The organism is Enterobacter mori, assembly GCF_025244905.1.
GTDB lineage: Bacteria > Pseudomonadota > Gammaproteobacteria > Enterobacterales > Enterobacteriaceae > Enterobacter > Enterobacter mori_A.
In genome coordinates, this window is record NZ_CP104285.1 from 56,674 (window position 1) to 287,359 (window position 230,686).

Annotated in this window: 209 protein-coding genes, 10 tRNA genes, 3 rRNA genes and 1 riboswitch (1 of these 223 cut by a window edge); of the genes, 127 read left to right on the top strand and 95 right to left on the bottom strand. The window is 55.2% G+C overall.

What is annotated here, in order from left to right:
- Positions 1–51: 51 nt before the first annotated feature.
- From N2K86_RS00280 to N2K86_RS00295, 4 genes are read right to left on the bottom strand one after another with little or no spacing between them, the layout of a single operon-like run.
- Positions 52–354: a PTS lactose/cellobiose transporter subunit IIA gene (locus tag N2K86_RS00280; protein WP_074166029.1), complete on the bottom strand. Its 303-nt coding sequence runs from the start codon at positions 352–354 to the stop codon at positions 52–54.
- A 5-nt stretch (positions 355–359) separates the two neighbouring features.
- Positions 360–1,736 (bottom strand): glycoside hydrolase family 1 protein, encoded by a 1,377-nt coding sequence (locus N2K86_RS00285; protein WP_260660071.1) that lies wholly within the window; start codon positions 1,734–1,736, stop codon positions 360–362.
- A gap of 17 nt (positions 1,737–1,753) precedes the next feature.
- Positions 1,754–3,079, bottom strand: coding sequence for a PTS sugar transporter subunit IIC (locus N2K86_RS00290; RefSeq protein WP_032662003.1), 1,326 nt, complete (start codon positions 3,077–3,079; stop codon positions 1,754–1,756).
- 11 nt (positions 3,080–3,090) lie between these two features.
- Positions 3,091–3,405 carry a PTS sugar transporter subunit IIB gene (locus tag N2K86_RS00295; RefSeq protein WP_010426508.1) on the bottom strand — a complete coding sequence of 105 codons (315 nt, stop codon included), beginning with the start codon at positions 3,403–3,405 and terminating at the stop codon, positions 3,091–3,093.
- A 293-nt stretch (positions 3,406–3,698) separates the two neighbouring features.
- Between N2K86_RS00295 and N2K86_RS00300 the strand changes: the two genes are divergently transcribed.
- Positions 3,699–4,649, top strand: a complete 951-nt coding sequence (locus N2K86_RS00300) for a LacI family DNA-binding transcriptional regulator (protein ID WP_260660072.1) — start codon at positions 3,699–3,701, stop codon at positions 4,647–4,649.
- Between the two features lie 61 nt (positions 4,650–4,710).
- Here the strand turns inward: N2K86_RS00300 and N2K86_RS00305 are convergent, their stop codons facing one another.
- The 6 genes from N2K86_RS00305 to N2K86_RS00330 form a co-directional block, all read right to left on the bottom strand.
- Positions 4,711–5,007 (bottom strand): YicS family protein, encoded by a 297-nt coding sequence (locus tag N2K86_RS00305; RefSeq protein WP_260660073.1) that lies wholly within the window; start codon positions 5,005–5,007, stop codon positions 4,711–4,713.
- An 82-nt stretch (positions 5,008–5,089) separates the two neighbouring features.
- Positions 5,090–6,247, bottom strand: coding sequence for a multidrug effflux MFS transporter (locus N2K86_RS00310; RefSeq protein WP_260660074.1), 1,158 nt, complete (start codon positions 6,245–6,247; stop codon positions 5,090–5,092).
- Positions 6,248–6,296: 49 nt separating this feature from the next.
- On the bottom strand, positions 6,297–7,661 hold the full coding sequence (locus N2K86_RS00315; RefSeq protein WP_260660075.1) for an efflux transporter outer membrane subunit: 1,365 nt from the start codon (positions 7,659–7,661) through the stop codon (positions 6,297–6,299).
- Positions 7,661–10,771: an efflux RND transporter permease subunit gene (locus tag N2K86_RS00320; RefSeq protein ID WP_260660076.1), complete on the bottom strand. Its 3,111-nt coding sequence runs from the start codon at positions 10,769–10,771 to the stop codon at positions 7,661–7,663. The genes N2K86_RS00315 and N2K86_RS00320 overlap by 1 nt, the downstream gene beginning before the upstream one ends.
- Positions 10,771–11,892, bottom strand: coding sequence for an efflux RND transporter periplasmic adaptor subunit (locus N2K86_RS00325; RefSeq protein WP_260660077.1), 1,122 nt, complete (start codon positions 11,890–11,892; stop codon positions 10,771–10,773). The genes N2K86_RS00320 and N2K86_RS00325 overlap by 1 nt, the downstream gene beginning before the upstream one ends.
- 148 nt (positions 11,893–12,040) lie before the next feature.
- Positions 12,041–12,610, bottom strand: a complete 570-nt coding sequence (locus tag N2K86_RS00330; protein ID WP_260660078.1) for a TetR/AcrR family transcriptional regulator — start codon at positions 12,608–12,610, stop codon at positions 12,041–12,043.
- 186 nt (positions 12,611–12,796) lie between these two features.
- On the opposite strand from N2K86_RS00330, the gene N2K86_RS00335 reads away from it, so the two are divergent.
- Positions 12,797–13,216 (top strand): GNAT family N-acetyltransferase, encoded by a 420-nt coding sequence (locus tag N2K86_RS00335; protein ID WP_260660079.1) that lies wholly within the window; start codon positions 12,797–12,799, stop codon positions 13,214–13,216.
- Here the strand turns inward: N2K86_RS00335 and N2K86_RS00340 are convergent.
- Entirely contained in the window at positions 13,213–13,860 is a 648-nt protein-coding gene (locus tag N2K86_RS00340; protein ID WP_260660080.1) for a TetR/AcrR family transcriptional regulator, read from the bottom strand. The two genes, N2K86_RS00335 and N2K86_RS00340, sit on opposite strands and share 4 nt — an antisense overlap.
- Positions 13,861–13,938: 78 nt before the next feature.
- Between N2K86_RS00340 and N2K86_RS00345 the strand changes: the two genes are divergently transcribed.
- The 6 genes from N2K86_RS00345 to N2K86_RS00370 all read left to right on the top strand — a co-directional run bounded on the left by N2K86_RS00345 (position 13,939) and on the right by N2K86_RS00370 (position 19,088).
- A complete protein-coding gene (locus N2K86_RS00345; RefSeq protein ID WP_260660081.1) occupies positions 13,939–15,438 on the top strand; it encodes an MDR family MFS transporter in 1,500 nt (499 codons plus the stop codon).
- Positions 15,439–15,555: 117 nt separating this feature from the next.
- Entirely contained in the window at positions 15,556–15,816 is a 261-nt protein-coding gene (locus N2K86_RS00350) for an antitoxin (protein WP_216358243.1), read from the top strand.
- 3 nt (positions 15,817–15,819) lie between these two features.
- The gene (locus N2K86_RS00355) at positions 15,820–16,218 is read left to right on the top strand and encodes a type II toxin-antitoxin system VapC family toxin (RefSeq protein ID WP_260660082.1); all 399 of its coding nucleotides are present in this window, start codon (positions 15,820–15,822) and stop codon (positions 16,216–16,218) included.
- Positions 16,219–16,406: 188 nt separating this feature from the next.
- Positions 16,407–17,207, top strand: coding sequence for a lipoprotein NlpA (gene nlpA, locus N2K86_RS00360; protein ID WP_260660083.1), 801 nt, complete (start codon positions 16,407–16,409; stop codon positions 17,205–17,207).
- Between the two features lie 122 nt (positions 17,208–17,329).
- Positions 17,330–18,109 carry an MBL fold metallo-hydrolase gene (locus N2K86_RS00365; RefSeq protein WP_260660084.1) on the top strand — a complete coding sequence of 260 codons (780 nt, stop codon included), beginning with the start codon at positions 17,330–17,332 and terminating at the stop codon, positions 18,107–18,109.
- Positions 18,110–18,134: 25 nt separating this feature from the next.
- Positions 18,135–19,088 carry a GlxA family transcriptional regulator gene (locus tag N2K86_RS00370; RefSeq protein ID WP_260660085.1) on the top strand — a complete coding sequence of 318 codons (954 nt, stop codon included), beginning with the start codon at positions 18,135–18,137 and terminating at the stop codon, positions 19,086–19,088.
- Between the two features lie 28 nt (positions 19,089–19,116).
- Here N2K86_RS00370 and N2K86_RS00375 read toward each other — a convergent pair whose 3' ends face one another.
- The 4 genes from N2K86_RS00375 to N2K86_RS00390 all read right to left on the bottom strand — a co-directional run bounded on the left by N2K86_RS00375 (position 19,117) and on the right by N2K86_RS00390 (position 22,653).
- A complete protein-coding gene (locus N2K86_RS00375) occupies positions 19,117–20,205 on the bottom strand; it encodes an AAA family ATPase (RefSeq protein ID WP_260660086.1) in 1,089 nt (362 codons plus the stop codon).
- 146 nt (positions 20,206–20,351) lie between these two features.
- Positions 20,352–21,311, bottom strand: a complete 960-nt coding sequence (locus tag N2K86_RS00380; RefSeq protein ID WP_260660087.1) for a YbgA family protein — start codon at positions 21,309–21,311, stop codon at positions 20,352–20,354.
- 103 nt (positions 21,312–21,414) lie between these two features.
- Positions 21,415–21,828: a hydroxyisourate hydrolase gene (uraH, locus tag N2K86_RS00385; RefSeq protein WP_260660088.1), complete on the bottom strand. Its 414-nt coding sequence runs from the start codon at positions 21,826–21,828 to the stop codon at positions 21,415–21,417.
- Between the two features lie 99 nt (positions 21,829–21,927).
- The gene (locus tag N2K86_RS00390; protein ID WP_010426471.1) at positions 21,928–22,653 is read right to left on the bottom strand and encodes a MerR family transcriptional regulator; all 726 of its coding nucleotides are present in this window, start codon (positions 22,651–22,653) and stop codon (positions 21,928–21,930) included.
- A 117-nt stretch (positions 22,654–22,770) separates the two neighbouring features.
- On the opposite strand from N2K86_RS00390, the gene N2K86_RS00395 reads away from it, so the two are divergent.
- The 4 genes from N2K86_RS00395 to N2K86_RS00410 all read left to right on the top strand — a co-directional run bounded on the left by N2K86_RS00395 (position 22,771) and on the right by N2K86_RS00410 (position 25,440).
- Positions 22,771–23,295: a lipocalin family protein gene (locus tag N2K86_RS00395; RefSeq protein ID WP_260660089.1), complete on the top strand. Its 525-nt coding sequence runs from the start codon at positions 22,771–22,773 to the stop codon at positions 23,293–23,295.
- 78 nt (positions 23,296–23,373) lie between these two features.
- The gene (locus N2K86_RS00400) at positions 23,374–24,372 is read left to right on the top strand and encodes a class I SAM-dependent methyltransferase (protein ID WP_260660090.1); all 999 of its coding nucleotides are present in this window, start codon (positions 23,374–23,376) and stop codon (positions 24,370–24,372) included.
- A gap of 103 nt (positions 24,373–24,475) precedes the next feature.
- Positions 24,476–24,946, top strand: a complete 471-nt coding sequence (locus N2K86_RS00405; protein WP_260660091.1) for an acetyltransferase — start codon at positions 24,476–24,478, stop codon at positions 24,944–24,946.
- A 206-nt stretch (positions 24,947–25,152) separates the two neighbouring features.
- The gene (locus tag N2K86_RS00410) at positions 25,153–25,440 is read left to right on the top strand and encodes a DUF6966 domain-containing protein (RefSeq protein ID WP_260660092.1); all 288 of its coding nucleotides are present in this window, start codon (positions 25,153–25,155) and stop codon (positions 25,438–25,440) included.
- Positions 25,441–25,516: 76 nt separating this feature from the next.
- Here N2K86_RS00410 and N2K86_RS00415 read toward each other — a convergent pair whose 3' ends face one another.
- Both N2K86_RS00415 and N2K86_RS00420 read right to left on the bottom strand, forming a co-directional pair.
- A complete protein-coding gene (locus N2K86_RS00415) occupies positions 25,517–26,560 on the bottom strand; it encodes a virulence RhuM family protein (RefSeq protein ID WP_260660093.1) in 1,044 nt (347 codons plus the stop codon).
- Positions 26,561–26,619: 59 nt separating this feature from the next.
- Positions 26,620–26,961, bottom strand: a complete 342-nt coding sequence (locus N2K86_RS00420) for a SymE family type I addiction module toxin (protein ID WP_260660094.1) — start codon at positions 26,959–26,961, stop codon at positions 26,620–26,622.
- Positions 26,962–27,086: 125 nt separating this feature from the next.
- Between N2K86_RS00420 and N2K86_RS00425 the strand changes: the two genes are divergently transcribed.
- Complete coding sequence (locus tag N2K86_RS00425) at positions 27,087–27,278, top strand: toxin-antitoxin system HicB family antitoxin (protein WP_096217528.1); 192 nt, start codon at positions 27,087–27,089, stop codon at positions 27,276–27,278.
- Here the strand turns inward: N2K86_RS00425 and N2K86_RS00430 are convergent.
- Complete coding sequence (locus N2K86_RS00430; protein ID WP_260660095.1) at positions 27,268–27,705, bottom strand: hypothetical protein; 438 nt, start codon at positions 27,703–27,705, stop codon at positions 27,268–27,270. The genes N2K86_RS00425 and N2K86_RS00430 overlap by 11 nt on opposite strands.
- Here N2K86_RS00430 and N2K86_RS00435 point away from each other — a divergent pair.
- On the top strand, positions 27,704–28,822 hold the full coding sequence (locus N2K86_RS00435) for a hypothetical protein (protein ID WP_260660096.1): 1,119 nt from the start codon (positions 27,704–27,706) through the stop codon (positions 28,820–28,822). The two genes, N2K86_RS00430 and N2K86_RS00435, sit on opposite strands and share 2 nt — an antisense overlap.
- Positions 28,823–28,882: 60 nt before the next feature.
- On the top strand, positions 28,883–29,485 hold the full coding sequence (locus tag N2K86_RS00440; RefSeq protein WP_260660097.1) for a GNAT family N-acetyltransferase: 603 nt from the start codon (positions 28,883–28,885) through the stop codon (positions 29,483–29,485).
- A 33-nt stretch (positions 29,486–29,518) separates the two neighbouring features.
- On the opposite strand, the gene N2K86_RS00445 is transcribed toward N2K86_RS00440, so the two are convergent.
- Positions 29,519–29,613 (bottom strand) — tRNA-Sec (locus N2K86_RS00445).
- A gap of 288 nt (positions 29,614–29,901) precedes the next feature.
- On the opposite strand from N2K86_RS00445, the gene N2K86_RS00450 reads away from it, so the two are divergent.
- Together N2K86_RS00450 and yicI are read left to right on the top strand one after the other, a co-directional pair.
- Positions 29,902–31,293: a glycoside-pentoside-hexuronide family transporter gene (locus N2K86_RS00450; protein WP_260660098.1), complete on the top strand. Its 1,392-nt coding sequence runs from the start codon at positions 29,902–29,904 to the stop codon at positions 31,291–31,293.
- A gap of 12 nt (positions 31,294–31,305) precedes the next feature.
- Positions 31,306–33,624: an alpha-xylosidase gene (gene yicI, locus N2K86_RS00455; protein ID WP_260660099.1), complete on the top strand. Its 2,319-nt coding sequence runs from the start codon at positions 31,306–31,308 to the stop codon at positions 33,622–33,624.
- Between the two features lie 83 nt (positions 33,625–33,707).
- Here yicI and N2K86_RS00460 read toward each other — a convergent pair whose 3' ends face one another.
- Together N2K86_RS00460 and xanP are read right to left on the bottom strand one after the other, a co-directional pair.
- On the bottom strand, positions 33,708–35,402 hold the full coding sequence (locus tag N2K86_RS00460; protein WP_260660100.1) for an AsmA family protein: 1,695 nt from the start codon (positions 35,400–35,402) through the stop codon (positions 33,708–33,710).
- 119 nt (positions 35,403–35,521) lie between these two features.
- The gene (xanP, locus tag N2K86_RS00465; protein WP_260660101.1) at positions 35,522–36,913 is read right to left on the bottom strand and encodes a xanthine/proton symporter XanP; all 1,392 of its coding nucleotides are present in this window, start codon (positions 36,911–36,913) and stop codon (positions 35,522–35,524) included.
- Between the two features lie 225 nt (positions 36,914–37,138).
- Here xanP and gltS point away from each other — a divergent pair, with 225 nt between their 5' ends.
- Positions 37,139–38,341 carry a sodium/glutamate symporter gene (gltS, locus tag N2K86_RS00470; protein ID WP_089598284.1) on the top strand — a complete coding sequence of 401 codons (1,203 nt, stop codon included), beginning with the start codon at positions 37,139–37,141 and terminating at the stop codon, positions 38,339–38,341.
- A gap of 2 nt (positions 38,342–38,343) precedes the next feature.
- Here gltS and recG read toward each other — a convergent pair whose 3' ends face one another.
- Genes recG through gmk form a run of 5 tightly spaced genes read right to left on the bottom strand, consistent with a single transcriptional unit; the run spans position 38,344 to position 44,210 of the window.
- Positions 38,344–40,425 carry an ATP-dependent DNA helicase RecG gene (gene recG, locus N2K86_RS00475; protein ID WP_260660102.1) on the bottom strand — a complete coding sequence of 694 codons (2,082 nt, stop codon included), beginning with the start codon at positions 40,423–40,425 and terminating at the stop codon, positions 38,344–38,346.
- A 3-nt stretch (positions 40,426–40,428) separates the two neighbouring features.
- Positions 40,429–41,118, bottom strand: a complete 690-nt coding sequence (gene trmH, locus N2K86_RS00480; RefSeq protein WP_260660103.1) for a tRNA (guanosine(18)-2'-O)-methyltransferase TrmH — start codon at positions 41,116–41,118, stop codon at positions 40,429–40,431.
- A gap of 4 nt (positions 41,119–41,122) precedes the next feature.
- Complete coding sequence (gene spoT / locus N2K86_RS00485) at positions 41,123–43,237, bottom strand: bifunctional GTP diphosphokinase/guanosine-3',5'-bis pyrophosphate 3'-pyrophosphohydrolase (RefSeq protein WP_260660104.1); 2,115 nt, start codon at positions 43,235–43,237, stop codon at positions 41,123–41,125.
- Between the two features lie 19 nt (positions 43,238–43,256).
- Complete coding sequence (gene rpoZ / locus N2K86_RS00490; protein ID WP_000135058.1) at positions 43,257–43,532, bottom strand: DNA-directed RNA polymerase subunit omega; 276 nt, start codon at positions 43,530–43,532, stop codon at positions 43,257–43,259.
- Positions 43,533–43,586: 54 nt separating this feature from the next.
- Complete coding sequence (gene gmk / locus N2K86_RS00495) at positions 43,587–44,210, bottom strand: guanylate kinase (protein ID WP_010426438.1); 624 nt, start codon at positions 44,208–44,210, stop codon at positions 43,587–43,589.
- A 251-nt stretch (positions 44,211–44,461) separates the two neighbouring features.
- On the opposite strand from gmk, the gene ligB reads away from it, so the two are divergent.
- Positions 44,462–46,132: an NAD-dependent DNA ligase LigB gene (gene ligB / locus N2K86_RS00500; RefSeq protein ID WP_260660105.1), complete on the top strand. Its 1,671-nt coding sequence runs from the start codon at positions 44,462–44,464 to the stop codon at positions 46,130–46,132.
- 2 nt (positions 46,133–46,134) lie between these two features.
- On the opposite strand, the gene N2K86_RS00505 is transcribed toward ligB, so the two are convergent.
- Both N2K86_RS00505 and N2K86_RS00510 read right to left on the bottom strand, forming a co-directional pair.
- Positions 46,135–46,752, bottom strand: coding sequence for a trimeric intracellular cation channel family protein (locus N2K86_RS00505; RefSeq protein WP_260660106.1), 618 nt, complete (start codon positions 46,750–46,752; stop codon positions 46,135–46,137).
- A 206-nt stretch (positions 46,753–46,958) separates the two neighbouring features.
- Positions 46,959–47,822 (bottom strand): YicC/YloC family endoribonuclease, encoded by an 864-nt coding sequence (locus tag N2K86_RS00510; protein ID WP_260660107.1) that lies wholly within the window; start codon positions 47,820–47,822, stop codon positions 46,959–46,961.
- Between the two features lie 124 nt (positions 47,823–47,946).
- Here N2K86_RS00510 and rph point away from each other — a divergent pair, with 124 nt between their 5' ends.
- Together rph and pyrE are read left to right on the top strand one after the other, a co-directional pair.
- Entirely contained in the window at positions 47,947–48,663 is a 717-nt protein-coding gene (rph, locus tag N2K86_RS00515) for a ribonuclease PH (RefSeq protein WP_010426431.1), read from the top strand.
- A gap of 68 nt (positions 48,664–48,731) precedes the next feature.
- Positions 48,732–49,373, top strand: a complete 642-nt coding sequence (gene pyrE, locus N2K86_RS00520; RefSeq protein WP_260660108.1) for an orotate phosphoribosyltransferase — start codon at positions 48,732–48,734, stop codon at positions 49,371–49,373.
- Positions 49,374–49,433: 60 nt separating this feature from the next.
- Here pyrE and slmA read toward each other — a convergent pair whose 3' ends face one another.
- From slmA to coaBC, 3 genes are all read right to left on the bottom strand, one after another.
- On the bottom strand, positions 49,434–50,030 hold the full coding sequence (gene slmA, locus N2K86_RS00525) for a nucleoid occlusion factor SlmA (RefSeq protein WP_260660109.1): 597 nt from the start codon (positions 50,028–50,030) through the stop codon (positions 49,434–49,436).
- 120 nt (positions 50,031–50,150) lie between these two features.
- Positions 50,151–50,609, bottom strand: a complete 459-nt coding sequence (gene dut / locus N2K86_RS00530; protein WP_260660110.1) for a dUTP diphosphatase — start codon at positions 50,607–50,609, stop codon at positions 50,151–50,153.
- Complete coding sequence (gene coaBC / locus N2K86_RS00535) at positions 50,587–51,798, bottom strand: bifunctional phosphopantothenoylcysteine decarboxylase/phosphopantothenate--cysteine ligase CoaBC (protein ID WP_260661750.1); 1,212 nt, start codon at positions 51,796–51,798, stop codon at positions 50,587–50,589. The genes dut and coaBC overlap by 23 nt, the downstream gene beginning before the upstream one ends.
- A 173-nt stretch (positions 51,799–51,971) precedes the next feature.
- Here coaBC and radC point away from each other — a divergent pair, with 173 nt between their 5' ends.
- From radC to mutM, 4 genes are all read left to right on the top strand, one after another.
- Entirely contained in the window at positions 51,972–52,637 is a 666-nt protein-coding gene (radC, locus tag N2K86_RS00540; RefSeq protein WP_216358189.1) for a RadC family protein, read from the top strand.
- A gap of 218 nt (positions 52,638–52,855) precedes the next feature.
- Entirely contained in the window at positions 52,856–53,092 is a 237-nt protein-coding gene (gene rpmB / locus N2K86_RS00545) for a 50S ribosomal protein L28 (RefSeq protein WP_002436699.1), read from the top strand.
- 22 nt (positions 53,093–53,114) lie between these two features.
- Entirely contained in the window at positions 53,115–53,282 is a 168-nt protein-coding gene (rpmG, locus tag N2K86_RS00550) for a 50S ribosomal protein L33 (protein WP_003024094.1), read from the top strand.
- A 72-nt stretch (positions 53,283–53,354) separates the two neighbouring features.
- Complete coding sequence (gene mutM, locus N2K86_RS00555; protein ID WP_260660111.1) at positions 53,355–54,164, top strand: bifunctional DNA-formamidopyrimidine glycosylase/DNA-(apurinic or apyrimidinic site) lyase; 810 nt, start codon at positions 53,355–53,357, stop codon at positions 54,162–54,164.
- Positions 54,165–54,166: 2 nt separating this feature from the next.
- Here mutM and coaD read toward each other — a convergent pair whose 3' ends face one another.
- The 7 genes from coaD to rfaQ form a co-directional block, all read right to left on the bottom strand.
- Positions 54,167–54,646 carry a pantetheine-phosphate adenylyltransferase gene (coaD, locus tag N2K86_RS00560; protein WP_042717767.1) on the bottom strand — a complete coding sequence of 160 codons (480 nt, stop codon included), beginning with the start codon at positions 54,644–54,646 and terminating at the stop codon, positions 54,167–54,169.
- A gap of 3 nt (positions 54,647–54,649) precedes the next feature.
- Positions 54,650–55,420 (bottom strand): glycosyltransferase family 2 protein, encoded by a 771-nt coding sequence (locus N2K86_RS00565; protein ID WP_260660112.1) that lies wholly within the window; start codon positions 55,418–55,420, stop codon positions 54,650–54,652.
- Positions 55,420–56,694: a lipid IV(A) 3-deoxy-D-manno-octulosonic acid transferase gene (gene waaA, locus N2K86_RS00570; RefSeq protein WP_260660113.1), complete on the bottom strand. Its 1,275-nt coding sequence runs from the start codon at positions 56,692–56,694 to the stop codon at positions 55,420–55,422. Before waaA ends, N2K86_RS00565 begins: the two co-directional genes overlap by 1 nt.
- A gap of 66 nt (positions 56,695–56,760) precedes the next feature.
- On the bottom strand, positions 56,761–57,750 hold the full coding sequence (locus N2K86_RS00575) for a glycosyltransferase (RefSeq protein ID WP_260660114.1): 990 nt from the start codon (positions 57,748–57,750) through the stop codon (positions 56,761–56,763).
- Between the two features lie 14 nt (positions 57,751–57,764).
- Positions 57,765–58,862 (bottom strand): glycosyltransferase, encoded by a 1,098-nt coding sequence (locus tag N2K86_RS00580; protein WP_260660115.1) that lies wholly within the window; start codon positions 58,860–58,862, stop codon positions 57,765–57,767.
- Positions 58,863–58,864: 2 nt separating this feature from the next.
- On the bottom strand, positions 58,865–59,992 hold the full coding sequence (locus N2K86_RS00585) for a glycosyltransferase family 4 protein (protein WP_260660116.1): 1,128 nt from the start codon (positions 59,990–59,992) through the stop codon (positions 58,865–58,867).
- Positions 59,992–61,059, bottom strand: a complete 1,068-nt coding sequence (gene rfaQ, locus N2K86_RS00590) for a putative lipopolysaccharide heptosyltransferase III (RefSeq protein WP_260660117.1) — start codon at positions 61,057–61,059, stop codon at positions 59,992–59,994. Before rfaQ ends, N2K86_RS00585 begins: the two co-directional genes overlap by 1 nt.
- Before the next feature lie 150 nt (positions 61,060–61,209).
- On the opposite strand from rfaQ, the gene N2K86_RS00595 reads away from it, so the two are divergent.
- Entirely contained in the window at positions 61,210–62,166 is a 957-nt protein-coding gene (locus tag N2K86_RS00595; RefSeq protein WP_260660118.1) for a polysaccharide deacetylase family protein, read from the top strand.
- Between the two features lie 24 nt (positions 62,167–62,190).
- On the opposite strand, the gene N2K86_RS00600 is transcribed toward N2K86_RS00595, so the two are convergent.
- From N2K86_RS00600 to rfaD, 6 genes are read right to left on the bottom strand one after another with little or no spacing between them, the layout of a single operon-like run.
- A complete protein-coding gene (locus tag N2K86_RS00600) occupies positions 62,191–63,402 on the bottom strand; it encodes an O-antigen ligase family protein (RefSeq protein WP_260660119.1) in 1,212 nt (403 codons plus the stop codon).
- Positions 63,390–64,298 (bottom strand): glycosyltransferase family 2 protein, encoded by a 909-nt coding sequence (locus N2K86_RS00605; protein ID WP_260660120.1) that lies wholly within the window; start codon positions 64,296–64,298, stop codon positions 63,390–63,392. The genes N2K86_RS00600 and N2K86_RS00605 overlap by 13 nt, the downstream gene beginning before the upstream one ends.
- A 5-nt stretch (positions 64,299–64,303) precedes the next feature.
- Positions 64,304–65,413, bottom strand: a complete 1,110-nt coding sequence (locus N2K86_RS00610; RefSeq protein ID WP_260660121.1) for a glycosyltransferase family 9 protein — start codon at positions 65,411–65,413, stop codon at positions 64,304–64,306.
- Positions 65,414–65,416: 3 nt separating this feature from the next.
- Positions 65,417–66,400, bottom strand: a complete 984-nt coding sequence (gene rfaC / locus N2K86_RS00615; RefSeq protein ID WP_260660122.1) for a lipopolysaccharide heptosyltransferase RfaC — start codon at positions 66,398–66,400, stop codon at positions 65,417–65,419.
- A gap of 3 nt (positions 66,401–66,403) precedes the next feature.
- The gene (rfaF, locus tag N2K86_RS00620) at positions 66,404–67,450 is read right to left on the bottom strand and encodes an ADP-heptose--LPS heptosyltransferase RfaF (RefSeq protein WP_260660123.1); all 1,047 of its coding nucleotides are present in this window, start codon (positions 67,448–67,450) and stop codon (positions 66,404–66,406) included.
- A gap of 2 nt (positions 67,451–67,452) precedes the next feature.
- Positions 67,453–68,385 (bottom strand): ADP-glyceromanno-heptose 6-epimerase, encoded by a 933-nt coding sequence (gene rfaD / locus N2K86_RS00625; protein ID WP_008502707.1) that lies wholly within the window; start codon positions 68,383–68,385, stop codon positions 67,453–67,455.
- A gap of 215 nt (positions 68,386–68,600) precedes the next feature.
- On the opposite strand from rfaD, the gene kbl reads away from it, so the two are divergent.
- Together kbl and tdh are read left to right on the top strand one after the other, a co-directional pair.
- Positions 68,601–69,797, top strand: coding sequence for a glycine C-acetyltransferase (gene kbl, locus N2K86_RS00630; RefSeq protein WP_047343728.1), 1,197 nt, complete (start codon positions 68,601–68,603; stop codon positions 69,795–69,797).
- A gap of 9 nt (positions 69,798–69,806) precedes the next feature.
- Positions 69,807–70,835 (top strand): L-threonine 3-dehydrogenase, encoded by a 1,029-nt coding sequence (tdh, locus tag N2K86_RS00635; protein WP_042717745.1) that lies wholly within the window; start codon positions 69,807–69,809, stop codon positions 70,833–70,835.
- A gap of 27 nt (positions 70,836–70,862) precedes the next feature.
- On the opposite strand, the gene N2K86_RS00640 is transcribed toward tdh, so the two are convergent.
- From N2K86_RS00640 to gpmM, 5 genes are read right to left on the bottom strand one after another with little or no spacing between them, the layout of a single operon-like run.
- Positions 70,863–71,777, bottom strand: coding sequence for a hypothetical protein (locus tag N2K86_RS00640; RefSeq protein WP_260660124.1), 915 nt, complete (start codon positions 71,775–71,777; stop codon positions 70,863–70,865).
- Positions 71,778–71,792: 15 nt separating this feature from the next.
- Entirely contained in the window at positions 71,793–72,998 is a 1,206-nt protein-coding gene (locus N2K86_RS00645; protein ID WP_260660125.1) for a glycosyltransferase, read from the bottom strand.
- A gap of 9 nt (positions 72,999–73,007) precedes the next feature.
- Entirely contained in the window at positions 73,008–73,958 is a 951-nt protein-coding gene (locus N2K86_RS00650) for a divergent polysaccharide deacetylase family protein (RefSeq protein ID WP_260660126.1), read from the bottom strand.
- 3 nt (positions 73,959–73,961) lie between these two features.
- Positions 73,962–75,221 (bottom strand): murein hydrolase activator EnvC, encoded by a 1,260-nt coding sequence (envC, locus tag N2K86_RS00655; protein WP_260661751.1) that lies wholly within the window; start codon positions 75,219–75,221, stop codon positions 73,962–73,964.
- A 33-nt stretch (positions 75,222–75,254) separates the two neighbouring features.
- Positions 75,255–76,799, bottom strand: coding sequence for a 2,3-bisphosphoglycerate-independent phosphoglycerate mutase (gene gpmM, locus N2K86_RS00660; RefSeq protein ID WP_260660127.1), 1,545 nt, complete (start codon positions 76,797–76,799; stop codon positions 75,255–75,257).
- A 248-nt stretch (positions 76,800–77,047) separates the two neighbouring features.
- Between gpmM and N2K86_RS00665 the strand changes: the two genes are divergently transcribed.
- The 5 genes from N2K86_RS00665 (at position 77,048) to cysE (ending at position 80,157) form a co-directional block, all read left to right on the top strand.
- Entirely contained in the window at positions 77,048–77,479 is a 432-nt protein-coding gene (locus tag N2K86_RS00665; RefSeq protein ID WP_010426372.1) for a rhodanese-like domain-containing protein, read from the top strand.
- Between the two features lie 11 nt (positions 77,480–77,490).
- Positions 77,491–77,742: a glutaredoxin 3 gene (gene grxC, locus N2K86_RS00670; protein WP_010426371.1), complete on the top strand. Its 252-nt coding sequence runs from the start codon at positions 77,491–77,493 to the stop codon at positions 77,740–77,742.
- A 32-nt stretch (positions 77,743–77,774) separates the two neighbouring features.
- On the top strand, positions 77,775–78,242 hold the full coding sequence (secB, locus tag N2K86_RS00675; protein WP_003860835.1) for a protein-export chaperone SecB: 468 nt from the start codon (positions 77,775–77,777) through the stop codon (positions 78,240–78,242).
- Positions 78,242–79,261, top strand: a complete 1,020-nt coding sequence (gene gpsA, locus N2K86_RS00680; protein ID WP_260660128.1) for an NAD(P)H-dependent glycerol-3-phosphate dehydrogenase — start codon at positions 78,242–78,244, stop codon at positions 79,259–79,261. Before secB ends, gpsA begins: the two co-directional genes overlap by 1 nt.
- 74 nt (positions 79,262–79,335) lie before the next feature.
- A complete protein-coding gene (cysE, locus tag N2K86_RS00685; protein WP_010426365.1) occupies positions 79,336–80,157 on the top strand; it encodes a serine O-acetyltransferase in 822 nt (273 codons plus the stop codon).
- Positions 80,158–80,212: 55 nt separating this feature from the next.
- On the opposite strand, the gene ppiC is transcribed toward cysE, so the two are convergent.
- Positions 80,213–80,494, bottom strand: a complete 282-nt coding sequence (ppiC, locus tag N2K86_RS00690; protein ID WP_006812396.1) for a peptidylprolyl isomerase PpiC — start codon at positions 80,492–80,494, stop codon at positions 80,213–80,215.
- A gap of 85 nt (positions 80,495–80,579) precedes the next feature.
- On the opposite strand from ppiC, the gene rep reads away from it, so the two are divergent.
- Entirely contained in the window at positions 80,580–82,604 is a 2,025-nt protein-coding gene (rep, locus tag N2K86_RS00695; RefSeq protein WP_260660129.1) for a DNA helicase Rep, read from the top strand.
- Positions 82,605–82,654: 50 nt separating this feature from the next.
- On the opposite strand, the gene gppA is transcribed toward rep, so the two are convergent.
- Together gppA and rhlB are read right to left on the bottom strand one after the other, a co-directional pair.
- Positions 82,655–84,139 (bottom strand): guanosine-5'-triphosphate,3'-diphosphate diphosphatase, encoded by a 1,485-nt coding sequence (gppA, locus tag N2K86_RS00700; protein ID WP_260660130.1) that lies wholly within the window; start codon positions 84,137–84,139, stop codon positions 82,655–82,657.
- A 6-nt stretch (positions 84,140–84,145) separates the two neighbouring features.
- Positions 84,146–85,414, bottom strand: a complete 1,269-nt coding sequence (rhlB, locus tag N2K86_RS00705; RefSeq protein ID WP_010426359.1) for an ATP-dependent RNA helicase RhlB — start codon at positions 85,412–85,414, stop codon at positions 84,146–84,148.
- Between the two features lie 144 nt (positions 85,415–85,558).
- Here rhlB and trxA point away from each other — a divergent pair, with 144 nt between their 5' ends.
- From trxA to N2K86_RS00790, 17 genes are all read left to right on the top strand, one after another.
- Entirely contained in the window at positions 85,559–85,888 is a 330-nt protein-coding gene (gene trxA / locus N2K86_RS00710) for a thioredoxin TrxA (RefSeq protein ID WP_004386384.1), read from the top strand.
- Positions 85,889–86,229: 341 nt separating this feature from the next.
- On the top strand, positions 86,230–87,489 hold the full coding sequence (gene rho, locus N2K86_RS00715) for a transcription termination factor Rho (protein ID WP_001054528.1): 1,260 nt from the start codon (positions 86,230–86,232) through the stop codon (positions 87,487–87,489).
- A 242-nt stretch (positions 87,490–87,731) separates the two neighbouring features.
- Positions 87,732–88,835, top strand: a complete 1,104-nt coding sequence (wecA, locus tag N2K86_RS00720; RefSeq protein WP_260660131.1) for a UDP-N-acetylglucosamine--undecaprenyl-phosphate N-acetylglucosaminephosphotransferase — start codon at positions 87,732–87,734, stop codon at positions 88,833–88,835.
- Positions 88,836–88,848: 13 nt separating this feature from the next.
- Positions 88,849–89,895 (top strand): ECA polysaccharide chain length modulation protein, encoded by a 1,047-nt coding sequence (wzzE, locus tag N2K86_RS00725; protein ID WP_260661752.1) that lies wholly within the window; start codon positions 88,849–88,851, stop codon positions 89,893–89,895.
- A 56-nt stretch (positions 89,896–89,951) separates the two neighbouring features.
- On the top strand, positions 89,952–91,082 hold the full coding sequence (gene wecB, locus N2K86_RS00730) for a non-hydrolyzing UDP-N-acetylglucosamine 2-epimerase (RefSeq protein ID WP_260660132.1): 1,131 nt from the start codon (positions 89,952–89,954) through the stop codon (positions 91,080–91,082).
- Positions 91,079–92,341: a UDP-N-acetyl-D-mannosamine dehydrogenase gene (gene wecC / locus N2K86_RS00735; RefSeq protein WP_260660133.1), complete on the top strand. Its 1,263-nt coding sequence runs from the start codon at positions 91,079–91,081 to the stop codon at positions 92,339–92,341. Before wecB ends, wecC begins: the two co-directional genes overlap by 4 nt.
- The gene (gene rffC, locus N2K86_RS00740) at positions 92,338–93,015 is read left to right on the top strand and encodes a dTDP-4-amino-4,6-dideoxy-D-galactose acyltransferase (RefSeq protein WP_260660134.1); all 678 of its coding nucleotides are present in this window, start codon (positions 92,338–92,340) and stop codon (positions 93,013–93,015) included. Before wecC ends, rffC begins: the two co-directional genes overlap by 4 nt.
- 4 nt (positions 93,016–93,019) lie before the next feature.
- Positions 93,020–94,150 carry a dTDP-4-amino-4,6-dideoxygalactose transaminase gene (rffA, locus tag N2K86_RS00745; RefSeq protein ID WP_042717731.1) on the top strand — a complete coding sequence of 377 codons (1,131 nt, stop codon included), beginning with the start codon at positions 93,020–93,022 and terminating at the stop codon, positions 94,148–94,150.
- A gap of 1 nt (position 94,151) precedes the next feature.
- Positions 94,152–95,402 carry a lipid III flippase WzxE gene (wzxE, locus tag N2K86_RS00750; RefSeq protein ID WP_260660135.1) on the top strand — a complete coding sequence of 417 codons (1,251 nt, stop codon included), beginning with the start codon at positions 94,152–94,154 and terminating at the stop codon, positions 95,400–95,402.
- Positions 95,399–96,478 carry a TDP-N-acetylfucosamine:lipid II N-acetylfucosaminyltransferase gene (locus N2K86_RS00755; protein WP_260660136.1) on the top strand — a complete coding sequence of 360 codons (1,080 nt, stop codon included), beginning with the start codon at positions 95,399–95,401 and terminating at the stop codon, positions 96,476–96,478. The genes wzxE and N2K86_RS00755 overlap by 4 nt, the downstream gene beginning before the upstream one ends.
- Positions 96,475–97,827: an ECA oligosaccharide polymerase gene (gene wzyE, locus N2K86_RS00760; RefSeq protein WP_260660137.1), complete on the top strand. Its 1,353-nt coding sequence runs from the start codon at positions 96,475–96,477 to the stop codon at positions 97,825–97,827. The genes N2K86_RS00755 and wzyE overlap by 4 nt, the downstream gene beginning before the upstream one ends.
- Before the next feature lie 12 nt (positions 97,828–97,839).
- Entirely contained in the window at positions 97,840–98,580 is a 741-nt protein-coding gene (gene wecG / locus N2K86_RS00765) for a lipopolysaccharide N-acetylmannosaminouronosyltransferase (protein ID WP_126545686.1), read from the top strand.
- 196 nt (positions 98,581–98,776) lie between these two features.
- Entirely contained in the window at positions 98,777–100,162 is a 1,386-nt protein-coding gene (thrP, locus tag N2K86_RS00770) for a bifunctional threonine/serine APC transporter ThrP (protein WP_010426333.1), read from the top strand.
- Between the two features lie 102 nt (positions 100,163–100,264).
- Positions 100,265–100,341, top strand: a tRNA-Arg gene (locus N2K86_RS00775).
- Between the two features lie 64 nt (positions 100,342–100,405).
- Positions 100,406–100,481 (top strand) — tRNA-His (locus N2K86_RS00780).
- Positions 100,482–100,503: 22 nt separating this feature from the next.
- Positions 100,504–100,589, top strand: a tRNA-Leu gene (locus N2K86_RS00785).
- Positions 100,590–100,636: 47 nt separating this feature from the next.
- Positions 100,637–100,713 (top strand) — tRNA-Pro (locus N2K86_RS00790).
- Between the two features lie 504 nt (positions 100,714–101,217).
- Here the strand turns inward: N2K86_RS00790 and N2K86_RS00795 are convergent.
- From N2K86_RS00795 to hemC, 5 genes are all read right to left on the bottom strand, one after another.
- Positions 101,218–102,429, bottom strand: coding sequence for an MFS transporter (locus tag N2K86_RS00795; RefSeq protein WP_260660138.1), 1,212 nt, complete (start codon positions 102,427–102,429; stop codon positions 101,218–101,220).
- Between the two features lie 171 nt (positions 102,430–102,600).
- A complete protein-coding gene (hemY, locus tag N2K86_RS00800; RefSeq protein ID WP_260660139.1) occupies positions 102,601–103,800 on the bottom strand; it encodes a protoheme IX biogenesis protein HemY in 1,200 nt (399 codons plus the stop codon).
- 2 nt (positions 103,801–103,802) lie between these two features.
- On the bottom strand, positions 103,803–104,996 hold the full coding sequence (hemX, locus tag N2K86_RS00805; RefSeq protein ID WP_260660140.1) for a uroporphyrinogen-III C-methyltransferase: 1,194 nt from the start codon (positions 104,994–104,996) through the stop codon (positions 103,803–103,805).
- A gap of 20 nt (positions 104,997–105,016) precedes the next feature.
- Positions 105,017–105,757, bottom strand: a complete 741-nt coding sequence (gene hemD, locus N2K86_RS00810) for a uroporphyrinogen-III synthase (protein ID WP_260660141.1) — start codon at positions 105,755–105,757, stop codon at positions 105,017–105,019.
- Entirely contained in the window at positions 105,754–106,695 is a 942-nt protein-coding gene (gene hemC / locus N2K86_RS00815) for a hydroxymethylbilane synthase (RefSeq protein WP_260660142.1), read from the bottom strand. The genes hemD and hemC overlap by 4 nt, the downstream gene beginning before the upstream one ends.
- 350 nt (positions 106,696–107,045) lie before the next feature.
- On the opposite strand from hemC, the gene cyaA reads away from it, so the two are divergent.
- Positions 107,046–109,589, top strand: a complete 2,544-nt coding sequence (cyaA, locus tag N2K86_RS00820) for a class I adenylate cyclase (protein ID WP_260660143.1) — start codon at positions 107,046–107,048, stop codon at positions 109,587–109,589.
- A gap of 91 nt (positions 109,590–109,680) precedes the next feature.
- On the opposite strand, the gene cyaY is transcribed toward cyaA, so the two are convergent.
- Positions 109,681–110,001, bottom strand: coding sequence for an iron donor protein CyaY (gene cyaY, locus N2K86_RS00825; RefSeq protein WP_260660144.1), 321 nt, complete (start codon positions 109,999–110,001; stop codon positions 109,681–109,683).
- A 135-nt stretch (positions 110,002–110,136) separates the two neighbouring features.
- Between cyaY and lptM the strand changes: the two genes are divergently transcribed.
- The 8 genes from lptM to corA all read left to right on the top strand — a co-directional run bounded on the left by lptM (position 110,137) and on the right by corA (position 117,094).
- Entirely contained in the window at positions 110,137–110,340 is a 204-nt protein-coding gene (gene lptM / locus N2K86_RS00830) for an LPS translocon maturation chaperone LptM (protein WP_042716806.1), read from the top strand.
- Positions 110,341–110,376: 36 nt separating this feature from the next.
- Positions 110,377–111,201: a diaminopimelate epimerase gene (gene dapF / locus N2K86_RS00835; protein ID WP_010426314.1), complete on the top strand. Its 825-nt coding sequence runs from the start codon at positions 110,377–110,379 to the stop codon at positions 111,199–111,201.
- The gene (locus tag N2K86_RS00840) at positions 111,198–111,905 is read left to right on the top strand and encodes a DUF484 domain-containing protein (RefSeq protein ID WP_260660145.1); all 708 of its coding nucleotides are present in this window, start codon (positions 111,198–111,200) and stop codon (positions 111,903–111,905) included. The genes dapF and N2K86_RS00840 overlap by 4 nt, the downstream gene beginning before the upstream one ends.
- Complete coding sequence (gene xerC / locus N2K86_RS00845) at positions 111,902–112,801, top strand: tyrosine recombinase XerC (RefSeq protein WP_260660146.1); 900 nt, start codon at positions 111,902–111,904, stop codon at positions 112,799–112,801. Before N2K86_RS00840 ends, xerC begins: the two co-directional genes overlap by 4 nt.
- A complete protein-coding gene (gene yigB, locus N2K86_RS00850; protein ID WP_260660147.1) occupies positions 112,801–113,517 on the top strand; it encodes a 5-amino-6-(5-phospho-D-ribitylamino)uracil phosphatase YigB in 717 nt (238 codons plus the stop codon). The genes xerC and yigB overlap by 1 nt, the downstream gene beginning before the upstream one ends.
- A gap of 107 nt (positions 113,518–113,624) precedes the next feature.
- The gene (uvrD, locus tag N2K86_RS00855) at positions 113,625–115,787 is read left to right on the top strand and encodes a DNA helicase II (RefSeq protein WP_260660148.1); all 2,163 of its coding nucleotides are present in this window, start codon (positions 113,625–113,627) and stop codon (positions 115,785–115,787) included.
- 149 nt (positions 115,788–115,936) lie between these two features.
- Positions 115,937–115,993, top strand: a complete 57-nt coding sequence (gene ysgD / locus N2K86_RS00860) for a YsgD/CorL family protein (protein ID WP_212743980.1) — start codon at positions 115,937–115,939, stop codon at positions 115,991–115,993.
- A gap of 150 nt (positions 115,994–116,143) precedes the next feature.
- Entirely contained in the window at positions 116,144–117,094 is a 951-nt protein-coding gene (gene corA, locus N2K86_RS00865; protein WP_260660149.1) for a magnesium/cobalt transporter CorA, read from the top strand.
- 82 nt (positions 117,095–117,176) lie between these two features.
- Here the strand turns inward: corA and rarD are convergent, their stop codons facing one another.
- Both rarD and yigI read right to left on the bottom strand, forming a co-directional pair.
- A complete protein-coding gene (gene rarD, locus N2K86_RS00870) occupies positions 117,177–118,073 on the bottom strand; it encodes an EamA family transporter RarD (protein ID WP_010426302.1) in 897 nt (298 codons plus the stop codon).
- Between the two features lie 51 nt (positions 118,074–118,124).
- Positions 118,125–118,592, bottom strand: a complete 468-nt coding sequence (gene yigI / locus N2K86_RS00875; protein ID WP_010426301.1) for an acyl-CoA thioesterase YigI — start codon at positions 118,590–118,592, stop codon at positions 118,125–118,127.
- Positions 118,593–118,751: 159 nt separating this feature from the next.
- Between yigI and pldA the strand changes: the two genes are divergently transcribed.
- From pldA to rhtC, 3 genes are all read left to right on the top strand, one after another.
- On the top strand, positions 118,752–119,621 hold the full coding sequence (gene pldA, locus N2K86_RS00880) for a phospholipase A (protein WP_260660150.1): 870 nt from the start codon (positions 118,752–118,754) through the stop codon (positions 119,619–119,621).
- A gap of 90 nt (positions 119,622–119,711) precedes the next feature.
- Positions 119,712–121,541, top strand: coding sequence for an ATP-dependent DNA helicase RecQ (gene recQ / locus N2K86_RS00885; protein WP_260660151.1), 1,830 nt, complete (start codon positions 119,712–119,714; stop codon positions 121,539–121,541).
- A 61-nt stretch (positions 121,542–121,602) separates the two neighbouring features.
- A complete protein-coding gene (rhtC, locus tag N2K86_RS00890) occupies positions 121,603–122,223 on the top strand; it encodes a threonine export protein RhtC (RefSeq protein WP_260660152.1) in 621 nt (206 codons plus the stop codon).
- Here the strand turns inward: rhtC and rhtB are convergent.
- On the bottom strand, positions 122,220–122,840 hold the full coding sequence (gene rhtB, locus N2K86_RS00895; RefSeq protein WP_008501533.1) for a homoserine/homoserine lactone efflux protein: 621 nt from the start codon (positions 122,838–122,840) through the stop codon (positions 122,220–122,222). The genes rhtC and rhtB overlap by 4 nt on opposite strands.
- Positions 122,841–122,949: 109 nt before the next feature.
- On the opposite strand from rhtB, the gene pldB reads away from it, so the two are divergent.
- The 3 genes from pldB (at position 122,950) to N2K86_RS00910 (ending at position 125,750) form a co-directional block, all read left to right on the top strand.
- Positions 122,950–123,942, top strand: a complete 993-nt coding sequence (pldB, locus tag N2K86_RS00900; protein ID WP_260660153.1) for a lysophospholipase L2 — start codon at positions 122,950–122,952, stop codon at positions 123,940–123,942.
- Between the two features lie 25 nt (positions 123,943–123,967).
- Positions 123,968–124,768, top strand: a complete 801-nt coding sequence (gene yigL / locus N2K86_RS00905; RefSeq protein ID WP_260660154.1) for a sugar/pyridoxal phosphate phosphatase YigL — start codon at positions 123,968–123,970, stop codon at positions 124,766–124,768.
- 82 nt (positions 124,769–124,850) lie between these two features.
- On the top strand, positions 124,851–125,750 hold the full coding sequence (locus N2K86_RS00910; protein ID WP_260660155.1) for a carboxylate/amino acid/amine transporter: 900 nt from the start codon (positions 124,851–124,853) through the stop codon (positions 125,748–125,750).
- On the opposite strand, the gene metR is transcribed toward N2K86_RS00910, so the two are convergent.
- The gene (gene metR / locus N2K86_RS00915; protein ID WP_260660156.1) at positions 125,638–126,591 is read right to left on the bottom strand and encodes an HTH-type transcriptional regulator MetR; all 954 of its coding nucleotides are present in this window, start codon (positions 126,589–126,591) and stop codon (positions 125,638–125,640) included. The genes N2K86_RS00910 and metR overlap by 113 nt on opposite strands.
- Before the next feature lie 115 nt (positions 126,592–126,706).
- Between metR and metE the strand changes: the two genes are divergently transcribed.
- Entirely contained in the window at positions 126,707–128,968 is a 2,262-nt protein-coding gene (gene metE, locus N2K86_RS00920) for a 5-methyltetrahydropteroyltriglutamate--homocysteine S-methyltransferase (RefSeq protein WP_260660157.1), read from the top strand.
- A 48-nt stretch (positions 128,969–129,016) separates the two neighbouring features.
- On the opposite strand, the gene N2K86_RS00925 is transcribed toward metE, so the two are convergent.
- A complete protein-coding gene (locus N2K86_RS00925; RefSeq protein ID WP_260660158.1) occupies positions 129,017–129,823 on the bottom strand; it encodes a dienelactone hydrolase family protein in 807 nt (268 codons plus the stop codon).
- 256 nt (positions 129,824–130,079) lie between these two features.
- Between N2K86_RS00925 and udp the strand changes: the two genes are divergently transcribed.
- The 9 genes from udp (at position 130,080) to tatD (ending at position 137,991) form a co-directional block, all read left to right on the top strand.
- Positions 130,080–130,841 (top strand): uridine phosphorylase, encoded by a 762-nt coding sequence (gene udp / locus N2K86_RS00930; protein ID WP_003860792.1) that lies wholly within the window; start codon positions 130,080–130,082, stop codon positions 130,839–130,841.
- Positions 130,842–130,981: 140 nt separating this feature from the next.
- Positions 130,982–132,439 carry a DNA recombination protein RmuC gene (gene rmuC / locus N2K86_RS00935; protein ID WP_260660159.1) on the top strand — a complete coding sequence of 486 codons (1,458 nt, stop codon included), beginning with the start codon at positions 130,982–130,984 and terminating at the stop codon, positions 132,437–132,439.
- 66 nt (positions 132,440–132,505) lie between these two features.
- A complete protein-coding gene (ubiE, locus tag N2K86_RS00940; protein WP_010426273.1) occupies positions 132,506–133,261 on the top strand; it encodes a bifunctional demethylmenaquinone methyltransferase/2-methoxy-6-polyprenyl-1,4-benzoquinol methylase UbiE in 756 nt (251 codons plus the stop codon).
- A 13-nt stretch (positions 133,262–133,274) separates the two neighbouring features.
- Positions 133,275–133,880 carry a ubiquinone biosynthesis protein UbiJ gene (gene ubiJ, locus N2K86_RS00945; RefSeq protein WP_260660160.1) on the top strand — a complete coding sequence of 202 codons (606 nt, stop codon included), beginning with the start codon at positions 133,275–133,277 and terminating at the stop codon, positions 133,878–133,880.
- Complete coding sequence (gene ubiB, locus N2K86_RS00950) at positions 133,877–135,517, top strand: ubiquinone biosynthesis regulatory protein kinase UbiB (protein WP_238458724.1); 1,641 nt, start codon at positions 133,877–133,879, stop codon at positions 135,515–135,517. Before ubiJ ends, ubiB begins: the two co-directional genes overlap by 4 nt.
- A gap of 76 nt (positions 135,518–135,593) precedes the next feature.
- Complete coding sequence (gene tatA / locus N2K86_RS00955; protein WP_010426269.1) at positions 135,594–135,848, top strand: Sec-independent protein translocase subunit TatA; 255 nt, start codon at positions 135,594–135,596, stop codon at positions 135,846–135,848.
- 3 nt (positions 135,849–135,851) lie between these two features.
- Positions 135,852–136,394, top strand: coding sequence for a Sec-independent protein translocase protein TatB (gene tatB / locus N2K86_RS00960; protein ID WP_260660161.1), 543 nt, complete (start codon positions 135,852–135,854; stop codon positions 136,392–136,394).
- A 2-nt stretch (positions 136,395–136,396) separates the two neighbouring features.
- On the top strand, positions 136,397–137,167 hold the full coding sequence (gene tatC / locus N2K86_RS00965) for a Sec-independent protein translocase subunit TatC (protein WP_260660162.1): 771 nt from the start codon (positions 136,397–136,399) through the stop codon (positions 137,165–137,167).
- Positions 137,168–137,208: 41 nt separating this feature from the next.
- Positions 137,209–137,991: a 3'-5' ssDNA/RNA exonuclease TatD gene (tatD, locus tag N2K86_RS00970; protein ID WP_260660163.1), complete on the top strand. Its 783-nt coding sequence runs from the start codon at positions 137,209–137,211 to the stop codon at positions 137,989–137,991.
- On the opposite strand, the gene rfaH is transcribed toward tatD, so the two are convergent.
- Positions 137,988–138,479 carry a transcription/translation regulatory transformer protein RfaH gene (rfaH, locus tag N2K86_RS00975; RefSeq protein ID WP_260660164.1) on the bottom strand — a complete coding sequence of 164 codons (492 nt, stop codon included), beginning with the start codon at positions 138,477–138,479 and terminating at the stop codon, positions 137,988–137,990. The genes tatD and rfaH overlap by 4 nt on opposite strands.
- A gap of 170 nt (positions 138,480–138,649) precedes the next feature.
- Here rfaH and ubiD point away from each other — a divergent pair, with 170 nt between their 5' ends.
- The 3 genes from ubiD (at position 138,650) to N2K86_RS00990 (ending at position 142,722) form a co-directional block, all read left to right on the top strand.
- Complete coding sequence (gene ubiD, locus N2K86_RS00980) at positions 138,650–140,155, top strand: 4-hydroxy-3-polyprenylbenzoate decarboxylase (RefSeq protein ID WP_260660165.1); 1,506 nt, start codon at positions 138,650–138,652, stop codon at positions 140,153–140,155.
- A 30-nt stretch (positions 140,156–140,185) separates the two neighbouring features.
- Entirely contained in the window at positions 140,186–140,887 is a 702-nt protein-coding gene (gene fre / locus N2K86_RS00985; protein WP_010426263.1) for an NAD(P)H-flavin reductase, read from the top strand.
- A gap of 215 nt (positions 140,888–141,102) precedes the next feature.
- Entirely contained in the window at positions 141,103–142,722 is a 1,620-nt protein-coding gene (locus tag N2K86_RS00990) for an ABC-F family ATP-binding cassette domain-containing protein (RefSeq protein ID WP_260660166.1), read from the top strand.
- Positions 142,723–142,761: 39 nt separating this feature from the next.
- Here N2K86_RS00990 and N2K86_RS00995 read toward each other — a convergent pair whose 3' ends face one another.
- Complete coding sequence (locus tag N2K86_RS00995; protein WP_010426260.1) at positions 142,762–143,049, bottom strand: HTH-type transcriptional regulator; 288 nt, start codon at positions 143,047–143,049, stop codon at positions 142,762–142,764.
- A 331-nt stretch (positions 143,050–143,380) separates the two neighbouring features.
- Between N2K86_RS00995 and N2K86_RS01000 the strand changes: the two genes are divergently transcribed.
- Both N2K86_RS01000 and cspE read left to right on the top strand, forming a co-directional pair.
- The gene (locus N2K86_RS01000) at positions 143,381–144,091 is read left to right on the top strand and encodes a DUF3053 domain-containing protein (protein WP_042715665.1); all 711 of its coding nucleotides are present in this window, start codon (positions 143,381–143,383) and stop codon (positions 144,089–144,091) included.
- A gap of 246 nt (positions 144,092–144,337) precedes the next feature.
- The gene (gene cspE, locus N2K86_RS01005) at positions 144,338–144,550 is read left to right on the top strand and encodes a transcription antiterminator/RNA stability regulator CspE (RefSeq protein ID WP_003860775.1); all 213 of its coding nucleotides are present in this window, start codon (positions 144,338–144,340) and stop codon (positions 144,548–144,550) included.
- Between the two features lie 58 nt (positions 144,551–144,608).
- Here cspE and ghrB read toward each other — a convergent pair whose 3' ends face one another.
- The 6 genes from ghrB to N2K86_RS01035 form a co-directional block, all read right to left on the bottom strand.
- The gene (gene ghrB / locus N2K86_RS01010; RefSeq protein ID WP_260660167.1) at positions 144,609–145,583 is read right to left on the bottom strand and encodes a glyoxylate/hydroxypyruvate reductase GhrB; all 975 of its coding nucleotides are present in this window, start codon (positions 145,581–145,583) and stop codon (positions 144,609–144,611) included.
- A gap of 27 nt (positions 145,584–145,610) precedes the next feature.
- Positions 145,611–146,891: an MFS transporter gene (locus N2K86_RS01015; RefSeq protein ID WP_260660168.1), complete on the bottom strand. Its 1,281-nt coding sequence runs from the start codon at positions 146,889–146,891 to the stop codon at positions 145,611–145,613.
- A 117-nt stretch (positions 146,892–147,008) separates the two neighbouring features.
- Complete coding sequence (locus tag N2K86_RS01020; protein ID WP_260660169.1) at positions 147,009–147,947, bottom strand: sugar kinase; 939 nt, start codon at positions 147,945–147,947, stop codon at positions 147,009–147,011.
- A gap of 3 nt (positions 147,948–147,950) precedes the next feature.
- The gene (locus tag N2K86_RS01025; protein ID WP_120158915.1) at positions 147,951–148,700 is read right to left on the bottom strand and encodes a sugar phosphate isomerase/epimerase family protein; all 750 of its coding nucleotides are present in this window, start codon (positions 148,698–148,700) and stop codon (positions 147,951–147,953) included.
- A 101-nt stretch (positions 148,701–148,801) separates the two neighbouring features.
- On the bottom strand, positions 148,802–149,818 hold the full coding sequence (locus tag N2K86_RS01030; RefSeq protein ID WP_010426243.1) for a LacI family DNA-binding transcriptional regulator: 1,017 nt from the start codon (positions 149,816–149,818) through the stop codon (positions 148,802–148,804).
- Positions 149,819–149,997: 179 nt separating this feature from the next.
- The gene (locus tag N2K86_RS01035) at positions 149,998–150,660 is read right to left on the bottom strand and encodes an OmpA family lipoprotein (RefSeq protein WP_023620074.1); all 663 of its coding nucleotides are present in this window, start codon (positions 150,658–150,660) and stop codon (positions 149,998–150,000) included.
- A gap of 165 nt (positions 150,661–150,825) precedes the next feature.
- Between N2K86_RS01035 and N2K86_RS01040 the strand changes: the two genes are divergently transcribed.
- Positions 150,826–153,153 carry a molybdopterin guanine dinucleotide-containing S/N-oxide reductase gene (locus N2K86_RS01040; protein ID WP_260660170.1) on the top strand — a complete coding sequence of 776 codons (2,328 nt, stop codon included), beginning with the start codon at positions 150,826–150,828 and terminating at the stop codon, positions 153,151–153,153.
- Here N2K86_RS01040 and N2K86_RS01045 read toward each other — a convergent pair.
- Together N2K86_RS01045 and tag are read right to left on the bottom strand one after the other, a co-directional pair.
- Positions 153,116–153,562 (bottom strand): N-acetyltransferase, encoded by a 447-nt coding sequence (locus tag N2K86_RS01045; protein ID WP_260660171.1) that lies wholly within the window; start codon positions 153,560–153,562, stop codon positions 153,116–153,118. The two genes, N2K86_RS01040 and N2K86_RS01045, sit on opposite strands and share 38 nt — an antisense overlap.
- Positions 153,540–154,121 carry a DNA-3-methyladenine glycosylase I gene (gene tag / locus N2K86_RS01050; RefSeq protein WP_260660172.1) on the bottom strand — a complete coding sequence of 194 codons (582 nt, stop codon included), beginning with the start codon at positions 154,119–154,121 and terminating at the stop codon, positions 153,540–153,542. The genes N2K86_RS01045 and tag overlap by 23 nt, the downstream gene beginning before the upstream one ends.
- Positions 154,122–154,284: 163 nt before the next feature.
- On the opposite strand from tag, the gene N2K86_RS01055 reads away from it, so the two are divergent.
- The 9 genes from N2K86_RS01055 to dppF all read left to right on the top strand — a co-directional run bounded on the left by N2K86_RS01055 (position 154,285) and on the right by dppF (position 164,853).
- Entirely contained in the window at positions 154,285–154,983 is a 699-nt protein-coding gene (locus N2K86_RS01055) for an autotransporter domain-containing protein (RefSeq protein WP_260660173.1), read from the top strand.
- A gap of 238 nt (positions 154,984–155,221) precedes the next feature.
- Positions 155,222–156,424 (top strand): L-lactate MFS transporter, encoded by a 1,203-nt coding sequence (locus tag N2K86_RS01060; RefSeq protein ID WP_010426225.1) that lies wholly within the window; start codon positions 155,222–155,224, stop codon positions 156,422–156,424.
- A 240-nt stretch (positions 156,425–156,664) separates the two neighbouring features.
- Entirely contained in the window at positions 156,665–158,359 is a 1,695-nt protein-coding gene (gene eptB / locus N2K86_RS01065; RefSeq protein ID WP_260660174.1) for a kdo(2)-lipid A phosphoethanolamine 7''-transferase, read from the top strand.
- A gap of 91 nt (positions 158,360–158,450) precedes the next feature.
- Positions 158,451–158,527 (top strand) — tRNA-Pro (locus N2K86_RS01070).
- Between the two features lie 620 nt (positions 158,528–159,147).
- On the top strand, positions 159,148–160,755 hold the full coding sequence (dppA, locus tag N2K86_RS01075; protein WP_260660175.1) for a dipeptide ABC transporter periplasmic-binding protein DppA: 1,608 nt from the start codon (positions 159,148–159,150) through the stop codon (positions 160,753–160,755).
- 177 nt (positions 160,756–160,932) lie between these two features.
- A complete protein-coding gene (gene dppB, locus N2K86_RS01080; protein WP_006177810.1) occupies positions 160,933–161,952 on the top strand; it encodes a dipeptide ABC transporter permease DppB in 1,020 nt (339 codons plus the stop codon).
- A gap of 9 nt (positions 161,953–161,961) precedes the next feature.
- Entirely contained in the window at positions 161,962–162,864 is a 903-nt protein-coding gene (dppC, locus tag N2K86_RS01085; protein ID WP_126546317.1) for a dipeptide ABC transporter permease DppC, read from the top strand.
- 10 nt (positions 162,865–162,874) lie between these two features.
- Complete coding sequence (gene dppD, locus N2K86_RS01090) at positions 162,875–163,858, top strand: dipeptide ABC transporter ATP-binding protein (RefSeq protein ID WP_260660176.1); 984 nt, start codon at positions 162,875–162,877, stop codon at positions 163,856–163,858.
- On the top strand, positions 163,855–164,853 hold the full coding sequence (dppF, locus tag N2K86_RS01095; RefSeq protein ID WP_260660177.1) for a dipeptide ABC transporter ATP-binding subunit DppF: 999 nt from the start codon (positions 163,855–163,857) through the stop codon (positions 164,851–164,853). The genes dppD and dppF overlap by 4 nt, the downstream gene beginning before the upstream one ends.
- Before the next feature lie 40 nt (positions 164,854–164,893).
- Here dppF and coaA read toward each other — a convergent pair whose 3' ends face one another.
- On the bottom strand, positions 164,894–165,847 hold the full coding sequence (gene coaA / locus N2K86_RS01100) for a type I pantothenate kinase (RefSeq protein WP_260660178.1): 954 nt from the start codon (positions 165,845–165,847) through the stop codon (positions 164,894–164,896).
- A 319-nt stretch (positions 165,848–166,166) separates the two neighbouring features.
- Here coaA and N2K86_RS01105 point away from each other — a divergent pair.
- The 13 genes from N2K86_RS01105 (at position 166,167) to rpoC (ending at position 180,232) form a co-directional block, all read left to right on the top strand.
- Positions 166,167–166,242 (top strand) — tRNA-Thr (locus N2K86_RS01105).
- A gap of 8 nt (positions 166,243–166,250) precedes the next feature.
- Positions 166,251–166,335, top strand: a tRNA-Tyr gene (locus N2K86_RS01110).
- A 117-nt stretch (positions 166,336–166,452) separates the two neighbouring features.
- Positions 166,453–166,527, top strand: a tRNA-Gly gene (locus N2K86_RS01115).
- A gap of 6 nt (positions 166,528–166,533) precedes the next feature.
- Positions 166,534–166,609: transfer RNA gene (locus N2K86_RS01120), tRNA-Thr, on the top strand.
- A gap of 117 nt (positions 166,610–166,726) precedes the next feature.
- Entirely contained in the window at positions 166,727–167,911 is a 1,185-nt protein-coding gene (tuf, locus tag N2K86_RS01125) for an elongation factor Tu (RefSeq protein ID WP_023309456.1), read from the top strand.
- A 229-nt stretch (positions 167,912–168,140) separates the two neighbouring features.
- Complete coding sequence (gene secE / locus N2K86_RS01130; RefSeq protein ID WP_003862342.1) at positions 168,141–168,524, top strand: preprotein translocase subunit SecE; 384 nt, start codon at positions 168,141–168,143, stop codon at positions 168,522–168,524.
- Between the two features lies 1 nt (position 168,525).
- Positions 168,526–169,071 (top strand): transcription termination/antitermination protein NusG, encoded by a 546-nt coding sequence (gene nusG / locus N2K86_RS01135; RefSeq protein ID WP_003862341.1) that lies wholly within the window; start codon positions 168,526–168,528, stop codon positions 169,069–169,071.
- Positions 169,072–169,227: 156 nt separating this feature from the next.
- Positions 169,228–169,656 (top strand): 50S ribosomal protein L11, encoded by a 429-nt coding sequence (gene rplK / locus N2K86_RS01140; protein ID WP_008503452.1) that lies wholly within the window; start codon positions 169,228–169,230, stop codon positions 169,654–169,656.
- 3 nt (positions 169,657–169,659) lie between these two features.
- Positions 169,660–170,364: a 50S ribosomal protein L1 gene (gene rplA, locus N2K86_RS01145; RefSeq protein WP_006176745.1), complete on the top strand. Its 705-nt coding sequence runs from the start codon at positions 169,660–169,662 to the stop codon at positions 170,362–170,364.
- 290 nt (positions 170,365–170,654) lie between these two features.
- Positions 170,655–171,152 (top strand): 50S ribosomal protein L10, encoded by a 498-nt coding sequence (rplJ, locus tag N2K86_RS01150; protein WP_003862338.1) that lies wholly within the window; start codon positions 170,655–170,657, stop codon positions 171,150–171,152.
- Positions 171,153–171,218: 66 nt separating this feature from the next.
- Complete coding sequence (gene rplL / locus N2K86_RS01155) at positions 171,219–171,584, top strand: 50S ribosomal protein L7/L12 (RefSeq protein WP_002445276.1); 366 nt, start codon at positions 171,219–171,221, stop codon at positions 171,582–171,584.
- 319 nt (positions 171,585–171,903) lie between these two features.
- Positions 171,904–175,932 carry a DNA-directed RNA polymerase subunit beta gene (rpoB, locus tag N2K86_RS01160; RefSeq protein WP_260660179.1) on the top strand — a complete coding sequence of 1,343 codons (4,029 nt, stop codon included), beginning with the start codon at positions 171,904–171,906 and terminating at the stop codon, positions 175,930–175,932.
- A gap of 76 nt (positions 175,933–176,008) precedes the next feature.
- Positions 176,009–180,232, top strand: coding sequence for a DNA-directed RNA polymerase subunit beta' (rpoC, locus tag N2K86_RS01165; protein ID WP_042715985.1), 4,224 nt, complete (start codon positions 176,009–176,011; stop codon positions 180,230–180,232).
- A 113-nt stretch (positions 180,233–180,345) separates the two neighbouring features.
- Here rpoC and N2K86_RS01170 read toward each other — a convergent pair whose 3' ends face one another.
- From N2K86_RS01170 to rsd, 10 genes are all read right to left on the bottom strand, one after another.
- Positions 180,346–180,663 carry a PTS lactose/cellobiose transporter subunit IIA gene (locus N2K86_RS01170; RefSeq protein ID WP_119938511.1) on the bottom strand — a complete coding sequence of 106 codons (318 nt, stop codon included), beginning with the start codon at positions 180,661–180,663 and terminating at the stop codon, positions 180,346–180,348.
- Positions 180,663–180,971, bottom strand: coding sequence for a PTS sugar transporter subunit IIB (locus N2K86_RS01175; protein WP_010425948.1), 309 nt, complete (start codon positions 180,969–180,971; stop codon positions 180,663–180,665). The genes N2K86_RS01170 and N2K86_RS01175 overlap by 1 nt, the downstream gene beginning before the upstream one ends.
- 133 nt (positions 180,972–181,104) lie before the next feature.
- Entirely contained in the window at positions 181,105–182,649 is a 1,545-nt protein-coding gene (locus N2K86_RS01180) for a sensor domain-containing diguanylate cyclase (RefSeq protein WP_260660180.1), read from the bottom strand.
- Positions 182,650–182,983: 334 nt separating this feature from the next.
- Positions 182,984–184,117 carry a 2-iminoacetate synthase ThiH gene (thiH, locus tag N2K86_RS01185; protein ID WP_260660181.1) on the bottom strand — a complete coding sequence of 378 codons (1,134 nt, stop codon included), beginning with the start codon at positions 184,115–184,117 and terminating at the stop codon, positions 182,984–182,986.
- Positions 184,117–184,884 carry a thiazole synthase gene (gene thiG / locus N2K86_RS01190; protein WP_260660182.1) on the bottom strand — a complete coding sequence of 256 codons (768 nt, stop codon included), beginning with the start codon at positions 184,882–184,884 and terminating at the stop codon, positions 184,117–184,119. The genes thiH and thiG overlap by 1 nt, the downstream gene beginning before the upstream one ends.
- A gap of 1 nt (position 184,885) precedes the next feature.
- Complete coding sequence (gene thiS / locus N2K86_RS01195) at positions 184,886–185,086, bottom strand: sulfur carrier protein ThiS (protein WP_010425940.1); 201 nt, start codon at positions 185,084–185,086, stop codon at positions 184,886–184,888.
- Entirely contained in the window at positions 185,070–185,825 is a 756-nt protein-coding gene (locus N2K86_RS01200; RefSeq protein ID WP_260660183.1) for a HesA/MoeB/ThiF family protein, read from the bottom strand. Before N2K86_RS01200 ends, thiS begins: the two co-directional genes overlap by 17 nt.
- On the bottom strand, positions 185,818–186,453 hold the full coding sequence (gene thiE, locus N2K86_RS01205) for a thiamine phosphate synthase (RefSeq protein WP_260660184.1): 636 nt from the start codon (positions 186,451–186,453) through the stop codon (positions 185,818–185,820). Before thiE ends, N2K86_RS01200 begins: the two co-directional genes overlap by 8 nt.
- A complete protein-coding gene (gene thiC, locus N2K86_RS01210; protein WP_260660185.1) occupies positions 186,453–188,348 on the bottom strand; it encodes a phosphomethylpyrimidine synthase ThiC in 1,896 nt (631 codons plus the stop codon). The genes thiE and thiC overlap by 1 nt, the downstream gene beginning before the upstream one ends.
- A 78-nt stretch (positions 188,349–188,426) precedes the next feature.
- Positions 188,427–188,536, bottom strand: a riboswitch (TPP riboswitch).
- Between the two features lie 54 nt (positions 188,537–188,590).
- The gene (rsd, locus tag N2K86_RS01215) at positions 188,591–189,088 is read right to left on the bottom strand and encodes a sigma D regulator (RefSeq protein ID WP_260660186.1); all 498 of its coding nucleotides are present in this window, start codon (positions 189,086–189,088) and stop codon (positions 188,591–188,593) included.
- 95 nt (positions 189,089–189,183) lie between these two features.
- On the opposite strand from rsd, the gene nudC reads away from it, so the two are divergent.
- The 6 genes from nudC to N2K86_RS01245 all read left to right on the top strand — a co-directional run bounded on the left by nudC (position 189,184) and on the right by N2K86_RS01245 (position 193,536).
- On the top strand, positions 189,184–189,957 hold the full coding sequence (gene nudC / locus N2K86_RS01220; protein ID WP_260660187.1) for an NAD(+) diphosphatase: 774 nt from the start codon (positions 189,184–189,186) through the stop codon (positions 189,955–189,957).
- Positions 189,958–189,995: 38 nt separating this feature from the next.
- Complete coding sequence (gene hemE / locus N2K86_RS01225; protein WP_260660188.1) at positions 189,996–191,060, top strand: uroporphyrinogen decarboxylase; 1,065 nt, start codon at positions 189,996–189,998, stop codon at positions 191,058–191,060.
- Between the two features lie 9 nt (positions 191,061–191,069).
- Positions 191,070–191,741, top strand: coding sequence for a deoxyribonuclease V (gene nfi, locus N2K86_RS01230; protein ID WP_010425928.1), 672 nt, complete (start codon positions 191,070–191,072; stop codon positions 191,739–191,741).
- 41 nt (positions 191,742–191,782) lie between these two features.
- On the top strand, positions 191,783–192,373 hold the full coding sequence (locus N2K86_RS01235; RefSeq protein ID WP_260660189.1) for a YjaG family protein: 591 nt from the start codon (positions 191,783–191,785) through the stop codon (positions 192,371–192,373).
- Positions 192,374–192,559: 186 nt separating this feature from the next.
- Positions 192,560–192,832: a nucleoid-associated protein HU-alpha gene (hupA, locus tag N2K86_RS01240; protein ID WP_002445246.1), complete on the top strand. Its 273-nt coding sequence runs from the start codon at positions 192,560–192,562 to the stop codon at positions 192,830–192,832.
- An 11-nt stretch (positions 192,833–192,843) separates the two neighbouring features.
- Positions 192,844–193,536, top strand: a complete 693-nt coding sequence (locus N2K86_RS01245) for a DUF1481 domain-containing protein (protein WP_260661613.1) — start codon at positions 192,844–192,846, stop codon at positions 193,534–193,536.
- A 59-nt stretch (positions 193,537–193,595) separates the two neighbouring features.
- On the opposite strand, the gene purD is transcribed toward N2K86_RS01245, so the two are convergent.
- Complete coding sequence (gene purD / locus N2K86_RS01250) at positions 193,596–194,888, bottom strand: phosphoribosylamine--glycine ligase (RefSeq protein WP_260660190.1); 1,293 nt, start codon at positions 194,886–194,888, stop codon at positions 193,596–193,598.
- Positions 194,889–194,903: 15 nt separating this feature from the next.
- The gene (gene purH / locus N2K86_RS01255) at positions 194,904–196,493 is read right to left on the bottom strand and encodes a bifunctional phosphoribosylaminoimidazolecarboxamide formyltransferase/IMP cyclohydrolase (protein WP_260660191.1); all 1,590 of its coding nucleotides are present in this window, start codon (positions 196,491–196,493) and stop codon (positions 194,904–194,906) included.
- A 559-nt stretch (positions 196,494–197,052) separates the two neighbouring features.
- On the opposite strand from purH, the gene N2K86_RS01260 reads away from it, so the two are divergent.
- The 7 genes from N2K86_RS01260 to aceK all read left to right on the top strand — a co-directional run bounded on the left by N2K86_RS01260 (position 197,053) and on the right by aceK (position 208,064).
- Positions 197,053–198,594 (top strand): 16S ribosomal RNA (locus N2K86_RS01260).
- A gap of 198 nt (positions 198,595–198,792) precedes the next feature.
- Positions 198,793–201,698, top strand: a 23S ribosomal RNA gene (locus N2K86_RS01265).
- 69 nt (positions 201,699–201,767) lie between these two features.
- Positions 201,768–201,883, top strand: a 5S ribosomal RNA gene (rrf, locus tag N2K86_RS01270).
- Together the 16S, 23S and 5S rRNA genes form the textbook arrangement of a ribosomal RNA operon.
- Positions 201,884–202,056: 173 nt before the next feature.
- Positions 202,057–202,986 (top strand): homoserine O-acetyltransferase MetA, encoded by a 930-nt coding sequence (metA, locus tag N2K86_RS01275; RefSeq protein ID WP_260660192.1) that lies wholly within the window; start codon positions 202,057–202,059, stop codon positions 202,984–202,986.
- A 270-nt stretch (positions 202,987–203,256) separates the two neighbouring features.
- Complete coding sequence (gene aceB, locus N2K86_RS01280; protein ID WP_260660193.1) at positions 203,257–204,858, top strand: malate synthase A; 1,602 nt, start codon at positions 203,257–203,259, stop codon at positions 204,856–204,858.
- A 31-nt stretch (positions 204,859–204,889) separates the two neighbouring features.
- Positions 204,890–206,194, top strand: coding sequence for an isocitrate lyase (gene aceA, locus N2K86_RS01285; protein WP_023309986.1), 1,305 nt, complete (start codon positions 204,890–204,892; stop codon positions 206,192–206,194).
- Positions 206,195–206,312: 118 nt separating this feature from the next.
- Complete coding sequence (gene aceK, locus N2K86_RS01290; protein ID WP_260660194.1) at positions 206,313–208,064, top strand: bifunctional isocitrate dehydrogenase kinase/phosphatase; 1,752 nt, start codon at positions 206,313–206,315, stop codon at positions 208,062–208,064.
- 60 nt (positions 208,065–208,124) lie between these two features.
- Here the strand turns inward: aceK and iclR are convergent, their stop codons facing one another.
- The gene (gene iclR / locus N2K86_RS01295) at positions 208,125–208,952 is read right to left on the bottom strand and encodes a glyoxylate bypass operon transcriptional repressor IclR (RefSeq protein ID WP_260660195.1); all 828 of its coding nucleotides are present in this window, start codon (positions 208,950–208,952) and stop codon (positions 208,125–208,127) included.
- A 193-nt stretch (positions 208,953–209,145) separates the two neighbouring features.
- Here iclR and metH point away from each other — a divergent pair, with 193 nt between their 5' ends.
- Positions 209,146–212,829 (top strand): methionine synthase, encoded by a 3,684-nt coding sequence (metH, locus tag N2K86_RS01300; RefSeq protein ID WP_260660196.1) that lies wholly within the window; start codon positions 209,146–209,148, stop codon positions 212,827–212,829.
- 217 nt (positions 212,830–213,046) lie between these two features.
- Entirely contained in the window at positions 213,047–214,678 is a 1,632-nt protein-coding gene (locus N2K86_RS01305) for a Na/Pi cotransporter family protein (RefSeq protein ID WP_260660197.1), read from the top strand.
- On the opposite strand, the gene N2K86_RS01310 is transcribed toward N2K86_RS01305, so the two are convergent.
- Both N2K86_RS01310 and N2K86_RS01315 read right to left on the bottom strand, forming a co-directional pair.
- Positions 214,675–214,962: an addiction module antidote protein gene (locus N2K86_RS01310; protein ID WP_041912091.1), complete on the bottom strand. Its 288-nt coding sequence runs from the start codon at positions 214,960–214,962 to the stop codon at positions 214,675–214,677. The genes N2K86_RS01305 and N2K86_RS01310 overlap by 4 nt on opposite strands.
- A gap of 6 nt (positions 214,963–214,968) precedes the next feature.
- Positions 214,969–215,271: a type II toxin-antitoxin system RelE/ParE family toxin gene (locus tag N2K86_RS01315; protein ID WP_260660198.1), complete on the bottom strand. Its 303-nt coding sequence runs from the start codon at positions 215,269–215,271 to the stop codon at positions 214,969–214,971.
- 197 nt (positions 215,272–215,468) lie between these two features.
- Between N2K86_RS01315 and rluF the strand changes: the two genes are divergently transcribed.
- On the top strand, positions 215,469–216,341 hold the full coding sequence (rluF, locus tag N2K86_RS01320; RefSeq protein ID WP_260660199.1) for a 23S rRNA pseudouridine(2604) synthase RluF: 873 nt from the start codon (positions 215,469–215,471) through the stop codon (positions 216,339–216,341).
- Here the strand turns inward: rluF and N2K86_RS01325 are convergent, their stop codons facing one another.
- The 3 genes from N2K86_RS01325 to lysC form a co-directional block, all read right to left on the bottom strand.
- Positions 216,342–216,614, bottom strand: a complete 273-nt coding sequence (locus N2K86_RS01325; RefSeq protein WP_014830263.1) for a DUF3811 domain-containing protein — start codon at positions 216,612–216,614, stop codon at positions 216,342–216,344.
- Positions 216,615–216,664: 50 nt separating this feature from the next.
- Complete coding sequence (gene panS / locus N2K86_RS01330; RefSeq protein ID WP_260660200.1) at positions 216,665–217,609, bottom strand: ketopantoate/pantoate/pantothenate transporter PanS; 945 nt, start codon at positions 217,607–217,609, stop codon at positions 216,665–216,667.
- A 93-nt stretch (positions 217,610–217,702) separates the two neighbouring features.
- Positions 217,703–219,052, bottom strand: coding sequence for a lysine-sensitive aspartokinase 3 (gene lysC / locus N2K86_RS01335; RefSeq protein ID WP_260660201.1), 1,350 nt, complete (start codon positions 219,050–219,052; stop codon positions 217,703–217,705).
- A 375-nt stretch (positions 219,053–219,427) separates the two neighbouring features.
- Between lysC and pgi the strand changes: the two genes are divergently transcribed.
- The 6 genes from pgi (at position 219,428) to psiE (ending at position 225,812) form a co-directional block, all read left to right on the top strand.
- On the top strand, positions 219,428–221,077 hold the full coding sequence (pgi, locus tag N2K86_RS01340; RefSeq protein ID WP_089598599.1) for a glucose-6-phosphate isomerase: 1,650 nt from the start codon (positions 219,428–219,430) through the stop codon (positions 221,075–221,077).
- 366 nt (positions 221,078–221,443) lie between these two features.
- Positions 221,444–221,686, top strand: coding sequence for an exopolysaccharide production protein YjbE (gene yjbE / locus N2K86_RS01345; RefSeq protein WP_013095034.1), 243 nt, complete (start codon positions 221,444–221,446; stop codon positions 221,684–221,686).
- Positions 221,687–221,749: 63 nt separating this feature from the next.
- Entirely contained in the window at positions 221,750–222,388 is a 639-nt protein-coding gene (locus N2K86_RS01350; protein WP_260660202.1) for a YjbF family lipoprotein, read from the top strand.
- Positions 222,385–223,122, top strand: coding sequence for a capsule biosynthesis GfcC family protein (locus N2K86_RS01355; protein ID WP_260660203.1), 738 nt, complete (start codon positions 222,385–222,387; stop codon positions 223,120–223,122). Before N2K86_RS01350 ends, N2K86_RS01355 begins: the two co-directional genes overlap by 4 nt.
- Positions 223,122–225,218, top strand: a complete 2,097-nt coding sequence (locus N2K86_RS01360; RefSeq protein ID WP_260660204.1) for a YjbH domain-containing protein — start codon at positions 223,122–223,124, stop codon at positions 225,216–225,218. The genes N2K86_RS01355 and N2K86_RS01360 overlap by 1 nt, the downstream gene beginning before the upstream one ends.
- Positions 225,219–225,401: 183 nt before the next feature.
- Positions 225,402–225,812 (top strand): phosphate-starvation-inducible protein PsiE, encoded by a 411-nt coding sequence (gene psiE, locus N2K86_RS01365; RefSeq protein WP_000202963.1) that lies wholly within the window; start codon positions 225,402–225,404, stop codon positions 225,810–225,812.
- Between the two features lie 96 nt (positions 225,813–225,908).
- Here psiE and malG read toward each other — a convergent pair whose 3' ends face one another.
- The 3 genes from malG to malE form a co-directional block, all read right to left on the bottom strand.
- Positions 225,909–226,799: a maltose ABC transporter permease MalG gene (malG, locus tag N2K86_RS01370; RefSeq protein ID WP_126546103.1), complete on the bottom strand. Its 891-nt coding sequence runs from the start codon at positions 226,797–226,799 to the stop codon at positions 225,909–225,911.
- A 14-nt stretch (positions 226,800–226,813) separates the two neighbouring features.
- Positions 226,814–228,358, bottom strand: a complete 1,545-nt coding sequence (gene malF, locus N2K86_RS01375) for a maltose ABC transporter permease MalF (RefSeq protein WP_260660205.1) — start codon at positions 228,356–228,358, stop codon at positions 226,814–226,816.
- Positions 228,359–228,479: 121 nt separating this feature from the next.
- Entirely contained in the window at positions 228,480–229,670 is a 1,191-nt protein-coding gene (malE, locus tag N2K86_RS01380) for a maltose/maltodextrin ABC transporter substrate-binding protein MalE (RefSeq protein WP_260660206.1), read from the bottom strand.
- Between the two features lie 372 nt (positions 229,671–230,042).
- Between malE and malK the strand changes: the two genes are divergently transcribed.
- Positions 230,043–230,686, top strand: partial view of a maltose/maltodextrin ABC transporter ATP-binding protein MalK gene (gene malK, locus N2K86_RS01385; RefSeq protein ID WP_221553121.1) — the 5' portion only. Its footprint extends 466 nt past the window's final position; only the first 644 of its 1,110 coding nucleotides appear in the window; it begins with the start codon at positions 230,043–230,045; its stop codon lies beyond the right edge, outside the window.

Below are 230,686 nucleotides of genomic sequence, written 5' to 3' on the forward strand. Positions count from 1 at the left end.
TGGATCTCTATTTAGGGTACAGAGGTATTACAGTAATTATTTCGTCATAGACTATCTCTGATATAAATGAATAATTTCTTCGGATAATTCACGCGCTAATAAGGAGTTCATTAAGTGATCCTGCGCGTGCACCATAATTAACGTCATCGGCTGGCGGCCTTCGCCCGCATCCTGCTCAATCAGCTTGGTCTGCATTTTGTGCGCCTGGCGCGCGTAGCCGTCGGCTTCGCGCAGCAGGCTTTTGGCTTCGTCAAGGTTGCCCTGGCGCGCCGCGTGCAGCGCTTCAAAGCACAGGCTGCGGGACTGACCGGCGTTGACGATAATTTCCATTACGGCTTCTTCTAGTGCGATCATCATCATTACTCTTTATCAAAGCTGTTATTTAAGGCGGTAGCGGCAAACCACTCTCCGCTTTTCTTAATGGTACGTTGTTGCGTATTTAAATCGAGCTGAATAAATCCGTAGCGATTTTTATACGCGTTGCACCACGACCAGTTATCAATAAACGTCCACATATGGTAGCCAAGACAATTGCACCCTTCGCTAATGCCCTTATGCAGCCAGGCTAAATGCTCAGAAATAAACTCGATGCGGTATTGATCGTTAATCTGACCGTTTTCAATAAAGCGCTGCTCATTTTCGACGCCCATGCCGTTTTCAGAAATAAAGCAGCGAGGGTTGCCGTAATTGTCGCGCAGGTTGACCAGAATATCGTAAATACCTGGCTCGTAGATTTCCCAGCCGCGGTACGGGTTCATCTTGCGGCCCGGCATCTCGTAGTTATCAAAGAACCACTCCGGCATAAACGGCGCCTGCGGGTTCACCGCGCTGTCGCGACACTTTACGCGACGCGGCTGATAGTAGTTCACGCCGAGCAGGTCGATTTTCCCTTCCGCAATCAGGAAGCCGTCTTCCGGTTTACAGGCGGGCAGCTGATCGTAGGATTTCAGCAGCGCTACGAGGTCTGCCGGATATTCCCCTCGCAGGACCGGGTCAAGGAAGCTGCGGTTAAACATCAGATCCGCAACGTTTGCCGCCTTCACGTCTGCCGGGTTCTGCGAGCGCGGGTACGACGGCGTCAGGTTCAGCACGATGCCGATCTCCCCCGCGTAATGCCCGGCGCGGTAGGCCTTAACCGCTTTCGCATGGGCCAGCACGGTGTGATACGCCACGGTGGCCGCCCGACGAAAATCCACCACGTTCGGATAGTGGAAGTCGTACAGATAACCGCCCTCCACCGGCACGATCGGCTCGTTGAAGGTAAACCAGTGCAGCACGCGATCGCCGAACAGCTCGAAGCAAATCTGCGCATAGCGGGCGTAAGCGTCCACCACGTCGCGGTTTTCCCAGCCGCCGATTTCCTGCATCGCCATCGGCATGTCGAAATGGAACAGGGTGATAAACGGCGTGATGCCCTGTTCATTCAGCTCATCAATGACCTGATTGTAAAAATCGACCGCTTCCGGGTTCACTTCACCGATACCGTCGGGGATCAGGCGCGCCCAGCTAATCGAGGTGCGAAAGCTGTTGTGGTTCAGCTGCTTTAACAGCTGAATATCCGTTTTCCAGTGCTGATAAAACGTAGAGGTCTGCTGCGGCCCCACGCCGTTATGAAAACGGTTCGGCTCGCGGGCAAACCAGTAATCCCACGTGGTTTCACCCTCTCTTGCCCCTTCCGTCTGGAGAGCGGAGCTTGCGCTGCCCCACCAGAAGCTATCGGGAAATGCGTATTTCATGACTCTTCCTCTTTGACTTAATTGCTGGCGGTTTCGGCGGCACCGACGGTTGCCTGGGCTTTCTGCTCTTCGTTTTTGATGAGCGTACGCTCATAGGCGCGCAGGAACGGCAGGTACATCAGTGCGGACATCACCATGCAGACCAGGCACATCACCACCGGGCTCAGCGCCCAGTTCGCCGCCCATGAGGCACCAATCGGTGCAGGGGTGGTCCACGGGGTCAACGACACCACCTGTGCCAGCCAGCCGAGTTTGGTTGCACCGTACGCCAGGCAGGCGTTAACCAGCGGAACAAACACGAACGGGATAAACAGCATCGGGTTCATGATGATCGGCGCGCCGAACAGAATCGGTTCGTTGATGTTAAAGAAGCTTGGCACCACGCCCATTTTGCCGATGGTGCGCAGGTGGGTCACGCGGCTGCGCAGCAGCAGGAACGCCAGCGGCAGGGTGGAGCCTACGCCCCCAATCAGCAGGTAGTGATCCCAGAAGCCCTGCAGGTAAACGTGCGGCAGCGCCGCGCCTGCGGCGAGCGCCGCCTGGTTTGCGGAGAGGTTCGCCATCCAGAACGGGTTCATGATGCCGGTGACAATCAGCGAGCCGTGGATACCGGCAAACCAGAAGATCTGGCACAGCAGCACGGAGAGCAAAATGGCGGGCAGGGAGTCAGACGCGGATACCAGCGGCTCCAGCAGGTGCATGATCGCCTGCGGGATAATCATCCCCGTTTGCGCTTCGATGAACAGGTTCAGCGGGTGCAGCGTCCCGATCACCACCATCACCGGGATCAGGATCTCGAACGAGCGCGCCACGCCGGTTGGCACTTCCTTCGGCAGGCGAATGGTCACGTTGTTCTGCTTCAGCCACGCATAGACGCGGGTGGAGTAGATGGCGGTGATCAGCGCGGTAAAAATCCCCTGGCCGGAGAGATACTGGGTCGAGATTTTGCCATCGGCATACGGCGCGGCGACCAGCAGGAAGGCCATAAAGGCCAGCAGGCCGGACATCACCGGGTCGAGGTTGAACTGACGCCCCAGGCTTGCCCCAATCCCCACCGAAATGAAGAAGGTCATCACGCCCATGCTGAGGTTAAACGGCAGCATCAGCTGCTCGCGGTAGGTCTGGGAGAAATCCAGCCAGCCGCGGGCGAAGCTGTTGGTGGTATCCGCCGAGAACGGCGGGAAGATGAACACCAGCATAAACGAGCCGATGATCATAAACGGCAGCGCGGCGGTAAAGCCGTCGCGAATGGCAATCACATACTTTTGCTGACCCAGCTTTGCGGCCAGCGGGGTAATTGATTGCTCAATCACCGCGACCATGGATTGATATAACGAACTCATGTGAACACCTTTTAGTGTGCCGCTTCGATGAGCGACAGAGCATAGTCCAGTACTTTATCGCCACGCTGCATGCCGTAGTCCATCATGTCGATGGGCTGTACCGGAATGCCTTGCGTCGCCGCCTTGTCTGAGAGTGTCTTTAACATGTATTTCACTTGCGGTCCGAGAAGGACAACCTGGTATTGCGGAAACTGCGTATCAAATTCGGAAACACCGTACGCATCAATCTTCACCGGCAAACCACGTTCTTTCGCGACATCGACCATTTTGCTGACCAACAGGCTGGTGGACATCCCGGCAGAGCAGCACAGCATAATCTTGAACATCGACAACCATCCTCTAAATGTAAATAGTTATTGCGAGGATGATTGGACATTATACGGAAACCGGTTTCCATTCATAAAAGACAGAAGTGTGACAACCATCAAGATCCCTTACTTATGAGGCTAATTAACCGGATGTGCATCACATAATTTGGCTGTTTTGACATCATTTTGAGTGGAAACGGAAAATCGGTTTCCATGAAAAACGGAAACGGATATACTCCATTCTGGCTATAATCTGAGCCGAAGCGGTGATGGAATTTGCAGGCGTGAAGTCGGCCTGCCAGGGGAGAGAGATGTCTACAATCAACGATGTATCACGTCTGGCCGGGGTGTCTAAAGCCACGGTATCACGGGTGTTGAGCGGATCACGCGGTGTGAAGGAAGCCAGCCGTCAGGCCGTTCTGAAAGCGGTGGATGAGCTGAACTATCGGCCCAACGTGATTGCCCAGTCGCTGCTCAGCCAGTCGACGGGCTGTATTGGGGTGATTTGCGCGCAGGAGAACATTAACCAGACCACCGGTTATCTCTACGCGCTGGAAAAACAGCTCAGCCAGCATCAAAAACACCTGCTGCTGCGCTTCGCGCATAGCAAAGCGGAAGTGATGCACGCCCTTGAAGAACTCTCCTGCGGGCTCTGTGATGATATCCTGGTGATTGGCGCGCGTTTCCCGCTGGATGTCGACATGGACAACGTGATTCTGGTCGACTGTATGGAGTCTGATAATTCCAACAGCATCCAGTTCGATCACGCGTTTGCCGCCGAAACCGCCTGTAACTATCTCACCAGCCAGGGGCGTCGCCAGATTGCGCTGATCCACCCGCAGGGCAGCGGTTTTGCCGACCAGGTGCTGCTCGGCTACAAGCACGCGCTGGAGAAAAACTTCCTGCCCTTTAATCGCAACCTCGTCTTTATGGACGCCACCTCGTCGTCCGTTGCGCTGCAGGAGCTGTTGAACAACGCAACCACGCTGAATTTCAACGCGCTGCTGGTGGCCGACGAGCAGGAAGCTCAGCGGGTGATCCCGCAGCTGCATGCGTTTAATAAATCGGTGCCGGACGACATCATGGTCTTTAGTCTGGGTGGATCGCTGCATCTGCCGGGTATTCCGGTGATCCCGGCGATTGAATATTCCATGGACGCCATGGCGGCGCGCATTGTGAGCTGGCTGACGGAGAAAACGCAGATGCTGGGGTCGTACGTGCTGCGCGGGGATTTAATTATTCCGGACATGCGGAAGCGTTAAAAATATTTAGTAGGCCGGGTAAGGCGCAGCCGCCACCCGGCGAGAAACACATTTCCAGCCCTCAGTAATCCTCCATACAATCCACCTGACTGACCGCATCCCAGTAGGCGTCCAGATTGTCGCGCTTCACGGCGGTGATGGCGTTTTTGATCAGCAGCTGGTTGGCCTCCGATGACAAAATCATTGCCTGCCAGGCCTTATCGCTCTGCTTTTTTTGTGGCGTGCAGGTTTTCTTCACATCTTTCAGAACCTGCTGTTTTATCAGGGCATCTTTCGCCGGATCGTCCTTCTCCTGAGCGTGGACAAACGCGGCGAACAACAGGCAAACGAGCAGGCAAACCAGGTGCGCAGCTTTCATCGAAACCTCCAGTTAACGTCACATGCTTCCCATGAAATATATCGTTACATTCAGTGTAGCGATTCAAGCCAAAAGTATGAATTTACGCATTCTGCGTGCGAAATCCGATCGCCAGTGCAATGCCATAGCTCACTAACACCGCGAGACTCATTTTCAGCATCGTTTCTCCGCCGATACCCGCGAGAGGCGCTGCGATCCCGCCGAATAAAAACATCAGCATGCCCAGAATGGCTGACGCTGTACCGGACTCCTTCGCGTCGATTGCGCTCATTGCTTCTGAACCCGCAATGGTGCTGATCCCGCTGTTAAATGCGACGGTGAAAAAGAGTGCGATCAGTGCCGGAACGGAAAACTGCATCCACGCAAAGAGCAACGTCAGCCCCGCGCAGGACACCGCCAGAACCAGGCCTGTTCGCATCAATCTTTCCGCCAGATGTCGGCGTGCCAGACGGGAGAAAATCAGCGCTGAGACGATCAGGCCGATACCGTTCACACCGAACAGCAGGCTGAACTGCATTGCGCTCAGGCCATACTCGTTTTGCATGACAAAGGAGGATGCCCCTATATAGGCGAACAGCCCCGCCAGCATGAAGGCCTGGATCAGGCAGTAGCGCATAAAGCGACGATTTTTAAGTACCGTCCTGGCGGTTTGTGCCAGCGATCCCCCGCTCTGTTTCTCTGTGAGGGACTCGCGGATAAAAAGCTGGCTGGCGATCAGCAGCGCCAGACCCGCCCCGGCCATCACCCAGAACAGCATCCGCCAGTCGAAATGCGACGCGATAAAGCCCCCGAGCACCGGGGACACCACGGGCGCGATGCCGTTAACCGTCATCAGCAGGGCAAAAAACTGCGTTAACATCATGCCATGATAGTTATCACGTGCGATGGAGCGGGCAAGTACGGAGCCGCCCGCCCCGGCAATGCCCTGCACAAAGCGCCAGCCGATCAGGGCGTAAATATTCTGCGTGCTGGCACAAAGCACTGAAGCCAGTACAAACAGCAAAAGTGAGAACAGCAGCGGCGTTTTACGTCCGATGCGATCGCTTAGCGGGCCGAAAAAGAGTTGTCCCAGCCCCAGGCCAATCAGCGCCGAGGTGAGAGAAAGCTGCGTCAGCGTTGTGGAGGTGTTGAGTTGAGTGGCGATCTCCGGCAGCGCCGGAAGATAAAAATCGGAACACAGCGGCCCGATCGCCGTCAGCAGGCCAAGGATGGCCGCGAAAGAAAAAGAGAGTTTTGCCATAGGTATTTACTCTGATGGCCGGGCAACGTTGCGCCGCCCGGCAGTGATGTTACTGAATCCCGCCGCCCAGCGACTGCCACAGCGTGATGCGGTTTTCCAGGTCGGTTTGCTGCAGCGCAATCAGCGATTCCTGCGCCGACCACAGCGACCGCTGCGCGGTCAGTACCGTCAGATAATCCCCCGCACCCGCCCTGTAGCTGCGCGTTGCCACATCCAGCGTTTTTTGCTCCGCCGCGACGTATTCGCGCTGGGCGTCGAGCTGCTCGCTCAGCGTTTCACGCCGCGCCAGCGCGTCGGCCACGTCTTTAAACGCACTCTGGATGGCTTTCTCGTAGGTGGCGATCAGCCCCTTCTTCTCCGCTTCCGCGTAGCGCAGCTGTGCCAGGTTGTTCCCGCCGCTAAACAGCGGCAGGGTGATGGACGGTGCAAACGACCAGACCTTCATCCCGTGGCTGAACAGGGACGACAGCGAATCGCTGCCGACGCCCGCGCTGGCGGTCAGTGAAATGGTCGGGAAGAAGTTGGCGCGCGCCGCGCCAATGTTGGCGTTGGCGCTCAGCAGGTTATGTTCCGCCTCCTGAATATCCGGGCGACGCAGCAGCGCGCTGGAGCTGACGCCCGCGGGGATCAGCGTGATGGCGTTATCGCTCAGGCTCTCGAGCGTGCCGGGCAGCAGGTTCTCCGGCACCGTGTCGCCCGCCAGCAGATTAAGGGCATTTTTGTCCTGCATCACCAGCGTCTGATAGCTCGCCACGCTGGCGCGCGCCTGCTGGTAAACCGCCATCGCTTCACTGACGTCCGTAGCGGCCGCCACGCCCACGTCCTGCTGGCGTTTCACAATCTTCAGCGAGTTCGCCGCGCTCTCCATCGTGGATTTTGCCAGCGCCAGGTTGCTGTTATCCGCCGCCAGCGTCACCCAGGCCGTGGTCAGCTCGCTAACCATCGTCAGGCGCGTATTCTGTGCGGTGAACTCGCTGGCAAGCCAGGTTTCACGCGCGGCGCGGGAGAGGCTCTGGTTGCGGCCAAACAGATCCAGCTCGAAGCTGGAGACCGCGCCGTTGGCTTCGTCGCTGGTGGTCACGCCGCTCGCCAGCGTGCGGCTGCGGGTGTGGCTCAGTTCCGCGTCCACCGTCGGGAACAGGGACGAGCGCGTTTCGCCATACTGGGCACGGGCGGCGTCGATATCCGCAATTGCTTTTTGCACGTCGCGGTTGCTGTTGAGCGCCATCGTCACCACGCTTTTCAACCGCGCATCGTTCATCACCTGCTGCCACTGGCTCACCACGGCGGTGGCTTCGCCGTGCGCGCCGGGCAGGGTGGCCGGGACGGGGGCGTCCGGGCGTTGATACGTTGGATCTAATGACACACAGCCTGCGCTCAGCAGCGCTAACGCTAAAACAGATACACGAAACATTATGACCTCCGGTTTGCGTGCTTACCGGAGAACAGACGTTTCACCAGTACAAAGAATAAAGGAACGAAGAAGATCGCCAGCAGCGTTGCGGCCAGCGTCCCGCCGATAATGCCAGTACCAATCGCCACGCGGCTGTTGGCACCCGCCCCGGTTGCCACGGCCAGCGGCGTCACGCCTGCGATAAATGCCAGCGAGGTCATGATGATCGGTCGCAGACGCGTCTGAGCGGCACGCAGCGCGGCGCGCGTCAGGGAGTAGCCTTCGGCCACTTTGGCTTCGGCAAACTCAACAATCAGGATGGCGTTCTTTGACGACAGGCCGATAGTGGTGAGCAGCGCCACCTGGAAGTAGACGTCGTTGTTCAGGCCGCGCAGGGAGGCGGCGACGGCCGCGCCCAGCACGCCAAGCGGGATCACCAGGATGACCGAAATCGGCACCGACCAGCTCTCATACAGCGCCGCCAGGCACAGGAACACCACGAGAATGGAAAGGGCATAAAGGCTCATTGCCTGACCGCTCGCCAGTTTTTCCTGCAGCGACAAACCGCTCCACGCCCAGGTGCTGCCGGATGGCAGGTTGTTTGCCAACTGCTCCATTTTGCTCATCGCCGTGCCGGAGCTGGCGCCGCTGGCGTTTTCGCCCTGAATCTCATACGCCGCCGAGCCGTTGTAGCGCACCAGGCTTTCCGGGCCATACTCCCAGCGGGTGGTAGCGAAGGCGGAGAACGGGGTCATGGTGCTGTCGCTGCCGCGCACATACCATTTGTTAAGATCCGACGGCACCGCGCGATAGTCGCTGTCGCCCTGGATGTAGACCTTTTTCACGCGGCCGCGATCGATAAAGTCGTTCACGTAGGTGCCGCCCCAGGCGCTGGAGAGGGTGTCGGTGACGTCGCTCAGGGACAGCCCCAGCGACACGGCCTTGTTGTTATCGATATCGACCTGCAGCTGCGGCATCTGCGGCAGATCGTTGGCGCGGACGGCGTGCAGCGAACTATCCTGGTTGGCTTGACCAATCAGCTGGTTACGCAGCTTCAGCAGCGCGTCGCGGTCGGTGCCGCCGCTGGCCATCAGCTCAAAGGTAAAGCCGTTGCTCTGGCCCAGGCCGTCTACCGCAGGCGGCGTCATGGCAAAGATGGTCGCATCGCGGATGGTGCTCAGCTCCTGCGTGGCGCGCAGGGCAATGGCCTGAGCGGTATTCTCATCGCCTTTACGCTCTGACCAGTTTTTCAGGGAGACAAACGCCATCCCGGCGTTCTGGCCGCTGCCGCTGAAGCTAAAGCCTTCAATGGTAAAGATCACGTTGGTATTGGCTTTCTCTTTGGTGAGGAACCACTCGCGCACCTGGCGGCTGACTTCGGCGGTACGTACCGTCGTCGCGCCGGCTGGCAGGGTGTACTGCACCATGATTTCGCCCTGGTCTTCCGTCGGCAGGAAGCTGCCCGGCAGCTTAAGCATGGCGAACCCCATCGCGCCGCAGAGCAGGGCGTAGATCACCAGCATGCCGCCGGAACGGCGCAGGGCACGCAGAACCTTATTCTGATAGCCGCGCTCGGTCCTGCTGTAGAAGCGGTTGAACGCGCCGAAGAAGCCCTTTTTGTGCGGCGCCGTGTGGCTCAGAATCGTGCCGCAGAGCGCGGGCGTCAGGGTCAACGCCACCACCACGGAGAGGAACATCGCCGAAATAATGGTGACCGAGAACTGACGGTAAATCACCCCGGTGGAGCCGCCGAAGAAGGCCATCGGCAGGAATACTGCAGAGAGCACCAGCGCAATCGCGATCAGCGCGCCGGAGATTTCGCCCATCGATTTCTCGGTGGCTTCCCGGGCGGGCAGCCCCTCGTCGCGCATAATACGCTCGACGTTTTCCACCACTACGATGGCGTCATCCACCAAAAGCCCAATCGCCAGCACCATCGCAAACAGCGTCAGGGTATTGATGGAGTAGCCGAAAAGCGCCAGCACGCCGAAGGTGCCCAGCAGAACGACAGGTACAGCCAGCGCCGGGATCAGCGTCGCACGGATGTTTTGCAGGAACAGGTACATCACCACCACCACGAGGATAATGGCTTCGAACAGGGTCTGAATCACGTCTTCAACGGAGATCTTGATGAACTCGGTGCTGTCTTTCGGGTAGGCCACGTCGTAGCCTTCCGGCATCGACTTTTTGAACTCAGCAATCTTGTCTTTTACTGCCGTAGCGGTATTGAGCGCGTTCGCGCCCGGTGAGAGCATGACTGCCATACCCGCCGCCGGGTGGCCGTTGAGCTTCGCGGTGGCGGTATAATCTTCGCTGCCCATCTCCACGCGGGCGACGTCGCTGATGCGCACGACCGCGCCGTTGGACTGGCTCTTCACGATGATGTTTTTAAACTGATCCACCGTTTGCAGGCGCGACTGGGCGCGGACGGTGGCGGTCAGCTGCTGGGCGTTCGACGAGGGCAGCGCGCCGATTTTACCGGCGGAAACCTGCACGTTCTGGGCTTCGATCGCGCTTTGCACGTCCGACGGCATCAGCGAGTAGGACGCCAGCTTCGCCGGGTCGAGCCAGATGCGCATCGCGTATTCCGCCCCAAACACCTGCAGGCTCCCGACGCCTTCTACGCGCGCCAGCGGGTCCTGCATATTACTGACCAGCCAGTCGGCGATATCCGAGCTGCTGGCGGCGTCGGTTTTATCGTACACGCCCATGATCAGCAGGAAGTTGCTCTGGGATTTCTCGACGGTGATCCCGGACTGCTGCACCTCGGTCGGCAGGCGCGATTCCGCCTGCTGGACTTTGTTCTGCACCTGTACCTGCGCGGTGTCCGGGTCGGTTCCCTGCTCGAAGGTGACGTTGATGCTCACCGACCCGTCCGAGCTGCTGGTGGAGGTGAAGTAGAGCAGGTTATCCAGCCCGGTGAGCTGCTGCTCGATCACCTGCGTCACGCTGTTTTCCAGCGTCTGCGCGGAGGCACCGGTGTAGGTGGCCGAAATTTTGATCGACGGCGGGGCGACGTCCGGGTACTGCGCGACCGGCAGCGTACGGATCGCCAGCATCCCGGCGAGCATGATAAGAATGGCGATAACCCAGGCAAAAACCGGGCGACGCACGAAGAAACGGGAAAACATCAGGCGTTTCCTCCAGTGGCTTTCATCTCTTCGGCTTTCACTTCCTGCCCGGCGGTCACTTTGTCGGTGCCTTCCACAATCAGCTTATCGCCCGCCTTCAGGCCGTTCAGCACCAGCCATTTGTCGCCATAGGTGTCGCCCGTCTCCAGCTTACGCTGCTCGACTTTGTTGCTGGCATTCACCACCAGCGCGGTGGCGGTGCCTTTGGCATCGCGGGTGATGCCCTGCTGAGGTGCCAGGATCGCGTCGTTCATGATGCCTTCATCCACTCTGGCGCGGACAAACATCCCCGGCAGGAGCTGATGCTGCGGGTTCGGGAAGACGGCGCGCAGCGTGACCGAGCCGGTTGATTCATCCACCGCCACTTCGGTTAACGCCAGGCGGCCTTTCTCGCTGTAGGTGCTGCCGTCTTCGAGGATTAACGACACGCTTAGCGTATCGCTATTGGTGGCGAGGGTTTGCTTGCGTAAACGCAGCAGATCGGCGCTGGAACGGGTTAAGTCGACGTACATGCTGTCCAGCCCGCGAACGGTGGCGAGCGCGGTATCCTGCTGGGCGGTCACCAGCGCGCCGGGCGTGACGGAGGAGATGCCGATGCGTCCGGCAATCGGTGCGGTCACGGTGGTCCAGTTGAGGTTAATGCGCGCGCTCTCCTGTGCGGCCTTCTTTGACTCGACGCTGGCCTTGTCCTGCGCGCAGGTGGATTTCGCGTCTTCGGCGTCCTGGCGCGACACGCCGTCATCTTTCACCAGCTGCGCATAGCGCTGGGCTTTCTGGCAGTCGGCCTGCACCAGCGCCTGCGCCTGCTTCAGCGCGGCGGCGGCTTCATCGTAGGCGGCGCGGTAGCTGGATGGGTCAATTTGATACAGCGCCTGCCCGGCCCTGACCGTATCGCCTTCGGTGAACAGCCGCTTCTGGATAATGCCGCCCACCTGCGGGCGCACTTCGGCGCTCATGGCGGCAGTGGTGCGGCCGGTTAGCTCACTGACGACGGATACAGGCTGGCTCATGAGGGTGACAATCCCCACTTCCGGAAGAGGACGTTGGGGAGCAGATGTTTGCGCATTATCGCACCCTGTCAGGAGGAGTAATGCCGCGATGGAGGTTGATATGGTTTTCATAATCTTTTTCCAGGGTGAACGATGCCTGCCCTGTTAATCGCTTAACAGGGAGGAGGGTTATTTAAAGGCACAGCGATACCGCATCTCTGGCTGAGCCAGAAATGTAAAAAAGGGGAATTACTTATTCCCGCTAATTATTCATATGTGATTACTTCGCAGAGAAAAGCATATTTAAAATATCCTGATAAAGAGGTTCTAATTGTTCTGACGGTACTTTTAATGGCGCGAGTCGACGATAAATCGTTCCTTCGATCATCACGGCGGTAATCTCCACGCAGCAGCGAATATGCTCATCGCTCAGGTGGGGGAACTGCTTTTTCAGGTGCTCGCAGGCGTTGGCGAACATGCGCGATTCGGCTTCTATCAGCATCGTCGCCACCTGCGGATTTCGCGTGGCCTCAGCGGACATTTCCAGCATCAGCGCATCGTCGTCTTCATTGAGCGTTTGCCGCCAGGCGAGGGCCTGCGGCATCCCCTCCACCAGCGTTTTGCCCTGCATCTCCTCGATGCGCGAGTCGATGATGCGGCGGATCATCTCTTCGATAATCGCGTCTTTGTTACTGAAATAACGGTAAATTTGCCCGACACTGAGCTTCGCCTCGCTGGCAATTTGCGACATGCTGGCGGCGTGAAACCCGCTGGCGCGAAAGCAGCGGCGCGCGGCGGTGATGATCTCGTCCTGGCGCAGTTTTTGTCGTTCTTCCAGCTTTGTGCTCATTGTCGGCTACCGTGTAAAAGTGAGAATGATCGTTCTCATTATACGTTTTAGGTGCGTATTGGAAAGGCTTTTTTTATTTACATATTGAATGAATATTTCCTGGATTAAACAATGGAGGAAATAAGGAGTTTTTATGAAGGTTAAGCTGTGAGATATTCAGATTGCGCTGAAAATAAGGAGAACAATATGCAGTTGAGCATCACTGAAAAAGTTACGCCTGAAGAAAAAGAAGAGTTATTAACGGGGCTGAGAGCCTATAACGGGCAGTTTTTAGATCTGGCGAACTTCAGCGGCGATATTGGCGTTTACGTGCGGGACGAAAACGGCACCATGCTCGGCGGGCTGATTGGGGTGCGTAAAGGCGACTGGCTGAATATTGATTTTCTTTGGGTCAGCGATAGCGTGCGCGGTTCCGGCGTCGGCAGCGAGCTCATCAAAACGGCAGAAGATGCAGCCCGACGCAAAGGCTGCAAGCACGCGCTGGTCGATACCGCCAGCTTCCAGGCGCGCCCGTTCTATGAAAAACAGGGCTACCGGCTACAGATGTCTTTGCAGGATTACCCCTATGCGGGCATGCAGCGGCATTATCTGGCAAAGGCGCTTTAACCGCCGATCCCGGTGCCGATTACGGCAAGCGCATGACGGACAATGATTTCCGGCGAGAGGGGTTTTAGCCTCTCGTCATTGCGCATGCGTGAGAACGGCACCAGCACCAGGCTCAGTAAGGTGGTAAACAGCAGTTCCGGTGCCAGCGCCTGATTCAGCTTCCCTTCCTGCTGCCAGCCTTTGATGGTGGCAAGCGTCGCCTGATACTTCTCGTCACCAAAGCGCGCCTGAAGATGGGTGCGCAGTACCGGCATTTCGCCTATCACCTCCTGCATCCACAGCGGTGCAAACCAGTGATACTGTTCCGCCAGTTCGGCCAGCACCTTAACCATTTCCGTCAGGGCGTTCACCGGCGAACCCCGGTTATCGGCGAAAATCGCCCCGATCTTCTCGCGTAACGGCAGAAAACGCTCCTCAATCATCGCATCCAGCAGCTGCTCTCGGGAGTTGAAGTAGTAGTGCAGCATCGCGGGCGTGACGCCCGCCTCTTTAGCAATGGCGTTGAGTGAGGTGTTGGCGATCCCCTGACGGGAAAAGAGGTTCAGGGCGATATCCAACAGCTGTTCGCGGCTGGCGGTGACGCGTTTACCTCCGCGAGGGCGGCCGGGACGGCGCGGTTCAGAATTGTCTTTTAATGCTGGCATGACCACGGTGCCTCTTGATCTTATTCATCACTTCCACAAATATTAATTATGCGATTAATTAATTTCAAGCGATCTGTTATGGAATCCGACGTCATGAACCCACCCGCGCAAAAAGCGCCGTCGATTAAGCTGCTGTTCAGCGCGCTGCTGCTGGTGATGCTGCTTTCTGCGCTTGATCAAACCATCGTCTCTACGGCGCTGCCTACCATTGTCGGTGAGCTGGGCGGCCTGGATAAGCTCTCCTGGGTAGTGACGGCTTACATACTCAGTTCCACTATAGTTGTGCCGCTGTACGGTAAATTCGGCGATCTGTTTGGGCGCAAAATTGTCCTGCAAATCGCCATTGTGCTGTTCCTCGTGGGCTCCGCGCTGTGCGGGCTGGCGCAAAACATGACCCAGCTGGTGCTGATGCGCGCCCTGCAGGGGCTGGGTGGCGGAGGCCTGATGGTGATCAGCATGGCCGCCGTGGCGGACGTGATCCCGCCAGCCGATCGCGGGCGCTATCAGGGGCTGTTTGGCGGCGTGTTTGGCCTGGCGACCGTAATTGGGCCGCTGATAGGCGGGTTTATCGTCCAGCATGCTTCCTGGCGCTGGATTTTCTATATCAACCTGCCGCTGGGGTTGTTTGCGCTGCTGGTAATAGGCGCGGTATTTCACGGTAGCGCGCGGCGCAGTAAGCACGAGATTGACTATCTGGGGGCGATTTACCTCAGCATGGCGCTGCTGTGCATCATTCTGTTTACCACCGAAGGCGGCACCGTTCGCCCGTGGAGTGACCCGCAGCTGTGGTGCATTCTGGCTTTTGGCCTGACGGGGATCGCCGGGTTTATCTATGAGGAGCGGCTGGCGTGGGAGCCGATTATTCCGCTGTCGCTGTTCCGCGACCGCAGCTTCCTGCTCTGCAGCCTGATTGGCTTTATCATCGGTATGTCGCTGTTTGGCTCAGTGACCTTCCTGCCGCTGTATCTGCAGGTGGTGAAAGACGCCACGCCAACGCAGGCCGGTTTGCAGCTCATTCCGCTGATGGGCGGGCTGCTGCTGACCTCGATTATCAGCGGCCGGATTATCAGCCGCACCGGGAAATACCGCCTGTTCCCGATCCTCGGCACGCTGCTCGGCGTGGTGGGGATGTTTTTACTGACGCGCATTTCAATCACGTCACCAACCTGGCAGCTTTATCTGTTCACCAGCGTGCTGGGTATGGGGCTGGGGCTGGTGATGCAGGTGCTGGTGCTGGCGGTGCAAAACAACGTGTCGGCGGATCAATATGGCGTAGCCACTTCTGGCGTCACGCTGTTCCGCTCCATTGGTGGGGCCATCGGCGTCGCGCTGTTTGGCGCGGTATTCACGAATATTCTGCAATCGGGGCTGGCGGACAGTCTTCCGGAAGGCGCGGAACTGCCGCGCGAGCTGAACCCGACCGCCATCCATCATCTGCCTGACGCTCTGAGGCTGGACTACCTTGATGCGTTCGGCTCGGCCATTCATGCGGTATTCCTGCTAGCGGCAGGGATTATGGTGCTGGCGTTTGCGCTGTCGTGGTTTTTGCGGGAAGCGCCGCTGCGTCGGCAGGCGTGAGGTTAGCGGTTCGGTTATTTTTTGCGAGTCGCTTTCTGAAATTGAAGCGTCGAAGTTGTCATGCCTTCTCGTCGTGGCGCATGCTCTGGCCAGTTCAATAAACCAGCAGAGGTTACAATGGAGCGCACAGCAAAACTGATCAAAAAAGGGCGAAAGCAGGCTGTTGTTCTGCCTGCTGAGTTTGCGTTTGATACGGAGAGCGTTTACATCCGGCGGGATGACGAGGGGAATGTTGTTTTGACGGCAAGATCGGAGAAAGAGCGACACAGGGATAACTTTTTGCGTTTGCTCAAACAAACGCATGTGCCGGATTCGTTTCTGAGCAAAGAGGAGCGTAATCAGAGCTATTCGACACGAGATCCTCTGGAAGGGCTGTAGAACATGCTGCATATGCTGGATACAAACATCGTAAGCCATCTTGTGAGGCAACACCCCGAGGTTCTAAATCAATATTCGCGTATTGCGCCCGAAAAAATGTGTATTTCAAGCGTAACGGAGGCTGAATTACTTTACGGCGTAGCCAAAAAGCAAAACAACCAACTGCACAAAACCATAGTGGAATTTCTAAAAACCATCACCATTTGCGACTGGGACAGTGAAGCCGCAGCCGCCTACGGCGAGCTTCGTGCAGTGATGGAAAAGAAAGGGAAGGTGATGGGCGATCTCGACCAGCTGATTGCTGCGCATGCCATCAGCCGGGGTACGACGATTGTCACCAACGATCGCGCATTTGGGATGGTGCAAGACCTTAGAATAGAGGACTGGACTACCGCAGCCTGATGCCCATCGCCCGGTGGCGCTTTGCTTACCGGGCCTACAACACCTCCGCGCGTAGGTCGGGTAAGCGCAGCGCCACCCGGCAATAGGCCGCATATAACTTATCCTTCTTATTGATTCCTTTTCGTTTTTTAGCGCGCCGTCGCGTTGTCGATATAGTCTTCAAAACGTCTAACAAAAGGAACTGTCTCGTGAAACTTCGACTGGGTGCGCTTCTCCTGACTGGCCTGCTGCTCGCGGGCTGTGACCAAAGCAGCAATGATGCCAAACACATTAAGGTCGGCGTGATTAACGGTGCCGAGCAGGACGTGGCGGAGGTCGCTAAAAAGGTGGCAAAAGAGAAATACGGTCTGGACGTGGAGCTGGTGGGCTTTAGCGGATCGCTGCTGCCCAACGATGCCACTAACCAGGGGGAGCTGGATGCCAACGTCTTCCAGCATCGCCCGTTCCTTGCAGAAGACAACAAGGCACATGGCTATAAGCTGGTAGCCGTGGCGAACACCTTCGTCTTCCCGATGGCCGGCTACTCCCGCAAGATCAAATCGGTGAATGAACTGAAAGACGGCGCAACTATTGCCATTCCAAACGACCCAACCAACCTCGGTCGCGCGCTGCTGCTGCTGCAAAAAGAGAAACTGATTGTCCTGAAGCCGGACGTTGGCCTGCTGCCGACGGCGCTGGATATCACCGCAAATCCTAAAAATCTGAAGATTATGGAGCTGGAAGGCGCGCAGCTGCCGCGCGTGCTGGACGATCCGAAGGTGGATGTCGCCATTATTAGTACCACCTACCTCCAGCAAACCGGCCTGTCACCGGTTCATGATAGCGTCTTCATTGAAGATAAAAATTCGCCGTATGTGAACATTGTCGTGACGCGTGAAGACAAGAAAGATGCGGAAAACGTGAAGGAATTCATACAGTCGTATCAGTCGCCAGAGGTGGCAAAAGCGGCCGAAACGATCTTCAACGGCGGCGCGGTGCCAGGCTGGTAAAAAAACCGGGAAAAACGCGGTTGCTTTAACTGGCCCAATTCCATCGATCATCGCCCTTTAGCCCACATCGTAACACGTGGTCACGGGCTATTCTCCTTATCACACCAACCGGAGGATAGCCCATGAACATTACTCAGATTCGCAATGCCACTCAGCTGATTACCTACGCGGGAAAACGTTTTTTAGTTGACCCCATGCTTGCGCCGAAAGGTGCTTACCCGGGTTTCCCGGGTACGGCGCATTCAGATATTCGTAACCCGACCGTTGAACTACCTGTTGAGGTTACTACGCTGCTCAATGCCGATGCGGTGATTGTCACCCACACGCACGACGATCATTGGGATCAAACCGCCATTGCACTGATCGCCAAAGACAAACCTATTTATGTACAAAACGACAGCGACGCCGCGCTGCTGCGCAGCCAGGGATTTACCCACCTGACGGTGATGACCGAAGAGACCGTATTTGATGACGTAAGCATCGTGAAAACCCACGGCGGCCAGCATGGTACTGACCGCGCTTATGCGGTGCCGGAGCTGGCGGAGCGCCTGGGCGAGGCCTGCGGTGTGGTCTTTCGTCATCCTGACGAAAAGACGCTTTATATCGCTGGGGATACCATCTGGCGCGAAGAAGTGGCGACCGACATGCAAAAGCACCAGCCGGACGTCGTGGTACTGAACGCCGGTTACGCGCATGTGATTGGTTTTGGCCCTATTATCATGGGCGAGCAGGATGTGCTGAACGTGCATTTTCTGCTGCCACAGGCGCAGATTGTGGCGACCCATATGGAGGCCATTAACCACTGTCTGCTGACCCGTCGTGCACTGCGTGAATACGCCGAAGCCAACCAGTTTAGTGATGCGTTGAGCATTCCCCAGGATGGTGAAAGCATTATATTCTGAGCACCACAAAGGGAAGGAGAGAGTGATGTCACTATTACATGTTGCCATTGTCGCGGTGGATGGGTTTAGCCCATTCCACTACTCCGTTCCCTGCATTTTGTTTGGCGATACGGTATCGGGCGAAAAGCGCTTCAATGTCACGATTTGCGCTGAAAAACCAGGGTTTCTGACATCAAAAGACGGTTTTTCACTCAATGCTACGCAGGATTACTCCGCCATTGAGCAGGCTGACATTGTTGTCGTGCCCTACTGGCAGCACGTCCTGGAGCGTCCGCCCCAGACGTTGATCGACAGCCTGGTTCTTGCAAATCACAGGGGCGCAGAAATTGTCGGGCTGTGTCTGGGATCGTTTGTGCTGGGCTATGCGGGCATTCTCGACGGCAAGCGCGCTGCTACACATTGGGAGTTTGAACGTCAGTTTCAGTCGCTCTTCCCGAACGTCCAGTTGGATATCAATGCGCTCTACGTGGATGACGGCAATATCATCACCTCTGCCGGAACCGCGGCTGCGCTGGACTGCTGCCTGTATATCATTCGTCAGCGCTTTGGCAGCGTGGTCGCCAACCAGATAGCTCGTCGGATGATTGTTCCGCCCCACCGCGAGGGCGGACAGGCGCAGTTTATCGCCCAGCCGGTACCCAAAGATACCCGTGATGGACGCATTAACTGCCTGATCGACTATCTACAGCAGCACATCACCGAACCGCATAGTCTTGACTCGCTGGCGGACGTGGTCTCGATGAGCCGCCGCACCCTGACGCGTCATTTTGTTAAAGCCACGGGGATGAGCGTCGCCGACTGGCTTACCGCCGAGCGCCTGCGGCGCAGCCAGATCCTGCTTGAAGCCGGAAATATGCCGATTGAGCGCGTGGCTGAACTGGTGGGATTTAATTCCGCCGTCACCTGGCGACAGCAGTTTAAAGCGCGTTTTGGGGTGAGTCCTGTGGAGTGGCGGAAGACGTTTCGGACTCGTTTGTAGGCCGTGTAAGCGCAGCGCCACCCGGCATTTACCCCAGCCTCTCCACCTTCGTTTCCCCTTCCACCATCGACAGCTGATATAGCGAGAAAGATCGCTGCTTCTCAATCAACTTCGCCAGCTCCGGCGAGTGGCTGGTGAGCCAGATTTGCGAGTAGCGGCTGGCCTCGGCGATTAAGCTCGCCAGCGCGGGCAGCATCTGCGGGTGCAGGCTGTTTTCCGGTTCGTTCAACGCGATAAACGCCGGTGGGCGCGGGCTGAGCAAGGCCACCGCCAGGCACAGAAAACGCAGGGTGCCGTCGGAGAACTCCGCCGGTTCCAGCGGCCTGCTCAGGCCCTCGCGCTGCATCATCATGCGAAAACGTCCGCCGGTGTTGTCGCTGTAAAACACGCAGCCGGGGAATGCCTGGTCGAGAATGCGCATCAGCAGCATTTCATCGCCAATTTCCACGATGGTCTGAAACGCCGCCGCCAGGTTTGCGCCGTCGCTGGCCAGTACCGGGGAGCGGAAACCCACCTGAGGCGCGCGCATCGCTGAGCCGATTGATACAGAAAACTCGTGATAAAAGCGCCAGTTACGCAGCGACTCGCGCATCTGCGACACTTCCGGGTAAAGATGCGGCTCGCCGAGCTGTCCGAACACCGATTCGTTCTCATACAGCGTGCCGCTGTGGGTGACTTTCTCGTGATGCACGTTATTCAGAAATACGGCCTGATTTTTACGCTTCATCAGCTGTGACGACGGGCGGCGGTATTGACCGCTCAGCCAGATGGACTCTTCTTTGATCACCGGATCGAGCTGAAACTGTGAGGGATAAGGAAGTTTTTCGACAAAGCCTACCTGCAGTTCGTATTCGTAGGTCTCTGTTTCCACCGCCAGATTCATCCGCCGCAGCTGGTCGCTGCGGGTTTTGCCTGCCCAGAACACCTTCAGAATGCCGCCCTCGTTCGCCAGCGCATGGGAAAATTGCCCCTGGGCGGCGCTGTGCATCAGGTATATCGCTTTGTAGATATTGGATTTACCGGTACCGTTCGGCCCGAAGACGATGTTGAGCTGCTCCAGCTCCAGCGACATATCGCGGATGGAGCGGTAGTTTTGAATGTGCAGGGTGTTGATCACAGGCAGGCCCCTTTCTGCAGAATAAACCTGTATATAATCACAGTCTTTTAGATAAAATGCAAAAAAGAGACGACAGTGAGGATGTCGTCTAAACGGGGTACTGCTTTGGGCCTCTATGGGTCAAATGGGCCTTCGCATTTTTATCATCAGGTTACTGCCAGACGCAGACCCAAATCATCAGGATAGGGATCAAAGTAGTTTTGCGTCATCAGATACCGGTCAGGGTATTCGGCCATGTAGTGTTTCAGCAGCGTCAGCGGCGCGAGGATGGGCAGCAGCCCGTCGCGATAGTGCAGGATCACATCGCGCAGTTCGACGCGCTGGCGGCTGTTCAGCTGGTTGCGGAAATAGCCCTGAATATGCATCAGCACGTTGGTGTGGTTTTTCCGCGAGGCGGGCTTTTTCAGGATCGTCATCAGCTTTTCGCGGTACGCCACGAAGAAGGCGTCCAGATCTTCCCATTCATGCAGCGACGCGACGAACGGGCCAATCTCGCGGTAGCCCGCCTGATGGTGCGCCAGCAGCTGCAGTTTATAGCGGCTGTGGAAATCCAGTAGCCCACGGCGCGTCAGGCCTTTGGCCCGGAGCGTATTCAGCTCGTGCAGGGCAAATACCCGCTCGATAAAGTTTTCCCGCAGCACCGGGTCGTGCAGCCGACCGTCTTCCTCCACGGGCAGCCACGGGTAGGTTTCAAGCAGGGCGGCGGTGAACAGCCCGACACCCTCCTTGCGGCCCCGGTTGCCGTTTTCATCATACAGCCGCACGCGTTCCATGCCGCAGCTTGGTGATTTCGCACAGACGATAAATCCCGACAGATCGCCGATTTTTGGCAGGTAGTCCGCCGTAAAGTCGGCCATTTTCTGGGTAATGTCATCATGGGGTGGTTTGCTGAAACGGAGCTGCGTTTCGCTACTGTCCGTCAGCGTCAGGCGTATGGCCGGGCGAGGCGTTGGCAGGCCAATCGCCATTTCCGGGCAGACGGGTCTGAAACTCACCCACTGGGCCAGTTCATCCATGACAAAGCCCATACGCTTGTGTCCGCCGTCGAAGCGAACGGCAGACCCGGTCAAACATCCGCTAATACCGAGTACAGGTTTTGTTGTCATGGTGTGGTCCTCCCGTTCTTACTCTTTAAAACTTACACAGCATGACTAATTTGTCCAAGTATTAGCGGAGTTATTTTTTATTTCCCTTTAAAATCAACGTATCTTAACTGCCTTTGTAAGTTGAATAACCGTACTGGCTCAGCAGGAGAGGGATGTGCAGCTTTTCGTTGGTGCGGGTTACGGTGAACAGCACCGGGATCTCCGGGAAGAAGGTGTCCAGCTTTTTGCCGTGGAAGTAATCCGCGGTTTTAAAGGTCACTTTATAGACGCCGGGCTGCATATCCTGATCCTGCGGATAAAGTGATTTGATGCGTCCGTCATGGTCGGTTTTGCCGCTGGCAACTGGGGTCCATGTGTTCTGCTGCTGTTTTTCCAGCGTGACGGTCACGTCCGATGGCGGCATCCCGGTTTGCTGGTCAAGAATGTGTACGCTCAGCGTACCGGCAGGTGCGGCGCTAAAGGCGGCAGGGGCAAAGGCCATCGAAGCAAGGATTAGCAGAGGGGCAGTTTTTTTCATTGTGTTTTCCTGTGGAGTTGTCAGTCACAGGAAAACGTTAGCATTTGTGGCGCGGGAAAATATTCAACTTTTCGTGAAGATTCCCGCAGGAGAAAATGATCAGAGGATAATCACTTCAAGCGATACCTGCTGCTGCCACTGCTCGATCTGTTTTTTGCGCGCGGCGGTGAGTTTACCGCGCGTGACCAGAAGCCAGTGGCGGTCCGGGAAAATCTCCGGGGCCAGCGTGGCGGGCGGCGTGGGCAAAATATCGATACGGTGACCTTGTCCAGTGCGGGTTAAGGCCTCGAGCCAGACTTCACACGGGTCATTCAGGTACCAGCCGCTGAGCAGAATGTTGTCGCCCGGCGCTTTTTTATCGCCTTCCAGGCAAAACGAGGTGTAGGCGATGATGATGCCGTCGAGGATCTCGCGCAGGGTCATGGCGGCGGCGACGTTTGCCGATACCTGACTGCGCAGCGGGCGCAGCACGTTCGCGACCAGTTCTGGTCTTGGGTACTCGCGTCCTGCGTCGTAAATCATCTGGCGCAGGGACTCGATTTTGCCGTCCTGCAGGCGCTGTAACATGGTCTGCTGCAGCGTGAGCCAGTTGTTGGTCAGGCGCGACGTAGGGCGCTCCAGCAGCGGTTTGACCTGGCCAATCGGGACGCCTTTTTTTACCCAGTCGAGGATTTTTAGCGCCTGCTGGACGTCCTCATCGCTGTACTGGCGGTGGCCGCCCTCCGTGCGCTGAGGCTTGAGTAAGCCGTAGCGCCGCTGCCAGGCCCGCAGCGTAGTGGCGGTGATCCCGCTGAGTCTGGCGAATTCGCCGATGGAGTAAGCCATGTCCGTGTCCAGAGTTGAGGAATACTCTCAATATACTACGAATTTTCGCGGGCGGGATGAAGCGCCGCCGCGGTGCACTACACTTAACTTCCAACCGTGCAAATGAAAGGAATTCTCATGAAGCTATGGCCTGTTGTGACCGGTGTTGCCATTGCCCTGACGCTGGTAGCCTGTAAATCCCCCACCCCGCCGAAGGGCGTGCAGCCCATTTCCGGTTTTGACGCCAGCCGCTATCTTGGCAAATGGTACGAAATCGCTCGCCTCGAAAACCGCTTTGAACGCGGCCTGGAGCAGGTGACCGCCACTTACGGCAAGCGCAGCGACGGCGGCATCAGCGTGCTTAACCGCGGCTACGACCCGGTGAAGAACAAGTGGAATGAGAGCGAGGGTAAAGCCTACTTTACCGGCGAGCCGACCACGGCCGCGCTGAAGGTGTCGTTCTTCGGCCCGTTCTACGGCGGATATAACGTGATCAAACTGGACGATAAGTACCAGTACGCGCTGGTCAGCGGCCCGAACCGCGACTACCTGTGGATCCTGTCGCGCACGCCAACCATCCCGGATGCGGTGAAGCAGGATTACCTAAACACCGCGCGCGGTCTGGGCTTCCGAACCGATCAGCTGGTGTGGGTGAAGCAATGAAGATCGTGCTTTCTTCGTAGGGTTTTACTGGCTCGCCTGGATAGACTTCCGTTAAAAGCCTAACGGAGGGAAGACGACATGAACTGGCAGCCTTTTCGTGGCGATGCACCGGAAAATATGACGATTTTCAGTGCATCCTTTCCCGACGTCAGCGATCGGTGGCCGATGAAAGACGATGCCGTCCGGGAGATCAATGCCATCGATCGAGGACTGAAAGCCGATCCGGCGCTCCGCCCTCCTTTTGTTGAATGGGAAGAGGGCGGCCAGGCGGTGCTTGTCCCGCAGAACCGCTATTCCGAACAAGCCTTTCGCAACCGTCCGGCGCTCACCGCGTGGCGAACCCGGCTGGTCCCTTCTGCGCTGGCGCTGTTTGTGGTGCAAAATCCGCTGGAAGAGCGTCTTCCCGAAGGGACGAAAATGGACAGCGACAGTCGCCAGTGGTTTATCCACGCCAATGACGCCATCGGCGTGCGCTCCCGCGCCCGCGTGCTGGCCGCGCTGGTGGAGAAGTACATTCACAACGAAAGTGAAAATAACTGGGTCAGCCTGGCGAGCGGGGCCGCCATCCCGGTGCTGGAGGCGCTACGCAATGCCAAACTTGATGGTCAGCAGGTCTATCTCACGCTGGTGGATAAAGATGCCGTCGCCCTGAGCTGGGCCGAAACCATGGCGGCGCAGGAAGGCATCGTGGTGGGCGAACAGCTAACCCTGCTCAGGCGCGACCTGCTCCATACGCTGGTGCGTAACGAGGACTTACTGCTGGAGCTGGGCGAGCATCAGGCCGAACTGGTCGACGCGCTGGGGATTTTCGAATACTTCAACGATACCGATGCGGCGGTTTTTCTCCAGCGCGCGCTGCGATTGGTCAAGCCCGGCGGCGCGGTGATTGTGTCGAACATGCTCATCAGCAGCCCGCAAATTGACTTTGTGCTGCGCGGGATCGGCTGGGAGGATATTTACCCGAGATCGTTACAGCAGCTGCAGGATATCCACCTCGCGGCGGGCGTGCCGGTGGAAAACGTCACCGTGGTCGTACCGAAGGATGGGGTATATGCGGTAATGGAGATTAAAGCGTAGCACGGTAGGTCCCCTCTCCCTTGAGGGAGAGGGTTAGGGTGAGGGGGAAACAAGGCGCACAGAGTTGCTTGAATGGATTTGGTTTTCCAATCATGATCCCCCCATGAAAATAGAAACCGCACTCCCCTTACACTTCGAACGCCTGGTCGCCATCTGGGAATCCTCCGTCCGCGCTACCCACCACTTTTTACAGGAAAGCGATATTGCGGCGCTGCGCCCGTTATTGCTCAACGCCTACCTGCCAAACCTCACCGTCGTGATGGCCCAGGATGATGCAGGCGTTATTCACGGCTTTTTAGGTGTGGATGAAAACCGCATTGAAATGCTTTTTGTTGACGATGCGAGCCGGGGGAAGGGCGTTGGTAAACTGCTGCTGCAATACGCCATCGCAGACTTTGGCGCGAATGAAGTCGATGTGAATGAGCAGAACCCGCAGGGCGTCGCGTTTTATCGCCATATGGGGTTTGAGCAGGTCGGACGTTCGGAAGTGGACGGACAGGGGAATCCGTTTCCGTTGTTGCATATGCGGTTGGGGGGCAGGTTTAATACCCTTGACCTGCTCCCCATTGCTTAACACACCATGATGTTACCAAAATGGCCTGACGGTTCTGAATCTGTGGTTGATAGTTTTTATGAGATAAAAATTCCTGCAGGATCGAAGGTCTATGTCGGAGAGGTGGGCTACCAGTCTGATATTTTCCCTGGAGGGACTGAGCAAGTCGTCATCCCTGCGCCCTGGAATATTCCAGGCGTAGAGACGGTTAATTTTTTGGGGGGGGAATGAAATCAGATATACATATGTTACTTAATAAAATCATTGAATTACTTGTCTCTTGTGATGAGAGTGTTTGGTCAAAAAGACTTATTAATTATCGTGAGGACCTGGATTCTGATTATGACCAGACCGTGTTAGCCATCAGGTCTATTTTCGGAGGGGCTGGTTCCTTTAATGACTTAATATTGCAAAATAACGGCAAAATGCTGCGAGCTGAAAACAATACTCTTAACGAGTTATCAGATGAGCTATACAGCTTAATAAAAGCAGCGATCTCAGAGCGTAATATCTGAAAAGTTTTCGCTGAAAATTACTGTGGCAGGGCTGAATATCAGCCCAGTCCTGCTGCCCACCGGCAGTTGAACGGAGTTAATCGTCGCGCTTAGCCTGTTTATCCCATTTTACTAAGCCGATGATATCTTTCTCTCCTTCGGCTTCTTTCAGCAGGCGCTGCTTTTTTTCAAACTCAATGTATTCGGAGCACGCCTTTTCATCCGCCGCTTTCTTGCTGATTTTGCCTGCTCCTTCTAAAACGTCCCGATCGTTAAATTGCAGGAACTGATCGAGCTTGGTTTGCCAGTCTCGTAAAAATACTTGCTTGCGGCGTTTGGCCTGATCTTCGGCAAAATCGAGCCACATATTCACGACGCGATTAAGCTCGCCCACCTCATCCTGAGACAGATAATTTTTTGCGGTGGTGACATCGCCTTTACGGACTTCTTCGCCTTTATAGCTGGTCAGCCCCATATGCGGTTGAGTGGCGTCCGCACGTTGGTGAATCAACTCAGCGGCGGTGAGGCCCGTGCAGGCAAAATGCAGTTTATTCTGGATGGTCTGGAAGAATTGCGTGGTTTCTTTGAGCGATGGCTGATAATCGGCGGCTAGCGCAAAAATCTCCCTCACGCGGAGATAAACCCGGCGTTCGCTGGCCCGTATATCGCGAATACGTTCCAGCATTTCATCGAAATAGTCAGGTACGGTGGACGATCCGACAGGCGGGTTTTTCAGCCGCTCGTCGTCCATAACGAAGCCTTTAACCAGGTATTCCTGTAGCGTTTGGGTGGCCCACTGGCGGAATTGTGTCCCTCGCGCTGAGCGGACGCGATAGCCGATGGCGAGAATCACGGGCAAGCTATAGTGAAGTGTGTTGCGATTGACCTTGCGCTGACCTTCTTGCTGAACTTGTAAGTAAGCCTTACAAGTTACTTTTTGTTCAAGCTCACCCTCTTCGTAAATGGCTTTGATATGCTGAGTAATGGCTTGAGGAGTGACCTGATAAAGAGCCGCAATGGCTGCTTGCGACAGCCAGAGCGTTTCATGTTCAAAGCGACATGTGATGCGAACTGTTCCATCATCACTGGCGAACATAACAAATTCACCTGCCGGAGATTGGATTACATCTTTATCTGCCATGTCGCCTCCCTTTTTCAAGTGATTAACCTTACCAGCGTGTAGTATGCCAGAAACAGCCGCTAAGCCAGGTGGTTTGTATTTGATTTTGCGAGGCGCTTTCCAGGATGCTGAATTTGAATCGCTGCGAGTGCATTCTCTATCTCAACGAGCTTTGCCTTCGTCCGCTTATAATCATCCTGCAACCGCTGCTCCTGCTCGTTATACGCCACCAGAACGATGCACCCTTTCATCACCTTTACCGTGACCTGCTGCCCTGTATCAAACCCTGCCGCGCGAAGCCACTTGCCGGACAAAATGATATTGGGCGTGGATTTGTCGAAAACATTCGGGCGATATCCCACAATTAACGAACGCTCGGTTCCGGATTGGTCGGTGTCTGGGGTAGAATGCGAACCAGCCATAATCAACTCCTTGATAGTTGGTGAGGTTAGACGCTCCGGTTGTGTTCCCGCACATCGGGGCGTTGCAAGTACAGGAGGTTTAGGTGGCCTCCTATATGTGCCAGAGTAGATGGATAGGTGGCCTCATGTCAATCATATCGCGCGAAAAAAAACCAAAAGGCGGCGGGCAGTCTCCGCAGTTTAAGATGCGAATTGATCCGGCATTGAAGGAGCAGTTAGATGCTGTGGCTGCTGAGGAAGGCGTGAGTCTCGCCAGCTGGTTTAAGGAGCTGGCGAGAGAGGCTTTGATCAAAAAAAATATTAAACCTAAGGGATAGAATTACCCTTTAATTTTGTTTTCAAAAAAACCAGCATGTTTGGGTCAATATACCTAAATGACTGTGGTGGAGTAAAATCTTTAAATAATATTTTCATTTCATCGAGAGTAATTGGTTGGATAACATTAACGTTCTTGATTTTTATACCAAAGGCTTTTTGGTTTTCGATATATTCGATCATTTCTTTTTTGGTTAAACATGATTTCATCAAAAGATTATCATCGAATGAATCTTTATCAATCCTTATTATTGAGTCTATTTGAAAGAAGCCAATGATTTTCTTTTCTGGTGAAGATGAGTAAATGAATATGTAGGAGTTAGGCATAAAGTACTTGCCTATTTTCTTTCTGATTTCAATTGTTTTGTTTTGTGCTATAATTTCATGAGAATATCTTGGTTTAATGCTCATTAGAATAGGTTTCGACATGGCTAAAAGCTTCGCTGTTTGGGTAGAAGATAAGATAGATAATAATGAAAAATTTTCAGTAAGTATAGATGAATTACATATCAATTTTTGGTGCACAAGGAACCCTTTAATTAATTGCATTGATCTTGGTATTAAATTTTCATGTAAAGGGTATGAATTTAATGATAGCTCTTTGAATATATTTATTCCTTTCTCCATTCCTAAGGATAGAATTAAAGATTTAAGTGTTAATATGGAAGCGGATAAAGATCTAGTGTCAGCTATTTTTAATGACCATATTTCTGTTACTCGCAATGTGAAAACAAAACACGTAGTTTACAACTTAGCTTCCAATCTTGACTCTCCTTTGGCATTAAATACCAGTTTAGATTTTAATGATCTTGATGGCAGATATGATGATCGGGTTAGCGTGGTCGTGAACCATGAGTTCACTAAAATATCGTTTAAACTTTCCAAGTGCATTATCGATCGTACCTCTCTTGCACAGATTGGCGACAATGATGGACTAAAATATTATATACGCTTTCGTTTGGATGGCTTAACTGAGGAAGAAATTAATGTACTCATTCATAAAACTGAAAATTCTGATAAATATCTTAAGCCACTTAAAGACGAATTAGTGGTAATAGATTTCCGAGTTAATGAGCTTCGTGTTCTTCCAAAAGATGTAAGAATTAGTCTGGCTAATGCCTGTGCTTGTCCATTGAAGTATCATCTTTTTGTCATTCGTGATGAAACAGATGAATATCAATTATCTCATTCAGGGCAAAGTTATAAAAAATGCAGAATATTAGAAGGAGAAACGTGGCAAAAATATTTCGAAGGAAATACTTTCAAGAAAGAACAATCTTCAATGATATATCATTGGGAAAAAGATTGTAATAAATCGAATGCAACTACAAATAATGGCACAGGAACTTGTTCTAATACTACGGGTAATGATAGAAAAAACAATGGTCATAAAGTAACCGACTTTATTGCTGTAGCTAAGTTTAAGCAAACTGAATCCCCATTTTTGACTATATGCATATACATCACATTGATAATTGCTATTAGCATTTTAAGTAATTTAATTTACGATTTTCTGAAGTGGCATTTCGAATGGTTTAAAAGTTGAGTAAAAATAATTTTTATCCTATAATAGTGCTATATTTATATTGATTTTAAGGAGGAGGGAATGCATGTACTTAAAAGTTATGATAAAAAAGCTTTTGAGGATTTAAAGATAGATGTCCCTTCTTCAATAGGGAAGATAAATCTATTGATACTGGATAATTATTCTGATTTTCAAAATAGCCACGTAAAAAAGCTCTTTGAAAATGCCGATAATTATTATCCAAATTTTAATAATTGGTATAATCATAAATTAGTAAAGGACGTTGTTAAAGATAGTTCGGTGTGCTGTGATTACTTCAACAATCATCTGTATTCGGATGAGGTGGGAGGTTTGTCAGATCTTAACTTTCCTACTGGGCGATTTGTTATTGCAGCTTCGGTGGATGAAAATTTGGCGGGTTTGTCTGTTTTAAAAAAACACCCCTCAGAATATAAAATATCTACTTTTTTTGTTGATGATAAGTATAGTGGGTTTGGATTAGGGACATTATTATTAAACTGCTCTCTTTCGGTACTACGGGATAAAGGTGTCAATATTACTGTCAGTGAAGGAGCTTTGGATAAAATGGTTCCATTTCTGACAAAAAATGGCTTTAAGGAATATAAATCAATTGTTGGAGAATATTACAAGAATAAAAAAGAAACTCATTTTGTTAAGAAGTAGAATTAAGGTTTTTACGATACTTAATCAAGAAGTTGGCGGAAGATCACAGGAGTCGAACCTGCCCGGGAACGCTGGCGCCCCCAACTGGATTTGAAGTCCAGCCACCTCACCGGAGATGACGATCTTCCGCGCCTGCATTGCTACATGGAGGCGGGGCGCATTATAGCTACTTTCAGGCATTTACCACATACCCCACACCACTTTTTTCACCTCTCTTTTGACCTTAACCCCCCTGTTTCAGCTAATTCTTAAGAAAATCCTCAGGTTAGCATTTCGTGCTGCCCAACATTTACCGCGATCACAAAAAACAAGAAACGTAATCTCTTAACCAGAAAACGCAATACCCGCTCCTGAAACAATGGTTTAAAAAACGGTAACCGGTCTCAGCGCCCCCTACAGCGTGAAGGATAAAAAAGATGAGCGAAGTATTGTCAGTAAAAGAGAAGATTGGCTACGGCATGGGAGACGCCGCCAGCCACATCATTTTTGATAACGTTATGTTGTACATGATGTTTTTCTACACCGATATCTTCGGCATTCCCGCCGGGTTTGTCGGCACCATGTTCCTGCTGGCGCGCGCGCTGGATGCGATCTCCGACCCGTGCATGGGGCTGATTGCCGACCGCACCCGCAGCCGCTGGGGCAAGTTCCGTCCGTGGATTTTGTTTGGTGCCATCCCGTTCGGTATCGTCTGCGTGCTGGCCTACACCACGCCGGACCTTAGCCTCAACGGCAAAATGGTTTACGCCGCCATTACCTACACCCTGCTGACCCTGCTCTATACCGTGGTCAATATCCCCTACTGCGCGCTCGGCGGCGTGATCACCAACGACCCGACGCAGCGTATCTCCCTCCAGTCCTGGCGCTTCGTGCTGGCGACGGCGGGCGGCATGCTCTCCACGGTGCTGATGATGCCGCTGGTGAACCTGATTGGTGGCGACGATAAAGCGTTCGGTTTCCAGGGCGGGATCGCCGTGCTGTCGGTGGTTGCGTTCCTGATGCTGGCGTTCTGCTTCTTCACCACCAAAGAGCGCATCCTGGTACCGCCGAGCACGACCTCCATGCGTGAAGATCTGCGTGATATCTGGCAAAACGACCAGTGGCGCATCGTGGGCGTGCTCACCATCCTCAACATCCTCGCCGTCTGCGTGCGCGGCGGCGCGATGATGTACTACTGCACCTGGATCATGGGCTCGCCGGAGGTGTTCGTCGCCTTCCTCACCACCTACTGCGTCGGCAACCTGATTGGCTCCGCGCTGGCAAAACCGCTTACCGACTGGAAGTGCAAGGTCAGCATCTTCTGGTGGACTAACGCCGCGCTGGCGGTGGTCAGCGTGGCGATGTTCTTCGTGCCGATGCACGCCACCGTGCTGATGTTCGCCTTTATCTTCGTCATCGGCGTGCTGCACCAGCTGGTGACGCCAATTCAGTGGGTGATGATGTCCGATACCGTCGACTACGGCGAATGGACCAACGGCAAACGCCTGACCGGCATCAGCTTTGCGGGCACGCTGTTCGTGCTGAAGCTCGGCCTGGCGCTGGGCGGGGCGATGATCGGCTGGATGCTGGCAGGCGGCGGCTACGATGCGGCAGCCAAAACCCAGAACAGCGCGACCATCAGCATCATTATCGGCCTGTTTACCCTGGCCCCGGCGGTCTGCTACGTGCTGAGCGCAATTATCGCCAAACGCTACTACACGCTGAAAACCCCTTTCCTGACCAAAATCCTGGGCGAGCTGGCGCAGGGCGCGCGCCGCAATCAGCAGGAGTTTGAAAACCTGCCGGTCAGCAAAGAATTACAGAACTAAGAGGACGAGAGTATGAAAATCAGTGATGGAAATTGGCTTATTCAGCCGGGCCTGAACGTGACCTATCCGGTGCAGGTGTTCGACGTGGAGCAGCAGGGCAATGACCTGGTGGTGTACGTCGCGCCGCGCGACGTGCGCGAACGCACCTGGCAGCTCGACACGTTGATGTTCACGGTGCGCCTGTTTGCCCCGCAGGAAGGGATTGTCGGGGTGCGCATCGAGCACTTCCAGGGCGCGCTGAACAACGGTCCGCACTATCCGCTGAACGTTCTGAAAGACGTGAAGGTTGAGATTGAAAACAACGCCGATTTTGCCGAGCTGAAAAGCGGCAGCGTCAGCGTGCGCGTCACCAAAGGCGAGTTCTGGGCGCTGGATTTCCTGCGCAACGGCCAGCGCATTACCGGCAGCCAGCTGAAAAACAACGGCTACGTGCAGGACAGCAATGCCGATCGCAACTATGTGTTTGAACGTCTGGATCTGGGCGTGGGGGAGACGGTCTACGGCCTGGGCGAGCGCTTCACCGCGCTGGTGCGCAACGGCCAGACGGTCGAGACCTGGAACCGCGACGGCGGCACCAGCACCGAGCAATCCTACAAAAACATCCCGTTCTACCTGACCAACCGCGGCTACGGCGTGCTGGTGAATCATCCGGAAAACGTCTCGTTTGAAGTCGGCTCTGAGAAAGTCTCTAAGGTGCAGTTCAGCGTGGAAGGGGAATATCTGGAGTACTTCGTGATCGACGGCCCGACGCCGAAAGAAGTGCTCAACCGCTACACGCGGTTCACCGGCCGTCCGGCGCTGCCGCCTGCCTGGTCATTCGGACTGTGGCTCACCACCTCGTTCACCACCAACTACGACGAAGCGACGGTTAACAGCTTTATCGACGGTATGGCCGAGCGCGACCTGCCGCTGCATGTTTTCCACTTTGATTGCTTCTGGATGAAGGCCTTCCAGTGGTGCGACTTCGAGTGGGACCCGGTGACCTTCCCGGATCCGGAAGGGATGATCCGCCGCCTGAAGGAGAAAGGGCTGAAGGTCTGCGTGTGGATCAACCCGTACATCGGCCAGAAATCCCCGATTTTCCAGGAGCTGAAAGAGAAGGGCTACCTGCTCAAGCGCCCGGACGGCTCCCTGTGGCAGTGGGACAAATGGCAGCCGGGGCTGGCGATTTACGACTTCACCAACCCGGAAGCGTGCCGGTGGTATGCCGACAAGCTGAAAGGCCTGGTCGATATCGGCGTCGACTGCTTCAAGACCGACTTCGGCGAGCGTATCCCGACGGACGTGCAGTGGTTTGACGGGTCCGATCCGCAGAAGATGCACAACCACTACGCCTACATCTATAACGAACTGGTGTGGAACGTGCTGAAAGAGACGGTGGGGGAGGAAGAGGCGGTGCTGTTCGCCCGCTCCGCGTCCGTCGGTGCGCAGCAGTTCCCGGTGCACTGGGGCGGCGACTGCTACGCCAACTATGAATCCATGGCCGAAAGCCTGCGCGGCGGGCTGTCGATTGGCCTGTCTGGCTTCGGGTTCTGGAGCCACGATATCGGCGGGTTCGAAAACACCGCCCCCGCGCACGTCTACAAGCGCTGGTGCGCGTTCGGGCTGTTCTCCAGCCACAGCCGCCTGCACGGGAGCAAATCCTACCGCGTGCCGTGGGCGTACGATGACGAGTCCTGCGACGTGGTGCGCCACTTTACGCAGTTGAAATGCCAGCTGATGCCGTACCTGTACCGTCAGGCGGCGATGGCTCGCGAGTGCGGCACGCCGATGCTGCGCGCGATGATGCTGGAGTTCCCGGACGATCCGGCGTGCGATTATCTTGACCGTCAGTACATGCTGGGGGACGCGTTAATGGTGGCGCCAGTGTTCTCTGAGGCGGGGGACGTGCAGTTCTACCTGCCGGAAGGCCGCTGGACGCACCTGTGGCACAACGACAAAATCCAGGGCAGCCGCTGGCATAAGCAGCAGCACGATTTCCTGAGCCTGCCGGTCTACGTGCGCGACAACACGCTGCTGGCGCTGGGCAACAATAACCAGAAGCCGGACTACGCGTGGCACGAGGGGACGGCCTTCCAGCTGTTTAACCTGGAGGATGGCGCAACGGCGGTGAGCGACGTGCCTGCGGCGGACGGCTCCGTGGCGTTTACGCTGAAGGCGTCACGTCGGGGCGACATCGTGACCTTTACCGGCGCGGGAGACGCGCAAAACTGGTCGGTGTGCTTGCGCAACGTGCAGAAGGTGAGCGGTGTGAAGGGGGGGTCACACGCGGGCAGTGAGTGGGGTGTGGTGGTGAAAGCGGAGGGGAATGAGGTGGTGGTTCAGTTCTGAGGTGGAAAATGCCCGGTGGCGCTTCGCTTACCGGGCCTACATTGGATCGTAGGCCGGGTAAGGCATAGCCGCCACCCGGCTATTTACTGTGCCGGAGCCACCGTCGACACCACCCCGCCCGTCATCGTCTGCTGCACCTGCTGTTTATCCATATTCACCGCGTTCAGCTTGCCGTTCACCGTCGGCTTAAGCGGGGTATTCGCCTGCACGCTGCCGCTGGCGGTGAGCTGAACATTGCCGTCGCCTGCAATCGGCAGCGCAGGCCAGCCCCACTGCTGCAGCACGTTGAGCGGCATGCCGCGCCCGTTCAGGCTCACCGTGGTCTGCCGCTGTGGCAGCTGTGAAACCGTCGCCGTTGCTTCCAGAATACCTTTCTCGGTAAAGGCGCTCAGGTCGGTAATGTTCACCGTGGCGGCGTTCGCATTCAGCGCCAGCGACGGACGGCGCACGTCCACGCGGTTAAAGGTCGCGGCCGCACCGTTCAATGTTGCACTGCCGCCCCAGACGCCCCACTGGCGGTCTTTCGCCAGCTGCAGGTTTGCGCCATAGCCGTCCAGAGAGGTGATCTGCCATGGGAAGGTGGGATCGATGTCGATCACCAGATTGCGGCTCAGGCCGAATTTTTTTAGCGTCACGCTGTTCAGCCATTCCGGCAGGGGATCCATCCACAGCGTTTTCCAGTTTTCAGGCAAGGTGTATTCCAGCCCGGCGATGGCGGCATCATCCAGCACCAGCGCTTTGCCGTCGCGCAGCCAGTTGCCGGAGGTGCGAACCATGCCGCCTTCCCAGCGGGAGGTGAACTGGCGCAGTGCGATACCCTGCGGGGAGAATTCCGCGTTCAGGATCGGGTCGAACAGATGCAGCGATCCGTAGATAAACTCGCTGGCGTTCATGGACAAACGCCCCTCCTGGCTCTGCCAGTCGCCTTTGCTGAGCGTCAGGTTACGCAGGCTCAAATCAAGGTCCGTCACCGCCCAGTCCGGCCCCTGCAGGCGCGCGTCGGTTACTTCCAGCCGACCAATCTGCAGGGAAGGGAGCGTGGTGATGGGAGCAAAGAAATCCATCAGCGATTTATCACTTTGCAGGCGGATCTCATTCAGACGCATGCTGTCGATAATCCAGCTGCCGTCAGCGTTACGCAGGGCGGAGCCGGTGAGCGAGCCGCGCGCCATATCCGCGCCAATGGTGCTCAGCACCACCTCTTGTCCGTTGAGCTGCCCCTGAATCAGGACGTTGCTGGCCGGGACGCCGTTCAGGGTGAGCGAGCCTGCACTCATCTGGATCTGCGCGTTTTTGCCCAGCACGTTGCCCGCCTCAGGCTGCCACGGGCTGACGCCGCCCGTGACTTTCTGCGCGCTCAGGTCCCATTCGGTATTCGGGCTGTTAAAGGCCATGTTATTTAGCTGCAAGCGGTCCGCCTGGAAAGGCAGCGGCGCGGTTTGCGGAGAGAGGTTCAGCGTGCCATCAAAGAGGGTGATGGTATCCATATGCAGCGGATCGGTTACCTGACGGCTGCTTAAACCGATATCGACTTTTTTGGCCACCAGGGTGGCGGGTTTGCCGTCACGACCAAAGGTGACATTTTCCAGAATGAGGTGAGAAGGGGATGAAAAGCGGTGATCCATCAGGTCAAAGTTGAGTTCGTAATCGGTATTGACCGTAACCCAATTGCTCACCTGCGACGCGCCCCAGCGGGTCTGGAGCAAAATATAGAATGCCAGCACCACCACAAGCAGAGCTAACAGAAGATAGATGATCAGCTTTCCAATAAATTTCATGGTCTTCCATCCCGCAAAACGCACATAAAGGAGTTATGCACGATTTATGCGCAATGCTCAAGGCGGGAATGGTGTAAAGAGATGTCACGGCAGGCCTTGACTGCCTGCCGTGAAGGGGATCAGTTCTTTTCAGGCGGGAAAACGAGGTTCAGCACGATAGCGGTGATACCGCCCGCGGCAATGCCGGAAGAGAGCAGGTTTTTCACCCAGTCAGGCGCAAACTGCAGGATCAGCGGCTGCTGGGAAACACCCAGACCGACGGCCAGCGACAGGGCGATAATCATGATCGCGCGGCGGTTCAGCGGCTCGCGGGAGACGATACGCACGCCGGAGGCCGCGATGGTGCCAAACATCACCAGGGTTGCGCCGCCAAGTACCGGTTCAGGGATGTGCTGCACAAAGCCGCTCACTGCCGGGAACAGGCCGAGGACGATCAGCATCAGCGCCACCACAAAACCGACGTAGCGGCTGGCTACGCCGGTCAGCTGGATCACGCCGTTGTTCTGACCGAAGCAGGAGTTCGGGAAGGTGTTGAATACGGCAGAGACAAACGAGTTCAGGCCGTTCGCCAGCACGCCGCCTTTCAGGCGCTTCATGTACAGCGGGCCGGACACCGGCTGCTCGGAGACGTCCGAGGTAGCAGTGATGTCACCGATGGTTTCCAGAGAGGTGATCATAAAGACCAGCATCAGCGGCAGCAGCAGGCCCCAGTCAATGCCCAGTCCGTAGTACAGCGGCGTTGGCACGGTGATCAGCGCGCTGTTGGTCGGCGCGGTGTTCTCCGGCAGCATGCCCAGCGCCCACGCCAGCAGATAACCCGCCGCCATGGCGATCACCAGCGAGGCCACGCGCAGGTATGGGTTACGCTGACGGTTAAGCAGAATAATGATCGCCAGCACCACGCCCGCCAGCAGCAGGTTTTTCGGCGCGCCGAAGGTGTGGTCGCTCATTGCCGCATATCCGCCGCCGATGGACGTCAGGCCCACCTGAATTAGCGACAGGCCGATGATCATGACGACCACGCCGGAAACCAGCGGGGTAATGACGCGACGCGCCAGGTGCAGAACGCGGGAGATCACCATCTCCGTACAGCTGGCCAGCATCAGCGTGCCGAACAGTGCCGCCATCATGGTCGGGACATCCGCCCCGCCGGTTTTCAGCGCCGTACCGCCCATGATCAGCGGTGCCACGAAGTTAAAGCTGGTGCCCTGAATCGACAATAATCCCGACCCCACCGGACCCCAGGCTTTAATTTGAATAATCGAGGCCACGCCGGAGGCGAAGAGAGACATGCTGATAATGTGCTGCGTGTCCTGCGCCGGTAAACCGAGCGCCTGGCAGATCAGCAGCGCCGGGGTGATCACCGCAACAAACATCGCCAGAAGATGCTGGCAGGCGGCGAAAAGCGTTTGCGGCAGCGGCGGTCGATCTTCAAGGCGGTAAATCAGTTCGCTATTTTGCTTCTGCGCAATCGGTTGCGCATCAGGCGACTCTACGGTGTTAACGGACATCGGCGACAATCCCACGGTGGAAAAGCGGGCATTTTATCTGACCACCTGGTAAAAGCAAACGATTGCCAGCAAAAAAAGGGAAGAAAATCTGCCGCTGTGCGCAGGTTTTCTACAACGCATCGGGAAAAAAAATTACACTTTTTGCGCCGGGAGCTCATGAAGAGCGCAAACCGGCCCAGGATAACGCCGCGTGTGTATGGAACACGCGCAAAACAGGAGCCTTCTATGATTCATCTCGATACGTTGTCGACACTTGTTGCCGCAACGCTGGTCTTACTGCTTGGCCGTAAGCTGGTACATAGCGTTTCCCTTCTGAAGAAATACACCATTCCTGAACCTGTCGCCGGTGGCCTGCTGGTGGCGCTGGCCCTGCTGATTCTGAAAAAAAGCATGGGCTGGGAAATCGATTTTGATATGTCCCTGAAAGACCCGCTGATGCTGGCCTTCTTTGCCACCATCGGCCTGAATGCCAACCTGGCGAGCCTGCGGGCGGGCGGTAAAGTGCTCGGCGTATTTCTGATTGTGGTGGTGGGGCTGCTGCTGATGCAAAACGCCATCGGCATCGGGATGGCGACGCTGCTGGGGCTGGATCCGCTGATGGGGCTGCTGGCGGGGTCGATTACTCTGTCAGGCGGTCACGGTACCGGGGCCGCGTGGAGCAAGCTGTTCATCGAGCGCTACGGGTTTGAAAACGCGACGGAGGTGGCGATGGCCTGTGCGACCTTTGGTCTGGTGCTGGGTGGCCTGATTGGCGGCCCGGTGGCGCGGTATCTGGTTAAGCACTCCACCACGCCGAACGGCAGGCCTGACGATGAGCTGGTGCCGACCGCGTTCGAAAAGCCGGACGTCGGGCGCAGTATTACCTCGCTGGTGCTGATTGAAACCATTGCGATGATCGCCATCTGCCTGACCGTGGGCAAAGTGGTTGCGCAATGGCTGGCGGGGTCCGCGTTTGAACTGCCGACATTTGTTTGCGTGCTGTTTATCGGGGTGATCCTGAGCAACGGTCTGGCGCTGATGGGCTTCTACCGCGTGTTTGAACGGGCGGTATCGGTGCTTGGAAACGTCTGCCTGTCGCTGTTCCTGGCGATGGCGCTGATGAGCCTCAAACTGTGGGAGCTGGCCTCGCTGGCGCTGCCGATGGTGGCGATACTGGCGGTGCAGGCGCTGTTTATGGCGCTGTACGCCATGTTCGTGACCTGGCGCATGATGGGCAAAAACTACGATGCTGCGGTGCTGGCGGCGGGTCACTGCGGGTTTGGTCTGGGGGCTACCCCAACGGCTATCGCCAACATGCAGGCGATCACCGAACGGTTCGGGCCATCGCACATGGCGTTTCTGGTGGTACCGATGGTTGGCGCATTCTTCATTGATATCGTCAACGCGCTGGTGATTAAGCTGTACCTGATGCTGCCGATGTTTGCCTGAAATCAGGCGTTGGAATACCGCTCGGTTTCCGGCATCCAGCGCTCAATTAACGCTGCCGCCTGTTCGGGGTAGCGTTCATGAATATGGCGTGCGAGGCGTTGAACTTCGGGGATCATAGCCTGATCGCGCAGCAAATCCGCCACTTTGAATTCCGCGTTCCCCGTCTGACGCGTACCCAGCAGTTCTCCCGGGCCGCGGATCTCCAGGTCTTTTTGCGCAATCACAAAACCGTCGTTGCTGTCGCGCAGTACCTGCAGACGCATCTGTGCGGTTTTTGAGAGCGGGGCTTTGTAGAGCAGTACGCAGTGGGACGCTACCGCGCCACGGCCAACGCGCCCGCGCAGCTGGTGGAGCTGGGCAAGGCCGAGACGCTCCGGGTTTTCGATGATCATCAGGCTGGAATTCGGGACGTCCACGCCGACTTCGATCACCGTGGTGGCGATCAGCAGATGCAGATCACCCTGTTTGAACGACTGCATCACCGCCTGTTTTTCGGCGGGCTTCATGCGTCCATGAACCAGACCCACGTTCAGCTCCGGCAGCGCCAGCTTAAGCTCTTCCCACGTGGCTTCCGCAGCCTGTGCTTCCAGCAGTTCAGACTCTTCAATCAGCGTACAGACCCAGTAGGCCTGACGCCCTTCGTGGGTGCAGGCGTTGCGCACGCGGTCGATGATATCGCTGCGGCGCGTGTCAGGAATGGCGACCGTTGTGACCGGGGTACGGCCCGGCGGAAGTTCGTCGATGGTAGAGGTATCCAGATCGGCGTAGGCGGTCATCGCCAGAGTGCGCGGGATCGGCGTGGCGGTCATGATCAGCTGATGCGGGTGGAAACCCTGCTGCAGGCCTTTCTCCCACAGTGCCAGACGCTGATGCACGCCGAAGCGGTGCTGCTCGTCGATAATCACCAGCGCAAGGCCGTTAAACTGCACCTGCTCCTGGAAGATGGCGTGCGTGCCGACAATCATCTGCACCTGCCCGCTGGCAATAGCTTCCTGCTGCGCAAGGCGTGCTTTGCCTTTTTGCTTCCCGGCAAGCCAGCCCACTTCAATCCCCAGCGGCGCGAACCAGGCGCGGAAATTGTTGGCGTGCTGTTCAGCCAGCAGTTCGGTCGGCGCCATCAGCGCCACCTGTTTACCGTGAGCAATCGCGCGCAGGGCAGCCAGCGCGGCAACCAGCGTTTTACCGGACCCCACGTCACCCTGCACGAGGCGCATCATCGGCACGTCGAGCGCCATATCGCGTTCGATTTCGGCGGTGACGCGCGCCTGTGCGCCGGTGGGTTTAAACGGCAGCGAGGCCAGCAGCTTATCTTTGAGTTCATCATTCTGGCTTAAGGGCTGGGCATGGAAACGCTGCGCGCCCGCGCGAAGCGCCAGCATGCTCAGGTTATGCGCCAGTAATTCCTCAAGGATAAGACGCCGTTGGGCGGGGTGTGTGCCACTTTCTAAATCGCTGAGCTGCAGCGTTGGCGGCGGGCGGTGCAGGGTGCGCAGCGCTTCGGGCAGGCTCATCATGCCCTGCGCCAGCTCGGGTGGCAGCAGCTCGGTAATGGCGCAGGTATCCAGCAGTTCCAGCGCCTGATCGGTAAGCTTACGCAGCGTCGCCTGCTTGATGCCTTCCGTCGTCGGGTAAACCGGGGTGAGCGTCTCCTGCAGCTCCGGCGTACTGAGATCGCCCTGCACGCGGTACTCGGGGTGGATCATCTCTGCGCCGTATTTCCCGCGTTTGGCTTCGCCATAGGCCAGCACCCTGCGGCCCGTCGCCAGGCTGTTTTTCATCGCCGCGCTGAAGTTGAAAAAACGCATGGTGAGAATGCCGGTACCGTCGCTGATCTGACAGGTCATCATTCGGCGTCCGCCGAAGGTGATGTTGCAGTTCAGGACTTCGCCTTCAACGGTGGCGTAAATGGCGGGAAGGAGATCGCCAATCTTATAGAGCTGGGTACGGTCTTCGTAACGCAGGGGGAGGTGAAGCAGGAGATCCTGCACGGTGTGCAGGCCAATCTTAGCCAGCTTATTGCTTTGCGCCGCGCCCACGCCCGTCAGGCTGTTGAGCGGGATGGCATCCAGCAAGCGGCCTTTCATCACTTACCCGGCGTACTGCATGGTGGCCCACCACTCGGCATCGGCTTGAATCTCGCCCTGCGCGTTGACGTGGGGGTAAGGCAATTTTTTCTGCTTCGCAACGCGAGCCAGCACCGGATAACCACCTTCAAACAGCAGACGCTGCTGTTCCTCTTCCGGCAGCATGCTGTTGCTGCGCTCGTACATCCCGGCGTTCTGACGCTGGCGCTGCGCTTCATACAGAATGAGCGCGGACGCCACGGAGACGTTGAGAGACTGGACCATGCCGATCATCGGAATGATGATGTCCCGATCCGCCAGATCCAGCGCTTCCTGGGAGATCCCGGTTTTCTCCTGACCCATCAAAATGCAGGTCGGGCGGGTGTAATCGATCTCGCGGAAATCTACGGCTTTAGCGGACAGGTTAGTGGCCAGGATCTGCATTCCGCGCCCTTTCAGGTGCGATACGGCTTCGCCAATGGTGTGATGATTTTTGACAGACACCCAACTGTTGCTGCCTGCCGCTGCCGAAACCGTATTTCGCATACGGCCGTCCGGCCAGACGGCGTGCACTTCATGCACACCGACGGCATCTGCGGTACGAACGATAGCAGAGACGTTATGAGGTTTATGCACCTGCTCCATGCAGACCGTCAGATCAGGCTGACGCCTGGCGAGCATTTCGCAGATACGTGCATAACGTTGTGAATTCATAAACCTAGTTTCGGTTTCGGGTGACTTTAATCACGTCCGGCATGACGCGGATTTTGCGCATAATATTCGCCAGATGCACGCGGTCGCGCGCGGTCAGACGAATAAAGGCGCTATACACGCGACCATCTTTTTCTTCCGTATTCAGGCTCTGAATATTGGAAGAGGCCGTGTTGATCGCAGCCGTCAGGTTCGCCAGGGCACCCTGGTGGTTGAACATATCCACCTTAATTTCGGTGATAAATTCCTGTGCGGTCTCTTTATCCCACTCGACCGCCATAAACTTCTCGGCTTCTTTCTGGTAGCCGCGAATGTTACGACAGGATTCGTGGTGGATAACCAGCCCTTTACCCGGGCTGACGTGCGCAATAATCGGGTCGCCTGGAATTGGACGGCAACATTTTGCGAAGGTGATCAGCACCCCGTCCGCGCCTTTAATCGGCAGGTGTCCGTGGCTTTGCGTCGTTGCAGGCACCGCTGTTGTGTCGCCTTGCTGCAGGTTCTTCGCCACCACCACGCTCATGGCGTTACCGAGGCCAATCTCTGCCAGCAGGTCATCAAGCGACGCGAGCTTCATACGCTCCAGCTCACGCTGGATGTTCTCCTGCGGAATTTCAGCCAGCTTACGGCTGCCGCCCAACGCGTGGTTGAGCAGACGACGCCCCAGGCTGACGGAATCATCGCGCTTGAGGTTTTTCAGCAGCTGGCGAATTTTGGCACGTGCTTTGGAGCTCACGACAAAGTTCAGCCAGGCCGCGTTCGGACGTGCGCCCGGCGCGGTAATAATTTCTACCGTCTGGCCGCTGGAGAGCGGCTGAGACAGCGGGTAAGGCTGTCTGTCGACGCGCGCACCGACGCAGGCATGCCCGATATCGGTATGCACGGCGTAAGCGAAGTCGACCGGCGTTGCGCCTGCAGGCAGTTCGACAATGCGACCTTCTGGGGTGAAAACGTAAATTTCATCCGGGAAGAGATCGGATTTAACGCTCTCGATAAATTCAAACGAGCTACCCGCGCTCTGCTGAAGCTCCAGCAGGCTCTGCATCCAGCGCTGGGCGCGGATTTGTGCGGTCGTGCTGCTTTCGCCACCGTGCTCTTTATACGCCCAGTGTGCGGCAACCCCCATCTCTGCCATCTGATCCATGTCTTCGGTGCGAATTTGCACCTCAACAGGCACGCCGTGCGGCCCGATCATCGAGGTGTGCAAAGATTGATAGCCGTTCGCTTTGGGAATGGCGATGTAATCTTTCATCCGCCCCGGACGCGGTTTGTAGAGGCTGTGCATCTGCCCCAGCACGCGATAGCAGGTGTCCGAGTCGTGGACAATGACGCGGAAGGCGTAGATATCCATGATCGAGTGAAAACGCTGCTCTTTGAGCACCATTTTGCAGTAGATGGAGTACAAATGTTTCTCGCGACCGCTGACGCGGCACGGAATTCCCGCTTCCTGTAAGCGCCCTTCAATTTCCGAGAGGATTTTTTGAATCATCTCTTTACGGTTACCGCGTGCGGCTTTCACCACCTCTTTAATCACGCGATAGCGGTTCGGATACAACGCTTCAAAACCCAGCTCTTCCAGCTCGGTTTTAATGTGATGAATACCTAAACGGTGCGCCAGCGGGCTGTAGATTTCGAGGGTTTCACGGGCAATGCGGCGACGTTTATCCGGGCGAAGTGAGCCCAGCGTGCGCATGTTGTGGGTACGGTCAGCGAGTTTGATGAGAATGACGCGGATATCCTGCACCATCGCCATAATCATCTTGCGGAAGTTTTCGGCTTGTGCCTCTTTCTTGTCGCGGAAATTCAGCTTATCAAGCTTAGAGACCCCTTCCACCAGTTCGGCAACGCTTTTGCCAAACAGCTGTTCCATGTCCTGATACGTGGCAGGGGTATCTTCGATCACGTCGTGCAGCAGAGCGGCCATGAGCGTTTCGTGGTCGAGTTTCATCTCGGCCAGAATACAGGCCACCGCTACCGGGTGCGTGATATAGGGTTCACCGCTTGAACGTGTCTGGCCCTCGTGAGCGTCACGTGCAACGAGATACGCCTGCTGAAGACGCTTAATCTGGTCTTCAGGCAGGTAGGTTTGAATCAGTTGATTCAGGCTTTCAAACAGATACAAGGGCGACCCGCAGGTTTAATTAACGACGACCTTCAGCAATAGCGGTTACGGCCTGCAGTTCTGCGGCTTCCTGCTCTTGCTGCTCCTGGCGCTCACGCACGTCGAGGATCTGGTTGTTGATCAGACCTTCTTCGATTTCGCGAAGTGCAATAACGGTGGTTTTATCGTTTTCTTCCGGTACCAGCGGATCTTTACCGCCTACCTGCATCTGACGAGCGCGACGCGCGGCGACCAGCACCAGGTCAAAACGGTTACCAATTTTCTCTACAGCGTCCTGAACAGTTACGCGTGCCATACTTAAAATGCTCCACAGGTGAAGAAATGACTGGGCATGATACTGAAAGTGGGTTCAGTCTGCCAACAGTTTGGTGATTAATGCGTCATGTCGCTGCTTCTGGCGGCTCATACGCAGGCGTTCTGCACGAAGAATGGTTTTGAGATCGCTCAGCGCGGCATCAAAATCATCATTCACAATAAGGTAATCATATTCCGCGTAATGGCTCATTTCTGCAACAGCCTGTTCCATACGCTTTGCGATGACTTCTTCGCTGTCCTGACCGCGGCCACGCAGGCGGCGATCAAGCTCATCTTTCGATGGCGGTAAAATAAAGATACTGCGCGAGTCAGGCATTTTCTTGCGAATTTGCTGCGCGCCCTGCCAGTCGATATCCAGGAACACGTTTACGCCGGTTGCCAGAACCTGCTCAATGGTTTCACGCGAGGTGCCGTAGTAGTTACCGAACACTTCAGCATGTTCAAGAAACGCGTCTCTGCCGATCATCGCTCTGAATTCGTCGTGATCCACAAAGAAATAGTGTTCACCGTGCACTTCACCCGGACGCGGCGCTCGCGTGGTGTGAGAAACAGAAACCTGTGTGTCGTACAACGGTTGGGTTTTTAACAGTGCCTGAATAAGGCTGGATTTACCCGCGCCACTAGGGGCAGAAACAATATAAAGCGTGCCTTGAGCCATGAGAGTCTTTTGTATGTGTTAGCGAAGAAGTCCTACATACGGGCTTATTATACACGTCGGCGCACCGTGACGTAGCCTTTGTCACACTTTTTCCCCTGGATTATTGATTTTTGCGTGCCGTTTTCCGGTTTTACCCGCGGTTTGCAGAAATAAAAAGAAACCCTGGATGCCACCTCGCAAAGCGAAAGGTTGCCGTTAGCGTTGTTTCAGTCATCAGGTTATACCTCCTGCAACGCAAAGGAGGGGTAGCAATGTGGCGATGGATAAGCGGATTACTGGTGTTGTGGTGTGGCTATGGCGCGGCGGTGTGTCCGGTGTGGTCGCAGGCAAAAGCAGAGAAAGAGATTGCGTCGTTAAGCGCGCAGATCAAACGCTGGGATGATGCCTACTGGAAGCAGGGGGTGAGTGATGTTAATGACGACGTGTACGACCAGCTTAACGCACGGTTAACCCAGTGGCAGCGGTGTTTTAGCAGCGAGCCTTCAGAAGAGAAACTCCCCGCGCTGACGGGGAGCGTAAAACATCCTGTTGCCCATACGGGCGTACATAAAGTGACCAACAAAGAGGAGTTGAGACAGTGGATGCGTGCCCGACAGCATCTCTGGCTGCAGCCTAAAGTTGACGGTGTGGCGGTAACGCTGGTCTATCGTGACGGAAAGTTAACTCAGGCCATCAGCCGCGGTGATGGCCTGAAAGGTGAAGACTGGACCGAGAAGGTGCGTTTAATCCCGTCTGTTCCGCAAAAGCTCACCGGCGCGCTGGCGAATAGCATCTTACAGGGCGAGCTTTTCTGGATGCACGACAACCACATTCAGAGCCAGATGGGCGGAATGAACGCTCGCGCAAAGGTGGCGGGTGCGATGATGCGACAAAAGGATAACGCGCTATTGAGTAACATCGGCGTATTCATCTGGGCATGGCCGGATGGGCCGAAAGATATGAAGACGTCGTTGGCTGAGCTGTCTAAAGCCGGTTTTACGCTGTCGGCGCGGTATACGCTTCCCGCCGAATCTGTTGATGCCGTCGAGAAACAGCGCGCGGCCTGGCACGTGACCGCATTACCCTTTGCCACGGATGGCATTGTGGTGCGTTCCGAGGATGAACCCGCGGGCGAAAGCTGGTTGCCCGGTGAAGGAAACTGGGTCGTCGCGTGGAAATATTCTCCTGTTTCGCAGCTTGCTGAGGTAAAGAATATCCAGTTTTCTGTAGGACGAACGGGTAAGGTATCCGTCATCGCAGGGCTTGAGCCTGTGCGACTGGATGATAAACAGGTGCGACGAGTCAGTCTGGGATCGGTTGGGCGTTGGCAGAGACTGGATATCGCACAAGGCGATCAGGTGCTGATCAGTCTCGCCGGACAGGGTATTCCGCGCCTGGATAAGGTGGTCTGGCGAGGGACGGACAGACAAAAACCGCAGCCTCCTGCCTTGAAGTACCATTCATTAAGCTGTTTTTATGCCTCGCTGGACTGCATGGAGCAGTTTTTTGCCCGGCTAACATGGCTCAGCTCTAAACAGGGGCTGGATATCGAAGGGTTAGGGGAGTCCGGCTGGCGTACGCTCTGGCAGGCTCATCATTTCGAACATATCTTTTCATGGCTGTTATTAACACAGGCGCAGCTTCAGGCCACGCCGGGGTTTTCTGCGGCGCGCGGGCTAGCGCTCTGGCATCGTTTTAATCGGGTGCGGGAACAACCTTTTATCCGTTGGATTAGCGCGATGGGAGCTCCGCTATCCAAATCGACACTGAACGCTATCGATGGGCGATCGTGGCAGGCAATGAGCCAGCGAAGCTCTGCCGACTGGCAAACCTTGCCGGGAACTGGAGAGGAGAAAGCGCGGCAAATCATGAACTGGATGCGCGCGCCTCAGGTTGACGTGCTGGCGAAGTGGCTCGCTGAACAGCACATCAACGGATTTTGACATCAGTGCGCGCTGTGCTTGTAGTGAAAAACGGGCAGCCCGAGCTTCAGACGCAGCGCCAGCATGCGGGCCGTAAAGCCAAACAGCAGCGTCGAGATGACCACTACATCATGGTTCGAAACGTAATGCTGCAAGGCGATATAGAGTACCGCTGCGACAAAGGAAATCCCGGCATAGAGCTCTTTTTGAAAGACCAGGGGAATACGTTTGCAGAACATATCGCGCAGCACGCCGCCGAATACGCCCGTGACCACAGCAGCAATAGTGGCGATAACCGGCCCTTCACCCATATCGAGCGCGATTTGCGCACCGATGATTGAAAAGACGATCAGCCCCAGAGCATCAAGCACCAGGAACAGACGGCGAAGATGGGGCATAACGGGTGCCACGATAGTAGTGAGCACGGCGGCTGTCGCCACGATAATGACGTATTCAGGGTGTTTAACCCAGCCGAGCGGGTAATGACCAAGCAGGATATCGCGCACGGAACCGCCGCCCAGCGCGGTCGCTGTGGCAATAATAATCACGCCGAAGGTGTCCATACGGCGACGCCCGGCAGCAAGCGCGCCGGTCATGGCTTCTGCGGTGATGCCAATGAGATAAAGAATGTGAAGCAGCATATACCCTCCGGTGTGAACGCGGGGGGAGGTTAACGATTTGTGCGCACGATCACGATTGAGATTTTCTAAGGCGAGTCAGTTTGCCTTATAAAATTTTATCACATTAGTCTGGACAGGCTTGATGAAGGGCGGAAGCGAGGAAAAATTAGAGTCAGGACGGATGAGAAATAGTAATGGGTGGTGCAGCTGACACCACCCGAAAGACACTATTCAATATTCTGGATCTGCTCGCGCATCTGCTCAATCAGTACTTTCAGCTCAATTGCTGAATTCGTCACTTCTGCATTGATAGATTTAGATGCGAGGGTGTTCGACTCGCGGTTGAACTCCTGCATCATAAAGTCCAGACGGCGACCTACCGCTTCCTTCTTCTTCAGAATGTTATAGGTTTCTTTAACGTGCGCTTCCAGACGGTCCAGCTCTTCAGCGACGTCAATACGCTGCGCCATCAGCACCAGCTCTTGTTCGAGACGGGTGTTTTCCAGCTGAACTTCCGCTTCTTCCAGTTTGGCGACAAGACGCTCGCGTTGCCATTGCAGCACTTCTGGCATATGGGTGCGGACTTTGGCGACTTCGGTGCTCACGCCTTCAAGACGCTGCTCAATCATCGCTTTCAGCGCCTGGCCTTCGGTTTCACGGGCAACGATAAAGTCATCCAGCGTGCCGTCGAGGGCTGCCAGGATTTCAGCGGCAATGGCGTCCAGATCCTGCTCACCGGCGGCCATGACGCCGGGCCAGCGAAGAATGTCAACCGGGTTGATTTCGCCTTCATCGCTCTGCATTTTGACCCAGTTCGCTGCATTCACGAGCTGTTTTGCCAGTTTTTCGTTGAGGATGAGCTCGCCCTGTGCGCTGGCATCGGGCTCAAAGCGCAGGTTACATTCGACTTTACCGCGCGTCAGACGCGCACGGATACGCTCGCGTACGACAGGCTCAAGGCTGCGGAACTGCTCCGGCATACGGAAATACGTTTCCAGGTAACGCTGGTTTACCGAGCGCATTTCCCATGTAGCGCTACCCCAGCTACCCTTGATTTCACGCCGGGCGTAGGCGGTCATACTGCGGATCATAGACATTCCCGTTTTTAGAGGAGAGATGGGGGGATTATAGCTTTCAGGGCTTTGTCAGGATAGGAATAAGCGCGTTTAATCCGTATAATGCGCAGCCACATTCGTTCAAGCCGGAGAATCCATCATGCGTCCATCAGGTCGTAGCGCCAACCAGGTGCGTCCCGTCACCCTGACCCGTAACTATACAAAACACGCTGAAGGCTCCGTGCTGGTTGAGTTTGGTGACACTAAAGTTTTGTGCACCGCCTCCATCGAAGAAGGCGTTCCGCGCTTCCTGAAAGGTCAGGGCCAGGGCTGGATCACCGCTGAGTACGGCATGCTGCCGCGGGCGACCCATACCCGTAATGCCCGTGAAGCGGCGAAAGGCAAGCAGGGCGGTCGTACCATGGAAATTCAGCGTCTGATCGCGCGTGCGCTGCGCGCTGCCGTTGACCTGAAAATCCTCGGTGAATTCACCATCACTCTCGATTGCGACGTCATTCAGGCTGACGGCGGCACGCGTACAGCATCTATTACCGGTGCCTGCGTGGCGCTGGCGGATGCCCTGAACAAGCTGGTTGCGGCCGGTAAGCTGAAAACCAACCCAATGAAAGGCATGGTTGCCGCGGTTTCTGTAGGTATCGTTAACGGCGAAGCGCTTTGCGATCTGGAATACGTTGAAGATTCTGCCGCCGAAACCGACATGAACGTGGTGATGACCGAAGACGGTCGCATCATTGAAGTACAGGGCACGGCAGAAGGCGAGCCGTTCACCCACGAAGAGCTTCTCTCCCTGCTGGCGTTGGCCCGAGGGGGAATCGAATCCATTGTAACGACGCAGAAGGCGGCGTTAGAAAATTGATTTTAAAGGCGACCAATGAGTCGCCTTTTTTTTGCCTGTAAGACAGAAAAAACCAAAGGAGCGAATCCATGAAATCGTATCAGCGCCAGTTTATTGAGTTTGCGCTTAACAAGCAGGTACTTAAGTTTGGCGAGTTTACGCTGAAATCCGGGCGTAAGAGCCCCTATTTCTTCAACGCCGGGCTGTTTAATACCGGGCGCGATCTGGCGCTGTTAGGCCGCTTCTATGCCGAAGCGCTGGTGGATTCCGGGATTGATTTTGACCTGCTGTTTGGCCCGGCCTACAAAGGGATTCCAATTGCGACCACCACGGCGGTGGCGCTGGCGGAACATCATGATCGCGATGTGCCGTACTGCTTTAACCGTAAAGAGGCTAAAACCCATGGTGAAGGCGGCAATCTGGTCGGCAGCGCGCTGCAAGGCCGCGTGATGCTGGTCGACGATGTGATCACCGCGGGCACGGCGATCCGCGAATCGATGGAAATAATCCATGCTAACGGTGCGACGCTTGCTGGCGTGCTGATTTCTCTGGATCGTCAGGAACGTGGTCGCGGTGAAATCTCTGCTATTCAGGAAGTCGAGCGTGATTACGGCTGTAAAGTAACGTCGATTATCACCCTGAAAGACCTGATTGCGTATCTGGAAGAGAAGCCGGAGATGGCGGATCATCTGGCGGCGGTTCGTGCCTATCGGGAAGAGTTTGGCGTGTGATTTTTTTGCCCGGTGGCGCTAGCGCTTACCGGGCCTACGGGTTACGCAGGCCGGATAAAGTTACTGCAACTGCGAAGCCACTAACGGCCAGCGGGCGTCAAAATCGTCCGTTGGACGATATTTGAATTCACTGCGCACGAAGCGGGAGAGCATCCCTTCGCAAAACGCCAGGATCTGGCTTGCCAGCAGCGTCTCATCGGTGATGTACCCTTCGCCTTCACGCATCTTCTTCTCACGCAGTACCTGGCGCAGCTGCGCCTCTATGCGCTCAAAAAGCTGATTGATGCGGCCCTGCAGACGATCTTGTTCAAACATCAGCGCGTGGCCGGTGAGGATACGGGTCAAGCCCGGATTGCGTTCACCAAAGCCCAGGATTAACAGCACAATCAGACGCAGACGCGCGGTGGTGTCTTTTTCGTCTTTCAGAATCAGGTTGATGCGCGTGATCAGGCTGTCTTCAATAAACTCGATCAGGCTGTCGAACATCCGGGTTTTGCTCGGAAAATGACGGTACAGCGCCGCCTCAGACACGCCCACGGAGGCCGCCAGTTTTGCAGTGGTAATGCGTTGACTGCCATCGCTGGATTCAAGCATCAGAGCCAGAGACTGAAGTATTTCTTCGCGACGATTCCTTTTCGCGGTTTGTTTTTCTGCCATGTTACAAAATACCCCTGAAAATAAGCACTTGCCAGGCTGGCATCCACACAGCGACCGCAAACGGGCGTTTGCGGTTTGTTATTGCATTATGGCGCTGTGAGATGCGTATCTATCGGACGGTTATTTACGCCCGGAATGGCCGAAGCCGCCTTCGCCACGGTCGGTAGCGTCGAAGTCTGCCACCAGGTTAAATTCTGCCTGCACAACCGGTACAAAGACCATCTGCGCAATACGCTCGCCCGGTTCAATGGTGAAGCTGTCCTGACCGCGGTTCCAGACGGACACCATCAGCTGGCCCTGATAGTCAGAGTCGATCAGGCCGACCAGGTTACCCAGTACGACGCCATGCTTATGGCCCAGACCAGAGCGCGGCAGGATCACCGCCGCCAGAGACGGGTCAGAAATGTGAATGGCCAGACCTGTCGGGATCAGGGTGGTTGCACCTGGAGCCAGTTCTACGGCGTCATCGAGACAGGCGCGCAGGTCAAGACCGGCAGAGCCGGAGGTGGCATAGGTCGGCAGCGGAAATTGCTCGCCAACACGCGGGTCCAGAATCTTAACGTCGATTTTTTTCATCATAACGGGTAACGATCTCGTCCAGTAATTGTTGGCCCAGGAGTTCCTTGCGCGCAAGCGGTAAGACTTTATCTCCATCCTGCCAGAAAAGGTGCAGAGCATTGCTGTCGCTGTTAAATCCTTGCGTGGCCAGCGATACGTCGTTCGCGCAAATCAAATCCAGGTTTTTGCGAGTACGTTTTTGCCGGGCATATTCTTCCACATTATTTGTTTCTGCGGCAAACCCAACAACGTAAGGACGATGGTTTTTCAGTGCGGCGACACCAGCAACGATATCTGGGTTTTTCACCATTTTTATCGTTAATTCATCACCTTGCTTTTTGATTTTGGCGTCTGCAATGGTCTCTGCCCGATAATCCGCGACGGCCGCACAGCCGATAAAAATCTGCTGGTTTTGCGCATGTGCCTGCACGGCGGCTTCCATTTCCAACGCGGTGGTGACGTCAATGCGCTGAACGAACGGAGGCGTAGGCAATGAGACCGGACCGCTCACCAGCGTGACGTTCGCGCCGCGTTTTGCAGCAGCAGCAGCAATGGCAAAGCCCATCTTGCCGGAGCTGTGGTTAGTAATGTAACGCACTGGGTCCAGCGGTTCGCGCGTAGGGCCCGCGGTAATCATGATGTTGAGATGTTGCAGATCGTTGACAGGCGAAAAATGGGCTGCAGCCATATCAACAATCGTCAGCGGGTCCAGCATACGACCGGGGCCAACATCGCCACACGCCTGGCTGCCGCTGTCCGGGCCCCAGATAAGCAGGCCGCGTGATGCCAGCGTCTCCAGATTGTGCTGGGTGGCTGCGTTACGGTACATCTGCTGGTTCATCGCGGGCACGACGGCGACAGGCGCAGGTGTCGCGAGGCAAATGGTCGAGACCAGATCGTTCGCCATGCCCGCCGCCACACGGGCAATCAAATCGGCCGTGGCGGGGGCAAGAATCACCAGGTCTGCCCATTTCCCAAGCTCAATGTGGCCCATCGCCGCTTCTGCAGCAGGGTCAAGCAGGCTGTCGGATACCGGGTACCCCGAGACAGCCTGCAGGCTCAGAGGCGTGATAAAGGCTTTGCCACCTTCGGTTATCGCGACCCGCACATCCGCCCCACGCTCGCGCAGACGACGCACCAGGTCTGGCGCTTTATAGGCTGCAATACCGCCGCTCACGCCAAGAACGATTTTTTTACCGGCCAGGCTCATCATGATTCTTTCCTGTTGGGTTTCACCAGAGAGCGGGCATTTTATCACAATCACAAAAACGGGGTGATTTTGTCCTTCGTTCACTTTGCGAGGCGTTACGCAAGAACGAAAAGTCAGCGTCGAGCCCCGGATTGGCCTGTGGCAGCATGATGGCAAACAGAAGGAGGCTGGGTATGGAAGAGACGGAACTGCTGTTACCGCGCGAAAAACTGCTGCGATATGGCGTCACCTTGTTAAAAGACGATGAGCTGCTGGCGCTCTTTTTGCGTACGGGTACGCAGGGGAAAACGGTATTCACGCTGGCAAAAGAGCTGATAGCACATTTCGGTTCACTGCATGGTTTGCTGACTGCCGATCTGGCGGCGTTTGCACACGTTGAGGGGATTGGCGTGGCGAAATATGCCCAACTAAGGGGGATTGCAGAACTTGCCCGCCGTTTTTACAACGTCCGTATGGAGGAGGAAGATCCGATCCTTACCCCGGCGATGACCCGCGAATTCTTGCAAAGCCAGCTGTCAGATATGGAGCGGGAGATCTTCATGGTGATCTTTCTCGACAATAAGAACCGGGTGCTGAAACACAGTCACCTTTTCTCTGGAACCTTGACCCACGTAGAGGTTTATCCGCGAGAAATTGTGCGGGAAGCGATAAAAGTGAATGCAGCCGGCGTGATCCTCGCGCATAATCACCCCTCTGGCTGTGCAGAACCGAGCAGAGCGGACAAAGAAATCACCGAACGCATTATCAAATGCTGTCAATTCATGGACATTCGTGTGCTGGACCATCTGATAATTGGCCGCGGAGAATACATTTCTTTTGCAGAACGTGGTTGGATTTAGACCATTTCTCGCGATCCATCGGGATCTTTGTCTGTTCGGGACTTGAGCACACCGCCGAGTCAGCGTATACTACGCCACCTTTGAGAATCTCGGGTTTGGCATTTGGGCCTGGCAATCGAGAGTTCACTTAGAACTATGCGATGACCGGGCTGTAAAGCCTGACGAGGCGCCGATACCCCATACGAAGCTCGAGCTAATTTGATTTTTGGAGAATAGACATGTCCCGAGTCTGCCAAGTTACTGGCAAGCGTCCGGTGACCGGTAACAACCGTTCCCACGCACTGAACGCGACTAAACGCCGTTTCCTGCCGAACCTGCACTCTCACCGTTTCTGGGTTGAGAGCGAGAAGCGTTTTGTCACCCTGCGTGTATCTGCTAAAGGTATGCGTGTTATTGATAAGAAAGGCATCGATACAGTTCTGTCCGAACTGCGTGCCCGTGGCGAAAAGTACTAAGTACTTAAAGAGGAAATAAATCATGGCTAAAGGTATTCGCGAGAAAATCAAGCTGGTTTCTTCTGCTGGTACAGGTCACTTCTACACCACCACGAAGAACAAACGTACTAAGCCGGAAAAACTGGAACTGAAAAAATTCGATCCAGTTGTACGCCAGCACGTACTGTACAAAGAAGCTAAAATCAAATAATTTTAGTCTCCTTGTATTGAAAAACCCCGCATCTGCGGGGTTTTTTGCATTTTGCATCTCAACGGAGGAACCATGCCTGAGTTACCTGAGGTAGAGACCAGCCGTCGCGGCATTGAGCCCCATCTGGTCGGCGCAACCATTCTTCACGCCGTTGTCCGTAATGGGCGTCTGCGCTGGCCGGTGTCCGATGAGATCCACGCGTTAAGTGACAAACCCGTCCTTAGCGTGCAGCGTCGCGCCAAGTACCTGCTGCTGGAGCTGCCTGACGGCTGGATTATTATTCATCTGGGGATGTCCGGGAGCCTGCGCATCCTTACTGAAGAGCTGCCAGCGGAAAAGCACGATCACGTTGACCTGGTGATGAGCAACGGCAAAGTACTCCGTTACACCGACCCACGGCGTTTTGGCGCATGGCTGTGGACGAAGGAGCTGGAAGGGCATAACGTGCTGGCGCATCTCGGGCCTGAACCGCTCTCAGATGCGTTTAATGCGGAATACCTCAAGGCGAACTGTGCGAAGAAGAAAACCCCGATTAAGCCCTGGCTGATGGATAACAAGCTGGTGGTCGGCGTGGGGAATATCTATGCCAGCGAATCGCTGTTTGCGGCGGGGATCCATCCCGATCGGCTGGCCTCTTCGCTGTCAGCACAGGAGTGTGAGCTGCTGGTCCGGGTCATTAAGGCGGTACTGCTGCGCTCTATTGAGCAGGGCGGGACAACGCTGAAGGACTTCCTGCAAAGCGACGGCAAGCCGGGCTATTTTGCTCAGGAGCTGCAGGTATATGGCCGTAAGGGTGAACCGTGCAGAGCCTGCGGGACGCCAATTATTGCCACGAAGCACGCCCAGCGCGCCACGTTCTATTGCCGTCAGTGTCAGAAATAGCGTTACTTTAACTTTTCCATCAACGCCTGGTGGACGTTAACCGGCAGGAAGTGGGTGACATCGCCGTGATGACGCGCCACCTCTTTTACCAGCGTGGACGAGATAAACGACCACTCTTTGGAGGGCATCAGGAAGACGCTCTCCAGCTCTGGCATCAGATGGCGGTTCATGTGCGCCAGCTGCATCTCATACTCAAAATCTGCTACGGCGCGTAACCCCCGGATCAGAATGTTTGCCTGCTGAGCGCGGGCGAAGTTAGCCATCAGGTCGCTAAACCCAACCACCTCAACGTTCGGCAGATGCGAAATGGCGTCGGTGGCAAGCGTAACGCGCTCGTTCAGGTCAAACATCGGCTTCTTGCTGGGGCTGGCGGCAATCGCCAGTATCACCTTGTCGAACATGCACGCCGCACGGGTGATGATATCAACATGACCGTTGGTGATCGGATCGAAGGTACCCGGATAAATCGCTTTTGTGCTCATGGCTCACGCTTTCTCAGAGTAGCCGCGGCAGAGCGCCCACAGCTCGGTGTATTTGTTGAAAGTATACTGGGCATTCACTACCGCGAGTAACCAGCCCTGTTTACCGTCCAGTACGCCGCCACGCAGCAGCAGCGTTTTCAGAAACGCACCCAGCGTGTGGGTGAAGATTCCGGTCAGCGAGGCCTTCTTGCCGCGCTGGTGACGCTCCTGCGCCCATGCGGTGGCATAGTTGAGCTGTTTACGCTGGAAGCTCGCGAAATCGCGGCAGGTCAGGTGTAGCAAATCGCCCGTCAGGGGGATGACCTGGGCGCTATCGCAGCTCAGGGATTCATGGACCAGATTGTCGTTGTACTGATACCGCTCGCGCTCGTAGAGGCGCATCACGCGGTCGGGATACCAGCCGCTGTGGCGCATAAAACGGCCAAGAAAGTAGTTGCGGCGTGCAATGCTGTATACCGCACCAGGCTGAGGTGAGGAAAGCACTGCCTGAATAGCCTGCTGCAGTTCTGGCGTGATGCGTTCGTCAGTGTCGAGCATCAACACATAATCGCCTGTGGCATATTCCTGCGCGCGCTGGCGCTGAATGCCATAACCTTGCCAGTCAGTATTGGTATAGATTTTCGCGCCCGCAGCGCGGGCGACGTCTACCGTGTTGTCCGTGCTGCCGGAGTCCAGGATGACGATTTCGTCAGCCCAGGCGACGGAGGCCAGGCAGTCCGGAAGCAGGTCGGCGGCGTTTTTGGCGATCATCACGACCGACAGACGCGTTGACATTAGTGGCTCCGCTGAGGCAGATAAGGTTGCAGAAGCTGCAGCAGACGGGTCAGTGCTCCCTGGTTCTGATGCAGCACTTCGACGGCATGACGCCCGTACCACAGGCGATAATCTTCGTCGGTCAGAAGGGTAGACACCTCTTTGACCACAGAATCCGCATCGGTCACGGTAATCAAACCATCAGCTTGCTGCAATTTCGCGCAGATATCTTTGAAGTTAAACGTGTGCGGTCCCATCAGTACCGGAATGGCGTGTGCTGCCGGTTCCAGTGGGTTATGACCGCCGCGCTCGACCAGGCTGCCGCCGACAAAGGCGAGGTCAGCAATGCCGTACAAAAGCATCAGCTCGCCCATCGTATCGCCAATCACTACCTGAGTGCTGCCGGAAGGGATCTCACCGCTGCTGCGCAGGGTGTAGCTGAAACCCCCTTTTTGCACCATATCGCGGGCATCTCTAAAGCGCTCAGGATGGCGAGGCACGAGGATAAGCAGTAAATCAGGGAATGTTTCCAGCAGCTTACGGTGAGCCTGGAGGATGATCTCTTCTTCGCCGTCGTGGGTGCTGGTTGCAATCCAGACCTGACGACGCGGGGCCCACTGGCGACGCAGCGTGATCGCACGGGCGGCAAGTTCAGGCGTGACGGAAATATCGAATTTAAGGCTGCCCGTTACCGCAAGCTGGTTGCGTTTCAGGCCTAGCGCGATGAAGCGCGCCGCATCTTCTTCATTCTGCGCCGCAATCAAGGTGATTTTGCTAAGCAGGCGACGCATAAATTTGCCCAGCTTGCCATACCCTTTCGCCGAGCGCTCAGACAGGCGCGCGTTGGCAATCACCAGCGGGATCTTACGGGCATGGAGGGCGGAAATCATATTCGGCCACAGCTCGGTTTCCATCACGATCACCAGTTTCGGGCGAACGGTATTCAGGAAACGGTTCATGGCGCAGGGCAAATCGTAAGGCAAATAGACGTGATGCACGTCTTTTCCGAAAGCGGATAACGCACGCTCAGAGCCGGTGGGCGTCATTGTCGTGACGGTGATCGGCAGTGACGGGTATCGGTGACGCAGAGCACGAACCAGCGGGATAGCCGCCAGCGTTTCACCAACTGAAACTGAATGGAGCAAAATACCGTCCGGGGCCACTTTATTACGGCAGTAGCCATAGCGTTCAGCCCAGCGTTTTCGATACGCGGGTGCTTTACGGCTACGAAGCAACAGTCGCAGCCACACAAGTGGCTGAATGAGATAGAGCAGGGCGGTATACAACAATTCCAATCGATTATCCGTTTTTTTAGTTTCGGCGGGCAAATTCTAAGCATTTAAGCCAGGTAAAGCTATCTCTTATGCCAGATACCGCTTTAAGCGGAAGTAACGGCGGCCCAGTCGCCAGCGCAAACGCGGACTTTTTGCACTTTTCCAGATGAGTTTCCAGATGCCCGTTTCGAAGAACTCTTTAATAATCATAGATTTCTTCTTCTCGTCCTTCATGTTGTCGAAGGTGTGAATAATCCCAAGTCCCTCTTTGGCAATTTGCCAGTGGCAGGCTGGGATACCTTTCACTTTATCCGGGTAGCGCTGATTGATGGCATCGAGCATCTGCAGGATTTTCATATAATGGCGCGCCGAGCGAATGAGCGTGTCGTCATTGTCCGGCATATGGGACACCGATGCGGAGTGAATGTAGTAGTCATAATAACGTTCACTGGTGTACTGAACCCGCTCCGCCGCGAGCAGCACTTCAGTCGTCCACGGGATATCCTGATGGCGCAGTCCGGGTTCGAAATGGAAATTGTGTTTACGGATAAAGTCGTGGCGATAGATATTCAACCAGGTGACGTGAAGGAACTTACGAGAATCCAGCGCCATCTTTAACCATGCCGCGCCAGTCATAACGCCTGTCGAGGCCAGTTTGTCCTCAGGGAAAATCGGGCGCGAGGGTTTTTTGTTATTTTCCCAGACGTAGTTCCCGTTACAGGTGGCGACGTCCAGATCCTGCGTAACGGCCATATCCAGCAGATGCTGATACATGCCAGGTTTAAAGACATCATCAATATCCGGGAAGGAAAGATATTGACCCGTCGCAATGGCCAGACCGCTATTCCGCGCGATGGAAACCCCCTGGTTTTGCTGCTCAATGACCTGCAGCTGCGGCAGTTTTTCTCGCCAGTTTTCGACGATCTCCATCGAGCGGTCAGTGGAGCCGTCATTGACGATGATGACTTCCACGCTGTCGATGCGTTGATTGACAAGGCAGGTAAAGAACTGATCCAGGAACGCTTCGCCGTTATAAACGGCAACCACCACGCTTAATAATGGCGCTGAATTTTGCATAAGAAACCTGATTATTATGGATTGTCGACCAAAGCAATATATTGCTGGCAGATGGCATTGATGCCGAACGATGCGATCGTTGCGCGATCAACAACTGGCGGAGAGGCATAGATATCTGCCAGCGTTTTTGCCAGTGACTCATCATTTAATGCTGTCAGCCCGCGCGCTAAGTCGCCAGTGAGGATTTCCGCGGGCCCACCCGGACAGTTTGTACTGACGGGCGGCGTCTGACAGATAATGGATTCGACCAATACATTACCAAAACCTTCACAGTCAGAGCTTAACACTAAGAGGCGTGCGCCTTTGATCCATGGATAGGGATTGGGCTGGAATGGGCGGAAAACAACTTTGTTTTCAATGCCCAGTTCGGTAGCCAGTTGTTTTAGTTTTTGAATTTTAGCGTCGGCGCCATTTCCCATCATGACAAGCGTTGTATCAATCTGGCTCAGCGCAAACGCGCGTAAGAGACGATCGTGACGTTTGTGTTCGTGGAAGCGGCCGACGTGAATGAGGTAATCCTGTCCCTGCATCTCATAAGGTTCGTCTGCCAGACGCTGGATTTCAGGGATATCGAAAGGATTATGGATAACCGCTTTACGACGAAGGTCGATTGCCAGCGTTTCCGAGAGATCGTTCAACACGGCGGCGGAGACGGCAACCACGTTACGGTTTTCGTAGGTATGTCGAATTTTATAATGTTTAAACCAGCGCGACAGCCCGCTGCGATGGCGCAGATAGGAGAACGAGAACATGCCATGTACACAGAACCAGACTTTATCGCGTTCCAGTGCGCGGCAGTGTGACACGATGCGGTCAGTTTTATGCAGGTGGGAGAACACCGCATCAAATTTTCCACTGCGTTCAGCCTGCTTAATCGCATTATCCAGCAGTCGGGCGCGGCGCGGGATCTCCGTCAGCTTCCGCCACGGCTTTTTACACGTATCCTGAATAACCTGAAAATCGATGCCTTCCGGGATGGCGTAGTCGCACACTTTCCGCAGGGAGAACAGGGAGACCTGATGTCCCATTTCGATCAATCCGCTGGAAAGTGTAAGAACTGTTTTTTCAGCTCCTCCACCGGGTAAACCATCAATAATCATTAGGATGCGCATTTTTAATCCAGTAATTTTTGATAAAGCGAAATAAGCTGACTTGATAGTTTTTCGGGGGTGGCCTCTTTTACACGTTCACGTGCCGCTAGCCCCATATTGTTATTCTTTTCCAGAGAAGGAATGGCTGCTACTGCCTCCTTCAATGTGTTGATATCAAGTGCATCACAGTAAAATCCGTTGTTGCCTTGCTCAATAAATTCGGCTCCGCCGCAACTCTCTGAAGTAATGACAGGTAAACCGCAGGCCATCGCTTCAAGAATAACGTTAGGAAAGGGATCATACAGCGTTGGCAGCAGTAAACCATCGGATAGCTGGTAAAATGGCAACGTCTCTTTTTGCATCCCCAGGAAACGGATTTGCCCTTCACAGCCGAGTGAACGGGCGAGTTCACGATAACGATTTTCCGCTTTATCCTGCCCAACCACAATCAGCCACGCCGCTGTTCCCGCGATAGCGCGTATGGCGCTGGCTAATCCCTTTCGTTCAAATCCTGAGCCTACAAAGCAAAACACAACGGCGTCGGCTGGTAAACCAAACTGCTGACGCAGCGCGGCACGCTGTGCTTCCTCGGCCGGAACGAAGCGGCTGGAATCAATTGAATTATAAATCACATGTATCTTTTTTGCGTCAATATCAAAGTCTTCGACGATTTCGCGTTTGATCATCTCCGCATTACAGATAACTGCTTTTAACTCAGGAGCCTGGTACATTTCACGTTCGGCATTCATCACGTAGCGGTGGTAGCGATCGTGCATGAGCATTTGTGCGCGCCAGGCGGGCAGGATCCGCGCACGCTGCAGCAACCAGCGGCGATGAACGCCATCGCCTGCACGGTAAATGTCACAGCCCGGGATACGCTCGTGGCTTTGCACAATATCAAATTGCTGCTGCTGCCACAGGGCGCGTGCGGCATGTGCAAAACCGCGTTCACGGCTGATGCGTCCCCACTTGCGAGGGTCACAAATGTGGATATGCCAGTCGTCCTGCTTTTCTCCCTGCCATTCGCGGGTGATAACGTTGAGCTCAAGATTTTGATTGCTTAACGCGGTCAGCGCTCGGGAGACGAAACGTTCCGCTCCGCCATCAGGGCGATATTTTTGGCGAACAATCGCCAGGCGATGGTGTTTCATTACAGGTATCTCTTTGCAGCAGAGACGACAGCATCCACGGGAATGGCGTCGAGATAGCGTTCTTTGGTGTTGGTATCAATGGCGTCCGGATTGGGGAGCGGGCCGTAGTCACCGGCCCAGATAACCTCCCCGTTGGCCTGCCAAGGAGACCAGAACGTCAGCTTTGAGGGGCCAAACAGCGCCACGCAGGGTGTCTGAAGCGCCGCGGCCATATGCATCGGCACGGAATCCACGCCGATAAACAGACGCGCATGATCGATAAGGGATGCCAGTTGACGCAGCGTCAATTGACCTGCCAGCGAGACGACACCCGTTTTCGGTGAGGCAGCGAGAATGCGATCGATCATTGCCATCTCTTTTTTATCCGGGCCAGCCGTGAGAACGATGGTGTGGCCTTCCTGCTGCAGGGTGGTGATGGTTTGTGCCATCTTTCCTTCATCCCAGCATTTGAAGAACCAGCGCGACGTGGGTTGAATCACGATGTATCGCTCTCCCACACCTTTTTGCGTCAAGAGGTGGTGCGCGTGTTGCCAGTCATCCGGGCGGTAAGCCATGGTGACGGCGGGTTTTGGGTCAACCGGCAACGCTGACAGGATGGAAAGATTTTGCTCAACGGTGTGCAGTGACGGGTGATTCGCGACAGAGACCAAATTGCTATGACAAAAACGCCAGAATGCACTCTTGCGCTTATTAAAAGCAAACCCGAGGCGAACCGGGGCGCCGGTGAAGCGCGTGACGATGGCGCTGCGCCACTGATCGGCAAGGTTAATCACCAGGTGATAATGCTGTCTTCTTAATGTGCTAAGCAGCTGCCACTCTTTCTGGAGATGCTTCAGCGTGCCCAGTTGCTTCCATTTGCGATCGATACCATAAATTGTGCCGATCGCCGGATGCGCGGCGAGCATATCGCGTGTCTCTTCATAGAGAAGCACGTCGATTTGCGCCTCAGGCCATTTTTGGCGTAACGAATCGATGACGGGGGTGGTGAGTAACATGTCACCATGATGGCGAAGTTTGATCAGTAAAATGCGCAAATCAGGCGTGTCAGGTAAGTTATTCATCATCATCTTATCGGCGTTGTACTGTTGGCAATTCTAATAGACCTGGTAGCGACTTGCACTCTTTCTCCACAATGTCAGGAATTTCCCTGGAAGGGTTTACTCCTGCTTTGAGGAGTGCGTAACATAGCGCTAACGACTTCCTCTCATGGACTCATTATGAAAAAACCAGCGTTTATCATCACGATCGATACCGAGGGCGATAATCTCTGGCAAAACCATCGGGTGATCAAAACGGAAAACGCACGCTACCTTGCGCGCTTTCAGGCGCTTTGCGAACGTTTTGGTTTTAAGCCCGTCTGGCTGACAAACTATGAGATGGCAATCGAGCCCGTTTTCATTGAATTCGCAAGGGACGTTATTGCTCGCGGTCAGGGGGAAGTGGGTATGCACCTGCATGCCTGGAATAGCCCGCCGGAGCACGATCTCACGGGTGATGACTGGCGCTGGCAGCCGTATCTGATTGAGTTTTCAGACGAGATGATGCGCGAAAAAGTGCTCTTCATGACCCGCCTGCTGGAAGAGACCTTCCAGACCAAAATGCTGAGTCATCGTGCCGGACGCTGGGCATTTGATAGCCGCTATGCCAGGTTGCTTATTGAACTGGGCTATCAGGTTGATTGTTCCGTTACGCCGCGCGTGAACTGGCGCAACGCGAAAGGTGCCCCGCAGGGGAGTGGTGGCACGAATTATCAGCATTTCCCTGACCATGCCTACTTCATGGACACGGATGATATTTCCCGGGCGGGTAATAGCCCGTTACTCGAAGTCCCGATGAGTATTCAGTATAAACACCCGGCCTGGTTGAATACCGTCAAGCAGGGCTACGATCGTCTTCGCGGTAAATATCGCTCACCGTCCGTGAACTGGCTACGACCGTCTGGTGGGAACGCCGCGCAGATGATTCAGGTCGCGCAACAGTGTTTATCGCAGGGGAATGATTACGTGGAGTTTATGCTTCATTCATCTGAGTTTATGCCTGGCGGGAGCCCCACGTTTAAGGATGAAGCGGCGATCGAGGGCTTGTATCGAGATCTGGAAGCGCTGTTTACCTGGTTGTCAGATAAGACCGTAGGCATGACGCTGGCGGAGTTTTATCAGTCTAAAAAAAATTAATGCCCGCCTGGCGGGCATTATTTATTATGGTTTTTTTCTTTGCGAAAATTGTGTGCTTAATGCAAACAATGTCATAAAGAATATTAAGGCTTCCGAACTCAACAATATGACGTCTGTTAAACCATATAGCAACAGCAGAAGCATGGTTGTTAGCAGTAGGCCATTTTTATTCCGCATAGCATACGCAATTATTGAAACAAAGAAGAAGCATAATATTGCCAATCCTGGAATACCCTGTAACGAGTATTTCTCAATAAATTCGTTATGCAAATGAATTCGTATATAACCGAGCGCCGCTGCTACATGGGGATGACCATTTTTGACATAATTTCGCGCCCATAATTCCCTACTCTCAATAGATTGTCCCAATGGGTGCGCAATACCCGTCATGAGTCCCACATTCCACATAGAAAAGCGTGCCCCCAGAGACGTTGCATCATGTCCTTTTTGATAATTAGTTATTTCGTTCGTTGTTTGTTGTATCTTTGGTGAAATCAAAGGCTTATAGCTTACAATGATAATGCCTGCAACGATACATAAAAATATCATCAATGATTTAAGATGTATTTTTCTGAACTGATACAGTGTGAGAAGAATAGCCAGTATGAGATAAAGCCCCATGGCTGCACGTGTAGCTGTCAGAAGAATAAGGAAGAAAGACAGCAGGACAATAAAACCTGCCAGCACATAAAATTTCACGTTTTGTTTGAGGTATAAGCTGTATACAAATGCTAACGAAAGAACAGAATATATATAGGCCGCAATTGTTGGGCGGTTAATAGCCATCTCAACACGATCAATACCTTGTACAGCCTGATAAAGGCCATAACCCGTAGCAAGGACAAAACCCACCGCCGTTGTAGCTAAGAAATACTTCTGAAAATTCTCTTTTGTTACATAATCTTTGAAGCGATCAAGATAAAAAATCAACAAACTAGCAAGAATTAATTTCTTACTGGAACCTAGATAATCGCTGTAAGCATTAATTCCCTCATTATAGAATTCATAAGCGAAATACCAAACTACGTTAAGCATCCCAACGAGTAAGACAGGATAGGCAATGCTAAATGGACGCCAGGTGAGTTTTTTATGCTCAAACGCCAATCCCAAAATACTTACATAGATCGCGATATAGAAGAACTCTCGTTGTTTTCCTGAGTTAACGAGTACCAGAGCTAAAGAGATAAGGCTCAGTATGAGTGCTAACTGATAAATTCTTAACTTTACTTTTTCCATAATGCCTCAATAACCCTTTTTTTATAGCTGAAGCGAACATCGCTGGATAAGAAAAATGATAAAGAATAAAGTGCTTTTACCCGCGATTTGACGAGACTCAGCTGCTGGTCTGTAAGATAGTGCCGATGGTTACTGTAGATATCAAACCAGTGACAATTAATCAGATTTTTAAACGCTTGCGGAAACGTTTTTTCCATCTTGAATGTACATTCAACCAGTGTCGTGATTTTACTGGCGTCGAGACGACTCGATAAACTTTCGCTACGTTTGATGTAATAGTAATGGCCCTGGCGTTGATAGCAGATTTTTTCTGCCTGCATGAGCATGGCAGGAAATACCGCAAAGTCTTCGTAACAGACCATCGATGGAATGGGATTGTTCTCGTACAACTTTCGGTGAATAAATTGACCGATGAGATGTGCCTGAAACTCTTTATGCTGCAAGAAGCGCTTTATCGCGTCTCTCTGTGATAAAGAGACGGGCGTAAAGCCCTGCCAGAATGCGGTGATTTTCCTGATATCACGAATTTCCAGCAAGCGCGTCAGTAGCATATCTGGACGCTGTGCTTTCAAAAATGCTACCGCATCCCTAAGGCTGCCAGGCTTCAACCGATCGTCGCTATCCAGCATCGTAATATAATCGCCTGATGCCAGAGAAACTGCACTGTTTCGAACATGACCGACGTTACGGTACTCAACGTACCGGGATTGCGCGTGTGGGAACGCAGGCAACCATTTCTCGATAATATCCTGGGTGGCATCAACGGAACTGTCATTAAAGATAATGACCTCAACTGCATCGCCCGCATTATCAATCGCGGCGTGCAGGCTTTCTAACGTAGTATTAAGCGTATCTTCGGCGTTATGCGCGGCAATAATGACGCTAAGAAAAGCCATAGAAATTAGTTTCCTTGAGCATCAATAGCATATGTGGTTGCGTTAACGTTAGGTAACTCGCAGATAAAATGTTTAAGCTCGCGCAGCGCGTCTTCTGTTACCGCGAATAACGCTTCGCGTTCTTGTGAAAAATAATAACGTGTTTCAAACACATAAGAACAAATGTTGTCGTCATTACCAATCAACAACACATTGCCCAGCGGACGCTGTTCATGGTGACAGCATGGTCCAAACAGCAACACCACCGGCACACCTACCGCGTCGGCAATATATACGTTCCCCGAATCCGATGCGATATAACAATCCATCTTTGAAATCGCCCAGGGAAGCTCTTCAAGGGAGATTTGCCCGATGAGGTTGGTGAAATTGGGCATTTCACCATAGGCACGGGTGATGTCATCCATCCACGGCTGCTCATTTGGCGCACCAAATACATAAAACTCGCAGGGCAGGTCAGCGAGATGCTCAACAATTCGTTTCCAGATAATGGGCGGAACGGTTTTCGCTTTATTCCCGGCGGCGATACTGATGCCGATGCGGATAACGCCGGGTTTATCAAGGATTTCCGGCCAGGTCTGGGGCTTAAAAAGCGGCTTTGTAGCGTGCTTTGGGGAGTCTTGCCACGTTAGCGAGCGGTCTGCCAGCTTCAGATAGTTTGCGACCGACAACGTTTGTTTACCATGCTCAACGGTACCGTCAGCCGTGGTATAGAAAATGCCGTGATACCATCTGCGCGTATAAGTGCTTAAAAATTGTTTGTTTTTTGCATTACAGACGGAGGCGAAAAAGAGGTTCACGCTGTTGGGTTGCAGAAGATACACGTTGTCATAGCGATTCATGATCCTGCAGGCAAAGCAGAGCTTGCGCCACAGATTGCGCTTATGCTGCTCGATAAAATAAATCTGCTCGATAGTGTCATCATGCTTCGCCAGCGCACCCACGCTGCGACTGATAAGCACATCGCTTTTTTGCAGGTACGCCAGGAGGGGCGTAGCATTAACAAAGTCACCGATTTTGGCTGTTTGAATGACAAGGTTTTTACCTGTGTCTTTGCGAAACAGCTTCCGGATGAGCTTCACCGGAAAGAGTAAAATCAGCAGAAATACATAACTCATGGGTTAAATATCCCTGTTGGAAAGCCAGTGGCTGCCCTGTAAAAATGAAAAAATCGCATCTGCGCTAATATCCTTTGTTTGCTGAGTCGGGCTGACCATCTGATGCTGGTTTTTACCGTAACCCCCAATCAAACCCGGATCGGTCGGGCCAAAAATCGTCATATTTGGACGATCCAGCGCAGCGGTTAAATGGCTTAATCCCGTATCAACGGAAACGACAGCATTTGCTCCCGCTAACTGCCCTGCAACCTGTGCCAGCGTGAGTTTAGGCAAAACCTCAACATGCGAAAATCCTGCGGCCAGACGCTCCGCCCGCTGTCGTTCATGTTCAGCGCCCCACGGGAGTTTAATATGGATACCGCAAGGTTGCATTAGTTCAATCAGCCTTCGCCAGTGCGTTTCCGGCCAGTGCTTATCGTCGCGCGTTGTGGCATGCAGGAAGACAAGATAAGGCTGAGCGTAGGGGTCTGTATTGCGCAAAAAATGCTGCGCAATGGCGTAATCGCCCTGAGTGTCGGGTTTCGCATAGCCGAGGCTTTTCGCGAACAGCTCCCGGGTGCGTTCGACGGCGTGCTGCTGTTTTGCGATGTGGTGGCGTCGGTTATAGAACAGGCTCGCCAGCGGTTCGCGGGCGGTGTGCCAGTCCATACCGTGCTTTACGCCGTGTGCCAGACGCGTCACCAGCGCGGCGCTTTTGACCAGTCCCTGCGCGTCGATGATGGCATCGTAACGCTGAGCCTGCACCGCATCGCGAAAGGCTTTGCGCTCGGCTTTAATGGGGGCGGAGAACCACGCTTTGCGCCAGCGGCGAATCGCCACCGGGATCACGCGATCAACCGCTTCATGCCAGGTGGGGATCTGCGCGAAGCCTTCTTCCACCACCCAGTCGAAACGAATGCCGGGAATGGCCCGCATGGCGTCCGTCAGCGATGGCAGCGTATGCAGAACATCACCCATTGAAGACGTTTTAACGATCAATACCCGCATTCGTTATCCTTCTTCGCTCAACAGCAGTGCGTTGAGTTCTTCAAGGACGCGCTCTGGCGTAATGTCGATCAGGCTCTGATGATAACCCTCAGCAGCATCACCTTTACGCACCTTGTGGTAGCCGGTGATGAGTCGAATGACGCGCGCTTTATGCGACAGCGGCGGCGTGAAGTCTGGGCTGCTTGGGCCATACAGCGCCACCAGAGGGCGGTCCAGCGCGGCGGCCACGTGCATCAGGCCAGAGTCGTTGCTGACCACGGCCTTACAGGCGGCGATCAAAATAACCGCCTGCTCAAGCTGCGTTTCACCCGCCAGATTGCGGCACCAGGCCTGCTGCTCGTTGCTCAGCGTGGCGAGAATTTCGTTACCCGCCTCGTGATCTTTCGCCGAGCCAAACAGCACAATCTGATAGCCTTCGTCGATCAGCTGTTTCGCCAGTTCGGCGTAGTGATAGTGCGGCCAGCGTTTCGCCGGACCGAACTCTGCACCAGGGCAGAAGCCGATCATTGGCCGTTCAGAGGAAATGCCAAACGCATTGCAGGTTTGAGATTTTTCACCCTCGTGGACCTGCAGCTGCGGCCACAGCAGCGGCTGCGGCAAATCTTTCGCGCTGCGCATTACGCCTTTGTCGTAAGCCAGCGCCACGTAGCGCTCCACCATCAGCGGCCAGGCCTCTTTATCCAGCACCCGCGCGTCGTTCAGCAGGCCATAGCGCATTTCACCGCGCCAGCCGGTACGGTGCGGGATGCCCGCAAAGAAAGGCACGAGGGCGGATTTAAAGGAGTTTGGCAGCACGTACGCGCGATCATAGCGCTTCTCTCGAAGGCTGTGGCCGAGCTTGCGGCGTTCACCGATTTCCAGCGCCCCGTGGCCGAGCGGCATCGGGATCGCCTCGTTCACTTCCGGCATACGCGACAACAGTGGACGGCACCATGCGGGTGCCATCACGTCGATTATCGCCTGGGGATAACGCGCCTTGAGCGTGCGATAGAGACTTTGCGACATCATCATGTCGCCCACCCATGACGGGCCGATCACCAGAATCTTCATACTTATGCGTCGCGGTTCAGCCAGGCCATATATTCCGTTACGCCTTCGGCAACGGTCTTGAACGGCTTGTCGTAGCCTGCAGCGCGCAGGTTGGTCAGGTCCGCCTGGGTGAACGCCTGATAACGGCCTTTCAGCTTATCCGGGAACGGAATGTACTCAATGCTGCCTTTCTTGTGGTACGCCAGCGTCGCGTCTGCCACCGCCTGGAAGGATTCCGCGCGGCCAGTGCCCAGGTTGAAGATACCGGACACACCGTTTTCCCAGAACCACAGGTTTACGGCTGCAACGTCGCCTACATAGACGAAGTCACGTTTGAAGCCGTCGCTGCCTTCAAACAGTTTTGGACTTTCGCCGTTATTCAGCTGGGTGTTCAGGTGGAACGCCACGCTCGCCATGCTGCCTTTGTGGCCTTCTCGCGGCCCGTAAACGTTGAAGTAGCGGAAGCCGACGATCTGCGAGTTTGCTTCTGGCAGAACCTGACGCACGTATTCGTCGAACAGGAACTTGGAGTAACCGTAGACGTTCAGCGGCTGCTCGTACTCGCGCGATTCGATGAAGTCAGAGGTGCGGCCGCCGTAGGTTGCCGCGGAAGAGGCATACAGGAACGGAATTTCACGCTCCAGGCAGTAGTGCAGGATCTCTTTGGAGTACTGATAGTTGTTGTCCATCATGTACTTGCCGTCCCACTCGGTGGTCGAAGAACACGCACCTTCGTGGAAGATGGCTTCGATCTCGCCGAACTCTTCACCCGCCATAATCTGGATAAGGAAGTCTTCTTTATCCATGTAGTCAGCGATGTTCAGATCCACCAGGTTTACAAACTTGGTGCCGTCTTTCAGGTTGTCCACCACCAGGATGTCGGTGATGCCTTTGTCATTGAGGGCCTTAACAATATTGCTGCCGATAAAGCCCGCGCCGCCGGTAACGATGATCATAACTGTAACCTTTGAAGTGTGGAGCCCGGGGACAATCCCGGACGCTAATATTCATATCATATCATTAGTATGGCGACCCTTCAGCCATTCACCGATATGCAGCAGGGTTACACGTGATTTATGCTGCAAAAACGAGAAGAGATACTGCGTCATCTCGTCATGAACTATAGGTTTGGGTAATATGTGCCGAAATTTGCCGAGTCTGGAGAATTGCAATGCGTGGTGATTTTTACAAACAGTTAAACAGCGACCTCGACACCGCACGTGCGGAAGGGTTGTTCAAGGAAGAGCGTATTATCACGTCTGCTCAGCAGGCGGACATCACCGTTGCCGACGGCAGCCATGTGATCAACTTTTGTGCGAACAACTACCTGGGTCTTGCGAATCACCCTGAGCTGATTGCCGCTGCAAAAAACGGCATGGACACCCACGGTTTCGGCATGGCCTCCGTACGCTTTATCTGCGGTACGCAGGACAGCCACAAGCAGCTTGAGCAAAAGCTGGCGAGCTTCCTCGGAATGGAAGACGCGATTCTGTACTCCTCCTGCTTCGACGCTAACGGCGGTCTGTTTGAGACCCTGCTTGGCGCAGAAGATGCGATTATCTCCGACGCCCTGAACCACGCCTCTATCATCGACGGCGTACGCCTGTGTAAAGCGAAGCGTTTCCGCTACGCCAACAACGACATGGTTGAGCTGGAAGCGCGCCTGAAAGAGGCCCGTGAAGCGGGCGCTCGCCATGTGCTGATCGCCACCGACGGCGTATTCTCCATGGACGGCGTGATCGCCAACCTGAAGGGCGTGTGCGACCTGGCGGATAAATACGACGCGCTGGTGATGGTTGATGACTCTCACGCGGTCGGCTTTGTCGGCGAAAACGGCCGCGGTTCCCACGAATACTGCGACGTGATGGGCCGCGTGGACATCATCACCGGCACGCTGGGCAAAGCGCTCGGCGGCGCATCTGGCGGCTACACCGCCGCGCGCAAAGAGGTGGTGGAGTGGCTGCGCCAGCGCTCTCGCCCGTATCTGTTCTCCAACTCTCTGGCACCGGCCATTGTTGCCGCCTCCATCAAGGTACTGGAGATGGTGGAGTCCGGCGCTGAGCTGCGCGACCGCCTGTGGTCCAACGCCCGTCTGTTCCGTGAAAAAATGAGCGCCGCAGGGTTTACCCTGGCCGGTGCTGACCACGCTATCATTCCGGTGATGCTGGGTGATGCGGTCGTCGCGCAGAAGTTTGCCCGCGAGCTACAGAAAGAAGGGATTTACGTCACCGGGTTCTTCTTCCCGGTGGTGCCAAAAGGTCAGGCGCGTATCCGCACCCAGATGTCTGCGGCGCACTCTCCTGAACAAATTGAACGTGCGGTGGAAGCCTTTACCCGCATCGGCAAACAGCTGGGCGTAATTGCCTGAGGACGTGTGATGAAAGCGTTATCCAAACTGAAAGCGGAAGAAGGGATTTGGATGACCGACGTGCCGGAGCCGGAAGTCGGTCATAACGATCTGCTGATCAAAATTCGTAAAACAGCCATCTGCGGCACTGACGTTCACATCTACAACTGGGACCAGTGGTCGCAGAAAACCATTCCGGTACCGATGGTTGTCGGTCACGAATACGTCGGTGAAGTGGTCGGTATCGGCCAGGAAGTGAAAGGCTTCAAAATTGGCGATCGCGTTTCTGGCGAAGGCCACATTACCTGCGGTCACTGCCGCAACTGCCGCGGTGGACGTACTCACCTGTGCCGTAACACCGTCGGCGTGGGCGTCAACCGTCCGGGCTGCTTCGCGGAATACCTGGTGATCCCGGCGTTTAACGCGTTCAAAATCCCGGACAATATCTCTGACGATCTGGCCTCCATCTTCGACCCGTTCGGCAACGCGGTACACACGGCGCTCTCCTTCGACCTGGTGGGTGAAGACGTGCTGGTCTCCGGCGCGGGCCCCATCGGCATTATGGCGGCAGCCGTAGCGAAGCACGTGGGGGCGCGCAACGTCGTGATCACCGACGTGAACGAATACCGTCTGTCGCTGGCGCGTAAGATGGGCGTCACCCGCGCGGTGGATGTCTCTAAAGAGAGCCTGACCGACGTGATGGAAGAGCTGGGCATGACCGAAGGCTTTGATGTGGGTCTTGAGATGTCCGGCGCGCCACCGGCGTTCCGCACCATGCTCGACACCATGAACCACGGTGGCCGTATCGCGATGCTGGGTATTCCGCCGTCAGATATGTCCATCGACTGGAACAAAGTCATCTTCAAGGGGCTGTTCATCAAGGGTATCTATGGCCGCGAGATGTTCGAAACCTGGTACAAAATGGCGGCGCTGATCCAGTCAGGCCTGGATCTGTCCCCGATTATTACTCACCGTTTCTCCATCGATGAGTTCCAGCAGGGCTTCGACGCGATGCGTTCCGGCCAGTCAGGAAAAGTGATCCTGAGCTGGGATAAGTAATCAAAAAGGGGCCAGCGGCCCCTTTTTTCATTGGTTCTTTTTCTCTTCGTCCGTCAGGTAACGCACCTTGCGGGTGTAGTCCTGGCCTTTGAACAGCAGCCTGTTATCCGGCGATTCAAGATACTTCTGCCATTCGGAAAGCGGGAAACCGCCGTGCGCGCCAATCACCTCTTTTGGTACAACGGCTTCCTGACCGCCAATCTTCTTGGAGACCGGCCAGTTCATCCAGTCACCCAGGTTAACCGTTTTTATATCCAGCATGTCCAGCAAGGCGGCGAGCGGCAGCTGATCGGTCGGCGGCTGCGTATCGTCCATCAGCTCCCAGGTGTCCTGGAACAGCGTCAGCCACAGCGGGCAGATACGGCGCCAGGTTTTTTGGGTTGCCGCAAGAAACGCGCCGTTAACGTGATCGACCAGATACGGACGCACCGTCTCCTTGTAATACGCCGGCACTTTCTCCGCTGGCGCGCCGTCAAGTTTGGCAATCATTTTGCCCTGACGGAAGCTGGAGTAGATGTGCATGTCGGCCATGTTGATCTCGGGCATTTTGAGCAGGTTGAGATCGGAGTCGATCATCAATACGCCTTCACCGCGCGCCTGCAGCGGGGCGTTAAGTTTCACCATGCGGCTGAGGTAGATCTGCTTATAGCGGTAACCTTCCTCACGAACCGGAAGATTCAACGTCACTACGCGAGTTTTCGGCGGCAGTACCCCGAAGGCAGATTCAGGCTGATCGCTGACGATGACGATCTCGCTGACGGCAGTGGCGTAACGTTCTGCAAAGGTCGCTGACAATAACGCTTCTTCGACGAAATCTGCGCCCGTACAGGGGATCACGATGGAATCCACCGCAACGAGATCGCGCGTGACCGGAAGGGAAGCGTACGGAATGTTATGCCGCCCGGTGATGTGGCGGTAGCGAGCATTCAGGAATTTAAACATGTTCTTCTCGTTTGGTTAGTGCGCGCCAAGTACGGCTTCGACACCGCTGACATAGTTTTCGATAGCGTAGGTATGACAGACGTTCTGGTATGCAGCCACAGCCAGTCGAGCCCGCAGGTCTGCATCTGCCCAGATATTATTCATATGCTGAGCAAGCTGTGAAACGTCGCTCCAGGGAAAGAGCAGCCCCGTTGACTCATGGTCAATCAGTTCAGCCGTACCCGTCACCCGAGAGCCAATAACAGGAATTTTAAGAAGCATCGCTTCCAGCACTACGCGAGGCAGCCCTTCGCTTTTTGAGGCGAGTATAAACGCGTCAAACGTGGCAAGGTAGTCAAAAGGCGTATTCTGGAAGCCCGTGAAAATCACGTTGTTCTCAATGCCCAATTCTTTGGCTTGCGCGGTTAATGCGGCACGCTCTGCACCTTCACCCACCAGCACCATCTTCCATTTTGCGTCGGGTTCCCTGCGGCTGAACTGTGCCAGCGCCTCCAGCGTGTGGTGGTTGGCTTTGCGAGGAATTAACGATCCAATGCTGCCAAAGACAAACGTATCGTCATCAATGTTCAGGCGATGACGCATGGCGCGTCGATCCGGCAAAGGCTGGTGGATGTCGATGGCATTGTTGACCGTTGTGCACAGCTCAGGCCGGACGCCATGCTGAAGTAACACGCGCTCAACGCCGTGCGAGACGGCGATGATTTTTGTGGCATGGGCATTCACCAGCTTCACCAGCGGCGGCGTCAGCACCGGTTCAATGCGGCAGTGCTGGATGATCCGCGCACGCAGTTTAGCCCCCGCCAGGTAACCCTCTTCGTTAGAACCTGGCTGGTTGTTCATGTACAGCGTATCGAAACCGCCATCACTGAAAATTTTCTCGATTTTGCTGACGTTGGGGCGAATACGCCAGAGCGTATCAATATGGCGCGTGACGGCCTTGCGGCCGCTGCGCGAGAAGAAAAGCAGGCTGCGACCCAGTTCTTTTGCAATCTTCGCCCACGCGGGCTGCTTATGCTGAGGGATGACAATTAACGGGATGCCAATGCCGTTCAACACCTGACCGATGGTTTGCCCTTCGGCCCGGCTGTAGTCGGAGTAAAAACAACAGGTGATATCAAACTTCTCGCGATTAATGCGCTTCAGAAGTTCGAGCATGCTGTTGGTGCCTCCTCCCCATTCTTTACCGGTATCGAGGAGCAGGATTTTGTGTCGTTGCGGCATCTTTCTACCTTAGTCACCTGTCGCGGGGAAGGGCTTTTTACCCCAACCTTGCCACTGATGCTGGAAGTATTGCACCAGCGTACTCTGGCTCACGCTTTCGCTAATTACTGTGAAGAAGCGGGTCGCATGCACCGGTTCAAGCGGCTGTTTTGGCTTGCAATTTTTTACGCCGCTGAACGGATTACGCGGCTGCGTTGCTGGCGGTTGTGCGCTGCCAGGGCGAGACGTATCCACCTGCGGTTCATTGAGCAGATCGCTCGGGCGTACCAGCGTGATATCAGCAGGTAAGGTCGGCAGCATCTGCTGTAGCACGCGCACCGTTGAAGGATGCGGATGACCGATGGCGATGGCTGAGCCGTTGCGTCGGGCTAGCTGTACAGCACGATTAAACTGCACCCGAATATCCGCTTCATTTTGCGTGTCATCCAGGAACACCTTGCGTTTGATCACCTTCACGCCGGTTCCCTGAGAGGCCCGGAGGGCCTGACTGTTGCCGATGGTCATGCTGTCGAGGAAATAGAGGTTGTAGCGCTCCAGCGACTGCATCACTTTCAGCATACCGTACAGGCTGGACGTCATCGCGCTGCCCATGTGGTTATTCAGGCCGACGGCATACGGGACTTTATTGTAGGCGTCGCGGATGATGCGGTCGATCTCATCGCTGCTCATGTCCGGACGAAGCGTGTCCTTTTCCAGCGGCTGTTTGCTAAGCGGTGCCATTGGCAGGTGGATCAGGACCTGATGACCGCTGTTATGGGCCTTGGTCGCCATTTCCCGCGCGTGAGGCGCATTGGGGAGGACCGCAACGGAGATCGCTGACGGCATCGCCAGTACCTGATTTTCATAGTGCGGACGATAACCGAAGTCATCAATGACAATAGCGAGTTTGCCTGCGTATACCGGTGCAGCCAGCGCCAGTGCGCTGGCGACGGAGAGAATCATTCGACGAAATTGAAGCAAAACTTATCTTCCCAACCACGGCTGTGGATTGACCGCCTGACCCTGGCGACGAATTTCGAAATAGAGTGACGGGCGGCCCTGACCGCCACTGCTGCCCACAAGGGCGATGGGTTGACCTGCGCGCACCTGAGTGCCGACGCTGACCAGCGCGCTCTGGTTGTAGCCGTAAAGGCTCATGTCGCCTTTACCGTGTTCGACCACCACTACCAGCCCGTAACCCTGCAGCCAGTCGGCCAGGATCACGCGGCCATCGGCGATGGCTTTCACTTCGCTACCTTCAGACGCACCGATCACGATCCCTTTCCAACGTAGTTCACCCTGTAGCTGTTCGCCATAGCGATGCAGAATGGAACCGCGAACCGGCCAGTAGGCCTGACCGCGAGGCGCCCCTAAACCGCCGGTGCGCGACATCAGAGAACGTTCGCTTTCGCTTGGTTTGTAGGTTGTACCTTTACGGGAAGCTTCCTGCTGCTTGTTGCGAACGGCCTGCGCCTCACGCGCCTCTTTTTCAGCGCGTGCTTTCGCTGCGGCTTCCGCACGGGCAATGCTGTTACGCAGTTTTGATTCGTTAGCCCGCATTTCGCTCAATTGGCTTTGTCCTGCCTGGATAGAGGACTCCAGACCGGCGAGCGTTTTCTTACGCTCGTTGCGAGCCTGCTCCAGCTTCGCCTGCTGGGCCTGCTGATCGTAGAGCAGAGTCTGCTGCTGGCTCTGCTTCTCTTCCAGCTCGGCTTTTTGCGTGGAGACCTCTTCGCGCGTCTGCTTCAGCTGCGCGATCGTCTCCTGACGTGCCTGGTTCAGGTAGCCAAAGTAGGCCTGCAGACGCTGGCCGCGCTGGCTCTCTTCGCCGCTGAGGATCAGCTGGAGTCCAGTATGTTCACCCTGGCGGAATGCGGCATCAAGCTGTGCGGCAAGATTGCGCTCCTGGGCATCACGCTGGCGTTCCAGTTTGGCTATCGATGCGTTCATCTCATCGATCTGTTTGTTCAACTGGGCGAGGGTGTTTTGCGTTTCACGGAGTTTGCGTGCGGCGGCGGAGATCGCCTCTTCCTGCTGCTTAAGCTGGGCAAGAAGCGAGGAACGCTGCTGCTGTTGCTGGCGTACCGCACGCTCTTTGGCGGCGATATCGGCCTGAATGGATTTCAGCTGGTCGCGGTCATCCGCGTGGGCGGATGCGGCGCACAGCAATACGCCAGCGCTGAGTGCGCTGGCGTAAAACAGAGGTCTGACTGATAACCTAAGCGGCTTCACGACCCATGTGATTGAAAAAATCGCCTTTCCCCTCATGGGGAGCGATTATTCCACGATGAACAGCGGCTTACCAGTCATCTCTTCAGGGATCGGCATGCCCATCAGCGTCAACATGGTTGGCGCGATGTCGGAAAGCTTGCCGCCTTCCACTGCTTTCAGTGATTTATCACCCACATAAATCAGCGGAACAGGCAGGTTAGTGTGCGCGGTGTGTGCCTGGCCGGTCGCCGGGTCGCGCATTTGCTCTGCGTTGCCGTGGTCAGCGGTGATCAACAGCTGGCCGCCAACAGATTCAACCGCTTTTGCTACCTGCTCAACACAGTTGTCCAGCGCTTCAACCGCTTTTACCGCTGCTTCCATCACGCCGGTATGGCCTACCATGTCACCATTCGGGTAGTTACAGATGATGGTGTCGTACTGACCGCTCTTGATGGCCGCAACCAGTTTTTCAGTCAATTCTGCAGAGCTCATCTCTGGCTGCAGATCGTAGGTCGCGACTTTCGGCGAGTTGATCAGAATGCGGTCTTCACCTTTGAACGGCTCTTCAACGCCGCCGTTAAAGAAGAAGGTCACGTGCGCGTATTTTTCGGTTTCAGAGATACGCAGCTGCGTTTTATCGTTCTTCGCCATCCACTCGCCGAAGGTGTTTGCCAGAGATGCTGGCGGATACGCACAAGGCGCTTTGATGTCTGCGGCGTATTCAGTGAGCTGGATGAAGTCCAGTTTCACCACTTTCTTACGGGCGAAACCGTCGAAGTCGCTGTTCACGAATGCACGGGTGATTTCGCGCGCACGGTCAGCGCGGAAGTTCATGAAGATCAGCGCGTCGCCATCTTCCATGGCGGCATCAGCCTGGCCTTCAGCGCGAATGACCGATGCTTTCACGAATTCGTCGTTTTCATCGCGTGCGTAAGCGGCTTCCAGTGCTTCAACGGCAGTTGCGAACTGGAATTCACCTTTTGCCAGGGTCATCAGGTCATAGGCCTGTTCCACGCGATCCCAACGGTTGTCGCGGTCCATCGCGTAGTAACGACCAATGATGGACGCCACGCGGCCTTTGCCCAGCGCGGCGAATTTCTCCTCGAAGGCTTGCAGAGAGCCTTTTGCGCTGCGTGGCGGCGTATCGCGGCCATCAAGGAACGCGTGCAGATAGATTTTTTCCGCACCGCGCTCGGCGGCCAGTTCAACCATCGCCATGATGTGATCTTCGTGGCTGTGCACGCCGCCTGCAGAGAGCAGACCCATAATGTGCACGGCTTTACCTGCGGCAACGGCTTTATCTACCGCACCTGCGAGCGTTGGGTTGGAGAAGAAGGTGCGTTCTTTGATTTCAACGTCCAGACGCGTCAGGTCCTGATACACGATACGACCCGCGCCCAGGTTAACGTGACCCACTTCGGAGTTGCCCATCTGGCGGTCCGGCAGACCCACTTCCAGACCAGACGCGTCAATCAGGGTATGGGGACGTTTCGCCCACAGTGCGTCCATAACGGGCGTTTTGGCGTTGAAAATAGCGTTATCCTGGCTGTCTTCACGGTAGCCATAGCCATCCAGAATCACCAGTACCATAGGTTTTTTAGAAACCGACATTGCGACAACCTCATGCTCAAGAGACGAAAAATTTGCGTAATTTTACTACAGCTGAATCGATCAAATAGCCGCAGAAGATCAAAGAATGCTTAGGGGCAAGGCACATCCACGGACATTTTGAGGCTTTTTTTTCGTGGCATGCCGCAGAAAATCGATTAGCTTATTGTCGCTGGCTGTATTTGCCACAACGCACAGGTATACTCCTGTCCTGGTTTTTTTAATCACTTAGTCGGGAGTTGTTACCCCCCATGCAAGAAATTATGCAATTCGTTAGCCGCCACCCGGTTCTGAGCATCGCGTGGATTGGCCTGCTGGTCGCTGTGCTGTTCACCACCTTTAAGGGACTGACGTCTAAAATTAAGGTGATCACCCGCGGTGAAGCGACACGTCTGATCAACAAAGAAGACGCCGTCGTCGTCGATTTGCGTCAGCGCGACGATTTCCGCAAAGGTCACATTGCAGGCTCTATTAACCTGCTGCCTGCTGAAATCAAAGCGAACAACATTGGTGAGCTGGAAAAACATAAAGCCCAGCCGATCATCGTTGTTGACGGCACCGGCATGCAGGCGCAGGAATCTGCCAACGCACTGCATAAAGCAGGCTTCGAAAACGTAACGGTACTGAAAGAAGGTATTTCCGGCTGGAGCGGGGAAAATCTTCCTTTAGTTCGCGGTAAATAAGGAGTTCAGTGATGGCCAATATTGAGATCTACACCAAAGCAACGTGCCCGTTCTGCCACCGTGCGAAAGCACTGCTGAACAGCAAAGGCGTAACGTTCCAGGAACTGCCGATCGATGGTGACGCGATTAAACGCGAAGAGATGATCCAACGCAGTGGTCGCACGACGGTTCCGCAGATTTTCATTGATGCGCAGCACATTGGTGGCTGTGATGACTTGTATGCGCTCGACGCCCGTGGTGGACTCGATCCGCTGCTGAGCTAAGAGACTTTAGGACAATTAAAAAGGGTTTTTCCATGTCAGAACAAAACAACACTGAAATGACTTTCCAGATCCAGCGCATCTACACCAAAGATGTCTCTTTCGAAGCGCCAAATGCGCCACACGTTTTCCAGAAAGATTGGCAGCCAGAGGTTAAACTTGATCTTGATACCGCATCCACCCAACTGGCGGATGATGTGTATGAAGTTGTACTGCGTGTGACCGTAACCGCATCTCTGGGCGAAGAAACAGCGTTCCTGTGTGAAGTACAGCAGGGCGGCATCTTCTCCATTGGCGGTATCGAAGGCAACCAGATGGCACATTGCCTGGGTGCATACTGCCCGAACATCCTGTTCCCGTATGCTCGCGAATGCATCACCAGCCTGGTCTCTCGCGGTACATTCCCGCAACTGAACCTTGCGCCAGTTAACTTTGATGCGCTGTTCATGAACTATCTGCAGCAGCAGGCTGGCGAAGGTGCCGAACAACATCAGGATGCCTGATGAGCACTGTTAATGCGTCAATGATTGTGATCGGTGCCGGCTCTTACGGCACCGCTCTTGCCATCACGCTGGCAAGAAATGGTCACGACGTGGTCCTGTGGGGCCACGATCCCAAACATATCGCGACGTTGCAACACGACCGCTGCAACGTGGCGTTTCTCCCGGACGTTCCGTTCCCTGAATCCCTGCACCTGGAAAGCGACCTCGCGACCGCGCTGGCGGCCAGCCGCAACATTCTGATTGTGGTGCCGAGCCATGTGTTTGGCGAAGTTCTGCGTCAGATCAAGCCGCTGATGCGCCCGGATGCACGCATTGTCTGGGCGACAAAAGGGCTGGAAGCGGAAACCGGACGCCTGCTGCAGGACGTTGCCCGCGAAGCGCTGGGCGATGATATCCCGCTTGCGGTGATTTCCGGACCGACGTTTGCCAAAGAGCTTGCTGCTGGCCTGCCGACAGCGATTTCACTGGCATCCACTGACCAGGCCTTCTCTGACGATCTCCAGCAACTGCTGCACTGCGGCAAGAGCTTCCGCGTCTACAGTAACCCCGATTTCATCGGTGTACAGCTGGGCGGCGCGGTGAAGAACGTGATTGCCATCGGTGCCGGGATGTCCGACGGTATCGGTTTTGGTGCGAACGCACGTACTGCGCTGATCACCCGAGGCCTGACCGAAATGTCCCGCCTGGGCGCAGCGCTGGGTGCCGATCCCGCCACCTTTATGGGCATGGCGGGCCTGGGCGACCTGGTGCTGACCTGTACCGATAACCAGTCTCGTAACCGTCGCTTCGGCATGATGCTCGGTCAGGGCAGCGATGTAAAAAGCGCGCAGGAGAAGATTGGTCAGGTGGTTGAAGGCTACCGCAATACCAAAGAAGTCCGCGAGTTGGCGCACCGTTTCGGTGTCGAAATGCCAATAACCGAGGAAATTTATCAGGTATTGTATTGCGGAAAAAATGCGCGCGAGGCAGCATTGACCTTATTAGGTCGTGCGCGCAAGGACGAGCGCAGCAGTAACTAGTCGGAACCGTTGTCACCTGAATGACCCAGCCAGCGCAGAACTGGCTGGTCATTAACTATCGTCTGGAGTAAGCAATGCCGTGTGAAGAACTGGATATCGTCTGGAACAATATAAAAGCCGAAGCCCGGGCTTTGGCCGACTGCGAGCCTATGCTGGCCAGTTTCTACCACGCGACGCTACTCAAGCACGAAGACCTCGGCAGCGCCCTGAGCTATATGCTCGCCAATAAACTGGCTTCCTCCATCATGCCTGCTATCGCTATTCGTGAAGTGGTGGAAGAGGCATATGCCGCTGACCCGGAGATGATCGCCTCTGCCGCCTGTGATATCCAGGCCGTGCGCACGCGTGACCCCGCGGTCGATAAATACTCCACGCCGCTGCTGTATCTGAAGGGCTTCCACGCGCTTCAGGCTTATCGCATCGGCCACTGGTTATGGAATGAAGGCCGCCGGGCGCTGGCTATCTTCCTGCAAAATCAGGTCTCCGTGACCTTCCAGGTGGATATTCACCCTGCGGCGAAAATTGGTCGTGGCATCATGCTCGACCACGCCACCGGCATTGTTGTCGGCGAAACGGCGGTGATTGAAGATGATGTCTCGATCCTGCAGTCGGTCACCCTGGGCGGTACCGGTAAAACCAGCGGCGATCGCCATCCGAAGATCCGTGAAGGGGTGATGATTGGCGCGGGAGCGAAGATCCTCGGTAATATCGAAGTGGGACGTGGGGCCAAAATAGGAGCGGGCTCAGTTGTGCTGCAGCCTGTTCCGCCGCACACCACCGCCGCTGGGGTACCGGCTCGCATTGTCGGTAAACCGGACAGCGATAAACCGTCGATGGATATGGATCAGCACTTCAACGGCATTCATCATACGTTCGAGTATGGCGACGGTATTTAGCCCGTCGGCAGCCATTGACAAAAAAGCCCGGTGCATTGACTCACCGGGCTTTTTGTTAGTTGCGGTATAACACTTTGATAATGTGGTATCCGAACTGCGTGTGCAGGGGACCGGTTGGCTCCAGTACCGGGCAAGAGAAGACCACTTTATCGAATGCCGGAACCATCTGGCCCTGGCGGAATTCACCCAGGTCACCGCCACGTTTACCTGACGGACAGATAGAGTGCTTCTTCGCCAGCTTGCCGAAGTCGGCGCCGTTTTTAATCTGTTCCAGAAGATCCTGTGCCAGTTTCTCTTCTTTAACAAGGATATGCAGTGCTGCTGCTGTTTTTGCCATGATCGTGCCTTGAGTCGACTAGTTTACGCTCGGTATACTACCACGCGTTTTTCCTCCTCTCCCGACTTTCATTGAGTGATCTTTTATGCGTTTAAACCCCGGACAACAACAAGCCGTCGAATTCGTCACCGGACCCTGCCTGGTGCTGGCGGGTGCGGGATCGGGCAAAACGCGAGTCATCACCAATAAAATCGCCCACCTGATCCGCGAGTGCGGCTATCAGGCTCGGCACATCGCTGCCGTAACGTTTACCAACAAAGCGGCGCGCGAGATGAAAGAGCGTGTGGGGCAGACGCTGGGCCGTAAAGAGGCGCGCGGGCTGATGATTTCCACCTTCCACACGCTGGGGCTGGATATTATTAAACGCGAATACGCTGCGCTGGGGATGAAGTCCAACTTCTCGCTTTTCGATGATACTGACCAGGTGGCGCTGCTTAAAGAGCTGACGGAAGGGCTGATTGAAGATGACAAAGTCCTGATGCAACAGCTGATCTCGACGATCTCCAACTGGAAAAACGATCTAATGACGCCAGCCCAGGCGGCAGCCAGTGCGAAAGGGGAACGGGATCGTATCTTCGCTCATTGCTATGGTCTGTACGATGCGCACATGAAAGCGTGTAACGTGCTGGATTTCGACGACCTGATCCTGCTGCCGACGTTGCTGTTGCAGCGTAATGAAGAGGTGCGAGAGCGCTGGCAGAACAAGATCCGCTACCTGCTGGTGGATGAATATCAGGATACCAACACCAGCCAGTACGAGCTGGTGAAATTGCTGGTAGGGCAACGTGCGCGTTTCACGGTGGTAGGCGATGACGATCAGTCGATCTACTCCTGGCGCGGCGCGCGTCCGCAAAACCTGGTGCTGCTGAGCAAAGATTTCCCGGCATTGCAGGTGATTAAGCTGGAGCAGAACTACCGTTCGTCCGGTCGCATCCTGAAAGCGGCGAACATCCTGATCGCCAATAACCCACACGTGTTTGAGAAGCGTCTGTTCTCCGAGCTGGGTTACGGTACAGAGCTGAAAGTGCTCAGCGCCAACAATGAAGAACACGAAGCCGAACGGGTCACCGGTGAGCTGATTGCCCATCACTTCGTTAATAAAACGGAGTACAAGGATTACGCGATCCTCTATCGCGGTAATCACCAGTCGCGCGTCTTTGAAAAGATGCTGATGCAGAACCGTATTCCTTACAAAATTTCGGGTGGAACCTCATTCTTCTCGCGTCCGGAAATCAAAGATCTGCTGGCCTATCTGCGCGTGCTGACTAACCCGGATGATGACAGTGCCTTCCTGCGCATTGTGAATACGCCGAAACGCGAGATCGGCCCGGCGACGCTGCAAAAGCTGGGCGAGTGGGCGATGACCCGCAATAAAAGCCTGTTTACCGCCAGCTTTGATATGGGGCTAAGCCAGACGCTGACGGGACGCGGATATGACAACTTAACCCGCTTCACCCACTGGCTTGGTGAAGTACAGCGGCTGGCAGAGCGTGAGCCTGTGGCTGCCGTGCGCGATCTGATCCACGGTATCGACTACGAATCCTGGCTGTACGAAACCTCTGCCAGCCCGAAAGCGGCCGAGATGCGGATGAAAAACGTCAACCAGCTTTTTAGCTGGATGACCGAAATGCTGGAAGGCTCGGAAATTGACGAGCCGATGACGCTGACCCAGGTGGTCACCCGCTTTACGCTGCGCGATATGATGGAGCGCGGTGAGAGTGAGGAAGAGGCCGACCAGGTGCAGCTGATGACCCTGCATGCGTCCAAAGGACTGGAATTCCCGTATGTCTATCTGGTCGGTATGGAAGAGGGCTTACTGCCGCACCAGAGCAGCATTGATGAAGATAACGTCGATGAAGAGCGTCGACTGGCCTACGTGGGGATCACTCGCGCGCAGAAAGAGCTGATTTTTACCCTGTGTAAAGAGCGCAGACAGTACGGTGAACTGGTGCGCCCTGAGCCGAGCCGTTTCCTGCTGGAGCTACCTCAGGACGACCTCATCTGGGAGCAGGAACGTAAAGTCATTACTGCGGAAGAGCGTATGCACAAGGGGCAGGCTAACGTGGCGAATATTCGCGCCATGCTGGCAAAAGCCAAAGAGAAGGGATAATGATGAGTAGGCCGGGAAGGCGAAGCCGCCACCCGGCATTGTTCAGCGACTTACTTTACCTCAAGCGCCCAGTGCACGTAGCTCTGCCACTGGCACTCCTGCTCGATCAGCTCTGCCCCAAGTGGGTGATTATCCAGCCAATTTTCCGGTAGCGTCAGCGTGAGCTTTTCATCGTCTGCCACCAGCGTAATTGCCGGGAGCAGATCGTCGCGGCGACGGCTGGCAAACAAAATCGCCAGACGAAGTAAACGGCACAGATGTTCGGCCACGCGCGGCGGCACAGCATTTTGCTGGTGGAGCGAAGAGAGATCGACGGCATTGGTCTGGTTTAGCAGCAGGGTAGCGAGCAATTTTTTTTGCGCAGGGGTATAGCCCGGCAAATCAATATTACGCACCAGCCAGGCGGCATGCAGCGGCGCTTGCTTGTACTCAACGCTCAGACCAATTTCATGCAGCGCACACGCACTTAGCAGCAAATCGCGGCTTAATGGTTCAATATCCCAACGCTGTTTGACCTGGTCCGCAAAGAGCGACGCCAGTTGTCCCACCCGTTGCGCCTGCTCGGTATCCACAATGAAGCGGCGCTGGACGTTACGCAGCGTACGGCTGCGGATGTCCAGATCAACTGACAGATGCAGCATTCCGTAGACCAGACCTTCGCGCAGCGCGCCGCCTGCCAGGGTCATGCACTGGATATTCAGTTCGGTGAAAATGGCGATCAGAATGGCCAGACCGCTTGGGAAAACCAATGCACGTTCAAGCGTCAGGCCTTCAATTTCCAGCTCTTCCAGTCGGCCACACTGAATAGCGCGTTGCTTCAGTTGCTGGAGTTTGGCAAGCGTGATCCGCTCGTCCATCCCCTGCGCCATCATGATTTCCTGCAACGCCTGTACGGTTCCGGACGCGCCAACACACACTTTCCAGCCGTGGTAGCGCAATTCGTCCATGACCGGACGCAGCACCTCGCGCGCGGCATTTTCAGCCTCGTCGAAGTTCTCTTGCGCGAGATTGCGGTCGGTAAAGTAGCGCTCAAGCCAGGTCACGCAGCCCATCGACAGGCTGAACAGCGACGTTGCCTGGGCGCCCGTACCGGTTACCAGTTCGGTACTCGCTCCGCCAATATCCACCACCAGACGGCGATCGTCACCCCCGGTGGTGTGCGCCACGCCCTGATAGATCAGACGCGCTTCTTCTTCACCGCTGATGACCTGCACCGGGCAACCGAGAATTTCCTGCGCTTTGGCAATAAAATCGACGGCATTAACCGCCAGGCGAAGCGTCGCGGTAGCGACAACACGGATTTGGGTATGGGGTATGTCCTGCAGGCGCTCAGCAAAGAGGCGCAGACACTGCCAGCCACGTTCCATGGCTTCGGGGGAGAGGTGATTGTCGCTGCTCAGGCCCGCCGCCAGGCGGACCTTGCGCTTAATGCGCGTCAGCGTCTGTATGCTTCCCGCCACCTCGCGGACAACCAGCATATGAAAACTGTTCGAACCGAGATCGATTGCCGCATAAAGCGAGGTGGAACTGAGCATAATTTCTTAACCTGAACGACGACGATTACGCGGTGCGCCACCAGAACGACGCGGACCATTGCCGGAACGTGGGCGAGTCAGACGCTTCGGTGGCGGCAGTTCGCTTAACAGCGCTTCCGGGTTGTATTTGCTCTGCGGAATAGAGTGACCGATGTAGGTCTCAATGGCTGGAAGATTCAGCGCATACTCTTCACATGCAAGGCTAATAGAGTGGCCGCTTGCGCCCGCACGACCGGTACGACCGATACGGTGTACATAGTCTTCGCAGTCATCTGGCAGATCATAGTTAAAAACGTGCGTCACGGCTGGGATGTGCAGACCACGAGCGGCAACGTCGGTTGCGACCAGAATATCGAGATCGCCACGGGTAAATTCTTCAAGAATACGCAGGCGTTTTTTCTGTGCGACGTCGCCGGTCAGCAGACCAACACGGTGACCGTCTGCAGCCAGATGGCCCCAGATATCTTCACAGCGGTGTTTGGTGTTCGCAAAGATGATGGCGCGATCGGGCCACTCTTCTTCGATCAGCGTTTGCAGCAGACGCATTTTCTCTTCATTCGAAGGATAGAAAAGCTCTTCTTTAATGCGGTGACCTGTTTTCTGCTCTGGCTCCACTTCCACATACTCGGCGTTGTTCATTTGTTCGAACGCCAGCTCGCGAACGCGGTAAGAAAGGGTTGCAGAGAACAGCATGTTCAGACGCTGATTCGCAGCAGGCATGCGGCGGAACAGCCAGCGGATGTCTTTAATGAAGCCCAGATCGTACATACGGTCGGCTTCATCCAGTACGACAACCTGGATGGCACCGAGGTTGATATGGTTCTGTTTGGCGTAGTCGATAAGACGGCCAGTGGTACCGATCAGGATATCCACACCGCTTTCCAGCACTTTCAGCTGCTTATCGTAGCCGTCGCCGCCATAGGCCAGGCCAAGCTTCAGGCCAGTAGCCTGCGCCAGGGGTTCAGCGTCTGCGTGGATCTGTACCGCCAGTTCTCGCGTCGGGGCCATAATAAGCGCGCGCGGCTGGTTAACTTTGCGGTCTGCAATCGCTGGATGAGACAGTAAATAATGAAACGTTGACGTTAAGAACGCCATCGTTTTGCCAGTACCGGTTTGCGCCTGCCCTGCAACATCGCGACCGGCCAGCGTAAGCGGCAGGGCGAGAGCCTGAATGGGCGTGCAGTTATGAAACCCTTTGTTTTCAAGGGCTTCGATCACTTTTGGGTGCAGGGCGAAGTCGGAAAACTTCTGTTCTGTTAAATGTGTTTTGCTCATAGTGTGGTAGAATATCAGCTTACTATTGCTTTACGAAAGCGTATCCGGTGAAATAAAGTCAACCTTTAGTTGGTTAATGCGACATCAACACGTCGTTGGTGGAGACAAAACCAACGTACCAGGCTTATTCCTGTGGAGTTATATATGAGCGATAAAATTATTCACCTGACTGACGACAGTTTTGACACGGACGTGCTTAAGGCTGACGGGCTAACCCTCGTCGATTTCTGGGCTGAATGGTGTGGTCCTTGCAAAATGATCGCCCCGATTCTGGATGAAATCGCTGACGAATATCAGGGCAAACTGACCGTTGCCAAGCTGAACATCGACCAGAACCCGGGCACCGCGCCAAAATACGGTATCCGTGGCATCCCGACCCTTCTGCTGTTCAAAAACGGTGAAGTGGCAGCGACCAAAGTGGGCGCACTGTCCAAAGGTCAACTGAAAGAGTTCCTCGACGCTAATCTGGCGTAAGGTTTCTCGGCTGAGCGTCCTGAGCGCCTAAATTGTGTGGATCTCTGGACGCCCGGCTTTAGTCGTGCTAAGTTAGCTATGACTTCGTTTTAAACATATCTTGTTGTTTGAATCTTGTTTTACCCGATACTTCCCGTTGTTAACATGAACAGTGCGTGAAGTTGCTAGATTCCGGGCTTGTCACTCAATCCGTCTTGTCGTTTCAGTTCTGCGTTCTTTCCCTGTGACCAGACAGCGAACAGACATGAGTTGATGGCCGCTAAACAGGCATGGATGACCCTGCCATACCATTCACAACATTAAGTTCGAGAATCACCCCGAGTTTAAGAACCCACACCATTATGAATCTTACCGAATTAAAGAATACGCCGGTTTCTGAGCTGATCACTCTCGGCGAAAATATGGGGCTGGAAAACCAGGCTCGTATGCGCAAGCAGGACATCATTTTCGCCATCCTGAAGCAGCACGCTAAGAGTGGCGAAGATATCTTTGGCGACGGTGTGCTGGAGATATTGCAAGACGGATTTGGTTTCCTCCGCTCTGCAGACAGCTCCTACCTCGCCGGTCCTGACGACATCTACGTATCCCCTAGCCAAATCCGCCGTTTCAACCTCCGCACTGGTGACACCATTTCAGGTAAGATTCGTCCTCCAAAAGAGGGTGAACGCTACTTTGCGTTGTTGAAAGTTAACGAAGTTAACTACGACAAACCGGAAAACTCGCGCAATAAGATCCTCTTTGAGAACTTAACACCGCTGCACGCGAACTCTCGCCTGCGCATGGAGCGTGGTAACGGTTCGACCGAAGACTTAACCGCTCGCGTTCTGGATCTGGCATCACCTATTGGTCGTGGTCAGCGTGGCCTGATTGTGGCACCGCCAAAAGCGGGTAAAACCATGCTACTGCAGAACATCGCGCAGAGCATTGCCTACAACCACCCAGACTGCGTGCTGATGGTACTGCTGATTGACGAACGTCCGGAAGAAGTGACCGAGATGCAGCGTCTGGTTAAAGGTGAAGTGGTTGCTTCTACCTTCGACGAACCGGCATCTCGCCACGTTCAGGTTGCGGAAATGGTTATCGAGAAGGCAAAACGCCTGGTTGAGCACAAGAAAGACGTGATCATCCTGCTCGACTCCATCACCCGTCTGGCGCGTGCGTACAACACCGTGGTGCCAGCTTCCGGTAAAGTATTGACCGGTGGTGTGGATGCCAACGCCCTGCATCGTCCGAAGCGCTTCTTCGGTGCGGCACGTAACGTAGAAGAGGGCGGCAGCCTGACCATCATTGCGACCGCGCTGATTGATACCGGCTCCAAAATGGACGAAGTTATCTACGAAGAGTTTAAAGGTACAGGCAACATGGAACTGCACCTCTCTCGTAAGATCGCTGAAAAACGCGTCTTCCCGGCTATCGACTACAACCGTTCCGGTACCCGTAAGGAAGAGCTGCTCACCACTCAGGAAGAGCTGCAGAAAATGTGGATCCTGCGCAAAATCATCCATCCAATGGGTGAAATCGACGCAATGGAGTTCCTCATCAACAAACTGGCGATGACCAAAACCAACGACGATTTCTTCGACATGATGAAACGCTCGTAACGCAAATTATCCCAGTGAACGCCACGTTTTTACGTGGCGTTTTTCATTTATGGACTATACGCTAGTACCAACCGACTCCCAATTATGACCGGTCGGTGCGACAATAAGATAATTCGCACAGTAAAAACATTAATAGCTTGAATAATAAACAAATGGAATTGTAAGAGGTTTACTTTATAACTTCAGGCTCAGCGCCATGATGGTTATACTTCCTTGACTAACATTTGTTGAGAACATCCATTGTGAACCTACTTGATACGTTTGCTGAACTAACCAGTATTTTCTTATTTACCACCTGCTTTTTGTTTCTGGCACGTAAGGTGGCGAAATATCTGGGCTTAGTGGATAAACCCAACTTCCGTAAACGTCATCAAGGCATGATCCCTCTGGTCGGTGGCATCTCTGTTTTCGCTGGGATCTGCTTCACTTTTGCTATCGCGGATTACTATATTCCGCATGCCGGGCTGTATCTAACCAGCGCGACGGTGCTTGTTGTGGTTGGTGCCCTCGACGACCGTTATGATATTAGTGTCAAAATTCGCGCCTGCGTTCAGGCTGCTGTGGCTATTGCCATGATGGCGTTCGCTAAGTTGCATCTGAGTAGCCTGGGCTACATTTTTGGCTTCTGGGAGATGGAGCTCGGTCCATTTGGCTATTTTCTGACACTTTTTGCCGTGTGGGTGGCGATTAACGCGTTCAACATGGTTGACGGTATTGATGGTTTGCTGGGGGGCCTGTCCTGCGTCTCATTTGCCGCAATTGGTTTCATTCTATGGTTCGACGGGCAATATAGCCTTGCTATGTGGTGTTTTGCCATGATTGCGGCCATCCTGCCTTATATCCTGTTAAATCTCGGCGCATTAGGTCGACGCTATAAAGTCTTCATGGGTGATGCGGGTAGCACGTTTATCGGCTTTACTATCATTTGGATCTTGCTGGAAACCACTCAGGGCGATGTACATCCCATTAGTCCGGTAACGGCATTATGGATTATCGCCATCCCCTTAATGGATATGGTTGCGATTATGTATCGCCGTCTGCGTAAAGGGATGAGTCCATTCTCTGCTGACCGTCAGCACATTCATCATTTGATCATGCGAGCCGGATTCACTTCCCGGCAGGCATTTGTGCTGATTACGCTGGCGGCTGCTATTCTGGCGGGGATTGGTGTGACGGCAGAATATACCCATTTTGTGCCTGAGTGGGCAATGTTGGCATTGTTCTTGCTGGCATTTTCTCTTTACGGCTACTGCATTAAGCGCGCATGGAAGGTGGCACGATTCATTAAACGCCTTAAGCGCAGGATGCGTCGTAACAGTGGCAAAAATACAACATTAACTAAGTAAAACCGGGACTATGATGACTCAACCGTTGGCGGGAGCGAAATCAGTGGTAACAGAGAATGAACTGGACATTCGGGGTTTGTTTCGCGTGTTATGGGCAGGCAAACTTTGGATTGCGGGGATCGCGCTGGGGTTTGCGCTTTTAGCGCTGGCCTACACATTCTTTGCAAAACAAGAGTGGAGCGCGACGGCGATTACCGACAGACCAACGGTTAACATGCTCGGCGGCTTCTATTCCCAGCAGCAGTTCCTGCGTAACCTGGATATTAAAGCGAATCTCGCCACGCCGGATCAGGTTTCCGTTATGGATGAGGCCTACAAAGAGTTTGTGATGCAACTCGCCTCATGGGATACGCGTCGCGATTTCTGGTCGCAGACCGATTACTTCAAGCAGCGTCGGGTTGATAACACAAAAGTCGATGCCGCGCTGCTGGACGATCTCATCAACAATATCCAGTTTATGCCGGGCGATGCGCTGCGCAATGTCAGCGACAGCGTGAAGCTGATTGCCGAAACGGCGCCGGATGCGAATAACCTGCTGCGTCAGTATGTGGCCTTTGCCAGCCAGCGTGCGGCAAGCCATCTCAATGATGAGCTGAAAGGTGCCTGGGCTGCGCGAACGATTCAGATGAAGGCGCAGGTGAAACGTCAGGAAGAGGTGGCGAAAGCCATTTTTGCCCGCCGTGTCCACAATATTGAGCAGGCGCTTAAAATTGCGGAGCAGCACAATATTTCTCGCAGCGAAACGGATGTCCCGGCTGATGAACTGCCTGATTCCGAAATGTTCCTCCTTGGTCGTCCAATGCTCCAGGCGCGACTGGAAAATCTCCAGGCCGTTGGCCCTGATTTTGACCTCGATTACGACCAAAACCGCGCCATGCTTAACACCCTGAACGTCGGTCCAACGATGGACCCCCGTTTTCAGACGTATCGTTATTTGAGAACGCCTGAAGAACCTGTAAAACGCGATAGTCCGCGACGCGCATTCCTGATGATCATGTGGGGGATTGTGGGCGCACTGACTGGCGCTGGCGTAGCGTTAATGCGTCGTCGCACAAATTAAGAACGCCGTCTACGATGAAGGCTACGGCCTTCATCGCCTAATCGAAGAGAATCGATGTGAAAGTACTAACCGTATTTGGCACCAGGCCGGAGGCCATCAAGATGGCGCCTCTGGTTCATGCGCTGGCCAGAGATCCTGATATTGAAGCAAAGGTATGCGTGACTGCCCAGCACCGGGAGATGCTCGATCAGGTCTTAACTCTCTTTTCTATCGTCCCGGATTACGATCTCAATATTATGAAACCGGGGCAGGGGTTGACGGAGATCACCTGCCGTATTCTGCAAGAATTGAAGCCTATTCTGGAATCCTTCAAACCTGATGTGGTGCTGGTGCATGGTGATACCACGACCACCGTGGCGACCAGTCTGGCCGCGTTCTATCAGCGCATTCCCATTGGTCATGTTGAAGCGGGCCTGCGCACGGGCAATCTTTACTCGCCCTGGCCGGAAGAGGCCAACCGCACGCTCACTGGACATCTGGCGATGTACCACTTTGCGCCAACTGAAAACTCGCGTCAGAACCTGCTGCGGGAGAATATTGCCGACAATAAGATCTTTGTCACCGGGAATACGGTTATCGATGCGCTAATCTGGGTACGTGACCGCGTGCTGGCAAACACCGATCTGCAGGCAGAACTCGCTGCGCGCTATCCTTTCCTGCATAACGGCAAGAAAACGATCCTGGTGACGGGCCACCGTCGCGAAAGTTTCGGTCGCGGCTTTGAGCAAATCTGCCACGCGCTGGCTGAGATTGCCGCGCAGAATGAAGATGTGCAGATTGTCTATCCGGTACACCTCAACCCTAACGTCAGCGAGCCGGTGAACCGTATTCTGGGTCATGTGGATAATGTCCTTCTGATCGAACCGCAGGACTATATGCCATTCGTCTGGCTGATGAACCACGCCTGGCTGATCCTCACCGACTCTGGCGGGATTCAGGAAGAAGCGCCGTCCCTCGGCAAACCGGTGCTGGTCATGCGTGAAACCACCGAGCGCCCGGAAGCGGTAAAAGCGGGCACGGTACGTCTGGTAGGCACGGATATGCGCCGCATCGTCGACGAGGTGACGCGCCTGCTGCACGATGAAGAAGAGTATCAGGCGATGAGCCGCGCCCATAACCCGTATGGTGATGGGCAGTCTTGTGGTCGTATTTTGCATGCACTTAAACACAATCGGGTAACGCTATGAGTTTTACTACCATCTCTGTCGTGGGTCTTGGCTATATTGGACTGCCTACTGCGGCGGCCTTTGCCTCTCGTCAAAAGCAGGTTGTAGGCGTCGACATCAATGCGCGCGCGGTGGACACCATTAACCGTGGCGAAATTCATATTGTGGAGCCCGATCTCGACCTCGTGGTGAAAAAGGCGGTCGACGGGGGATTCCTGCGCGCCAGCACCACGCCGGTCGACGCCGATGCCTTTCTGATTGCGGTTCCGACGCCATTTAAAGGCGATCATGAGCCCGACATGGTTTACGTCGAGGCGGCAGCAAAATCTATCGCGCCTGTGTTGAAAAAAGGGGCGCTGGTGATCCTTGAGTCCACGTCGCCGGTGGGTGCTACCGAGCAGATGGCCCAGTGGCTGGCAGAGGCCCGCCCAGATTTGACCTTCCCACAGCAGGCGGGTGAGCAGGCCGATATTAATATCGCCTACTGTCCGGAGCGCGTGCTGCCGGGGCAGGTCATGGTCGAGCTCATTAAAAACGACCGCGTGATTGGCGGCATGACGCCGGTATGTTCCGCGCGCGCCAGCGAGTTGTATAAAATTTTCCTTGAAGGCGAATGTGTGGTGACCAACTCCCGCACCGCCGAGATGTGCAAACTGACCGAAAATAGCTTCCGCGACGTTAACATCGCCTTTGCGAACGAATTGTCGCTGATTTGTGCCGATCAGGGGATTAACGTCTGGGAGCTGATTAGCCTTGCGAATCGCCATCCACGCGTCAACATTCTCCAGCCTGGTCCAGGCGTGGGCGGTCACTGCATCGCCGTCGATCCCTGGTTTATCGTGGCGCAAAACCCCGATCAGGCTCGCCTGATCCGCACCGCGCGTGAAGTTAACGACAGCAAACCTCACTGGGTACTCAATCAGGTAAAAGCGACGGTGGCGGATTGTCTGGGTGAAAGCGGCAAACGCGCCAGTGAGCTGAAAATTGCCTGCTTTGGCCTGGCCTTTAAACCGAACATTGACGATCTGCGCGAAAGCCCGGCAATGGAAATTGCTGAGATGATCGCAGGCTGGCACAGCGGTGAAACGCTGGTGGTTGAGCCAAATATCCATGAACTGCCAGCGAAACTGGCGGCCCATTGTACGCTGACCGCGCTAAACGATGCGCTGGCGACGGCGGATGTGCTGGTGCTGCTGGTGGATCACAAAGCGTTCAAAGCGATCTCCGGTACGAGCGTGTCCCAGAAGTATGTGGTTGATACCAAAGGAGTATGGCGTTGAGTCAACTCAACGGCGTGCTGGAATCCCTTGAGTGGGAAAGCACTTTTTTTGCCCGGCCTTCGGCGATTGTTCGGCTGCGTGAAGATGTGCCTGTTTTGCAGGCGTCTGACTTCGCGGCCTGGCCGCGTGTGCAGGCGAAGATCCCGGCGGGCCGCGCCGATCTGCTGGATGCGCTGCAGCAACATGGTTTTCAACTGGTCGAAGGCGAGGTTGATCTCTCCATAACGGTGTCCCGCCACGCGTCGGCAGGCGCAGAAATTGCAGCAAAGCAGGACATTCCCGCGCTGCGCCAGATGGCGGCGCAGGCCTTTGCCCAAAGCCGCTTTCGTGCTCCCTGGTATAAGCCTGAAGACAGCGGCCGTTTTTATGCTCAGTGGATTGAGAATGCGGTAAAAGGCACGTTCGACCACGTGTGTCTGGTGTTCCGCGCGGTGGATGGACAGATTCAGGGCTTTGTTTCCCTGCGTAAGGTGAATGAGCAGGACGCGCGTATCGGCTTACTCGCCGGACGCGGCATGGGTGAGAAACTCATGCAGGCCGCGCTGCACTGGGCGGAGCAGGAACAGTTATCGACGCTGCGGGTGGCGACCCAGATGGGCAACACCGCCGCGCTTAAACGTTATATTGCGAGTGGAGCCAACGTCGACGCCACCGCTTACTGGTTATACAGGTGACATGATGATTCCATTTAACGCACCACCCGTCGTGGGAACGGAACTCGACTATATGCAGTCTGCCATGGGCAGCGGCAAACTTTGCGGCGACGGCGGTTTTACCCGTCGCTGCCAGCAGTGGATGGAGCAACGTTTTCACAGCGCCAAAGTGCTGCTGACGCCATCCTGTACGGCCTCTCTGGAGATGGCTGCACTGCTGCTGGATATCCAGCCCGGCGATGAAGTGATCATGCCGAGTTATACCTTTGTCTCTACGGCGAACGCGTTTGTCCTGCGCGGGGCGAAAATTGTCTTTGTGGATATCCGTCCGGATACCATGAACATCGACGAAACGCTGATTGAAGCGGCGATCACCGACAAAACGCGCGCGATTGTCCCGGTTCACTATGCGGGCGTGGCGTGCGAAATGGACACGATTATGGCGATCGCCAAAAAGCACAACCTGTTCGTGGTGGAAGATGCCGCGCAGGGCGTGATGTCCACCTACAAAGGGCGCGCGCTGGGCACGATCGGCCACATCGGCTGCTTTAGCTTCCACGAAACCAAAAACTACACCGCAGGCGGTGAGGGTGGGGCGACGCTGATTAACGACCGTGCGCTGGTGGAGCGTGCCGAGGTGATCCGCGAAAAAGGCACCAACCGCAGCCAGTTCTTCCGTGGTCAGGTCGACAAGTACACCTGGCGCGATATCGGCTCAAGCTACCTGATGGCCGATCTGCAGGCCGCATATCTTTGGGCGCAGCTGGAGGCGGCTGAGCGTATTAACCTGCAGCGCCTGTCCCTGTGGCAAACCTACTACGACGCGCTGGAGCCGCTGGCAAAAGCCGGGCGTATTGAACTGCCGACGATCCCGGCAGACTGCGTTCACAACGCCCATATGTTTTACATCAAGCTGCGTGATAACGACGATCGCAGCAGCCTGATTGCCTGGCTGAAAGAGGCTGAAATTCTGGCGGTATTCCACTACATCCCGCTGCACTCCAGTCCGGCTGGAGAAGCGTTTGGCGTATTCGCGGGCGAAGACCGTTACACCACCAAAGAGAGCGAGCGTTTGCTCCGCCTGCCTCTGTTCTACAACCTCGCACCCGTTAATCAACGCACGGTGATTAATACCCTTCTGAGTTATTTCGGCTGATATGTCTCTGGCAAAAGCATCGGTGTGGACGGCTGCGTCCACACTTGTAAAAATTGGTGCCGGATTGCTGGTCGTCAAGCTGCTGGCTGTCTCATTCGGCCCGTCAGGCGTCGGGCTGGCGGGCAATTTCCGCCAGCTGGTCACGGTACTCGGCGTGTTGGCTGGGGCGGGAATATTTAACGGCGTCACCAAATACGTGGCTCAGCATCATGATGATGCGGAAAAACTGCGCACGGTCGTGGGAACGTCTTCGGCCATGGTCCTGGGGTTTTCCACGCTGCTGGCCGTTGTGTTTTTACTGGCGGCGGCACCGATTAGCCAGGGGCTGTTTGGACACACGCAGTATCAGGGGCTGGTTCGCCTGGTCGCGCTGGTTCAGATGGGGATCGCCTGGGCTAACCTGCTGCTGGCACTGATGAAGGGCTTCCGTGATGCGGCGGGCAATGCGCTGGCGCTGATCCTGGGAAGCGTCATTGGTGTGATTGCCTATTATTTTTGCTATCGCCTGGGTGGCTATGAGGGTGCACTGCTGGGGCTGGCGCTGGTGCCTGCTCTGGTTGTCGTTCCGGCGGCGTTTATGCTGATGCGCAGAGGGGTCATCCCGCTACGTTACCTGATACCGCAGTGGGACAAGATGCTGGCGGGGCAGTTAGGCAAATTTACCCTGATGGCGCTCATCACCTCGGTGACGCTTCCGGTGGCCTACGTCATGATGCGAAACCTGCTGGCTGCGCATTACAGTTGGGATGAAGTCGGGATTTGGCAGGGCGTGAGCAGCATTTCCGATGCCTACCTCCAATTTATAACGGCTTCCTTTAGCGTCTATTTGCTGCCAACCTTATCGCGGCTGACCGTAAAAAAGGATATTACCCGCGAGATTTTCCGCTCATTGCGTTTTGTGCTCCCTGCCGTGGCGGCCGCCAGCTTTACCGTCTGGTTATTACGTGATGTCGCCATCTGGCTGCTCTTCTCGGCCAAGTTTATCGCCATGCGCGATCTGTTCGCCTGGCAGCTGGTAGGCGATGTGTTGAAAGTCGGCGCTTATGTTTTCGGTTATCTGGTGATTGCGAAAGCCTCGCTGCGGTTGTATATCCTGGCGGAGATTAGCCAGTTTGCGCTACTGACGGCGTTTTCTCACTGGCTTATCCCTTCGCACGGCGCGCTGGGGGCCGCTCAGGCCTATATGGCAACTTATATCGTTTATTTCGCTGCCTGTTGCGGCGTATTTTTACTTTGGCGTAAACGCGCATGACTGCACTGATTCACATCCTGGGATCGGACATCCCACACCATAACCAGACCGTACTGCGGTTCTTCAACGACGAGCTGGCATCGGGCAATCCTGATGCGCGCGAGTTTATGGTTGCAGGTCAGGACAATGGCCTGGGCGCGGCGTGTCCGGCGCTTAACATCACCTTCTGGCCAGATAAAGCCGCGCTGGCGAAAGCGGTCATCGCGAAGGCAAAAGCCGATCGTGAACAACGCTTCTTCTTCCATGGGCAGTTCAATACGGGCCTGTGGCTGGCACTGCTGAGCGGCGGGATAAAACCTTCCCAGTGTAGCTGGCATATCTGGGGCGCCGATCTCTATGAAGTGTCGCGCGGCTGGAAGTTCCGCCTGTTCTATCCTCTGCGTCGTATGGCTCAGGGGCGCGTGGGCTGCGTGTTCGCCACCCGTGGCGATCTTAACTACTTTGCTGAACGGCATCCGAACGTGCGCGGTGAGCTGCTCTATTTCCCGACTCGCATGAACCCGGCGCTGAACAACATGGCGAACGATACGCTGCGTGAGGGAAAACTGACGATTCTGGTGGGGAACTCAGGGGATCGCAGCAACGAGCATGTTGCGGCACTCCGGGCGGTGCATCAGCAGTTTGGCGATACGGTGAACGTGGTAGTGCCAATGGGCTACCCGGCGAATAACGACGCCTACATCGCTGAGGTCCGTCAGCAGGCGCTGGCGTTATTCAGCGCTGAGCATGTGAATATTCTGCAGGATAAGCTGGAATTTGATGACTATCTCAGGCTCCTGAGAAAGTGCGACCTGGGTTATTTTATCTTTGCCCGTCAGCAGGGGATTGGTACCTTATGTCTGCTTATCCAGGCAGGCGTCCCGTGCGTGCTTAACCGCGACAACCCGTTCTGGCAGGATATGGCCGAGCAGCATATTCCGGTATTGTTTACCTCGGACACGCTGAACGTCGATCTCGTGCGGGAAGCGCAGCGTCAGCTGGCGCTGGTGGATAAAAATAGCATCGACTTCTTTAGCCCGAACTACCTCACGCCGTGGCACCGCGCGCTGCGTATCGCTGCAGGAGACAACGCATGAGCCAGTTGCAATTTAGCGGCTTGTTGGTGGTTTGGCTGCTGAGCACGCTGTTTATCGCCACGCTCACCTGGTTTGAGTTCCGTCGCGTGCGCTTTAACTTCAACGTCTTTTTCTCGTTGCTGTTTTTACTGACCTTTTACTTCGGCTTCCCGCTGACCAGTATTCTGGTTTTCCGTTTTGATGTGGCCGTTGCCCCGCCGGAAATTTTGCTGCAGGCGCTGCTCTCCGCAACCTGCTTCTATGCTGTGTACTACGTCACCTATAAAACGCGTCTGCGCTCAGCGACAGCGTCCGCACCACGGCGACCCCTTTTCACCATGAACCGGGTGGAGACGCATCTGACGTGGGTGATGCTGATGACTATCGCGCTGGTCAGCGTGGGCATCTTCTTCATGCATAACGGCTTCCTGCTGTTTAAGCTCCAGTCCTATAGCCAGATTTTCTCTGCTGAAGTGTCAGGCGTGGCGCTCAAACGGTTCTTTTACTTCTTCATTCCGGCGATGCTGGTGGTCTTTTTCCTGCGTCAGGACAGCAAGGCGTGGCTGTTTTTCCTCGTCAGCACCGTCGCCTTCGGCATCCTGACCTACATGATTGTGGGTGGAACGCGCGCCAACATCATTATCGCCTTCGCCATCTTCCTGTTTATCGGCATCATTCGCGGATGGATCTCCCTGTGGATGCTGGTGGCGGCAGGCGTATTTGGCATTGTGGGAATGTTCTGGCTGGCACTGAAGCGCTACGGGTTAAACGTTGCCGGTGACGAAGCGTTTTACACCTTCCTCTACCTCACGCGCGACACTTTCTCGCCGTGGGAAAACCTGGCGTTGCTGCTGCAAAACTACGACAAGATCGACTTCCAGGGGCTGGCACCCATTGCCCGCGACTTCTACGTCTTTATTCCGACCTGGCTGTGGCCGGACCGTCCGGGCGTGGTGCTCAATACGGCGAACTACTTTACCTGGGAAGTGCTGAACAATCATTCTGGCCTGGCGATCTCGCCAACGCTAATTGGCTCCCTGGTCGTGATGGGCGGCGCGTGGTTTATCCTGCCGGGCGCGATTGCGGTTGGGCTGATCATTAAATGGTTCGACTGGCTTTACACGCTCGGTAACGAAGAGACCAACCGCTACAAGGCGGCTATTTTGCACAGTTTCTGCTTTGGTGCCATTTTCAATATGATTGTTCTGGCACGTGAGGGGCTGGATTCGTTCGTCTCGCGCGTGGTGTTCTTTATGGTCGTTTTCGGCGTGTGTCTGGTGCTGGCAAAACTGTTGTACTGGCTGTTTGACAGCGCAGGGCTTGTCCACCGACGCGAGCATCAGGGCAGCACAACGCTGTCGCAAGTCTGAATAGGGATTGTAATGACTGACACAACTTCTGCGCCGCGCTATGCGCTGCGCGGTCTACAGCTTATTGGCTGGCGAGATATGCAACACGCGCTGGATTTTCTGTTCTCGGACGGGCAGATGAAATCGGGCACGCTGGTGGCTATCAATGCGGAAAAAATGCTCGCGGTTGAAGATAACGCGGAAGTGAAAGACCTGATTACCGCCGCCGAATTCAAGTACGCAGACGGCATCAGCGTCGTGCGCTCTATCCGCAAAAAGTATCCTGGCGCTAATGTTTCACGCGTGGCGGGGGCCGATCTCTGGGAACAGCTCATGGCGCGCGCGGGAACAGAAGGCACGCCGGTCTTCCTGATCGGCGGTAAACCGGAGGTGCTGGCCCAGACGGAGCAGAAGCTGCGTAGCCAGTGGAATGTTAACATTGTGGGGAGCCAGGACGGCTATTTTAAACCTGAAGATCGGCAGGCGCTGTTTGAACGCGTGCGCGACAGCGGGGCGAAAATTGTTACCGTGGCGATGGGCTCACCGCGTCAGGAGATCCTGATGCGCGATTGCCGTCTGGTCTGCCCGGATGCTCTGTACATGGGCGTTGGTGGCACCTACGACGTCTTTACCGGCCACGTTAAGCGCGCGCCGAAAGTCTGGCAAAACCTCGGCCTGGAGTGGCTGTATCGTCTGTTATCACAACCGACGCGTATCAAACGACAGATCCGTCTGCTGCGCTATCTCGCCTGGCACTACACCGGTAAAATGTAATCAAAATGTAGCGCGATATGCTGTTCGCGCTGCAACTCCCCTGCAAAACTGCTGCTAATCTGTGCAATGCATTCATTTTTTTAATGCATCGTTTGCCATTTAGCAGAATTTAAGAAACCATTCGCACCGTATTTTAGTTCCCCTAAAAAACAATAACCGGCTTAAGCCGGTAAACAGCAGACACAACCGAGGATTTATGGCAGAGAAAAAACCGGAGCTACAGCGTGGGCTGGAAGCTCGACACATTGAATTGATAGCGCTGGGCGGTACTATCGGCGTTGGCCTGTTTATGGGCTCCGCAAGTACGCTCAAATGGGCTGGTCCTTCCGTATTACTGGCGTACATCATCGCCGGGCTGTTTGTTTTCTTCATCATGCGTTCAATGGGCGAAATGCTCTTCCTGGAGCCGGTGACCGGCTCTTTCGCCGTTTACGCGCACCGCTATATGAGCCCGTTCTTTGGCTACCTTACGGCCTGGTCGTACTGGTTTATGTGGATGGCCGTGGGCATCTCGGAAATCACGGCGATAGGGGTCTACGTGCAGTTCTGGTTCCCTGACATGGTCCAGTGGATACCTGCGCTCATTGCCGTGGGGCTGGTGGCGCTGGCTAACCTGGCTGCCGTGCGACTCTACGGTGAGATCGAGTTCTGGTTTGCGATGATCAAAGTCACCACCATTATCGTGATGATTGTCGTGGGTCTCGGGGTTATTTTCTTTGGCTTCGGTAACGGCGGGCACGCGATTGGTTTCGGCAACCTGACCGAGAACGGTGGCTTCTTCGCGGGCGGCTGGAAGGGCTTCCTGACAGCGCTCTGTATCGTTGTCGCCTCCTATCAGGGCGTTGAGCTGATCGGTATTACTGCCGGTGAAGCGAAAAATCCGCAGGTCACGCTGCGTAGCGCGGTGGGCAAAGTGTTGTGGCGTATCCTGATTTTTTATGTGGGCGCAATTTTTGTTATCGTAACCATCTTCCCGTGGAACGAAATCGGCACCACCGGCAGCCCGTTTGTCTTAACCTTCGCGAAGATTGGGATCACCGCGGCGGCGGGCATCATCAACTTTGTGGTCCTGACGGCCGCGTTATCAGGCTGTAATAGCGGGATGTACAGCTGTGGCCGCATGCTCTACGCGCTTTCTAAAAATAACCAGCTGCCTGCGGCGATGGGGAAAGTGTCCCGTGCGGGCGTGCCGGTTATGGGCGTGGCAGTATCGATCGTGATTCTGCTGATTGGTTCGTGTCTGAATTACATCATCCCGAATCCGCAACGCGTGTTCGTTTACGTCTACAGCGCCAGCGTGCTGCCGGGCATGGTGCCGTGGTTTGTGATCCTGATTAGCCAGCTGCGTTTCCGTCATGCGCATAAAAAAGCGATCGCCAGCCATCCGTTCCGCTCCATTTTGTTCCCGTACGCGAACTATTTGACGATGGCATTCCTGATTTGCGTATTAATTGGGATGTACTTTAATGAAGATACCCGCATGTCGCTGTTTGTGGGGATGATCTTCCTGGCAGCCGTCACAGCGGCATATAAGCTTTTTGGCCTGGGCCGCCGTGCCACCACGCATAAAGTGGAGGAATAAGCGGCAAAATGTGCAAACCATAACCAAACGCGCATTTTTTTCAAAAAAGCACTAGACAGCGGGGGCGGAGGTACGTAATATCCAGCCCCGCAACGGCGCTAAGCGCCCGTAGCTCAGCTGGATAGAGCGCTGCCCTCCGGAGGCAGAGGTCTCAGGTTCGAATCCTGTCGGGCGCACCATTAACCCGGTGCTGGAGCTGCGGTGGTCTGAGAAGTAGTCAGTACCGCGTGAAAGAATACAGTGGTGGCTATAGCTCAGTTGGTAGAGCCCTGGATTGTGATTCCAGTTGTCGTGGGTTCGAATCCCATTAGCCACCCCATTATTTGAAAGAGTTGTGAATTGCGAAGGTGGCGGAATTGGTAGACGCGCTAGCTTCAGGTGTTAGTGTCCTTTGGATGTGGGGGTTCGAGTCCCCCCCCTCGCACCACGACTTTTTAAATGAATTGAACTAAAAATTCAAAAAAAGCAGTACATCGGCGAGTAGCGCAGCTTGGTAGCGCAACTGGTTTGGGACCAGTGGGTCGGAGGTTCGAATCCTCTCTCGCCGACCAATTTTGAACCCCGCTTCGGCGGGGTTTTTTGTTTTCTGCGGTTTTAATCCCTGTCGTTATTCCCCAACAACACGCTTCTCTATTGTCGCGATTTGGCGACACGCAATTCTTTGAAAATAAACAATTTAATATTCCGGCGGCTTTATTGTCTCTTGCCGACGACACGTTGAATCTCTTATCCGTACATTATCGGGCTTCAGCCGGTTCTTAACAGCAGAATTTCCTTTTATCTGAGAATGTTGCGCAATGTAAAAGTTCTGCGTGTAAACCTGGCATGTAACGTGCAATAATATACGTGTAGATGCTCATTCCATCTCTTATGTTCGCCTTAGTGCCTCATAAACTCAGGAATGACGCAGAGCCGTTTACGGTGCTTATCGTCCACTGACAGATGTCGCTTCGGCCTCATCAAACACCATGGACACAACGTTGAGTGAAGCACCAAATATGTTGTCTTACAGACCTGTTTTAACGCCTGCTTTTTAGCAGGCGTTTTTTTATGCCTTATTCCTGATACTGGCGCACGATCAGGGCAACCATCACCAGGGTTGTTGACGAGACAGCATAGAGTGCCGCTACTGAGCCAAACCCGGCAGCCACTGCCGCTGCGATGCCAGTGAAAAGAGAGGCGCTGAGCGTTTGCCAGCGCCAGGCTTTCCCACTGGCTGAAGCGGTTTGCGTGATATTAAAACTACTGAGTACGCCAAACGTCCCGGCCGCAAAGAGAACATTCGAGGCCAGATGTGCGATAAAGATCGTCCCCAGTGCACATGCCATCCACCCGGACAACATCGGCAGCATTCCATAGGCGGCCAGAAAGATGCCGAGACAAACGATGATGCGCGGCGTGTGAGCGGCAAAGTGCGCCAGGCTCTCTTTTTTTAGCAGCAGAGGGCCGCAAAGTTGCCCCATGCTTCTTGCGAACAGCAGCGGCAGGGCAAGGCCTGCCGCATCCTGAGGATGGATTTGCTGGGCCAGTGCCGGAAGTAGCGCCATGGCCGGTGAGCCGACTGCCGCAAGCGCCGGCAGAATGAGCAGACTGCGTTTCTGCCGAACGGTCAACGTCCGCCAGCGTAATGCCGCAGGGGCTTCCTCTTCGTTACGGGTAGGGAGTGATGGTGCAGAAAACCGGCGTCCAGCCAGCCATAGCATGAGCAGTGACCCGAGGAAGCTGGCGGCATCAATGGCCAGCAGGGTAAACACGGACGTCTTCTGGAACAGCACTACGCCCAGGCCGGTTCCTAACAATACCTGAGACGCAAAAATCACATTTTCCAGACAGGTTGCTGCAGGCAACTCCGCTTCGCTAAGACCGCGCTTGAAGAGCAACGTCAACGCGGGCCAGCTCATCCCGCTGAGCAACGCTTCGGTGGATTGGACGGCGAGTAACGCGGTAACGCTGTGATAACCCACACCCAGCAGAGGAAAGAGCAGGGCGAGCAGGCCCAGCCCTTCGGTCAGTATCAGCAGGCATATCGGAGAACACCGTGAGCACAGCTTTTCGCCGATCGTACTACCGATAAATCCCGGCACCGTAGCGAAAAGAAAAGCAAGGGTGAGCAGAGCGGGCGGTACTGACCACGCTAGCAGCAAGCCGAAAACCACAACCTGGGTTAAGCCATTCCCCAGCGAAGAAAAGATAAAAGCACAGGCAAGCAGGCGCAGCCAGCGGTGGCAGCGGAGCGCTTCAATAAGCGCATACAGAAGCGAGTTCATGAAAATGTCCTTTCAAAAACGATTTAGTCCACGCTGCAGAAAGTGCGCGTGTGTGAAAAAAGTTAAGAAAAAGACATCGTTACATTGGCGGGTTCGTTTGCGGATGAGGGTGTAAAGAATGTAGCAGTTGAAAGGCGATAAAAAAAGGAGGCCAACTGGCCTCCTGTTTCTTTATTGCTGGTTACCGTTATTTTGCAGGGTCAATAACAGCCCATCGCGCCGCATGGCGGCCGCCTCTTCCGGCTTATGCTGCTTATCCAGTGAATCAGCAAGCCAGGCGTAGTCAAACGCGTCCGGACGCTGTTTCAGCGCCGCACGGAAGGCGAGGCTCGCCTCCTGCCATTCGCCGTGCTTCATCAGCGACTGGCCCAGCGTGCTCCACAACAGCGGGCGATCGCCCACGGTTTTGATCTGCTGGCGCAGCACTTTTTCAATCTGCTCAGGATTATTGGTTTTCAGGCGCGGGATCACCATCACCAGGCGATCGTCGTACTGGCGCTTCAGACCGTCGAGGAGGATCTCCTGCGCCGTGTCGTGATCGTCACACTCAATGAGATGTTCCGCCATCGCCACCTGCAGAGGTATCTGCTGGCGCGTTTTACGGCTCTGATTCTTCCACCAGGTTTTCAGACCGTCGCTGCCCAGGTCGGCGCGCGCCTGATCCATCAGCCCAATCCACGCCAGACGCTGAAGCTCATCACGATGTTCATCGTCGCCGACGTCTGCTTTTGCCATCGAAGGAATGATATCCAGCAGTGAACCCCAGGCACCGGTACGGATGTAAGCCTGTTCAGCAAGGCGCAGCACTTCAGGATGGCGTGGGGTGATTTCCAGAAGTCGGTCAACGCCGTGGCGCGCCGCGTGGTTTTCGTTCCGCGCCAGCTGCAGGCGAACGCGAGTGATCTCCACCGGAATTGGATCTTTAGGAGAAAGCTCGGACGCGCGCTCAAGATGTTGATTGGCACGGGCTTCATCGCCGCGCTGCTGTGCCGCTTCAGCGGCCAGCAGATAGTTCACCACCGGCTGTTCTGCGTGATCGGCATTCTTCGACATCAGCTTTTCTACCTGCTGATAATCGCCTTCGGCCAGTTTAAGCAGCGCTTGCTCTGTTTGCTTACGGGCACGACGGCGCTTACGGCCAACGAACCAGCCGCGGGTATGTGCCCCGGTGCGGAAAATACGGCGCAGGATCCATTCCACAGCGAGCAGTACAACCACGCCGAGGATCAGGATAATCACTAAGCCGGTAACGCTGGTTTCGATATTGTAGTTATCAGTCTGGATCAGCACATAGCCTTGATGACCCGCGAGCATCGGCCCCAGGACGATCCCGGCGATCAGCAGGATAAAGAGTAAGAGGACTTTAAGCATCGTTACTCTCCTTGTGGCGCGCTTTCAGGCGCTGGCGCGGCGGCCGGTGCTTCAGCCGTGCCTTCCGCCGGAACGCCGGGCTGGGCCAGCAGGTTACGCACTCGCGTCTGCATCAGCTTCTCCAGAATCGGCTGGCTTTCCAGCTTATCCGGCACGTTCATGGTGATGTTTTGCTGGCTCAGCTTATCAATGTCTTCCAGGAAGGCCGTGGTCGTCGCGTCATCAGTGTTGTAATACGCGCGCACCCACGTCGAGACGTTATCCAGCGCCTGCTTGTAGGTCTCTTCCTGATGACGCGGTACGGCCTGTGCCGCAACCAGCAGGCGGGAGCGGATGTTTTCGCGCAGATAGATATCCTGGTTCGGTGCTAACAGCGGCACGGCGGTTTCATCACGGCGGCGGATAGTGATGAAGCTGTCCATAAAGTTCTGCCAGCTTTTTTGCAGATTTATGCGCCATTCGCTCAGGGAGCTGGAAAGTTCGGTGCCGTCGGAATCCATCGGGGAGTCGTCGTCGTTGTTATCCGCCAGCTGCAGGTTATCAATCTGGTTCGAGAGCTGGTTCACCTTGAGGATAATGCCGTCGTAATCCACCTGTGACACCGCAGACAGGCTGGCGATATCTTCGGTAATCGCGCGGCGTGCGGCGATCAGGCTTGGGTCGTTCATGTCTGCCAGGCTCGCGTCGGCGCTTTTCAGCAGCGCGGCGGCAGTGGTAACGTCCTGATCGCTCCAGAGCTTACGGCCGGCCAGTTTCACCAGAAAATCGGCCTGTGAGAGCAGCCAGGTTTTGGCATCGGTACCGGAAATCGTGGCGACTTTCTCCTGCACTTCGCTCAGCTGTTTGGTCAACTCTTCCCGTTTGCTGTTCGCATCGGCAAGCGCGGCGGCCTGCTGTTTGATCACGCTTTCCAGCTCGGTTTTCTGCGTCTCCTGCGCTTTTTGCAGGGCAGTAACTTGATTGACCAGCGCATCGCTGGTGGCCGTCTGGTTAGAGCCTTGCTGCTTAACAAGACCATACAGGCCAACGCCTGCCACCAGGGCAATGGCAATGGCAATTGCGCTCAGCGCGAGGCTGGTTTTGTTGCTGCCGTTTTTCTTCTCAGCGGTTTTCTCTGTCGTCTCTGGCTGTGGGGTTGTATCCACAGTCTCCCTGGTCTCTTCAACCACGGCGGAGGATTTTTCGTGTTCCGTCATTATGGCTTCCCATTTGAGAGTTATTGTAATGCGCGCAGCAGCGCATCGTTGTCGGCGTTATCAGCGATCCGAATATCTTTCCAGCCCAGTTCCCGGGCGTGGTTCGCCAGACGCTCACTGACGACCAGAAGCCGACAGTGGAGTAACCAGTTCTCACGATACCATTGTGGAATAAGCGACCATAGCTGCTGCAGCATTTCACCGCTGGTTACGACCAGGGTATCGATGCCGCGCATGTGCCAGCGCATCGCCTCTTCCGCGCCATCGTAGTGTTTCGCACAACGCTGATAGCATTCGCAGAACGTGACGTTAGCCCCGCGTTCCCGCAGCGTTTCACCCAACAGTTCACGTCCACCGTTACCGCGTAAAATGAGCGCACGTTTTCCGGCAATAGTTTGTAATTCAGGTAATTGTAGCAAGACTTCGCTGATTTCCCGATCTAACGGATAGCGAACGTCTGTTCCGCTAACGGTATGTAAGGCCAGTGCGGTTGTTCGCCCGATAGCGAAATAGCGGGGAGCGGTTGGCCAGTCTCTCCCTGCTTGTTGCAACTGCGCATGGGAAAATTCCACGGCATGTTGCGACAGCGCGAAGATCAGGTCGCCTTCCTGCAGGGCATTCATCTGGTCGACGAGCATGGACAGCTCCCGACCGGGGGAGAATTCAATCAGCGGAAAACTCCAGGCCACCTGCCCCAGTGCGCGCAGACGGCTCACTAATTGCTCTCCTGCGGGAGAAGGGCGGGTGACAAGAATACTCATGCAGGGGGTTCTCCATTATAAACGTCAGCCAGAATTTCACGGGCACCGTTATCCAGTAACTCTTCCGCCAGCGACACGCCAAGCTGCTCGGCATCTTGCGGTTTGCCGCGACGTTCGCCGCGTACCATCTGTGAACCGTCCGGCGCGCCAACCAGCGCACGCAGCCACAGCTCACCGTCGGTTAATTCAGCATAGCTGCCAATTGGCACCTGACAGCCGCCTTCGAGGCGAGTGTTCATGGCGCGCTCGGCTTTGACGCGGATGGCGGTCTCGTCATGGTTCAGCGGTGCAAGCAGCTCGCGCGTGCGCGCATCGTCAAGACGGCACTCAATACCCACCGCACCCTGGCCCACGGCCGGTAGCGACAGCTCTGGCGGCAATGCGACGCGAATGCGTGATTTCAGCCCCAGACGCTTCAAACCGGCAACGGCGAGGATAATGGCATCGTAGTCGCCGTTATCCAGCTTGCCCAGACGCGTACCCACGTTTCCGCGTAGCGAGCGAATCACCAGGTCCGGACGGCGTTCAGCCAGCTGACACTGACGGCGTAAACTGGACGTGCCAACCACGCTGCCTTCCGGCAACGCGTCAAGAGAATCGTACTGGTTGGAGACAAACGCATCGCGCGGATCTTCACGTTCGCAGATGGTTACGAGCCCCAGCCCTTCCGGGAATTCAACGGGCACATCCTTCATGGAGTGCACGGCGATGTCAGCACGGTTCTCAAGCAAGGCCATTTCCAGCTCTTTGACAAACAAGCCTTTTCCGCCAACTTTTGCCAGCGGCGTATCAAGGATCACGTCACCGCGCGTCACCATCGGCACCAGCTCGACGCGCAATCCGGAATGGCAGGCTTCAAGGCGCTGCTTCACATAATGTGCCTGCCAGAGCGCAAGAGGGCTTTGGCGTGTGGCAATTCTCAAAACATTGTCTAACATGCTTGTTACCGTCATTATCAATCGCTAACCATCCTAACATTGTTGACTCTGGGATGGCAGTTTTACGGTTAATGAAGGGTGAGAGGGACAAGGCGGCGTATTCGTCAGCCGTAGCCGTATTCAGGAATTTACACGTACAGAACGGTGCTACACTTGTATGTAGCGCATCTTTCTTTACGGTCAACCGGCAAGGTGTTAAATTGATCACGTTTTAGACCATTTTTTCGTCGGTACCACCATAATGATAAGGGCGAAAGAAGGGTAACGGTTATCTTTTTGAAATACTGCGGGCTAGCTGTTATTCGTGTTTTGAATAGCTTACGACACCCGGAAACATCAGGCGATACGTCTTGTACCTCTATATTGAGACTCTGAAACAGAGACTGGATGCCATAAATCAACTGCGCGTGGATCGCGCGCTTGCTGCCATGGGCCCTGCTTTCCAGCAGGTATACAGTCTGCTGCCGACATTATTGCACTATCACCATCCGCTGATGCCGGGTTACCTCGATGGTAACGTTCCCCAGGGCATCTGCCTTTTCACGCCTGATGAAACCCAACAGCACTATCTGAACGAGCTGGAACTCTACCGCGGCATGCCACCTCAGGTTTCTCCGAAAGGTGAACTGCCCATCACAGGCGTTTACTCTATGGGGAGTACCTCATCGGTAGGGCAAAGTTGTTCTTCTGACCTGGATATCTGGGTCTGCCATCAATCCTGGCTCGATAACGAAGAGCGCCAGCTGCTGCAGCGTAAATGCAGCCTGCTGGAGAGCTGGGCGGCGTCGCTCGGCGTGGAAGTGAGCTTCTTCCTGATTGATGAAAACCGTTTCCGCCATAACGAAAGCGGCAGTCTGGGTGGTGAAGACTGCGGCTCGACTCAGCACATCTTATTGCTGGATGAATTCTACCGTACTGCCGTTCGCCTCGCCGGGAAGCGTATTCTGTGGAATATGGTGCCGTGCGATGAAGAAGAGCATTACGACGATTACGTCATGTCGCTCTATTCGCAGGGTGTACTGACGCCAAACGAATGGCTGGATCTGGGCGGTCTCAGCTCTCTATCCGCTGAAGAGTACTTTGGCGCGAGCCTCTGGCAGCTTTATAAGAGCATCGACTCACCGTACAAAGCGGTGCTGAAAACGCTACTGCTGGAAGCCTATTCCTGGGAATACCCTACGCCACGTCTGCTGGCGAAAGACATCAAACAGCGTCTGCACGACGGGGAGATTGTCTCCTACGGGCTTGATGCCTACTGCATGATGCTGGAACGCGTTACCGAATACCTCAAAGCCATTGATGACACCACGCGTCTTGATCTGGTGCGTCGATGTTTCTATCTCAAAGTCTGTGAAAAACTCAGCCGCGAACGCGCATGCGTTGGCTGGCGTCGTGAAGTGGTCAGTCAGTTAGTCAAAGAGTGGGGATGGGACGAAGAGCGTCTGTCGATGCTCGACAACCGCGCCAACTGGAAAATCGACCAGGTGCGTGAAGCGCACAACGAACTGCTTGATGCCATGATGCAAAGCTACCGTAACCTGATCCGCTTTGCCCGCCGCAACAACCTCAGCGTTTCCGCCAGCCCGCAGGACATCGGGGTGTTGACCCGTAAGCTGTACGCCGCATTTGAAGCGCTGCCGGGTAAAGTCACCCTGGTGAACCCGCAGATTTCACCTGACCTGTCAGAGCCGAACCTGACCTTTATCTTTGTGCCACCGGGCCGCGCAAACCGCACCGGGTGGTATCTGTACAACCGTGCCCCAAGCATGGATTCGATCATCAGCCATCAGCCGCTGGAGTATAACCGCTACCTGAACAAGCTGGTGGCCTGGGCCTGGTTTAACGGCCTGCTGACCTCGCGCACGCGCCTGTTTATCAAAGGCAACGAGGTGGTTGATTTGGCCAAGCTGCAGGAGATGGTCGCGGATGTGTCGCACCACTTCCCGCTGCGTCTGCCTGCGCCAACGCCAAAAGCGCTCTACAGCCCGTGCGAGATCCGCCATCTGGCGATCATCGTCAACCTGGAGTACGACCCGACGGCGGCCTTCCGCAATCAGGTGGTCCATTTTGACTTCCGCAAGCTGGACGTCTTCAGCTTTGGCGAGCAGCAAAACTGCCTGGTGGGCAGCGTTGACCTGCTGTACCGCAACTCGTGGAACGAAGTGCGTACCCTGCACTTCAACGGCGAGCAGGCGATGATCGAAGCGCTGAAAACCATTCTTGGCAAGATGCACCAGGACGCCGCGCCGCCGGACAGCGTCGAAGTGTTCTGCTACAGCCAGCACCTGCGTGGTTTGATTCGGACCCGCGTGCAGCAGCTGGTCTCTGAGTGCATCGAACTGCGTCTTTCCAGCACCCGTCACGAAACCGGGCGCTTTAAAGCGCTGCGCGTCTCCGGCCAGACCTGGGGGCTATTCTTCGAGCGCCTGAACGTGTCGGTGCAGAAGCTGGAAAATGCCATCGAGTTCTACGGCGCGATTTCGCACAACAAGCTGCACGGCCTGTCGGTGCAGGTGGAAACCAACCATGTCAAACTGCCGCAGGTGGTGGATGGTTTTGCGAGTGAAGGGATTATTCAGTTCTTCTTCGAAGAGTCAGGCGAGGATGCCGGTTTCAATATCTACATCCTTGATGAGACTAACCGCGCCGAGGTGTATCACCACTGTGAAGGCAGTAAAGAGGAGCTGGTGCGCGACGTCAGCCGCTTCTATTCCTCTTCGCATGACCGTTTTACCTACGGCTCAAGCTTCATTAACTTCAACCTGCCGCAGTTCTATCAGATTGTGAACGTCGATGGTCGTACGCAGGTGATCCCGTTCCGGACCCAGGCCGTAACGCCTGCCGCGCCGGCTAATCAGGATACCGCGCCGCTGTTGCAGCAGTATTTCTCCTGATCCTTCTCGCCGGGTGGCGCTAACGCTTACCCGGCCTACGGTTCGAGCCGTTGTAGGCCCGGTAAGGCGTAGCCGCCACCGGGCAACAAAACTACCTGAAACGCACTGCCTCACCCGCCTGCGCGGTCGCCGCCTGCTCCAGCAGATCCCAGAACGTTTCGCCGCTGCGGTCGCACACCCACTCATCACCCTTCAGATCGAAGTGATAGCCGCCCTGTTTAGCCGCCAGCCACACCTGGTGAAGCGGCTCCTGGCGGTTAATAATAATTTTGCTGCCGTTTTCAAAGCTTAAGGTCAGAATACCGCCGTTGATTTCACAATCGATATCGCTGTCGCCGTCCCAGTCGTCCAGGCGCTCTTCGATGGTCATCCACAGGGTGTCGGCAAGGCGATGGAATTCACTGTCGTTCATGGTTTTGTTCCTGTTTTTCGTGATGGCGGCAGTATAACGCTAAATAATTCCCGTTGCAGGAAAGCGGCAAACTCTTGCTTTTGTGTCTTCTCCTGCGATGATAGAAACAGATTTGAACTTACGAGCAACTTGATAATGAAAAACGTCTTCCGAACGCTTGCCGTTCTCATCACGCTGTTTAGCCTGACTGGTTGTGGACTGAAAGGGCCGCTGTACTTCCCGCCAGAGGATAAGAACGCACCACCGCCAACGAAACCGGTGCAAAGCGGCATTGAGTCGACTACGCCAGATACTAACGATCGTGGCGATAACGGTGGCCCGACTCAGGTTAATCTCTGACAGATTACGTTCTGTACCCGCGCAATGGAGCAAATGATGCAGTTCTCTAAAATGCATGGCCTTGGCAACGATTTTATGGTCGTCGACGCGGTAACGCAGAATGTGTTTTTCTCCCCGGAACTGATCCGCCGCCTGGCGGACCGGCACGTGGGCGTGGGGTTCGATCAGCTGCTGGTGGTCGAGCCGCCTTACGATCCCGATCTTGATTTCCACTACCGCATTTTCAACGCTGACGGCAGCGAAGTTAACCAGTGTGGCAACGGCGCGCGCTGTTTTGCCCGCTTTGTCCGCCTGAAAGGTCTGACCAACAAGCGCGATATTCGCGTCAGTACGGCGAACGGCCGTATGGTGCTCAGCGTGACCGATGACGAGCTGGTACGCGTGAATATGGGCGAGCCAAACTTCGAGCCTTCCGCCGTACCGTTCCGCGCAAACAAAGCGGAAAAGACCTATATTATGCGTGCGGCCGAGCAGACAGTATTGTGCGGCGTCGTCTCGATGGGTAACCCTCACTGTGTGATTCAGGTTGATGATGTGCAAACCGCCGCGGTTGAAACGCTCGGTCCGGTGCTGGAAAGCCACGAACGTTTCCCGGAGCGCGCGAACATCGGCTTTATGCAGGTGGTGAAGCGTGAGCACATCCGTCTGCGGGTTTACGAGCGCGGCGCGGGCGAAACCCAGGCCTGCGGAAGCGGTGCCTGTGCTGCAGTTGCTGTGGGCATCTCTCAGGGGTTACTGGCAGAAGAGGTTCGCGTGGAATTACCGGGCGGTCGGCTTGATATCGCCTGGAAAGGACCGGGTCATCCACTGTATATGACGGGCCCGGCGACACATGTTTATGACGGGTTTATCCATCTATGAAACAACCAGGGGAAGAACTGCAGGAAATAATGACGGAACTGGATGACAGCGCTGTTGTTGATTATCTGCTGAACAATCCTGAGTTTTTTATCCGTAATGCACGCGTCGTTGAACAGATGCGCGTACCGCATCCGGTTCGTGAGACCGTGTCGCTGGTCGAATGGCACATGGCGCGCTCGCGCAAGCACATCAATCAGCTTGAAGAGAACATGACGCTGCTCATGGAGCAGGCTAACAATAACGAAAGCCTGTTTTATCGTCTGCTGCACCTGCAGGCACGTCTGGCCTCGGCGCACAGCCTTGAAGAGTTCCTCAGCCGCTTCCACCGCTGGGCGCGTGAGCTTGGGCTGGCAGGTGCGACGATTCGCCTGTTCCCGGACCGCTGGCGCATTGGTGCACCGTCTGGCTTTACCCATCTGGCGCTGAGCCGCCAGGCGTTTGAGCCGCTGCGCATTCAGCGTCTGGGCCATGAGCACCACTATCTGGGGCCGCTAAACGGGCCTGAGCTGCTGGTGGTATTACCGGACGCTAAAGCGATTGGCTCGGTGGCGATGTCGCTGATGGGGCGCGACGGCGATCTGGGCGTGATGTTATTTACCAGCCGTGACGCGCATCATTATGAGCAGGGCCAGGGTACGCACCTGCTGCAGGAAATCGCCCTGATGCTGCCTGAGCTGCTGGAGCGCTGGATTGAGCGCGTATGACAGAGCCACTCGCCGCTGACGTCACGCGCTTTCTGCGCTATCTGGGCGTGGAACGTCAGCTCAGCCCCATAACGCTGCTTAACTATCAGCGTCAGCTTGATGCCATCATCCAGATTGCCGACGAGATCGGCCTGAAAAGCTGGCAACAATGTGATGCTGCCACGGTGCGCGGGTTCGTTGTGCGTAGCCGTAAAAAAAACCTCAGTCCGGCGAGCCTGGCGCTCAGGCTTTCCGCCCTGCGCAGTTTCTTCGACTGGCTGGTGAGCCAGGGCGGTTTAAAAGCCAACCCGGCGAAGGGGATCGCCACGCCAAAAGCCCCCCGGCATCTGCCGAAAAATATCGACGTCGACGACGTAAACCGCCTGCTGGATATCGATCTCAACGATCCGCTGGCCGTGCGCGACCGCGCGATGCTGGAGGTGATGTACGGTGCGGGCCTGCGTCTCTCTGAACTGGTGAACCTCGATTTAAAGCATCTCGATCTGGAATCCGGCGAAGTGTGGGTAATGGGCAAGGGCAGCAAAGAGCGCCGTCTGCCGATTGGCCGCAACGCGGTTTCCTGGATTGAGCACTGGCTGGATCTGCGCGGGCTGTTTGGCGCAGAGGAGAATGCGCTGTTCCTGTCGAAACTCGGCAAACGGATCTCGGCGCGTAACGTGCAGAAGCGATTTGCGGAGTGGGGCATCAGGCAGGGGCTGAACAGCCATGTTCACCCGCACAAGCTGCGCCACTCGTTCGCCACCCACATGCTGGAATCCAGCGGCGATCTGCGTGGCGTGCAGGAACTGCTTGGCCACGCAAATCTGTCGACCACTCAAATCTATACCCACTTAGACTTCCAGCACCTTGCCTCGGTGTATGACGCGGCGCATCCACGCGCCAAACGGGGGAAATAATGCGTTTTTACCGCCCACTCGGTCAGATCTCAGCCCTGACGTTTGACCTTGATGACACTCTTTATGACAACCGCGAGGTGATCCTGCGTACCGAGCAGGCGTCGCTGGCGTTTGTGCAGAACTACCATCCCGCGCTGAAGGCGATGCAGAACAAGGACTTCCAGAAGCTGCGTCAGTCCCTGCGGGAGACCGAGCCGGAGATTTACCACGACGTGACCGAATGGCGTCGTCGTGCGGTTGAGCAGGCGATGCTCAACGCGGGCCTGAGCGTACAGGACGCGGCCATCGGTGCCGAAGCGGCAATGGAAAACTTCGCCAAATGGCGCAGCCGTATCGACGTGCCGCAGGAGACCCACGACACGCTGGCGAAGCTTGCCGAAAAGTGGCCGCTGGTGGCCATCACTAACGGTAACGCCCAGCCTGAGCTGTTTGGTCTCGGCGATTACTTTGAGTTCGTGCTGCGCGCGGGCCCGCACGGGCGCTCGAAGCCGTTCAGCGATATGTACCATCTGGCAGCGGAAAAAATGAACCTGCCGCTCGGTGAAATATTGCACGTGGGCGACGATCTGACCACGGACGTAGCGGGTGCCATTCGCTGCGGCATGCAGGCCTGCTGGATCAAGCCGGAAAACGCCGACCTGATGATCACGCAGGATAGCCGTCTTCTGCCGCACGTGGAAATTTCACGGTTGGCATCCCTCACGACGCTGATATAATCACCAGTAATATTGTATAAATTACCAGGGTTTTTCAGTTGTAGGCCCGGTAAGCGAAGCGCCACCGGGCGTTTTGCTCTGTTCCTGAATACTATGTGACGGTGCCAATGGACGTTTCTTACCTGCTCGACAGCCTTAATGACAAACAGCGTGAAGCCGTAGCGGCCTCGCGCACCAATATGCTGGTGCTGGCTGGAGCGGGCAGTGGAAAGACGCGCGTGCTGGTTCACCGTATCGCCTGGCTGCAGAGCGTGGAAAATTGCTCGCCGTACTCCATCATGGCGGTCACGTTTACCAACAAGGCGGCGGCAGAGATGCGCCACCGTATCGCACAGCTGATGGGCACCAGCCAGGGCGGCATGTGGGTCGGCACCTTCCACGGCCTGGCGCACCGCCTGCTGCGCGCGCACCATATGGACGCCAACCTGCCGCAGGATTTCCAGATCCTCGACAGCGAAGACCAGCTCCGTCTGCTCAAACGTCTTATTAAGGCGATGAACCTTGACGAGAAGCAGTGGCCACCGCGTCAGGCGATGTGGTACATCAACGGTCAGAAAGACGAAGGGCTGCGCCCGCACCACATTCAGAGCTTCGGCAACCCGGTCGAGCAGACCTGGCAGAACGTCTACAAGGCCTATCAGGAAGCGTGCGATCGCGCCGGTCTGGTGGATTTCGCCGAGCTGCTGCTGCGCGCCCACGAGCTGTGGCTCAACAAGCCGCACATCCTGCAGCACTATCGTGAACGCTTCACCAATATCCTGGTGGACGAGTTCCAGGACACCAACAACATCCAGTATGCGTGGATCCGCCTGCTGGCCGGTGATACCGGCAAGGTAATGATCGTAGGCGATGACGACCAGTCGATCTACGGCTGGCGCGGGGCGCAGGTGGAGAACATCCAGCGCTTCCTCAAGGACTTCCCCGGCGCACAAACTATCCGCCTGGAGCAGAACTACCGCTCGACGAACAACATCCTTAGCGCGGCTAACGCCCTGATCGAAAACAACAACGGGCGTTTGGGTAAAAAACTGTGGACCGACGGCGTCGACGGCGAACCGATTTCGATTTACTGCGCCTTCAACGAACTCGACGAAGCGCGCTTCGTGGTGAACCGCATCAAAACCTGGCAGGACAACGGCGGCGCGCTGGAGCAGTGCGCCATTCTCTACCGCAGCAACGCCCAGTCGCGCGTGCTGGAAGAGGCGCTGCTGCAGGTGAGCATGCCCTACCGCATTTACGGCGGTATGCGCTTCTTCGAACGTCAGGAGATCAAAGATGCGCTCTCGTATCTGCGCCTGATCGCCAACCGCAACGACGATGCGGCGTTTGAGCGCGTGGTGAACACGCCGACGCGCGGCATCGGTGACCGCACGCTGGACGTGGTGCGTCAGGCTTCGCGCGACCGCCAGCTTACGCTCTGGCAGGCTTGCCGCGAGCTGCTGCAGGAAAAAGCGCTCGCCGGACGTGCTGCCAGCGCATTACAGCGCTTCCTCGAACTGATTGACGCCCTGGCGCAGGAAACAGCCGATATGCCGCTGCACGTGCAGACCGACCGGGTGATTAAAGACTCCGGCCTGCGCATCATGTACGAGCAGGAAAAAGGCGAGAAGGGACAGACCCGTATTGAGAACTTAGAGGAACTGGTGACGGCAACGCGCCAGTTCAGCTACAACGAAGAAGACGAAGACCTCATGCCATTGCAGGCGTTTCTCTCCCACGCCGCGCTGGAAGCGGGCGAAGGGCAGGCGGACACCTGGCAGGATGCGGTTCAGCTGATGACCCTGCACTCCGCCAAAGGTCTGGAGTTCCCGCAGGTGTTTATCGTTGGGATGGAAGAGGGGATGTTCCCGAGCCAGATGTCGCTGGATGAAGGCGGGCGTCTGGAAGAAGAGCGTCGTCTGGCCTACGTGGGCGTGACGCGAGCGATGCAAAAGCTGACGCTGACCTACGCCGAAACCCGCCGTTTATACGGCAAAGAGGTTTATCACCGTCCGTCCCGCTTCATCGGTGAGCTGCCGGAAGAGTGCGTGGAAGAGGTGCGTCTGCGGGCAAGCATCAGCCGTCCGGTCAACCATCAGCGTATGGGTTCACCCATCGCTGAAACCGATACTGGCTACAAGCTGGGCCAGCGCGTGCGTCATTCGAAATTTGGTGAAGGCACCATCGTGAACCTCGAAGGTAGCGGTGAACACAGCCGCTTACAGGTGGCGTTCCAGGGCCAGGGGATCAAATGGCTGGTGGCGGCTTACGCCAGGCTGGAAACGGTGTAACTTTCAGAAAAATATCATTATTTTGTAATAATCTGCTAACCTTATAGGCTGAAGGTCAATTAATGCCCTTCAGCGTTCCGTTGCGTGTTGACGCCACAGTTACTGCTGGCGTAACATGCGCGCACGATTACGCTAAGAGGACATTCGCCTTGGACACACCCAGTAGATACTGGCTCAATTCCCTGTCATCCAGGAACAACTCCTAAGGCTATCTCCTCTTGCTGATGGCCTTAGTGGTTGTCAGCGACTGCATTATCCCCGTCGCGCTGAGTCAGGCTGTTTAATGGTCTGAAACCCAAATTGTTTCTGTGTGCCCACCGAACTGTCCGATATTTTTTGCATTGGGAGTCCCGGTCATGTTGAGCGCATTTCAACTCGAAAATAACCGACTGACTCGGCTTGAAGCCGAAGAGTCACAGCCCCTCGTGGATGCCGTATGGGTGGATCTGGTCGAGCCGGACGACGATGAGCGCCTTCGCGTACAATCTGAGCTGGGGCAAAGCCTGGCAACGCGTCCTGAACTGGAAGACATCGAAGCGTCCGCACGTTTTTTTGAAGATGAAGACGGTCTGCACATCCACTCCTTCTTCTTCTTTGAAGACGCTGATGACCACGCGGGTAACTCCACCGTGGCGTTTACCATCCGTGATGGTCGTCTGTTTACCCTGCGCGAGCGCGAACTGCCTGCGTTTCGTCTCTACCGCATGCGCGCCCGTAGCCAGGCGATGGTGGACGGTAATGCTTACGAGCTGCTGCTCGATCTGTTCGAAACCAAAATTGAACAGCTGGCGGACGAAATTGAGAACATCTACAGCGATCTCGAAAAGCTGAGCCGCGTGATCATGGAAGGCCATCAGGGCGACGAATATGACGAAGCGCTTTCGACGCTGGCGGAGCAGGAAGATATCGGCTGGAAAGTGCGTTTGTGTCTGATGGATACCCAGCGTGCGCTGAACTTCCTGGTGCGTAAAGCACGTCTGCCGGGCGGTCAGCTGGAGCAGGCGCGTGAGATCTTACGAGATATCGAATCCCTGCTGCCGCACAACGAATCCCTGTTCCAGAAGGTGAACTTCCTGATGCAGGCGGCGATGGGCTTTATCAACATCGAGCAGAACCGCATCATCAAGATCTTCTCGGTGGTATCCGTGGTGTTCCTGCCGCCGACGCTGGTGGCATCCAGCTATGGGATGAACTTTGAGTTTATGCCGGAGCTGAGGTGGAGCTTTGGTTACCCGGGGGCGATTATCTTCATGATCCTCGCGGGGCTGGCGCCGTATCTCTATTTCAAGCGCCGGAACTGGCTGTAAAAATCTGGCGGGTGGCGCTGCGCTTACCCGCCCTACGATCGAACTCCCTCTCCTGTGGGAGAGGGTTGGGGTGAGGGCAACATCACAACCCTTTTCGTACCCTGCGCTGGGTATAAATCGCATCGGCAACGAAAATCGCCAGCGCCACCCAGATAAAGGCGAAGGTCACCATCTTATCCGCACCCGGCACTTCACCGTAAAACACCACTGCCAGCAGGAACATCAGCGTTGGGCCAATGTACTGGAAGAAGCCCAGCGTGGAGAGACGCAGGCGCGTCGCCGCGCCGGTGAAGCACAGCAGCGGAATGGTGGTCACCACGCCCGCGGCCATCAGCATCAGGTTCAGCGACCACGGGTTACTGCCCATGTGGCTGGTGGCGCTGTCGGCGATGCCAAACAGATAAATTGCCGCCACCGGCAGCAGCCACAGAGTTTCAAACAGCATCCCGGTTTGGGCTTCCACCGCGATCTTCTTACGTACCAGCCCATAGAACGCAAAGCTGAACGCCAGACCGAGGGCAATAATCGGTAATGAGCCGAAGGTCCACAGCTGCACCAGCACGCCGCAGAAGGCCAGAATGACCGCCACCCACTGCATCCGGCGGAAGCGTTCGCCGAGGAAAATCATCCCCAGCACGATGTTCACCAGCGGGTTAATAAAGTACCCAAGGCTCGCTTCGAGCATGTGATGGTTATTCACCGCCCAAATGAACAGCAGCCAGTTGCCGCCGATCAGTACCGCAGAAAGCGCCAGCAGGAAGACCTTTTTAGGGGTTTGCAGCAGCGTTTTGACGCCGGACCACTGACGGCTGACGCTCATCAGCGCAATCATAAAGAAGAACGACCAGATGACGCGGTGGGTGAGGATCTCGTCGGCCGGTACATAGGCGATAAATTTGAAGTACGCCGGTGCGATACCCCAAATAAAATAAGCGGCAAGGGCGAGTAAAACGCCCTGCCGCGTCTGTTTAGCATCCATCGGGAAAATCCATTACAAAAGAGTGAATTAATTTTACCCGTTTTTATCGCCTTAACCCACCATATAAGTGGCGGTTGCGCTGGCGATATAAACCTGTTCTTCGTTATGCAACTCAACGCGCGCCACCGCGACTTTGTTGCCCGCGCGCAGCAGGCTGCTGGTACAGGTAAAGCGATTACCCCGTCCAGGGCGCAGATAGTCGACGCGTAAGTCGATAGTGCCCATCCGCGAAAGACGCTGGCGGAGCTCCTCTTCATTGATGGTGTCATGGCGCGTCAGCGTGCTGCCGACGCAGACCAGCCCTGCAGCCACGTCCAGCGCGGAGGCAATCACCCCGCCGTGCAAAATACTTTGCGCCCAGTTGCCTACCATCATTGGCTGATTATTAAAGCTGAGCTGGGCAAAGTCTTTCTCGTATCGCTCCAGCTCCAGCCCCAGCGCGCGGTTAAACGGCATGTGGTACACAAAAATCTCGCCCACGAGTTTTAACGTTTCTTCGGCGGTAAGCGTGGCTGACATGAGGGGGGCATCCTTGTTGTTAACAAAATGTTGATTTTATGCCTCAACAATAAGGATTTCCACTTTCAGAAACGAGGAGGCGGAAGTTGCTGCAGAAGTCTGTAGAATGCCCGGACAAAACTATTCATTACATATCACTCTTTCAGGAGAACACCACCGATGCGGACGTATCTGGGTTGGTTACTGGCGGCGGTTTCGCTGCCCATCACAGCATATGCGCAAGAAGCAACCGTCAAAGAAGTACACGATGCGCCCGCAGTACGCGGCAGCATCATCGCCAATATGCTTCAGGAGCATGACAATCCGTTCACGCTTTACCCGTATGACACCAACTACGTGATCTACACCCAGACCAGCGATCTTAACAAAGAGGCGATAAGTTCCTATAACTGGTCCGATAATGCGCGTAAAGATGAGGTGAAGTTCCAGCTCAGCCTCGCGTTCCCGTTCTGGCGAGGCATTCTTGGGCCGAACTCGGTGCTCGGTGCGTCATACACCCAAAAGTCCTGGTGGCAGCTCTCCAACAGCGGGGAGTCCTCGCCGTTCCGTGAAACCAACTATGAGCCGCAGCTGTTCCTCGGCTTTGCAACGGATTACGAGTTTGCTGGCTGGACGCTACGTGACGTCGAAGTGGGCTTTAACCACGATTCCAACGGCCGCTCCGACCCAACCTCGCGCAGCTGGAACCGTGCCTATACGCGCCTGATGGCGCAGAACGGTAACTGGATGGTGGAAGTGAAGCCGTGGTATGTCGTGGGTGACACTGACGATAACCCGGATATCACCAAATATATGGGCTATTATCAGCTCAAAGTCGGCTACCAGTTAGGTGATGCAGTGCTGAGCGCGAAAGGCCAGTACAACTGGAACACCGGATACGGCGGCGCGGAGCTGGGCCTGAGCTACCCGGTGACGAAACACGTGCGTCTTTATACGCAGGTGTACAGCGGTTACGGCGAGTCGCTTATCGATTACAACTTCAACCAGACCCGTGTGGGTGTGGGCGTTATGCTGAACGATATTTTCTAGGTCGCTCGAATGTTTTTGCGTTAAACGTTGAAGTTTCTTTCTCAGGCGCTGAAAATAGCGCCTGTTTCATTTCTGGCATATGGGGTTAACGTGGCGCAGGCGGAAGTATTGAATCAGGAATCGCTGGCTAAACAGGTTTTGCAGGAAACCTTTGGCTATCAGCAGTTCCGTCCTGGCCAGGAAACCATCATTGAAACCGTGCTGGAAGGCCGCGATTGCCTGGTGGTGATGCCGACCGGCGGCGGGAAATCCCTCTGCTATCAGGTGCCCGCACTGGTGCTGAACGGCCTGACGGTCGTGGTATCGCCCCTTATTTCCCTGATGAAAGACCAGGTCGACCAGCTGCTCGCCAACGGCGTGGCGGCCGCCTGTCTTAACTCCACGCAAACCCGCGAGCAGCAGCAAGAGGTGATGGCGGGTTGCCGCACCGGGCAGATCCGGTTGCTGTATATCGCCCCGGAACGCCTGATGCTGGATAACTTCCTCGACCATCTCGCGCACTGGAATCCGGTCCTGCTGGCGGTGGATGAAGCGCACTGTATCTCCCAGTGGGGGCACGATTTCCGCCCGGAATATGCCGCCCTCGGCCAGCTGCGTCAGCGCTTCCCCGAACTGCCGTTTATGGCGCTCACCGCCACGGCGGATGACACGACACGCCTGGATATCGTTCGTCTGCTGGGGCTGAACGACCCCTATATTCAGGTCAGCAGCTTCGACCGCCCAAACATCCGCTATATGCTGATGGAAAAGTTCAAGCCGCTGGATCAGCTCCTGCGCTACGTCCAGGAGCAGCGCGGCAAGTCCGGCATCATCTACTGCAACAGCCGTGCGAAGGTTGAAGACACCGCCGCGCGTCTGCAAAACCGCGGCTTTAGCGCCGCCGCGTATCACGCCGGACTGGAGAACCACATCCGCGCCGACGTGCAGGAGAAATTCCAGCGCGACGACCTGCAGATAGTGGTCGCGACGGTGGCGTTCGGGATGGGCATCAACAAACCGAACGTGCGCTTTGTGGTCCATTTCGACATCCCGCGCAATATTGAATCCTACTATCAGGAAACCGGTCGCGCCGGGCGTGACGGCCTGCCTGCGGAAGCGATGCTGTTTTACGATCCGGCCGACATGGCGTGGCTGCGCCGCTGTCTGGAAGAGAAACCGCAGGGACAGCTGCAGGATATCGAGCGCCACAAGCTCAACGCGATGGGCGCGTTTGCCGAAGCGCAAACCTGTCGCCGTCTGGTCCTGCTCAACTACTTTGGTGAAGGACGTCAGGAGCCGTGCGGCAACTGCGATATCTGCCTTGACCCACCGAAGCAGTACGATGGTCTGATGGACGCGCGTAAGGCGCTTTCAACCATTGGGCGCGTCAATCAACGCTTTGGTATGGGCTACGTGGTGGAAGTGCTGCGCGGGGCGAATAACCAGCGTATCCGCGATATGGGCCACGACAAGCTGCCGGTTTACGGGATTGGCAAAGAACAGAGCCACGAACACTGGGTGAGTATCATCCGTCAATTGATCCACCTTGGCTTTGCCACGCAAAACATTGCCCAGCACTCTGCATTGCAGCTTACCGAAGCCGCGCGACCGGTTCTGCGCGGTGAAGTTGAACTGAAACTCGCCGTGCCGCGCGTCATCGCCCTGAAGCCACGCGTGATGCAAAAATCGTACGGCGGCAACTACGACCGCAAGCTGTTCGCCAAACTGCGCAAGTTGCGTAAAGCCATTGCTGATGAAGAGAACATCCCGCCTTACGTGGTGTTCAACGACGCGACGCTGATTGAGATGGCTGAGCAGATGCCGCTCAGCGCGAGCGAGATGCTGAGCGTCAACGGCGTCGGCACGCGCAAGCTTGAGCGCTTCGGAAAAGAGTTTATGGCGCTCATCCGCTCTCACGCCGATGGTGATGACGAGGAGTAGTCAGCCGAGCGAAAAAGTGCCAGGATGGTGACTCACTACATTATTTCCCCGCGAGCTAATTATGTTAATGCTATTTTTCACCGTGGCGTTAGTGCATATCGTTGCGCTGATGAGCCCTGGCCCTGACTTTTTCTTCGTGTCGCAAACCGCCGTCAGCCGCTCCCGCAAAGAGGCGATGATGGGCGTGCTCGGTATTACCATGGGCGTCATGGTCTGGGCGGCAGTTGCGCTGCTCGGTCTGAACCTGATCCTGGCGAAGATGGCCTGGCTGCATAACATCATTATGGTCGGCGGTGGGCTGTATCTGTGCTGGATGGGCTACCAGATGCTGCGCGGGGCGCTGAAGAAAGAAGAGAAAAAGCAGGAAGAGCCAAAGGTGGAGCTGGCAACGGGCGGCCGCAGCTTTGTGAAAGGGCTGCTGACCAACCTGGCGAACCCGAAAGCGATTATCTATTTCGGCTCGGTGTTCTCGCTGTTTGTCGGCGATAGCGTCGGCGCGGGCGCGCGCTGGGGCATCTTCCTGCTGATCGTCGTTGAAACCTTTGCCTGGTTCACCATCGTGGCCAGCCTGTTCGCCTTACCGGCGATGCGCCGCGGCTACCAGCGCATTGCGAAGTGGATTGACGGCTTCGCCGGCGCGCTGTTCGCCGGCTTCGGCATTCATCTTATCATTTCTCGCTAAGCATGACGCGCTGACGCAAGCAGCGCGCCAACCAGCATAAACAGCGAACCAAAGACTTTGTTCAGGGCCTTCATCTGCTTAGGCCCTTTGATCCACGCCGCAATGCGCTGCGCCAGCGTCGCATAGCCAATCATCACGATGATATCGACAATGATGGTGGTCGCCCCCAGCACCACGTACTGCATCACCTGCGGCTGGTGCGGAACGATAAACTGTGGGAACAGCGCGGCGAGGAAAACGATACTCTTCGGGTTGGTCAGGTTGACGAACACCGCGCGTTTAAACAAATGGCCGCGGTTTTGCGTCTGAGCGAGCGTATTGAGGTTGATGGAGCCTGCGGCGCGCCACTGCTGGATGCCGAGCCAAATCAGATAGGCCGCACCGGCCCATTTCAGCACTTCAAACGCCAGCACCGAGCGGGAGAACAGCGTCCCAAGCCCAATCCCCACCAGGACGATATGAATGCCCAGCCCGGTCTGCAAACCCGCGATGGATGCCGCTGCACCGCGATAACCGTGGTTGATGGAGGTGGTCATGGTGTTAATAGCCCCTGAGCCCGGGGAAAGGCTGAGGATAATGGATGTCAGCAGGTAGGCGAACCACCACTCGAAGGTCATTTGAAACTCCCGAACCGTCTATTTTTATGCCACAATACGCTATTGTTGAGTCATTTTGTGACCAGAAACGAAAAAACGATATTCCTTGGCTTACGTGAGTGGAAACCCGATGTTTCAGCAGAAAAAGGACTGGGAAACACGAGAAAACGCATTTGCTGCTTTCTCCATGGGGCCGCTGACCGATTTCTGGCGGCAGCGTGAGGAAGATGAATTTACGGGCGTTGGCGATATACCGGTACGTTTTGTACGTTTCCGTAATGCGAAAAACGATCGGGTGATCGTGGTCTGCCCGGGGCGCATCGAGAGCTACATTAAATACGCCGAACTGGCCTATGATTTGGTCCATTTGGGCTTCGATGTGCTGATTATTGACCATCGCGGGCAGGGGCTTTCGGGTCGTCTGTTGTCGGACACGCATCGCGGTCATGTGGACAACTTCAGCGATTACGTCGACGATCTCGCCGCGTTCTGGCAGCAGGAAGTTGAGCCCGGTCCATGGCGGAAGCGCTATATTCTGGCGCACTCCATGGGCGGAGCGATCTCTACGCTGTTTTTACAGCGCCACGCGCACCAGTGCGACGCCATCGCACTCACCGCGCCGATGTATGGCATCGTCATGCGTTTTCCTGACTGGATGGTGCGCCATATTCTCGACTGGGCTGAGGGCCATCAGCGTATTCGGGAAGGCTATGCCATCGGGACGGGGCGCTGGCGTGCACTGCCGTTTGCGATGAACGTGCTGACGCATAGCCGACAGCGTTATCAGCGTAACCTGCGTTTTTATGCCGATGAACCGCGTTTACGCGTCGGTGGCCCTACGTACCACTGGGTGCGTGAAGGTATCCTGGCCGGTGAGCAGGTGCTTGCTGGCGTGGGCGATGATGACACGCCAACTCTCCTGATTCAGGCGGAAGAAGAGCGTGTGGTGGATAACCGCATGCATGACCGCTATTGTGAACTGCGCGCTGCCGCCGGTCACCCTTGTGAAGGGGGAAAACCGCTTGTCATCAACGGCGCGTACCATGAGATCCTTTTTGAAAAGGACGCTATGCGCTCAGTCGCGCTCAACGCCATTGTTGAATTTTTCAACAGGCATAATTGATATTCACCAGAGGTTAAATTTCCCTATGTACCAGGTTGTTGCATCTGACTTAGATGGCACGCTGCTTTCCCCCGACCACACCCTCTCGCCTTACGCGAAAGAGACCTTAAAACTCCTGACTGCCCGTGGCGTAAACTTCGTGTTTGCCACCGGTCGCCACCACGTGGACGTGGGGCAGATCCGCGATAATCTGGAAATCAAATCGTACATGATCACCTCCAACGGTGCGCGTGTGCACGACACGGATGGTAACCTGATTTTTACCCACAATCTGGACCGCGATATTGCCGCCGATCTGTTCGGCGTGGTGCACAATAACCCGGATATCGTCACTAACGTTTATCGCGATGACGACTGGTTTATGAACCGCCACCGCCCGGACGAGATGCGCTTCTTCAAGGAAGCGGTATTTAACTATTCTCTGTACGAGCCTGGCCTGCTGGAGCCGGAAGGGATCAGTAAGGTGTTCTTCACCTGCGAAAGCCATGAAGCGCTGCTGCCGCTGGAGCAGGCGATCAACGCTCGCTGGGGTGACCGCGTTAACGTGAGTTTCTCCACGCTGACCTGTCTGGAAGTGATGGCCGGTGGCGTCTCCAAAGGTCACGCGCTGGAAGCGGTCGCGAAACGTCTGGGCTTCGAGCTGAAAGACTGTATCGCCTTTGGTGATGGCATGAACGACGCCGAAATGCTTTCGATGGCAGGCAAGGGCTGCATTATGGAGAATGCGCACCAGCGTCTGAAAGATCTGCACCCGGAGCTGGAAGTGATCGGCACTAACGGAGACAACGCGGTACCGAAATACCTGCGCAAGCTGTTCCTTGAATAATCTTCATTCGATTGTTTATTGCTCAGTTGTCAACTAAAGAGTTCGCTACAATGCCTGTCCTTCTTTCTGAGAGACAAGCATTGTGGCGCTACTCATTATCACCACTATCCTGTGGGCCTTCTCCTTTAGCCTGATTGGCGAATACCTTGCCGGATCGGTCGACAGTTACTTCTCGGTGCTGATGCGCGTGGGGCTGGCGGCGCTGGTGTTCCTGCCGTTTCTGCGCGCGCGCGGACAATCGCTGAAAACGATTGTGCTGTATATGCTGGTGGGGGCGATGCAGCTCGGCATCATGTACCTGTTCAGCTTCCGGGCCTACGTCTACCTGTCTGTCTCCGAGTTCCTGCTCTTTACCGTGCTGACGCCGCTCTATATCACGCTGATTTACGACCTGCTCAGCAGGCGCCGTCTGCGTTGGGGATACCTGCTGAGCGCCGCGCTGGCGGTGATCGGCGCGGCGATTATTCGTTATGACAAAGTCAGCGATCACTTCTGGACCGGGCTGATGTTCGTCCAGCTCGCCAACATCAGTTTCGCCATCGGCATGGTGGGCTACAAACGCCTGATGGAAACCCGTCCGATGCCGCAGCATAACGCGTTCGCCTGGTTTTATATGGGCGCCGCGATTGTCGCCGTGGCGGCGTGGTTTATGCTCGGTAACCCGCAAAAACTACCGACCACCACCGTGCAGTGGGGCGTCCTGGTCTGGCTGGGCGTAGTGGCTTCCGGGCTGGGATACTTCATGTGGAACTACGGCGCTACGCAGGTAGACGCCGGTACGTTGGGGATCATGAACAACGTACATGTCCCGGCAGGGCTGCTGGTCAATCTCGCCATCTGGCAGCAACAGCCGCACTGGCCGAGCTTCCTTATTGGGGGAGCGGTGATCCTGGCTTCGCTGTGGGTGCATCGCCGTTGGGTCGCTCCGCGCTCCGCACAAATGGAAGATGGTCGCACGCGTGGTTCCGCGCTGAGCGAATAAACGCTTCCGTAATCGGCTGACGCTGCTCGCCATCGCGCACGGCAGAGTACAGCCGACTCCACAGTCCTTCACCCAGGGTTTTGGTCACCACCAGGCCCTGGCGTTCAAAACTCTCCACCACCCAGTGCGGCAATGCCGCGATACCCATTCTGGCTGCCACCATCTGAATCAACAGCAGGGTGTTATCCACGCTTTTCAGCTGTGGGCTAATCCCTGCGGGCTGCAGGAAGTGACGCCAGATATCCAGGCGACTGCGCTGCACGGGATAAATCAGCAGCGTTTCCGTCGCCAGATCTTCCGGCGTGATGCGCGTTTTACTGGCCAGCGGATGGTCCGGGGCCAGCACCAGACGTACTTCATAATCAAACATCGGCGAATAGTGCAGGCCGCTGCGCGGCAGAATATCTGACGTCATCACCAGATCCAGCTCGCCCTGCTGCAGCGAGGGCTGCGGGTCAAAGGTCACGCCGGATTTAAAGTCCATCTCCACCTGCGGCCACTTCTGGCGGAAGTTCTCAAGCGCGGGAGTCAGCCACTGAATACAGCTATGGCACTCAATGGCAATACGCAGTTTGGTTTGCTGCGGCTCGTTGCAGGACTGCAGTGCGCTGGCGATTTGCGGCAGTACCTGGTTTGCCAACTGCAGCAGAATTTCACCCTGCGGCGTAAAGCGCAAAGGCTGGCTCTTACGCACAAAAAGACGAAAGCCGAGGCGTTGTTCCAGATCGCTGAACTGGTGAGAAAGGGCAGACTGGGTCTGGTGCAGCGTGGCCGCCGCTGCCGCAAGAGAACCGCAGTTCCGCAACGCTTGTAGCGTTTTCAGGTGTTTAATCTCGATCATGAAAGTCCTTCACTTCGCCATGAACATTTTGCGCTTGAGGAATATACAGTACCTGCCAATTATAGATGTGTAAACATCTGGACGTCTAAATAACAAATTTCACAAGGGGCATAACATGACAATCCGCAATCACACTCTCGGTTTTCCTCGCGTTGGCCTGCGCCGCGAACTGAAAAAAGCGCAAGAAAGCTACTGGGCGGGTAACACCACCCGTGAAGAACTGCTGTCGGTGGGACGCGAGCTGCGTGCCCGTCACTGGGAGCAGCAAAAACAGGCGGGCATTGACCTGCTGCCGGTGGGCGATTTCGCCTGGTACGACCATGTTCTGACGACCAGCCTGCTGCTTGGCAACGTGCCGGCTCGTCATCAGAACAAAGATGGATCGGTAGATATCGATACCCTGTTCCGCATCGGCCGTGGCCGTGCACCTACGGGGGAGCCAGCGGCAGCGGCGGAAATGACCAAGTGGTTCAACACCAACTATCACTATATGGTACCGGAGTTCGTAAAGGGGCAGCAGTTCAGGCTGACCTGGACGCAGCTGCTGGATGAAGTGGACGAAGCGCTGGCGCTGGGTCATCAGGTGAAGCCCGTATTGCTGGGGCCAGTAACCTACCTGTGGTTGGGTAAAGTAAAAGGCGAACAGTTTGACCGCCTTAGCCTGCTGAACGATATTCTGCCGGTCTATAAACAGGTGCTGATTGAGCTGGGCAAGCGCGGCATTCAGTGGGTACAAATCGATGAACCCGCGCTGGTGCTCGAGCTGCCCCAGGTTTGGCTCGATGCCTTCAAACCGGCGTATGACGCGCTCACCGGGCCGGTGAAGCTACTGCTCACCACCTATTTCGAAGGCGTGACGCCAAACCTGAAGACCATTACCGCGCTGCCGGTTCAGGGCCTGCACGTTGACCTCGTTCACGGTAAAGACGATGTCGGGGAGCTGCACAAGCGCCTGCCTGCAGACTGGCTGCTTTCTGCCGGGCTGGTTAACGGTCGCAACGTCTGGCGTGCCGATCTGACCGAGAAATATGCAAAAATTGAAGGCATCGTCGGCAAACGTGAGCTGTGGGTGGCATCCTCTTGCTCGTTATTGCACAGCCCAATCGATCTCAGCGTGGAGACCCGTCTCGACCCTGAAGTGAAAAGCTGGTTTGCCTTCGCCCTGCAAAAATGCGAAGAGCTGACGCTGCTGCGCGACGCGCTAAACAGCGGCGAGACGGCGGCGATTACCGAATGGAGCGCACCGATCCAGGCGCGTCGTCACTCGGCCCGCGTGCACAACCCGGCGGTGGAGAAACGCCTGGCGGCCATTACCGCGCAGGACAGCCAGCGCCAGAGCCCGTATGAAGTACGCGCCGAAGCGCAGCGTGCCCGTTTCAACCTGCCTGCGTGGCCGACCACCACAATTGGTTCTTTCCCGCAAACCACTGAAATCCGCGGCCTGCGTCTGGACTTCAAGAAGGGCAACCTGGATGCGAACAACTACCGCACCGGTATCGCGGAACATATCAAGCAGGCGATTATCGAGCAGGAACGCTTAGGTCTGGACGTGCTGGTACACGGCGAAGCCGAGCGTAACGACATGGTGGAATATTTTGGTGAACACCTGGACGGCTTCGTCTTTACCCAGAACGGCTGGGTGCAAAGCTATGGCTCCCGCTGCGTGAAGCCGCCGGTTGTCATCGGAGACGTCAGCCGCCCGGAAGCGATCACCGTGGAGTGGGCGAAGTATGCCCAGTCCCTCACCGATAAGCCGGTGAAAGGGATGCTCACCGGTCCGGTAACCATTCTTTGCTGGTCCTTCCCGCGTGAGGACGTGACCCGTGAAACCATCGCGAAGCAAATCGCGCTGGCGCTGCGTGATGAAGTGGCAGATCTTGAAGCCGCAGGCATTGGCATTATCCAGATTGACGAACCGGCGCTGCGCGAAGGTCTGCCGCTGCGTCGTAGCGACTGGGATGCCTACCTGCAGTGGGGCGTGGAGGCGTTCCGCATCAACGCCGCGGTGGCGAAGGACGACACCCAGATCCACACCCATATGTGCTACTGCGAATTTAACGACATCATGGATTCGATTGCCGCGCTGGACGCCGACGTGATCACCATCGAGACCTCGCGTTCGGACATGGAGCTGCTGGAGTCGTTTGAAGAGTTCGATTACCCGAACGAAATTGGGCCGGGCGTGTACGACATTCACTCCCCGAACGTGCCGAGCGTGGAGTGGATTGAAGCCCTGCTGAAAAAAGCCGCCCAGCGGATCCCGGCGGAACGCCTGTGGGTGAACCCGGACTGCGGTCTGAAAACCCGCGGTTGGCCGGAGACGCGAGCGGCGCTGGCAAACATGGTGAAAGCGGCGCAGAACTTGCGTCAGGCTTGATGAAGCGTAGGCCCGGTAAGGCGTAGCCGCCACCGGGCTTTCTTGCTTTTATGCTTTTTTCCCGCCGTACTGGCTAAACCACGCCAGCATCCTCTGCCAGCCGTCTTTGGCTGATTCTGCGTGATAGCTCGGGCGATAATCGGCATTAAACGCGTGTCCGGCATCCGGGTACACCACAATCTCCGCCTTCGCATTCGCCGCGCGTAGCGCATGGCGCATGGTCTCGACGGTATCAAGCGGAATACCGGTATCCTGACCACCATAAAGCCCTAACACCGGCGCATTCAAATCCGTGGCGATATCAACAGGCTGCTTCGGTGAGTTCAGCGTTTTTTCGCCCACCAGTTTGCCGTACCAGGCGACGGCTGCTTTCAGCTGCGGGTTATGCGCGGCATACAGCCAGCTAATGCGCCCGCCCCAGCAGAAGCCGGTCACCAGCAGACGATGTGCATCACCCCCGTTGCGCGCGGCCCAGCTGGCAACGTGATCAAGGTCAGCCAGCACCTGGGCATCCGGGACTTTGCTCACCAGATTGTTGAACAACGTAGGGATATCGCTGTAATCGTTTGGATCGCCCTGACGGAAATAGAGCTCTGGCGCAATAGCCAGGTACCCTTCCAGCGCCAGGCGGCGGCAGAGGTCGCGAATATGTTCGTGAACGCCAAAAATCTCCTGAACCACAATCACGATCGGCAGCGGACCCTCTGCTGATTTTGGCCGCGCGTGATAAGCAGGCATATTCTCCCCCTGCGAGGGGATGGAGGTCTCACCCGCAGTAATGGCTTCTTCTGAGGTTGAGACGATGGTTGAAGCATGCGGAGCCGCAGCAGGTGCAAAACCGGTTTTTTCAGTCATGGCATTCTCCGTACCAATGAGTTAGCGCAAAGGTAAATATAGTCACCAGGTTAACAACCCACAGTGCCTTATACGGTCTATCTTTTGTGCAGCACCTGTCGATATAACTTGTTAATGTGATGTAAGTCACTATTTAATGGAAATTAAATGCAATAAATTTCATTCATGGTGAGGTGTGTCACGAAATTATGCGTAGTGCTTCTGTAAAGTACCGTTTTACTTCTTCTGACTAACCGACCCACAGAGGAGTCACCCTATGTCTAAGTCTGATGTTTTTCATCTCGGCCTCACTAAAAACGATTTACAAGGGGCTACGCTCGCTATCGTCCCTGGCGATCCTGAGCGTGTGGAAAAGATCGCCGCGCTGATGGATAAGCCGGTTAAGCTGGCAGCGCATCGCGAATTCACCACCTGGCGCGCAGAGCTGGACGGTAAAGCGGTGATCGTGTGCTCTACCGGTATTGGTGGCCCGTCTACCTCTATCGCCGTTGAAGAGCTGGCGCAGCTGGGCATCCGTACTTTCCTGCGCATCGGCACCACTGGCGCCATTCAGCCGCACATCAACGTCGGCGACGTGCTGGTCACGACCGCGTCCGTGCGTCTGGACGGGGCAAGCCTGCATTTTGCGCCGATGGAATTCCCGGCAGTGGCCGACTTCGAATGCACCACCGCGCTGGTTGAAGCCGCGAAGTCCGTTGGCGCAACCACCCACGTGGGCGTAACTGCCTCTTCCGATACCTTCTACCCGGGCCAGGAGCGTTACGACACCTTCTCTGGCCGCGTGGTAAGCCGCTTCAAAGGCTCCATGGAAGAGTGGCAGTCGATGGGCGTGATGAACTATGAAATGGAATCTGCGACGCTGCTGACCATGTGCGCAAGCCAGGGTCTGCGTGCCGGTATGGTGGCGGGCGTTATCGTCAACCGTACCCAGCAGGAGATCCCGAACGCTGAAACCATGAAGCAGACTGAAAGCCATGCGGTGAAAATCGTGGTTGAAGCGGCGCGCCGCCTGATCTAATTCTCTCTTCGGTGCTAAAAGGCCGACATGCTCGGCCTTTTCTTTTTTGCGTAACGCCTCGCAGGAAAACCCTTTCAAACTGGACGTTCATACAGCACAATTCTATTTTGTGCGGGTTACACGTGGATGCAGGGGGCATTGTGGATATCTCAATCCTGGTTTATGCGGTAGTTACGCTGGTAAGCGTGGGGATTGGCTGGCTCATTTCCGGCTACCAGCATGCGCAGCAGAAAGCCGAACAGCTGGCAGAGCGCGAAGAGATCGTCGCCGAACTCAGCGCGACGAAACAACAGCTTGCGCTGAGTGACCACTGGCGCGACGAGTGCGAACTGCTCAATAACGAACTGCGCAATCTGCGTGATATCAATACCTCGCTGGAGGCCGATCTCCGTGAAGTGACCACCCGTCTTGAGTCCACCCAACTGCACGCCGAAGACAAAATCCGTCAGATGATCAACAGCGAGCAGCGTCTTAGCGAGCAGTTTGAGAACCTCGCGAACCGCATTTTTGAGCACAGCAATCGCCGCGTGGATGAGCAAAACCGCCAGAGCCTTAACAGCCTGCTGACGCCGCTGCGTGAACAGCTGGACGGCTTTCGCCGTCAGGTACAGGACAGCTTTGGTCAGGAGGCCCGCGAGCGCCACACGCTGGCGCATGAAATTCGTAATCTCCAGCAGCTGAATGCCCAGATGGCGCAGGAGGCGGTCAACCTGACGCGCGCGCTAAAAGGTGATAACAAAGCGCAGGGAAACTGGGGCGAAGTGGTCATGACGCGCGTGCTGGAGGCCTCTGGCCTGCGCGAAGGATACGAATACGAAACGCAGGTCAGCATTGAAAACGATGCGCGCTCGCGGATGCAGCCGGATGTCATTGTTCGTCTGCCGCAGGGCAAAGATGTGGTTATCGACGCCAAAATGACGCTGGTGGCCTATGAGCGCTACTTCAACGCGGAAGATGACTACACCCGCGAAACAGCGTTGCAGGAGCACATCGCCTCCGTGCGTAACCATATCCGTCTGCTGGGCAGAAAAGATTATCAGCAATTGCCGGGGCTGCGATCGCTAGACTACGTGCTGATGTTTATCCCGGTAGAGCCTGCCTTCCTGCTGGCGCTCGACAGACAGCCCGAACTGATCACCGAAGCGCTAAAAAATAACATTATGCTGGTCAGCCCAACCACGTTGCTGGTGGCCTTGCGGACCATTGCTAATCTGTGGCGTTACGAGCATCAAAGCCGTAACGCGCAACACATTGCCGATCGCGCCAGCAAGCTGTACGACAAAATGCGCCTGTTTGTGGACGATATGTCTTCGGTCGGGCAAAGCCTGGATCGTGCGCAGGATAACTACCGCCAGGCGATGAAAAAGCTCTCCTCCGGGCGTGGTAACCTGCTGGCGCAAGCCGAAGCGTTTCGCAGCCTGGGGGTGGAGGTGAAACGCGAGATTAATCCGGAATTGGTTGAACAGGCGACGTCGCAGGACGAAGAGTTTCGCCTGCGTGAAGGCGCAGATGAACAAAATACGCACAGTGAAGACAACGATTTAGCGGCGAATTTATCGCCAGAAGAGCAGCCGACGCGTTTCTTTCGCGGTGGTTGAATCGTAGGGCAAACGCGCCCAATCTGTTACACTTCACGAACATTTTACTGATAAGCAGGCTCTGAGATGGTTGACGATTCACAAGACACGACGCACTTTGGCTTTCAGACTGTAGCCAAAGCGCAGAAAGCTGACATGGTGGCCCACGTATTTCATTCCGTGGCGGCGAAGTACGATGTGATGAATGACTTGATGTCCTTCGGCATTCATCGCTTGTGGAAGCGCTTTACTATTGACTGCAGCGGTGTGCGTCGTGGACAAACAGTTCTCGATCTGGCTGGCGGAACGGGCGATCTGACGGCGAAATTCTCCCGTCTGGTGGGTGAAACCGGTCGCGTCGTGCTGGCAGATATCAACGACTCAATGCTGAAAATGGGACGCGAGAAACTGCGTAACATCGGCGTGGTGGGTAACGTGGAATATGTGCAGGCAAACGCCGAAGCGCTGCCGTTTCCGGATAACACCTTTGACTGCATCACCATCTCTTTTGGTCTGCGTAACGTCACCGATAAAGACAAAGCGCTGCGCTCCATGTACCGCGTGCTGAAGCCGGGTGGACGTCTGCTGGTGCTTGAATTCTCCAAACCGATTATCGAGCCGCTGAGCAAAGCCTACGACGCCTACTCCTTCCACGTTCTGCCGCGTATTGGTGAGCTGGTTGCGAACGATGCAGAGAGCTATCGCTACCTGGCCGAATCCATCCGTATGCACCCGGATCAGGATACCCTGAAAGCGATGATGCAGGACGCGGGTTTTGAAAACGTTGAGTATTTCAACATGACGGCGGGTGTCGTCGCGCTGCACCGCGGTTACAAGTTCTGAGTGGAGGTGTCCCGTGCCCTTTAAACCCTTAGTCACCGCAGGCATTGAGAATGTACTGAATGCCTTTCTGTATCGTGCTCCGGCGCTGAAGGCTGCGCGTCAGCGGCTTAACGGAAAGGTACTGCGTATCGTTTTAAAAGAGTTCTCGACGCCGCTTGTGCTGGTCTTCAGCGAGCGCCAGCTTGACGTTCTGGGTGAATGGGAGGGCGAGGCGGATTGCTCGGTCATCACCCATATGAGCGTGCTGCCAAAACTGCGCGATCGTCAGCAACTGACGGCGCTTATCCGCAGTGGTGAACTCGAAGTTGAAGGCGACATTCAGGTCGTACAGAACTTCGTGGCGCTCAGCGATCTGGCTGAGTTTGACCCGGCAGAACTGCTTGCGCCTTTTATTGGCGACATCGCCGCCGAAGGGATTGGGAAAGTTATTCATGGCGGTACGTCGTTCCTGCGCAAAAATCTGCAGCGACAGCAGCGCTATGCCGCAGAAGTCCTCACCGAAGAGTGGCGCATGGCCCCCGGGTCGCTGGAAGTGGCATGGTTTGCAGAAGAGACCGCTGCTGTTGAACGCGCGGTTGATGCGTTAACCAAACGCCTGGAAAAACTGGAGGGCAAATGACGCCTGGTGAAATTCGGCGCCTCTATTTTATTGTTCGCACCTTTTTGAGCTACGGGCTCGACGAGCTTATCCCCAGAATGCGTATCACGCTGCCGCTTCGTATCTGGCGGCGCACGCTGTTCTGGATGCCAAATCGCCACAAAGACCAGGTTTTAGGCGAACGCTTGCGTCTTGCGCTGCAGGAGCTGGGCCCGGTATGGATCAAGTTTGGGCAGATGCTTTCTACCCGCCGCGATCTCTTCCCACCGCAAATTGCCGATGAACTGGCGATGTTGCAGGATCGCGTTGCTCCGTTTGATGGGGTGAGAGCGAAGAAGCAGATCGAAGAAGCGATGGGCAATATTCCTGTAGAAACCTGGTTTGATGATTTCGACATTCAGCCGCTTGCATCGGCCTCCATTGCCCAGGTACACACGGCTCGCCTGAAAGAAAACGGTAAAGAAGTGGTTATCAAGGTTATTCGCCCGGATATCCTGCCGATCATCAAAGCCGATATGAAGCTGATCTACAGGTTGGCCCGTTGGGTACCGCGCTTGTTACCGGATGGCCGCCGACTGCGCCCGATGGAAGTGGTGCGGGAGTATGAAAAAACGCTGATCGACGAGCTCAACCTGCTGCGTGAATCGGCGAACGCCATTCAGCTGCGTCGTAACTTTGAAGACAGCCCGATGCTGTATGTTCCTGAAGTCTATTCTGACTATTGCAGCCAGAACATGATGGTCATGGAGCGTATTTACGGTATTCCGGTCTCGGATGTTGTTGCGCTGGAAAAGCAGGGCACCAACATGAAGCTGCTGGCCGAGCGTGGTGTGCAGGTCTTCTTTACCCAGGTCTTCCGCGACAGTTTTTTCCATGCGGACATGCACCCGGGTAATATCTTCGTGAGCTACGAACACCCGGAGGATCCGAAGTACATCGGGATCGACTGCGGGATTGTGGGTTCGCTGAACAAAGAAGATAAACGCTATCTCGCAGAAAATTTCATCGCTTTCTTCAACCGCGACTACCGTAAGGTGGCCGAGCTGCACGTGGATTCTGGCTGGGTTCCACCAGACACCAATGTCGAAGAGTTTGAGTTTGCGATCCGCACGGTATGCGAACCGATTTTCGAAAAACCGCTGTCGGAGATCTCCTTCGGTCACGTTTTGTTGAACCTTTTCAATACCGCGCGTCGCTTCAATATGGAAGTGCAGCCACAATTAGTTTTACTTCAGAAAACATTACTTTACGTTGAGGGAGTAGGTCGCCAGCTCTATCCTCAGTTAGACTTATGGAAAACGGCGAAACCTTTCCTTGAATCCTGGATTAAAGATCAGGTTGGCATTCCAGCGCTGGTACGCTCCCTTAAGGAGAAAGGCCCGTTTTGGATTGAAAAAATGCCTGAAATTCCTGAACTGGTTTACGACAGTTTGCGTCAGAGCAAGAACCTCCAGCACAGCATGGATAAAATCGCGCACGAGCTTCAGTCCAGCCGCGTGCGACAGGGACAATCACGCTATCTCTTTGGCATTGGCGCGACGTTGCTGCTGAGCGGTACGCTGTTGCTCATCAATCGCCCTGACTGGGAGATGATGCCCGCCTGGATCATGGCTGGCGGCGTTGTTGTCTGGCTTGCTGGCTGGAGAAAAACGCGCTGATTTTGCGTCGCTATCACCAGGTTGCATACGTATAATGCAACCTGACTCATTAAGCATCTATCACTGAGGATTACGTATGGGTGGTATCAGTATCTGGCAATTGTTAATCATTGCCGTCATCGTCGTACTGCTGTTTGGTACGAAGAAACTCGGTTCTATCGGTTCCGACCTTGGTGCATCTATCAAAGGCTTTAAGAAGGCCATGGGTGATGATGAAAGTAAGCAGGATAAAACCAGCCAGGACGCTGACTTTACTGCTAAATCCATCGCTGACAAGCAAGATGAAGCCAAAAAGGAAGACGCTAAACGCCACGATAAAGAGCAGGTGTAATTCGTGTTCGACATTGGTTTTAGTGAGCTGCTGCTGGTCTTTGTGATTGGTTTGATTGTGCTGGGGCCGCAGCGTCTCCCTGTTGCGGTCAAAACCGTGGTGGGATGGGTGCGTGCGCTTCGCTCGCTGGCAACCACCGTGCAAAACGAGCTGGCGCAGGAGCTTAAGCTCCAGGAATTTCAGGACAGCCTGAAAAAGGTTGAGAAGGCGAGCATGGAAAATCTGACGCCCGAGCTGAAAGCATCAATGGATGAGCTGCGCGAAGCGGCGGAATCCATGAAGCGTTCTTACAGCGTCAACGATCCTGAAAAGGCCAGTGATGAAGCTAACACCATCCATAACCCGGTGGTGAAGGGCAGCGAAGAGCAGCGCGAGGGCGTAACGCCGTCCAGCGCGGAGCATCAGGCTGCTGCACCAGAACAGACGCCGCAGGAACCTGAAGTGAAAAAACAGGCGCAGCCGGTAGAGCCGGTGTTAAAAGCGGCTGAAGCAAAGCCTGCTGCGTCCGTTTCCGAATCGTCCCCTTCCTCGAGTGATAAAGCGTAAACATGGCAGTAGATGATACTCAACCGCTCATTACGCACCTCATTGAGCTGCGCAAGCGCCTGTTAAACTGCATTATTGCGGTTCTCCTTATATTCCTGTGCCTGGTCTATTTTGCCAACGATATCTATCAGGTGGTGTCTGCACCGCTGATTAAACAGATGCCGCTGGGCGCGACGATGATCGCAACGGATGTTGCCTCACCGTTTTTCACCCCGATCAAGCTGACCTTCTGGGTATCCTTGATTGCGTCTGCGCCGGTCATTTTGTACCAGGTCTGGGCCTTCGTCGCTCCGGCGCTGTACAAGCACGAGCGTAAACTGGTGATCCCACTGCTGGTCTCCAGCTCGCTGCTGTTCTATATCGGCATGGCGTTCGCCTATTTCGTTGTCTTCCCTCTGGCCTTTGGCTTCCTGACGCATACCGCGCCGGAAGGGGTTCAGGTGTCGACAGACATCGCCAGCTATCTCAGCTTTGTTATGGCGCTGTTTATGGCGTTCGGTGTGGCGTTCGAAGTGCCAGTGGCCATCGTCCTGCTCTGCTGGGTAGGGGTGACAACGCCTGACGATCTCCGCAAGAAGCGCCCCTATATCCTCGTAGGCGCATTTGTGGTGGGCATGCTGCTGACGCCACCGGATGTCTTCTCGCAAACCTTACTGGCGATACCGATGTATTGTTTGTTTGAGGTCGGCGTGTTCTTCTCGCGCTTCTATGTGGGCAAACGACGTCCGCCGGAAGATGAAGAAGACGGGTCTGAAAAGACCACTGAAGAATAAAACCAGCCGCCCGTCAGGGCGGTTGTCATATGGAGAGGGGCATGTTTGATATTGGACTTAACCTGACCAGTTCGCAGTTCGCGAAAGACCGTGATGAGGTCGTCGCCCGTGCTTTTGCCGCCGGGGTGAAAGGGCTATTGCTGACGGGAACCAACCTGCATGAGAGTGAGCAGGCGCAACTGCTGGCGCAACGCTACGAACACTGCTGGTCAACCGCAGGCGTCCACCCTCATGACAGTAGCCAGTGGACGCAACACAGCGCTGAAACGCTCCACGCGCTGGCAAGAACGCCACAGGTGGTCGCCATCGGCGAGTGCGGTCTCGATTTCAACCGCAACTTTTCCACGCCGGAAGACCAGGAAAAAGCCTTCACCGCGCAGCTGGCGCTGGCCGCAGAGCTTGAAATGCCGGTGTTTATGCATTGCCGCGATGCGCATGAGCGTTTTCTCACCCTTCTGGAACCGTGGCTGGATAAACTGCCTGGTGCGGTGTTGCACTGTTTTACCGGCTCGCGTCAGGACGCGTTGGATTGCCTGAATCGAGGACTTTATCTGGGCATTACCGGCTGGGTTTGCGATGAGCGTCGCGGGTTGGAACTGCGTGAATTGTTGCCGGCGATCCCGGCCGAACGCCTGCTGCTGGAAACCGATGCCCCTTATTTGCTGCCGCGCGACATGAAACCCAAACCGGCCTCGCGGCGTAACGAACCAGCGTATCTGGGGCACATCGTTGAGAGCGTGGCGCACTGGCGCGGAGAAGATCCGCACTGGCTGGCCGCGCAGACCGATGACAACGTGCGCCGCCTGTTTCGAATTGCCTTTTAAAGTTTACGGAAGTCGGTGTTTTTCACGCTCTGCAGCACCTGTTTATTCAACATGTTAAGCAGCAACATAGAGCGCGCTTCGCCATCAGGTTCAGAGAATATGGCCTGCAGGCCTTCAAAGGCACCTTCTGTAATCACCACGCTATCGCCTGCATAAGGGGTTTCCGGGTCGGTTATCCCTTCGGGTTGTTGATAAATTGAAAGCTGATGAATGACGGTTGAGGGAACCGTCGCGGGGCTGGCGCCAAAACGGACAAAGTGACTGACACCGCGCGTGGCGCTGATTGTCGTGGTGTGGATCACTTCCGGGTCGAATTCGACGAACAGATAGTTCGGGAAGAGAGGCTCGCTGACCGTCGTGCGTTTCCCGCGCTGCATTTTTTCAAGCGTGATCACGGGCGTCAGACAATTCACAGACTGACGTTCAAGATGTTCCTGCGCGCGCTGAAGTTGCCCGCGTTTGCAATACAGTAAATACCAGGCCTGCATAATCACTCTTTCCCTTAGTTCGGGGCGCAAGCATATCAAAACCCTGGCCGGATCGCTAAGTTGATTATAATGGGCGAAAGTGGAGTAAGTCGTGGAAGTTCACGCTAATTTAACAAAATTACAGCATCACGTAGGCTTACGCCGTATAATGAAGCGCTTACAGAGAGGCCATGACTAACTGCATGAAATACCACGATCTACGCGACTTCCTGACGCTGCTGGAAAAGCAGGGCGAACTTAAGCGGATTACGCTTCCTGTTGATCCTTATCTGGAAATGACAGAAATTGCTGACCGCACCCTGCGTGCCGGTGGGCCTGCGCTGCTGTTTGAAAATCCGAAAGGTTACTCAATGCCGGTGCTGTGCAATCTGTTCGGCACGCCGCGCCGCGTGGCGCTGGGCATGGGGCAAGAGGATGTCACTGCGCTGCGTGAAGTGGGTAAACTGCTGGCGTTTTTGAAAGAGCCGGAGCCGCCGAAAGGTTTCCGCGATCTGTTCGACAAGCTGCCGCAGTTTAAGCAGGTACTGAACATGCCAACCAAACGCCTGCGCGGTGCGCCGTGCCAGCAAAAAGTGCTGGAAGGCGATGCGGTTGATCTGACAAAAATCCCGATTATGCAGTGCTGGCCTGAAGATGCTGCGCCGCTGATTACCTGGGGTCTGACCGTCACCCGTGGGCCGTACAAAGAGCGCCAAAACCTCGGTATCTACCGCCAGCAGCTGATTGGTAAAAATAAACTTATCATGCGCTGGCTGTCACATCGTGGCGGCGCGCTCGATTTCCAGGAGTGGTGCGCGGAACATCCCGGTGAACGATTCCCGGTTTCTGTTGCCCTGGGGGCCGACCCGGCAACGATTCTGGGCGCGGTCACGCCTGTTCCGGATACACTGTCGGAATATGCCTTTGCAGGGCTGCTGCGCGGCACTAAAACGGAAGTCGTAAAGTGTGTCTCTAATGACCTGGAAGTACCAGCCAGTGCGGAAATCGTTCTGGAAGGCTACATCGAACAGGGTGAGCTTGCACCGGAAGGGCCTTACGGCGACCATACGGGTTATTACAATGAAATTGATAACTTCCCGGTGTTTACCGTCACGCACATTACCCAGCGTGAAGATGCGATTTACCACTCAACCTATACCGGACGTCCACCGGATGAGCCTGCAGTGCTGGGCGTGGCGCTGAACGAAGTCTTTGTGCCGATTCTGCAAAAACAGTTCCCGGAAATTGTTGATTTCTATTTGCCGCCGGAAGGGTGCTCGTATCGCCTGGCGGTGGTGACGATGAAGAAGCAGTATGCCGGTCACGCTAAGCGCGTGATGATGGGCGTATGGTCTTTCCTGCGCCAGTTTATGTATACCAAGTTTGTTATCGTCTGCGATGATGACGTCAATGCCCGCGACTGGAACGACGTTATTTGGGCAATTACTACACGCATGGACCCCGCGCGTGATACGGTGTTAGTCGAAAACACGCCGATAGATTATCTGGATTTTGCCTCGCCGGTTTCCGGTCTTGGCTCAAAAATGGGACTGGATGCCACGAATAAATGGCCTGGCGAAACCGACCGTGAATGGGGTCGCCCGATCAAAAAAGATCCTGCCGTGACCGCGCGAATAGACGCGATCTGGGACGAACTGGCCATAATGAATAACGGTAAATCTGAAGCTGACCGTTAAGCCCTATAGACTTCCCGACAGAGAGAGCGAATGACAACCTTAAGCTGTAAAGTGACCTCGGTAGATGCCATTACCGACACCGTATATCGCGTCCGTTTAGTGCCAGAATCGGCATTCTCTTTCCGCGCTGGTCAGTACCTGATGGTCGTGATGGATGAGCGCGATAAACGTCCTTTCTCTATGGCGTCTACGCCAGCGGAGCAGGAATTTATTGAGCTTCATATTGGTGCGTCTGAGCTTAACCTTTACGCCATGGCTGTCATGGACCGCATCCTGAAAGAGCGCGAAATCGTGGTAGACATTCCGCACGGTGAAGCCTGGCTGCGCGAAGATGAAGACCGTCCGCTTATCCTGATTGCTGGCGGTACGGGGTTCTCGTATGTTCGCTCTATTCTGTTGACCGCACTGGCACGTAACCCGAACCGCGACATCACCATCTATTGGGGCGGCCGCGAAGAGAAACATCTTTACGACCTGTCCGAACTGGAAGCGCTGAGCGTGAATCACCCGAACCTGCGCGTTGAGCCGGTTGTCGAGCAGCCGGAAGAGGGCTGGCGCGGGCGTAGTGGTACGGTGCTAACGGCGGTCCTGCAGGATCATGGCACGCTCGCCGGGCACGATATCTATATTGCTGGCCGTTTTGAAATGGCGAAAATTGCCCGCGACCTGTTCTGTAATGAGCGCGACGCGCGGGAAGATCGCCTGTTTGGCGATGCGTTCGCGTTTATCTAAGTGTCTAACCCGCTTCGGCGGGTTTTTTGTCTCCGTGAGGATTGGCGATAATTTAACCTTGAAAAGGTTAATGCATTGCCGCTATCCTTAGCGCTGTTATTGTTCTCCTTCAGGAGCGCCCCCCAAAAATGAACAAACACGACTGATGAATTTCTGTCCTTGCTAAACGCTACCGCGTCGGCAGGGGAGGTTTTTGATTTCATTCAGGAGTGCTTATGGCTCATTTTGCGCAGTCCCCTTCTTTTATTTTGCATCAGGTCACCTGTCAGTTTGCGACGGGCGATACCCTTTTCGGTCCGCTAAATCTTACGCTCGATGCGTCGCCGTGCGCGCTGGTTGGCCGCAACGGCAGCGGTAAAACACGCCTGCTGCGTCTTCTGGCAGGCATTGATGAACCTGAAAACGGTCATATTGAGCGTTTCGGTACCCATGCCTATGTGGCGCAGCAGCATGATATTTCCTCGCAGACCACGCTTGCGGAACTGCTCGGATATGATGCGATCTTCGCCGCCCGTAAGCGCATCGACAGTGGTGACTATCAGCCAGAGGATCTGGAAAAGCTCGAAGGTGGCTGGGATTTGGCGGAACGCCTGAGTGATGCGTTTATGAACGCGCACCTCCCGCCGTTTGATCCCGATAAACCGGCCAGGGAACTCAGCGGCGGTGAGCGTATTCGCGCCCTGCTCTGCGGGGCATTGATTGCGAATGCGGATTACCTGCTGCTGGATGAACCCACGAACCATCTGGACAGACAAGGGCGTGAATGGTTTTACGACCAGCTTTTCCACCATCAGGGCGGCGTGCTGGTGGCTTCTCACGATCGTGAGTTGCTGGCACAGGTGTCGCGCATTCTCGAACTGAGCCCTTTTGGCCTGCGCAGCTTCGGTGGAAACTATGCTGATTATCAAACTCAGCGCAATACGGAACAGCAGGCTGCCCGCGCCGCGCTGGAGCACGCTGCCACTGAGCGCAAACGAATCCGCGCGCGGATGCATAAAGAGCACGACGACAGCCAGCGACGTTCAGCAAAAACGTTGCGTACGGTTGATAGCCTCAATATTGCCTCCTTTGAGCGGGTTAAATACAAAATGGCGGCAAAAGAGCGTATTGGCACCTGGAAAAAACAGCACAGCGAACGGAATGACGCGTTAAATACCGCAGTAAACAACGCGCGCGAGCGGGTTGAAGAGGATAACCCGGTCATCTTCACCCTGCCGGGCAGTCGCGTCGCGGAGGGAAAACAGGTACTGGTGCTGGAGGCGCTGGCGCTGCCACATGTGGATATTCCGCCGATAAGCTGGCGTATGGATGGCCCAATGCGTGTCGCACTCCGTGGGCCGAATGGCTGCGGTAAATCGACGCTCTTGAAAGTGATGTCAGGAGAGGAAGCACCTCGTTCAGGAACCTGCACGGTATCAGCCAGCTGCGGCTATCTCGATCAACAACTGTCGCAGTTCGATCTTTCACAGTCGGTGATGACGCATCTCAATCTCAGCAACTCGCCGCTTGAAGAAGGCACGTTGCGTACTCGCCTGGCGCAGCTTCAGCTTGGCGCAGATAAGGTTTCGCTCCCCCTGGCGGAACTGAGCGGCGGCGAACGCCTCAAAGCCGCGTTGGCCATAGTCTTATGGCGAGAAGAGGCCACGCAGCTTTTGCTCCTGGATGAGCCCACTAACCATTTGGATCTGGCCTCCGTTCAGGCCATTGAGGCTGCACTGGCGGAGTTCCCTGGCGCGCTGCTGGTGGTGTCGCATGATGAGGCTTTTTTGAAGGGGTTAACGCTGACGCATAACCTGGTGTGGAATGAGGCGGGATGGAATTGTGTAAGCCTATAAAACACAAGCCCCCGCAAGGGCGGGGGCGGTCAAACCGTATTACGCTATCTGTTTACTGAGTGCAGGGTTCGCCTGAATCAGGCGCATCAGCTTTAACTCGGTTGGCGTGGGCTTTTCACGTTTTGATTCCCACTCCAGCACCATCGCCACGCTGACACCCATCGCTCTGGCGAATTCATCTGTTTGCAGCCCTGTCCCTTTGCGCAATTGCTCAAATTCTGTAAAGGGATTGGACTTTTGTTGCAGGGTAACTGTCTGCGGTACATCTTTAAAAATAATCTGTTCCAGGCTGCTCAGCAGCTCAAACTCAGGATCTTTATATTCCATTGAGAACTCCTCTTAAATCACACATCGGGATCAAGAACATCAGAGAGCCAATTAAGAATAGTCCCTAATACAAACGAAGGATCGTCATGGTTGTGATTAATCGTGCGGCAACGATCGCTTTATGCGTTTCAGCTGTCTGGATAGTTATGCTAATTACCTGATTAGCCATATATCGGCTTCGGCAGGTATTTTTTTGTAAATGGTAAGAAATAAAACGGCAATAGCCGTTTTGCATGAAAAGAGTATCTTGCGAGGCTGACCTGGACTATCCTTGTCAGCGTTGGGCACGCGTGTGCCGGTGTGCGCTTTTTTGGGTGAAAGGAGTAATAAAATGGCGACAGGAAAGTCCTGCTCTCGCTGGTTTGCGCCTCTTGCGGCGTTGTTGATGGTAGTTAGCCTGAGTGGGTGTTTCGATAAAGAAGGCGATCAGCGCAAAGCGTTTATCGATTTTCTTCAGAATACAGTGATGCGTAGCGGCGAGCGTTTACCAACGTTGACTGCGGATCAGAAAAAACAGTTTGGTCCTTTCGTGTCCGATTACGCCATCCTTTATGGTTATTCGCAGCAGGTGAGCCAGGCGATGGACTCCGGCCTTCGTCCGGTGCTGGATAGCGTTAATGCGATCCGTGTACCGCAGGATTATATGACCCAACGTGAACCGCTGCGCCAGTCCAACGGTGCGCTTGGCGTGCTGAGCCAGCAGTTACAGAATGCGAAAATGCAGGCTGATGCGTCACGTTCTGCACTGAAACAAGGTGAGGATCTCAAGCCTGTCTTTGACAAAGTGTATGAGAAAGTGGTGACGAAGCCGTCTGACGCTTTGCAGCCGTTGATCCCGGCCGCGCAGGTCTTCACGCAGCAGTTGGTTCAGGTGGGGGATTTTATCTCCCAACAGGGGACGCAGGTGAGCTTTGTCTCTAACGGTATCCAGTTCCCGACCTCACAGCAGGCAAGCCAATATAATACGCTGATTGGGCCGCTGGCTTCTCAGCACCAGGCCTTTAGCCAGGCGTGGAGTGCGGCCGTCGCTGCCACCGAGTAAGATAAAAATCCCCGCTTCGTGCGGGGTTTTTTTAGAGGTATTGAAAATAACGCTTGTCATTCCTCTACCACATCGGTATAACTATCCCCGTCGGTTTGTTACACAGACCTAAAGCAGTTTAGTAAAGCAGTCCAGATTGTTATCCATAGATACCCTTCGTTGTGACCCTTCCTTCATCGCTTAAAAATCTGTAACGCAATCCATCAAGCCGGAAGGCACAATATATTTGTTAATAAGGTAATTTCTATGTCTGCTAAAATGACTGGTCTGGTAAAATGGTTCAACGCTGATAAAGGTTTCGGCTTCATCACTCCTGACGATGGCTCTAAAGACGTGTTCGTACACTTCTCTGCTATCCAGAACGATGGCTACAAATCTCTGGATGAAGGTCAGAAAGTTTCCTTCACCATCGAAAGCGGCGCTAAAGGCCCAGCAGCTGGTAACGTTGTAAGCCTGTAAGCTTCCAACCCAGTAGCACAAAATTCAAAAACCCGCCTTCTGGCGGGTTTTTTCGTTTCTACTGTTGGATCTGCGGGTTAACGCAGTTCCTATCCACTTTTCCGTCGAGCGCGGCAATCAGGTTGTCTACCGCAGTAGCTGCCATGTTATAGCGCGTCTCGTGAGTGGCAGAGCCGATGTGGGGCAGAGCGACGACGTTTGGCAGTTTGAGCAGCGGGGAATCTACTGACAGCGGTTCTTGTTCAAACACGTCCAGACCTGCTGCATGGATCTCGCCGTTTTGCAGTGCCTCAATCAGCGCCTTTTCATCCACCACCGGGCCGCGACCCGCATTGATGAAAATGGCCGACGTCTTCATCTTTTCAAACGCGGCTTTGCCAATCAGGTGACGCGTTTCATCCGTCAGCGGCAGGATCAGGCAGACGAAATCAGATTCCTGCAGCAGCGTATCAAGCTCGCAGTAACGCGCGTTGAAACGTTCTTCAGCTTCGCTGTGGTGACGGCGTGCGTTGTACAGAATCGGCATGTTAAAACCGAAATGCGCGCGCTGTGCCAGCGCCAGCCCGATACGCCCCATACCTACGATGCCCAGCGTTTTGCCGTGGACGTCTACGCCGAACCAGTCCGGACCAATGCTTTTGGTCCATTCGCCCGCTTTGACGCGCTCAGCCACTTCCACTACGCGACGGGCCGTGCTGAGCACCAGTGCCATCAGCGTGTCGGCCACGGTTTCCGTCAGGGCATGTGGCGTATGCATCAGCAGAATTTTGCGTTTGTTAAGGGCATCCACGTCGAAGTTGTCGTAACCCACTGAAACGGTAGACGTCGCACGAAGCTTCGGCATTTTCTCCAGCAGGGCGACATCCACTTTCTCGCTTGAACCCAGCAGACCTTCAGCGCTGGCGAACGCCCCGGCGTGCTGCGCCACGGTTTCCGGGCTCAGGTTCTTCACCTGCGTGACGGTGAAGTGTTCTTCAAGGCGTTTTTGCAGATCGTCAGGCAGTGCTTTATACAAAATGACGGACGGCTTCATGCTAATCTCCGTTGATTTTAAAAGGGTTCAGGCGTGTCGCGCGCCGACAGGGTGCTGTTGATTATTAGCAGGCTTAACACTCAGAGTAAGCCATACCGAGGCGAAAAGTGCTACCCCCATAAATATGTACGATGCTGATGGGCTGCCGGTTACACCGTTCAGATAGCCCACAAACCAGGAGCCACAGAACGACCCCAGCGCGCCCATGCTGTTAATCAGCGCCATCGCGCCGCCTGCCACATTACGCGGCAGCATTTCCGGAATGATGGCAAAGAATGGACCATACGGGGCGTACATCGCAGCACCCGCAATCACCAGCAGCGTATAAGAGACCCAGAAATGGTTCGCACCGACGGCCCAGGAGCCAATGAAGGCAAAGGCAGCGATGAGCAGTAGCGGCCAGACGAACAGCTTACGATTTTGCAGTTTGTCCGATGCCCAGGAAGCGATAATCATCGCGATGGTGGCGGCCAGATAGGGCACGGATGACAGCCAGCCCACTTCGACCATGCCAAGATTGTCGCCACCACTGCGGATAATCGACGGCAGCCACAGCACGAAGCCATATACGCCAATGCTCCAGGTAAAATATTGCGCACACAGCAGGATCACATTGCGGGAGCGGAAGGCTTCTCCGTAGTTGCGCACCGCCTTCAGACCCTGCTGTTCTTTATCCAGCTGGGCCTGCAGTGCTGCTTTTTCATCCTCTGAGAGCCATTTCGCCTGGGCTGGTTTATCTTTTACCAGTACCCACCAGCAGAATGCCCAGATCACCGCTGGAACCCCTTCGATGATGAACATCTCACGCCAGCCAAACGACTGGATCAGGTAGCCGGAGACCACCGACATCCAGAGCACGGTGACCGGGTTACCGAGGATCAGGAAGGTATTCGCTCGCGAGCGTTCAGATTTAGTAAACCAGTTGCTGATATAAATCAGCATCGCCGGCATGACCGCCGCCTCAACGACGCCGAGGATAAAGCGAATGGCGGCCAGGGCCGGAATATTGTTCACTACGCCGGTGAGTGATGCGCAACCGCCCCACAGGATCAGACAGATGAAGATCAGCTTGCGCACGCTGCGGCGTTCCGCGTAAATCGCGCCGGGGATCTGGAAGAAGAAGTAGCCGAGGAAGAAAAGGGCACCGAGCAGGGAGGAAATACCTTTGGTGATACCGAGGTCTTCGGTAATCCCTGCGGCGGATGCAAAGCTGAAGTTAGCACGATCGAGGTACGCCAGGCTGTACGTGATAAACACGATTGGCATGATGTACCACCAGCGTTTTACTGCATTGGTCGAACTTTTCATAGGCTTGCCTCTGTTGTTGAGGTTGTTACCGCCGTTGTCTGTAGGGTACACGGTGGCTTAATTATTTGGTGCGGCCTGTTGCCCTCACCCTGGCCCTCTCCCACGGGGAGAGGGAATTTAAACGCCGAGCTCTGCTCGCGTTGGTAATCCTTCGCTGTCGCCCTGCACCTGAATCGCCAGCGAGCCAATCTTGTTGCCCCGCGCGACAGCCTGCTGCAGCGGTTTGCCTTCCAGCAGGGCGCTAATGACGCCAACGGCAAAGCCGTCGCCCGCGCCGACGGTGTCGACCACGTTCTCAACCTTCACCGCCGCGACCGCGCCCTGTTCGCCGTTGGCCGTTTTAAACCATGCGCCATCGGCACCGGTCTTCAGCACCACCGCTTTTACCCCTTTATTCAGGTAGAAATCGGCAATGCCTTCCGGCGTCTTTTCACCCGTCAGGATCATCCCTTCTTTCAGGCCCGGCAGAACCCAGTCAGCCTGGAACGCCAGATGGTTCAGCTTCTCGACCATTTCCGCTTCGCTTTTCCACAGCACCGGGCGCAAATTGGGATCGAAAGAGATCGTTTTACCCTGCGACTTCATGGCTGTTGCCGCATGGTCCAGCAACGCATACGAGCTGGCAGAAAGCGCTGCCGCCACGCCGCTGAGGTGCAAATGGCGCGCGGAGGCAAAATAGTGGGCGTGATAATCCTCTACGGAGAGATGGCTTGCGGCCGATCCTTTACGGAAATACTCCACGATGGGATCGGTTCCATTTTCGACTTTAGATTTCAACTGAAAACCCGTTGCGAAACGACCGTCGAGCGTGACGCCTGCGGCATCAATCCCCTCTTTTTTCAGTGAATCGAGAACGAAATGGCCAAAGCTGTCGTCCCCTACACGGCTGACCCAGCCGACGTTCAGGCCCAGGCGCGCCAGGCCCGTGGCGACGTTCAGCTCTGCGCCTGCCACGCGTTTCATAAAGTGCTCTACCGCGCTCAGGTCGCCCGTTTCGGTGGCTACAAACATCGCCATGGCTTCGCCGATAGTGATCACATCCAGCGTCTTTTGCATGGTTTACTCCTCACGCAGCAGGTTAACGTAGTGGCGGGTAACGGCAGTTAAATCCGCCCCCTCCAGCGGGAATTCGATACCGCGCGGGGCATCGGCAGGAAGCTGATTAAGTAAGTCCAGCCAGCGTGATTCCGCACGGTCCGGCGCAATGGCGCGGAACTGCTCCTTATGCGGAACGGCGGCCTTAACGTGGATATAGCTCACGGCCGGAGCCAGATGACGCGCGGCTTCTTCGGGAGAATCGCCCACCCACAGCCAGTTGCCCATATCGAACGTCAGGGTGACGGGCAATGCCATCACCCGGCAGGCGGCTTTGAAGCGCTGCATGGGCGCGAGCTGGCCGCAGTCGGTCTGGTCATTTTCCACCACCAGCGTCATACCGCTTTCATTCAGCATCGCGCGTAAAGCTTCAAGTGGCTGTTTATCGTTGAAATGACCCAGTGAGACTTTCAACCACAGCGCGTTGAGCGCAGTGGCTTCGGCCAGATAGCGGGGAAGGTCAGGGTTGAGCGTTCCGTTGGGCATAAACAGGGCGGCGGGTGCGGAATAGCATGCCAGCAGACCCAGCAGTTCGATGGATTCACCCAGCGCAGGCAGCGCCAGCAGCTCTTCGCTATTGAACAGTTCGCGGCGGATTTCTACACCGTCCGCGCCTGCGCCCGCAATGACGGGAAGCATTGCGCGTTGACCACCGGCCTGTCGCACCTGGTCCGCGCCATAAGCGGCGGTGACCACCATTATTTTCCTGCTCATACCAGACTCCATCGCGTAATCGATAGTATTACGCTAGATGGAACCGGTTCCAAAGAAAAGATCGGGATGTTGAAATTATGATCGCTGTCACGAAGGGAAATTTAGCGGGCGGTAGAGCCTCGAACGATCAGTTCGCCAGAGAAGACCTGTTCACGCACGGCGTCGCTCGCACCTTCAATGCGACGAACCACCTGTTCAACAGCAGCATAGCCGATTTGCCACGTGGGTTGCTTGAGCGTGGTGATGCCGACGCCCGCCAGTTCTGCCCACTCAAGCTCATCAAAACCCAGCAGGCCGATATCACTTCCCCAGTGTAGGCCAATTCGCTTGAGGGAGCGGGCAACCTGGAGCGTTAGCGCCCCGTTTGCGGAGATGACGGCTTTACGCATTCCACGGTGGCGCGTGTGGAACTGGCGAAGGGTATTGTCAATCTGGTCAGCTTCATGCAGCGGCGTTTCGGCATTTTCAGCGATCACGCCGGGATAGCGGTCCAGTGTGGCGCGAAAGGCGCTTAAACGCTCGCGACGCGTGTTAACCATTCCTAGCGGTTCGCTCAGGAAAAGTACCGCTTCAAAACCCTGTTCGATGAGGTGCTCGGTGGCGGTAGTGGCTGCCTGCGTGTTATCCAGCCCGACGACATCGCAGGCAAATTCCGGGATTTTGCGGTCGATAAGCACCATTGGCAGCGAAGACTGCTGCAGCCGGTTGAGCCCTTCTTCACGCATGCCCACGGCATTCACCACAATACCTTCCACCTGGTAGCTGCGTAGCAAATCCAGGTAGTGCAGCTCCTGATCGACCTCGTTGTTGGTGTTACAGACCAGCGGCGTGAAGCCTTTTTCGCGACAGGCGGCTTCGATGCCGCTGAGCACGTTGACAGAGTAGGGGTTGGTGATATCGGCGATAATCAGACCAATCAGGCGAGTTCTGCCGCGTTTCAGGCCGCGCGCCATAAGGCTGGGGCGATAGTCGAGTTCGGCAATGGCCTGTTCAATGCGGGCGAGCAGCGCGTCGGACAGCAGGTGTTTCTCACCGTTGAGATAGCGCGAAATGCTGGTTTTACCGGTTTTGGCGGCTTTCGCCACGTCGCTGATGGTGGCCCGGGTTGGTTTGCTCATCGCTGATTTCCCTGAATTTAATGAGAATACCTTAGCGGGAAAATCTGACGAAGCAAGTCATTTGCCCGGTGGCGCTGCGCTTACCTGGGGTGCGGTCTGGGGCACTCACCCCAACCCTCTCCCACGGGAGAGGGTGCAACCACTAAAAACGGCAACGAGCGTTGCCGTTTTGCTTTTACCTACTGCACAGGGCTTAACGTAATCTCTACGCGACGGTTCTGCGCTTTGCCTTCCGCCGTGCTGTTGCTCGCGATCGGATTTGCCGGACCCATGCCGCTGGTGCGGATACGGTTCGCTTCAACACCCTGGGTGATAAGCGAGCTGGCCACGGAATCGGCGCGCTGCTGAGACAGACGCATGTTCAGCTCCTGGCTGCCGGTGCTGTCGGTATAGCCAATCACGTTAACAGCGGTTTTATTGTACTCTTTCAGCACCATCGCCACGCCGGTCAGGGTGTTTGCGCCTGCTGGTTTCAGCGTTGCGCTGCTGCTGTCAAAGGTCACGTTGTTTGGCATGTTCAGGATGATGTTGTCGCCACTGCGCGTTACGCTCACGCCTGTCCCTTTCATTTTGTCGCGCAGTTTCGCTTCCTGTACATCCATGTAATAACCGACGCCGCCGCCCAGTGCTGCACCTGCTGCTGCTCCAATCAGTGCGCCTTTACCGCGATCTTTCTTGGAGGAAGAGAGCGCCCCAACGCCTGCCCCAACCAGCGAACCGATGCCCGCGCCAATGCCGGATTTACCCGCTTCGCGTTCACCGGTGTAAGGGTTAGTTGTGCAGCCTGAAACAGCCAGTGCACCGCTCACCAGAGCGGCAATAACGAGTACGCGTTTTTTCATCTTATTTCCTTAATCCTTTTTATTCTTTGCCACGGCGAGCGTGGCAGTTGATTATGACGTCCGGATACGGAGAAAATTCAGTGTATAACTCTGAAATTTGTGACAAACCATAAATCGCCTCAATTAAGAAGGCCGTAAACCTGCACGCAACCAGGAGCGCACGCTTTGAGCACCTCAACCAAAACCATTCTGACCGCCGCCCACTGGGGACCCATGCTGGTCGAAACTGACGGGGAAACTGTCCTGTCGTCCCGCGGGGCACTGCCAACACGGCATCCCAACTCGTTACAGACTGTCGTTCGCGATCAGGTGCATAGCAAAACGCGCGTGCGCTGGCCGATGGTGCGTAAAGGTTATCTGGCTTCGCCAGACAAACCGCAAGGGATTCGGGGACAGGATGAGTATGTCCGCGTGAGCTGGGATGAGGCGCTGGCATTGATTCACACCCAGCATAAACGTATTCGTGATAGCTATGGTCCGTCGTCCATTTTTGCTGGCTCTTACGGCTGGCGTTCGAACGGCGTGCTGCACAAGGCCTCGACGCTGCTGCAGCGCTACATGAGTCTGGCCGGGGGCTATACCGGGCATCTTGGCGATTACTCCACCGGTGCGGCGCAGGCGATTATGCCGTATGTCGTGGGCGGGAATGAGGTTTACCAACAGCAGACCAGCTGGCCGCTGGTGCTGGAACATACTGATGTGGTTGTGCTGTGGAGCGCTAACCCGCTCAACACCCTGAAAATTGCCTGGAATGCGTCCGATGAGCAGGGCGTGTCGTATTTCGACGCGCTGCGCAAAAGCGGCAAGCGTATCCTCTGTATTGACCCAATGCGCTCGGAAACCATGGATTTCTTCGGCGACAGCGCCGAGTGGATCGCCCCGCATATGGGCACCGACGTGGCGATGATGCTGGGTATCGCCCATACGCTGGTAGAAAACGGCTGGCACGATGCGGAATTCCTGGCGCGTTGTACCACCGGCTTCGATAAGTTCGCCGACTACCTGACGGGTGAATCCGATGGGGTGGCTAAAACGGCGGAATGGGCTGCAGAGATTTGTGGCGTTCCTGCGGGCAAACTCCGCGAACTGGCGGCGTTGTTCCATAAAAATACCACCATGTTAATGTCCGGCTGGGGAATGCAGCGCCAGCAGTTTGGCGAGCAGAAACACTGGATGCTGGTGACGCTTGCCGCAATGCTTGGGCAGATCGGCACGCCGGGTGGGGGTTTTGGTCTCTCCTATCACTTTGCGAACGGCGGTAACCCCACGCGTAAAGCGGCGGTGCTGGCGTCCCTGCAGGGATCGGTACAGGGTGGCGTGGATGCCGTGGATAAAATCCCGGTTGCGCGCATTGTTGAAGCTCTGGAAAACCCGGGCGGTTTTTATCAGCACAACGGTCTGGACCGCCACTTCCCGGATATTAAATTTGTCTGGTGGGCGGGCGGGTCGAACTTCACGCACCATCAGGATACCAACCGCCTGATCCGCGCCTGGCAGAAGCCGGAGCTGGTGGTCATTTCCGAATGCTTCTGGACCGGCTCGGCTAAGCATGCCGATATTGTGCTGCCTGCGACCACCTCGTTTGAGCGTAACGATCTCACCATGACCGGCGACTACAGCAACCAGCACATGGTGCCAATGAAGCGTGTTGTCGCGCCGCGAGATGAAGCGCGTGATGATTTTGACGTCTTTGCGGAACTGAGCGAGCGCTGGGAAGCGGGCGGGCGCGAGCGCTTTACCGAAGGCAAAACGGATCTGGAATGGCTGGAAACCTTCTACCAGATTGCGGCCCAGCGTGGCGCAGCCCAAGGAGTGACGCTGCCGCCGTTTGCTGAGTTCTGGGAAGCGAATGGTATCTTCGAAATGCCAGAGAGCGAGCAAAATGCGCAGTTTGTCCGTTTCGCTGATTTCCGCCGCGACCCGGAGAACTATCCGCTAAAAACCGAAAGCGGGAAAATCGTTCTCTTCAGCGAGCGCATTGCTGGCTTTGGCTATGCTGATTGCCCACCGCACCCCATGTGGCTGGAGCCTGACGAATGGCACGGCAATGCACAGCCGGGGCAGCTTCAGATCTTATCTGCCCATCCGGCGCATCGCCTGCACAGCCAGCTGAACTATACGTCACTGCGCGAGCAGTATGCGGTTGCCGGGCGCGAGCCCATTACTCTGCATACCGAGGATGCGAAAGCGCGTGGAATCGCAGATGGCGATGTGGTGCGCGTCTGGAACGGGCGCGGACAGGTGCTGGCGGGAGCGGTGGTGAGCGACGGGATTAAGCCGGGCGTTATCTGCATTCACCAGGGGGCATGGCCGGATCTGGACCTGCGTGAAGGCGGCATCTGTAAAAACGGGGCGGTTAACGTGCTGACCAAAGATCTCCCCAGCTCGAAGCTGGGGAATGGCTGCGCGGGGAATACGGCGCTGGCATGGGTCGAGAAATATCAGGGGCCAGCGCTTACGTTAACGGCGTTTGATCCGCCTGCCAGCTCATGATCCACGTCGGGTGTTGGGTATCATCCTGCCAGGCGCTGTCTTCAATGCGAAAACCCTGCGCATGGTAGAAATTCACCGCCCGGACATTTTTCTGGTACACCTCCAGGCTTAAATGCGGAAAGCGCTGTTGAACATGATTCAGCAGCGCCCGCCCGATGCCTTTCCCGATGTGCGACGGTGCGACAAACAGCGCGCCGACAAACTGCGACTGCATCACGCTGATAAATCCGCACGGCTTTCCGTCCTGTTCCCAGACCCAGGTTTCCGCTGACGGCAGGTAAACCTCCCGCACCATGGCTTCGTTCTCTTTCCAGTAGTTTGCATCGATAAACGGATGCGCCTCCGTGGTGCTTGCAAGCCACAGACTCAGGAGCGGATCGGTATTTTCACTTTGCCATTTGCGGATCATGGTGGCCTCCCGGATGACAGAAGCAGCCCGTAATATGATCGTTGACCAGCCCACAGGCTTGCATAAAGGCGTAACAGATGGTGCTGCCGACAAACTTAAAACCGCGTTTTTTCAGCGCCTTAGAGAGTGCGTCTGAAGCGGGTGTGGAGGCGGGGATCTCCCCGAGCGTAGCGGCCTGCGTCACTTGTGGCGTGTCATTCACAAAAGACCAGACAAAGTCTGAAAATGACTCGTTGTTTTGCTCCATCGCCAGGTAAGCGCGTGCATTGCCGATGATGGCCTGGATTTTACCGCGATGACGAATGATACCGGCGTCCAGAACCAGTCGTTCGACGTCCTCTTCGGTCATGGCGGCGACGGCGACAGGATCAAACTGGTGGAAGGCGTTGCGGTAATTTTCCCGTTTTTTCAGTACGGTAATCCATGACAAACCCGCCTGCTGGCCCTCAAGGCAGATCATTTCAAACAGTTTTTTGCCATCCGTTTCCGGTATGCCCCATTCACGATCGTGATAGTCGATATAGAGCTGATCCTGGCTTACCCAGCCGCAACGTTGCATAGGTTATCTCCCTTTCTTCACACGGTAATCGAAAAAATTTCATTTCGTTTGGCTTGACGTGTCTACGTTAAAGACAATAGTTAATACAGGGCTATATGCCCGTAAACCTCTTCATGAACAACGATAAATATCGCCGAAATTGGCTCTTTCTGGAGTCGCTTTGATGATGATAAAAAAACTCAGTGGTCGCCATGCTGTTTCTGGCCTGGTGGGGATTTCAGCGTGTCTGTTTTTTTGTAATACAGCCTCAGCCTGGCAACAGGAATATATCGTTTCAGACGCACAAAGTAATATGGCGGAACGCTATACATGGGATGCGGATCACCAACCGCGTTATGAAGACATTCTGGCTGAACGTATTAAGTCTTCGCAAATTGGCCCTGGGCTTGCCTTGAATTTGCCTGCCGGCCCGACAACGGAAGGCAGCATGAGCGTGGGCTGGAATTTTCCGCTGGCGGGAAATATAACGACCGGCCCGGTGATGGCGTGGCGTTACGATGGCTCGGCGCCCATGATGATTAATGAATTCGGCGATAGCGTGACAACGCAGGGGCTGACCGATCCGCTCTGGCATGCCAGCGTGAGCAGCCTCGGCTGGCGCGTGGATACGCAATATGGCGGTCTTCGGCCCTGGGCGCAGGTCAGTTTCAATCAGCAGTTTGGCGAGAACCAGTGGAAATCTCAGTTCGGGATGTCACAGACGCCTGCCCTTGCACAAAACAGTAGTTGGATGGACGTGACCGTCGGAACGGATATGCCGTTTACAACCCATATGGCGGCCTATGCGTCATTGGCTCAGGGGGAAAACACCACGACAGGCGAGGAGTTCATGTACACCCTGGGGGTGAGTGCAAACTTTTAAAGTTGTCACTTTTTTCAACGTTGCGATAACATCTTAAATACAATAACAGCGCGCCTTGTCGCGATAGCAAGCACTAACAATTGTGCATGTCATTCCCCGGCAAGGTCATTCATTCCCGATTCCAGGCATTTCATTCCGTTCCTCCTGCATTTCATGCCGTTTTACCCCAGCGGTAATAAGGTTTTGTTTATTGTTGTCCTCAGCGAACTTCCTTAATTTCTCTTGCAGGACAACTGCCATGAACACTTCAACTTATAACCGTACGCGCTGGCTCACGCTCTTCGGCACTATCGTCACCCAGTTCGCGCTGGGCTCGGTCTACACCTGGAGCCTGTTCAACAGTGCGCTTTCCGATAAGCTCGGTGCGCCGGTGAGCCAGGTGGCGTTCTCTTTCGGCTTGCTGAGCCTGGGACTGGCGCTTTCCTCTTCCGTCGCGGGCAAACTGCAGGAGCGCTTTGGCGTTAAGCGCGTCACCATGGCGTCCGGGATCCTGCTGGGCGTGGGCTTTTTCCTGACGGCGCATTCCAACAACCTGATGATGCTGTGGCTGAGCGCCGGGGTACTGGTGGGGCTGGCAGATGGTGCAGGTTATCTGCTGACGCTGTCGAACTGCGTGAAGTGGTTCCCGGAGCGTAAAGGTTTGATCTCTGCGTTTGCCATCGGTTCTTATGGTTTAGGCAGCCTCGGGTTCAAATTTATCGATTCCCATCTGCTGGCGTCCGTTGGTCTTGAGAAAACGTTTATGATCTGGGGCGTAATTGTACTGGTGATGATTCTGTTCGGTGCAACGCTGATGACCGATGCGCCGCAGCAGGAAGTGAAATCCGTTAACGGCGTGGTGGAGAACGACTTCACCCTGGCTCAGTCCATGCGCAAACCACAGTATTGGATGCTGGCGGTGATGTTCCTGACGGCCTGCATGAGTGGTCTGTATGTCATTGGCGTGGCGAAAGATATCGCACAGGGCATGGTGAAGCTGGACGCGGCCACGGCGGCGAATGCGGTCACCGTGATTTCTATTGCCAACCTCTCGGGCCGTCTGGTGCTCGGTATTCTGTCTGACAAAATTGCCCGTATCCGCGTCATTACGATAGGGCAGGTGGTTTCGCTGGTGGGCATGGCGGCACTGCTGTTTGCACCGCTGAATGAAGCCACGTTCTTTGCCGCGATTGCCTGTGTGGCCTTTAACTTTGGCGGCACCATTACCGTCTTCCCGTCTCTGGTGAGCGAGTTCTTCGGTCTGAATAATCTGGCGAAAAACTACGGCGTCATCTACTTAGGGTTCGGGATCGGCAGTATATGCGGTTCGTTAATTGCTTCATTGTTCGGCGGGTTCTATGTGACCTTCTGCGTGATATTTGCCTTGTTGATTATATCTCTGGCGTTGTCGACGACGATTCGTCAGCCGCAGCGTGAAGTATTTAGCGAAGCGCATGCTTAACGAATAGGTAGAGGCCGAAATGGCCTCTTTTTTTGCGCTGAGGGATACGTTTCCTGACTTGCTTTTTTGTAAAAATTTGCACGAATCACATTCTCTGCTGCCACTTTTCTCTCCCGCTGTGGTCTACTTACCGCGCTTGTAGACGTTTCTGATAACGCTTTCCTACGCACATACTTACTCTGTCTGTTTTCTCGATGAGAGTCGGCGGGTCTTTATACCCCTTCCCCCAGGGTTGTTTGCATGAAATACATTAGGTCTCTTACCCAGCAAAGATTGTGTCTGATGCTGGCTGTCTATATCGGATTATTTCTGAATGGCGCGGTGCTGTTCAGACGAGTGGAAGGTTATTTCGAGCACCTCACCGTAAGAAATGGAATTTTTGCTGCAATTGAAGTGTTCGGCTCCATCCTCGCTACCTTCTTCCTGTTACGTCTGCTCTCCATTTTTGGCCGACGCCCGTGGCAAATTTTGGCCTCACTGGTGGTCATTATTTCCGCCGCCGCCAGTTATTACATGACCTTTATGAATGTGGTCATTGGCTACGGGATTGTGGCGTCAGTTATGACCACAGATATCGATCTCTCGAAAGAGGTGGTAGGCAATGGCTTTATCGTCTGGACGGTTTTAACCTGTCTGATACCGCTCTTCTTTATCTGGAGTAACACCTGCCGCTATACGTTGTTGCGCCAACTGCGTACCCGCGGGCAGCGGGTACGGAATATCGCCGTTGTCCTGTTGGCCGGGTTACTGGTGTGGGCGCCTATTCGCTTAATGGAAAAACAGCAAAAACGCATCGAAAAAGCGACGGGCGTGGATATGCCAAGCTACGGTGGTGTGGTAGCTAACTCCTATTTGCCTTCCAACTGGCTGTCAGCGTTAGGCCTTTATGCCTGGGCGCAGGCGGACGAGTCGAGCGATGTGAAATCGCTGATTAATCCGACCAAAAAATTTACCTATCAGGCGCCAGCTGACGGGCTTGATGATACCTACGTTGTCTTTGTCATCGGTGAAACCACGCGCTGGGATCATATGGGTATTCTCGGTTATGACCGTGATACCACGCCGAAACTGGCGCAGGAAAAGAACCTCGTGGCTTACCGCGGCTACTCCTGCGATACCGCGACGAAGCTCTCTCTGCGCTGTATGTTTGTGCGTGAAGGCGGCGCCAGCGATAACCCGCAGCGTACTCTCAAAGAGCAGAACGTATTTGCTGTACTGAAGCAGCTTGGATTTAGCTCCGACCTGTTCGCCATGCAAAGTGAGATGTGGTTCTACACCAACACCATGGCGGATAACATCGCCTATCGTGAGCAGATTGGTGCCGAGCCGCGCAACCGTGGGAAGAATGTCGATGACATGCTGCTGCTCTCAGAAATGGAACAGTCGCTGAAAAACCATCCGCAGGGTAAGCATCTTATTGTGTTGCATACCAAAGGCTCGCACTACAGCTATTACCAGCGTTATACGCGTGATTTCGCGAAATGGACGCCTGAGTGTGTCGGCATTAACAAAAACTGCAGCAAGCAGGAGCTGATCAATGCCTATGACAACTCGATTCTGTATGTGGACACGTTCCTGAGCAGGGTGATCGACGAGCTTCGCGATAAGAAAGCGATTGTGATTTACGCTGCTGACCATGGCGAGTCCATCAACGAAAAAGAACACCTGCACGGTACGCCACGCAAGCTTGCGCCGCCGGAGCAGTTCCGCGTGCCGATGATCATGTGGATGTCGGATAAGTACCTGGAAAACCCGGACAAAGCCAAAATGTTTGCCCATCTGAAACAGCAGGCAGAGATCAAGGTACCGCGCCGTCACGTTGAGCTGTACGACACCATTATGGGTTGTCTCGGCTATACCTCACCGAACGGTGGGATTAACGAAAACAACAACTGGTGTAAACTCCCTGATAACACCGTAAAAGCCGCGCAGTAGCTGCTCTGGCGAGAATATCGCCAGTTGAATGTCTTTTTGAAAATAAGGGATTGACGGGGGCGCACCTCAGCAGTAAGATGCGCTCCGCATTCGGCGAGTAGCGCAGCTTGGTAGCGCAACTGGTTTGGGACCAGTGGGTCGGAGGTTCGAATCCTCTCTCGCCGACCACATTTAAAAAAGGGCTAACCGCAAGGTTAGCCCTTTTTGCATTATGGCGTTAGCCAGCCAGATTTACTAAAACGCCCCTTAAACCTGCTTCACCCTGCCTGTTAATGATTTTGTGACATTATCCATTGTATTTTTTTATATATGGATTGATCTTTTTTCGCGTTGCTTATGGATAACCTCAGCATTTTTCGCTGTGCGTTTTAACGTTCGTGGAATTTAGTGCTCAGATAATCACCATTCTGCAAGAAAATTTACCCAATCTGAATAAAAGTTAATCACTACATGTTGCGAAATATGAAGATAGTTGTGCTGCAACATGGCGAGTAGCATAAATTTCCCTGCTGAAAACGGGCGCCGGAGGTTTTTTTAATCTTTGTTTGCGGTTTCTCACACTCCGCGTAAATCCCCGTCACCTGTATTGACGTTTTCACATTCTGTTGACAGATTGTAGGGCATGAGGGGCATTTCAGGGACGATCTGCGCTGCAACTCAAACGCTCTTCTGAAAGGATTCTCCATCCCTTTAAAGCCTTCGGGCATCACCGACCAGACCGGGTAAAAAATAAATAAAGGTCAGGCGGCGTAACACAACAAAGCAAAACATCACATTGGAGCAGAATAATGAGTATTTCCTTGAAGAAGTCAGGGATGCTAAAGCTTGGTCTGAGCCTGGTGGCTATGACCGTAGCAGCAAGCGTACAGGCAAAAACCCTGGTTTACTGTTCTGAAGGCTCGCCGGAAGGCTTTAACCCACAGCTCTTTACCTCTGGTACGACGTACGACGCAAGCTCTGTACCGATCTATAATCGTCTGGTTGAATTTAAAACCGGCACCACGGAAGTGATTCCGGGTCTGGCTGAGAAGTGGGACGTCAGCGAAGACGGCAAAACCTATACCTTCCACCTGCGTCAGGGCGTGAAGTGGCAGGACAGCAAAGAATTCAAACCAACGCGCGACTTTAACGCCGACGACGTTGTGTTCTCCTTCGACCGTCAGAAAAATGCCCAGAACCCGTACCATAAAGTGTCTGGCGGCAGCTATGAATACTTCGAAGGGATGGGTCTGCCGGACCTGATCGCCGAAGTGAAAAAAGTGGACGATAAAACCGTTCAGTTCGTGCTGACGCGTCCGGAAGCGCCATTCCTGGCTGACCTGGCTATGGACTTCGCCTCTATTCTCTCTAAAGAGTACGCGGACAACATGCTGAAAGCCGGTACGCCGGAGAAAGTCGACCTTAACCCAATCGGTACCGGTCCATTCCAGCTGCTGCAGTACCAGAAAGACTCCCGCATTCTGTATAAAGCCTTCGAAGGCTTCTGGGGCACCAAACCGAAGATTGACCGCCTGGTCTTCTCCATCACGCCTGACGCTTCCGTGCGTTACGCAAAACTGCAGAAAAACGAATGTCAGGTTATGCCATATCCGAACCCGGCTGACATCGCGCGTATGAAGCAGGACAAGAACATCAACCTGCTGGAGCAGGCTGGCCTGAACGTGGGCTATCTCTCCTTCAACACCGAGAAGAAACCGTTTGATGACGTGAAAGTGCGTCAGGCGCTGACCTACGCGGTGAACAAAGAAGCGATCATCAAAGCCGTTTACCAGGGCGCTGGCGTTGCTGCCAAAAACCTGATCCCACCAACCATGTGGGGCTATAACGACGACATTAAGGACTACACCTACGATCCTGAGAAAGCGAAAGCGCTGCTGAAAGAAGCAGGTCAGGATAAAGGCTTTACCGTTGAGCTGTGGGCGATGCCTGTTCAGCGTCCATATAACCCGAACGCGCGCCGTATGGCGGAAATGGTTCAGGCTGACTGGGCGAAGATCGGCGTTCAGGCCAAGATTGTGACCTACGAGTGGGGCGAGTACCTGAAGCGCGCCAAAGCAGGTGAACACCAGGCGGTGATGATGGGCTGGACCGGCGACAATGGGGATCCGGACAACTTCTTCGCCACCCTGTTCAGCTGTGCGGCAGCCAAAGACGGTTCCAACTACTCTCGCTGGTGCTACAAGCCGTTTGAAGATCTGATCCAGCCGGCGCGTGCGACCGACGATCACAACAAACGTATTGAACTGTACAAGCAAGCGCAGGTTGTAATGCACGATCAGGCCCCGGCGCTGATTGTTGCTCACTCCACCGTGTACGAGCCAGTGCGTAAAGAAGTGAAGGGCTACGTGGTTGATCCACTGGGCAAACACCACTTCGAAAACGTGTCGGTTGAATAATTAAAAGCAACGCCAGGCGGCGCTGCGCTTGCACTGGCCTACGGTATGTAGGCCGGGTAAGCGTAGCGCCACCCGGCAGCAGTGCTTAATTCCCTCTCTGAAAGCAGAGGGAATTAGATTTGTGAGCAATACAGACGTCACGCCACTGGTCGTGCGTCATCAGAGAGAATCCGGGTTATGTTGCAGTTCATCCTCCGACGTCTGGGACTCGTTATCCCGACGTTTATCGGTATCACCCTTCTCACTTTTGCCTTCGTCCATATGATCCCCGGCGACCCGGTAATGATTATGGCGGGCGAGCGTGGTATCTCCCCTGAGCGTCATGCGCAGCTGCTGGCGGAACTCGGCCTTGATAAGCCGATGTGGCAGCAGTATCTCCACTATATCTGGGGCGTGCTGCACGGCGATTTAGGGATTTCACTGAAAAGCCGTCTTCCGGTGTGGGACGAGTTCGTGCCGCGTTTTAAAGCGACGCTTGAACTGGGCATCTGCGCCATGATTTTTGCCACTGCGGTGGGTATTCCTGTTGGGGTGCTGGCTGCCGTTAAGCGTGGCTCTATTTTCGATCATACCGCCGTGGGTCTGGCGCTGACCGGTTACTCCATGCCTATCTTCTGGTGGGGCATGATGCTGATCATGCTGGTCTCCGTGCAATGGAATCTAACCCCGGTCTCCGGGCGCGTCAGCGATATGGTCTTCCTTGATGATACCAACCCGCTCACCGGCTTTATGCTGATCGACACGGCTATCTGGGGCGAAGAGGGCAACTTCATTGATGCCGTCGCGCACATGATCCTGCCTGCGATGGTGCTGGGGACCATTCCTCTGGCGGTGATCGTCCGTATGACCCGTTCCTCCATGCTGGAAGTGCTGGGCGAAGATTACATCCGTACCGCACGCGCCAAAGGATTGACCCGCATGCGTGTGATCATCGTTCATGCCTTGCGTAACGCCATGCTGCCGGTAGTGACCGTTATCGGCCTGCAGGTAGGGACGCTGCTGGCAGGGGCGATCCTGACGGAAACCATCTTCTCCTGGCCGGGCCTCGGTCGCTGGCTGATTGACGCGCTGCAACGCCGTGACTATCCGGTTGTGCAGGGCGGTGTACTGTTGGTTGCGACGATGATTATCCTCGTTAACCTGCTGGTCGATTTGCTGTACGGCGTGGTGAACCCGCGTATTCGTCATAAGAAGTAAGGGGCCGTCATGTCACAAGTCACTCAAAATAAAGTGGTCTCTGCACCGGTGCCAATGACGCCGCTGCAGGAGTTCTGGCACTACTTCAAGCGCAACAAAGGCGCGGTGGTAGGGCTGGTGTATGTCACCATCATGATCCTCATTGCGGTATTCGCGAACGTGCTCGCGCCGTATAACCCGGCCGATCAGTTCCGTGATGCGCTGCTCGCTCCGCCTGCCTGGCAGGACGGTGGTAGCCTGACGCACCTGCTCGGTACTGATGATGTGGGTCGCGACGTGCTGTCGCGTCTGATGTACGGCGCGCGTCTGTCGCTGCTGGTGGGCTGCCTCGTTGTTGTGCTGTCGCTGATCATGGGCGTTGTGCTCGGACTGGTGGCTGGCTATTTCGGCGGCATCGTAGATAACGTCATTATGCGTATCGTCGACATCATGCTGGCATTGCCAAGCCTGCTGCTGGCGCTGGTGCTGGTGGCAGTCTTTGGACCTTCGATAGGCAATGCTGCCCTGGCGTTGACGTTCGTTGCGCTGCCGCATTACGTCCGACTAACCCGTGCGGCCGTACTGGTCGAGGTGAATCGCGACTACGTGACGGCATCTCGCGTAGCGGGTGCAGGCGCAATGCGCCAGATGTTCGTCAATATTCTGCCTAACTGCCTTGCGCCGCTGATTGTTCAGGCGTCGCTCGGTTTCTCTAACGCCATTCTCGATATGGCCGCTCTTGGCTTCCTTGGCATGGGTGCGCAGCCGCCAACACCGGAGTGGGGCACTATGCTCTCCGACGTGTTGCAGTTCGCGCAAAGCGCCTGGTGGGTCGTCACCTTCCCGGGTCTGGCGATTCTGCTGACGGTGCTGGCATTTAACCTGATGGGTGATGGTCTGCGTGATGCACTTGATCCCAAACTGAAGCAGTAAGAGGCACGAGATGGCGTTATTAAATGTAGATAAATTATCGGTGCACTTCGGCGACGAAGGCACGCCGTTTCGCGCCGTGGACCGCATCAGCTACAGCGTAAATCAGGGCGAAGTGGTTGGCATCGTAGGGGAGTCCGGTTCCGGTAAGTCAGTAAGCTCGCTGGCAATCATGGGGCTGATTGATTATCCCGGCCGCGTAATGGCGGAAAGCCTGGAATTTAATGGTCAGGATCTGCAGCGTATTTCCGAGAAGCAGCGCCGCCAGCTGGTGGGCGCGGAAGTGGCGATGATCTTCCAGGACCCAATGACCAGCCTGAACCCGTGTTACACCGTGGGGTTCCAGATTATGGAAGCCATCAAGGTGCATCAGGGGGGGAACAAGAAAACCCGTCGTCAGCGCGCTATCGATCTGTTGACGCAGGTGGGTATCCCCGATCCGGCATCGCGTCTGGACGTGTACCCTCATCAGTTATCCGGCGGGATGAGCCAGCGCGTGATGATCGCCATGGCAATTGCCTGTCGGCCAAAACTGCTGATCGCCGATGAACCGACAACCGCGCTGGATGTAACCATCCAGGCGCAAATCATCGAGCTGCTGCTGGAGCTGCAGCAGAAAGAGAATATGGCGCTGGTGCTGATTACGCACGATCTGGCGCTGGTGGCTGAAGCGGCACACAAAATCATCGTGATGTATGCAGGCCAGGTGGTAGAGACCGGAAGTTCGCACGATATCTTCCGTGCCCCGCGCCATCCGTATACGCAGGCTCTGCTGCGCGCGCTGCCGGAATTTGCGCAGGATAAAGCGCGTCTGGCCTCGCTTCCGGGGGTTGTGCCGGGTAAATATGACCGTCCGCAGGGCTGTCTGCTTAACCCGCGCTGCCCGTATGCGACGGATAAATGCCGCGTCGACGAGCCAGAGCTGAATCTGCTGGCTGACGGTCGCCAGTCCAAATGCCACTACCCACTCGATGATGCCGGGAGGCCAACACTATGAGTACGCAACAACTGCTGTTGCAGGCCATCGACCTGAAAAAACACTACCCGGTGAAGAAGGGCTTATTTGCTTCCGAACGCCTGGTCAAAGCGCTGGATGGTGTCTCCTTTACCCTCGAACGCGGTAAAACGCTTGCGGTGGTGGGGGAGTCCGGCTGTGGCAAATCGACGCTGGGCCGTCTGCTGACGATGATTGAAGTGCCAACCGGCGGCGAGCTGTACTATCAGGGACAGGACCTGCTCAAGCACGATCCACAGGCGCAGAAGCTGCGTCGCCAGAAAATCCAGATTGTGTTCCAGAACCCGTACGGTTCACTGAACCCGCGCAAAAAAGTGGGGCAGATTCTGGAAGAGCCGCTGCTAATCAACAGCAGCCTGAGCAAAGAGCAGCGTCGTGAGAAAGCGCTGGCGATGATGGCGAAAGTGGGTTTGAAAACTGAGCATTACGATCGTTACCCGCATATGTTCTCGGGCGGCCAGCGTCAGCGTATCGCTATCGCTCGCGGTCTGATGCTCGACCCGGACGTGGTGATTGCCGATGAACCTGTTTCTGCGCTCGACGTATCCGTCCGCGCGCAGGTGCTGAACCTGATGATGGATCTGCAGCAGGAGCTGGGGCTGTCGTATGTATTCATTTCACATGATTTGTCTGTCGTGGAGCACATTGCTGATGAAGTGATGGTGATGTACTTAGGGCGCTGCGTGGAGAAAGGGACGAAAGAGCAGATCTTTAATAATCCTCGTCACCCGTATACGCAGGCACTGCTGTCTGCGACGCCGCGTCTGAACCCGGACGATCGCCGTGAGCGCATCAAGCTGACCGGCGAGTTGCCAAGCCCGCTGAATCCGCCTCCGGGATGTGCGTTCAATGCCCGCTGTAGCCGACGCTTCGGACCCTGCACGCAGTTGCAGCCGCAGTTGAAGGATTATCGTGGACAACTGGTGGCCTGCTTCGCGGTCGATCAGGATGAAAATGGCGAAAAGCCGCATGCGTAAAGAAAAAAACCGGCGTGAAGCCGGTTTTTTTATGTCTGCGTTATGACTTCCGTAGTCGGATCTGGTCGACAGCGTGTTTCTCACTCTTGGTGAGGATCAGGCTGGCGCGCTCACGTGTTGGCAGGATGTTCTCTTTCAGGTTCACGTAGTTGATCTCATTCCACAGTCCCGTTGCGACGTTGATAGCCTCTTCTTTAGAGAGCTGGGCGTAATTATGGAAGTAGGAATCAGGATCGGTGAATGCTCCTTCGCGGAACTTCAGGAAGCGGTTGATATACCAGCTTTTCAGCAGATCTTCCGGCGCATCGACATAGATAGAGAAATCAACAAAGTCGGAAACAAAGACGTGATGCGGGTCGTGAGGATAATCCATTCCGCTTTGCAGCACGTTTAATCCTTCCAGAATCAGGATGTCTGGCTGCACAACCGTTTTGTCTCCATCCGGTATGCGGTCGTAAATCAGGTGTGAATAGACCGGCGCAGTGACGTTAGGGGCACCAGATTTCAGATCAGAGACGAATTTCACCAGCCGATGCATATCGTAAGAGAGCGGGAAGCCCTTCTTTTTCATCAGACCGCGTTCTTTCAATACTTCATTTGGGTGCAGGAAGCCGTCGGTGGTGATTAACTCTACGCTACGGTGTTCTGGCCAGCGGCTCAGCAGCGCCTGCAATACGCGCGCGGTAGTACTTTTACCGACCGCCACGCTGCCCGCAATACTGATGATATAAGGAATACGCTGGCCGTTAGTGCCGAGAAACTGCTCCAGTACCGCCTGGCGGCGCAGGTTGGAACTAATATAAAAGTTAAGCAAGCGGGAAAGGGGGAGATAGATTTCTGCTACCTCTTCCAGCGAGAGATCTTCATTTATCCCTTTTAACCGTGCGATCTCCCCTTCCGTTAGCGTCATCGGCACGGAGTCACGCAGAGCAGCCCACTGGCTGCGGTTAAACTGAAGATAAGGCGTCATTAACGTTTGCTCTTTTTTGCTCATAAGCATGCTTCAGTGAACCATCGGCCAGAAAGTCGGGTTATGGCTCATCACATAGTTAATTTTGGACAATGGGCAGGAGGTTAACACCAGATGACAGGAATAATAAGAAAAAATATGGGATAGCGATGCTTTACGCGGGAGGTATCACGGTACGGTATAGAAGGGGGAAATCAGGGGTTCATGTTGAATATTTGACCGCGAGCGGATGAATTTAAAGCGGTTAGCACTGGTTTCGCATAAAATGTGAGCGAAAGAACGTTTTATGCAATTTTTTAGTTGCATGACTGCGCGTGTCTCCATAGAATGCGCGCTACTTGATGCCGACTTAGCTCAGTAGGTAGAGCAACTGACTTGTAATCAGTAGGTCACCAGTTCGATTCCGGTAGTCGGCACCATCAAGTCCGGTGGGGTTCCCGAGCGGCCAAAGGGAGCAGACTGTAAATCTGCCGTCACAGACTTCGAAGGTTCGAATCCTTCCCCCACCACCACTTTCTGGCAGCGTAAATGCCGCCGGAGCTGGTTGGAAAAATTAACCAGCTCGAACATGAAAAGAGAGAAATCTCTTTTTTTGTTACAGAAAGAACTGGGTAGCCGAGTTTCAGGATGCGGGCATCGTATAATGGCTATTACCTCAGCCTTCCAAGCTGATGATGCGGGTTCGATTCCCGCTGCCCGCTCCAATACGTGCTGATATGGCTCAGTTGGTAGAGCGCACCCTTGGTAAGGGTGAGGTCCCCAGTTCGACTCTGGGTATCAGCACCACTTCACTTCTCCTCCCGTTTCTCTCTGTTTCAATTTAAATGTATTCAACAGTTCAGGCATTTCGCCTGGTTGATGTGGTGATATCACCGATTTATCCGTGTCTTAGAGGGACAATCGATGTCTAAAGAAAAGTTTGAACGTACAAAACCGCACGTTAACGTCGGTACTATCGGCCACGTTGACCATGGTAAAACAACGCTGACCGCTGCAATCACTACCGTTCTGGCAAAAACCTACGGTGGTTCTGCTCGTGCATTCGACCAGATCGATAACGCACCAGAAGAAAAAGCTCGTGGTATCACCATCAACACCTCTCACGTTGAATATGACACCCCGACTCGCCACTACGCACACGTAGACTGCCCAGGCCACGCCGACTATGTTAAAAACATGATCACCGGTGCTGCGCAGATGGACGGCGCGATCCTGGTTGTTGCTGCGACCGACGGCCCTATGCCTCAGACGCGTGAGCACATCCTGCTGGGTCGTCAGGTAGGCGTTCCTTTCATCATCGTGTTCCTGAACAAATGCGACATGGTTGATGACGAAGAGCTGCTGGAACTGGTAGAGATGGAAGTTCGTGAACTGCTGTCTCAGTACGATTTCCCAGGCGACGATACCCCAATCGTTCGTGGTTCCGCGCTGAAAGCGCTGGAAGGCGACGCAGAGTGGGAAGCGAAAATCATCGAACTGGCTGGCTTCCTGGATTCTTACATCCCAGAACCAGAGCGTGCGATTGACAAGCCATTCCTGCTGCCAATCGAAGACGTATTCTCCATCTCCGGTCGTGGTACCGTTGTTACCGGTCGTGTAGAGCGCGGTATCATCAAAGTTGGCGAAGAAGTTGAAATCGTTGGTATCAAAGAGACTGCTAAGTCTACCTGTACTGGCGTTGAAATGTTCCGCAAACTGCTGGACGAAGGCCGTGCTGGTGAGAACGTTGGTGTTCTGCTGCGTGGTATCAAACGTGAAGAAATCGAACGTGGTCAGGTTCTGGCGAAGCCAGGCTCAATCAAGCCACACACCAAGTTCGAATCTGAAGTGTACATCCTGTCCAAAGATGAAGGCGGCCGTCATACTCCGTTCTTCAAAGGCTACCGTCCACAGTTCTACTTCCGTACAACTGACGTGACCGGTACCATCGAACTGCCAGAAGGCGTTGAGATGGTAATGCCAGGCGACAACATCAAGATGGTTGTGACTCTGATCCACCCAATCGCGATGGACGACGGTCTGCGTTTCGCAATCCGTGAAGGCGGCCGTACCGTTGGCGCGGGCGTTGTTGCTAAAGTTCTCGGCTAATCGCTGATAACATTTGACGCAATGCGCAATAAAAGGGCATCATTTGATGCCCTTTTTGCACGCTTTCACATCAGAACCTGGCTCATCAGTGATTATTTTTGTCATAATCATTGCTGAGACAGGCTCTGCAGAGAGCGTATAATCCGAAAAGCGAATGAGCATTTCGATTTGGTTTGCCTCGCAATCGCGGGGTGAAAATGTTTGTAGAATACTTCTGACAGGTTGGTTTATGAGTGCGAATACCGAAGCTCAAGGGAGCGGGCGCGGCCTGGAAGCGATGAAATGGGTAGTTGTAGCCGTGCTGCTGATCGTGGCAATTGTTGGCAACTATCTTTATCGTGACATGATGCTGCCGCTACGCGCGCTTGCAGTGGTAATTCTGATTGCTGCAGCGGGTGGTGTCGCGCTGTTGACGACAAAAGGCAAAGCGACTGTCGCTTTCGCTCGCGAAGCACGTACCGAAGTCCGCAAGGTCATTTGGCCGACTCGCCAGGAAACATTGCACACCACGCTGATCGTAGCGGCGGTTACCGCTGTAATGTCACTGATCCTGTGGGGACTGGATGGTATTCTGGTTCGCCTGGTTTCCTTTATCACTGGCCTGAGGTTCTAAGATGTCTGAAGCCCCTAAAAAGCGTTGGTACGTCGTTCAGGCGTTTTCCGGTTTTGAAGGCCGCGTAGCTACGTCGCTGCGTGAGCATATCAAATTACACAACATGGAAGAGTTATTTGGCGAAGTGATGGTTCCGACCGAAGAAGTGGTCGAGATCCGTGGCGGCCAACGTCGCAAAAGCGAGCGTAAATTCTTCCCGGGTTACGTGCTGGTTCAGATGGTGATGAACGACGCGAGCTGGCACCTGGTGCGCAGCGTACCGCGCGTGATGGGCTTTATCGGCGGCACGTCTGACCGTCCGGCGCCAATCAGCGATAAAGAAGTTGATGCGATTATGAACCGCCTGCAGCAGGTGGGTGATAAGCCGCGTCCGAAAACGCTGTTTGAACCGGGTGAGATGGTTCGTGTTAATGACGGTCCGTTTGCTGACTTTAACGGCGTCGTTGAAGAAGTGGACTACGAGAAGTCCCGCCTGAAAGTGTCTGTTTCTATCTTCGGTCGTGCGACCCCGGTAGAGCTGGACTTTGCACAGGTCGAAAAAGCCTAAGCAGCGATCAAAAAAGCAACGATTTAATCGTTGCACAAGGCGCGAGATTGGAATACAATTTCGCGCCTTTTGTTTTTATGGGTTACGGCCCGTAAAACGAATTTTATTCACGGGGAGCCTCTCTGAGGCGCTATCACCCAATCAGAGGATTTTAGAATGGCTAAGAAAGTACAAGCCTACGTCAAGCTGCAGGTTGCAGCTGGTATGGCGAACCCAAGTCCACCAGTTGGTCCAGCTCTGGGTCAGCAGGGTGTGAACATCATGGAATTCTGTAAAGCGTTCAACGCAAAAACTGAATCCCTGGAAAAAGGTCTGCCAATCCCAGTCGTAATCACTGTTTACGCTGACCGTTCTTTCACTTTCGTTACCAAAACCCCTCCAGCAGCAGTTCTGCTGAAGAAAGCGGCTGGTATCAAGTCTGGTTCCGGTAAACCGAACAAAGACAAAGTGGGTAAAATTTCCCGCGCTCAGCTGCAGGAAATCGCGCAGACCAAAGCTGCCGACATGACTGGTGCCGACATTGAAGCGATGACTCGCTCAATCGAAGGTACTGCACGTTCCATGGGCCTGGTAGTGGAGGACTAAGAAATGGCTAAACTGACCAAGCGCATGTCCGTGATCCGTGACAAAGTTGATGCGACCAAACAGTACGACATCAACGAAGCTATCGCTCTGCTGAAAGAACTGGCAACTGCTAAGTTCGTTGAAAGCGTTGACGTTGCCGTTAACCTGGGCATCGACGCTCGTAAATCCGATCAGAACGTTCGTGGCGCAACTGTACTGCCACACGGTACTGGCCGTTCCGTTCGCGTAGCTGTATTTGCTCAGGGTGCAAACGCTGAAGCTGCTAAAGCTGCCGGCGCTGAACTGGTAGGTATGGAAGATCTGGCTGATCAGATCAAGAAAGGCGAAATGAACTTTGACGTTGTTATTGCTTCTCCAGATGCAATGCGCGTTGTTGGCCAGCTGGGCCAGGTTCTGGGTCCACGCGGCCTGATGCCAAACCCGAAAGTGGGTACTGTAACGCCTAACGTTGCTGAAGCGGTTAAGAACGCTAAAGCAGGTCAGGTTCGTTATCGTAACGACAAAAACGGCATCATCCACACCACCATCGGTAAAGTGGACTTTGACGCTGACAAACTGAAAGAAAACCTGGAATCTCTGCTGGTTGCGCTGAAAAAAGCAAAACCAACTCAGGCTAAAGGCGTGTACATCAAGAAAGTTAGCATCTCCACCACCATGGGTGCAGGTGTTGCAGTTGACCAGGCTGGCCTGAGCGCTGCTGCAAACTAATGCCTTTACGTGGGCGGTGATTTTGTCTACAATCTTACCCCCACGTTTGCTAACGAAAGTTAGCGGCTAACAGAATTGTTCGTTGGAGCCTGGCCTAATCCAGGCCTCCGTCGAAGACCGCAGGTGTTTCGCAAGAGACTTAATCCCCTGCGTAGACGGTGACAGAACGCTAAGATTATTTTTAATACTCTGGCTTGTTTCTGCTCACCGTATTAAGACGCTCTTTCCGTTGGGAAGAGTGAAGTGAGTTCCGGGACATGAGTTCCGGCAAACATCCAGGAGCAAAGCTAATGGCTTTAAATCTTCAAGACAAACAAGCGATTGTTGCTGAAGTCAGCGAAGTAGCCAAAGGCGCGCTGTCTGCAGTAGTTGCGGATTCCCGTGGCGTTACTGTAGACAAAATGACTGAACTGCGTAAAGCAGGTCGTGAAGCTGGCGTATACATGCGTGTTGTTCGTAACACCCTGCTGCGCCGCGTAGTTGAAGGTACTCAGTTCGAGTGCCTGAAAGACACGTTTGTTGGTCCGACCCTGATTGCATACTCTATGGAACACCCGGGCGCTGCTGCTCGTCTGTTCAAAGAGTTCGCGAAAGCGAATGCAAAATTTGAGGTCAAAGCTGCAGCCTTTGAAGGTGAGTTGATCCCGGCATCGCAAATCGATCGCCTGGCAACCCTGCCGACCTACGAAGAAGCAATTGCACGCCTGATGGCAACCATGAAAGAAGCTGCGGCTGGCAAACTGGTTCGCACTCTGGCTGCTGTACGCGATGCGAAAGAAGCTGCTTAATCGCAGTTATCTTTATAAAGCATTTGCTTACGTATAAACTTATTCTGATTTTCAGGAACAATTTAAATGTCTATCACTAAAGATCAAATCATTGAAGCAGTTGCAGCTATGTCCGTAATGGACGTTGTAGAGCTGGTTTCTGCAATGGAAGAAAAATTCGGTGTTTCTGCTGCTGCTGCTGTAGCTGTAGCTGCGGGCCCGGCTGAAGCTGCTGAAGAAAAAACTGAATTCGACGTAATTCTGAAAGCTGCTGGCGCGAACAAAGTTGCTGTTATCAAAGCAGTACGTGGCGCAACTGGCCTGGGTCTGAAAGAAGCTAAAGACCTGGTAGAATCTGCTCCAGCTGCGCTGAAAGAAGGCGTGAGCAAAGATGACGCAGAAGCACTGAAAAAATCTCTGGAAGAAGCTGGCGCTGAAGTTGAAGTTAAATAAGCCAACTTTTCTGGTTGCAGCCTAAGTCATTAGGCTGATGGCTGGTGACTTTTTAGTCACCAGCCTTTTTGCGCTGTAAGGCATCAGTAGCATTTCACACTGTTTGACTGCTGATTGTCCTGACAATGCATGTTTCTATCGACGACTTAATATATTGCGACAGGGTGCTCGCTCTGTGTAAATCGCGACGAAATGATTTAAGCGTGATAGCAACAGGTATTGCGGAAAGTATTCAATTTTCCGGTCCACAAAATGGTGTTGCACAAACTGTCCCTTCGTCGGACAGATGGGTCGACTTGTCAGCGAGCTGAGGAACCCTATGGTTTACTCCTATACCGAGAAAAAACGTATTCGTAAGGATTTTGGTAAACGTCCACAAGTTCTGGACATTCCATATCTCCTTTCTATCCAGCTTGACTCGTTCCAGAAGTTTATCGAGCAAGATCCTGAAGGGCAGTACGGTCTGGAAGCAGCCTTCCGCTCCGTGTTCCCGATTCAGAGCTACAGCGGTAACTCCGAGCTGCAGTACGTCAGCTACCGCCTTGGCGAACCGGTGTTTGACGTTCAGGAATGTCAGATCCGTGGCGTGACCTATTCCGCACCGCTGCGCGTAAAACTGCGTCTGGTGATCTACGAGCGCGAAGCGCCGGAAGGCACCGTTAAAGACATTAAAGAACAAGAAGTCTACATGGGTGAAATTCCACTCATGACAGACAACGGTACTTTCGTAATCAACGGTACTGAGCGTGTTATCGTTTCCCAGCTGCACCGTAGCCCGGGCGTCTTCTTCGACAGCGATAAAGGTAAAACACACTCTTCCGGTAAAGTACTGTATAACGCACGCATCATTCCTTACCGTGGTTCATGGCTGGACTTCGAGTTCGATCCTAAAGACAACCTGTTTGTCCGTATCGACCGCCGTCGTAAGCTGCCTGCAACCATCATTCTGCGTGCGCTGCAATACACCACTGAACAGATCCTGGACCTGTTCTTTGAGAAAGTGATCTTTGAAATCCGCGACAACAAGCTGCAGATGGAATTGGTGCCTGAACGTCTGCGTGGCGAGACCGCGTCGTTCGACATTGAAGCCGACGGCAAAGTGTATGTGGAAAAAGGTCGCCGTATCACCGCGCGCCACATCCGCCAGCTGGAAAAAGATGATATCAAACTCATCGAAGTTCCGGTTGAGTACATTGCAGGAAAAGTAGCCGCGAAAGATTACGTTGACGAGTCAACGGGCGAGCTGATCTGCCCAGCGAACATGGAGCTGAGCCTGGATCTGTTGGCTAAGCTGAGCCAGTCTGGTCACAAACGTATCGAAACGCTGTTCACCAACGATCTGGACCACGGCGCGTATATGTCTGAGACTCTTCGCGTCGACCCAACGACCGATCGTCTGAGCGCGCTGGTCGAAATCTACCGCATGATGCGTCCTGGTGAGCCACCAACGCGTGAAGCGGCTGAAAGCCTGTTCGAGAACCTGTTCTTCTCCGAAGACCGCTACGATCTGTCCGCGGTTGGTCGTATGAAGTTCAACCGTTCTCTGCTGCGCGACGAAATCGAAGGTTCCGGTATCCTGAGCAAAGACGACATCATCGAAGTGATGAAGAAGCTCATCGATATCCGTAACGGTAAAGGCGAAGTGGATGATATCGACCACCTCGGCAACCGTCGTATCCGTTCCGTAGGCGAAATGGCGGAAAACCAGTTCCGCGTTGGCCTGGTACGTGTTGAGCGTGCGGTGAAAGAGCGTCTGTCTCTGGGCGATCTGGATACCCTGATGCCTCAGGATATGATCAACGCCAAGCCGATTTCTGCAGCAGTGAAAGAGTTCTTCGGTTCCAGCCAGCTGTCTCAGTTCATGGACCAGAACAACCCGCTGTCTGAGATTACGCACAAACGTCGTATCTCTGCACTCGGCCCAGGCGGTCTGACCCGTGAGCGCGCAGGCTTTGAAGTTCGAGACGTACACCCGACCCACTACGGTCGCGTATGTCCAATCGAAACGCCTGAAGGTCCAAACATCGGTCTGATCAACTCCCTGTCCGTGTACGCACAGACTAACGAATACGGTTTCCTTGAGACCCCGTATCGTAAAGTGACCGACGGTGTTGTAACCGACGAAATTCACTACCTGTCTGCTATCGAAGAAGGCAACTACGTTATCGCTCAGGCGAACTCCAACCTGGATGACGAAGGCCACTTTGTAGAAGATCTGGTTACCTGCCGTAGCAAAGGCGAATCCAGCTTGTTCAGCCGCGACCAGGTTGACTACATGGACGTATCCACCCAGCAGGTGGTCTCCGTCGGTGCGTCCCTGATCCCGTTCCTGGAACACGATGACGCCAACCGTGCATTGATGGGTGCGAACATGCAACGTCAGGCCGTTCCAACTCTGCGTGCTGATAAGCCGCTGGTTGGTACGGGTATGGAACGTGCTGTTGCCGTTGACTCCGGTGTTACTGCAGTTGCTAAGCGTGGCGGTACCGTTCAGTACGTCGACGCATCCCGTATCGTTATTAAAGTTAACGAAGATGAGATGTATCCGGGCGAAGCGGGTATCGACATTTATAACCTGACCAAATACACCCGTTCTAACCAGAACACCTGTATCAACCAGATGCCTTGCGTGTCTCTGGGTGAGCCAGTTGAGCGCGGCGACGTGCTGGCAGACGGTCCGTCCACCGACCTCGGTGAACTGGCACTCGGTCAGAACATGCGCGTAGCGTTCATGCCGTGGAACGGTTACAACTTTGAAGACTCCATCCTCGTCTCCGAGCGTGTGGTTCAGGAAGATCGTTTCACCACCATCCACATTCAGGAACTGGCCTGTGTGTCCCGTGACACCAAGCTGGGGCCAGAAGAGATCACCGCTGATATCCCTAACGTGGGTGAAGCTGCGCTCTCCAAACTGGATGAATCCGGTATCGTTTACATCGGTGCGGAAGTGACCGGCGGCGACATTCTGGTTGGTAAGGTTACGCCTAAAGGTGAAACCCAGCTGACGCCAGAAGAGAAACTGCTGCGTGCAATCTTCGGTGAGAAAGCGTCTGACGTTAAAGACTCTTCTCTGCGCGTACCAAACGGTGTTTCCGGTACGGTTATCGATGTTCAGGTCTTCACCCGTGACGGCGTTGAGAAAGATAAACGTGCGCTGGAAATCGAAGAGATGCAGCTCAAACAGGCTAAGAAAGACCTGTCTGAAGAACTGCAGATCCTCGAAGCGGGTCTGTTCAGCCGTATCTATGCGGTGCTGGTTGCCGGTGGCGTTGAAGCTGAGAAGCTCGACAAACTGCCACGCGATCGCTGGCTGGAACTGGGCCTGACCGACGAAGAGAAACAAAATCAGCTGGAACAGCTGGCTGAGCAGTATGACGAACTGAAACACGAGTTCGAGAAAAAACTCGAAGCGAAACGCCGCAAAATCACTCAGGGCGACGATCTGGCACCAGGCGTGCTGAAGATTGTTAAGGTGTATCTGGCCGTTAAACGTCAGATCCAGCCTGGTGATAAGATGGCAGGTCGTCACGGTAACAAGGGTGTTATCTCTAAGATCAACCCGATCGAAGATATGCCGCACGATGCTAACGGTACGCCGGTAGATATCGTACTGAACCCACTGGGCGTACCGTCTCGTATGAACATCGGTCAGATTCTGGAAACCCACCTGGGTATGGCTGCGAAAGGTATCGGCGACAAGATTAACGCCATGCTGAAACAGCAGGAAGAAGTCGCGAAACTGCGCGAATTCATCCAGCGTGCCTACGATCTGGGTACCGATGTGCGTCAGAAAGTCGACCTGAACACCTTCAGCGATGATGAAGTTCTGCGTCTGGCGGAAAACCTGCGTAAGGGTATGCCAATTGCAACGCCGGTATTCGACGGTGCAAAAGAAGCTGAAATTAAAGAGCTGCTGCAACTGGGTGGTCTGCCAACGTCTGGTCAGATTACGCTGTTTGACGGCCGTACCGGTGAACAGTTCGAGCGTCCAGTAACCGTAGGTTACATGTACATGCTGAAACTGAACCACCTGGTCGACGACAAGATGCACGCTCGTTCTACCGGTTCTTACAGCCTGGTTACTCAGCAGCCGCTGGGTGGTAAGGCTCAGTTCGGTGGTCAGCGCTTCGGGGAGATGGAAGTGTGGGCGCTGGAAGCATACGGCGCAGCATACACCCTGCAGGAAATGCTCACCGTTAAGTCTGATGACGTGAATGGTCGTACCAAGATGTATAAGAACATCGTGGACGGCAACCATCAGATGGAGCCGGGCATGCCAGAATCCTTCAACGTACTGTTGAAAGAGATTCGTTCGCTGGGTATCAACATCGAACTGGAAGACGAGTAATTCTCGCTCAAACAGGTCACTGGTGTCGGGTTAACCCCCGACACCAGATTGTGCTAACTCCGACGGGAGCAAATCCGTGAAAGATTTATTAAAGTTTCTGAAAGCGCAGACTAAAACCGAAGAGTTTGATGCGATCAAAATTGCTCTGGCTTCGCCAGACATGATCCGTTCATGGTCTTTCGGTGAAGTTAAAAAGCCGGAAACCATCAACTACCGTACGTTCAAACCTGAGCGTGACGGCCTTTTCTGTGCGCGTATTTTCGGGCCAGTAAAAGATTACGAGTGCCTGTGCGGTAAGTACAAGCGCCTGAAACACCGTGGTGTGATCTGTGAGAAGTGCGGCGTTGAAGTGACCCAGACTAAAGTACGCCGTGAGCGTATGGGCCACATCGAGCTGGCGTCTCCGACTGCCCACATCTGGTTCCTGAAATCTCTGCCGTCCCGTATCGGCCTGCTGCTGGATATGCCGCTGCGCGATATCGAACGTGTTCTGTACTTCGAATCTTATGTTGTGATCGAAGGCGGTATGACGAACCTGGAGCGTAACCAGATTCTGACCGAAGAACAGTATCTGGACGCGCTGGAAGAGTTCGGTGACGAATTCGACGCGAAGATGGGTGCGGAAGCTATCCAGGCCCTGCTGAAGAGCATGGATCTGGAGCAAGAGTGCGAGCAGCTGCGTGAAGAGCTGAACGAAACTAACTCCGAAACCAAGCGTAAAAAGCTGACCAAGCGTATCAAACTGCTGGAAGCGTTCGTTCAGTCTGGCAACAAGCCAGAGTGGATGATCCTGACCGTTCTGCCGGTTCTGCCGCCAGATCTGCGTCCACTGGTACCGCTGGATGGTGGTCGTTTCGCAACGTCCGATCTGAACGATCTGTATCGTCGCGTTATCAACCGTAACAACCGTCTGAAGCGTCTGCTGGATCTGGCTGCGCCGGACATCATCGTACGCAACGAAAAACGTATGCTGCAGGAAGCGGTAGATGCCCTGCTGGATAACGGTCGTCGCGGTCGTGCGATCACCGGTTCTAACAAACGTCCTCTGAAATCTTTGGCCGACATGATCAAAGGTAAGCAGGGTCGTTTCCGTCAGAACCTGCTCGGTAAGCGTGTTGACTACTCCGGTCGTTCTGTAATCACCGTAGGTCCATACCTGCGTCTGCATCAGTGCGGTCTGCCGAAGAAAATGGCACTGGAGCTGTTCAAACCGTTCATCTACGGCAAGCTGGAACTGCGTGGCCTCGCCACCACCATCAAAGCCGCTAAGAAAATGGTTGAGCGTGAAGAAGCTGTCGTTTGGGATATCCTGGACGAAGTTATCCGCGAACACCCGGTACTGCTGAACCGTGCACCAACCCTGCACCGTTTGGGTATCCAGGCATTTGAGCCAGTCCTGATCGAAGGTAAAGCTATCCAGCTGCACCCGCTGGTTTGTGCGGCTTATAACGCCGACTTCGATGGTGACCAGATGGCTGTTCACGTACCGCTGACGCTGGAAGCCCAGCTCGAAGCGCGTGCGCTGATGATGTCTACCAACAACATCCTGTCTCCAGCGAACGGTGAACCAATTATCGTTCCTTCTCAGGACGTTGTATTGGGTCTGTACTACATGACCCGTGACTGTGTTAACGCCAAAGGCGAAGGCATGGTGCTGACTGGCCCGAAAGAAGCTGAGCGTATTTATCGCGCTGGCCTGGCCTCTCTGCATGCGCGCGTTAAAGTGCGTATCACCGAATACGAAAAAGATGAAAACGGCGAGTTCGTTGCGAAAACCAGCCTGAAAGACACGACCGTTGGCCGTGCGATTCTGTGGATGATCGTACCGAAAGGTCTGCCTTTCTCCATCGTCAACCAGGCGCTGGGCAAGAAAGCGATCTCCAAAATGCTGAACACCTGTTACCGCATTCTGGGTCTGAAGCCGACCGTAATCTTCGCTGACCAGACAATGTACACCGGCTTTGCTTATGCAGCGCGTTCAGGTGCATCTGTTGGTATCGATGACATGGTCATCCCAGAGAAGAAACACGAGATCATCTCTGAAGCGGAAGCCGAAGTTGCTGAGATCCAGGAGCAGTTCCAGTCTGGTCTGGTAACCGCAGGCGAACGCTATAACAAAGTTATCGATATCTGGGCAGCGGCGAACGATCGTGTATCCAAAGCGATGATGGATAACCTGCAGACCGAAACCGTGATTAACCGTGACGGCGTCGAAGAGCAGCAGGTTTCCTTCAACAGCATCTACATGATGGCCGACTCCGGTGCGCGTGGTTCTGCAGCACAGATTCGTCAGCTGGCAGGTATGCGTGGTCTGATGGCGAAGCCAGATGGCTCCATCATCGAAACGCCAATCACCGCGAACTTCCGTGAAGGTCTGAACGTACTCCAGTACTTCATCTCCACACACGGTGCTCGTAAAGGTCTGGCGGATACCGCACTGAAAACCGCGAACTCCGGTTATCTGACGCGTCGTCTGGTTGACGTTGCGCAGGATCTGGTTGTGACCGAAGACGATTGTGGCACCCTCGAAGGTATCACCATGACCCCGGTTATCGAGGGTGGTGATGTTAAAGAGCCACTGCGCGATCGCGTGCTGGGTCGTGTGACCGCGGAAGACATTCTGAAGCCGGGTACGGCAGACATTCTGGTTCCACGCAACACGCTGCTGCACGAGCACTGGTGTGACCTGCTGGAAGCGAACTCTGTTGACTCCGTGAAAGTACGTTCCGTTGTATCTTGTGACACCGACTTTGGTGTATGTGCGCACTGCTACGGTCGTGACCTGGCGCGTGGCCACATCATCAACAAAGGCGAAGCAATCGGCGTTATCGCGGCACAGTCCATCGGTGAGCCGGGTACACAGCTGACGATGCGTACGTTCCACATCGGTGGTGCGGCATCTCGTGCGGCTGCTGAATCCAGCATCCAGGTGAAAAACAAAGGTAGCATCAAGCTCAGCAACGCGAAGTCTGTTGTTAACTCCGCAGGCAAGCTGGTTGTGACCTCTCGTAACACCGAGCTGAAGCTGATCGACGAATTCGGTCGTACCAAAGAGAGCTATAAAGTGCCTTACGGTGCGGTTATGGCGAAAGGTGATGGCGAGCAGGTTGCCGGCGGTGAAACCGTTGCAAACTGGGATCCACACACCATGCCGGTTATCACCGAAGTAAGTGGTTTCATCCGCTTCACTGACATGATCGACGGCCAGACCATTACTCGTCAGACCGACGAGCTGACCGGTCTGTCTTCTCTGGTGGTTCTGGATTCTGCTGAACGTACTGCCGGTGGTAAAGATCTGCGTCCTGCACTGAAAATCGTTGATGGTCAGGGTAACGACGTTCTGATCCCGGGTACCGACATGCCTGCGCAGTACTTCCTGCCGGGTAAAGCGATCGTACAGCTGGAAGATGGTATTCAGATCGGTGCGGGTGATGCTCTGGCGCGTATTCCTCAGGAATCCAGCGGTACCAAGGACATCACCGGTGGTCTGCCACGCGTTGCGGATCTGTTTGAAGCACGTCGTCCGAAAGAGCCTGCAATCCTGGCTGAAATCAGCGGTATCATCTCCTTCGGTAAAGAGACCAAAGGCAAACGCCGTCTGGTTATCACCCCGGTAGATGGCAGCGAGCCGTACGAAGAGATGATTCCTAAGTGGCGTCAGCTCAACGTGTTCGAAGGTGAACGTGTAGAACGTGGTGACGTGGTTTCCGATGGTCCAGAAGCACCGCACGACATTCTGCGTCTTCGTGGCGTACACGCGGTAACGCGTTACATCACCAACGAAGTACAGGACGTTTACCGTCTGCAGGGCGTTAAGATTAACGATAAGCACATTGAAGTTATCGTTCGTCAGATGCTGCGTAAAGCAACCATCGAAAACGCAGGCAGCTCCGAGTTCCTGGAAGGCGAACAGGTTGAATACTCTCGCGTTAAGATTGCTAACCGCGATCTGGAAGCGAACGGCAAAATCGGTGCGACCTTCGCGCGCGATCTGCTGGGTATCACCAAAGCGTCTCTGGCAACCGAGTCCTTCATCTCTGCAGCATCGTTCCAGGAGACCACGCGTGTCCTGACCGAAGCGGCTGTTGCGGGTAAACGTGATGAACTGCGCGGTCTGAAAGAGAACGTTATCGTGGGTCGTTTGATCCCAGCGGGTACCGGTTATGCGTACCACCAGGATCGTATGCGTCGTCGTGCTGCGGGCGAACTGCCAGCTGCACCGCAGGTCACTGCAGAAGATGCATCCGCGAGCCTGGCAGAACTGCTGAACGCAGGTCTGGGCGGTTCCGACAACGAGTAATCGTTGATGCCCGGTGATGAACATTACCGGGCATGTGCCTCGTAGGTCGGGTAAGCGTAGCGCCACCCGACAATAAAAAACCCGCCTCGGCGGGTTTTTTTCATCTGGATATTTTAGTTTATCAACGGGATGCGTCGATAAAGCTCAATCATATCGCCCGCCAGATCCTGAATGACCATCGCGTTCATCAGGTGATCCTGCGAGTGGACGGTGATCAGGTTAACCGGGAGTTTACCGGTGCCCTCATCAAGACCAATCAGCTGCGTCTGGATCGTATGCGCGTGTTTTACATATTCGCGTGACTCTTCCATCGCCTTCTCGGCTTCATCAAAGTCACCTTTACGTGCCATCTGCAGTGCGGTCAGAGCAGCACTTCGCGCCGCGCCCGCGTTCACCAGCAGTTCCATAATTGTGGTTTCTAAGTCTTCCATTATGACTCCAGCAGCTTGAGCGCTTTTTCCAGTACGGCATCACCCTTCATCATGCCGTAATCCATCATGTCGATCACCGCGACTTTTTTGCCCAGCGGGTCGGCCTGCGCCTGAAGTTTCGCCTGCTCGTATTTTACCTGTGGCCCCAGCAATACGATGTCGGCCGTCGCGATATTGTCTTTAAACTCCGCGACCGGAACGGCTTTAATGGTGACTTCAACCCCTTTTTTCTGCGCGGCATCTTTCATACGTTGAACCAGCATGCTGGTTGACATTCCCGCTGCACAGCATAAAACGATGTTCTTCATAATCAGCCTCGATCTACATGTGTTTATTGATAATTATCCCGTGCAGACCGCTTCAACAACCGCTTTACCGCGATTGTGTGTCAGGCATCACAAAGAAATCGGCATTTTTCTGAAACCGGTTACAATTTTGTGGTCACACACTGTCAGACGTATGAACGATACGATTTTTTCCCTGCTGTTTTGCCATGTAAAGCGCGCCATCGACGCTGCCTACAAAGTGTTCCAGCGGCTCGAAGTGCCATTCCCCCAGGCCCGCACTGAACGTCACGTGCAGGTTTTCCTCACGCCAGACGCGCCGTTCCACGGTGGTGCGCCAGGCTTCCAGCAGCGCGTGAGCGGTAGCGATCGGCTCCGTATGGAAGATCACCGCGAACTCTTCGCCGCCGTAGCGGTAAACAGAGATGTGATGGGGCTGCATGATCTGGATCCCCTCGCGGGCAACGTTACGCAAAACGATATCGCCGCTCAGGTGTCCCCAGGTGTCATTAATGGATTTGAAGTTATCGATATCGATCAGGGCCAGCGCGAAAGGTTGATGGGCGTTCAGCAGTTCATCCACATCGTTGTCGAAAGCACGGCGGTTTTTACAGCCCGTTAATGCATCATGGGTTGCCTGACGCACATAGGCCTGTTCACGCTCTTTGTTTGACTGAATGGTATGGCTGAGCATCGCCTCAAGGCGCGGGGCCTGGCTGACATCCCCGGTTTTGATGGCGTTGATAATATTCATCAGCACGGTACGGGAAGCATGGCGCAGGTACAAACCAAACAGAATGATGATAATGGCCGCTAGTGCAAATCCCCAACTGACAACAACGGTTTCGTGCCGGGTAATGGCGGTAAGCGTGGCGTCGGATACCCGATAAATAACAAACCAATCCGGGTTGGTGAAGGAGTAGTAGTAATACCAGGATTTGCTTTTTGGGTCGAATAAATGGCCTTCGCCGCTGGTCATTTTGTCCATCAGCGCTTCGCTGACGTACGGTTTAAAGAGCGCGCCCGTGTCCGGGTGAAGTACCACGGTACCATCGCGTTCGACGACGAAAAATTCACCCTGTACGGGTGCCACCATTTGACGGAGGGTGTATCCCATAGAGGTCAAATCGAGATGAAAAGCGAGCGTTCCCTTCAGCCTGCCTTCGGGGGAAATCACCGGTTTGTAGAGGGTGACGGTTGGATGGTCGGTGAAATAGTCCATATAGGGGCTGGTATAGTGGCTAAAGATACTGGCCTCTGCCTGGCCTATAAACCACGGGCGGGTTCGCGCGTCGAATGTCTTGCTCTTTTCCGTTGGAAGCACTTCCGGCGCGCGCAGATAATGCCCCTGCGTGTCTGTCAAAGAGATGGACGACACGGTCGGCATCAGGTTTTGCAAATGCATTAACATCTGCAGCCCTTGTGTCGGATCGGCGTTGACTGTCTGATTCAACCGATCGTTGCGCGAAAAATACATCGCTGCACGCCCCAGAATATAGTCGTTTTCACGCAGGATGGATTCGGTATAGTTCACCGCCAGGTTATGGGTGAAATTGCCATTAATTTTATGATAATCCTCCAGAAATTCCTTTCTCTGAGAAAGCGTAACCAACACGGCGATCAGCGCGAAGCTGCAGAGGATCCCCGCAAAGCTGACCATAATCGGCCGGGTGAATGAGAGCTTTTTACTGTGAAGTGCCATGAGCTGTAGATTAATCCAGATGATGAATACGTTACGCCTGCCGATGTCCTCTCAGCTTAGTCGCTGTCCTGAGGTTAGTAGCGAATTATACGGAACAGGATTTCAGGCAAGATGATTTATCTTAAGAATCATTAAGGAATTACTTATTATTTTTATTTTTTCAACTTTTGTTTTGTTTGGGCGGAGGCAGGGCGAAACGAGGAAGAAGCTTTTCGCCCTGGACAGCATCCGTTGCTGACGAAAGCAGAATAGAAAAACCGGGCACCTGTTCACAACTGCCCGGTGTTTATCTCTGAAGACGCCTCGTCATTTTTTTCTGTATTTACAGCACATTTCAACGTAATTGCGAGGCGCGTCCCAGCCAGCTGTCCCAGTCTTTCCAGACAGGCTGAAGCCCCTGGACCATCAGCGCTTCAGCGACGGCTTCCGGACGTCGTGCATCGTGTGGCGCAAACTGCTCCAGCTCCGAACGATCGTCGGCGTAACCACCCGGCTGCGTTTTGGAAAACGCGCTGACGTTGTTAATCGCAAGCGGGATAACGCGATCGCGAAACGCCGGGGATTCACGCGTTGAGAGCGATAATTCAACGTCCGGGGCGAGCAGGCGAAACGCGCAGATGGTTTGTACCAGCTGGCGCTCATCCATCACCGAGGCCGGTTCAACGCCGCCTGTACACGGACGCAATCTGGGGAAAGAGATGGAGTAGCGACTCTGCCAGTAATGCTGCTGGAGCCACAGCAGATGTTCCGCCACCATATAGTTATCCACTCGCCAGTTGTCTGAAAGCCCTGTCAGTGCGCCGAGGCCGATTTTGTCGATCCCGGCGCGTCCCAGCCTGTCCGGCGTTTCCAGCCGGAAGAAAAAGTCCTGCTTTTTCCCCTTCAGGTGATGCCGGGCGTACGTTGCCTCGTGGTAAGTTTCCTGGTAGACCATGACCCCGTCCAGCCCAAGCGTTTTCAGTTCTGCGTACTCGTCCTGCGACAGGGGCTGCACTTCCATCTGCAACGACGCAAACTCACGGCGAATAGCCGGAAAATGCTGACGGAAATAGTCCATTCCCACCTTCCCCTGATGTTCACCCGTGACCAGCAGAAGATGCTCAAAGCCCATTTCACGAATGGCCGCACACTCGCGCGCAATCTCACCTTCATCGAGGGTTTTACGCTTGATGCGGTTGCTCATGGAGAAGCCGCAGTAGGTGCAGTCGTTGGCGCACAGATTTGAGAGATAGAGCGGCACGTAGAAGCTCACCGTGTTGCCAAATCGCTGGCGGGTGAGCCGCTGCGCGCGCTGCGCCATTGGCTCGATGTAGCCGCTGGCCGCCGGTGAAAGCAGGGCCATCATGTCTTCGCGGGTCGGATGACGCGCGTTTAACGCACGCTCGACATCCGCCGCCGTTTTGCTGTTGATGCGCAGGGCAATATCGTCCCAGTGGATTTGCCGCCAGCGATCGGTAAACGTGGTCATCAGAGCGCCTCCAGGAAACCGGTCAGCGGGCTGGTGGCCTGCGCCTGAAAACTGCGGGAGCCGGGGCCAGACTGCCGTGCCAGTAAACCTGACTCCACCGCCAGGCGGAACGCGCGCGCCATCGTGACGGGATCGTCAGCCACCGCAATTGCCGTATTCACCAGAACCGCGCTGGCACCCATCTCCAGCGCCTGCGCGGCGTGGCTGGGCACGCCGATGCCCGCGTCCACGACCACCGGTACGGTGGCCTGTTCAATGATGATCTCCAGCATCGCGCGCGTCTCCAGCCCCTGATTAGAACCAATGGGAGCGCCCAGCGGCATGACGGCGGCACAGCCGACCTCTTCCAGCCGTTTACACAGGACAGGATCGGCGCCGCAGTAAGGCAGGACGATAAATCCCTGTTGCACCAGCTTTTCTGCTGCTTTCAGCGTTTCAATCGGGTCGGGCAGCAGCCAGCGCGCGTCCGGGTGAATTTCCAGCTTCAGCCAGCGGGTGCCGAGCGCTTCACGCGCCAGCTGTGCGGCGAAAATCGCCTCCTCGGCCGTTTTCGCGCCGGAGGTATTCGGTAAAAGCGTAACGCCTGCCTCCAGCAAAGGCACAAGAATGGCATCGTTATGCTGGCGAAGGTCCACGCGCTTCATCGCCAGCGTCACCAGCTGGCTGCCGCTTTCACGGATGGCATCCACCATCAGCTGTGGCGAGCCGAATTTTCCGGTTCCTGTAAACAGATGCGAATCAAAAACTTTATCGGCAATACGTAACATCTCAGCCCCCTGCGATGACCTGAAACAGCAGGATCTGGTCGCCTTCATTGACCTGCTGATGTTCCCACTGCTCGCGCGGCAGGATCTGTTGATTGAGCGCCAGTGCTGTTCCCGGCTTGAGCTGGCGCAGCCTTTCGAGCAGCACGGCAACGGTAAGTCCGTCATCGCACTTCATTGGCTCATCGTTAAACAGAATGCGCATCGCGGCCTCCGCATACCGGGCAGCGGCTGGCGCGATGTAACGCCAGATGGCGCCAGCCGCTGGAGCGGGCATCAAACAGCCGCAGCGTATTGCGTTCCGTCTCCATGCCGTTGAGCAGCTTGATGGCCTCCAGTGCCTGCAGCGTGCCCATCACGCCTACCACAGGGCCAAGAATGCCTGCGGTGCGGCAGTTGCGTTCAGGCTCGGCATCGTCCGGCCACAGGCAGCGATAGCACCCCTGCGCCCACGGAGGCGTCAGGACCATCATTTGTCCCCCGAAACCGACCGCGCTAGCGGTGATAAGCGGCGTGTTATGTGAGACGCAAGACGCATTGATAGCCTGACGCGTCGCCATATTGTCCGTGCAGTCCAACACCACATCGGCAAGGGCAACTTCACGCTGCAGGCGTTCACCACTGAGCCGCTCCTGCAGGGCAATCAGCTCGATATCCGGATTAAGCTGGTTCAGCCGCTGCCGGGTGATCTGTGCTTTCGGCTGGTCGATATCTTCGGTGGTAAAGAGAATTTGCCGCTGCAAATTGCTGAGGTGGACATCGTCGTCGTCGGCCAGCACCAGCGTACCGATACCTGCACCTGCCAGGTAAAGCGCGGCGGGTGCGCCTAGTCCGCCCAGACCGACAATCAGCACCCGGCTGGCGAGCAGTTTTTGCTGTCCGTCGATGGCAATATCTTCCAGCAGGATCTGACGACTGTAGCGCATAAAATCACGATCATTCATCGCCTGCTCCTGCCAGCTGTAACAGCTGTGCGGTCGCGGTCTGCCAGTCTGCGGCCTGGGTGATGGCGCTGACGACGGCAATACTGCCGACGCCGGTATCCAGCACCGACGGGGCACGTTCGAGGCTGATACCGCCGATGGCGACGGTGGGGTAATCCGCCAGACGTTTAACGTGACTCGCCAACTGCGTCAGCCCCTGCGGTGCGGATGGCATCTGCTTGGTTTGCGTCGGGAAGACGTGACCCAGCGCGATGTAAGAGGGACGGGCCGCCAGCGCCACGTCGATCTCCATGTCATCGTGTGTTGAAACGCCAAGACGCAAGCCAGCCTGGCGGATAGCGCTCAGATCCGTTGTTTCCAGGTCCTCCTGACCCAGATGCACGCCATACGCCTGGTGCTTAACGGCCAGCCGCCAGTAGTCGTTGATAAACAGGCGTGCGTTATATCGACGCCCCAGCACGATAGCGGTGACCACATCGGCCTCCACCTCTTCGTCGCGTTTATCTTTGATGCGCAGCTGGAGGGTGCGAACGCCAGCCTTCAGCAGACGCTCTATCCACTCCACGCTGTCCACTACCGGATAAAGCCCTAAGCGGAAGGGCACCGGGGGAAAATCGGGCTGGTACATTACGCCTCCTCTTTTTTGAGGTAGATTTCGCCGCCTTTGGCGCGGAAGGTTTCTGACATGTCCGCCATACCCACTTCAATGGTTTGTGCGGCGGCGTAGTCGCGCACCTCCTGGCTGATCTTCATCGAGCAGAATTTTGGCCCGCACATGGAGCAGAAGTGCGCAACTTTGCCCGATTCCTGCGGCAGGGTCTCGTCGTGATAGGCGCGGGCGGTGAACGGGTCCAGTGCCAGGTTGAACTGGTCTTCCCAGCGAAATTCAAAGCGTGCCTTCGACATAGCGTTATCGCGGATTTGCGCGCCCGGATGGCCTTTCGCCAGATCCGCCGCGTGGGCGGCAATTTTGTAGGTGATCAGCCCCTGCTTCACGTCCTCTTTATTTGGCAGGCCGAGGTGCTCTTTCGGCGTCACGTAGCAGAGCATGGCGCAGCCGAACCAGCCGATCATCGCCGCGCCAATGCCGGAGGTGAAGTGGTCGTAGCCTGGAGCGATGTCGGTCGTCAATGGCCCCAGCGTGTAGAACGGTGCTTCGTGGCAGTGCTCCAGCTCTTCGGTCATGTTGCGGCGGATCATCTGCATCGGCACGTGGCCCGGGCCTTCAATCATCACCTGCACGTCATACTCCCAGGCGATTTTGGTCAGCTCGCCCAGCGTGTGCAGTTCGGCAAACTGCGCTTCATCGTTGGCGTCGCGGATGGAGCCCGGGCGCAGGCCGTCGCCCAGCGAGAGAGAGACATCATACGCGGCGCAGATTTCACAGATTTCGCGGAAGTGTTCGTACAGGAAGTTTTCCTGATGATGGGAAAGGCACCACTTCGCCATGATGGAACCGCCGCGGGAGACGATGCCTGTCAGGCGTTTCGCCGTCATCGGCACGTAGCGCAGCAGCACGCCCGCGTGAATGGTGAAGTAGTCCACGCCTTGTTCAGCCTGCTCCAGCAGCGTGTCGCGGAAGGCTTCCCAGGTGAGGTCCTCGGCAATGCCGTTGACCTTCTCCAGCGCCTGATAAATCGGTACGGTGCCAATCGGTACCGGGCTGTTACGCAGGATCCACTCACGGGTTTCGTGGATATAACGGCCGGTGGAGAGGTCCATCACCGTGTCCGCGCCCCAGCGCGTGGACCAGACCAGCTTTTCCACCTCTTCTTCGATGGAGGAGGTGACGGCCGAGTTACCGATGTTAGCGTTGACCTTCACCAGGAAGTTGCGGCCAATAATCATCGGCTCGGATTCCGGGTGGTTAATGTTGGCGGGGATAATGGCGCGACCGGCAGCCACTTCGTCACGCACAAATTCCGGCGTGATGTTCTCCGGCAGGCGAGCACCAAACCCTTCACCCGGATGCTGGTGGCGCAGTATTTCGCTACGGATGCGCTCGCGCCCCATGTTTTCGCGGATGGCAATGAACTCCATCTCCGGCGTGACGATGCCCTGGCGCGCGTAGTGCAGCTGGGTCACGCATTTGCCCGCTTTAGCTCGTTTTGGCGTCAGCAGGCCGGTAAATCGCAGCTCGTCCAAACCGTCGTCGGCCAGGCGTTCTTTGGTGTAAGCAGAGCTTTGCTCGTTTAGCGCTTCGCTATCATCACGCGCATCAATCCACGGCTGGCGCAGCTTCGCCAGACCCTGCTGGACGTTAATTGCAACATCGGGATCGCCATACGGGCCGGAGGTGTCGTATACCGGCACGGCTTCGTTGTCTTCAAACTGCGGGTTCTCTTTGCTGCCGCCGATAAGCGTTGGGCTGAGCTGGATCTCACGCATCGGGACGCGAATATCGGCCTGCGAGCCGGAAATGTAGATACGTCTGGAGTTCGGGAAAGCGGTGCCTTCCAGGGTGTCGATGAAGTGTTGGGCCTGTGCGCGCTGTTCGCGGCGGGTCAGTTTTGCAGTAGACATAGCTCATTCCAAAAGTGAAGGACATGGCTTGTCAGACGACGGATGAAGCAAGAGAGGATCGCCCTCAGGCGATACAACAGCAGTGTGACTCTTGTTCCCTTCGCAGGTATTAGCCTGATCAGGTTCCGCGGATCCCGAATTAACGGTCTCAGCCCGTGCTTTCACACTGGGCACTCCGACAAGAAAAATCCCCCTCGTGAGAGGGGCGAATGATTGTAAATTACTCGTTAACGATTAAGAACTCAAGCAGGGCGCGCGACGTTCTCTTCATTGCTGATATTTAAGTCATTGTCCAGCACGAGGGCGATCAGCTTATCTTCCAGCGTGAATCGCTCTTCCAGCGCTTCGCCAAGGTCGGAAAGCGCCTGCTGGAACTCAAGATAGTTATCGTGATCGATGGCGTTCTCAAGCGTGGAATCATAGTAATCCATGATCTGCTGGGTGTTGGCTTCCAGCATCGGACAGAGTTTGCTGGCCGCTAAATACGGTGTTGTCCCTTCCATTTCGCGGATAATGCGTTCATAAATATTGAAATGGCCGTCGGACAGGTAGTCGACCAGGCTCTGACAAAAATCATCCAGCGCTTTTTCATTCAGCCGCATAAACGATTCTTTGCCAGGCTTAAGACCGACCAGATTGTAATAAGCCACGAGTAGATGCTTGCGCACATGTAGCCAGCGATCCACCAGTTTGTTACTTCCTCTAACGCGCTCAGTCAGGCTTTCTAGCTGGTTTAACATGGTCAACTCCGCAAGGTTTAGGATTGAATCTGCTTATCCAAAATGTAACCACAATGCTAACAACATGTCAGTGAAGCGAAGGTAGTGCAATAGATATGGATCGTATTATTGAAAAATCAGATCTGGGTTGGTGGATCGTCAGTCACGAACAAAAATTATGGCTGCCCGCCGGTGAAATCCCCCATGGCACGGCGGAAACGTTCGATCTGGTAGGACAAACCGCGCTGTGGATCGGTGAGTGGCAGGGCGAGCCGGTGTGGTTGATCCAACAAGCGCGTCATCAGGATATGGGATCTGTGCGTCAGGTGCTGGATCAGGATGTCGGTCTGTTCCAGCTGGCGGGGCGCGGCGTGCAGCTGGCGGAGTTTTACCGCTCGCATAAATACTGCGGCTACTGCGGTCATACCATGCATCCGAGCAAAACCGAGTGGGCGATGCTCTGCAGCCATTGCCGCGAACGCTATTATCCGCAAATTGCGCCGTGCATTATCGTCGCTATCCGCCGGGAGGATTCCATCCTGCTGGCGCAGCATACTCGTCATCGCAACGGCATTCACACCGTGCTGGCCGGGTTCGTCGAAGTGGGCGAAACGCTGGAGCAGGCGGTGGCGCGCGAGGTGATGGAAGAGAGCAGTATTAAGGTGAAGAACCTGCGCTATGTCACCTCCCAGCCCTGGCCGTTCCCGATGTCGCTGATGACCGCGTTTATGGCCGAATACGATAGCGGCGAGATCGTTATCGATCGGAAAGAACTGCTGGAAGCGAACTGGTATCGCTATGACGATTTACCGCTGTTACCTCCGCCGGGTACGGTGGCGCGTCGGCTGATAGAAGATACCGTGGCAATGTGTCGGGCCGAGTATGAGTAGTGTTACACTGAGGCCATGACGCTTAAGGAACTGCAAAAATGACCGAACTGAAGAACGATCGTTATCTGCGTGCGCTGCTGCGCCAGCCCGTTGATGTCACCCCGGTGTGGATGATGCGCCAGGCGGGACGCTATCTGCCAGAGTATAAAGCCACGCGCGCGCAGGCGGGTGATTTTATGTCGCTGTGCAAAAACGCCGAGCTGGCCTGCGAAGTGACGCTCCAGCCGCTGCGCCGCTTCCCGCTGGATGCTGCGATCCTCTTCTCGGATATTCTGACCATTCCGGATGCGATGGGCCTTGGGCTTTATTTCGAAACCGGCGAAGGCCCGCGCTTTAGCTCACCGATTAAGAGCAAAGCTGACGTTGATAAGCTGCCAATCCCCGATCCGGAAGGCGAACTGGGCTACGTGATGAACGCCGTACGCACCATTCGCCGCGAGCTGAAAGGTGAAGTACCGCTGATTGGCTTCTCCGGCAGCCCGTGGACGCTGGCGACCTATATGGTTGAAGGGGGCAGCAGCAAAGCCTTCACCATGATTAAAAAGATGATGTACGCCGAGCCGCTGGCCCTGCATGCGCTGCTCGACAAGCTGGCGAAGAGCGTCACGCTCTATCTGAACGCGCAGATTAAAGCCGGTGCACAGTCGGTGATGATTTTCGATACCTGGGGCGGCGTGCTGACCGGACGTGATTATCAGCAGTTTTCCCTGTATTACATGCATAAAATCGTCGACGGCCTGCTGCGGGAGAACGAAGGCCGCCGCGTGCCGGTGACGCTGTTCACCAAAGGTGGCGGTCAGTGGCTGGAAGCGATGGCGGCGACCGGCTGTGACGCGCTGGGCCTGGACTGGACCACTGATATCGCCGATGCGCGCCGTCGCGTGGGCGACAAAGTCGCGCTGCAGGGTAATATGGATCCGTCCATGCTCTATGCTCAGCCAGCCCGCATTGAAGAAGAAGTGTCGACTATACTGTCTGGTTTTGGTCAGGGTGAAGGCCACGTCTTTAACCTCGGCCACGGCATTCATCAGGATGTGCCGCCAGAACACGCTGGCGTATTTGTGGAGGCGGTGCATCGGCTTTCTGCCCAGTATCACAAGTAAGGAGTGGTTATGGATCTCGCGTCGCTACGCGCTCAACAAATCGAACTGGCCTCATCGGTGATCCGCGAGGATCGTCTGGATAAAGATCCCCCGCAGTACATTGGCGGAGCGGACGTCGGATTCGAGCAGGGTGGGGAAGTGACGCGAGCGGCGATGGTGGTACTGAAATACCCTTCGCTTGAGCTGGTGGAGTACAAGGTGGCGCGTATCGCGACCACCATGCCGTACATACCGGGCTTTCTCTCCTTTCGCGAATATCCCGCGCTGCTGGCAGCGTGGGAGCAACTCTCGCAAAAACCTGACCTGCTGTTTGTTGATGGACACGGTATTTCACACCCGCGCCGTTTAGGCGTTGCCAGCCACTTTGGGCTGCTGGTGGATGTGCCGACCATCGGCGTTGCCAAGAAACGCCTGTGCGGCGCGTTTGAACCTCTCTCCGCCGAGCCGGGCGCGCTGGCGCCGCTTATCCATAAAGGTGAGCAGTTAGCGTGGGTCTGGCGCAGCAAGGCGCGCTGTAACCCGCTCTTTATCGCTACCGGCCATCGGGTGAGCATGGACAGCGCCCTGGCGTGGGTACAGCGCTGCATGAAGGGCTACCGCTTACCGGAGCCGACGCGCTGGGCCGATGCTGTCGCCTCCTCGCGTCCGGCATTCATTCGTTGGCAGGAAATTCAGCCGTGATTCAGGTAAACTGCGGCTAATTTTCGATTCGAGACATCATCATGTTACAAAACCCGATTCATCTGCGCCTTGAGAAGCTGGAAAGCTGGCAGCACGTGACGTTTATGGCTTGCCTGTGCGAGCGCATGTATCCCAACTATGCCGCGTTCTGCAAGCAGACGGCGTTTGGCGAAGGCCAGATTTATCGTCGTATCCTGGATTTAATCTGGGAGACGCTGACGGTCAAAGACGCGAAGGTGAACTTTGACACTCAGCTTGAAAAGCTGGAAGAGGCGATCCCGGTAGCGGATGATTTCGACCTGTACGGTGTCTACCCGGCTATTGATGCCTGCGTGGCCTTGAGCGAGCTGATCCACTCCCGTCTGAGTGGAGAAACGCTGGAGCACGCCATCGAAGTCAGTAAAGCATCCATTACCACCGTCGCGATGCTGGAAATGACCCAGGAAGGTCGTGAAATGACCGACGAAGAGCTGCGTGCCAACCCGGCGGTTGAACAGGAATGGGACATCCAGTGGGAAATTTTCCGCCTGCTGGCAGAGTGCGAAGAACGCGATATCGAGCTGATAAAAGGGCTGCGCGCGGACTTACGTGAGGCCGGCGAGAGCAATATTGGTATAATTTTTAACCAATGAGACAACAAAACGTGATTTAACGCCTGTTTTGTCGCTCCTCGACTCTTCCCTTCTGCCCCCCGTCTGGTCTACATTTGGGGGGCGAAAAAAAGTGGCTATCGGTGCGTGTATGCAGGAGAGTGCTTTTTTGGCATTTTCGTCGCACTCGATGCTTAGCAAGCGATAAACACATTGAAAGGATAACTTATGAACAAGACTCAACTGATTGATGTAATTGCGGACAAGGCTGATCTGTCTAAAGTGCAGGCTAAAGCTGCTCTGGAATCTACCCTGGCTGCTATTACTGAGTCTCTGAAAGAAGGCGATGCTGTACAACTGGTTGGTTTCGGTACCTTCAAAGTGAACCACCGCGCTGAGCGTACTGGCCGCAACCCGCAGACCGGTAAAGAAATCAAAATCGCCGCAGCTAACGTGCCGGCATTTGTTTCTGGTAAAGCACTGAAAGACGCAGTTAAGTAAGACGCGTGGCAGTGAACAGTTTTAACGAAGGGGCGGCAACGCCCCTTTTGTCATTCTGGCGTGGAACGCTCGCGCTGGCAGGCGTGCTGTTACTGTCAGCCTGTAGCCACGATTCCTCCCCCCCTCCGTTTACCGCCAGCGGTTACGCGGACAACCAGGGCGCGGTCAGGATCTGGCGCAAAGATTCCGGCGGCGAAGTGCATCTGCTTTCTGCCTTCAGCCCGTGGCATAGCGGCAATACGTCGACGGCGGAATATCGCTGGCAGGGAGATGACCTGTCGCTGATTGAACTGAACGTCTACAGCAAGACCCCCGAACATGTGAAAGTGCGTTTTGACGACCATGGCGAGCTGAGCTTTATGCAGCGTGAAGTCAGCGATCAAAAACAGCAGCTTTCCAGCGATCAAATCGCCCTCTACCGTTATCGTGCCGAACAAATCCGCCAGACCAGCGATGCGCTTCGTCTGGGACGCGTTGTGCTGCGCCAGGGGCGCTGGCATGCCGATGGGACGGTGACAACCTGCGAAGGGCAGACGGTCAAGCCTGAGCTCGAATCCTGGGCAACCGAACACATTCAACGCCGTCAGCGTCATTCATCAATGGAAGTGAGTGTGGCGTGGCTTGAAGCGCCGGAAGGCTCTCAGCTGCTGCTGGTGGCGAACGAAGACTTCTGCACCTGGCAGCCGACAGAGAAGAGTTTTTGACGTAAATCCCCTCTCCCTTGAGGGAGAGGGTTAGGGTGAGGGGGGAACAGACGGCTCCCTTACTCCCCCTGCTCGCGCGCAATCGCGCGATAGCCGATATCCTGACGGCTAAAGCTGCCGTTCCAGTGAATATCCGCCATTAGCGCATAGGCGCGTTTCTGCGCCTCTGCCACGGTATGACCCAGCGCGGTTGCACACAGCACGCGTCCGCCGTTGGTGAGGACGCGATCGTCGTCGGCCAGCTTCGTACCGGCATGGAACACCTTCGCGCCGTCAATCTCTTCCAGCAGCAGGCCGTGGATTTCATCCCCGGTGCTGTAGTTGCCCGGATAACCCCCCGCAGCAATCACCACGCCCAGAGACGCGCGCTCGTCCCACTCTGAGGTTTTCTCGTCGAGCTTGCCTTCGCAGGCCGCCAGACACAGATCCACCAGATCGGATTTCATACGCAGCATGATGGGCTGCGTTTCCGGATCGCCAAAGCGGCAGTTGAATTCGATAACCTTCGGGTTGCCCTGCTTATCGATCATCAGACCCGCATAGAGGAAACCGGTGTAGGTGTTTCCTTCTGCTGCCATTCCCTTCACGGTAGGCCAGATGATGCGATCCATGGTGCGCTGGTGGACTTCGTCAGTCACTACCGGAGCAGGGGAGTAAGCACCCATCCCGCCGGTATTCGGGCCGGTATCGCCATTGCCCACGCGCTTGTGGTCCTGACTGGTGGCCATCGGCAGAACGTGCTCGCCGTCGACCATCACGATAAAGCTCGCTTCTTCGCCGTCGAGGAACTCTTCAATCACGATACGGTGGCCCGCGTCGCCAAAGGCGTTGCCTGCCAGCATATCCTGCACGGCGGCTTCCGCTTCTTCGAGGGTCATCGCGACGATCACGCCTTTTCCGGCAGCCAGGCCGTCGGCTTTGATCACAATCGGCGCGCCTTTTTCACGCAGGTAAGCCAGAGCAGGCTCTACCTCGGTGAAGTTCTGATATTCCGCCGTCGGGATGCTATGACGCGCGAGGAAATCTTTGGTGAAGGCTTTTGAGCCTTCCAGCTGTGCAGCCCCTTCCGTTGGGCCGAAAATTTTCAGGCCCGCGGCGCGGAAGGCATCCACTACGCCGATCACCAGCGGCGCTTCCGGGCCCACAATCGTCAGATCGATTTTCTCATTCTGGGCAAAGCTCAGCAGCGCCGGAATGTCGGTCACGCCGATAGCCACATTCTGCAGCGCGGGTTCCAGTGCGGTACCGGCGTTACCCGGTGCCACGAAGACCGTTTTCACTAACGGGGACTGCGCCGCTTTCCACGCCAGAGCGTGCTCGCGTCCGCCGTTACCAATGACTAATACTTTCATTTTCAGCTCCGGGAATTAATGGCGGAAGTGGCGCATGTCGGTGAAGATCATTGCAATGCCGTGTTCGTCGGCGGCGGCAATCACTTCGTCGTCGCGGATTGAGCCGCCAGGCTGGATCACGCAGGTGATGCCTACAGCGGCGGCTGCGTCGATACCGTCACGGAACGGGAAGAAGGCATCAGAGGCCATGGCGGAACCTTTCACTTCCAGCCCTTCATCACCTGCTTTAATCCCGGCAATTTTCGCGGAGTAGACGCGGCTCATCTGGCCTGCACCTATCCCGATGGTCATGTTCTCTTTCGCGTAGACGATGGCATTGGATTTGACGAACTTGGCTACCTTCCAGCAGAAGAGCGCGTCACGCAGTTCCTGTTCGCTCGGCTGACGTTTGGTCACCACGCGCAGGTCGGCTTCTGTCACCATACCCAGATCGCGGTCCTGAACCAGCAGACCGCCGTTCACGCGCTTGAAGTCCAGGCCCGGCACGCGTTCTGCCCACTGGCCGCAAACCAGTACGCGTACGTTCTGTTTCGCCGCGGTGATTTTCAGTGCCTCTTCGGATGCCGATGGCGCGATGATCACCTCAACGAACTGACGGGAGATGATGGCCTGTGCGGTTTCAGCATCCAGTTCGCGGTTGAAGGCGATAATGCCGCCGAATGCGGAAGTCGGGTCGGTTTTGTAGGCGCGATCGTAGGCATCCAGAATAGAGGTGCTCACCGCAACGCCGCATGGGTTGGCGTGCTTGACGATAACGCAGGCCGGCTCGCTGAACTCTTTCACGCATTCCAGCGCGGCATCGGTGTCGGCAATATTGTTATAGGAGAGGGCTTTGCCCTGCACCTGCTGTGCGGTCGCAACAGAGGCTTCTTTTACCTCTTCTTCTATATAGAAGGCAGCCTGCTGGTGGCTGTTCTCGCCGTAGCGCATATCCTGCTTCTTAATGAAGTTCAGGTTCAGTGTGCGCGGGAAGCGGCCAGAAGGATCTTTGCTTTCACCGTGGTAAGCCGGTACCAGGCTACCGAAGTAGTTGGCGATCATGCTGTCGTACGCGGCGGTGTGTTCGAAGGCTTTGATAGCGAGGTCGAAACGCGTGTCCAGCGTCAGTGACCCTTCGTTGGCATCCATCTCATTAATAATGGCGTTGTAGTCGCTGCTCTTTACCACGATGGCCACATCTTTATGGTTCTTGGCTGCGGAGCGCACCATGGTCGGGCCGCCAATATCAATATTCTCTACCGCATCTTCCAGAGAACAGCCTTCGCGGGCAACGGTCTGGGCAAACGGGTAGAGGTTAACGACAACCATGTCGATTGGCGCGATATCATGCTGTTCCATAATACCGTCGTCCTGACCGCGACGACCAAGAATGCCGCCGTGCACTTTCGGGTGCAGGGTTTTGACGCGTCCATCCATCATTTCCGGGAAACCGGTGTAATTGGACACTTCGGTTACCGGCAGACCTTTATCTGCTAACAGGCGAGCGGTACCGCCTGTAGAAAGCAGTTCCACACCGCGTGCAGAAAGTGCCTGAGCGAATTCGACGATACCGGCTTTATCAGAAACACTGAGCAGAGCGCGGCGGACTGGACGACGTTGTTGCATGGTAAATCCCCTGGATTTCACGATTACAGAGAGCGTTAGATGAATTTTCCTGCGAAAAACTCATCTAACACACCTGACGGGGCATCCTTGTTAAGCGCGAGCATTTTAACGAAAACGTTTGCGCAACGCTCGCACATTTTCACTTTTTCGTATCATTGTGGATAAGTCTGTGTGTAAAAAGGTATAAGGCGGGGTTTTGCTGTGTAATGCAGCAGTCAGTCATTTTTCTGTCATTTAGCGGTTGCGGCGGCGCGAGAACTCCCTATAATGCGCCTCCATCGACACGGAACATGTGAATCACTTCACAAACAACCCGGTCGGTTGAAGAGAAAAATCCTGAAATAACGGGTTGACTCTGAAAGAGGAAAGCGTAATATACGCCACCTCGCGACAGAGCGCTAAAGCGCGTCGCAGCTGCTCTTTAACAATTTATCAGACAATCTGTGTGGGCACTCAAAGTGACATGGATTCTTAACGTCACAAGACGAAAAATGAATACCAAGTCTCTGAGTGAACATACGTAATTCATTACGAAGTTTAATTCACGAGCATCAAACTTAAATTGAAGAGTTTGATCATGGCTCAGATTGAACGCTGGCGGCAGGCCTAACACATGCAAGTCGAGCGGCAGCGGAAAGTAGCTTGCTACTTTGCCGGCGAGCGGCGGACGGGTGAGTAATGTCTGGGAAACTGCCTGATGGAGGGGGATAACTACTGGAAACGGTAGCTAATACCGCATAACGTCGCAAGACCAAAGAGGGGGACCTTCGGGCCTCTTGCCATCAGATGTGCCCAGATGGGATTAGCTAGTAGGTGGGGTAACGGCTCACCTAGGCGACGATCCCTAGCTGGTCTGAGAGGATGACCAGCCACACTGGAACTGAGACACGGTCCAGACTCCTACGGGAGGCAGCAGTGGGGAATATTGCACAATGGGCGCAAGCCTGATGCAGCCATGCCGCGTGTATGAAGAAGGCCTTCGGGTTGTAAAGTACTTTCAGCGGGGAGGAAGGTGTTGAGGTTAATAACCTCAGCAATTGACGTTACCCGCAGAAGAAGCACCGGCTAACTCCGTGCCAGCAGCCGCGGTAATACGGAGGGTGCAAGCGTTAATCGGAATTACTGGGCGTAAAGCGCACGCAGGCGGTCTGTCAAGTCGGATGTGAAATCCCCGGGCTCAACCTGGGAACTGCATTCGAAACTGGCAGGCTAGAGTCTTGTAGAGGGGGGTAGAATTCCAGGTGTAGCGGTGAAATGCGTAGAGATCTGGAGGAATACCGGTGGCGAAGGCGGCCCCCTGGACAAAGACTGACGCTCAGGTGCGAAAGCGTGGGGAGCAAACAGGATTAGATACCCTGGTAGTCCACGCCGTAAACGATGTCGACTTGGAGGTTGTGCCCTTGAGGCGTGGCTTCCGGAGCTAACGCGTTAAGTCGACCGCCTGGGGAGTACGGCCGCAAGGTTAAAACTCAAATGAATTGACGGGGGCCCGCACAAGCGGTGGAGCATGTGGTTTAATTCGATGCAACGCGAAGAACCTTACCTACTCTTGACATCCAGAGAACTTTCCAGAGATGGATTGGTGCCTTCGGGAACTCTGAGACAGGTGCTGCATGGCTGTCGTCAGCTCGTGTTGTGAAATGTTGGGTTAAGTCCCGCAACGAGCGCAACCCTTATCCTTTGTTGCCAGCGGTCCGGCCGGGAACTCAAAGGAGACTGCCAGTGATAAACTGGAGGAAGGTGGGGATGACGTCAAGTCATCATGGCCCTTACGAGTAGGGCTACACACGTGCTACAATGGCGCATACAAAGAGAAGCGACCTCGCGAGAGCAAGCGGACCTCATAAAGTGCGTCGTAGTCCGGATTGGAGTCTGCAACTCGACTCCATGAAGTCGGAATCGCTAGTAATCGTAGATCAGAATGCTACGGTGAATACGTTCCCGGGCCTTGTACACACCGCCCGTCACACCATGGGAGTGGGTTGCAAAAGAAGTAGGTAGCTTAACCTTCGGGAGGGCGCTTACCACTTTGTGATTCATGACTGGGGTGAAGTCGTAACAAGGTAACCGTAGGGGAACCTGCGGTTGGATCACCTCCTTACCTTAAAGAACCTGCCTTTGTAGTGCTCACACAGATTGTCTGATGAATGATGAACTTCTGAATGTACTTTTGAGTGCATTAAGAAGTTTTGCTCTTTAAAAATCTGGATCAAGCTGAAAATTGAAACGACACACAGTTAATGTGTGTTCGAGTCTCTCAAATTTTCGCAATCAGAAGTGAAACATCTTCGGGTTGTGAGGTTAAGCGACTAAGCGTACACGGTGGATGCCCTGGCAGTCAGAGGCGATGAAGGACGTGCTAATCTGCGAAAAGCGCCGGCGAGGTGATATGAACCTTTGACCCGGCGATGTCCGAATGGGGAAACCCAGTGTGTTCCGACACACTATCGTTAACTGAATACATAGGTTAACGAGGCGAACCGGGGGAACTGAAACATCTAAGTACCCCGAGGAAAAGAAATCAACCGAGATTCCCCCAGTAGCGGCGAGCGAACGGGGAGCAGCCCAGAGTCTGAATCAGCTTGTGTGTTAGTGGAACGGTCTGGAAAGTCCGACGGTACAGGGTGATAGTCCCGTACACGAAAGCACACTTGCTGTGAACTCGAAGAGTAGGGCGGGACACGTGGTATCCTGTCTGAATATGGGGGGACCATCCTCCAAGGCTAAATACTCCTGACTGACCGATAGTGAACCAGTACCGTGAGGGAAAGGCGAAAAGAACCCCGGCGAGGGGAGTGAAAAAGAACCTGAAACCGTGTACGTACAAGCAGTGGGAGCACCTTCGTGGTGTGACTGCGTACCTTTTGTATAATGGGTCAGCGACTTATATTCTGTAGCAAGGTTAACCGTATAGGGGAGCCGAAGGGAAACCGAGTCTTAACTGGGCGTTAAGTTGCAGGGTATAGACCCGAAACCCGGTGATCTAGCCATGGGCAGGTTGAAGGTTGGGTAACACTAACTGGAGGACCGAACCGACTAATGTTGAAAAATTAGCGGATGACTTGTGGCTGGGGGTGAAAGGCCAATCAAACCGGGAGATAGCTGGTTCTCCCCGAAAGCTATTTAGGTAGCGCCTCGTGAACTCATCTTCGGGGGTAGAGCACTGTTTCGGCTAGGGGGCCATCCCGGCTTACCAACCCGATGCAAACTACGAATACCGAAGAATGTTATCACGGGAGACACACGGCGGGTGCTAACGTCCGTCGTGAAGAGGGAAACAACCCAGACCGCCAGCTAAGGTCCCAAAGTCATGGTTAAGTGGGAAACGATGTGGGAAGGCACAGACAGCCAGGATGTTGGCTTAGAAGCAGCCATCATTTAAAGAAAGCGTAATAGCTCACTGGTCGAGTCGGCCTGCGCGGAAGATGTAACGGGGCTAAACCATGCACCGAAGCTGCGGCAGCGACGCTTATGCGTTGTTGGGTAGGGGAGCGTTCTGTAAGCCGTTGAAGGTGGCCTGTGAGGGTTGCTGGAGGTATCAGAAGTGCGAATGCTGACATAAGTAACGATAATGCGGGTGAAAAGCCCGCACGCCGGAAGACCAAGGGTTCCTGTCCAACGTTAATCGGGGCAGGGTGAGTCGACCCCTAAGGCGAGGCCGAAAGGCGTAGTCGATGGGAAACAGGTTAATATTCCTGTACTTGGTGTTACTGCGAAGGGGGGACGGAGAAGGCTATGTTAGCCGGGCGACGGTTGTCCCGGTTTAAGCATGTAGGCGGAGGTTCCAGGTAAATCCGGTACCTTATTAACGCTGAGGTGTGATGACGAGGCACTACGGTGCTGAAGTAACAAATGCCCTGCTTCCAGGAAAAGCCTCTAAGCATCAGGTAACATCAAATCGTACCCCAAACCGACACAGGTGGTCAGGTAGAGAATACCAAGGCGCTTGAGAGAACTCGGGTGAAGGAACTAGGCAAAATGGTGCCGTAACTTCGGGAGAAGGCACGCTGATATGTAGGTGAAGCCCCTGCGGGTGGAGCTGAAATCAGTCGAAGATACCAGCTGGCTGCAACTGTTTATTAAAAACACAGCACTGTGCAAACACGAAAGTGGACGTATACGGTGTGACGCCTGCCCGGTGCCGGAAGGTTAATTGATGGGGTTAGCGGCAACGCGAAGCTCTTGATCGAAGCCCCGGTAAACGGCGGCCGTAACTATAACGGTCCTAAGGTAGCGAAATTCCTTGTCGGGTAAGTTCCGACCTGCACGAATGGCGTAATGATGGCCAGGCTGTCTCCACCCGAGACTCAGTGAAATTGAACTCGCTGTGAAGATGCAGTGTACCCGCGGCAAGACGGAAAGACCCCGTGAACCTTTACTATAGCTTGACACTGAACACTGGTCCTTGATGTGTAGGATAGGTGGGAGGCTTTGAAGCGTGGACGCCAGTCTGCGTGGAGCCATCCTTGAAATACCACCCTTTAATGGCTGGTGTTCTAACGTAGACCCGTGATCCGGGTTGCGGACAGTGTCTGGTGGGTAGTTTGACTGGGGCGGTCTCCTCCCAAAGAGTAACGGAGGAGCACGAAGGTTAGCTAATCCTGGTCGGACATCAGGAGGTTAGTGCAATGGCATAAGCTAGCTTGACTGCGAGAGTGACGGCTCGAGCAGGTGCGAAAGCAGGTCATAGTGATCCGGTGGTTCTGAATGGAAGGGCCATCGCTCAACGGATAAAAGGTACTCCGGGGATAACAGGCTGATACCGCCCAAGAGTTCATATCGACGGCGGTGTTTGGCACCTCGATGTCGGCTCATCACATCCTGGGGCTGAAGTAGGTCCCAAGGGTATGGCTGTTCGCCATTTAAAGTGGTACGCGAGCTGGGTTTAGAACGTCGTGAGACAGTTCGGTCCCTATCTGCCGTGGGCGCTGGAGAATTGAGGGGGGCTGCTCCTAGTACGAGAGGACCGGAGTGGACGCATCACTGGTGTTCGGGTTGTCATGCCAATGGCACTGCCCGGTAGCTAAATGCGGAAAAGATAAGTGCTGAAAGCATCTAAGCACGAAACTTGCCCCGAGATGAGTTCTCCCTGAGACTTTAAGTCTCCTGAAGGAACGTTGAAGACGACGACGTTGATAGGTCGGGTGTGTAAGCGCAGCGATGCGTTGAGCTAACCGATACTAATGAACCGTGAGGCTTAACCTTACAACGCCGAAGATGTTTTGGCGAAGAGACAGACACGATTTTCAGCCTGATACAGATTAACAGAATTTGCCTGGCGGCTTTAGCGCGGTGGTCCCACCTGACCCCATGCCGAACTCAGAAGTGAAACGCCGTAGCGCCGATGGTAGTGTGGGGTCTCCCCATGTGAGAGTAGGGAACTGCCAGGCATCAATTAGAAGAACCCCGTACCGTAAGGTGCGGGGTTTTTTGCTTTTGTTTTTCCCCTTCCTTGAAACTTTCTCACCTTACGCTTGCAGGCTCGACATTATGCCCGTTTCTGGGTATTGTTAGCTGTCTGGATGTCTAAACGTTTATACGTATGTTGTGAGGATATTAAGTTATGCCGATTCGGGTGCAGGACGAGCTACCAGCCGTCAATTTCTTGCGTGAAGAAAACGTCTTCGTCATGACGGCTTCGCGTGCGACAGGTCAGGAAATTCGCCCGCTGAAGGTGCTTATTCTCAATCTGATGCCAAAAAAAATCGAAACAGAAAATCAGTTCCTGCGTCTTCTGTCGAACTCCCCGCTGCAGGTCGATATTCAGCTGCTGCGAATCGATGCCCGTGAGTCGCGTAACACGCCTTCTGAGCATCTGAACAACTTCTACTGTAACTTCGATGACATTCAGGGTGAAAACTTCGACGGACTGATTGTGACCGGCGCGCCGCTCGGTCTGGTTGAATTTAACGATGTCGCCTACTGGCCGCAGATAAAACAGGTCCTGGAGTGGGCAAAAGATCACGTCACGTCCACATTGTTTGTCTGTTGGGCGGTACAAGCCGCACTGAATATTCTTTATGGCATCCCCAAGCAAACCCGCACTGAAAAGCTCTCCGGCGTATACGAACACCACATTCTCCATCCACACGCGTTGCTGACGCGTGGCTTCGATGACACTTTTCTGGCCCCGCATTCTCGCTACGCCGATTTCCCGGTCCAGCTGATTCGTGATTACACCGATCTGGAGATCCTGGCCGAAACGGAAGATGGAGATGCTTACCTGTTTGCCAGTAAAGATAAGCGTATCGCCTTTGTGACCGGGCATCCTGAGTACGATCCGCACACCCTTGCGTCCGAGTATTTCCGTGATGTCGAAGCGGGTCTTAACCCGGATGTCCCGTACAACTATTTTCCGAAAAACGATCCGCAAAACAAACCGAGAGCGACCTGGCGCAGCCACGGGAATTTGCTTTTTACTAACTGGCTCAACTATTACGTCTATCAGATAACACCATACGATCTGCGTCACATGAATCCGACGCTGGAGTAATCTTCTGCACTAAACGATCCTAAAGCGTTTCAGCTATTCAAATCAGGCACCTTCGGGTGCCTTTTTTATTTCCGAAATGTCGCTCACCATTCCATTAAACTTTAATTTTAATGAAATCAATTAATTAATAGCAATTAAAAATTAAAATGGAAATTGTTTTTGATTTTAGAAAAAATAGAGATAGTCTTAATTCTGCTGAGCGAAAACTACCCAACGATCTTTCGTTCGCATCGGGGGCGTGATTTTGGATCTTTGATGAGGAGCAGAGTAATGACTCAACAGGCAACGACGGTCGATGAACTGGCTTTTACCCAGCCGTATGGCGAGCAAGAACAGCAAGTTTTGACGGCGGAAGCGGTAGAATTTCTGACTGAACTGGTGACCCGCTTTACGCCACAGCGCAATAAGCTGCTGGCGGCACGTATTCATCAGCAGCAGGAAATTGACGATGGCAAGTTGCCTGGATTCATTTCGGAAACCGCTTCCATTCGTCGTGGCGAGTGGAAAATCCGCGGTATCCCTGAAGATTTACAGGATCGTCGCGTTGAGATCACCGGTCCGGTAGAGCGTAAAATGGTGATCAACGCCATGAACGCGAACGTTAAAGTCTTTATGGCCGATTTTGAAGATTCACTGGCGCCAGACTGGAACAAAGTAATCGACGGGCAGATCAACCTGCGCGACGCCGTGAACGGCACCATCAGCTACACCAACGAAGCCGGTAAAATTTACCAGCTCAAACCGAACCCGGCGGTGCTGATCTGTCGCGTACGCGGCCTGCACCTGCCCGAAAAACATGTCACCTGGCGTGGGGAAGCCATTCCGGGCAGCCTGTTTGATTTCGCACTCTATTTCTTCCACAACTACAAGAACCTGCTGGCAAAAGGCAGCGGTCCCTATTTCTACCTGCCAAAAACACAGTCCTGGCAGGAAGCGGCCTGGTGGAGCGAAGTGTTCAGCTATGCGGAAGACCGTTTTGACCTGCCGCGCGGCACCATCAAGGCCACGCTGCTGATTGAAACGCTGCCTGCGGTATTCCAGATGCATGAAATCCTGCACGCGTTGCGCGACCATATTGTCGGCCTGAACTGCGGACGCTGGGACTACATCTTCAGCTACATCAAAACCCTGAAAAATCACGGCGATCGCGTGCTACCAGATCGCCAGGTCGTGACCATGGATAAACCCTTCCTTAGCGCCTACTCGCGTCTGCTGATTAAAACCTGCCACAAGCGCGGTGCCTTCGCGATGGGCGGCATGGCGGCCTTTATCCCGAGTAAAGACGCTGAGCGCAACAATCAGGTGCTCAACAAGGTGAAAGCCGACAAAGAGCTTGAAGCCCGCAACGGCCACGACGGCACGTGGATTGCCCATCCCGGCCTGGCCGACACGGCGATGGAGGTCTTTAACCGCGTGCTTGGTGACAATAAAAACCAGCTGTTTGTCACGCGTGAAGACGATGCACCAATCGCAGAAGAACAGCTGCTGGCACCGTGTACGGGTGAGCGTACAGAGGAGGGTATGCGTGCCAATATCCGCGTCGCGGTCCAGTACATCGAAGCGTGGATCTCCGGTAACGGCTGCGTACCTATCTACGGCCTGATGGAAGATGCCGCGACGGCGGAGATCTCTCGCACCTCCATCTGGCAGTGGATCCATCACCAGAAAACGCTCAGCAACGGCAAGCCGGTGACCAAATCTCTGTTCCGCCAGATGCTGGCCGAAGAGATGCGGGTGATCCAGGACGAGCTGGGCGAACACCGCTTCAGCAGCGGACGTTTTGACGACGCTGCGCGCCTGATGGAGCAAATCACCACATCAGATGACTTAATCGACTTCCTGACCCTGCCGGGCTACCGCTTCCTGGCGTAACTCACCACATAACAATATGGAGCATCTGCACATGAAAACCCGTACCCAACAAATCGAAGAGTTGAAAAAAGAGTGGACTCAACCGCGCTGGGAAGGCATCCGCCGTCCGTACAGCGCAGAGGAAGTGGTGAAATTACGCGGCTCGGTCAATCCGGAATGCACGCTGGCACAGAACGGTGCGGCGAAAATGTGGAAGCTGCTGCACGGTGGCTCTAAAAAGGGCTATATCAACAGCCTCGGCGCGCTGACCGGCGGTCAGGCACTGCAGCAGGCGAAGGCCGGTATTGAGGCTATTTACCTCTCCGGCTGGCAGGTCGCGGCGGACGCTAACCTGGCCTCCAGCATGTACCCGGATCAGTCGCTCTATCCGGCTAACTCCGTGCCGTCGGTGGTGGATCGGATCAACAACACCTTCCGCCGTGCGGATCAGATCCAGTGGGCCGCCGGTATTGAACCTGGCGATCCGCGCTTTACGGATTACTTCCTGCCGATCGTCGCGGATGCAGAAGCGGGCTTTGGCGGCGTGCTGAACGCCTTCGAGCTGATGAAATCGATGATTGAGGCCGGTGCAGCGGCCGTTCACTTCGAAGACCAGCTGGCGTCGGTGAAGAAATGCGGACACATGGGCGGTAAGGTGCTGGTTCCTACACAGGAAGCCGTGCAGAAGCTGGTTGCCGCGCGTCTGGCTGCTGACGTGCTCGGCGTCCCTACGCTGGTGATTGCCCGTACCGATGCCGATGCGGCGGACCTGATCACCTCTGACTGCGACCCGTATGACAGCGAGTTCATTACCGGCGAGCGTACCAGCGAAGGCTTCTACCGTACCCATGCTGGCATTGAGCAGGCGATCAGCCGCGGCCTGGCGTACGCTCCCTACGCGGACCTGGTCTGGTGTGAAACCTCCACGCCGGATCTGGCTCTGGCAAAACGCTTTGCCGACGCCATTCACGCGAAATACCCAGGCAAGCTGCTGGCCTACAACTGCTCGCCGTCCTTCAACTGGCAGAAAAAGCTGGATGACAAAACCATCGCCAGCTTCCAGCAGCAGCTGTCCGACATGGGTTACAAATATCAGTTCATTACCCTGGCAGGGATCCACAGCATGTGGTTCAACATGTTCGACCTGGCGCACGCCTACGCGCAGGGCGAGGGCATGAAGCACTATGTAGAGAAGGTCCAGCAGCCTGAATTTGCGGCGGGGAAAGACGGTTACACCTTCGTGTCCCACCAGCAGGAGGTGGGAACAGGCTACTTCGATAACGTGACCACCATTATTCAGGGCGGGACCTCCTCCGTCACGGCATTAACGGGCTCAACCGAAGAAGCACAGTTCTGATTTTTTTCCCCCTCACCCCGGCCCTCTCCCCGAAGGGGCGAGGGGGAAAACAGATCCGCACCAGACCGTTCCCTCTCCCCTTTGGGGAGAGGGCTAGGGTGAGGGGTAAGGGGAATATATGTCGCGTGGCCTGGAATTACTGATTGCCCAAACTATTTTGCAGGGCTTCGATGCCCAGTATGGTCGTTTTCTTGAAGTGACCTCTGGCGCCCAGCAGCGCTTCGAACATGCAGACTGGCATGCGGTTCAGCAGGCCATGAAGCAGCGTATCCATCTCTACGATCACCACGTGGGTCTGGTGGTGGAGCAGCTGCGCTGTATTACCGAGGGTAAAAGCCTGGACGCGGCATTTTTACTGCGCGTAAAGGAGCACTACACCTATCTTTTACCCGACTACCCGCGCTTCGAGATTGCGGAGAGTTTTTTCAACTCCGTCTATTGCCGGTTATTTGACCACCGCTCGTTATCTCCCGAGCGGTTATTTATCTTCAGCTCCCAGCCGGACCGCCGCTTTCGTACCATTCCGCGTCCGCTGGCTAAGGATTTCTTTCCCGATCGCGGGTGGGAAAAGCTGCTGCATCGCGTGCTAACGGATTTGCCGCTGCGCCTGCCCTGGGAGAATAAAACCCGGGATATCGGTTACATCCACGCGCATCTCAACGAAACCTTCGGCGCGGAGGTGCTCAGCCATAGCCATTTGCAGGTGGCTAACGAGCTTTTCTACCGCAATAAAGCCGCCTGGCTGGTGGGCAAATTGGTTACCCCGACCGCGATTGTGCCGTTTCTGCTGCCCATTCACCGTACCGACGACGGGGAACTGTTTGTCGATACCTGCCTGACCACCAGCGCAGAGGCCAGTATCGTATTTGGCTTCGCCCGCTCTTATTTCATGGTATACGCCCCGCTGCCTGCCGCGCTGGTGGAGTGGCTGCGAGAGATCCTACCGGGCAAAACCACCGCCGAGCTGTATATGGCGATTGGCTGCCAGAAGCACGCCAAAACGGAAAGCTACCGGGAGTACCTGCGTTATGTCACCGCGGCCGATGAGCAGTTTATCGAAGCGCCAGGCATTCGCGGTATGGTGATGCTGGTCTTTACGCTGCCGGGTTTCGACCGGGTCTTTAAGGTGATTAAAGACAGATTCGCGCCGCAGAAAGAGATGACCGCCGCGCACGTTCGCGCCTGCTATCAGCTGGTCAAAGAGCACGACCGCGTCGGGCGCATGGCGGATACCCAGGAGTTCGAAAACTTTGTGCTGGATAAACAGCAGATCGACCCGGCGCTCATGGCGCTGTTAATGCAGGAAGCGCCGGCGAAAATCACCGATCTTGGTGACAAAATCGTGATTAGCCATCTCTACATTGAGCGCCGCATGGTGCCGCTGAATATCTGGCTGGAGCAGTCCGACGGTCAGACGCTGCGGGATGCGATTGAAGAGTACGGCAACGCGATTCGCCAGCTTGCCGCCGCCAATATTTTTCCCGGCGACATGCTGTTTAAAAACTTCGGCGTTACTCGTCACGGGCGGGTGGTGTTCTACGATTACGACGAAATTTGCTACATGACCGAAGTGAATTTCCGCGATATCCCACAGCCCCGCTACCCGGAAGATGAGCTTTCCAGCGAGCCGTGGTACAGCGTCTCGCCGGGCGATGTGTTTCCCGAAGAGTTTCGACACTGGCTGTGTGCCGACCCGCGCATCGGGCCGCTATTCGAAGAGATGCATGCCGATCTGTTTCGCGCCAGCTACTGGCGCGGGCTGCAAACGCGGATCAAAAACGGGCACGTGGAAGATGTGTATGCATACCGCCGTAAGCAGCGGTTTTGCATCAGATTTTCTCCCTCTCCCTGTGGGAGAGAGCCGGGGTGAGGGCATCAGGCCGCAGAGCAGCCCAATCGCCCGGTGGCGCTGCGCTTACCGGGCCTACGGTTAACGAATCCCACCATACGCCAGCGTCACCTCTTTCGCCGCCTTAATCACCAGCGCACCCAGTTCTGTCACGCGGTCGTCGGTCATACGTGAAATGGGGCCGGAGATGGAGATGGCGGCAAACGGCTCGCGGTGCTCGTCAAATATACAGGCCGCGAGGCAGCGCAGGCCCAGGGCATGCTCTTCATCATCAAACGAATAGCCGCGCTTGCGGGTCAGGGCCAGATCTTCTTTCAGATGCACGGGCGACACCAGCGTGGCGTGAGTATAGGCGTGCAGCCCTTTACGGTGCAGTAGCCCCGTCACCTGCTCCTCGCTCAGCTGCGAGAGAAATGCCTTTCCCGCTCCGGACGCGTGCATCGGCAGCTTGCCGCCAATCGGCGCGGACATGCGCATCAGCTGCGTGCACTGCACCTGGTCGATAATAATCGCCTGGTGGTCGCTCTGGTCCAGCACCGCCAGGTTGACCGTCTCGCCGGACTCCTCCATCAGCTTGCGCAGAATCGGGTGCACAATCGCCAGCAGGTTACGGCTCTGCAGGAAGCTGCTGCCGACAATAAACGCATGCGCCCCCACTGCCCAGTGCCCCAGTTCACCTACCTGGCGTACGAAGCCCAGCTGCTGCATGGTGGTCAGCAGGCGGTGCGTGGTGGAGTTCGGCAGGCCAGCCTGCTGGGCCAGCTCCGTCAGGGCCACGCTGCCGTGCGACTCGGCTATCCACTCCAGCAGCTTCAGACCGCGCGTGAGCGATTGAACCTGTCCGCCGGGTTGTGCGGCGGTGGTGGCAGCAGGCTTTCTGCCGCGTTTGGCGGGAACGGTCGCGACCATGACGATCTCCTTTTTCTGTATCGTGGAAATCATTTTCGTTTTATTTGGTGATTTTGCAACCGCTTTCATGACTGATCGGAGGAGTGATGGTGAACATGTCTCATGTTACCGCTGTGTGACTTTTCCACCCTGCGAGATTGTGCCAGTATGGAACCCAGCCTTTTGGCCTTGTTGAGCGTTGTCGGGAGCAAGTGTGAGCAGCAAAGTAGAGCAACTGCGTGCGCAGTTAAATGAACGAATTCTGGTGCTGGACGGCGGCATGGGCACCATGATCCAGGGCTATCGTCTCAGTGAAGACGATTTCCGCGGCGAGCGCTTTGCCGACTGGCCCTGCGACCTGAAAGGCAACAACGACCTGCTGGTGCTCAGCAAGCCGTCCGTTATTAAGGATATCCACAACGCCTACTTCGAAGCGGGTGCGGATATCGTTGAAACCAACACCTTTAACTCGACAACCATCGCCATGGCGGATTACCAGATGGAATCCCTGTCGGCAGAAATCAACTTTGAAGCCGCGAAGCTTGCGCGCGCCTGCGCCGACGAATGGACGGCCCGCACGCCGGACAAGCCGCGCTACGTTGCCGGGGTGCTTGGCCCGACGAACCGCACCGCGTCGATTTCACCGGACGTCAACGACCCGGCGTTTCGTAATATCACCTTTGACCAGCTGGTTGCCGCCTACCGTGAATCGACCAAAGCGCTGGTGGAAGGCGGTTCCGACCTGATCCTGATTGAAACCGTGTTCGACACCCTCAACGCCAAAGCCGCGATTTACGCGGTGAAAGAGGAATTCGAGGCGCTGGGCGTTGACCTGCCGATCATGATTTCCGGCACCATCACCGACGCCTCGGGGCGCACTCTTTCCGGCCAGACAACCGAAGCGTTTTACAACTCCCTGCGCCACGCCGAAGCGCTCTCCTTTGGCCTGAACTGCGCGCTGGGGCCGGATGAACTGCGCCAGTACGTGCAGGAGCTGTCGCGCATCGCGGAATGCTACGTCACCGCCCACCCGAACGCCGGTCTGCCGAATGCGTTCGGTGAATACGATCTCGATGCCAATACCATGGCGGCGCAAATCCGCGAGTGGGCCGAGTCTGGCTTCCTGAACATCGTCGGCGGCTGCTGCGGCACCACGCCGGAGCACATCGCGGCCATGAGCAACGCCGTCGCCGGGCTGCCGCCGCGCAAGCTGCCCGAGCTTCCGGTTGCCTGTCGCCTTTCCGGCCTTGAGCCGTTGACCATCGGCGACGATAGCCTGTTTGTGAACGTGGGTGAGCGTACAAACGTCACCGGTTCCGCGAAGTTCAAGCGCCTGATCAAAGAAGAGAAGTACAGCGAAGCGCTGGACGTGGCGCGTCAGCAGGTGGAAAGCGGCGCGCAGATTATCGATATCAACATGGATGAGGGGATGCTCGATGCCGAAGCGGCGATGGTGCGATTCCTCAACCTGATTGCCGGCGAGCCGGACATCGCACGCGTGCCGATCATGATCGACTCCTCCAAATGGGACGTCATCGAAAAAGGGCTGAAGTGCATCCAGGGTAAAGGCATCGTCAACTCTATCTCGATGAAAGAGGGTGTCGATATCTTTATCCATCACGCGAAGCTGGTGCGTCGCTACGGCGCCGCCGTGGTGGTGATGGCCTTCGACGAAGTGGGTCAGGCCGATACCCGCGAGCGCAAAATTGAGATCTGCCGCCGCGCGTATAAGATTTTGACCGAAGAGGTGGGCTTCCCGCCGGAAGACATTATCTTTGACCCGAACATTTTCGCCGTCGCGACCGGGATTGAAGAGCACAACAACTATGCCCAGGACTTTATCGGCGCATGTGAAGACATCAAGCGCGAGCTGCCGCATGCGCTAATTTCCGGCGGCGTGTCGAACGTGTCGTTCTCATTTCGCGGCAACGACCCGGTGCGTGAAGCGATCCACGCCGTGTTCCTCTACTACGCCATCCGCAACGGAATGGATATGGGGATCGTCAACGCCGGACAGCTGGCGATTTACGACGACCTTCCTGCCGAGCTGCGTGATGCCGTCGAGGACGTGATCCTCAACCGCCGCGACGACGCCACAGAGCGCATGCTGGACCTGGCGGAGAAATACCGCGGCAGCAAATCGGATGAGGCGGCAAACGTTCAGCAGGCCGAGTGGCGTTCCTGGGACGTGAAAAAGCGTCTGGAATATTCACTGGTCAAAGGCATTACCGAATTTATTGAACTCGACACTGAAGAAGCACGTCAGCAGGCCGCCCGTCCAATCGAAGTGATCGAAGGCCCGCTGATGGACGGCATGAACGTGGTCGGCGATCTGTTCGGCGAGGGCAAAATGTTCCTGCCGCAGGTGGTGAAATCCGCCCGCGTGATGAAGCAGGCGGTGGCGTATCTCGAGCCCTACATCGAAGCCAGCAAAGAGAAAGGCTCCAGCAACGGCAAGATGGTCATTGCCACCGTTAAGGGCGACGTGCACGACATTGGCAAGAATATCGTCGGCGTAGTGCTGCAGTGTAATAACTACGAAATTATCGACCTCGGCGTGATGGTCCCGGCTGACAAAATCCTCAAGACCGCGCGCGAAGTGAACGCCGATCTGATTGGCCTCTCCGGGCTGATCACCCCGTCGCTGGACGAAATGGTCAACGTGGCAAAAGAGATGGAGCGACAGGGCTTCACCATTCCGTTATTGATTGGCGGGGCGACCACCTCGAAAGCGCACACGGCGGTGAAAATCGAGCAGAACTACAGCGGCCCGACGGTCTACGTGCAGAACGCCTCGCGCACCGTGGGCGTGGTCTCCGCGCTGCTCTCCGACACCCAGCGCGACGATTTTGTGGCGCGCACCCGCAAAGAGTACGAAACCGTCCGCATCCAGCACGGCCGTAAGAAGCCGCGAACCCCGCCTGTTTCACTTCAGGCGGCGCGTGACAACGATCTGGCGTTTGACTGGTCCAGCTATACGCCGCCGGTCGCACACCGTCTGGGCGTGCAGGACGTAACCGCCAGCATCGAGACGCTGCGTAACTACATCGACTGGACGCCGTTCTTTATGACCTGGTCGCTGGCGGGCAAATATCCGCGCATCCTGGAGGATGAGGTAGTAGGCGAGGAGGCGAAGCGTCTGTTTAACGATGCCAACGACATGCTCGACACGCTGAGCGCAGAGAAAACCCTTAATCCACGCGGCGTGGTGGGCCTGTTCCCGGCAAACCGCGTGGGTGACGACATCGAAATCTACCGCGATGAAACCCGCACTCACGTGCTGGCGGTCAGCCGCCATCTGCGCCAGCAAACGGAGAAAGTGGGCTTTGCTAACTACTGCCTGGCCGATTTCGTCGCGCCTAAGCTAAGTGGTAAAGCCGACTATATCGGCGCTTTTGCGGTAACCGGCGGTCTGGAAGAAGATGTGCTGGCGGACGCGTTCGACGCGCAGCACGATGATTACAACAAAATCATGGTGAAGGCGATTGCCGACCGTCTGGCTGAAGCTTTCGCTGAGTACCTGCACGAGCGCGTGCGCAAGGTACACTGGGGCTACGCTGCGAACGAAAACCTCAGCAATGAGGATCTGATCCGCGAAAACTACCAGGGCATTCGCCCGGCGCCGGGCTATCCGGCGTGCCCGGAGCACACCGAAAAAGGCACCATCTGGAAACTTCTCGATGTTGAAGCCCATACGGGGATGAAACTCACCGAGTCGTTCGCCATGTGGCCTGGCGCGTCCGTTTCTGGCTGGTACTTCAGCCATCCGGACAGCAAGTACTTCGCCGTGGCGCAGCTGCAGCGGGATCAAATCGAAGATTACGCCCTGCGTAAAGGGATGAGCGTGTCTGAAGTGGAGCGCTGGCTGGCCCCTAATCTCGGCTACGACGCCGACTAAAATCACTTTTCCTTACAACAAACAGGGCACCTCAAGGGTGCCTTGTCTCTTTCTTACGCTTAAACCCTTATACTGAAATAAGGTTCTGGCCATATTGCCCGGTGGCGCTGCGCTAACCGGGCCTACGCGCAGGCCGGATAAGGCGTAGCCGCCATCCGGCAAGACACCGCGCAGTAAACCTCAGGAAAACACATAACGATAAGGAGGAAAACCTTCCGTGCTGACGTTGTTACACCTGCTCTCCGCAGTGGCACTGCTGGTATGGGGCACCCATATTGTCCGTACCGGCGTAATGCGCGTGTTTGGCGCACGTTTACGTACCGTTCTCAGCAGCAGCGTTGAGAAGAAGCCGCTCGCCTTCTGCGCGGGTATTGGCGTCACGGCGCTGGTGCAAAGCAGCAACGCCACCACCATGCTCGTCACCTCGTTTGTGGCGCAGGATCTGGTCGCGCTCGCCCCGGCTCTGGTTATCGTCCTGGGAGCCGACGTCGGTACCGCGCTGATGGCGCGTGTTCTGACCTTCGACCTCTCCTGGCTGTCGCCGCTGCTGATTTTCATCGGCGTGATCTTCTTTCTCAGCCGTAAGCAGACGCGTGCCGGACAGCTTGGCCGCGTAGGCATTGGCCTTGGCCTCATCCTGCTGGCGCTGGAGCTGATTGTTCAGGCGGTTACCCCTATCACCGAAGCCAACGGCGTGCAGGTCATCTTCGCCTCGCTGACCGGGGATATCATGCTGGATGCGCTGATCGGTGCGGTGTTTGCTATCGTCAGCTACTCCAGCCTGGCAGCGGTCCTGCTGACGGCAACGCTCACCGCTGCGGGCGCGATCTCCTTCCCGGTGGCGCTGTGTCTGGTGATCGGTGCCAACCTCGGCTCCGGCCTGCTGGCGATGCTCAATAACAGCGCCGCCAATGCCGCCGCCCGCCGCGTGGCGCTGGGCAGCCTGCTGTTTAAGCTGGTGGGCAGCCTGATTATTCTGCCGTTCGTTCATCCGCTGGCGAACCTGATGGACAACCTTCCGCTACCGAAGGCGGAGCTGGTGATCTATTTCCACGTGTTCTACAACCTGGTGCGCTGTCTGGCGATGGTGCCGTTCGCTGCGCCGATGGCCCGCTTCTGCGAGCGCCTCATCCGCGATGAACCGGAGCTGGATGCGCGCCTCAAGCCGAAGCATCTGGACACCTCGGTGTTGGATACGCCCGCGTTGGCTATCGCCAATGCCGCCCGTGAAACGCTGCGCATGGGCGATGCGATGGAAACCATGCTCGAAGGGCTGCAGAAGGTGATGCACGGCGAGCCGCGCGAAGAGAAAGAGCTGCGCAGGCTGGCAGACGACATCAACGTGCTGTACACCGCCATTAAGCTCTATCTGGCGCGCCTCCCGCAGGACGAGCTGGCGGAAGAGGAGTCGCGCCGCTGGGCGGAAATCATCGAGATGTCGCTCAACCTTGAGCAGGCGTCGGATATCGTTGAACGTATGGGCAGCGAGATCGCCGACAAATCCCTGGCCGCGCGTCGTGCGTTCTCGGGAGAAGGGCTGAAAGAGCTGGAAGCGCTGCACGAACAGCTGGTCAGCAACCTCAAGCTGGCGATGTCGGTCTTCTTCTCCAGCGACGTACCGAGCGCGCGCCGCCTGCGCCGCAACAAGCACCGTTTCCGCATTCTCAACCGCCGCTACTCGCACGCTCACGTTGAGCGCCTGCACCAGCAAAACGTGCAGAGTATCGAAACCAGCTCCCTGCACCTGGGGCTGCTGGGGGATATGAAACGCCTAAACTCGTTGTTCTGCGCGGTGGCCTACAGCGTAATGGAGCAGCCGGACGAAGATGATGAGCGGGATGAGTATTAATCCCCGGCGTGTTTGAGTGTTAACCCAAAACCCAATGCTTTCATGACCGCGAGCGTGGTTTTGAGCGTTGGGTTTCCTTTATCACTAAATGAACGATAAAGCTGCTCACGTGATAAGCCGGTTTGCTGTGAAATGGTCGACATTCCTTTGGCTCGCGCAACAACACCAAGGGCTTTAGCGATATACGTCGAGTCGCCTGTTTCTAGTGCATCAGCGATAAACACGGCGATTTCCTCGTCATCCACCAACGCGTTGGCGGGATCGTAAGGTGTTAATTTATGCATGCTCATTCACTCCTGCCATTGGGATACATTGCCCAGCATTTTTGCCATCAGTATGTCTCTGTCCTGGCTGCTTTTGTCACCGCCACATAACAGCACAATGATGCAATTGCTTTGGTCTTTAAAATAGATTCTGTAGCCCGGACCAAAGTGGATCCTTAGCTCACTTATACCTTCTCCCACGGGTTTAACGTCGCCCGCTAAGCCATTTGCCAACCGAAAGAGGCGGGACGCGATAATGGTCTTCGCTCGTCGATCTTTTAAGTTTTGCTCCCAGCGTCGGAAGGATTCTGTCTGAACAATCTCCTTCATATTACTCCCTGTGATTTATAAACTACAAACACTTCTACATGGAGAGTAAAACTAAAAGGCTTGAACACATGGGTAAATGAAAGGATGCTAAATCCTGAAAGCATCTCGCAAACTAAAAAACCCGTCTCAGTTACCGTCGGCTAATCTTTTTTTTCGGCCCAAACCTAAGGTATATTTCGCCCTTCACAGGAGAAACTATGCTGCCAACTCAATCAACCCGATTAAACAAGTACATTAGCGAGAGCGGGATCTGCTCACGTCGCGAGGCTGACCGTTACATTGAACAAGGTAACGTGTTTCTTAACGGCAAGCGCGCCACCATCGGCGACCAGGTGGTGCCTGGCGATGTGGTTAAAGTGAATGGTCAGGTCATCGAACCGCGTGATGCTGAAGACCTGGTGTTTATCGCGTTGAACAAACCGGTTGGGATTGTCAGCACCACGGAAGACGGTGAACGGGACAACATCGTTGATTTCGTGAACCACAGCAGCCGTATATTCCCGATTGGCCGTCTGGATAAAGACTCTCAGGGGCTGATTTTCCTTACCAACCACGGCGACCTGGTCAACAAAATTCTGCGTGCCGGTAACGACCACGAGAAAGAGTACATTGTCACGGTGAACAAGCCGGTGACGGACGACTTTATTCGGGGCATGGGCGCTGGCGTGCCGATCCTCGGTACCGTCACGAAAAAGTGTAAGGTCAAGAAAGAAGCGCCGTTCGCGTTCCGCATTACGCTGGTGCAGGGCTTAAACCGTCAGATCCGCCGCATGTGCGAGCACTTCGGCTACGAGGTGACGAAGCTGGAACGCACGCGCATCATGAACGTCAGCCTGTCGGGCATTCCGCTCGGTGAGTGGCGTGATTTAACCGGAGACGAGCTGATCGAGCTGTTCAAGCTTATCGAGAACTCCTCCTCCGAAGCGAAGCCGAAAGCTAAAGCGAAACCGAAAACGCAGGCCATTAAGCGTCCGGTGGTGAAGGCACCACAGGCGGAAGAGAAAGGTCGAGGCAAACCGGCCAACGGAAAACGCTTTGCCCAGCCTGGCCGCAAAAAGAAAGGGCGCTAATTAGCGCCGTCCACGGGTAGAGGTATTGGCCGACCAGGAAAAGGTCGTTTCGGTATCCGGCTTATAAGCCTGCTGCTTTTTCAGTTTGCGGGCTTTTTTCGCCTCGGCGTCACGCTGCGCCATCAGTTTATCGATGTACTCTTTCTTAACCTGATTGGTTTCGGCGTTCGTCAGCGTGCGGCCATGTGCGATGCGGGCGCGGTCGAGAAGCGTTTTCAGTTCACGCTGCTCGGCTTCCGTCATGTCTTTCTGGGTCAGTCGTGGTGTCGCCATTGCTGGAACCTCCTGATGGGGAGGCTCCAGTGTAAAGCATGTGACGTCAATTAACGTTGTTCCACCACATCTTTTTTCGCGGATTCATCAATCGGCTTGCCTGACCAGTAGCCCGCCAGCAGCGAGCCGGAGAGGTTATGCCAGACGGAGAACAGCGCGCCCGGCAGGGCCGCCAGCGGTGAGAAGTAAATCTTACCGAGCGCCGCCGCCAGGCCGGAGTTCTGCATCCCTACCTCGATCGCCAGCGTGCGGCAGGTCGATTCGTCAAAGCCAAACAGCTTCCCGCCCCAGTAGCCCCCCAGCAGACCAATGGTGTTATGCAGCACTACCGCAACGATCACCACAAAACCGACAGAGGCAATGTGCGACGCGGAACCGGCGACTACGGCGCTGATGATCGCCAGTATGCAAACCATTGAAAATGCAGGCAGGTACGGCTCAACCGCTTTCACCACGCGCGGGAAAAGATGGTGAATGACCAGCCCCAGCGCAATCGGGATCACCACGATTTGCAGAATGCTGAGCAGCATGCCCATCACGTCCACCTGAATATGCGCATCAACGTACAGACGGGTTAATAGCGGTGTAGCAACGACGCCAACCAGCGTCGAAACGGACGAGATCGTGACGGAGAGCGCCACGTCGCCTTTCGCGAGATAGATCATCACGTTAGATGCCGTACCGCTGGCGACGCTGCCCACCAGCACCATCCCGGCGGAGAGATCGGGCGGCATATTAAAGGCCATCGCCAGCAGCCACGCCGCGAGCGGCATCACCAGGTAGTGCAGGAAAATCCCGGCGGCGACCGGCGCCGGACGAGACAGCACGCGTTTGAAGTCGTCGATTTTCAGATGCACGCCCATGCCGAGCATGATCAGCATCAGCAGCGTGGTGACCCACGGGCCGATGCCGGTGAAGGTGGTGGGGGTGTAATACGCGAGTACAGAGAGCAGCAGCGCCCATAACGGGAACAGCCGGGTGATAGAGGATAACATAGTGAATTCCTTGCAGTATTGTCGTGTTGTTTAGTTATGAAAAAGCCGGGTCTGTGCCCGGCTTATCGATATTGTTTAACGTGCTAACGAATTTTATTCAAACAAATTCTGATGAAGTTTCTGCACGACCGGCTCAGCCTGATCGGCAGGCACCAGGAAGCAGAGGTTGTAGCTGGACGCGCCGTAGCAGATCATGCGAATGTTGAACGGGTCGAGGACGCCAAACACCTCTTTGCCCACGCCGCAGGCGCGCGACAGTTTGTTGCCAATGATAGCCACCAGCGCCAGGTTTTCTTCCACTTCCACGCGACACAGTTCAGACAGTTCAATCAGCAGTGATTGCGTCAACAGGGTGTCGCCAGTAGAGGTTGAGCCGGTGGTGTCCAGCGTCAGCGCGATGCTCACTTCAGAGGTGGTGATCAGGTCCACGGAGATATTATGGCGCGCCAGAATGCCAAACACTTCCGCCAGGAAGCCGCGAGAGTGCAGCATATTATGGCTGTGTAACGTCACCAGCGTCTGCTTACGGCGCAGGGCCAGCGCGCGGAAGAGTGGCGGGTTCTCGGTTTTCTTGCAGACCAGCGTGCCGCCCGCTTTTGGATCTTTACTGGAGCCCACGAAGACAGGAATATCGCTGCGCACCGCAGGCAGCAGCGTTGCCGGGTGCAGCACTTTAGCGCCGAAAGTCGCCATTTCAGCCGCTTCTTCAAAGGCGATCACATCAATACGTTTTGCCGCAGAGACGACGCGCGGGTCGGTAGTATAAATGCCCGGAACGTCAGTCCAGATATCCACGCGTGTTGCATGCAGGGCTTCACCCAGCAGCGCGGCGGTGTAGTCACTGCCGCCGCGACCCAGCGTCGTCGTGCGTCCTTTCGCTTCGCTACCAATAAAGCCCTGGGTGATCACTATGCCTTCCGCCAGGCGCGGGGCCAGTTGCTGGTTGGTCAGTTCAGCCAGCGCTTCAACATCCGGTTCGGCGCGGCCAAAGCGGTCGCTGGTACGCATGATTTTACGCACGTCAAACCACTGCGCCTGAACGTTACGTTCGCGCATGATTTCAACAAACAGCAGGGTGGACATCAGTTCACCGTGACTGACCAGTTCGTCGGTCAGGGCGGTGGAGGTCGCCAGAGAAGCCGCTTCTGCCAGGGTGGTAATATTTTCCAGCAGACGTTCCACTTCCTCGCGGATCACGTTCGGATTTTGCAGACGTTCCAGGATGTCGAACTGAATTTTGCGCAGTGCATCCAGCTTCACGAAACGTTCTGTCGCTTCAAGTCCTTCAGACAGAGAAACCAGCAGGTTCGTCACGCCAGCGGATGCAGAAAGCACCACCAGGCGGGTATTCGGATCGGCCAGCACCACATCGGCGCTGCGGTTCATGGCATCGTAATCGGCCACACTGGTGCCGCCAAACTTGGCGACCACAAAACTCGTCATAACAACCTCGTGTCAGGGAATGAATAGAGCGACCATGGCACAAGAAAGAAACGAAAACAGGTGCAGGCGCAAAATACGGCCCTATAAATAAAATGTGGGGGAGGTCCTGTCAATGCTGGGATTATGCGGATTTTTTATGGGGGGGTACCCCTCAGTAACAGGACTTATAACAGGGCCATATTTTATGCTCCCTTTTAGCCTGTTTTGGGCGACATTTCGCCGCCCCGGGAGGCTCCGCCAGCAGCTATACTTTTCGGGTCTTTTCACCTGCGTTTGATGCAGGCCAGGGCAATGGCATAAAAACCATCACAATTTTTATTTGCAGGCGCTACAATCGACCGCAGTCACAATTCTCAAATCAGAAGAGTATTGCTAATGAAAAACATCAACCCAACGCAGACCGCTGCCTGGCAGGCACTACAGAAACATTTTGATGAAATGAAAGACGTCACCATCGCGGATCTGTTCGCGAAAGATGCCGATCGTTTCAATAAGTTCTCCGCGACCTTCGACGACCTGATGCTGGTGGATTTCTCCAAAAACCGCATTACCGAAGAGACGCTGGCAAAACTGCAGGATCTGGCGAAAGAGACTGAGCTTGCCGACGCCATCAAATCCATGTTCTCCGGTGAGAAAATCAACCGTACCGAAGACCGCGCCGTGCTGCACGTGGCGCTGCGTAACCGTAGCAATACCCCAATCATCGTTGACGGCAAAGATGTCATGCCTGAAGTGAACGCGGTGCTGGAAAAGATGAAAGCCTTCTCTGAAGCAATCATCTCCGGCAGCTGGAAAGGCTACACCGGTAAGGCTATCACCGACGTGGTGAACATCGGTATCGGCGGTTCTGACCTCGGCCCATTCATGGTGACCGAAGCGCTGCGTCCGTACAAAAACCACCTCAACATGCATTTCGTGTCTAACGTTGATGGTACCCACATTGCCGAAGTGCTGAAGAAGGTGAACCCGGAAACCACCCTGTTCCTGGTCGCGTCCAAAACCTTCACCACCCAGGAAACCATGACCAACGCCCACAGCGCGCGCGACTGGTTCCTGAAAACGGCTGGCGACAACAAACACGTGGCGAAACACTTCGCGGCGCTGTCTACCAACGGTAAAGCGGTGGGCGAGTTCGGTATTGATACCGCGAACATGTTCGAGTTCTGGGACTGGGTTGGCGGCCGCTACTCACTCTGGTCCGCGATTGGTCTGTCCATCATCCTGTCCGTGGGCTTCGACAACTTCGTTGAGCTGCTCTCCGGCGCGCATGCGATGGATAAACACTTCTCCACCACCGCGCCTGAAAAAAACCTGCCGGTGCTGCTGGCGCTGATTGGGATCTGGTACAACAACTTCTTCGGCGCTGAAACCGAAGCGATCCTGCCATACGACCAGTACATGCACCGCTTTGCGGCCTACTTCCAGCAGGGCAACATGGAGTCCAACGGCAAGTACGTTGACCGTAACGGCAACGCGGTGGATTACCAGACGGGCCCAATCATCTGGGGCGAGCCAGGCACCAACGGTCAGCATGCCTTCTACCAGCTGATCCACCAGGGCACCAAAATGGTACCGTGCGATTTCATCGCGCCGGCTATCACGCACAACGCATTGTCTGACCACCATCCGAAGCTGCTGTCCAACTTCTTCGCGCAGACTGAAGCGCTGGCGTTCGGTAAATCTCGCGAGGTGGTTGAGCAGGAATACCGTGATCAGGGTAAAGATCCGGCAACCCTGGACCACGTTGTGCCGTTCAAAGTGTTCGAAGGCAACCGTCCAACCAACTCCATCCTGCTGCGCGAAATCACCCCGTTCAGCCTGGGTGCGCTGATTGCCCTGTACGAGCACAAGATCTTCACTCAGGGCGCTATCCTGAACATCTTCACTTTTGACCAGTGGGGCGTTGAGCTGGGCAAACAGCTGGCAAACCGCATTCTGCCAGAGCTGGGTGACGATAAAGCGATCGACAGCCACGACAGCTCTACAAACGGCCTGATTAACCGCTATAAAGCATGGCGTGCGTAATCAATATGTCATGAAAAATGCCGGCGATATGCCGGCATTTTTTTATCGGATAATTCCTGATGTCTGTTAGTTAACTCAAATTCTGCTTCTGAGTTTTATCTGAAAAAGGCCGTTAACCCGTTAATCACTGCGGTTTATTTTAGGAAGATCCGGATAATTAATTTATTAGTGATTAATTATATCTTATTGATTTTTAATCATAACATATTTTATCAATTCATCTTGTATTTCGTTTTTATCCATTAATCTGAAAACTCCCTCCCTATTTATCCGTACGGCAGTCCCGCTGCTTTAGTTGTGTATACTCGAATCCGCCTGAATTTCTTTTCGGGCAAATCTCCATTCATTCATTGAAGGGAAATTGTTATGAAAAAAGTACTGTATGGCATTTTTGCCATATCTGCGCTTGCGGCGACATCTGTTTATGCTGCTCCGGTTCAGGTCGGGGAAGCGGCAGGGTCGGCTGCGACGTCTGCGTCTGCGGGAAGTTCTACCGCAGCCAGCACCAGCACCGTAAGTTCAGCCGTGGGTGTCGCGCTGGCGGCAACCGGTGGCGGTGATGGCTCCAATACCGGAACCACGACCACCACGACGACCAGCACCCAGTAATAGCGGGTGTTTTAATCATAACCACACTTCGGTGTGGTTATTTCGCCCCTTCGGAGAAGAGTCGTGAAGCGACCTGCAATCATTATGATTTGCCTGCTGTTGCAGGCGTGCTCAGCCACTACCAAAGGGCTGGGAAACTCCCTGTGGGACAGCCTGTTCGGTACGCCAGGCGTGCATCTGACCGATGACGAACTGCAGAACATGCCGTATGCCAGCCAGTACATGCAGCTTAACGATGGCCCGCAACTGTTTGTGGTGCTCGCTTTCGATGAAAACGGGCAGCAGAAATGGGTGACGCAGGATCAGGCCACCATCGTGACGCAGCATGGTCGTATCGTGAAAACGCTGCTGGGGGGTGACAATCTGCTTGAGGTAAACAACCTCGCCGACGATCCGCTGATCAAACCTAATCAGATCACCGACGGCGCAAGCTGGACGCGCACAATGGGTTGGACTGAACACCAGCAGGTGCGCTACGCCACGGCGCGTTCTACCTTCCGCTGGGACGGCACCGACAGTGTCAACGTCGGTAGCGACGAAACAGAGACTCGCGTGCTGGATGAAGAGGTCACGACCGACCAGGCGACCTGGCATAACCGCTACTGGATAGATGAAGAAGGGCACATTCGCCAGTCCCTGCAGTATCTCGGTGCCGGTTTCTTCCCGGTGAAAACAACCCTGATCAAGGCGGCGAAATCATGAAAACGCTCATTCACGTTGCGCTTCTCGCCAGTCTTGCCACGCCGCTGGCATGGTCTGCGGGGACAGTGAAGGTCTACACGCCGGACAACGCGCAACCCAAAACCTTAACTAACGCAGAGCATCTGCTCGATCTCGTTGGACAACCAAGGCTGGCTAACAGCTGGTGGCCGGGTGCGGTTATCAGCGAGCGTCAGGCAACGGTCGTGGCGGAACAACAACACCTTGCCCTGCTGGCTCGCCTGACGGGATTGGCGGAGCAGGAAGATGGCGACGATGCCGCCGCTATCAACAACGTTCGCCAGCAGCTCCAGGCGCTGAAGGTAACAGGCCGCCAGAAGGTGAACCTTGATCCAGATGAAGTGCGCGTCGCGGAAAAGGGTAACCCCACGCTTGAGGGGGAGTACACGCTCTGGCTGCCGGTGAAGCCGACGACGGTGACCGTGATGGGGCTAATCAGCAGTCCGGGCAAAAAGCCCTTTACCCCCGGTCGCGATGTGGCGAGCTATCTCGACGAACAAAGCCTGCTGAGCGGCGCGGATAACAGCTACGCCTGGATTGTTTACCCCGACGGGCATACGCAAAAAGCACCCGTAGCATACTGGAATAAGCGACATATCGAACCCATGCCCGGCAGCGTGATTTTTGTCGGCTTTGCCGACCATTTCTGGACGAAGGCGTATGACGGGCTTAATGCCGATATCCTTCATTCCCTGACGCAGCGGATACCGGATTAATGAAAAGAACCTATCTCTACAGCATGCTGGCGCTGTGCGTAAGCGCTGCCTGCCATGCGGAAACGTATCCGGCGCCCATTGGACCGTCGCAATCAGACTTCGGCGGCGTCGGTTTACTGCAAACCCCTACCGCGCGTATGGCACGCGAGGGGGAGATCAGCCTCAACTATCGCGATAACGACCAGTATCGCTACTACTCCGCCTCGGTACAGCTGTTCCCGTGGCTTGAAACCACGCTGCGCTATACGGACGTGCGAACGAAACAGTACAGCAGCGTCGACGCGTTCTCCGGCGATCAGACCTATAAGGACAAAGCCTTCGACGTCAAGCTGCGCCTGTGGGAAGAGAGCTACTGGATGCCGCAGGTCTCCGTGGGTGCAAAAGATATCGGCGGGACCGGCCTGTTTGATGCGGAATATATCGTGGCCAGCAAAGCCTGGGGACCGTTTGATTTCTCGCTCGGTCTTGGCTGGGGGTATCTCGGCACCAGCGGTAACGTGAAAAACCCGTTTTGTACCTACAGCGATAAATACTGCTACCGCGATAACAGCTACCAGAAAGCGGGCTCCATCAACGGGGACCAGATGTTCCATGGTCCGGCGTCGCTGTTTGGCGGTGTAGAGTATCAAACGCCCTGGCAGCCATTACGCCTGAAGCTGGAGTATGAAGGGAATGACTACTCGCAGGACTTCGCCGGGAAAATTGAGCAGAAGAGCAAGTTTAACGTCGGCGCCATTTACCGCGTCACCGATTGGGCCGACGTTAACCTCAGCTACGAGCGTGGCAATACCGTGATGTTTGGCTTCACGCTGCGCACCAACTTTAACGATATGCGTCCGCACTATAACGACAATGCGCGGCCTGCGTATCAGCCGGAGCCGCAGGATGCGATCCTCCAGCACTCCGTGGTCGCCAATCAGCTGACGTTACTGAAATACAATGCCGGTCTGGCCGATCCGAAAATCCAGACCAAGGGCGACACGCTGTACGTCACCGGCGAGCAGGTGAAATACCGCGACTCGCGCGAAGGGATCGAGCGCGCCAACCGGATCGTTATGAACGATCTGCCGGAGGGGATCCGCACGATCCGCGTGACGGAAAACCGCCTCAACCTGCCGCAGGTGACGACCGAAACGGACGTCGCCAGCCTCAAGCGCCATCTGGAAGGTGAACCGCTCGGGCATGAAACCGAGCTGGTGCAAAAACGCGTTGAGCCCGTGGTGCCAGACACCACGGAGCAGGGCTGGTATATCGATAAATCGCGCTTTGATTTCCATATCGATCCGGTACTGAACCAGTCCGTCGGCGGGCCGGAAAACTTCTACATGTATCAGCTGGGTGCGATGGCGACGGCGGATCTGTGGGTCACCGACCACCTGCTGACCACCGGCAGCCTGTTCGGCAACATTGCGAACAACTACGACAAGTTTAACTACACGAACCCGCCGAACGACTCAAAGCTGCCGCGCGTGCGTACCCGCGTGCGTGAGTATGTTCAGAACAACGCTTACGTGAACAACCTGCAGGCCAACTACTTCCAGTACTTCGGCAACGGCTTCTACGGCCAGGTGTACGGCGGGTATCTGGAAACCATGTTCGGCGGTGCGGGGGCAGAGGTGCTGTACCGTCCTGTTGACAGCAACTGGGCGTTTGGGATTGACGCTAACTACGTCAAACAGCGTGACTGGCGCAGCGCGCAGGACATGATGAAGTTCACCGACTACAGCGTCAAAACCGGCCACCTGACCGCCTACTGGACGCCTTCGTTCGCGCAGGACGTGCTGGTGAAAGCCAGCGTCGGCCAGTATCTGGCGGGTGATAAGGGCGGTACGCTGGATATCTCCAAACACTTCGACAGCGGCGTCGTGGTGGGCGGCTATGCCACCATCACCAACGTTTCGCCGGACGAATACGGGGAAGGGGACTTCACCAAAGGGGTCTATGTGTCGATTCCGCTGGATCTGTTCTCGTCAGGGCCAACCCGCAGCCGTGCGGCAGTGGGCTGGACGCCGCTGACGCGTGACGGCGGCCAGCAGCTTGGACGTAAGTTCCAGCTGTATGATATGACCAGCGATAAGAATATTAACTTCCGCTGATGCCCCTCACCCTAACCCTCTCCCCAAAGGGGAGAGGGGATGGTTTGCTCCCTCTCCCTTTCAGGGAGAGGGCCGGGGTGAGGGTATTGCACTCCGGAACGTATAAAACATAAACAAAAAATATAGATCCCAGTCACATTTTTGCGTTATACAGGAACCTCGCCCTGGAGAATGAGGTGCTGTATGACATCCCTGACTCGCCCGCGCGTTGAGTTCATCTCAACGATACTCCAGACCGTGCTGAACCTCGGTCTGCTGAGCCTTGGCCTGATCCTGGTCGTCTTTCTCGGCAAAGAGACGGTGCATCTGGCGGATGTGCTATTTGCCCCTGAGCAAACCAGCAAATATGCGCTGGTGGAAGGCCTGGTGGTCTACTTTCTCTACTTTGAATTTATCGCCCTGATTGTGAAGTACTTCCAGTCCGGCTTTCACTTCCCGCTGCGCTATTTTGTCTACATTGGCATCACCGCCATTGTGCGGCTGATCATCGTCGATCATAAATCCCCCCTCGACGTGCTGATCTACTCGGCGGCGATCCTGCTGCTGGTGATCACCCTCTGGCTGTGTAACTCGAAGCGGCTGAAACGGGAATAAAAAAATGGCGGCCCGGAGGCCGCCTAACAACAGTCACAAGTTGGGTCAATACAATACGTCTAAAGTTGAGGGTTGCAGTGGCATAACAGATGAAACTTAACCTTTCACGCCGCCCGCCGTCAGGCCATTCACCAGCCAGCGCTGGGCCAGCAGGAACACCACGGTAATCGGGATGGCGGACAGTACGGCCGCCGCGGCAAAATCGCCCCACAGGTAGTTTTGCGGGTTGAGGTATTGCTGCATACCTACGGCCAGGGTGTAGCTGTTCACATCGCGCAGTAACAGTGAGGCGACCGGTACTTCGGTGATCGCCGCGATAAACGACAGGATAAACACCACCGCCAGAATCGGCACGGACAGCGGCAGCAGCACCAGACGGAACGCCTGCCACGGGGTAGCGCCATCCAGCGACGCCGCCTCTTCCAGCGAGCCGTCGATGGTTTCGAAATAGCCTTTAATGGTCCACACGTGCAGGGCAATACCGCCGAGATAGGCAAAGATCACGCCGCCGTGGGTATTCAGACCGATAAACGGCACGTACTGGCCCAGACGGTCAAACAGGGCATACAACGCCACCAGCGACAGCACGGCCGGGAACATCTGGAAAATCAGCATCCCTTTCAGCAGCGTCGCTTTGCCCGGGAAACGCATGCGGGCGAAGGCGTAAGCACAGGTGGTGGAGAGCGTCACGATGCCGATCGCGGTGATGGTCGCAACCTTCACCGAGTTCCACAGCCACAGCAGCACCGGGAACGGCGGCGGCGTGACGCGGCCATCCGCGTGTTCAACGCTGAAGCCCAGCGCGAGCTTCCAGTGCTCCCAGGAGATTTCATCCGGGATCAGGCTCCCTGTCGCGAAGTTACCCGAACGCAGGGAGATGGCGATAACCATCAACAGCGGGAACATGATCGCCGCGATGAAAATCAGCAGGCCTAAGTGCGTCGCGAGGAGGCGCAGTTTCTGAGATTTGGGTTGGACCATAGACATAATCAGTGCCCTCCTTAGTCGAATTTCATACGTGTGGCTTTCAGGTTCACAATCGCCAGTGCGCCTACCAGCAGGAAGATCAGGGTGGCAATTGCCGCCGCCAGGCCGAAGTCCTGACCGCCGCCACCTTCGAAGGCGATGCGGTAGGTGTAGCTCACGAGCAGGTCGGTATAGCCTGCTGGCGTAGTCGTACCGAGTCGGTCCGGGCCACCGTTGGTCAACAGCTGAATCAGCACGAAGTTGTTAAAGTTAAAGGCGAAGCTGGCAATCATCAGCGGCGTCAGCGGCTTAATGAGCAGCGGCAGCGTAATCTTGAAGAAGTTCTGGAACGGGCCCGCGCCGTCCATTGCCGAGGCTTCGTACAGATCGTCCGGAATAGCCTTCAGCAGGCCCATGCACAGGATCATCATGTACGGATAACCGAGCCAGGTGTTCACGATGATAATCATCGAGCGGGCGGTGGTTGGGTCGCTGAACCAGGCCGGTTTGATACCGAACAGCGCGCTCAGCATCATGTTGATTTCACCGAAGCTCTGGTTAAACAGCCCTTTGAAAATCAGAATTGAGATAAACGACGGTACGGCGTACGGCAGAATCAACAGCACGCGGTAAATCGCTTTGCCCTTCAGGGATTCCCACTGGACGAGGCAGGCCAGTATCATGCCGACGGCTACGGTGAGGACCACGGTCAGGACCGAGAAAACGACCGTCCAGACGAAGATGGCGAAGAACGGTTTCTGAATGCCTTCGTCGGTAAACACGCGGGTAAAGTTGTCCCAGCCGATGGTGACGGTATAGCCCGGGCTGAGCTTGTCATCACCCCATTTTCCATCGGCAGTAATGGACTGATAGAAACCAATGTCATTATTCGGGCGATACTTCACGCCGCTCTGATTGTTGGTCAGGGTGCCGTCATCGGCAAGTGTGTACAGCGGCTGCGTGCCGGAGAACTGGCGCAGCGAGCTCATGGTCACTTTGCTTTCGTCAGGCAGCACGGCTGTGATCTGGGTCAGCGCCTGACGGTTTTGCGTAATCACGCGCAGGTTGGCACGTTCACCTTCCGGCAGGGCCGCAGCCTCTTTTAAGGTCAGCTTTTGCTCGCCACCAAATTTGAACGCGTCGGAGATATAGTTTTTGCCGCTCTCTCCGTCAGTGAGTGCTAACTTCCACTCGTCACCCGCAGGATACAGGCCGAAGTTAAAGGTCTTACCTGCCTGATAAGAACGATCCAGAAGCACCTGCGTTGCGCGTTCCTGCGCGAGCTGGTTAGTGCTGCTGTAGTTGGTGAACGCAATGGCGATGGTGCAGATCAGCGGGAAGAGAACAAACAGCCCCATCCCGGCCACGCCAGGGTAGACATAGCGCCAGGCGTAGGCTTTACGGTTGGCGAAAATATACAGGCCAGCAGAGCTTAAAATCAGCGTCATGATGGCAAACAGATATTCCCCTTGTACGTACATTAAAACAACAAGGTAACCCACCAGCAGACACAGCAGACCTATCACTGACCACTTCAGTGCGTCGCTTTGCCACCAGTGCTTCTTTTTAATGACATCCATGGGGTTCTTCCTCTACAACGGTGGAAACTTATCGTCAGGTGGCGCTGCGCTTACCTGACCTACGGATCGTGCCGTAGTCGTAGGGCGGGTAAGCGCACGCGCCACCCGCCGTTTTTCAGACTTACTTAGTAATACGACCCTGAGCATCTTTCAGCGCGGCATCAACAGTCTGGCGACCGCTTGCAGCGTTGATAACCGCAGTACGGGTGGCGTACCAGAACGCAGCCATCTGTGGGATGTTCGGCATGATTTCGCCTTTCTGGGCGTTATCCATGGTGGCCGCAATGCGTGGATCTTTCGCCAGCTGATCCTGGAAGGACTTCAGCGCAACGGCACCCAGCGGTTTGTCCTTGTTCACTTCATCCAGACCCTGATCGGTCAGCAGGTAGTTTTCCAGGAACTCTTTCGCCAGCTCTTTGTTCGGGCTGGCGGCGTTGATGCCCGCGCTCAGCACGCCAACGAACGGTTTAGACGGCTTGCCGTTGAAGGTTGGCAGCAGCGTGACGCCGTAGTTGATTTTGCTCTTGTCGATGTTGGTCCAGGCCCACGGACCGTTTATGGTCATCGCGGTTTCGCCTTTGTTGAACGCCGCTTCCGCGATGGAGTAGTCGGTATCCGCGTTCATGTGTTTGTTCTTGATAAGGTCAACCAGGAAGGTCAGACCCGCTCTTGCGCCTGGGCTATCTACGCCCACGTTCTTCACGTCATATTTGCCGTTTTCAAACTTGAACGCGTAACCACCGTCGGCAGCAATCAGCGGCCAGGTGAAGTACGGCTCTTGCAGGTTGAACATCAGGGCAGATTTACCTTTCGCCCTCAGTTCTTTATCCAGGGCAGGGATCTCTTCCCAGGTTTTCGGCGGGTTTGGTACCAGATCTTTGTTGTAAATCAGAGACAGCGCTTCAACCGCGATTGGATAAGCGATCAGCTTGCCGTTATAGCGTACGGCGTCCCAGGTGAACGGGAACAGTTTGTCCTGGAAGGCTTTATCCGGAGTAACTTCAGCCAGCAGGCCAGACTGTGCGTAACCACCGAAACGGTCATGTGCCCAGAAGATGATGTCCGGGCCATCGCCGGTCGCCGCAACCTGCGGGAATTTTTCTTCCAGTTTGTCCGGGTGTTCTACGGTAACTTTGATACCGGTGTCTTTCTCGAATTTCTTACCCACTTCGGCCAGGCCGTTATAGCCTTTATCGCCGTTAATCCAGATAACCAGCTTACCTTCTTCAATTTTGGCGAGAGCCGGTGCGGAAATCATCATTGCTGCCAGGGCGGACAATGCGAAAACGCGTGCGCCAGTCTTGATCTTCATATCTGCCATCCTTTTTTGGTGATGTGCTCGTGGATACACTGAGGTGGTTCAACGTGACTCAGTCTCCTTATTTGACATCCTCTTTCCATCCTCCCAGCCCCTACGCCCCACCCCCCGTTTGTGTGATCCCGGTTGCATAAATTTAAGTTATGAGTGCTGGCGCACATAAAAACCCACTGAATTTTGCAGGCGGCTTCACGAATTTAGCCTCCGCCTACCAGCCGCGGTCGCAGAGCCTGCTCTCTCATCCTCCCGCCTCCTCCCCCATAAAAAAGCCGGGGGGTGGAGGATTCACGAAAGTAATGAATACCCCATAGTGAACTTATCTTGAATGTTTCTGTCGGTGACAGGTTGTAACGAAGGGAGAAGGGCATGGCGAGCGTACAGCTGCGTAATGTAACGAAAGCCTGGGGCGACGTAGTGGTGTCTAAAGACATCAATCTGGACATCACTGAAGGCGAGTTCGTGGTGTTTGTTGGCCCATCAGGCTGTGGTAAATCTACTCTGCTGCGTATGATTGCCGGTCTTGAAACCATCACCAGCGGGGATCTGCTGATCGGTGATACCCGCATGAACGATATCCCGCCTGCCGAACGCGGCGTCGGTATGGTGTTCCAGTCTTATGCGCTTTATCCCCACCTTTCCGTTGCGGAAAACATGTCCTTTGGCCTGAAGCTGGCTGGCGCGAAGAAAGACGTCATCAACCAGCGCGTGACGCAGGTAGCGGAAGTGCTGCAGCTGGCTCACCTGCTGGAGCGTAAGCCGAAAGCACTTTCCGGCGGTCAGCGTCAGCGTGTGGCAATCGGCCGTACGCTGGTGGCAGAGCCGCGCGTGTTCCTGCTTGATGAACCTCTCTCAAACCTGGATGCCGCCCTGCGCGTCCAGATGCGTATCGAAATCTCCCGTCTGCACAAGCGTCTTGGCCGCACGATGATTTACGTCACCCACGATCAGGTCGAAGCGATGACCCTGGCGGACAAAATCGTGGTGCTGGATGCCGGCCGCGTGGCGCAGGT

What these genes read in the sequence shown, in the direction of transcription:
- kbl (WP_047343728.1), top strand. Translation starts at nt 68,601, where the DNA reads ATGCGTGGTGATTTTTACAAACAGTTAAACAGCGACCTCGACACCGCA.
- rhtB (WP_008501533.1), bottom strand. Translation starts at nt 122,840, where the DNA reads ATGACCTTCGAGTGGTGGTTCGCCTACCTGCTGACATCCATTATCCTC.
- ghrB (WP_260660167.1), bottom strand. Translation starts at nt 145,583, where the DNA reads ATGAAGCCGTCCGTCATTTTGTATAAAGCACTGCCTGACGATCTGCAA.
- N2K86_RS00510 (WP_260660107.1), bottom strand. Translation starts at nt 47,822, where the DNA reads ATGATCCGCAGTATGACCGCCTACGCCCGGCGTGAAATCAAGGGTAGC.
- tatC (WP_260660162.1), top strand. Translation starts at nt 136,397, where the DNA reads ATGGCAGTAGATGATACTCAACCGCTCATTACGCACCTCATTGAGCTG.
- aceA (WP_023309986.1), top strand. Translation starts at nt 204,890, where the DNA reads ATGAAAACCCGTACCCAACAAATCGAAGAGTTGAAAAAAGAGTGGACT.
- rsd (WP_260660186.1), bottom strand. Translation starts at nt 189,088, where the DNA reads ATGTTAAACCAGCTAGAAAGCCTGACTGAGCGCGTTAGAGGAAGTAAC.
- yjbE (WP_013095034.1), top strand. Translation starts at nt 221,444, where the DNA reads ATGAAAAAAGTACTGTATGGCATTTTTGCCATATCTGCGCTTGCGGCG.
- N2K86_RS01045 (WP_260660171.1), bottom strand. Translation starts at nt 153,562, where the DNA reads ATGATCCGCAAATGGCAAAGTGAAAATACCGATCCGCTCCTGAGTCTG.
- trmH (WP_260660103.1), bottom strand. Translation starts at nt 41,118, where the DNA reads ATGAATTCACAACGTTATGCACGTATCTGCGAAATGCTCGCCAGGCGT.
- thiH (WP_260660181.1), bottom strand. Translation starts at nt 184,117, where the DNA reads ATGACCACGTTTACCGATCGCTGGCGGCAAATCCACTGGGACGATATT.
- rpoB (WP_260660179.1), top strand. Translation starts at nt 171,904, where the DNA reads ATGGTTTACTCCTATACCGAGAAAAAACGTATTCGTAAGGATTTTGGT.
- N2K86_RS01035 (WP_023620074.1), bottom strand. Translation starts at nt 150,660, where the DNA reads ATGAAAAAACGCGTACTCGTTATTGCCGCTCTGGTGAGCGGTGCACTG.
- N2K86_RS00505 (WP_260660106.1), bottom strand. Translation starts at nt 46,752, where the DNA reads ATGCTGCTTCACATTCTTTATCTCATTGGCATCACCGCAGAAGCCATG.
- N2K86_RS01030 (WP_010426243.1), bottom strand. Translation starts at nt 149,818, where the DNA reads ATGAGCAAACCAACCCGGGCCACCATCAGCGACGTGGCGAAAGCCGCC.
- N2K86_RS00340 (WP_260660080.1), bottom strand. Translation starts at nt 13,860, where the DNA reads ATGCCAGCATTAAAAGACAATTCTGAACCGCGCCGTCCCGGCCGCCCT.
- yigB (WP_260660147.1), top strand. Translation starts at nt 112,801, where the DNA reads ATGCGTTTTTACCGCCCACTCGGTCAGATCTCAGCCCTGACGTTTGAC.
- N2K86_RS00365 (WP_260660084.1), top strand. Translation starts at nt 17,330, where the DNA reads ATGAACATTACTCAGATTCGCAATGCCACTCAGCTGATTACCTACGCG.
- hemY (WP_260660139.1), bottom strand. Translation starts at nt 103,800, where the DNA reads ATGCTTAAAGTCCTCTTACTCTTTATCCTGCTGATCGCCGGGATCGTC.
- ppiC (WP_006812396.1), bottom strand. Translation starts at nt 80,494, where the DNA reads ATGGCAAAAACAGCAGCAGCACTGCATATCCTTGTTAAAGAAGAGAAA.
- nudC (WP_260660187.1), top strand. Translation starts at nt 189,184, where the DNA reads ATGGATCGTATTATTGAAAAATCAGATCTGGGTTGGTGGATCGTCAGT.
- lysC (WP_260660201.1), bottom strand. Translation starts at nt 219,052, where the DNA reads ATGACGAGTTTTGTGGTCGCCAAGTTTGGCGGCACCAGTGTGGCCGAT.
- N2K86_RS00605 (WP_260660120.1), bottom strand. Translation starts at nt 64,298, where the DNA reads ATGGCTTTTCTTAGCGTCATTATTGCCGCGCATAACGCCGAAGATACG.
- dppB (WP_006177810.1), top strand. Translation starts at nt 160,933, where the DNA reads ATGTTGCAGTTCATCCTCCGACGTCTGGGACTCGTTATCCCGACGTTT.
- pgi (WP_089598599.1), top strand. Translation starts at nt 219,428, where the DNA reads ATGAAAAACATCAACCCAACGCAGACCGCTGCCTGGCAGGCACTACAG.
- gltS (WP_089598284.1), top strand. Translation starts at nt 37,139, where the DNA reads ATGATTCATCTCGATACGTTGTCGACACTTGTTGCCGCAACGCTGGTC.
- eptB (WP_260660174.1), top strand. Translation starts at nt 156,665, where the DNA reads ATGAAATACATTAGGTCTCTTACCCAGCAAAGATTGTGTCTGATGCTG.
- N2K86_RS01310 (WP_041912091.1), bottom strand. Translation starts at nt 214,962, where the DNA reads ATGCATAAATTAACACCTTACGATCCCGCCAACGCGTTGGTGGATGAC.
- wecC (WP_260660133.1), top strand. Translation starts at nt 91,079, where the DNA reads ATGAGTTTTACTACCATCTCTGTCGTGGGTCTTGGCTATATTGGACTG.
- rfaC (WP_260660122.1), bottom strand. Translation starts at nt 66,400, where the DNA reads ATGCGGGTATTGATCGTTAAAACGTCTTCAATGGGTGATGTTCTGCAT.
- N2K86_RS00460 (WP_260660100.1), bottom strand. Translation starts at nt 35,402, where the DNA reads ATGAAATTTATTGGAAAGCTGATCATCTATCTTCTGTTAGCTCTGCTT.
- rplL (WP_002445276.1), top strand. Translation starts at nt 171,219, where the DNA reads ATGTCTATCACTAAAGATCAAATCATTGAAGCAGTTGCAGCTATGTCC.
- rhtC (WP_260660152.1), top strand. Translation starts at nt 121,603, where the DNA reads ATGTTAATGCTATTTTTCACCGTGGCGTTAGTGCATATCGTTGCGCTG.
- tuf (WP_023309456.1), top strand. Translation starts at nt 166,727, where the DNA reads ATGTCTAAAGAAAAGTTTGAACGTACAAAACCGCACGTTAACGTCGGT.
- N2K86_RS01175 (WP_010425948.1), bottom strand. Translation starts at nt 180,971, where the DNA reads ATGAAGAACATCGTTTTATGCTGTGCAGCGGGAATGTCAACCAGCATG.
- rpmB (WP_002436699.1), top strand. Translation starts at nt 52,856, where the DNA reads ATGTCCCGAGTCTGCCAAGTTACTGGCAAGCGTCCGGTGACCGGTAAC.
- N2K86_RS00425 (WP_096217528.1), top strand. Translation starts at nt 27,087, where the DNA reads ATGTCAATCATATCGCGCGAAAAAAAACCAAAAGGCGGCGGGCAGTCT.
- dppF (WP_260660177.1), top strand. Translation starts at nt 163,855, where the DNA reads ATGAGTACGCAACAACTGCTGTTGCAGGCCATCGACCTGAAAAAACAC.
- aceK (WP_260660194.1), top strand. Translation starts at nt 206,313, where the DNA reads ATGTCGCGTGGCCTGGAATTACTGATTGCCCAAACTATTTTGCAGGGC.
- N2K86_RS00565 (WP_260660112.1), bottom strand. Translation starts at nt 55,420, where the DNA reads ATGTCAACGCGTCTGTCGGTCGTGATGATCGCCAAAAACGCCGCCGAC.
- rplK (WP_008503452.1), top strand. Translation starts at nt 169,228, where the DNA reads ATGGCTAAGAAAGTACAAGCCTACGTCAAGCTGCAGGTTGCAGCTGGT.
- N2K86_RS00405 (WP_260660091.1), top strand. Translation starts at nt 24,476, where the DNA reads ATGAAAATAGAAACCGCACTCCCCTTACACTTCGAACGCCTGGTCGCC.
- wzyE (WP_260660137.1), top strand. Translation starts at nt 96,475, where the DNA reads ATGAGCCAGTTGCAATTTAGCGGCTTGTTGGTGGTTTGGCTGCTGAGC.
- ubiB (WP_238458724.1), top strand. Translation starts at nt 133,877, where the DNA reads ATGACGCCTGGTGAAATTCGGCGCCTCTATTTTATTGTTCGCACCTTT.
- uvrD (WP_260660148.1), top strand. Translation starts at nt 113,625, where the DNA reads ATGGACGTTTCTTACCTGCTCGACAGCCTTAATGACAAACAGCGTGAA.
- N2K86_RS00665 (WP_010426372.1), top strand. Translation starts at nt 77,048, where the DNA reads ATGCAAGAAATTATGCAATTCGTTAGCCGCCACCCGGTTCTGAGCATC.
- N2K86_RS00580 (WP_260660115.1), bottom strand. Translation starts at nt 58,862, where the DNA reads ATGCGCATCCTAATGATTATTGATGGTTTACCCGGTGGAGGAGCTGAA.
- cyaY (WP_260660144.1), bottom strand. Translation starts at nt 110,001, where the DNA reads ATGAACGACAGTGAATTCCATCGCCTTGCCGACACCCTGTGGATGACC.
- N2K86_RS00755 (WP_260660136.1), top strand. Translation starts at nt 95,399, where the DNA reads ATGACTGCACTGATTCACATCCTGGGATCGGACATCCCACACCATAAC.
- metE (WP_260660157.1), top strand. Translation starts at nt 126,707, where the DNA reads ATGACAATCCGCAATCACACTCTCGGTTTTCCTCGCGTTGGCCTGCGC.
- malE (WP_260660206.1), bottom strand. Translation starts at nt 229,670, where the DNA reads ATGAAGATCAAGACTGGCGCACGCGTTTTCGCATTGTCCGCCCTGGCA.
- N2K86_RS00320 (WP_260660076.1), bottom strand. Translation starts at nt 10,771, where the DNA reads ATGTTTTCCCGTTTCTTCGTGCGTCGCCCGGTTTTTGCCTGGGTTATC.
- N2K86_RS01200 (WP_260660183.1), bottom strand. Translation starts at nt 185,825, where the DNA reads ATGAATGATCGTGATTTTATGCGCTACAGTCGTCAGATCCTGCTGGAA.
- N2K86_RS01325 (WP_014830263.1), bottom strand. Translation starts at nt 216,614, where the DNA reads ATGGCGACACCACGACTGACCCAGAAAGACATGACGGAAGCCGAGCAG.
- hupA (WP_002445246.1), top strand. Translation starts at nt 192,560, where the DNA reads ATGAACAAGACTCAACTGATTGATGTAATTGCGGACAAGGCTGATCTG.
- hemD (WP_260660141.1), bottom strand. Translation starts at nt 105,757, where the DNA reads ATGAGTATTCTTGTCACCCGCCCTTCTCCCGCAGGAGAGCAATTAGTG.
- N2K86_RS00840 (WP_260660145.1), top strand. Translation starts at nt 111,198, where the DNA reads ATGAAACAACCAGGGGAAGAACTGCAGGAAATAATGACGGAACTGGAT.
- gpmM (WP_260660127.1), bottom strand. Translation starts at nt 76,799, where the DNA reads ATGTCGGTTTCTAAAAAACCTATGGTACTGGTGATTCTGGATGGCTAT.
- xerC (WP_260660146.1), top strand. Translation starts at nt 111,902, where the DNA reads ATGACAGAGCCACTCGCCGCTGACGTCACGCGCTTTCTGCGCTATCTG.
- N2K86_RS00310 (WP_260660074.1), bottom strand. Translation starts at nt 6,247, where the DNA reads ATGGCAAAACTCTCTTTTTCTTTCGCGGCCATCCTTGGCCTGCTGACG.
- panS (WP_260660200.1), bottom strand. Translation starts at nt 217,609, where the DNA reads ATGTTATCCTCTATCACCCGGCTGTTCCCGTTATGGGCGCTGCTGCTC.
- yicI (WP_260660099.1), top strand. Translation starts at nt 31,306, where the DNA reads ATGAAAATCAGTGATGGAAATTGGCTTATTCAGCCGGGCCTGAACGTG.
- N2K86_RS00415 (WP_260660093.1), bottom strand. Translation starts at nt 26,560, where the DNA reads ATGGCAGATAAAGATGTAATCCAATCTCCGGCAGGTGAATTTGTTATG.
- N2K86_RS00330 (WP_260660078.1), bottom strand. Translation starts at nt 12,610, where the DNA reads ATGAGCACAAAGCTGGAAGAACGACAAAAACTGCGCCAGGACGAGATC.
- N2K86_RS00280 (WP_074166029.1), bottom strand. Translation starts at nt 354, where the DNA reads ATGATCGCACTAGAAGAAGCCGTAATGGAAATTATCGTCAACGCCGGT.
- malG (WP_126546103.1), bottom strand. Translation starts at nt 226,799, where the DNA reads ATGTCTATGGTCCAACCCAAATCTCAGAAACTGCGCCTCCTCGCGACG.
- N2K86_RS00610 (WP_260660121.1), bottom strand. Translation starts at nt 65,413, where the DNA reads ATGAGTTATGTATTTCTGCTGATTTTACTCTTTCCGGTGAAGCTCATC.
- N2K86_RS00345 (WP_260660081.1), top strand. Translation starts at nt 13,939, where the DNA reads ATGGAATCCGACGTCATGAACCCACCCGCGCAAAAAGCGCCGTCGATT.
- uraH (WP_260660088.1), bottom strand. Translation starts at nt 21,828, where the DNA reads ATGAAAAAAACTGCCCCTCTGCTAATCCTTGCTTCGATGGCCTTTGCC.
- tatA (WP_010426269.1), top strand. Translation starts at nt 135,594, where the DNA reads ATGGGTGGTATCAGTATCTGGCAATTGTTAATCATTGCCGTCATCGTC.
- tag (WP_260660172.1), bottom strand. Translation starts at nt 154,121, where the DNA reads ATGCAACGTTGCGGCTGGGTAAGCCAGGATCAGCTCTATATCGACTAT.
- N2K86_RS00435 (WP_260660096.1), top strand. Translation starts at nt 27,704, where the DNA reads ATGGCTAAAAGCTTCGCTGTTTGGGTAGAAGATAAGATAGATAATAAT.
- pldB (WP_260660153.1), top strand. Translation starts at nt 122,950, where the DNA reads ATGTTTCAGCAGAAAAAGGACTGGGAAACACGAGAAAACGCATTTGCT.
- iclR (WP_260660195.1), bottom strand. Translation starts at nt 208,952, where the DNA reads ATGGTCGCGACCGTTCCCGCCAAACGCGGCAGAAAGCCTGCTGCCACC.
- N2K86_RS01360 (WP_260660204.1), top strand. Translation starts at nt 223,122, where the DNA reads ATGAAAAGAACCTATCTCTACAGCATGCTGGCGCTGTGCGTAAGCGCT.
- N2K86_RS00925 (WP_260660158.1), bottom strand. Translation starts at nt 129,823, where the DNA reads ATGACTGAAAAAACCGGTTTTGCACCTGCTGCGGCTCCGCATGCTTCA.
- corA (WP_260660149.1), top strand. Translation starts at nt 116,144, where the DNA reads ATGTTGAGCGCATTTCAACTCGAAAATAACCGACTGACTCGGCTTGAA.
- hemC (WP_260660142.1), bottom strand. Translation starts at nt 106,695, where the DNA reads ATGTTAGACAATGTTTTGAGAATTGCCACACGCCAAAGCCCTCTTGCG.
- recG (WP_260660102.1), bottom strand. Translation starts at nt 40,425, where the DNA reads ATGAAAGGCCGCTTGCTGGATGCCATCCCGCTCAACAGCCTGACGGGC.
- metR (WP_260660156.1), bottom strand. Translation starts at nt 126,591, where the DNA reads ATGATCGAGATTAAACACCTGAAAACGCTACAAGCGTTGCGGAACTGC.
- N2K86_RS01025 (WP_120158915.1), bottom strand. Translation starts at nt 148,700, where the DNA reads ATGAGCAGGAAAATAATGGTGGTCACCGCCGCTTATGGCGCGGACCAG.
- N2K86_RS00315 (WP_260660075.1), bottom strand. Translation starts at nt 7,661, where the DNA reads ATGTTTCGTGTATCTGTTTTAGCGTTAGCGCTGCTGAGCGCAGGCTGT.
- rffA (WP_042717731.1), top strand. Translation starts at nt 93,020, where the DNA reads ATGATTCCATTTAACGCACCACCCGTCGTGGGAACGGAACTCGACTAT.
- wzzE (WP_260661752.1), top strand. Translation starts at nt 88,849, where the DNA reads ATGACTCAACCGTTGGCGGGAGCGAAATCAGTGGTAACAGAGAATGAA.
- thiE (WP_260660184.1), bottom strand. Translation starts at nt 186,453, where the DNA reads ATGTACCAGCCCGATTTTCCCCCGGTGCCCTTCCGCTTAGGGCTTTAT.
- trxA (WP_004386384.1), top strand. Translation starts at nt 85,559, where the DNA reads ATGAGCGATAAAATTATTCACCTGACTGACGACAGTTTTGACACGGAC.
- N2K86_RS00640 (WP_260660124.1), bottom strand. Translation starts at nt 71,777, where the DNA reads ATGTTTAAATTCCTGAATGCTCGCTACCGCCACATCACCGGGCGGCAT.
- N2K86_RS00335 (WP_260660079.1), top strand. Translation starts at nt 12,797, where the DNA reads ATGCAGTTGAGCATCACTGAAAAAGTTACGCCTGAAGAAAAAGAAGAG.
- N2K86_RS01060 (WP_010426225.1), top strand. Translation starts at nt 155,222, where the DNA reads ATGAACACTTCAACTTATAACCGTACGCGCTGGCTCACGCTCTTCGGC.
- udp (WP_003860792.1), top strand. Translation starts at nt 130,080, where the DNA reads ATGTCTAAGTCTGATGTTTTTCATCTCGGCCTCACTAAAAACGATTTA.
- N2K86_RS00400 (WP_260660090.1), top strand. Translation starts at nt 23,374, where the DNA reads ATGAACTGGCAGCCTTTTCGTGGCGATGCACCGGAAAATATGACGATT.
- N2K86_RS01055 (WP_260660173.1), top strand. Translation starts at nt 154,285, where the DNA reads ATGATGATAAAAAAACTCAGTGGTCGCCATGCTGTTTCTGGCCTGGTG.
- N2K86_RS00390 (WP_010426471.1), bottom strand. Translation starts at nt 22,653, where the DNA reads ATGGCTTACTCCATCGGCGAATTCGCCAGACTCAGCGGGATCACCGCC.
- N2K86_RS00430 (WP_260660095.1), bottom strand. Translation starts at nt 27,705, where the DNA reads ATGTCGAAACCTATTCTAATGAGCATTAAACCAAGATATTCTCATGAA.
- tatD (WP_260660163.1), top strand. Translation starts at nt 137,209, where the DNA reads ATGTTTGATATTGGACTTAACCTGACCAGTTCGCAGTTCGCGAAAGAC.
- purD (WP_260660190.1), bottom strand. Translation starts at nt 194,888, where the DNA reads ATGAAAGTATTAGTCATTGGTAACGGCGGACGCGAGCACGCTCTGGCG.
- gmk (WP_010426438.1), bottom strand. Translation starts at nt 44,210, where the DNA reads ATGGCTCAAGGCACGCTTTATATTGTTTCTGCCCCTAGTGGCGCGGGT.
- N2K86_RS00295 (WP_010426508.1), bottom strand. Translation starts at nt 3,405, where the DNA reads ATGTTCAAGATTATGCTGTGCTGCTCTGCCGGGATGTCCACCAGCCTG.
- thiG (WP_260660182.1), bottom strand. Translation starts at nt 184,884, where the DNA reads ATGTTACGTATTGCCGATAAAGTTTTTGATTCGCATCTGTTTACAGGA.
- N2K86_RS01015 (WP_260660168.1), bottom strand. Translation starts at nt 146,891, where the DNA reads ATGAAAAGTTCGACCAATGCAGTAAAACGCTGGTGGTACATCATGCCA.
- pldA (WP_260660150.1), top strand. Translation starts at nt 118,752, where the DNA reads ATGCGGACGTATCTGGGTTGGTTACTGGCGGCGGTTTCGCTGCCCATC.
- yigI (WP_010426301.1), bottom strand. Translation starts at nt 118,592, where the DNA reads ATGTCAGCCACGCTTACCGCCGAAGAAACGTTAAAACTCGTGGGCGAG.
- gpsA (WP_260660128.1), top strand. Translation starts at nt 78,242, where the DNA reads ATGAGCACTGTTAATGCGTCAATGATTGTGATCGGTGCCGGCTCTTAC.
- dut (WP_260660110.1), bottom strand. Translation starts at nt 50,609, where the DNA reads ATGATGAAAAAAATCGACGTTAAGATTCTGGACCCGCGTGTTGGCGAG.
- aceB (WP_260660193.1), top strand. Translation starts at nt 203,257, where the DNA reads ATGACTCAACAGGCAACGACGGTCGATGAACTGGCTTTTACCCAGCCG.
- N2K86_RS01355 (WP_260660203.1), top strand. Translation starts at nt 222,385, where the DNA reads ATGAAAACGCTCATTCACGTTGCGCTTCTCGCCAGTCTTGCCACGCCG.
- metA (WP_260660192.1), top strand. Translation starts at nt 202,057, where the DNA reads ATGCCGATTCGGGTGCAGGACGAGCTACCAGCCGTCAATTTCTTGCGT.
- cspE (WP_003860775.1), top strand. Translation starts at nt 144,338, where the DNA reads ATGTCTGCTAAAATGACTGGTCTGGTAAAATGGTTCAACGCTGATAAA.
- ligB (WP_260660105.1), top strand. Translation starts at nt 44,462, where the DNA reads ATGTGGCGATGGATAAGCGGATTACTGGTGTTGTGGTGTGGCTATGGC.
- N2K86_RS00995 (WP_010426260.1), bottom strand. Translation starts at nt 143,049, where the DNA reads ATGGAATATAAAGATCCTGAGTTTGAGCTGCTGAGCAGCCTGGAACAG.
- mutM (WP_260660111.1), top strand. Translation starts at nt 53,355, where the DNA reads ATGCCTGAGTTACCTGAGGTAGAGACCAGCCGTCGCGGCATTGAGCCC.
- rph (WP_010426431.1), top strand. Translation starts at nt 47,947, where the DNA reads ATGCGTCCATCAGGTCGTAGCGCCAACCAGGTGCGTCCCGTCACCCTG.
- N2K86_RS01315 (WP_260660198.1), bottom strand. Translation starts at nt 215,271, where the DNA reads ATGAAGGAGATTGTTCAGACAGAATCCTTCCGACGCTGGGAGCAAAAC.
- N2K86_RS01235 (WP_260660189.1), top strand. Translation starts at nt 191,783, where the DNA reads ATGTTACAAAACCCGATTCATCTGCGCCTTGAGAAGCTGGAAAGCTGG.
- wecG (WP_126545686.1), top strand. Translation starts at nt 97,840, where the DNA reads ATGACTGACACAACTTCTGCGCCGCGCTATGCGCTGCGCGGTCTACAG.
- N2K86_RS00395 (WP_260660089.1), top strand. Translation starts at nt 22,771, where the DNA reads ATGAAGCTATGGCCTGTTGTGACCGGTGTTGCCATTGCCCTGACGCTG.
- rpoZ (WP_000135058.1), bottom strand. Translation starts at nt 43,532, where the DNA reads ATGGCACGCGTAACTGTTCAGGACGCTGTAGAGAAAATTGGTAACCGT.
- N2K86_RS00595 (WP_260660118.1), top strand. Translation starts at nt 61,210, where the DNA reads ATGAAAAAACCAGCGTTTATCATCACGATCGATACCGAGGGCGATAAT.
- rfaD (WP_008502707.1), bottom strand. Translation starts at nt 68,385, where the DNA reads ATGATCATCGTTACCGGCGGCGCGGGCTTTATCGGCAGCAATATTGTT.
- nfi (WP_010425928.1), top strand. Translation starts at nt 191,070, where the DNA reads ATGGATCTCGCGTCGCTACGCGCTCAACAAATCGAACTGGCCTCATCG.
- psiE (WP_000202963.1), top strand. Translation starts at nt 225,402, where the DNA reads ATGACATCCCTGACTCGCCCGCGCGTTGAGTTCATCTCAACGATACTC.
- hemX (WP_260660140.1), bottom strand. Translation starts at nt 104,996, where the DNA reads ATGACGGAACACGAAAAATCCTCCGCCGTGGTTGAAGAGACCAGGGAG.
- secB (WP_003860835.1), top strand. Translation starts at nt 77,775, where the DNA reads ATGTCAGAACAAAACAACACTGAAATGACTTTCCAGATCCAGCGCATC.
- fre (WP_010426263.1), top strand. Translation starts at nt 140,186, where the DNA reads ATGACAACCTTAAGCTGTAAAGTGACCTCGGTAGATGCCATTACCGAC.
- coaBC (WP_260661750.1), bottom strand. Translation starts at nt 51,798, where the DNA reads ATGAGCCTGGCCGGTAAAAAAATCGTTCTTGGCGTGAGCGGCGGTATT.
- dppC (WP_126546317.1), top strand. Translation starts at nt 161,962, where the DNA reads ATGTCACAAGTCACTCAAAATAAAGTGGTCTCTGCACCGGTGCCAATG.
- N2K86_RS00600 (WP_260660119.1), bottom strand. Translation starts at nt 63,402, where the DNA reads ATGGAAAAAGTAAAGTTAAGAATTTATCAGTTAGCACTCATACTGAGC.
- purH (WP_260660191.1), bottom strand. Translation starts at nt 196,493, where the DNA reads ATGCAACAACGTCGTCCAGTCCGCCGCGCTCTGCTCAGTGTTTCTGAT.
- N2K86_RS00585 (WP_260660116.1), bottom strand. Translation starts at nt 59,992, where the DNA reads ATGAAACACCATCGCCTGGCGATTGTTCGCCAAAAATATCGCCCTGAT.
- rfaQ (WP_260660117.1), bottom strand. Translation starts at nt 61,059, where the DNA reads ATGATGATGAATAACTTACCTGACACGCCTGATTTGCGCATTTTACTG.
- N2K86_RS00300 (WP_260660072.1), top strand. Translation starts at nt 3,699, where the DNA reads ATGTCTACAATCAACGATGTATCACGTCTGGCCGGGGTGTCTAAAGCC.
- N2K86_RS00285 (WP_260660071.1), bottom strand. Translation starts at nt 1,736, where the DNA reads ATGAAATACGCATTTCCCGATAGCTTCTGGTGGGGCAGCGCAAGCTCC.
- N2K86_RS00325 (WP_260660077.1), bottom strand. Translation starts at nt 11,892, where the DNA reads ATGAAAACCATATCAACCTCCATCGCGGCATTACTCCTCCTGACAGGG.
- rpmG (WP_003024094.1), top strand. Translation starts at nt 53,115, where the DNA reads ATGGCTAAAGGTATTCGCGAGAAAATCAAGCTGGTTTCTTCTGCTGGT.
- N2K86_RS00450 (WP_260660098.1), top strand. Translation starts at nt 29,902, where the DNA reads ATGAGCGAAGTATTGTCAGTAAAAGAGAAGATTGGCTACGGCATGGGA.
- N2K86_RS00990 (WP_260660166.1), top strand. Translation starts at nt 141,103, where the DNA reads ATGGCTCATTTTGCGCAGTCCCCTTCTTTTATTTTGCATCAGGTCACC.
- N2K86_RS00645 (WP_260660125.1), bottom strand. Translation starts at nt 72,998, where the DNA reads ATGCCGCAACGACACAAAATCCTGCTCCTCGATACCGGTAAAGAATGG.
- rplJ (WP_003862338.1), top strand. Translation starts at nt 170,655, where the DNA reads ATGGCTTTAAATCTTCAAGACAAACAAGCGATTGTTGCTGAAGTCAGC.
- rplA (WP_006176745.1), top strand. Translation starts at nt 169,660, where the DNA reads ATGGCTAAACTGACCAAGCGCATGTCCGTGATCCGTGACAAAGTTGAT.
- pyrE (WP_260660108.1), top strand. Translation starts at nt 48,732, where the DNA reads ATGAAATCGTATCAGCGCCAGTTTATTGAGTTTGCGCTTAACAAGCAG.
- yigL (WP_260660154.1), top strand. Translation starts at nt 123,968, where the DNA reads ATGTACCAGGTTGTTGCATCTGACTTAGATGGCACGCTGCTTTCCCCC.
- lptM (WP_042716806.1), top strand. Translation starts at nt 110,137, where the DNA reads ATGAAAAACGTCTTCCGAACGCTTGCCGTTCTCATCACGCTGTTTAGC.
- N2K86_RS00350 (WP_216358243.1), top strand. Translation starts at nt 15,556, where the DNA reads ATGGAGCGCACAGCAAAACTGATCAAAAAAGGGCGAAAGCAGGCTGTT.
- rho (WP_001054528.1), top strand. Translation starts at nt 86,230, where the DNA reads ATGAATCTTACCGAATTAAAGAATACGCCGGTTTCTGAGCTGATCACT.
- thrP (WP_010426333.1), top strand. Translation starts at nt 98,777, where the DNA reads ATGGCAGAGAAAAAACCGGAGCTACAGCGTGGGCTGGAAGCTCGACAC.
- rfaH (WP_260660164.1), bottom strand. Translation starts at nt 138,479, where the DNA reads ATGCAGGCCTGGTATTTACTGTATTGCAAACGCGGGCAACTTCAGCGC.
- N2K86_RS00575 (WP_260660114.1), bottom strand. Translation starts at nt 57,750, where the DNA reads ATGCAAAATTCAGCGCCATTATTAAGCGTGGTGGTTGCCGTTTATAAC.
- N2K86_RS01170 (WP_119938511.1), bottom strand. Translation starts at nt 180,663, where the DNA reads ATGGAAGACTTAGAAACCACAATTATGGAACTGCTGGTGAACGCGGGC.
- N2K86_RS00370 (WP_260660085.1), top strand. Translation starts at nt 18,135, where the DNA reads ATGTCACTATTACATGTTGCCATTGTCGCGGTGGATGGGTTTAGCCCA.
- N2K86_RS00290 (WP_032662003.1), bottom strand. Translation starts at nt 3,079, where the DNA reads ATGAGTTCGTTATATCAATCCATGGTCGCGGTGATTGAGCAATCAATT.
- cysE (WP_010426365.1), top strand. Translation starts at nt 79,336, where the DNA reads ATGCCGTGTGAAGAACTGGATATCGTCTGGAACAATATAAAAGCCGAA.
- rhlB (WP_010426359.1), bottom strand. Translation starts at nt 85,414, where the DNA reads ATGAGCAAAACACATTTAACAGAACAGAAGTTTTCCGACTTCGCCCTG.
- N2K86_RS00305 (WP_260660073.1), bottom strand. Translation starts at nt 5,007, where the DNA reads ATGAAAGCTGCGCACCTGGTTTGCCTGCTCGTTTGCCTGTTGTTCGCC.
- slmA (WP_260660109.1), bottom strand. Translation starts at nt 50,030, where the DNA reads ATGGCAGAAAAACAAACCGCGAAAAGGAATCGTCGCGAAGAAATACTT.
- N2K86_RS00355 (WP_260660082.1), top strand. Translation starts at nt 15,820, where the DNA reads ATGCTGCATATGCTGGATACAAACATCGTAAGCCATCTTGTGAGGCAA.
- malF (WP_260660205.1), bottom strand. Translation starts at nt 228,358, where the DNA reads ATGGATGTCATTAAAAAGAAGCACTGGTGGCAAAGCGACGCACTGAAG.
- secE (WP_003862342.1), top strand. Translation starts at nt 168,141, where the DNA reads ATGAGTGCGAATACCGAAGCTCAAGGGAGCGGGCGCGGCCTGGAAGCG.
- N2K86_RS00410 (WP_260660092.1), top strand. Translation starts at nt 25,153, where the DNA reads ATGAAATCAGATATACATATGTTACTTAATAAAATCATTGAATTACTT.
- tdh (WP_042717745.1), top strand. Translation starts at nt 69,807, where the DNA reads ATGAAAGCGTTATCCAAACTGAAAGCGGAAGAAGGGATTTGGATGACC.
- N2K86_RS01180 (WP_260660180.1), bottom strand. Translation starts at nt 182,649, where the DNA reads ATGGCACTTCACAGTAAAAAGCTCTCATTCACCCGGCCGATTATGGTC.
- N2K86_RS01020 (WP_260660169.1), bottom strand. Translation starts at nt 147,947, where the DNA reads ATGCAAAAGACGCTGGATGTGATCACTATCGGCGAAGCCATGGCGATG.
- N2K86_RS00440 (WP_260660097.1), top strand. Translation starts at nt 28,883, where the DNA reads ATGCATGTACTTAAAAGTTATGATAAAAAAGCTTTTGAGGATTTAAAG.
- xanP (WP_260660101.1), bottom strand. Translation starts at nt 36,913, where the DNA reads ATGTCCGTTAACACCGTAGAGTCGCCTGATGCGCAACCGATTGCGCAG.
- ubiE (WP_010426273.1), top strand. Translation starts at nt 132,506, where the DNA reads ATGGTTGACGATTCACAAGACACGACGCACTTTGGCTTTCAGACTGTA.
- thiS (WP_010425940.1), bottom strand. Translation starts at nt 185,086, where the DNA reads ATGCGCATTCTGTTTAACGATGAGCCAATGAAGTGCGATGACGGACTT.
- N2K86_RS01000 (WP_042715665.1), top strand. Translation starts at nt 143,381, where the DNA reads ATGGCGACAGGAAAGTCCTGCTCTCGCTGGTTTGCGCCTCTTGCGGCG.
- dppD (WP_260660176.1), top strand. Translation starts at nt 162,875, where the DNA reads ATGGCGTTATTAAATGTAGATAAATTATCGGTGCACTTCGGCGACGAA.
- N2K86_RS00795 (WP_260660138.1), bottom strand. Translation starts at nt 102,429, where the DNA reads ATGAACTCGCTTCTGTATGCGCTTATTGAAGCGCTCCGCTGCCACCGC.
- radC (WP_216358189.1), top strand. Translation starts at nt 51,972, where the DNA reads ATGGAAGAGACGGAACTGCTGTTACCGCGCGAAAAACTGCTGCGATAT.
- ubiD (WP_260660165.1), top strand. Translation starts at nt 138,650, where the DNA reads ATGACTAACTGCATGAAATACCACGATCTACGCGACTTCCTGACGCTG.
- rfaF (WP_260660123.1), bottom strand. Translation starts at nt 67,450, where the DNA reads ATGAAGATTCTGGTGATCGGCCCGTCATGGGTGGGCGACATGATGATG.
- dapF (WP_010426314.1), top strand. Translation starts at nt 110,377, where the DNA reads ATGCAGTTCTCTAAAATGCATGGCCTTGGCAACGATTTTATGGTCGTC.
- thiC (WP_260660185.1), bottom strand. Translation starts at nt 188,348, where the DNA reads ATGTCTACTGCAAAACTGACCCGCCGCGAACAGCGCGCACAGGCCCAA.
- nusG (WP_003862341.1), top strand. Translation starts at nt 168,526, where the DNA reads ATGTCTGAAGCCCCTAAAAAGCGTTGGTACGTCGTTCAGGCGTTTTCC.
- rep (WP_260660129.1), top strand. Translation starts at nt 80,580, where the DNA reads ATGCGTTTAAACCCCGGACAACAACAAGCCGTCGAATTCGTCACCGGA.
- N2K86_RS00380 (WP_260660087.1), bottom strand. Translation starts at nt 21,311, where the DNA reads ATGACAACAAAACCTGTACTCGGTATTAGCGGATGTTTGACCGGGTCT.
- dppA (WP_260660175.1), top strand. Translation starts at nt 159,148, where the DNA reads ATGAGTATTTCCTTGAAGAAGTCAGGGATGCTAAAGCTTGGTCTGAGC.
- rarD (WP_010426302.1), bottom strand. Translation starts at nt 118,073, where the DNA reads ATGGATGCTAAACAGACGCGGCAGGGCGTTTTACTCGCCCTTGCCGCT.
- rluF (WP_260660199.1), top strand. Translation starts at nt 215,469, where the DNA reads ATGCTGCCAACTCAATCAACCCGATTAAACAAGTACATTAGCGAGAGC.
- coaD (WP_042717767.1), bottom strand. Translation starts at nt 54,646, where the DNA reads ATGAGCACAAAAGCGATTTATCCGGGTACCTTCGATCCGATCACCAAC.
- wzxE (WP_260660135.1), top strand. Translation starts at nt 94,152, where the DNA reads ATGTCTCTGGCAAAAGCATCGGTGTGGACGGCTGCGTCCACACTTGTA.
- coaA (WP_260660178.1), bottom strand. Translation starts at nt 165,847, where the DNA reads ATGAGCAAAAAAGAGCAAACGTTAATGACGCCTTATCTTCAGTTTAAC.
- N2K86_RS00420 (WP_260660094.1), bottom strand. Translation starts at nt 26,961, where the DNA reads ATGGCTGGTTCGCATTCTACCCCAGACACCGACCAATCCGGAACCGAG.
- gppA (WP_260660130.1), bottom strand. Translation starts at nt 84,139, where the DNA reads ATGCTCAGTTCCACCTCGCTTTATGCGGCAATCGATCTCGGTTCGAAC.
- grxC (WP_010426371.1), top strand. Translation starts at nt 77,491, where the DNA reads ATGGCCAATATTGAGATCTACACCAAAGCAACGTGCCCGTTCTGCCAC.
- hemE (WP_260660188.1), top strand. Translation starts at nt 189,996, where the DNA reads ATGACCGAACTGAAGAACGATCGTTATCTGCGTGCGCTGCTGCGCCAG.